This window comes from Pseudomonas sp. IT-P260 (assembly GCF_949768395.1).
Taxonomy (GTDB): domain Bacteria; phylum Pseudomonadota; class Gammaproteobacteria; order Pseudomonadales; family Pseudomonadaceae; genus Aquipseudomonas; species Aquipseudomonas parakoreensis.
The window spans coordinates 566,035-796,720 of sequence record NZ_CATKPO010000011.1 but is presented as its reverse complement, the minus strand read 5'-3'; the positions used below and the strand labels follow the sequence as shown (position 1 = coordinate 796,720).

Below are 230,686 nucleotides of genomic sequence, written 5' to 3'. Positions count from 1 at the left end.
TCTTGATTTCGGCGATCACCGCCGGTTGCTTCTTCTTGGCCTGCGCCAGCAGTGCCTGGGCAAAACCACGGGGTGCATCGGCCGCCTTGGCCAGACTTTCCAGCTCGCTCAGGCTGACGCGAGCGCTGCGCTCGGCGACTTCCTGGACTTTGCGCGCCAGAATGTTTTCCAGAACCGTCGGTACACTCATCCCTCATTCTCCACTTTGAATACCGCGGTAAAGGCACCCAACTCCTCGAGTTTTTCCCGAGCGAGACCGGTGTGCAGGGCGTCGTGCGCGAGCGCCACGCCTTCTTTGAGACTGGTCGCCAGGTCGGCGGCATACAGCGCCGCACCGGCATTGAGCACGATCATTTCAGCAGCTTTCTGGCCACTTTCGGTTTTGCGTTTGCCCAACGCATCACGGATCAACGCCAGCGATGCTTCCGGACCTTCGACCGACAGACCGTGCAAACTCTGGCTCTTCATGCCGAGATCTTCCGGCTCGACCCAATATTCAGTGATCTCGTTGTTCTTCAGCTCAGCGACGAAGGTCGGCGCGGCAAGGCTGAACTCGTCCAGACCGTCCTTCGAATGCACCACCAACACATGTTTACTGCCCAGGCGCTGCAAGACTTCGGCCAATGGCCGGCACAACGCGGGCGTAAACACGCCCACCACCTGATGTTTCACACCGGCCGGATTCGTAAGCGGGCCGAGCATGTTGAACAGCGTACGCAAGCCAAGATCACGGCGTGGGCCGGCGGCGTACTTCATGGCTTTGTGGTGAGTCTGGGCAAACATGAAACCGATGCCGACGTTGTCGATGCAACGGGCAACCTGCACCGGGGTCAGGTTCAGGTAGATACCGGCGGCCTCCAGCAAATCCGCGCTGCCGCTCTTGCCCGACACCGCACGGTTGCCGTGCTTGGCCACGGTGCAACCGGCTGCCGCGACAACGAACGCCGAAGCCGTCGACACGTTGAAGATGTTCGCACCGTCACCGCCGGTACCGACCACGTCGACCACGCCGTCGAGGGTCTTGAGTTCGACCTGGTCGGCCAGCTCACGCATCACCGACACGGCGCCGACGATTTCGTCGATGCTCTCGCTCTTCATGCGCATGGCCATCATGAACGCGCCGATCTGTGCGTCGGTGCATTGGCCGGTCATGATTTCGCGCATCACGTCGCGCATTTCTTCGGTGCTGAGGTCGAGGTGTTCGACGATACGGCTCAGGGCTGTCTTGATATTCATGGGAGTCCTTAGCGCGTGCCGCCGGTTTGTTTGAGGAAGTTGGCAAACAATTCATGACCCTGCTCGGTCAGGATCGATTCAGGGTGGAACTGTACGCCCTCAATGTTCAGGGTCTTGTGCCGCAGGCCCATGATTTCGTCGACCGAGCCGTCGTCGTGCCGGGTCCATGCGGTCAGTTCCAGGCACTCGGGCAAAGTATCGTGCTTGACGATCAGCGAGTGGTAGCGGGTAACCGTCAGCGGATGATTCAGACCGGCGAAAACGCCCTTGTCCTCGTGGAATACCGGACTAGTCTTACCGTGCATCACCTGACGGGCGCGCACCACATCGCCACCGAACGCCTGGCCAATCGATTGATGGCCAAGGCAGACACCGAGGATTGGCAGTTTGCCGGCGAAGTACTTGATGGCTTCGATGGAGATGCCGGCTTCGGTCGGCGTGCAAGGACCTGGCGAGACCACGATGCGTTCGGGGTTGAGCGCTTCGATTTCGGCGACGGTCAGTTCGTCGTTGCGCACCACTTTGACCTCGGCACCCAGCTCGCCGAGGTATTGCACAACGTTGTAAGTAAAGGAGTCGTAGTTGTCGATCATCAGCAACATGGCGTTTCGAACCTCTTGAATTCTGACTTGAAGACAGCCTTCGAATGACTTGCCCGCAGGGCGCTGCACGATGTCGGACGCGCAAGAGGCGTCGGCACAGCGGCATTTCAAACGGGCAAGGAAGGCAAAGCGATACAGATCCGGCCGGGCCGGCAGAAAAGATTCAGGCGCGCCAACGCCAACGGGCGTGTGCCTTGATGACTTGATCCAGAAGTTTGCTGACGATCAACACGGGGAAGGTCTCGTTCATACGTTCCGGCACAGTAACTTAGCTGGGCGGAGCGTGCAATATGGCGGGGCTGACGGGGGACAAAACCAAGGGAGGCTTCGCGACCGATGGCAAAACGCCGGGAGTTTTTGGTACTGTCGTTTCGTTCACCTACAACAATAAATAAACGGACTTGCTCATGATCAAACAGACGTTGTTTGTACCGCTCGCCGGTTGCCTGCTCGCCATGGCTTGCGCCCAGGCCTACGCAGCACCCGCGCCCTACTCGAACTTCATCGTGTTCGGCGACAGCCTGAACGATGCCGGGACTTTCAAGGACACCGGCGGCCCGGCCGGCGCCACGCAACGCTACACCAACCGCACCGGCCCGTTGTACAAGGATGGCACCGGGGAAAACCGCGACCTCAACGCCACCCAGATCATCGGCGGCAAACTGGGTTTCAGCCCGGATCAGACCGCCTCCTCGTCCTCGGCCGTGCGTGCCGGCGAAGGTCTGGCCGATGGCAACAACTGGGCGGTGGGCGGTTACCGTACCGACCAGATTCTCGACTCGATCACCACCCAGTCCGCCACCGGTGAACGCACGCGCAGCGGTTATCTGCCGTCGAATGGCTTCCGCGCTGATCCGAACGCGCTGTATTACCTGTCCGGGGGCGGCAACGACTTCCTTCAGGGCCGCGTGCTCAGCCTCGATCAGGCCAGCTCGGCGGCTGACCGACTGGCCGACAGCGTGCGCACGCTGCAAGGTGCCGGCGCCAAATACATCATGGTCTGGCTCTTGCCAGACATCGGCCTGACACCGGCCATCAACGGCTCGCCGCTGCAGAGCTTCACCTCGCAGCTCAGCGCCCAGTTCAACACCGAACTGGTCAGCCAGTTGCAGGGCATCAACGCCGAAATCATTCCGCTGAACATTCCGGTGTTGCTCAAAGAAGCGTTCGCCAATCCGGCGCAATTCGGCCTCGCGACCGACCAGAACCTGACGGCCACCTGCTTCAGTGGCAACAGTTGCACCGAGAACGCCCGATACGGCATCAATAGCGCCACACCGGATCCGACCAAGCTGATCTACAACGATTCGGTCCACCCCACCGAAGCTGGCCAGCGCCTGATTGCCGACTACGCCTACTCGCTGCTGGCCGCCCCGTGGGAACTGACCCTGCTGCCGGAAATGGCCCAGGGTTCGTTGCGCGCGCATCAGGATGAACTGCGCAATCAATGGCTGGCCGACTGGGAAAACTGGCAGGCCGTGGGCCAATGGCGGGCGATTGTCGCCGGTGGCGGACAGCATCAGGACTTCGACGGCCAGCACCGCGCCGCCAGTGCCGACGGCAACGGCTACAACCTGAACATCGGCGGCAGCTATCGCGTCAACGACGCCTGGCGTGTCGGATTGGCAGCCGGTTTCTATAACCAGAAACTCGAGGCCGGCGACGCCGATTCGGACTACAAGCTCAATTCCTACATGGGCACCGCGTTCGCCCAGTATCAGCAAAACCGCTGGTGGGGCGATCTGGCTATGACCGCGGGCAAACTCGACTACGACAGCCTCAAGCGTAAATTCCAGCTCGGGGTCAACGAGCGCGGGGAGAAAGGCGATACCGACGGTTACGTGCTGGCGATCAGTGGCCGTATCGGTTACGACATCGCGCAGCAGGCCAGCAGCCCGTGGCACCTGTCGCCGTTCGTCAGCGCCGACTTTGGCAAGGTCGAGGTCGACGGTTACTCGGAAAAAGGTGCGGACTCAACGGCGCTGACCTTCGATGACCAGTCGCGCAACTCGCGGCGTCTGGGCCTGGGTATTCAGGGCAAGTACCAGATCACGGCGCAGACCGAAGTGTTCGGCGAGTTCGCTCACGAACGTGAGTACAACGACGATCGCCAGGATCTGACCATCAACCTCAACAGCTTGCCGAACAACCGCTTCACGCTCGAAGGCTACGAGCCGCAGACCAACCTTAATCGCCTGAACCTGGGCGTGAGCCATAAGCTCACGCAGGATTTGGCGTTGCGCGCCAGCTACAACGTGCGCAAGGATGATGACTTTACCCAGCAAGGGGTGAACGTCGGGGTCAGCCTCGACTTCTGAGGCGGAAAAGCAAAAGATCGCAGGCTGCGCCAGCTCCTACAGGGGTAGCGCAGACATAAAAAGACGCGGCGCCCTCACAGGCGCCGCGTTTTTTGGCTGAACATAAAATCCCTGTGGATCAGGCGTCCGGAGTCTGCTCGGCCAGGGCCACGGCACGGAACATCGCGCGGCGCTTGTTCAGGGTTTCTTCCCATTCCAGCGCCGGCACCGAGTCGGCAACAATACCGCCACCGGCCTGCACGTGCAGTTCGCCGTTCTTGATCACCGCGGTACGAATCGCAATCGCGGTGTCCATATTGCCGTTCCAGGCAAAGTAACCGACCGCACCGCCATACACGCCACGCTTGACTGGCTCCAGTTCGTCGATGATTTCCATCGCACGGATCTTCGGTGCGCCGGACAAGGTGCCCGCCGGCAGAATCGCCCGCAGCGCGTCCATCGCGGTCAGCCCGGCCTTCAACTGGCCGGTGACGTTGGAGACGATGTGCATCACGTTGGAATAACGCTCGATGACCATTTTCTCGGTGAGCTTCACCGAACCGATTTCCGAAACACGGCCCGTGTCGTTACGACCCAGGTCAATCAGCATCAAGTGCTCGGCGATCTCTTTGTCATCCGACAGCAGGTCTTCTTCCAGCGCCAGATCCGCCTCTTCGGTGGCGCCACGCGGGCGAGTGCCGGCAATCGGGCGCACGGTGATCAGGTTGTCTTCGACCCGCACCAGCACTTCCGGCGAACTGCCGACGACGTGGAAGTCGCCGAAGTTGAAGAAGTACATGTACGGCGTTGGGTTGAAGCAACGCAGGGCGCGGTACAGATCGATCGGCGCGGCCTTGAAGTCGATCGACATGCGCTGCGACGGCACCACTTGCATGCAGTCACCGGCAAGGATGTATTCCTTGATGGTGTCGACGGCTTTTTCGTAATCGTCCTGAGTAAAACTGGAGCGGAATACCGGGTCAGCCGCTTGTTGCTTGCTGAAATCCAGGCCACGGCGCGGGGTGATCGGCTGGCGCAGTTTCTCCAGCAGTTCCTGCAATTGCGCCTGGCCTTGCTCGTAAGCATCGGCTTGCGCCGGGTCAGCGAGGACAATCGCGTGCATCTTGCCGGCGAGGTTGTCGAACACCACCACTGCATCGGAAACCATCAGCAGAATGTCCGGCACGCCCAGTGGGTCCGGGTTCGGGCATTTGCCCAGACGCTTCTCGACATAGCGCACGCAGTCATAACCGAAATAACCGACCAGGCCACCGTTGAAACGCGGCAGACCGGCAATGGTCGGCACGTTGTAGCGGGCCTTGAAGGTTTCGACGAAAGCCAGCGGGTCTTCGACGTCATGGCTTTCGGTCTCGACGCCATCGACGGTGATGCTCACGTGATGGTCGTGCACCCGCAGCACGGTGCGGCACGGCAGGCCGATGATCGAGTAACGGCCCCATTTCTCACCACCCTGCACCGATTCGAGCAGGTAGGAGTTGGGCTGGTCGGCCAGTTTCAGGTAGATCGACAGCGGGGTGTCGAAGTCGGCCAGGGTTTCGCAGGCCAACGGAATGCGGTTGTAGCCGTCAGCGGCCAGGCGCAGGAATTCTTCGCGGATCATGGGGTGCCTCGTGGTGTGAGGGGCAAATCAGTCAGGTGTGCAAACGCGCCGGCAAGCCGGCCAGGCATCAGTCAGGCGCGCCAACGCCAGCGGGCCAGGGCCTTGATGACTTTCATCCAGAGTTTGCGGGTGACCACCACGATGGCGTTTCCAGAATGGGATTGAGAAGCGTCGGGCAACGTTATCTCAGCGGCTGTACCGAGGCAACCGGGAATTAGCTTGCGCAGATCGTCGATCACCAGTGCCGGGGATTCCTCGGCAATCGGTCGACCGTGGTTGTAGCCGTAGCTCAGCGCCACGCACTTGACCCCCGCCGCTTTCGCCGCCAGCACGTCGCTGCGCGAGTCGCCGACGAACAGCGATTGCGAGGCAGGAATGTTGGCCATCTTCATCACGAAGAACAGCGCGGCCGGATCAGGCTTCTTCTGCGGCAGGGTATCGCCGCCGATGATCCACTTGAAGTAGCGGCCGATCTTCATCTGATCCAGCAGCGGCGCGACAAAGCGCTCCGGCTTGTTGGTGATCAGCGCCATGGCCACACCCTGCTTGTGCAGCCACTTGAGGGTGTCGCGCACGCCGGGATAGACCACGGTCAGCTCATGGCTCGCGCCATAGGCCTCCATGAAGACTTCCAGCGCGTGCTCGGCCTCGACGTCATCCACCGCCGAATGATCGATGCCGCCGGCCAGCGCCCGGCGCACCAGCACCGGTGCGCCGTTACCGACCCACTCGCGTACCGCCTCGATGCCGGCAGGCTTGCGGCCGAGAGAGAGCAGCATGGTGTCCACCGCCGCCGCCAGGTCGGGAACCGAGTCGATCAGCGTGCCATCCAGATCGAACATCACCAACCGTGGCAGTTGCCCCGGGAACAGCTGCTCAAAACCGCTCATGGGCGGGCCAGCGCCAGTTCGGAACGCATCTTGTCGATGACTTCCTGATAGTTCGGCGCATTGAAGATCGCCGAGCCGGCCACAAAGGTGTCAGCGCCAGCGGCCGCGATTTCGCGGATGTTGTTGACGTTGACGCCGCCATCGATTTCCAGACGGATATCACGCCCCGAGGCATCGATGATCGCCCGCGCTTCGCGCAGTTTGTCGAGGGTGCCAGGAATGAACTTCTGCCCGCCGAAGCCCGGGTTGACACTCATCAGCAAGACCATGTCGACCTTGTCGATCACGTACTTGAGCACGTCCAGCGGGGTCGCCGGGTTGAATACCAGGCCGGATTTGCAGCCGCCTTCACGGATCAGTTGCAGCGAACGATCGACGTGCAGCGTGGCTTCCGGGTGGAAGGTGATGTAGGTGGCGCCGGCCTCGATGAAGTCGCCGACGATGCGATCCACCGGGCTGACCATCAGGTGCGCGTCGATCGGCGCGGTGATGCCGTACTTGCGCAATGCCGCGCAGACCATCGGCCCGATGGTCAGGTTCGGCACGTAGTGGTTGTCCATGACATCGAAGTGAACGAAGTCGGCACCGGCGGCCAGAACGTTGTCCACTTCCTCGCCGAGGCGGGCGAAGTCGGCGGAGAGAATCGACGGAGCAATTACGAAGGGCTGCATGACGCACCTTTTCTGAGCTAAATCACGATGGCGCGCATTGTATACCTCAAGTTTCCGTGCGCGCACCGTGACCGCGATGATCAGTACGCCGCTCGGTAGATCTTCTCGATATCCGCAGCGCTGAGCTTGCGCGGGTTGTTGCGCATCAAACGCTCGATTCCCGCGGCCTCCACGGCCATGGCCGGAATTGCCTCCTCGGGCACACCGAAACTGCGCAAGCCGGCAGGAATTTCCACCGCTGCGCACAGCTCGGCCATCGCCTGCACGGCTTTGTCCGCCGCCTCGGTGGCGCTCAAATGAGCGGTCTTCACCCCCATGGCTTCAGCGATATCCTGCATGCGCTCGACGCAGGCCATCTTGTTCCAGGTCATGACATACGGCAGCAGCAAGGCGTTACTGACGCCGTGGGCGATGTTGAAACGCCCGCCCAGCGGATACGCCAACGCATGCACCGCGCCGACCCCGGCATTGCCGAACGCCATGCCGGCCATCAGGCTGGCGGTGGCCATGTCTTCACGGGCCTGGAGATTGGCGCCATTGGCGTAGGCCTTGGGCAGGGCTTTGGCGATCAACTTGATTGCGCCGATGGCCAATGAGTCGGTAATGGGCGAGGCATTGACCGACAGATAGGATTCGATGGCGTGCACCAGCGCATCAACACCACTGGCGGCGGTGACGCTGCGCGGACAGGTCAGGGTCATCTGCGGACTGACCAGCGCCACATCCGGTAACAGGTAGTCGCTGACGATGCCTTTCTTCAGTTGCGCGACCTTGTCCGAGAGAATGGCGACGTTGGTCACTTCCGAGCCGGTACCGGCGGTGGTAGGGATGGCGATCAGCGGCGGGCCTTTGCGCGGCACCTGATCGACGCCGAACAGGTCTTCCAGCGCGCCGTGGTACCCGGCATACGCCGCCACGCTTTTGGCGATGTCGATGGCACTGCCGCCACCGAGGCCGATCAAACCGTCATGCCCGCCCTCGCGATACACGCGCATGCAATCTTCGACAATGGCGATTTCCGGGTCCGGCAGCACTCGATCAAAAATCTCGTACTCGCGCCCGCCCAATTGGCACAGCGCCAGCTCCACAGTGCCGGACTTGACCAGCGCGGCGTCGGTGACAATCAGCGGGTTGTCGATATCCAGCCGCGTGAGTTCCGCCGCCAGTTGCTCGATGGCCCCGGCGCCGGTGATCAGTTTGTGAGCGATTTTGAACTGGGACAGACTCATCGTGCGCAGCCTCTTATAGATGTGGGAGCTGAGCACAAGCGTAGCTGGGGAAACCGGGTTGTCTGCCATTCACCCCATGAATGACTACCACACATAGATCTTTCTGTACGCACGAACATTCCTATGTAGGAGCTGCCGAAGGCTGCGATCTTTTGATTTTGATCTTAAAAAGCCAGATCAAAAGATCGCAGCCTTCGGCAGCTCCTACAGGGGATCAGCGTCAGACCTGCGCGGTACGCAGTTTCTCGCTGCGACCGCGCAGCCATTCGAGGGTTAACAGCAGGATAACGGAGAAGGCGATCAGCAGCGTTGCCGCCGCCGCAATCGTCGGACTGAGGTTCTCGCGAATCCCGCTGAACATCTGCCGGGGCAGCGTCGCTTGCTCGGGGCCGGCGAGGAACAGCGTCACCACCACTTCATCGAACGAAGTAGCGAAGGCGAACAGCGCCCCGGAAATCACCCCCGGCGCAATTAACGGCAGAGTCACCCGGCGGAACGTGGTCAGCGGCGATGCGCCGAGACTGGCCGCCGCCCGCACCAGATTGTGGTTGAAACCTTGCAACGTCGCCGACACGGTGATGATCACGAACGGCACGCCGAGCACCGCGTGCACCACGATCAGCGAGAAGAAGCTGTTACCCAGCCCCAGCGGCGCGAAGAACAGATAACTCGCCACACCAATGATCACCACCGGCACCACCATCGGCGAAATCACCAGCGCCATCACCAGCGCCTTGCCGGGGAAGTCGCCACGGGTCAGGCCGATCGCCGCCAGGGTTCCGAAGACCATCGCCAGCACCGTGGCCGCGGGGGCGACGATGATGCTGTTCTTCAGCGAACGCATCCATTCCGCCGAGGCGAAGAAGTCCTGATACCAGTGCAGGGAAAAGCCTTGCAGCGGATACACCAGGAAACTGCCCGAGTTGAACGACAGCGGCACGATCACCAGCACCGGCAGAATCAGGAACAGCAGGATCAGGCCGCAGAGGATCCGCAAGCTGTAGAACCACACCCGTTCAATGGGCGACATGTAAGGACTCAGCATTTCAAATTCCCCTTAGCTCAGGCGCAGGCGACTGGCGCCCACCAGCCAGCTGTAGATCAGATAAAGCACCACGGTCGCCAGCAGCAACAAGCCGCCCAGCGCAGTGGCCATGCCCCAGTTGATGCTGGTGTTGGTGTAGAACGCGACGAAGTAGCTGACCATCTGATCGTTCGGACTGCCGAGCAGCGCCGGGGTGATGTAGTAGCCGATGGCGAGGATGAACACCAACAGGCAACCGGCGCCGACACCGGCGTAAGTCTGCGGGAAATACACCCGCCAGAAACTGGCGAACGGATGGCAGCCCAACGATATGGCGGCGCGCATGTAGGTCGGCGAGATGCCTTTCATCACGCTGTAGATCGGCAGGATCATGAACGGCAGCAGAATGTGCACCATCGAGATGTAGACCCCGGTGCGGTTGAACACCAGCTCCAGCGGTTTATCGATGATGCCCATGGCCATCAGCGCGCTGTTGATCAGCCCGCCTGACTGCAGCAACACGATCCACGCCGCGACCCGCACCAGAATCGAGGTCCAGAACGGCAGCAACACCAGAATCATCAGCAGGTTGCTCTGCCGCGATGGCAGGTTGGCCAGCAGGTAAGCCAGTGGATAAGCGAGGAACAGGCAGATCACGGTGATGATCAGGCCCATCCAGAACGTGCGGGCGAAGATGTCGAGGTAGATCGCCTGATCCGGGGTGGCCGGCGCCAGTTCGCCGAGATCATCGATACGGTGATCGACCGCCGCCAGCAGGTAATACGGGGTGATGCTGCTGGTGTTGCGCTTGACCGCTTGCCAGTAGGCCGGATCGCCCCAGCGCTCGTCGAGCGCTTCGAGGGCTTCTTTATAGGAGGCCGGTTCGCTGGCGAAAGGCAGCGCCCGGGCGGTTTTGGTCAGCAGGCTGCGATAGCCGGCCAACTCCATGTTCAAGCGCTTGGACAGATCGCCCAGCGTCTGGTTTTTGCGGGCCTCGGCGAGGTCTTCGCCGGCCGCTTTGTACACCGGTTCAGCGGGCAGGCCGCGGCCGTCCCAACTGGCGATGGCCGCCACGGTGCGCGGCATGCCGCCGACCACTTCCGGGTTGCCGACGCTTTTGTAGAGCAGCGCCACGATCGGCACCAGAAACACCAGCAACAGAAACAGCACCAGCGGCGCAATCAACGCCTGGGCCTTCCAGCGGTTGACCCGCTCGGCGTGCTTGAGCTTCTGCTTCAAGGTGGGGCTGGCGCCCTCGTTCAGGGGAACGGCGATGGCCATGACGTACTCCGCAAATCTTTGATCGTTACAGAGGTGGCGAACCACCTCTGTTGTGTTGAAACACCAAAACTCTCAGATGAGTTTTTGTGGCGAGGGGATTCATCCCCGATCGGCTGCGCAGCAGTCGTAAAACCTGAGAATCCGGTTTATCTGACACACCGAGCGGGTATGGCTTCGGGGGCTGCTTCGCAACCCATCGGGGATGAATCCCCTCACCACACAAGCTCCTTCGCCACAAAGTCTTCCTTCAGATTGTGGTTACTTCGCAGCCCAGGAGTTGAAACGCTGCTCCAGTTGCTCGCCGTTGTCAGCCCAGAAGCTGACGTCGATCTGCACCTGGTTGGCGATGTTTTCCGGAGTGGTCGGCATGTCTTTCAGCACGTCCTTGCTCAGCAGTGGGACTGCCTGAGTGTTGGCCGGGCCGTAGGCGATGTTTTCCGAGTAGGTCTTTTGCTGTTGCGGCTGGACCGAATAGGCGATGAATTTCTTCGCTGCATCGGCGCGGGTCTTGTCCAGACCTTTCGGGATCGCCCAGGCGTCGAAGTCGTAGATGCCACCGTTCCACACCACTTTCAGGTTGGATTCTTTCTGCACGGCGGCGATGCGACCGTTGTAGGCCGAGCTCATCACCACGTCACCGGAAGCGAGGTACTGCGGCGGCTGGGCGCCGGCTTCCCACCACTGAATGTTCGGTTTGAGCTCATCCAGTTTCTTGAACGCACGATCCTGACCCCCCTTGCTCGCCAGTTCTTTGTAGACGTCTTTCGGCGCCACACCGTCGGCCATCAGCGCGAATTCCAGGGTGTACTTGGCGCCTTTACGCAGGCCGCGTTTGCCCGGGAATTTCTTGGTGTCCCAGAAATCGGCCCAACTGGTTGGCGCGGTTTTCAGCTTGTCAGCGTTGTACGCGAGTACGGTCGACCAGACGAAGAAGCCCACGCCGCAAGGCTGAATCGCGCCTTTGACGTAATCTTCGGTTTTGCCGAACAGCGCCGGGTCGAGTTGTTCGAACATGTCTTCGTCGCAACCACGGGACAGCTCCGGCGATTCAACTTCCACCAGATCCCACGACACACTCTTGGTGTCGACCATGGCTTTGACCTTGGCCATTTCGCCGTTGTACTCGCCGGCCACGATCTTGCCGTTGCCCGCTGCTTCCCACGGTGCGTAGAAGGCTTTGACTTGCGCCGCCTTGTTCGCCCCGCCAAACGACACCACAGTCAAATCGGGACCGGCGGCCATCGCGCTGGCCGCACCCATCAGGCCCAGGGTCAGGGCGGTGAACTTCAGGGATCTCAACATTTATTGTTCTCTCCACGTGCAGGGTTGGTGTTGGTATTGCCGGGGCGATCAATGCGCCTCTAGAAGTGGGTCGAGTGCACGAACGTGCTCGACCTGCCAGCCAAGCGGTACCACGTCCCCGACCGCGAGCGCGGGATCGAGCTCGGCAATCGGCTGTTTCACGAAGAAGTCGGTCTTGCCGCAGACTTCCAGGCGCACCCGGACGTGGTCGCCCAGATAGATAAATTCCGCCACCCTCCCTGAGAAGCGGTTGACGCATTGGTCGCTCGAACCATTGAGGCTGACGCGCTCCGGGCGGATCGACAGGGTCACCGGTTCGCCGGTCTGGCCGACGTTGACCGCCAGCGCCTCGACCTTCTCACCCCGGCCCAGCTCGACCACGCAACGCTCGCCGCTCTGGCTGAGCAGGCGGCCGTTGAGGCGGTTGTTCTCGCCGATGAAGTTGGCGACGAAGGTGTTTTTCGGTTCTTCGTAGAGGGTGCGCGGCGGCGCGATCTGCTGGATTTCGCCCTGATGGAACACGGCGACGCGGTCGGACATGGTCAGCGCTTCACCCTGGTCGTGGGTCACGTAGACCACCGTCACGCCGAGGCGCTGGTGCAGGTGCTTGATCTCCATCTGCATGTGTTCGCGCAATTGCTTGTCGAGCGCGCCCAGCGGTTCGTCCATCAGCACCAGTTGCGGTTCGAACACCAGCGCCCGGGCCAGCGCCACACGCTGCTGCTGACCCCCGGAGAGCTGCGCCGGATAACGTGAGGCGAAGGCGTCGAGCTGGACCATGCTCAGGACTTTCTTGACCTTGTCGCTGACGTCGCTCTTGTTCAGGCCGCGCACGGTCAGCGGGAAGGCCAGGTTCTCGGCCACAGTCATGTGCGGGAACAGCGCGTAGTTCTGGAACACCATGCCGATGTCGCGTTTGTGCGGCGGCACGTTGTTGATTGCCCGGCCGGCCAGGAGGATTTCGCCAGCGGTCGGCGTTTCGAACCCGGCGAGCATCATCAGGCTGGTGGTCTTGCCCGAGCCGGACGGCCCGAGCAGCGTCAGGAACTCGCCTTTGCGAATGTCCAGGTTGAGGTCTTTGACGATCAGGTTCTCGCCGTCGTAGCTCTTTTGCACTCCACGAAAGCTGACCAGCACGTCACTGGCCCCTGCGTTTGAATCGACCTGGCTCATACCCACACCTTTGTTATTGGTAACTGCTGTGGATTAAGCCTAGTGGCTGGCGCGAGCCACGCAAATCGGGGCGCAGGAGAGAATCGCCTCAGCCGGATGGAAGGCCGGGGGTAGGGATTGCCCTACAAGGATGGCGCGTTTTGGCAAGCGAGCGACGAGCGCCAAGCTGCGAGCCGCAAGAACAGGCAAAAGCGGTTGTCGCTGATGGATATGCCCACACGGTTCCAACTGTAGGAGCTGCCGAAGGCTGCGATCTTTTGATCTTGATCTTATGAAAACAAGATCAAAAGATCGCAGCCTTCGGCAGCTCCTACACACGGGATCCATGTGCTTAGAGGAGTTTGTGTTCCATCGCGTATTTGACCAGTTCGGCCAGCGAGGTGATGTTGAGCTTCTGCATCAGCCGCGCCTTGTGGGTGCTGATGGTCTTGCTGCTCAGCGCCAGTTGCTGGGCGATGTCATTGACGTTGGCGCCCTGGGCCAGGCGTTCGAACACCGAGAACTCGCGCTCGGACAGCAGCGAATGCAACGGTCGTGTGTCAGTCAGGCCGACCTCGAAGACCATCCGGTCGGCCAGCTCCGGGTCAATGTAGCGCCCACCCGCCGCGACCTTGCGAATCGCCGTCAGCAGCAACGCCGGATCACTGTCTTTGGTCGCATAGCCAGCAGCGCCAACCTTCAGCGCGCGGGCGGCCATTTGCGCTTCATCGTGCATCGACAACACCAGAATCGCCGGTGGATTGTTCAACGCGCGAATCCGCGGGATCGCCTCCAGGCCGTTGACGCCAGGCATAGAGATGTCCAGCAGCACCACCTCGCACGGCACACTGCGCAGGGTTTCGAGCAACTGCTCGCCATTGCTCGCCTCCCCCACCACTTGCAGGTCCTTGGCCAGGCCGATCAATTGCTTGATGCCTTCCCGGACGATGGTGTGGTCTTCGGCTACCAGTACGCGGATCAAATTTTTTCTCCAGATTTAAGGTACACACCAAACCCCGTGGGAGCGAGCCTGCTCGCGATAGCGTCAGCTCAAACACCACAAACCTTCAAACCTCACTCACCGGCACCCACACCTTCAGACTGGTGCCCTCGCCCGGCTCACTCTCAAGCACCAGCCGCCCGCCCATGATCAACACCCGCTCGCGCATGCCGACCAGGCCAAAGGATGTCGGCCGCTGCGCCGTCGCGACAAAGCCTGCGCCATCGTCGCTGACCGTCAGACACAACTCGTCGCCTTTCAGCGCCAGCGTCAGCTCCACAGTATGCGCGTGGGCGTGGCGCATCACATTGGTCAGCGCCTCCTGCAGGATGCGGAACAGCCCGATCGCCTTGGCGTCGCTGAGCACCGGCAGATTGTCCGGCACCTGCACCAGACATGGAATCTGCGTGCGCGCCTCGAATCGCCGCGCCTGCCACTCGATCGCCGAAGCGATCCCGGCATCGAGGATCGGCGGGCGCAGCGCCGTCGCCACATCGCGCACCAGCTGGAACAACTGGGCGATCAGGCGTTTCATGCTGTTCAAGCGCTCATGCAGTCCCGGGTCAAGCTGCGCATAGGCCAGCTCGCACATCGAGGTTTCCAGCTTCAGCACCGTGAGCATCTGCCCCAGCTCATCGTGCACTTCGCGGGCGATGCGTGCCTTCTCTTCTTCACGCACGCTTTCCAGGTGCGCCGACAGCTCGCGCAGCTGCTCGCGGGACGTCGCCAGTTCCAGTTCGATGCGCTTGCTTTCGCTGATGTCCCAGACGATGCCATCCCAGACATAGGCGCCATCCTCCAGCTGGCGGGTGATTGCCTTGATCTCGGCCCAGCGCTGTTCACCCTGACGGGTGAGGATACGGCCCTGCCACGACCAGTCACTGTCGGTGTCCAGTGCCTGATCCTGGGTCTGGTGGTAACTGGCCTTGTCGTCCGGGTGCACCAGGCTGCGCAGACCCATGTCGCGGTGCGCAATGGCGGCCGGCGCGTAGCCGACCAGACTCTCGCTGCCCTCGCTGATGTAGGCGAAATCGATCTGCCCGGTCACTGGCGCCCGCTCCAGGCGAAACACCAGCCCCGGTACGTTGGCGGCGATGCCTTGCAGGCGCGCTTCACTTTCCTGTAACGCGGCCAGCGCGCGGCGACGCTCGGTGACGTCGGTGAGATAAACCACCAGATACTCGCTGTCGCGAAAGCGCAGAAAACTCAGCGAAACGTCCGCCGGCAGGACGCTGCCATCAGCGCGCACGCAGCTGGTTTCAAAGCTCAGCGGTCCTTCTTCACTGGCCCGCGCGCGTTTCCACAGGTTGAGCCAGCGGTCCATGTGCAGACCAGGTTCGAAATCGATCAGCGGCCGTTCGATCAACGCGCCCTGTGGATAACCGAGCATGCTTTCCGCCGCGCGGTTGGCGTAACGCACATGGCTGTCCCAGTTGACCCAAAGAATGCCGACAGTACTTTGATCGATGGAAAACTGGGTCAGGCGCAAGGCTTCTTCGCTGGCCGCGCGCAGGGCGATGTCTTCCCGGGCGGCCAGCAGGCGCTGTTCGAGGCTGTGTTGCTGGCGTCGTTGCCAGACCACAATGGCCACACAACTGAGCAACAGCACCGCAAACAGCAAACTGAGGTTCTGCCAGAACCCCGGCGACTCCGACAGACGCGGATATTTGGGTTGCAGCCATTGCGTGTGCAGGCGTTCCAGATCCTTCGCAGGAATCGCCCGCAGAGCACTTTCAACAATGCCGGCCAACGCTGGCCAGTCGCGCCGTGTGGCAATGCGCAACAGCTGCGGCAAGCCGATATCGCCGACCACCACCAACCCGGCGAACTCAGGTTCGGCAGACAACCGTCCGAGTTGCGCTTCATCCACCACAGCGTAGGACGCCTGCTGGGTCAACAGCAGTTGCAGCGCCTGACGCTCCAGTGGCACGCCTTGCAGATTCAGATGGGGATAGGTGCTGCGCAAATAGTCTGCCGTCACGCTGGGCATGCGCACGGCGACGCGCGACAGGCTGTCGAGTTTTTCCAGCTCGACCACGCTGCCGCTCTTCTGGTCGCTGACCACCAGTTGTGGCACCCGCATGTAGGGATCGGAAAATTGCCACAGGCGCAGTGCACCCGGGGTCTGGGTCAGGCCCGGAGCAATGTCGATTTCGCCTTCGCGGGCGGCCTCCTCCAGTTGCGCCAGATCCTGAAAATTGCGCCAGCTCAACTCGACGTTCAAGGTCTTGGCCAGTGACTTCATCAATTCGACATTGGCCCCGGACAAGCGCTGCAGACGTCGGTCGTATTGCGCGTACGGCGCCTGCAGCACCAGGCCCACACGCAACTCACGGTGCTGCGCCAGCCATTGCTGCTCGGCGGGCGTCAACAGCGCTGCATGCGCCGCCGGCGCAGACGCCGCCCAGCCCATCAAGGGAAAACACAACCCGCCGATAACCCACAGGCAGCAAAAACGCATCATTGAAGTCTCGTACACTGACAAATTCTGACCAACCCATTAGGCTGCCGGGATACTTTTCTGGCCTGGAATAACCGATGCCCTCTGTCTATCGCCTGGCAATGCCAGCATTGTGCCTGTCGCTGATCCTGCCTTGTGCGTTTTCCGTCGAAGCCGCCGATCCGGCGCCCGCCTCCACCGCCGAGCAACCGGCCGCCGAAAAACCCGCCGAACGCCAGCCACTGCTTGAGCGTAGTCAGGAAGAAGCCGCAGCACTCGAACGCAAAGTTCCGGCACAAGAACAGCAACAACTGCAGGCCGGCGCCGACACATTCCTCGCCCTGTGGAAACCAGCCAACACTGCCGAACCCAAAGGTGCGGTAATTATTGTCCCTGGCGCCGGCGAAACCGCTGACTGGCCGCAAGTGATCGGCCCGCTGCGCAACAAATTGCCTGACGTCGAGTGGAGCAGCCTGAGTATCACCCTGCCGGATCTGCAAAGCGATGTCATCGCTCCACGCGTGATTGCACCCGCCACCGCGCCGAAAGCCGCGGAAAGTGGCAGCAAGGATTCCACCACCGCGCAACCGATCGAACAGGCCGCGGGCGGCGAAGCGGACGTGGCGGATCAGGTCGTGGCCGAAACGACTGAAGAACAATCCAAGGCGGATGCCGAGCGAATCTTTGCGCGGATCGACGCGGCCATTGCCTACGCCGAGCAACAAAGCGCACGCCGGGTCGTGGTCCTCGGTCACGGCACAGGTGCCTACTGGGCCGCACGCTTCCTCAGCGAGCGGCAGACTGCTCAGGTCGAGAGACTGCTGATGGTCGATGCGCAAACGCCGAGCAAGGCCAAGCCACAACTGGCCGAGTTGACGCCGACCCTGAAGTTGCCGACGGCGGATATTTTCTACATGGACAAGGCGCTGGATCGCAACGCGGCGCTCGAGCGCATGCAGGCCAGCAAGCGCTTGAAGACTTCGGCGTTCAGCCAGGTGGCGCTCAAGGCGTTGCCGGACAAAAAGGCTGAGCAGGAACAGCTGTTTCGGCGGGTGCGTGGCTGGTTGAACCCGCAAAAGACTGACTGATAGAAACAAAAGCAAAAGATCGCAGCCTGCGGCAGCTCCTACCTCGGAATGCCTTTCCTGTAGGAGCTGCCGCAGGCTGCGATCTTTTGCTCTTTTGATCGCTAGCGAAAATCCCGCCGCGCCCGAATCAGGGTAAACGCGTTGTGCAACTCACGGGTTTTCTCGGTCGCCTCGCGCACCTGCTCAGGCGTCGCACCGCTGCCGGCGATCTTGTCCGGGTGATGACGACTGAGCAGACGTCGGTAGGCGCGCTTGATCTGTGCCGGCTCGCTGGTCGCCGACACGCCGAGCAGGCGCATCGCTTCCTGATAACTCACCGCCGCACTGACAATCGGCCGTTTATTCGGCTCGTAATCATTGGCCAGCGCCTGGATCTGGTGCGTCGTCCAGCCCAGCCACTTGCCCCACTGCGCCAACAATTCGCGCTCACTGACGCCCGCACGACCGTCGGCCCAGACCATCCGCCAGCAGGCGCGCAACACGCCTTCGGCGGCATGCGGCTGAGCACTCAGGCGCCGCAGATAACCGCGCAGGTGGTCACCGCCGGACTTGCCGCGATTGAACGCAGCAATCGCCCGCCGCCGCGCCGGCTCGCTCATTTCCAACGCGTTCATTTCGTTGCGCGCCTGCTGGATATGGCCGTCCGTCACCCGTCCGTCACTCTTGGCCAGACGCCCGAGCAACACGAACAACAGTTCGTCGTTGCGCAACATCGGCCGCCCGCCGAGCTTTTCCCGCAGATGCCCCCAGCTTTGCAAGTGCAGGCGCCGATCCAGCGCCTGCCCCAACAATGCCCCAAGCATGGCCCCCGGAATGCTGGCGATCGCAAAACCCGCTCCGGCTCCAATCAGAGTCCCTGGCCACAACATATCAACGACTCGCTTCTATCAATGCTTCGGCTTCGGCCAGACGCTCATGCGTGCCGACATCCACCCAATGGCCTTTCAGACGTTCACCGCTGACCTGCCCGTCTGCCATGGCTTTGCGCAGCAACGGTGCAAGCTTGAAGGCCCCTTGCGTGCAGCCATCGAACAGTTGCGGGTGCAGGACGGCGATGCCGCTGTAGGTCAGGGTCGCCACGTCCGGTTGGCCATCGATCACCTGACCGTTGGTCAAGATGAAATCGCCTTGCGGGTGGTGGGCCGGGTTGTCCGCCAGCACCAGATGCGCCAGACCGTTGATCGGTTGGTGCAGTACGCTGAAGTCGTAGTCGGTCCAGATATCGCCGTTGACCACCAGGAAGGCGTCGTCACCGAGCAACGGCAACGCGCGGAAAATCCCGCCGCCGGTTTCCAGCGGCTCGCCTTCCGGCGAGTACTGGATGCTCACGCCAAACTGCGAACCGTCGCCCAGGTAATCCTCGATCTGCTGACCGAGCCAGGCATGGTTGATCACGATTTCACTGAAACCGGCCGCCGCCAGCGCCCGCAGGTGGTATTCGATCAACGGCACGCCGCCGGCACGCACCAGCGGTTTCGGGGTGGTCAGGGTCAGCGGGCGCATGCGCTCGCCCTTGCCTGCCGCCAGTATCATCGCCTTCATGCGATCGCTCCACCACGCAGACTGGCGAGCAATGCCTGCAGATCCGCCAGTTCAGGACGACGCGCAATCACCGCTTCTATATAGGCGAAGAAACGCGGCACGTCGGCCAGGTAGCGCGGTTTGCCATCGCGATGGCAGATGCGCGCAAAAATGCCGATGACTTTCAGGTGGCGTTGTACGCCCATCAGGTCGCTGGCACGCAGGAAGTCTTCGAAGTCGGCCTGCACCGGGATGTCCAGCGCCGAAGCTTGCTGCCAGTAACTTTCCAGCCAGCCACGCACACGTTCTTCAGGCCAGCTGAGGAAAGCGTCCTTGAACAGGCAGGTGACGTCGTAGGTGACCGGGCCGTAGACCGCATCCTGAAAGTCCAGCACGCCGGGATTCGGCTCGCTGAGCATCAGGTTGCGCGGCATGTAGTCGCGGTGCACCAGGACTTTCGGCTGGGCCAGTGCGCTGTCGATCAGCAGCTCGCTGACGGACTGCCATTGTTGCTGCTGTGCCGCGTCGAACTCGATACCGAGTTCCCGTTTCACGTACCACTCGGGGAACAGTTCCAGCTCACGGCGCAGCAGCGCGACGTCGTAGCTCGGCAGCGGTGCGATCATCGGCAATTGCTGAAAAGCCAACAGCGCCTGCAGGGCATCGCTGAACAAAGCATCGGCATTTTCGCCGTCGATTACGTCGAGATAGGTCTTGTTGCCCAGGTCATTGAGCAAAAGAAAACCGCGTTCGAGGTCTTCTGCATAAATTTTCGGCACGTTAATTCCGGATTTCGCCAACAAAAAGGCGATATCCACGAACGGTTTGCAGTTTTCCTGGGGCGGTGGCGCGTCCATCACGACGAAACTGCGACCCGCGCCTTCCCAGCGGAAATACCGGCGGAAACTCGCGTCGCTACTGGCCGCGGTCAACGTGGCCGGGGGCACGGCGCCCCAGCCTTGATCTGCAAACAGGATTGCCAACTGCTCATCGAGCCAAACTTTCAGGTGTTGCAAGCGTACATCTTGGTCAGGCATTGCAAGGGTCTCCGACGGCGCTAGCCGTCAAGCGGGTCATGCTTTATTATCCAGCATCTTTTTCAGACCATCGAGAGGCGTGCGGCCCACACCGCGGGCAGATGGCACGCAGGAAGCCCGGACTAATAAGATGGCATTGAAATCCCCCGCGTTTCGTAAAAAATTTCCGTTGTTGGTAACCGGCAGTCTGCTGGCTATGCAACCTCTGGCCAGTCAATTCGTTGTTGCCGCCGAGCAGTATGACTGCGCCGTCTCGGCAACGGGTGGCTGGGCGTGTGCGCCCAAGACGCCGGCAGCTGCATTGCCGCCGCGTCCGGTGCATGACGGCAGTGCTGTCAGCGCCGCCGGCGAAGCCCCGGCCCAGAACGGTTCGACTGCCGACACCGGCGCCAAGCCTGTGCTGGTCACCGAAGCCAAGGGCCGCGGCCTGAAATCCCGTAGCGAAGACTACAGTCACCTCGACTGGGTTCCGCGCGAGAAGCTCACCGCCGCCCAATTGGCCGAGACCGGTCCTTACTGCTCTGGTTCCTATATCGAACCGATTCGTCCTGGCATGAATGACAAGACGAATAAAAGTGACGCACCGACCTTTATCGGCGCCAAGGCCTCGCGCTACAACACCGAAGATCAGGTGGGTACGCTGGCCGGCGATGTGGTCCTTCGTCAGGGCAGCATGCAGGTCGAGTCCGACGAGGCCAGCTTGTATCAGGCCGAGAGCCGTGCCGAACTCAACGGCGACGTGCGCATTCGCGACAACGGTGCACTGATCGTCGGCGACCACGCCGATGTGCAACTCGACACCGGTGAAGCCAAGGTCGACAACGCCGAATACGTGATGCACAAATCGCGCATCCGCGGTAACGCGCTGTACGCCAAGCGTGCCGAGAACGCGATCATCCGCTTGAAGGACGGCACGTACACCACGTGCGAACCGAACAGCAACGCGTGGCAGCTCAAGGGCAACAACATCACCCTGAACCCGGCCACCGGCTTCGGTACCGCGACCAACGTGACACTGCGGGTCAAGGACATTCCGATCCTGTACACGCCGTACATCTACTTCCCGATCGACGACCGTCGTCAGTCGGGCTTCCTGCCGCCGACCATTGGCACCGGCAGCGACACCGGCTTCATGCTGGTCACACCGTACTACTTCAACCTGGCGCCGAACTACGATGCCACGTTGTACCCGCGCTACATGAGCAAACGAGGCATGCTGGTCGAAGGCGAGTTCCGCTACCTGACCAAATCCAGCGAAGGCCAGTTCGGTGCGGCGTATCTGAACGACGAAGATACCGATCGCAGCAAGCAGACCGATTACGAAAAGAATCGCTACATGTACAACTGGCAGCACAAGGGCGGTCTCGACTCCCGCGTGTTCACCCAGGTTGACTACACCAAGATCAGCGATCCGTACTACTTCCAGGACCTGAGCACCGATCAGATCGGTGTGAAGAGCGCTGACTATGTGAACCAGCAGGGCTCGGTGACCTACCGTGGCGACTCGTACACCGCCATGTTGAACGCTCAACAGTACCAACTCGCGACCGTTTCGAACATTACGCCGTACGGTCGTCTGCCGCAGATCACCTTCAATGGTCAACTGCCGTATCACCCGGAAGGCCTGAATTTCGATTACGAGACCGAGATCGTCCGGTTTGATCGTGATCTGGAAAAAGGAAACTTTACGGACGAAGACGGCAACGTCTCGCCACGCCTCGATACCAACGTACAGGGTCTGGCGCGCGCCAACGGCGACCGTCTGAATCTGAAACCAGGCGTCAGCCTGCCGATGAACTGGACCTATGGTTTCCTGAAGCCATCGCTCAAGTACCAGTACACCCAGTATCAACTGGATCTGGACGGCACCGGCAAGTCCCAGATTGCTGCACAAACCGCTGAGCAGAACAAACTCAACGGCACCTTCGACAGCAATCAGAGCCGTGGCGTACCGATCGCCAGCGTCGACAGCGGCCTGTACTTCGACCGCAACACGTCGTACTTCGGCAAGAACTATCGCCAGACTCTGGAACCGCGCCTGTTCTACCTGTATGTACCCAAGGTTGATCAGGAAGACATTCCGGTATTCGACACCAGCGAATACACCTTCAACTACGCGTCGCTGTTCCGTGACAACCGCTTCTCCGGCTCCGACCGCGTCGGCGACGAGAACAAGCTGTCGCTGGGTGTGACCAGCCGCTGGATCGAAGACGACGGTTTCGAGCGTCAGCGCATCAGCGTCGGCCAGGCTTACTACTTCAAGGATCGTGAAGTCCAACTGCCAGGCATTGCGTTCAACGATCGCAAGGATGCCCAGTCCGACGTGTCGCCATACGCGCTGGAATACGAATACCGCTGGAACCGCGATTGGCGCACCACGGCCGATTACAACTGGGACCCGGACAGCCGCAGCCCGCGTTCCGGCAGCGCGATGTTCCATTACCAGCCTGAAGACAACCCGAACAAGGTGGTCAACGTCGGTTATCGCTATCGCAACGACCAGGTTCGTTACGATCAGACCACCGGCAAATGGTCGGTGGGTGGCGGCGACTACGGCACCCCGGGTCAGCCTGGCTACGTGAAGGACTACTACAAGATCCAGCAGCATGACTTCTCGGTCATCTGGCCGATCGTTCCGCAGTGGAGCGCGATCAGCCGCTGGCAGTACGACTACAACCGCAACCGTACACTGGAAGCCTTTGGTGGTTTCGAGTACGACAACTGCTGCTGGAAACTGCGCCTGATCAACCGTTACTGGGTTTCCTACGACGAATTCAGTCAGGAAGCTCCGCAAAACGAAAAAGGCGACCACGGCGTCTTCCTCCAAATTGTTCTGAAGGGACTCGGCGGCCTGACTGGCGCCAAGGTAGAGAGCTTCCTCGACAAAGGCATCCAAGGTTATCGTCAACGTGAAGACCAAGCTTTCTGATTCTCTGCGCCCGCTGTTGCTGGGCGCGCTGTTCCTGGGTACTGCGGCCAACGCCGCAGTACAGTCCATCGATAAAGTGGTTGCGATCGTTGATAACGACGTGGTCATGCAGAGCCAACTGGACCAGCGTGTCCATGAAGTTCAGCAGACCATCGCCAAGCGTGGCGGCGGCATGCCGCCGCCGGGCGTGCTGGATCAGCAGGTGCTCGAGCGCCTGATCGTCGAAAACCTGCAACTGCAGATCGGCGAGCGTTCCGGGATCCGCATTACCGACGAAGAGCTGAACCAGGCAGTCGGCACCATCGCCCAGCGCAACAACATGACCGTGGATCAATTCCGCGCCGCCCTGGCTCACGACGGTTTGTCTTATGACGACGCCCGTGACCAGATCAAGCGCGAGATGATCATCAGCCGTGTGCGTCAGCGCCGCGTGGCAGAACGCATCCAGGTCTCCGAGCAGGAAGTGAAGAACTTCCTCGCTTCCGACCTGGGCAAGATGCAACTGTCCGAAGAACTGCACCTGGCCAACATCCTGATCCCGACGCCGGAAAGCGCCAGTTCTGAAGCGATTCAGAGCGCTTACCGTCAGGCCATGGACGTTTACCAGCAACTCAAGCAAGGCGCTGACTTCGGTCAGATGGCCGTTGCCAAATCCGGCAGCGACAACGCCCTGGAAGGCGGCGACATGGGCTGGCGTAAAGCTGCGCAATTGCCACCGCCGTTCGACCGCGAGTTGAGCAGCATGGCGGTGGGCGACATCACTCAGCCTGCACGCACTCCGGGTGGTTTCATCATTCTCAAGCTGCTGGCCAAACGCGGTGGCGAAACCCAGATGCGTGATGAGGTGCATGTGCGCCACATCCTGGTCAAGCCAAGCCCGATCCGCGACGAAGCCAAGACCAAAGCCCTGGTGCAATCGCTGTACGAGCGCATCCTGGCCGGTGAAGACTTCGCTGAACTGGCGAAGAACTACTCCGAAGACCCGGGCTCGGCGCTCAACGGCGGCGACCTGAACTGGATTGACCCGAACGCACTGGTACCGGAATTCCGCGAAGTGATGGCCAAGACCCCACAGGGTCAGCTGTCCAAGCCGTTCCAGACCCAGTACGGCTGGCACGTGCTGGAAGTCCTTGGCCGCCGCGCCACCGACAGCACCGAATCGGCACGCGAGCAACAGGCAATGAATGTTCTGCGTAACAAAAAATACGATGAAGAGCTGCAAAACTGGCTGCGTCAGATTCGTGAAGAAGCCTACGTAGAAATCAAACTCCCTGGTGCAGACCAGGCAGCGCAGTGAAACCCAAGCGTTTCGCGCTGACACCCGGCGAACCAGCCGGCATCGGTCCCGACCTGTGCCTGCTGCTCGCCTCGCAAGCCCAGCCACATCCCCTGATTGCCATCACCAGCCGCGACCTGCTTACCGAGCGGGCCGCGCAGCTGGGGCTGGCCGTCACTTTGCTTGAGGTTGCGCCTGACAACTGGCCGGCGGTTCCAGCCCCCGCCGGTAGCCTGTATGTCTGGGACACTCCACTCAGCGCTCCCGTGGTCGCCGGACAACTGAACAAGGCTAACGCCGCCTTCGTCCTCGAAACCCTGACCCGTGCCGGCAACGGCTGCCTGAACGGCGACTTCGCCGGGATGATCACCGCTCCGGTACACAAGGGCGTGATCAACGAATCCGGTATCCCGTTCTCCGGACACACGGAATTTCTCGCCGACCTGACCCACACCGCCCAAGTGGTGATGATGCTCGCTACCCGCGGCTTGCGCGTAGCCCTGGTCACTACTCACCTGCCCCTGCGCGAGATTGCCGATGCAATCACCCCGGAGCGGCTGGAGCGGGTTACGCGAATTCTGCACGCCGACCTGCAAGACAAATTCGGCATCGCCCGGCCACGCATTCTGGTCTGCGGACTCAACCCGCACGCCGGCGAAGGCGGACACCTGGGCCATGAAGAAATCGACATCATCGAACCGACATTAGAGCGCCTGCGCAGCGAGGGCATGGACCTCCGTGGCCCGCTGCCTGCCGACACTCTGTTTACCCCCAAATATCTGGAGCACTGCGACGCAGTGCTGGCGATGTACCACGACCAAGGCCTGCCCGTGCTGAAGTACAAAGGCTTCGGCGCGGCGGTCAACGTGACCCTCGGCCTGCCGATCATCCGCACGTCGGTCGACCACGGCACTGCCCTGGATCTGGCCGGCAGCGGCAAGATCGACACCGGCAGCCTGCAGGTCGCCCTGGAAACCGCCTACCAGATGGCCGAGACCCGTTTATGACCGAGCAATACCAACACAAGGCGCGCAAACGCTTTGGCCAGAACTTCCTGCACGATGCCGGCGTCATCGACCGCATCCTGCGCTCCATCAGCGCCAAGCCTGACGACCGCATGCTGGAAATCGGCCCCGGCCAGGGCGCACTGACCGCCGGCATCCTCAACTCCGGCGCACAACTCGACGTGGTGGAACTGGACAAGGACCTGATCCCGATCCTCAACCAGCAGTTCGCCGGCAAGAGCAACTTCAACCTGCATCAGGGCGATGCGCTGAAGTTCGACTTCAACACCCTCAACGCCGCGCCGAACAGTCTGCGTGTGGTGGGCAACCTGCCTTACAACATTTCCACGCCGCTGATTTTCCATCTGCTGAACAACGCCGGCATCATTCGCGACATGCACTTCATGCTGCAGAAAGAAGTGGTCGAGCGTCTGGCGGCCGGCCCGGGCGGCGGCGACTGGGGTCGTCTGTCGATCATGGTTCAGTACCACTGCCGCGTGGAACACCTGTTCAACGTCGGCCCGGGCGCGTTCAATCCGCCGCCGAAGGTCGACTCGGCCATCGTCCGTCTGGTGCCGCACGCGGTGCTGCCGCACCCGGCCAAGGATCATCGCCTGCTGGAGCGTGTCGTTCGCGAAGCCTTCAACCAGCGTCGCAAGACCCTGCGCAACACCCTCAAGCAATTGATGACGGCTGCCGAGATAGAAGCCGCCGGTGTCGATGGCAGCCTGCGCCCCGAACAACTGGACCTGGCCGCATTCGTGCGCCTGGCCGACAAGCTCAGCGAACAAGCCCCGCAAACTCCTGTCGCCGACTGACCGGCGATGAACGCTATCGGGCAGGACGCCACTCTGGTTTACTGCCCGATACTTGCCTAGACTGATTCCCCATCAGCTACGCCTCGCGTTCCGCTTTGCTTAAGGCCCTTTTGCATGTCCGATCCTCGTTATCAGGTCGATGTCAGTGTCGTTACCCGCTACCTGGCAGACCAATCGCAACCCGAGCACCACCGCTTCGCCTTCGCCTACACCATCACCGTGCAGAACAATGGCGAGCGCCCTGCCCAGCTGATGTCACGACATTGGGTCATTACCGACGGTGACGGGCATGTCGAAGAGGTTCGCGGCGTCGGCGTTGTCGGCCAGCAACCGCTGATCGAGGTCGGCAAAAGTCACACTTACAGCAGCGGCACAGTGATGACCACCAAGGTCGGCACCATGCAGGGCACTTACGAAATGGTCGCCGACGATGGCAAGCATTTCGACGCGATCATCAAGCCTTTCCGCCTCGCCGTGCCTGGAGCCCTGCACTGATGACGACGTACGCCGTCGGCGACCTGCAAGGCTGCCTCGACCCGCTCAAGTGCTTGCTCAAGCAAGTGGCGTTCGACCCGAAGCTTGATCGGCTGTGGCTGGTCGGTGATCTGGTTAATCGCGGCCCTCAGTCGCTGGAGACCCTGCGCTTTCTCTATGGCATGCGCGAGTCGCTGGTCTGCGTACTCGGCAACCACGACCTGCATTTGCTGGCCGCCGCCAACAACATCGAGCGCCTGAAGAAATCCGACACCCTGCGCGAGATTCTCGAAGCCCCCGATGCGGCTGACCTGCTCGAATGGCTGCGCCAACAGAAACTCATGCACTACGACGAACAGCGCGAAGTCGCCATGGTGCACGCGGGCATCCCCCCGCAGTGGTCGTTGCGCAAGGCCTTGAAGTACGCCGCCGAAGCCGAAGCCGCGCTGCGTGACGACAACCTGTTTCCGTTGTACCTCGATGGCATGTACGGCAACGAGCCGGCGAAGTGGGACAGTGATCTCACCGGCGTGACCCGTTTGCGCGTCATCACCAACTATTTCACCCGCATGCGCTTCTGCACCGCCGACGGCAAGCTCGATCTTAAAAGCAAGGAAGGCCTGGATACTGCCCCGCCGGGCTACAAGCCATGGTTCCAGCACAAAGAACGCAAGACCCGCGGTCTGCGGATCATCTTCGGCCACTGGGCCGCGCTGGAAGGCGATGTCCGCGAACCGGGCGTCTCGGCACTGGACACCGGTTGTGTCTGGGGCGGCAGCCTGACCCTGATGAACGTCGACAGCGGCGAGCGCGTGTCGTGCAAATGCGATGAGCACGGCGGGCTTGCCCCGACCGTCGCACCACTTATCCCCGAAACGTCGCCAGTCAACGTCCCGCGCTAGACTGCGCATTCTGCCGAGCTACAGGAACCCGCCATGAGCGAATTCAAACGAATCCCCCCGGAACAGGCCCAGGCCCTGCGCGAGCAAGGTGCCGTGGTGGTCGATATCCGCGACCCGCAAACCTATGCCGCGCTGCACATCGCCGGCTCGACCCATCTGGATAACCACTCGATCTCGGAATTCATCCGTAGCGCCGATCTCGACGCACCGCTGGTGGTGGTCTGCTATCACGGCAATTCCAGCCAGAACGCTGCGGCTTACCTGATCAGCCAAGGCTTCTCCGACGTCTACAGCATGGACGGTGGCTTCGAGCTGTGGCGTACGACTTATCCGTCGGAAACCGCGCAAGGCAGCGCAGAATAATTTTTTTGTCACGCGCAGGCCCCGGCTGCCGTGGGCCTGCGCGTGGCAGACGAACGGTCTGCCACACATAATTACGTATCTCGCCTTTACCTCTCGAATTCCCAACTATCCTTAAGCCCAGGCCATCCAAAACAGGGGAGAGCCGGTACACCGGCGCACGGGTCATCGGGAGTGACTTTCAAGGTTGTCGACCGCGAAAGTGTTCTGGGGGGTAAACAAGCGGCCACCGCGGCTGCTTGCCAGCATCGACTGAGTGATCCGGCGTCGGCTCCACGTATCGAGCGAGGTGACGTCATGAGTATCTTTAGCCACTTCCAACAACGCTTCGAGTCCACACGCCAGGAAGAACTCTCGCTGCAGGAGTACCTGGAGCTGTGCAAAAAGGATCGCAGCGCTTACGTTTCCGCCGCCGAGCGTCTACTGATGGCTATTGGCGAACCCGAGCTGCTCGATACGTCGACCAACTCGCGGCTGTCGCGGATCTTCTCCAACAAGGTGATTCGTCGCTATCCGGCCTTTGAAGACTTCCACGGGATGGAAGAATGCATCGACCAGATCGTCTCGTATTTCCGCCATGCCGCCCAAGGCCTGGAAGAGAAGAAACAGATTCTCTACCTGCTCGGCCCCGTCGGTGGCGGTAAATCGTCCCTGGCCGAGAAGCTGAAACAGCTGATGGAAAAAGTGCCCTTCTATGCGATCAAGGGCTCGCCGGTATTCGAATCCCCGCTGGGTCTGTTCAACGCCACCGAAGATGGCGCGATCCTCGAGGAAGACTTCGGCATCCCACGGCGCTACCTGAACACCATCATGTCGCCGTGGGCGACCAAACGCCTGGCCGAATTCGGCGGCGACATCAGCCAGTTCCGCGTGGTCAAGCTGTACCCGTCGATCCTCAATCAGATCGCCGTGGCCAAGACCGAACCGGGCGACGAGAACAACCAGGACATCTCCGCGCTGGTGGGCAAGGTCGACATCCGCAAACTCGAGGAATACCCACAGAACGACGCCGACGCCTACAGCTACTCCGGCGCGCTGTGCCGGGCCAACCAGGGCCTGATGGAATTCGTCGAAATGTTCAAGGCACCGATCAAGGTGCTGCACCCATTGCTGACCGCCACCCAGGAAGGCAACTACAACAGTACCGAAGGTCTTGGGGCGATTCCGTTCACCGGGATCCTGCTCGCCCACTCCAACGAATCGGAGTGGCACACCTTCCGCAACAACAAGAACAACGAAGCCTTCATCGACCGGATCTACATCGTCAAAGTACCGTACTGCCTGCGGGTCAGCGACGAAGTGAAGATCTACGACAAGTTGCTGTTCAACAGTTCCCTGGCCAAGGCCCACTGCGCGCCGGACACCCTGAAGATGCTGGCGCAGTTCACTGTGCTGTCGCGCCTCAAGGAGCCGGAAAACTCCAACATCTATTCGAAGATGCGTGTCTACGACGGGGAAAACCTCAAGGACACCGATCCGAAGGCCAAGTCGATCCAGGAATACCGCGACTCGGCCGGCGTCGACGAAGGCATGAACGGTCTGTCGACCCGCTTTGCCTTCAAGATCCTGTCCAAAGTGTTCAACTTCGATCCGCATGAAATCGCCGCCAACCCGGTACACCTGCTCTACGTGCTGGAACAGCAGATCGAACAGGAACAGTTCCAGGCTGAAACCCGTGAACGCTACCTGCGCTACCTCAAGGAGTACCTGGCGCCGCGTTATATCGAATTCATCGGCAAGGAGATCCAGACCGCTTACCTGGAGTCTTACAGCGAGTACGGGCAGAACATCTTCGACCGCTACGTGCTGTATGCGGACTTCTGGATTCAGGATCAGGAATACCGCGATCCGGAAACCGGCGAGATTCTCAACCGCGTCGCCCTGAACGAAGAACTGGAGAAAATCGAGAAACCGGCCGGCATCAGCAATCCGAAGGATTTCCGCAACGAGATCGTCAACTTCGTGTTGCGCGCCCGAGCCAACAACAACGGCAAGAACCCGACCTGGCTCAGCTACGAAAAACTGCGAGTGGTCATCGAGAAGAAAATGTTCTCCAACACCGAAGACCTGCTGCCAGTCATCAGCTTCAATGCCAAGGCCAGCAAAGAGGATCAACAGAAACACAACGACTTCGTTACTCGAATGGTCGAACGCGGCTACACCGACAAACAGGTACGACTGCTGTCCGAATGGTACCTGCGGGTCAGAAAATCACAGTAAACCGCGGCCGGTCAGACCGGTTGTCGTCAGCCCGAGGCCTGTGCCTGCATTTTCTGCTACACAGGCCTCTGGAAGGTGTTCGCAAGTCGATAGCGAGGTACAGGCAGCATCCAGAGCGCTTGGGGGAGCGTGTACGTCCCTTGGCATTCGGCTCAATGCTGCATGACCGCTCCCGCCTTTGCAGGACAGCTTCTAAGGAGTAGTCATGAGCTATGTGATCGACCGACGTCTCAATGGCAAGAACAAGAGCACGGTGAACCGCCAGCGCTTCCTGCGGCGTTACCGTGATCACATCAAGAAGGCTGTCGAAGAGGCGGTCAGCCGGCGTTCCATCACTGACATGGAACACGGTGAACAGATCAGCATTCCCGGTCGCGACATCGACGAACCGGTGCTTCACCACGGTCGCGGCGGCAAACAGACCGTGGTTCACCCCGGCAACAAGGAATTCACTGCCGGCGAACACATCGCCCGGCCACCCGGAGGTGGTGGCGGACGCGGTCCCGGCAAGGCTGGCAATTCCGGCGAGGGCATGGATGAATTCGTTTTCCAGATCACTCAGGAAGAATTCCTCGAATTCATGTTCGAAGATCTCGAACTGCCGAATCTGGTGAAACGCAATCTCAGCGGGACCGACACGTTCAAGACCGTGCGCGCCGGGATCAGCAACGAAGGCAACCCGTCGCGGATCAACATCATCCGCACCCTGCGCTCGGCCCATGCCCGGCGCATTGCCCTGTCCGGCAGCAGCCGCGCCAAACTGCGCGAGGCCAAAGAGGAACTGGCGCGATTAAAACGCGAAGAGCCGGACAACTTCGGCGATATTCAGGAACTCGAGGCAGAAATCGAAAAGCTCAGCGCGCGCATCCACCGGGTGCCGTTTCTCGATACGTTCGACCTCAAATACAACCTGCTGGTCAAGCAGCCCAACCCCAGCTCCAAAGCGGTAATGTTCTGCCTGATGGACGTTTCCGGTTCGATGACCCAGGCCACCAAGGACATCGCCAAACGCTTTTTCATCCTGCTGTACCTGTTCCTCAAACGTAACTACGACAAGATCGACGTGGTGTTCATCCGCCACCACACCAGCGCCCGGGAAGTGGACGAGGAAGAGTTCTTCTACTCGCGGGAAACCGGCGGCACCATCGTCTCCAGCGCCCTGAAACTGATGCAGGAGATCATGGCCGAGCGTTATCCGAGCAACGAGTGGAACATCTATGCCGCGCAGGCTTCCGACGGCGACAACTGGAACGATGACTCGCCGATCTGCCGCGACATCCTGATCAACCAGATCATGCCGTTTGTGCAGTACTACACTTATGTGGAGATCACCCCACGCGAACACCAGGCCCTCTGGTACGAATACGAACGCATCGCCGAAGCCTTTTCCGACACGTTTGCCCAGCAGCAACTGGTCTCGGCCGGGGATATTTATCCGGTCTTCCGTGAACTCTTCCAGCGCAGGTTAGTGACATGACCGCCAAAGAGCAGAAGCGCCAACCCATTTCCACCGGCTCCGAATGGACGTTCGAGCTGATTCAGGCCTACGACCGCGAGATCGCCCGGATTGCGGCCCGGTATGCTCTGGATACTTACCCCAACCAGATCGAAGTGATCACCGCCGAGCAGATGATGGACGCCTATGCCTCGGTTGGCATGCCACTGGGCTATCACCACTGGTCCTACGGCAAACACTTCCTCAGCACCGAGAAATCCTACAGCCGCGGGCAAATGGGGCTGGCTTACGAGATCGTGATCAACTCCGACCCTTGCATCGCCTACCTGATGGAGGAAAACACCATCTGCATGCAGGCACTGGTTGTGGCGCACGCCTGCTATGGCCACAACAGCTTCTTCAAGGGCAACTACCTGTTTCGCACCTGGACCGACGCCAGCTCGATCATCGATTACCTGGTGTTCGCCAAGCAGTACATCATGCAGTGCGAGGAGCGCCACGGCATCGATGCGGTGGAGGACCTGCTCGATTCCTGCCATGCGCTGATGAACTACGGCGTCGACCGCTACAAACGTCCTTATCCGATTTCTGCTGAAGAGGAACGTCGGCGGCAGAAGGACCGCGAAGAGCACCTGCAGAAGCAGATCAACGATCTGTGGCGCACCATCCCCAAAGGCGCGGACAAATACAGCGACAAGGACAACGCCCGCTTCCCGGCCGAACCGCAGGAAAACATCCTGTACTTCATCGAGAAACACGCACCGTTGCTGGAGCCGTGGCAGCGGGAAATCGTGCGCATCGTGCGCAAGATCGCACAGTATTTTTATCCACAGCGTCAGACGCAGGTGATGAACGAAGGCTGGGCCACGTTCTGGCACTACACGCTGATGAACGACCTGTATGACGAAGGCCTGGTAACCGACGGCTTCATGATGGAATTCCTCACTTCGCACACCAGCGTGGTGTTCCAGCCAGGTTTCGACAGCCCGTATTACAGCGGAATCAACCCCTACGCACTGGGCTTTGCGATGTATCGCGACATCCGCCGCATGTGCGAAAACCCTACCGAGGAAGACCGGCGCTGGTTCCCGGACATTGCCGGTTCCGACTGGCTCTCGACCATCAAGTTCGCCATGAGCAGCTTCAAGGACGAAAGCTTCATCCTGCAGTACTTGTCACCCAAGGTCATCCGCGATCTCAAGCTGTTCAGCATCCTCGATGACGACCAGAAGGACGATTTGCTGGTGCCGGCGATCCACGACGAAACCGGTTACCGGATCATCCGTGAAACCCTGGCTGCGCAGTACAACCTCGGCAACCGTGAGCCGAACGTGCAGATCTACAGCATCGACCGACGCGGCGACCGCTCGCTGACCTTGCGTCACCAGCAACACGACCGTAAACCTCTGGGCGACTCCACCGAAGAGGTACTCAAGCATCTGCACCGGCTGTGGGGCTTCGACATTCATCTGGAAACCCTGCAGGGCGACCAGATCATGAAAACCCACCACGTGCCGCCACGCAGTGAACACAGCGAAGGTGATTACGGTCGACTCGACTTGGCCGTGATTCATCTCTAGTTGCGGTTCTGACCTCCGAAAGTCCGACACAAGGTTTATCCTGTCGGGCTAACGGAGGTTTTTTATGCAGATTTTCAAGGTTGGCGGTGCGGTACGCGATCGCTTGCTCGGGTTACCGGTGACCGATATTGATTGGGTAGTGGTCGGCGCCACCGCGGAGGAGATGCTCGCAAAGGGGTATCGCCCGGTTGGCGCGGATTTTCCGGTATTCCTGCACCCCAAGACCGGCGAGGAATATGCCCTCGCCCGCACCGAACGCAAAAGCGGTCGTGGTTATGGCGGCTTCACCTTTCACGCCAGCCCCGAAGTCACCCTTGAAGAGGACCTGGTCCGCCGCGACCTGACCATCAATGCAATGGCCGAGGATGATCAGCAGAACCTGACCGATCCCTATCATGGCCAGCGCGATCTCGAAGCGCGCATCCTGCGCCACGTTTCCCCCGCTTTTGCCGAAGATCCGCTCCGGGTGTTGCGCGTTGCGCGTTTTGCCGCGCGTTATGCCGGACTGGGTTTCACCGTTGCCCCAGAAACGCTGGAATTGATGCGTCAGCTCAGCGAATCCGGCGAGCTGGAAGCGTTGACCGCCGAGCGCAGCTGGAAAGAAATCTCCCGCGCGCTTATGGAGGATCAGCCACAGGTATTCATTGAGGTACTTCACGACTGTGGCGCGCTGAAAGTTCTGATGCCGGAAGTTGACGCGCTGTTTGGCGTGCCGCAACCGGAAGCGCATCACCCGGAAATCGATACCGGGCTCCACACACTCAGCGTGCTGGAACAGTCAGCGCTGCACAAACAACCGCTCACCGTACGCTGGGCCTGTCTGCTGCACGATCTTGGCAAAGGCCTGACTCCTGAAGAAGCGTGGCCTCGGCACATCGCCCACGAACACACGGGGTTGAAACTGATCAAAGCGGTCAACGAACGCTTCAAGGCGCCAAAGGACTGTCAGGAACTGGCGTTGCTGGTCGGCCAGTACCACACCCACGGCCACCGCGCCCTGGAGCTGAAGGCATCGACCTTGCTGGAGCTTTTGCAGAGCTTTGACGTGTATCGTCGCCCGCAGCGTTTCGAGGAGTTCATCGTCGCGTGCGAGATGGATGCGCGCGGACGCAAGGGGCTGGAACAGCGCAGTTATCCACAGGCCGATTATCTGCGTGGAGCAGCCAATGTGGCACGCGGGGTGGCGGTGCAGCCGCTGCTGGAGAAGGGTTTTAAAGGGCCGGAGCTTGGGGAAGCGCTCAAGCGTGAGCGGCTCAAGGCGTTGAAGGCGTACAAGGAAAATCGCTAAAGCAAGATCAAAAGATCGCAGCCTTCGGCAGCTCCTACATGGAAACGCGCGTCCCCGTGTAGGAGCTGCCGCAGGCTGCGATCTTTTGCTTCAAAGATTCAAAGGCGTGAGCTGTTCGCCACGCCATTCAAATCCCACTGGTGCCAACACCTGATCAATCTGCGCCTCGGCCCACAACGTCGCGAAGCTTTTTCCCACACCCGGATGCACACGATCCGGCGCAATCAGCGACAGCGGCCACAGCACAAAGGCGTTTTTCAGAATTTCGGCACGCGGCAGGATCAAACCGTCGAAATTACCCGTCAGATCACCGTACAGCAGCACATCGATATCCAACGGCAACCCCTTGCGATCAGGGGCATAGCGACCATTATCGGCCTCGATGATTTTCAGGCGTCGATCCAGCTCCATCAACGGCAGATCGGTATATGCCGAGACTACAAAATTGAAGAACGGCCCGCTCTTGATCCCCACTGGCTGGCTCTCGAACACCGCCGAACAGCGTATATCCACCAGAAATGTCGCCAAAGCGTCGAGCCCGGCGCGCAAATGGGTTTCGCGCTCGATATTGCTACCGAGCCCGAGGTACACCTGAGTCAGCGACATCCGCGCTTGATCTCCACACCCACGCCACCCTTGGCGGCCGGCACGGCGCCCGGCTTGGTCAGTTTCAGGCGAACCCAGGTAATCTTGAACTCGGTCATCAGCACTTCGACCAGACGCTCGGCAAAGGTCTCGACCAATTGATATTGCGCTTGTTCGGCAAAGGCCAGGATGCGCGTTGAAACGCTGGCGTAATCGAGCGCCAGAGTCAGGTCGTCACCGGCCGCAGCCGGACGATTGTCCCAGGCGAAGCTCAGATCAAGACGCAAGCACTGACGGATGCCGCGCTCCCAGTCATAGGCACCGATCACGGTGTCGACTTCCAGGCCCTCGATAAACACTCTGTCCAAGCACTTCTCTCCGCTGCACGACAAGGGCGCAATGCGCCGTTAGAATCAGGGCGTCCTCGCCCGGAATAGTTAGCATGTTTTGGTTACTGGCGACTCTCGCCTACCTGCTCGGCTCTCTGTCCTTCGCCATTTTGCTCAGCCGCTTGACCGGAAATCCGGACCCGCGAATGAGTGGCTCGGGTAATGCCGGCGCCACCAACATGCTGCGCCTGGCCGGTCGCAAACTGGCGATCCTGACCTTGCTCGGTGATCTGTGCAAAGGCCTGCTGCCGGTGCTGATCGCAGCCGCCGCTGGCCTTTCGCTGCAGGATCAGGCCTGGATCGGCGTGTGCGCCGTGATCGGTCACCTGTTCCCGCTGTATTTCCGTTTTCGCGGCGGCAAAGGCGTCGCCACGGCTGCCGGCATGCTGCTGGGCCTGTATCCACCCGCCGCGCTGCTGGCGGTGTGCGCCTGGCTGCTGACGTTCTACCTGACCCGTACCAGCTCGCTGGCGGCGCTGATCGCCACGCCCCTGACCTTGCCCCTACTTGCATGGCAAGAGCCGGAGGCGCTGCTGCCGATGAGCGCGTTGACGCTTCTGATCGTCTGGCGCCATCGCGGCAATCTACGCGACCTGTTTGCCGGGCGCGAACGGCATTTTTAAATACCGCTCACCTACACCGCCAATCACAGCGCCGACAACTGCTCCATCGGCCAGCGCGCCTGCACGCTGATCGCCAGACTTTCCTGCTGACCGGCCTGCAAACGCTGACAACCGGCAAACGCGATCATCGCGCCATTGTCGGTGCAGAACTCCGGGCGGGCGTAGAACACATCGCCCTTCATATCGCCGAGCATCTTTTCCAGCGACGCGCGCAACGCCTTGTTGGCGCTGACGCCGCCAGCGATCACCAGACGCTTCATGCCCGCGTGTTTCAGGGCGCGCTTGCACTTGATGGTCAAAGTCTCCACCACGGCCTGCTGGAACGCCAGCGCAATGTCGCAACGGGCTTGCTCGCCGTCGTCCCCGGCGCTGACGCATTGTTGCCAAGTGTTGAGGGCAAAGGTCTTCAAGCCGCTGAAGCTGAAATCCAGGCCCGGGCGATCACACATCGGACGCGGGAAGGTGAAACGCCCTGCGACGCCCTTCTCGGCCAGCTTGGCGATTTCCGGCCCGCCCGGATAATTGAGGCCCATCATTTTCGCGGTTTTGTCGAACGCTTCACCGGCGGCATCGTCGAGGGTCTCGCCGAGCAGGCTGTATTGGCCAATTCCATCGACCTGAACCAGTTGCGTGTGCCCACCGGACACCAACAAAGCGACGAACGGGAATTCCGGCGGTTTTGGCTCCAGCATCGGCGCCAGCAAGTGGCCTTCCATGTGGTGCACACCAAGTGCCGGAATACCCCAGGCAAACGCCAGCGCCTGAGCGCACGAGGCACCGACCAGCAGCGCGCCGACCAGGCCCGGGCCCGCGGTGTAGGCGATCGCATCGATCTCGGTCGGCACGCAGTCGGCCTCGGCCAACACCTGACGAATCAAGGGCAGCATGCGTTTGACGTGGTCACGCGAGGCCAGCTCCGGCACCACGCCGCCATAGACGCGGTGCAGGTCGATCTGGCTGAACAGCGCGTCGGCCAGCAGGCCGCGTTCACTGTCGTATAATGCGACGCCGGTTTCGTCGCAGGAGGTTTCTAATCCCAGTACTAGCATGGGTTTGCGCCTTGTTTAGGCTGAATTCGAAGGCGCGCATAATAGTCGCCACGCGATGCCCCGACTAGCGGTTTTCGATCAGAGGCTTTGCATTCCGAGCGATGAGGGGTTAACATCCGCAACCCTTAAAAACCGACGTCTTCAAGTGCTCTTTTGCCGCGAGGATGTTGACCCCGGTAATGAATGAAGGTAGCTCTGGATGCCAGCCGTCAAAGTTAAAGAGAACGAACCCTTCGACGTAGCTCTGCGTCGTTTCAAGCGCTCCTGCGAAAAAGCCGGTGTACTGGCTGAAGTTCGTAGCCGCGAATTTTACGAGAAGCCAACTTCTGAGCGTAAGCGCAAAGCAGCAGCCGCTGTTAAGCGTCACGCCAAGAAAGTTCAGCGCGAACAGCGCCGCGCCGTTCGTCTGTACTAATACACAGACGTTCGTAGCAAGCTTCTTGCCTAAGCCCGGCCTTCAGCCGGGCTAATGGCATTTGCGTAAAACGCTTGATGCTTCACCGTCGAAGCCGCACACGCGACCGAGACAAATCTGCTTCACGCGTCAGACCTGGCTCTTTTGCCAGCGGTGCACGTCTTTTCTGACGAGTCTTTCAAGGCTACTGACGAGCACACCTACTGATTCCTCTTACGACGATCAGCCCAAGGCACCGCCATGCGTGCCCGCTTTATTGAGCTATCCGAGGCCATTTATCGGCCGCCAGCGGATTCAGCGCAACACTTTCAAATAGTCGACGACTGATGGGTACTAACGTCAGTGGATTATCGGCAGATACACTTCCCGACAGCGAATATGCACCGACCGGTCGAACCGCCCACTTTGTGCGCTTCACTCAAGACCTGTGCCCGGCCGCCCTTCGCATCGGACTCATTACAGCGCAGACGAGAACGCCATGGCCGGGCTGATTCCCCAGAGCTTTATTGACGACCTCCTGAACCGCACCGACATCGTCGACGTGGTCAGCTCGCGCGTGCAACTGAAAAAGGCCGGCAAGAACTACACCGCCTGCTGCCCGTTCCACAAAGAGAAAACCCCGTCGTTCAGCGTCAGCCCCGACAAGCAGTTCTATTACTGCTTCGGCTGCGGCGCCGGCGGCAACGCCCTCGGCTTTCTCATGGACCACGACAACCTGGATTTCCCCCAGGCCGTCGAGGACCTGGCCAAAGCCGCCGGCATGGAAGTCCCCCGCGAAGAAAGCGGCCGTCCGCACAAACCGCGACAGCCAACCGACTCGCCGCTGTATCCGCTGCTCTCCGCCGCCGCCGACTTCTACCGCCAGGCGCTCAAGAGCCATCCGGCGCGCAAGGCTGCGGTGGATTACCTCAAGGGCCGCGGCCTGACCGGCGAGATCGCCCGGGACTTCGGTCTCGGCTTTGCGCCGCCGGGTTGGGACAATCTGTTCAAGCACTTGAGCAGCGACACTTTGCAGCAGAAGGCCATGATCGACGCCGGCCTGCTGATCGAGAACGCCGAAACCGGCAAACGCTATGACCGCTTCCGCGATCGCGTGATGTTCCCGATCCGCGATACCCGTGGCCGGATCATCGCTTTCGGCGGCCGGGTACTGGGTGACGACAAGCCGAAATACCTGAACTCGCCGGAAACCCCGGTCTTCCATAAAGGCCAGGAACTCTACGGCCTCTATGAAGCACGCAAGAACAATCGCAACCTCGACGAAATCATCGTCGTCGAGGGTTACATGGACGTCATCGCCCTCGCCCAGCAAGGCTTGCGCAATGCCGTCGCAACCTTGGGCACGGCGACCAGCGAAGAGCACCTCAAGCGCCTGTTTCGCGTCGTGCCCAACGTCCTGTTCTGCTTCGATGGCGACCAGGCTGGCCGCAATGCGGCATGGCGCGCACTGGAGGCGACACTGCCGTGCCTGCAGGACGGACGCCGTGCGCGCTTCCTGTTTCTGCCCGAAGGCGAAGATCCGGATACGCTGGTTCGCGCCGAAGGCACTGACGCCTTCAAGGCCCGCATCAATCAGCATGCGCAGCCGCTGGCAGACTATTTCTTCCAGCAACTGACCGAGGAAGCCGATCCGCGCTCGCTCGAAGGCAAGGCCCACATGGCCACCCTCGCCGCGCCGCTGATCGACAAAGTACCGGGCGCCAACCTGCGCATTCTGATGCGCCAGCGCCTGACCGAAATCACCGGCCTGAGCAGCGAAACGGTCAGCCAGCTCGCGCAAAGTGCGCCGCAGGAAGCTCCTCCGGCCTACGATCCGGGCATTGATTACGACGCAATGCCGGACTACAGCGACTACCATCAGCCGCAGGCACAGGACATGTATGTGCCGCAGCAGGAGTGGACACCAAAGAAAACCGGCGCCAGCGGCAAGAAATGGGACAAGAAACCCTGGGACAAGAACGGCAAGCGTGGCGGCGATCGCGATCAACAGCGCCCGCGCACGCCGATTGGCGTCGAGTCCCCGACGCTGACCGCCCTGCGTACATTGCTGCACCACCCGCAACTGGCCGAGCGCGTCGAAGACGCCGGGCACATTGCGGACGAAAATCAGACCAATGCCCAGTTGCTTGTGGCGCTGCTTGAAGCCGTACAGAAGAATCCCAAGCTAAACTCATTTCAGTTGATCGCGCGATGGCATGGCACTGAACAAGGTCGCTTGCTCAAGGCACTGGCGGAAAAGGAGTGGCTGATTGACGGAGAAAACCTTGAACAACAGTTTTTCGACACCATTACTAGCTTGTCAGCCCGCCAACGCGAGCGAAATCTGGAACAGTTGCTCAGGAAAGCGCGTCAAAGCGAACTGAGCGCCGAAGAGAAAAATCAACTGCGCGACCTTTTAAGTCGCAATGTTTCCGCATCAAACCCGACCTCAACTGGCGCGTGAGGTCATAGCTCAGGTATAATCCTCGGCTTGTTTTTTGCCCGCCAAGACCTTCAGTGGATAGGGTGTTATGTCCGGAAAAGCGCAACAGCAGTCTCGTATTATTGAGTTGATCAAACTGGGTCGTGAGCAGAAGTATCTGACTTACGCCGAGGTCAACGACCACCTGCCCGAGGATATTTCAGATCCGGAGCAGGTGGAAGACATCATCCGCATGATTAACGACATGGGGATCCCCGTACACGAGAGTGCTCCGGATGCGGACGCCCTTATGTTGGCCGACGCCGATACCGACGAGGCCGCTGCGGAAGAAGCAGCCGCCGCGTTGGCCGCGGTGGAGACCGATATCGGTCGCACCACTGACCCGGTGCGCATGTACATGCGTGAAATGGGTACGGTCGAGCTTCTGACTCGTGAAGGCGAAATCGAAATCGCCAAGCGTATCGAAGAAGGCATCCGTGAAGTGATGAGCGCTATCGCGCACTTCCCAGGCACGGTTGACCACATTCTCTCCGAGTACACTCGCGTCACCACCGAAGGTGGTCGCCTGTCCGACGTTCTGAGCGGTTACATCGACCCGGACGACGGCATTGCGCCGCCTGCTGCCGAAGTGCCACCGCCGATCGACGCGAAAGCCGCCAAGGCTGACGACGATACCGACGACGATGACGCCGAAGCTTCGGATGACGAAGAAGAAGCCGAAAGCGGTCCGGATCCGGTCATCGCTGCCCAGCGTTTCGGCGCTGTGTCCGACCAGATGGAAATCACCCGCAAGGCCCTGAAAAAGCACGGTCGTCACAACAAGGCCGCCGTTGCCGAGTTGCTGGCCCTGGCCGAGCTGTTCATGCCGATCAAACTGGTGCCGAAGCAATTCGAAGCCCTGGTCGAGCGTGTTCGCAGTGCCCTTGATCGTCTGCGTCAGCAAGAGCGCGCGATCATGCAATTGTGCGTACGTGATGCACGTATGCCACGCGCCGATTTCCTGCGTCAGTTCCCGGGCAATGAGGTCGACGAAAGCTGGTCCGACGCCCTGGCCAAAGGCAAGAGCAAATACGCCGAAGCCATTGGTCGCGTACAGCCAGACATCATCCGTTGCCAGCAGAAGCTGATTGCGCTGGAAACCGAAACCGGTCTGACCATCGCTGAAATCAAGGACATCAACCGTCGCATGTCGATCGGTGAGGCCAAGGCCCGCCGCGCGAAGAAAGAGATGGTTGAAGCCAACTTGCGTCTGGTGATCTCGATCGCCAAGAAGTACACCAACCGCGGCCTGCAATTCCTCGATCTGATCCAGGAAGGCAACATCGGCCTGATGAAAGCGGTGGACAAGTTCGAATACCGTCGTGGTTACAAGTTCTCGACTTATGCCACCTGGTGGATCCGTCAGGCGATCACTCGCTCGATCGCCGACCAGGCTCGCACCATCCGTATTCCGGTGCACATGATCGAGACGATCAACAAGCTCAACCGCATTTCCCGCCAGATGTTGCAGGAAATGGGTCGCGAACCGACTCCGGAAGAGCTGGGCGAACGCATGGAAATGCCTGAGGACAAGATCCGCAAGGTGTTGAAGATCGCTAAAGAGCCGATCTCCATGGAAACCCCGATCGGTGATGACGAAGACTCTCATCTGGGTGACTTCATCGAAGACTCGACCATGCAGTCGCCAATCGATGTGGCAACCGTTGAAAGCCTGAAAGAAGCAACCCGCGAAGTGCTGTCAGGCCTCACTGCCCGTGAAGCCAAAGTACTGCGCATGCGCTTCGGTATCGACATGAACACCGACCACACACTCGAAGAAGTGGGCAAACAGTTTGACGTAACGCGCGAGCGGATCCGTCAGATCGAAGCCAAGGCGCTGCGCAAGCTGCGCCACCCGACGCGAAGCGAGCATCTGCGCTCCTTCCTCGACGAGTGATACCAGAACCCCCGGCCCAGGCCGGGGGTTTTGTTTATACGGCAGATTAAATCCCTCGCACCGCCCCTCCCCCGCATACCCCGTCTACACTCGAAACAATCAATCCCGTGCCCTAACGAGACGGTTATGCCCAGACTGGCGCCCGTGCTTTTCTTGCTGTCACTGATGATCTGGACCGCAACGGCTAACGCGCTGACTCTGACCGATGAAGAACGTAGCTGGCTCGCGGCTCACCCGGACTTACGCCTGGGTGTCGACGCCTCGTGGCCGCCGTTCGAGTTCCGCGATGAACAGAACCGCTATCAAGGCCTGGCCGCTGATTACATCGACGTGATCCGCCAGCGCCTGGCCGTCAAACTCACCCCGGTCGAGCCGTCGAGCTGGACTGAGGTGCTGGCGCAGGTAAAAACCGGCAAGATCGATCTGCTGCCCGGGATCATGTCCACGCCCGAACGCCAGAACTATCTGTCGTTTACTCGCCCTTATCTCGATTTCCCGATCGTGATCCTCGCTCATATCGGCGGCGCGCAACCGCGCAAAATCGAAGATCTGTACGGACTGAAGATCGCCGTGGTGGAAAACTACGCCCCCCACGAACTGCTGCGCACCCACCATCCGGATCTGAATCTGGTGGCCATGCCCAATGTCAGCTCAGCCTTGCAGGCCCTGGCTACCGATGAAGTAGATGCGGTCGTCGGCGATCTCGCCTCCAGCGTCTGGAGCCTGCGCCAACTCAAGCTCGACGGTTTATACGTAAGCGGCGAAACCCCGTATCGCTACCAGTTGGCCATGGGCGTGCCCCGTGACAACAAAATGCTGGTGGGCATTCTGGACAAGGTCCTGGCGGACATGAGCCCGGAGGAAATCAGCAGCATTCAGGAACATTGGGTCGGAAATGTCCTCGATCATCGGACATTCTGGTCGGATTTGCTGATTTACGGCCTGCCGGGCCTGTTATTGCTGATGATCATCCTGGCCGTGGTCATTCGCATCAATCGCCGCCTGAGTTCGGAAATTGCCCGCCGCGTCGACCTCGAACAGGAATTGCGCAGCAGCGAATACCACTACCGCGGACTGGTGGAGAGCCTGTCGGCCATCGCCTGGGAAGCGCGCATGAGCGACTTCACCTACAGCTATGTGTCGCCCCATGCCGAGGATCTGCTCGGTTATCCACAGGCGCACTGGCTGATTCCGGGTTTCTGGCGCAACATCATCCACCCCGCCGACCTGACGCGTGCCCAGGCCATCTGCGACGAGGCGGTGCGCGAAGGGCGCGATCACACCCTCGATTATCGGGTGATTACCGCAGACGGGCGCTGCCTGTGGGTGCGCGATATTGTCAGCCTGATCGAGCACGGCCATGAGCCGGTGATGCGCGGGCTGATGATCGACATCAGCGAAACCAAACGTACAGAAGAAGCATTGCGGCTGTCGGAGCAAAAGTTCGCTTCAGTGTTCCAGCAATGCCCGGACATTCTGGTCATCGCGAGGCTGTCCGATGGCTGCCTGTTGGAGGTCAACGAAGCCTTTGAGGAACAGATCGGCCTGAAGGCCGAAGAAGTCATTGGCCAAACCGCCACCGAACTCAACATCTGGGGCATTCCCGGGGTCGGGCCAGGACTGCTCCAGCGCTTGCAGGCCGGCAGCATCCGCAACCTGGAGATGCCCTTTCGCCGCAACAACGGTCAGGTATTCACCGGCCTGATCTCCGCCGAACCCTTCGACCTCGACACCACTCCAGCGCTGGTGGTGGTGGTGCGCGACATCACTCAGCTCAAGGAAACCCAACAACAACTGCAAACTTCCGAAGAGAAGTTCGCCAAGGCTTTTCATGCTTCACCGGACGGCTTGCTGCTGTCGCGTCAGAGCGATGGCCTGCTGCTGGAAGTCAACGAGGGCTTCAGCCGCATCACCGGATTCAATAGCGCGATGTCGGTGGATCGCTCGGCGCTGGACCTGGGGATCTGGGTCAACCTCAACGAACGCAAGCAAATGCTCGACCTGCTGCACCGCGACGGTTTCGTGCGCGACTTCACTTGCCATATCCGTCGCAGCGACGGGCAGATCCGCCTGTGCGAAGTGTCCAGCCGACCGCTGCCGATCGGCGAAGAAGACTGCATGCTGACCATCGCCCGGGACATCACCGAACGCCATCTGATGCAGGAAAAGCTGCAACAGGCGGCCACCGTTTTCGAGAGCACCGCCGAGGGCGTGCTGATCACCGACACCCAACAGCACATCAGCGCGGTCAACCGTGCATTCACCGAGATCACCGGCTACAGCGAAAGCGAGGCCCTCGGCCACACTCCGCGCCTGCTCGCCTCCGGCCTGCACGACAGCGCGTTTTATGCGGCGATGTGGCACCAGTTGACCGACGAAGGTCACTGGCAAGGCGAGATTTCCAACCGGCGCAAGAACGGCGAGCTGTACCCGAGCTGGCTGACCATTAGCGCCGTGCGCAACCGCGACAAGTTCATCACCCACTTCGTCGCGGTGTTTGCTGACATCTCCAGCCTCAAACACGCACAAGCCAAACTCGACTATCAAGCGCACCACGACCCACTCACCGGCCTGCCGAATCGAACCCTGTTCGAAAGTCGCCTGCTCACCGCGCTGAACAGTCAGCAGGAAAATGGCGGTCAGGGCGCCGTGCTGTTTCTCGATCTCGACCGTTTCAAACACATCAACGACAGCCTCGGGCACCCGGTTGGCGACCTGCTGCTCAAAGGCATTGCCGTACGTTTGAAAGAACAACTGCGTGATATCGACACCGTCGCACGATTGGGCGGTGATGAATTCATTATTCTGCTGCCGGGCCTGCAACAAGCCAGTGATGCCGACAACATCGCTATCAAACTGCTCAACTGCTTTGGCGCACCGTTTCAGGCCGGTGAGCACGAGTTTTTCATCAGCGCCAGCATCGGCACCAGTCTGTATCCACGGGACGGCTGCGACGTCGCCACCCTGGTGAAAAACGCCGACGCCGCGATGTACCGCTCCAAAGCCAAGGGCCGCAACCGCGTCGAAAGCTACACCCGCGATCTCACCGCCCAAGCCAGCGAACGCGTGGCACTGGAACACGAACTGCGCCGGGCCATCGAACGCGAAGAGTTGTTCCTCTACTACCAACCGAAAATCAGCCTCGACGACCATCGCCTGGTCGGCGCCGAAGCACTGATCCGCTGGCGCCACCCGACCTTCGGCGAAGTGCCGCCCGAGCACTTCATCCCGCTGGCCGAAGAGAACGGCATGATCTTGCAGATCGGTGATTGGGTGCTCGAGACCGCTTGCCGGCAGATGTTCGAGTGGAATCAGATCTATGACAGCCTCGGCCCGCTGTCAGTCAATCTCGCCGGTGCGCAACTGCGCCAGCCGAATCTGCTCGGGCGTATCGAACAACTGCTCAGGGACAACCGTCTGCAGCCGGATTTACTGCAACTGGAAATTACCGAAAACTTCATCATGAGTCAGGCCGAAGAGGCCTTGGCGGTGCTGCACCAGCTCAAACACCTGGGTGTACAACTGGCGATCGACGACTTCGGTACCGGTTATTCTTCACTCAGTTACCTCAAACGCCTGCCGCTGGACATCCTCAAGATCGACCAGTCGTTTGTTCGCGGACTGCCCGATGACCCGCACGACGCGGCGATTGTGCGGGCGATCATCGCACTGGGCCGGAGCATGCAATTCACCGTGATTGCCGAAGGTGTGGAAACCCAGGCGCAACAACAATTTCTGGCGGCTGAGGGCTGCGAACAGATCCAGGGCTACATCGTCAGCCTGCCGCTGCCCCCGGAAGAATTCGCCGCAACGTTTCTTCGTGTAACCGTATCGGATTATTCGGATAGCACAGCCGAGAAACCGTCGTTATAATCCGCGACCTACTGAGGGCCTATAGCTCAGTTGGTTAGAGCAGAGGACTCATAATCCTTTGGTCCACGGTTCAAGTCCGTGTGGGCCCACCACATTTGAAAGCCGCGCTACATGCGCGGCTTTTTCTTGGGCGATCGATTGGGGGAACAATTTCTGCGAGCGCAATGTTCGGAAGACTTCCCCGGAGTCTGTAGGAAAGTTCCGAAGCTTTGATTTTAAAGGCTTTGGTGTCTGTTGGGCTGGTCTTTGGCGGGATACTCTCGAGGCGTCGCTGCTTATCAGCGGTCGGGCTTTGAAACCCGTCGAATCAAAACGCACCTGCTCTTTTTATGGTGGCTGAGCGTGGGACGTCTTCGAGCGTGCCGGTTCCTTGGTTCCCGGTTTTCCAACCTGCGTACAGCCGCCACTCATTCGCTTGGAAACGGATGGACCGGCTCCTTGAACCAGGGATTATCACCATGATTGAAACAGACTCGCCCGCAGATTCAAAAAAACATTGGCCTCACCCCCTTCATCTACTGCGCCAACCACCCCCTCTTCCCGTCAGCGCCGACGTCCCGATCGGCGACGCACTGGCTCAAGCCTCCGACCTGCTGTTTCTGATCAAGCCCTTCGCTGAAAATGTCGATTACGACAAAAAACCGCCCGCTATACCTAGGGCGCTCATTTCCTGGCGGCGATGAGCAAAGCGGTGATTGATGATGTGGTGAAAGTCATCAACCATCAGAGAATTACGACACGGAATCAAACGCAGGTTTGTCGCTACTTTCCTAGATACGCGCTCCGGCAAATCGGGACGTCGATGCCTTTTCACCCTAATACCCACTGAATGTCGCCCGGAAATGATTACGAGACATGGTGCATCGAGAGACAGACCAGTATTGTCTTCCAAGCAGATTTATGAGGGAGCCATGAATGGCCGTCGTTAACTACATAGAAGCCGTGGAGATCATTCGTCGATTGGAAGGAGGCATCACACGCCCATTCCTGTGTCGGGCAAACAATGACAAACACTATGTGGTCAAAGGTTTGGAACTGCCGCCCGCCGAACGCATTGCCGAACTACTCTGCGCCCGATTGGCTGCTCAGTTCGGCTTACCGATCCCCGAGCATGGCTGTATCTATGTCGATCCAGCTTTGTTGCGTTATAACCCGGAAGCTCGTAGTGATCTCGGACCAGGGGACAGCTATGCCCTTGCTTACGTCGCCGACGCTGCTGACCTACTGTATTCACAAGCACTGCAGGTTCCGAGCAACCTTCAAAAAGCCGTCTTCGCATTTGATTACTGGGTCGGTAACAGTGATCGCCAATTGGGACCACTTGGTGGGCGTCCGAATCTGCTTATGTGCAGTACCAACAATCAGCTACAGCTGATCGATCACAACCAGGCATTCCAATGGCCACTGGACGCTTCAAGGTTCGCTGAAAGCCATGTGTTTGGCCCCGAAAATCGGGCATGGCGTTTGGATCTGGTGGATAAAGTTGAATACGCTCAGCGGATGCATGACACTGCTGGACGATTTCGTGACCTATGCTCAGATATTCCTGACGAGTGGCGTGAGGCCATCGGAGCACTCGGGCTGGAAACTCTGCTTGAAGAAATCGAACACAACCTGATGCTTTGCCAATCGGACGAATTCTGGAGCGTCCTGAAATGAAATACACCTGTCTTTACAGCATTGTGCGCTTCGCGCCTTTTGCGGAGACCGAAGAGTTTGCCAATGTGGGCATCGTTCTCTCGGCGCCCGCTATCGGCCGCATGGAGTACAAACTCGCTCGTAAAAATCTGAAACGGGTCAATCATTTCTTTGAGTGCAGTAACCTTTTTGCCAAGGCGATGGAAATAGCCCAAAACGAACTCGACAGCATCCGCCTCATGACAGCAGGCGCTCAAGAGTCGCAGATCGTTAACCACTTCCGATTCATGACGGAACCGAAGGAGTCGATGATTCGCTTCAGCCCCATGCGCTCGATACTGGTGGAAAATCTCGACGATACGCTCGCTGCGCTGTTCAACCGCTACATTGATCGTCAAGGCGTTGGCCGTGAGCGTCGTGAAGAGGTGATGGTTCGAGAGATCCGGGAAATGTTTTCGCAGGCATCGATTCGCAATTTCCGTGATGACACGCTGGCCGGCGATCTCACCAAATTGCATCTCCCCCTGGTGCATCGCAATAAGGTCGTGGCGGCTATTAAACCCTTGGCTTTTGACCAGTCAGAGCCCAGCGCGATACTCGAACACTGCGATCAGTGGCTGATGAAATTCGTGAGAGCGGAGCAGGAAGGCATAATTCAGTTGCAAAACGTGCTCATCCCCGTGAGCACTCCTGCAGAGAACGAATCACCTCGCCACCACAAAGCGGTGGAAGTTGCGAAGGAGAGTATTGAGGCGCGTGGCCTGCAGTTGGTTGATTTCCAGGCAACACAGAAAATTGCCGACTTCGCACAGCGCTACGCTCAATAGTTGCTTTTCGCTCAATAAGCCGCGCAATTGTGCGGCTTTTCCGTCTTTGCGTGACCTCTATATCTCACTGGCAGAGTCTGTAACATGTTCTGGCCTACCAACCCGCGCCTTTGGAGCCGCCCCTTTGCCAGACACCCGCCCCCCCGCCTTAGACGAAATCGACCGCCAGCTGATCGCCGCCCTGCAGATCAACGCCCGCGAAAGCGTGGCGATGCTTGCCCGGCAACTGGGCATTGCGCGCACCACCGTGACTTCGCGGTTGGCGCGGCTGGAAAAGGCCAAGGTGATCACCGGTTATGGCGTGCGTCTGGGGCAGCGCGTGGTCGATGGCGGGTTGCAGGCGTATGTCGGGATCAAGGTGCAGCCGCGTTCCGGCAAGGAAGTGTTGCGCCGGCTGAGCGCGATGGCGCAGGTGCAGCAGTTGTGTGCGGTGAGTGGCGAATTTGATTATGTGGCGTGGTTGCGCACCGACTCGCCGGAGCAGCTCGATCAGTTGCTGGATCAGATTGGCAGTGTGGATGGGGTGGAGAAGACGACGACGTCGATCATTTTGAGTAGCAAGATCGATCGGGGGCAGCCGGTTTAAATGTGTTGGCTGAGAGGGACTCTTCGCGGGCAAGCCCGCTCCCACATTTTGACCGGGGTGCGCGCAGAACCTGCGTCAGGTACAAATCCACTGTGGGAACGGACTAATCTCCTAAACTTGGTCAGTATGCAGCCACCTATCGTCATATTGATCAGTTAAATGGCAAAACGACGACATATTGCGTCTTATTAACGTATTCCAGGCTCCCTAGAATGGCTGGCATCTTTTCCTATACTCAGACGCGCGTTTTGCGTCGGGTCGCCAACAGGGTCAGCCATGAACAAGAACAATCGCCATCCTGCAGACGGTAAGAAACCCGTCACCATTTTCGGCCCGGACTTTCCGTTCGCGTTTGACGACTGGATCGAACACCCGGCCGGTCTCGGCAGCATTCCTGAACACCACCATGGCGCTGAAGTGGCAATTGTCGGTGCCGGTATCGCTGGTCTGGTGGCCGCCTACGAACTGATGAAGCTCGGCTTGAAACCAGTGGTGTACGAGGCCTCGAAACTGGGTGGCCGCCTGCGTTCGCAGGCGTTCAACGGTACCGACGGCATCGTCGCGGAACTGGGCGGCATGCGTTTCCCCGTCTCCTCCACGGCGTTCTACCACTACGTCGACAAGCTTGGCCTTGAGACCAAACCGTTCCCGAACCCGCTGACACCGGCCTCCGGCAGCACCGTGATCGATCTGGAAGGCAAAACCCATTACGCACAAAGCCTGAAGGATCTTCCTGCACTGTTTCAGGAAGTGGCTGACGCCTGGGCGGATGCGCTGGAGGCGGGCTCGCAGTTCGCCGATATCCAGCAAGCCATCCGCGACCGCGATGTGCCACGCCTCAAAGAGCTGTGGAACAAGCTCGTGCCGCTGTGGGATGACCGCACGTTCTACGACTTCGTGGCCACGTCCAAGGCCTTCGCCAAACTGTCGTTTCATCACCGCGAAGTGTTCGGTCAGGTCGGTTTCGGCACGGGCGGCTGGGATTCGGACTTCCCCAACTCGATGCTGGAAATCTTCCGCGTGGTGATGACCAACTGCGACGATCACCAGCACTTGGTGGTCGGCGGTGTCGAGCAAGTGCCGCAAGGCATCTGGCGGCATGTGCCGGAGCGCTGCGTGCACTGGCCTGAAGGCACCAGCCTGAAATCCCTGCACCGTGGCGCGCCGCGTTCCGGCGTGAAGAAAATCGCTCACGCGCCGGACGGCCGTTTCGCTGTCACCGACAACAACGGCGACACCCGCGAATACGCCGCCGTGCTGACCACCTGCCAGAGCTGGCTGCTGACCACCCAGATCGAATGCGACGAAACCCTGTTCTCGCAGAAGATGTGGATGGCGCTGGATCGCACGCGCTACATGCAATCGTCGAAGACCTTCGTCATGGTCGACCGCCCGTTCTGGAAGGACAAGGATCCGGAAACCGGTCGCGATCTGATGAGCATGACCCTCACCGATCGCCTGACTCGCGGCACCTATCTGTTCGACAACGGTGACGACAAGCCGGGCGTGATCTGCCTGTCGTATTCGTGGATGAGCGACGCGCTGAAAATGCTCCCGCATCCTGTTGAAAAACGCGTGGAGCTGGCGTTGAACGCGCTGAAGAAGATCTACCCGAAAGTCGACATCGCCGCACGGATCATCGGCGATCCGATCACCGTGTCGTGGGAAGCCGATCCGTACTTCCTCGGCGCATTCAAAGGCGCCCTGCCCGGCCACTATCGCTATAACCAGCGGATGTACGCGCACTTCATGCAGGACGACATGCCAGAGGAGCAGCGCGGGATTTTCATCGCCGGCGACGATGTGTCGTGGACGCCGGCGTGGGTCGAAGGCGCGGTGCAGACTTCACTCAACGCGGTGTGGGGCATCATGAAACACTTCGGCGGTTCGACACATAAAGAGAACCCGGGCCCGGGTGATGTGTTCAAAGACATCGGCCCTATCGCCCTGCCCGAGTAAGAGGAATCCCCGATGCGTGTAGCCCTTTACCAATGTCCACCGCTGCCCCTGGACCCCGCCGCCAACCTGCATCGCCTGCAGCAACTGGCAATGGAGGCCAAGGGTGCCGACCTGCTGGTGCTGCCGGAAATGTTTCTGAGCGGCTACAACATCGGCAAGGAAGCGGTCAGCACCTTGGCCGAGGTCTACAACGGCGAATGGGCGCAACAGATCGGCCGAATCGCCAAAGCCGCCGGGCTGGCGATTGCTTACGGGTACCCCGAGCGCACGGTCGACGGGCAGATCTACAATGCCGTGCAATTGATCGACTCGCACGGCGAGCGCTTGTGCAATTACCGCAAGACCCACCTGTTCGGTGATCTGGATCGGTCGATGTTCAGCCCGGGGGATGATGATTTTCCCATCGTCGAACTCAACGGCTGGAAAATCGGTTTCCTGATCTGCTACGACCTGGAGTTTCCGGAGAATGCGCGGCGTTTGGCGTTGGCCGGCGCCGAGCTGATTCTGGTACCGACGGCGAACATGATTCCGTTCGATTTCGTCGCCGACGTCACCGTGCGTTCCCGCGCCTTTGAAAACCAATGCTACGTGGCGTACGCCAATTACTGCGGACAGGAAGGCGAGATCCACTATTGCGGGCAAAGCAGCATCGCTGCGCCGGACGGCAGCCGTATCGCCCAGGCTGGCCTCGATGAAGCGTTGATCGTCGGTGAGCTGGATCGGCAATTGATGGCCGATTCCCGCGCCGCCAATCGCTACCTCAACGACCGTCGCCCCGAGCTTTACCACGCGTTGGACAAGCGCTGACCCCACGCAATCCGCTAGCATGGGCACTTCACTGTTCTGGAAGTGCCCATGCCTGCGCCGACTCACCCCCGCTCCCACACTGAAATCCTGGCCAACGGCTTGCGCGTGACCCTGCGTCAGGTGCCCGGTTTGAAGCGCAGTGCCGCTGCATTGCGGGTGGCTGCCGGTAGCCATGATGTGCCACTCGAGTGGCCGGGGCTGGCGCATTTTCTTGAGCATTTGCTGTTTCTCGGTACCGAGCGATTTCCTGCGAGTCAGGCGCTGATGGCCTACGTGCAAAGTCACGGTGGGCAAGTGAATGCCAGCACCCGTGAACGCACCACCGACTTCTTCTTCGAACTGCCGACCTCGGCCTTCAGTGCCGGGCTTGAGCGTCTGTCAGACATGCTCGCCCAGCCGCGTATGAATCCGGACGATCAGTTGCGCGAACGGGAAGTGCTGGACGCGGAATGTGTCGCGTGGTCGCAAGATCCCATAGCTCAGCAGGAACTGGCGCTGTACGAGGGATTGCCGGCAACACATCCGCTGCGCGGATTTCATGCGGGGAATCGCGACAGCCTGAAAGTTGAGTTACCAGCGTTTCAACAGGCGCTGAAGGATTTCCATCAGCAGTTTTATCGCAGCGGACAAATGACGCTGAGCCTGGTCGGGCCGCAGAGCATCGAGGAATTGCGCGTACTGGCGCAGCAGTTCGCCGCCGTGCTGCCGGTTGGGGATAAGGTCGAGCAAGCAGCGCCGCTGCCATTGGCGGTGAACAGTTATCAACAGGTCGGCGAGCGAAGCGGCAATCTGTTGTTCGCTTTCGAAGCGCTGCCCGACTCGTCCGCCGAAGCGCTGGCGTTTCTCTGCCATTGGCTGAACAGCGCCAAGCCCGGCGGTTTGCTCGCCCATTTGCAGCAACAACGCCTCGCGGACGGTTTGAAAGCGGTGCCGCTGTATCAGTTCGCCGGGCAAGCGTTGCTGCACCTGCAATTCACCGCCCCCGCCGAATCCCTCAGCGCCATTCGTGAACAGCTGCTGGACTGGTTGAGCTTCTTCGCCGCGCAACAGGACTGGGCAGCGTTGCGCGAGGAATACACCAAGCTACGTGAGCGTCAGCAGCAAATCAGCGGCGCCCTGCAACTGGCGCGGCTCGACAGTGAACAACGCGAAAACGGTCTGTCGGAAAACGGCGTGGTCGCGCTCAAACAGATCCTGCGCGACATCGGTGTTGTGGATAACTTCAGCGCGCATTGGCATCGGCCTGCCGCCAACCCATTCCTCGGTTCCAGCGAACCGCTGGCCAACGCCGGGCTGATCCGCGGCCAGACCAGCGCCCATCGTGGATTGCGCACTTTCGCTCAGGATCGCTCGCGCGGGCGGCGTGAGCGTTCACCGATGCAGTTCAGTCAGGCGCTGCCGGACCACACTGATCACGGCGCAATCTACTTGCGTTGGCAAACCGCAGCGCAGGCTGGCGTCGATCTGCAAGGCAAGCTGCAACGCAGTCTGCGGGAAACTCAGGAAGATGCACGGCAGGCCGGCGTCGAAATCGCGTTCAGTGCCACCGGCACTCAGTGGCTGCTGAAACTGACGGGACTGCAGGAGCCGATGCCCAATGTCCTGGAACACGCGCTGAAATGTCTGACGCAAATCGACGCCGTTTCAGCCAACGCAGGGCCAGAAGCGCCGTTGATACCGATCCGTCAGTTGCTCAAGGTTTTGCCTGAACATTGCCTGCCATCGGCCGTCGAGTCGAACGACGCCAAACAGCTGTGGACAACTTCGCGCTGGGACGGACTGGCGCTTGGCCTCAACGCACAAACTCAATCGGCCATGGGGCTGGCCCTGAGCCGCATCCCCGGTACAGCAGACAATCAACTGCCGACAGTGCCGACGATCAATGCGCAACATGTGTGGAGCCACATCGACACCGCCTCCAGCGAGCACGCACTGCTGCTGTTCTGCCCGGCCGCAGGCCACGAAATCGCTGACGAAGCCGCCTGGCGACTGCTCGCGCAGCTGTGCCAGACCCCGTTCTATCAGCGCCTGCGAGTCGAATTGCAATTGGGCTACGCGGTTTTCAGTGCCTTGCGGCAGATACATGGTCAGAGTGGATTGCTGTTCGGTGTGCAGTCGCCAGAGACTGCGCCCGTTGAGCTGCTCGGCCATATCCAGCAGTTCCTCAAAGACATTCCTGCGCTGATCGAAAACCTCGACGACGTGCATTTCACCCAGCAACGCCAGTCACTCGCCGATCAGTTCGATGAGCGTCAGCTGTCCGGAAAAGACGCCGCCGAGTTGCTGTGGCAGGCCAAACTCGCGGGCCACTCGTCGGATTATCTGGCACAACTGCACACGGCCATTGGTCAACTGCAACGCTCGGCATTGCTGGCGGCAGCGCAGCGCTTGCTCAACACCGAGGGCGGCTGGCGCTGCCTGGCCAGCGCATCGTCACCCGGCACACCGTGGCAAGCGACAAAATGATCATTACCAAGGCTGCAAGGAGCTTTCTCAAAGATTCACGGGCAATACCGTTGAAATTTTGAGTAACATAGCAGCCTAACTATTTGGAACATCCCTGCGCTGCCGTGGACTATAACTATGGACAGCGCTATCCCACCCACCCTGAAGGAGACACCCATGTCCTGGACAAAACCGGCTTACACCGACCTGCGTATCGGCTTCGAAGTCACCATGTACTTCGCCAGCCGCTGAGTTCTGCCTAGGCAGACTTGCAGTGCAACGCCTCGGCTCGCCGGGGCGTTTTATTTTCAGCGTTGAAAGATGGGAGCGTTCATGTTCGTCCAGATTCTGGGTTCGGCCGCCGGTGGCGGATTTCCGCAGTGGAACTGCAACTGCGTCAATTGCGCAGGCTTTCGCGACGGCAGCCTGAATGCCAAGGCCCGCACCCAGTCGTCCATCGCGATTTCCGACGACGGCGTGAACTGGGTGCTGTGCAACGCTTCGCCGGACATCCGAGCGCAGCTGCAGAGCTTCGCCCCGATGCAACCGGGCCGTGCCCTGCGCGACACCGGCATCAGCGCGATCATCCTGATGGACAGCCAGATCGACCACACCACCGGCCTGCTCAGCCTGCGCGAAGGCTGCCCGCATCAGGTCTGGTGCACAGACATGGTTCACGAAGATTTGAGCACCGGTTTTCCGCTGTTCAAGATGCTCACCCACTGGAACGGCGGGTTGAACTGGAACCGCATCGAACTCGACCAGAGCTTCACCGTTGCTGCCTGCCCGAACCTGCGCTTCACTCCGCTGCCATTGCGCAGCGCCGCACCGCCGTATTCGCCGCACCGTTTCGACCCGCACCCGGGCGACAACATCGGCCTGATCGTCGAAGACCTCAACACGGGCGGCAAACTGTTCTATGCACCGGGCCTGGGCAAGGTCGACGCGCCGCTGCTGGAAATCATGGCCGGCAGCGACTGCCTGCTGGTGGACGGCACGCTGTGGGATGACGATGAAATGCAGCGCCGTGGCGTCGGCACCCGCACCGGTCGTGAAATGGGCCACCTGGCACAGAACGGCCCCGGCGGCATGCTCGAAGTGCTGGAGCAGTTGCCTGAGCAACGCAAAGTGCTTATCCACATCAACAACACCAACCCGATTCTCGATGAGGATTCGCCGGAGCGCGCGGAGCTCGCGCGGCGTAATGTTGAAGTGGCGTTCGATGGCATGAGTATTGTGCTGTAAGCCGCAGATACCGATGCGCGGCCCTTCGCGAGCAGGCTCGCTCCCACATTTGGAATGCGATCAACCTGTGGGAGCGAGCCTGCTCGCGAAGAGGCCAGTGCAAACAGAAAAGATTTCTAGGGTTGTTCCCCGGAGAACCGCAATGACTGACACGCCAATGTCCCCCACCGAATTCGAAGCCGCACTGCGCGCCAAAGGCGCCTACTACCACATCTACCACCCGTATCACGTGGCGATGTATGAAGGGCGTGCCACCCGCGAGCAGATTCAGGGCTGGGTCGCCAACCGCTTTTACTATCAGGTGAACATCCCCCTGAAAGACGCGGCGATCCTCGCCAATTGCCCGGATCGCGAGATCCGTCGCGAGTGGATTCAGCGCCTGCTCGACCACGACGGCGCCCCCGGTGAAGACGGCGGGATTGAAGCCTGGCTACGCCTCGGGCAAGCGGTCGGCCTCGACCCGGATCAGTTGCGCTCCCAGGAACTGGTGCTGCCCGGCGTGCGTTTCGCTGTCGATGCCTACGTCAACTTCGCCCGCCGCGCCAGTTGGCAGGAAGCCGCCAGCAGCTCGTTGACCGAGCTGTTCGCGCCGCAGATCCACCAGTCGCGCCTCGACAGCTGGCCGCAGCATTACCCGTGGATCGACCCGGCTGGTTACGAATATTTCCGCACCCGCCTCGGTCAGGCGCGGCGCGATGTCGAGCATGGTCTGGCGATCACGCTTGAGCATTACAAGACCCGCGAGGATCAGGAGCGCATGCTGGAAATTCTCCAGTTCAAACTGGACATTCTTTGGAGCATGCTCGATGCCATGAGCATGGCTTACGAACTTAACCGCCCGCCGTACCACAGCGTCACCGAACAACGGGTCTGGCACAAAGGAATCACCTTATGAGTTTCGATCGCAGCAAGATCCCGACCTGGCGTCCCGGCTACCGCTTCCAGTACGAACCGGCGCAAAAAGGCCACGTGCTGCTCTACCCCGAGGGCATGATCAAGCTCAACGACAGCGCCGCGCTGATCGGCGGTTTGATCGACGGTGAGCGCGATGTCGCGGCGATCATCGCCAAACTCGATGAGCAGTTCCCCGGCGTGCCCGAACTCGGTGACGACATCGAGCAATTCATGGAGGTTGCCCGTGCGCAACACTGGATCACCCTTGACTGATGTGCCGTCCAGGCCCGAGGTCGGCCTGCCGCTGTGGCTGCTCGCCGAGCTGACCTACCGCTGCCCGCTGCAATGCCCGTACTGCTCCAATCCGCTGGATTTCGCCGAGCAGGGCAAAGAGCTGAGCACCGAGCAGTGGATCAAGGTGTTCCGCGAAGCGCGGGAGATGGGCGCGGCGCAACTGGGTTTTTCCGGTGGCGAACCACTGGTGCGTCAGGACCTCGCCGAACTGATTCGTGAAGCGCGGCAGCTGGGTTTTTACACAAACCTGATCACTTCCGGCATCGGTCTGACCGAGCAGAAGATCAGCGACTTCAAGAAGGCCGGTCTCGATCACATCCAGATCAGTTTCCAGGCCAGTGACGAGCAAGTGAACAACCTGCTCGCCGGCTCGAAAAAAGCCTTCGCGCAGAAACTGGAAATGGCTCGCGCGGTGAAGGCCCACGGCTATCCGATGGTGCTGAACTTCGTCACCCATCGGCACAACATCGACAAGATCGACCGCATCATCGAGCTGTGTATTGCGCTCGAAGCGGACTTCGTCGAACTCGCCACCTGCCAGTTCTACGGCTGGGCGCAGCTCAACCGTGTCGGCCTGCTGCCGACCAAGGAACAGTTGGTGCGCGCCGAACGCATCACCAACGAATACCGCGCCAAACTGGAAGCCGAAGGGCATCCCTGCAAGTTGATTTTCGTCACCCCGGATTACTACGAAGAACGCCCGAAAGCCTGCATGAACGGCTGGGGCAGCGTCTTTCTGACGGTGACTCCGGACGGCACTGCGCTGCCCTGTCATGGCGCCCGTCAACTGCCGGTGCAATTTCCCAACGTGCGCGACCACAGCATGCAGCACATCTGGTACGACTCGTTCGGCTTCAACCGCTTTCGCGGCTATGACTGGATGCCCGAGCCGTGCCGCTCCTGCGACGAAAAGGAACAGGACTTCGGCGGCTGCCGCTGTCAGGCGTTCATGCTCACGGGGGACGCGAGTAACGCCGATCCGGTGTGCAGCAAGTCCGAACATCACGGCGTGATTCTCAAGGCCCGCGAAGAAGCCGAGACCGCCACCCAGACCATCGAACAACTGGCCTTCCGTAATGAACGAAACTCACGCCTCATCGCCAAGGGCTGAGCCTTTCAGCGCCACCCAGGCCGTCGCCGCCGGAATGGACTTCGCCGAACTGCAACTCGGTGCCAATGGTTTATTCTGGAATGAATATCGCCCCGAAGACGCCGCGTGCCGGATCTGGCACTGGCGCGACGGCGTGGCGAAATGTCTGACGCCGAATGGCTTCAGCGTGCGCAGCCGGGTGTACGAATATGGCGGTGGCGCGTTTTGTCTGACGCCGGACGGGGTGGTTTTCGTCAATGAGGCGGATCAGCAGTTGTATCGGCAGGCGTTGCAGGGTGCGCCTGAGGCGCTGACGTCAGGCGAGTGTCGTTATGGTGATCTGCATTTTGCTTGCGGGCAGGTTCTGGCGGTTGAGGAGCAGCAAGATCAGCATCGACTCGTCGCCATTGATCTGGCTGACGGTACCCGGCATTTGCTGGCTGAAGGCGCGGATTTCTATGCCGCGCCCACCATCAGCCCGAATGGCCGACGTTTGGCGTGGATCGAGTGGAGCCGACCGCATCAGCCATGGACTTCAACTCGCTTGATGGTGACTGAGCGTCTGACCGACGAAGCATTTGCGCCCCCGATATGCGTGGCTGGCATTGAGCGTGAAGAGTCGATCCAGCAACCGCGATTCGACACTGAAAATCGCCTGTACTGCCTGACCGATCGCGGCGGTTTCTGGCAGCCGTGGGGCGAAACGTCCGACGGTTTGCAGCGACTGCCCTGCGCCGAGGCCGATCATGCGCCCGCCCCTTGGCAACTGGGTGGCTGCACCTGGTTGCCGGTGGGTGATTCGTTTCTGGCGAGCTGGACCGAGGGCGGTTTTGGTCGCCTGGCGCTGAACGGCGAAGACTTCACCGGCGACTACAGCCGTTTCCGGCACCTGGCGCTAAATCAGCAATTCATCTATTGCATCGCCGCCTCGCCAATCAGTCCGTCGGCGGTGATCGCCATTGATCGCTCGACTCGCTCGGTGCAAGTGCTGGCCGGTGGTATTGCGCCACTGCCGGCGGAGCGCATCAGCCGGCCGCAGACCTTGCGCTACCCGAGCGGCAGCGGGGAGGCCCACGGCTTCTTTTATCCGGCGATGAACGAGGAAGCGCAGCCACCACTGGTGGTGTTCATCCACGGCGGCCCGACCTCGGCCTGCTACCCGATGCTCGACCCGCGCATTCAGTACTGGACGCAACGCGGTTTTGCTGTCGCCGACCTCAACTACCGCGGCAGCAGCGGTTATGGCCGCGAATACCGTCAAGCGTTGCATCTGAGCTGGGGCGAGGTGGACGTCGAGGACGCCTGCGCGGTGGTGGCGTATCTGGCCAGACAAGGTCTGATCGACGGCGAGCGCGCGTTTATTCGCGGCGGCAGCGCCGGGGGTTACACCACGTTGTGTGCGCTGGCGTTTCACCAGGTGTTCCGCGCGGGCGCCAGCCTCTACGGCGTCAGCGACCCGGTGGCACTGGCGCGGGCGACCCACAAATTTGAAGGCGATTATCTCGACTGGCTGATCGGCGATCCCCAGCAGGACGTCGAGCGCTACGCCGCACGCACACCTTTGCTGCACGCGAACAACATCCGGGTGCCGGTGATCTTCTTTCAGGGTGAACTGGATGCCGTGGTGGTGCCGCAACAGACCCGCGACATGGTCACGGCGCTGGAAAGCAATGGCATCCCGGTCGAGGCGCATTATTACGCCGAGGAGCGCCATGGTTTTCGCCGGGCGGTGAATCAGGCACATGCGCTGGAGCAGGAGTGGACGTTTTATCGGCGGGTGATGGGGTTGGCGGACTGATCGCCGCCGCCCATTCAAAATAGCGTCGTCCCATTCGCGAGCAGGCTCGCTCCCACATTGGATCTGTGTTGTTCACAACATCCCCTGTGGGAGCGAGCCTGCTCGCGAATGCTATCTATCAGGTGCCGCTGAACTCAGCGCTTGGCGATGATGTACACCGCATGCACGATCCCAGGGATATAACCACACAGCGTCAGCAGAATGTTCAGCCAGAACGCCCCGCCGAACCCGACCTGCAGAAACACACCCAGTGGCGGCAACAGAATGGCGATGATGATACGAATGAAGTCCATGGGTCAGCTCCTGATTGGGGGTTGGCTCACTTGAGCCATACAAGCTAATCGACCTGCGCCGTTCGTCAGGGTTCAGTGCAAACGCCATTTGATCGCCACTATCGGGCATAAAAAAACGCCCCACGCCAAAAGAATCAGGCGTGAGGCGTGCGTTATACCGCGAGACGGTTCTTGAAATCGGGCAGGAAACTTCAGTTCAGACGGCAATCCCTTTGCGGCATTGCAGTTGCGCAGTGCGCACCCGCGAGAAGGCGCGGGCCAGGCGCAGGAGCATTTCGTCGATGTTGGCCTTGCTGACGGTGAGTGCCGGGGTGAAACGCAGGCAATCGGCTTGCGGCGCGTTGAGCAGCAGACCTTCGTGCAGTGCAGCATTGACTACGGCATCGGCTGAATCCTCTGACAGGCTCAGTCCCCAGAACAGACCTTGCCCACGCAACTCGCCATGGCCATAACGGTGCGCCAGGCGCGCAAGTCCCTCGCGCAAGTGCTGACCGTGGTCTTTGACCTGTTCGAGAAATGCCCGGTCCTGCACGCTGTCGAGCACCACCAGACCGGCCGCGGTCATCAGTGCATTGCCGTGATGAGTGCCGCCCAGTTCACCCGCATCAAAGCAGCAGGCCTTGCCTCTGGCCAACAGCGCTGCCAGCGGCACACCACCACCCAGGCCCTTGCCGAGTACGACAATATCGGCGCGCACACCGTAGGACTGCTCGGCGAGCAAACTGCCGCAGCGGCCGATACCAGTCTGCACTTCGTCGAGGATCAGCAGAATGCCCAGCTCGCGGCACAGCCGCTCAACGCCTTTGAGGTAATGCTCAGTGGCCGAAATCACCCCGGCATCGCTCTGAATCGGCTCGAGCATGATCGCCACGGTTTGCGCATCGACAGCCGCGTGCAGCGCCGGCAAGTCGTTGAATGGCACCAGATCGAAACCTGGCAGCAGCGGAGCGAAACGGTTGTGCAGGTTGCAACTGTCTGACGCGGAAATCGTCGCCAGACTACGGCCGTGACAGCCTTGCTTCGCCACGATGATTCGCGACGCCCCACCACGATGCAACTGACCCCATTTGCGCGCCAGTTTGATTGCCGCTTCACAGGCCTCGCTGCCACTGTTGAGCAAGTAGGCCTGGTCGCTGGAAGTGCTGGCACACAAACGTTCGGCAAGGCTGAGCATGCCGCGGTTGTGCAGATTGAAACCGGGATTGATCAGTGCCTGAGCCTGACTGGCAATCGCTTTGACCAGCGCCGAGGGGCTGTGCCCCAGACTGTTGGCACCGCCGGCCTGGGAAAAGTCGAGGTAGGCGCGATCATGACTGTCCCACAGCCAGGAACCCTGACCGCGAACGAACACCTGCAGCGGGCGCTCGACGCTGGGCATCAAGCGCTCGGCATTCAGACTGTCGCCTGCCCCGGCGGGATTGGGCTCGAACGCGAGGTCATCAAGACTCGGCGCCTGGCGCCGCAAACTGAACAGATTCATTGAAAGAAACCTCGTTTGAGGTTTTTTGAACTGCCTATGCAAACACTGTCGAAGCAAACGCTATTCATCGCGCTCTCTGGCCCTGTAAGCCTTGTGATTGCGGTTAGACTAGGCTCACAGCGGGCTTCGAGCCATTTCGATTTACCAGCATTTTCGATAAGCATTACTTATGGATTTCAAACAACTGCGTTATTTCGTCGCGGTCTACGAAGAAGGCCATGTGGGCCGGGCCGCTGAGCGTCTGTCGATCTCACAACCGGCGCTCTCGCAACAGATCCGCCAACTCGAGCAGAACCTCGACGTCACCCTGTTCGAACGTAGCAGCAAACGCCTGCTGCCGACCCTCGCCGCGCACACTCTGTACAACCACGCGCTACCACTGCTCGATGGGTTGCAGCGCGCGCGCGAGGCATTGGGCAATTTCAAGGGCCAGGCCTTGCGCACCCTGGCGATCGGTGTACTGCAAACCGTGCACACCAGCCTCGTCCCGCAAATGCTCGAGCGAGTACGCAAGGCGCAGCCGCACCTGGTGGTGCAGATTTACGAGCTGACCGGTCTGGAGATCGAGCGCCGCCTGCTCAACGGCTCGCTGGATATCGGCATCAGCTACCTGCCACCGCGGCAACCCGGTCTGCATGGCGTGATGCTGTACGAGGACGAACTGACGCTGGTGATCCCGGCAGATCATCCGCTGCGTGAATTCAAAAAAGTTTCGATGCGGCAGGCGGCGGAATTGCCGATGTTGCTGCTGGGCGAAGAGTTTCAGATCCGGCAGATCTGGCAGGCACAACTGACCAGCCTGGGGCGACGCCCGCAAGTGCAGGCTGAGCTGAACAATATGCTGGGGATTCTCGACAGTTTGCCGCACACCAAACTGGCGACCGTGCTGCCCGGGCGCTCACAGAGGGAATACGACGATCAGGATCTGCTGTGGAAACCGCTGAGCGAGCCACGGGTGCCCCTGCAGGTTGGCCTGGTGTGTCGCGATGTGCAGCGCCAGCAGGCGTCTCTGGCGTTGCTGCGCACGTTGCTGGAAGAGGTGATTCAGCGTGAAGACAAACCGCTGAAAGCCGCGCCGCCACTGGATCCGCTGCCCTGAGAACTTTTCTTCAGACAAAAGAAAACCCCGCCGAAGCGGGGCTTTGCAGACTGTTTCCCTGACATCCATTTCACTCCGCCACCCTGGCAGAATCCTACGTGTCCGTGTTGTTGCTTTGCGCTTCCTGCGCGACGTCCATGAGTTGTAGATTAGCTGTGGATCCAATCTACGCCTATGGGAGAACAGCAGCACGTCATGTAAGAGAATGCTTACATGAAGTTACATCATCAGAACTGTTCAGCGTTCAGCAGGAACAGCGACTCGCTGCCCGCCTTCACCGACGCGCTCAACGAGTGGATACGCGGCAGCAGACGGGCGAAATAGAAGCGCGCGGTGCCCAGTTTGCTGGCGTAGAAATCGTCCTGCGCTTCTTTGCCCAGCGCGGCTTTCGCCATCAAAGCCCACATGTAGGCATAAGCGGTGTAGCCGAACGCCTGCAAATATTCGACCGAGGCTGCGCCGATTTCGTTCGGATTGGTTTTCGCCCGATCCAGCAGCCACGCAGTCAACTCGTCGAGGGTGCTCACGGCGTCGTTCAGCGGCTTGGTGAATTCGCCGAGGTCAGCGCTGGCGGTCGCGGTAAAGTGGCGGATCTCGTCAGCGAACAGCTTGTAGAACGCGCCGCCGCTGCCGACGATCTTGCGCCCGACCAGGTCCAGTGCCTGAATGCCGTTGGTGCCTTCGTAGATCTGGGTGATGCGCACGTCACGCACCAGCTGCTCCTGGCCCCACTCGCGGATGTAGCCGTGGCCGCCGAAAATCTGCTGGCCGTGAACGGTGGTTTCCAGGCCCAAGTCAGTGAGGAATGCCTTTGCCACCGGGGTCAGCAACGCGACCAGATCTTCTGCGCGCTTGCGGGTGGTGGCGTCTTCGCTGAACTTGGCGGTGTCGAGTTGCATCGCCACATAAGTGGAGAAGGCGCGACCGCCCTCGTTCGAGGCTTTCATGGTCAGCAGCATGCGACGCACGTCAGGGTGGACGATGATCGGGTCGGCAACCTTGTCCTTGTTCTGCGCACCGGTCGGCGAACGGCTCTGCAGACGATCGCGCGCGTATTCGACGGCGTTCTGATAAGAGCGCTCGCCGCTGGCCAGGCCTTGAATGCCGACGCCCAGACGTTCGTAGTTCATCATGGTGAACATCGCCGCCAGGCCCTTGTTCGGCTCGCCGACCAGATAACCCACGGCTTCGTCGAAGTTCATCACGCAGGTCGCGGATGCCTGGATGCCCATCTTGTGTTCGATCGAGCCACAGTTCGCCGGATTGCGTGCGCCCAGGCTGCCATCGGTGTTAACCATGAACTTCGGCACCAGAAACAGCGAAATGCCTTTCGGACCAGCCGGGGCGTCCGGCAGTTTCGCCAGCACCAGGTGGATGATGTTCTCGGTCAGATCGTGCTCACCGCCAGTGATGAAGATCTTGGTGCCGCTGACCTTGTAGGTACCGTCAGCCTGCGGTTCGGCCTTGGTGCGGATGATGCCCAGGTCGGTGCCGGCGTGCGGCTCGGTCAGGCACATGGAGCCGGCCCAGATCCCGGCATACATGTTCGGCAAGTACGCGGCTTTCAGCTCTTCGCTGGCGTGGGCGTTGATCGACAGGCAAGCGCCCGCAGTCAGCATCGGATACAGACCGAACGACAGGCTGGCGGAGTTGACCATTTCTTCGACCTGCGCCGAAACGGCTTTGGGCATGCCCATGCCGCCGTAGGCCGGATCGCCACCGACACCGACCCAGCCGCCCTCAGCGTAAGTCTGATAGGCCTGTGGGAAACCGGCCGGCGTGGTGACAGCACCGTCCTTCCAGTGGCAGCCTTCTTCGTCGGCAGCCCGGCTCAGCGGTGCGATGCTTTTGCTGGTGACCTTGCCGGCCTCTTCGAGAATGGCTTCTACAGTTTCTGCATCGACAGTCTCGGCCAACGCCGGCAATTCGGCCCAGAGTTTGGCGACTTCGAATACTTCATTGAGGACGAAGCGCATATCGCGCAGCGGCGCTTTGTAGTCAGCCATGGCAAACCTCGCAAGATCTAAACAGGTGATTCGTGGAAGAGTGTTTTCGTTGAGGCCGAGTGTACCTCAACAACTTTTGCGACACATAGGGTCAACCGGTGACTGATTTGTTATTTTTGGTCACCAGCATTCAGCGATAAAACAAAGCCCGCAATCGGCGGGCTTTTGAGCGATGGAGTGTGGCTTGACTCAGCCCGCGGCGCTGTCCATGCGCACCGCGCCGCGACGGTTCTGACCGAACGCCATGACGCAGTTACGCCCGGCGCCCTTGGCGCTGTACAACGCTTGGTCGGCGGACTTGAGGACTTCTTCCGGGGTGCGCTGCTCGACGCGTTCGGCGACACCGATGCTGACCGTCACCGAGACACTGGAAGCACCGCTGCCGCCACGCCGCTGACGACCTTGCTGGTCATCTTGCGGACGGTTTTCCTGATTACGCAGCTGAATGTTGTAGGAAGCAATCGACTCGCGGATCACTTCCAGGTGCGGCATGCATTCCTCGAGGGTTTTGCCCGCAAACACCAGGGCGAATTCCTCACCACCATAGCGATATGCCCTACCGCCGCCACTGATTTTCGACAGTTTGCTCGCGACCAGGCGCAGCACCTGATCACCAACGTCATGACCGTGGGTGTCGTTGAATTTCTTGAAGTGATCGACGTCGCTCATCGCCAACACATAATTGCGACCCAGGCGCTGCATGCGCTCATTAAGCGCGCGCCGCCCCGGCAAACCAGTCAGCTCATCGCGGAAGGCCATTTGGTAGGCCTCATGCGCCACAGCGGCGGCAATCATCAGCATCACCTGACTGCACATGATGTTCAGGGTGAACGGCAGGATGAAGGTTTTCGGCAGCATCCAGAACAACCCGAGCAAGCCGACCAGTTGCGCCGCATGCAACGGACGCGGGTTGCGCCAGTATTGCCAGGCCAGCAGCAGAAACGCCGAGAGGAACACCGGATATGACATCTGAATCAGGCTCATCCAGGCGCCGTGCAGCGCTGGCCAGCGGATTTCCGAGAGCCACATCAGCAACGCCTGGGGATAACTTTGCTCAAGACCGAGGGCGACGCTGCCAAACGCCAGCAGCACGGCGAACCGCGCGACCATGTCCTGAAACAGATGGGTGCGCTCTTGCCACGCGGCGAACAGGCCGAACAACAGCGGCAACAGCAGACAGACCAGATGAAACACCACCGCGGCGTCTTCGCGCACTTTGCCGTTATCGCGGTAATAGTCAGTCTGGGTGTCGAGCAGAAAGTAGGCGATGTACACCGTGAGCATCAGAAACAGTTCGCGCTGACGACGGTAAACCGCACAGTAAGCGCCGCCCAACAGCAGCACCAGGGTCGGCAACACGTTGAACAGCGAAGTGAAGAACACATTGAGGTCTTTGACGTACGCAGCCGCCAACCCCGCGAGCAACAACAGCAGTGAAGGCAGGAAATGACTGAAACGTACAGCGGAAGAACGCGGCAAGGGTAAAGCTCCGACCCGTCATATCAAAGAGATGGCATTGTGCCTGCAATGTGGCCAGTTAAGCACACACAATGTGATCCAGATCACAGGCAGTCTCTTTAACGGCAGAAAAGCCGGGTTGCTGAGCGATTCAACAACAAAAAAACCGCTGCCCCTGGAGGAGCAGCGGTTTGGTCAGACCGCGTTGAGGCTTAGTAGCCCAGTGCGAAGTCTTCTTCTTTCATGTCCATCAGGTTATTGGCGCCCGACAGCATGGTGGCCACGTGGGTACGGGTACGTGGCAGGATGCGCTGGAAGTAGAAGCGCGCGGTTTGCAACTTGGCGGTGTAGAACGCCTCGTCGGTGGTGCCGGCAGCCAGTTTTTCAGCAGCCAGGCGCGCCATGTCAGCCCAGAAGTAGGCCAGGCAGGCGTAACCGGAGTACATCAGGTAGTCCACGGAGGCCGCGCCGACTTCCTCGCGATCTTTCATGGCTGCCATACCGACCTTCATGGTCAGCTCGCCCCATTCCTTGTTCAGTGCAGCCAGCGGTGCAACGAACTCTTTGACGGCTTCGTTGCCTTCGTTGTTCTGGCAGAACTTGTGAACGATCTTGGTGAAGCCTTTCAGGGCCTCGCCTTGAGTCATCAGCACTTTACGGCCCAGCAGGTCGAGTGCCTGGATGCCGGTGGTGCCTTCGTACAGCATCGAAATGCGGCTGTCGCGAACGTTCTGCTCCATGCCCCACTCGGCGATGAAACCGTGACCACCGTAGATCTGCACGCCATGGTTGGCGGCTTCGAAACCGACTTCGGTCATGAACGCCTTGGCGATCGGCGTCATGAACGCCAGCAGTGCGTCGGCCTTCTTCTTTTCCTCTTCGTCGACGCCGTACTTGACGATGTCGACCTGTTTGGCGGTGAAGTACACCATCGCGCGGTTGCCTTCGGCGAAGGCCTTCATGGTCAGCAGCATGCGACGTACGTCAGGGTGCACGATGATCGGGTCAGCGGCCTTGTCCGGCGCTTTCGGGCCAGTCAGAGAGCGCATTTGCAGACGATCGCGAGCATATTTCAGGCCGCCCTGAAAGCCGATTTCGGCGTGGGCCAGACCTTGCAGCGCGGTACCCAGACGTGCGGTGTTCATGAAGGTGAACATGCAGTTCAGGCCTTTGTTCGCCGGGCCGATCAGGAAACCGGTGGCGCCGTCGAAGTTCATCACGCAAGTGGCGTTGCCGTGAATGCCCATCTTGTGTTCCAGCGAGCCGCAGCTCACTGCGTTACGCGCACCGATGGTGCCATCGGCGTTCGGCAGGAATTTTGGAACGATGAACAGGGAAATGCCTTTGGTGCCAGCCGGTGCGTCCGGCAGGCGGGCCAGTACGATGTGGACGATGTTGTCGGCCATGTCGTGTTCACCGGCCGAGATGAAGATCTTGGTGCCGGAAACCTTGTAGGAGCCATCGGCCTGAGGCTCGGCCTTGGTGCGCAGCATGCCCAGGTCGGTGCCGCAGTGCGGTTCGGTCAGGCACATGGTGCCGGTCCACTCGCCGGAAACCAGTTTGGTCAGATAGGCTTCTTGCTGCTCAGGGGTGCCGTGCTCGGAGATGGTATTCATCGCGCCGTGCGACAGGCCCGGGTACATGCCCCACGACCAGTTGGCTTCACCGACCATTTCGCTCACAGCCAGACCCAGCGACTCCGGCAGGCCCTGACCGCCGTGCTCGACGTCGTGCGCCAGGCTCGGCCAGCCGCCTTCGACGAATTGCTTGTAAGCCTCTTTGAAGCCAGTCGGGGTTTTCACACCGGACTCGCTCCAGGTGCAGCCTTCGAGGTCGCCCACGCGGTTCAGCGGTGCCAATACCTGCTCACAAAACTTGGCGCCTTCTTCGAGGATGGCGTCAACCATGTCCGGCGTTGCTTCGGAGCAAGCTGGAAGGCTCTGATAGTGCGCTTCGTAGCCGAGCAGTTCGTCACGAACGAAGCGAATATCACGCAAGGGGGCCTTGTAGTCAGGCATAGCGATAAACCTCTGCTGATGTAACCGGGAATGAACGACCGTGTTGATTTGTTATGACGGTCAAACAGTTGTTTGAAACATACGTTTACGCCGAAATCTTGTCAAGCGTCGATCTTTTGCCGTTCGTCATGACTTTTTTCAAACGCCGGACACAGCAAACGGCCATGGGCTGCAAAGCGCCACGGGCAATGAAAAAAGATTAGTTGAGGGAGAAGGACTTACAACGAAAAACGCCGCGACAAAGCGCGGCGTCCAGCAGGCAGGGACCGCAAAAAATCAGGCAAACGTATCAATGATCGTACCGAGCATTTCATCGGAAGCCTTGGCGACCTTGGTGCCCAGCTCCACCTGAAACTTGCCTTGAGCCATTTCGGCCATGGCACTGCCCGGATCCATTTGCTGACTGCGGTCGATACCGCGCAGGCGATCGATCTGCGCCTCGGAAGACTGGCTGGTAACCGAACGCTCGATCGTATTATTGGCGATCTGGCTGGCGGCCTGATCGACACGATTCTGCCCGGTTTGAATGGTGCTCAAACCCGCATAAAAAGCTGTGTTACCGGTGATTTCCATGGGAGTTCTCATCCTTGGGAAGGATCAATGGTTGCCATTGAAGCAGAGGTGCCAGAAAAACACCCGTCAAAAATACTGATGGCACAGTGCCCTGTCATAGCAAAAGCATTAGTCCAGCAGATCGAGTTGCAAGTGGGCAGCCACTGCTTCGGCACTGAGTGCCTTGAGTTTCGGCACGCGCCCCAGACACGGCGCGGGAAGCCGCTCGGCCAGCGTCGCCAGATTCTCTTCCAGCCGCGACGTCTTCGGGTCGATGATATTCGCCACCCAACCGGCCAGTTGCAGGCCATCGCGGGCAATTGCCTCGGCCGTCAGCAAGGCATGACTGATACAGCCCAGCCGCACGCCCACCACCAGAATCACCGGCAGCTTCAGCGCGATGGCCAGATCCGACAGATTGTCCTGATCCGCCAACGGTACTCGCCAGCCACCGGCCCCCTCAATCAAGGTGAAATCGGCATTCAGCGCCAGGATTTCGCGCATCGGCGCCAGCAACGATTGCACGGTCAGCGCGACACCCGCCTCGCGCGCCGCCAGATGCGGCGCGATGGCCGGCTCGAACGCGACCGGATTGACCTGTTGATAAGTCAGCGGCACCGAACATTCAGCCAACAACGCCAGCGCGTCCGCATTGCGCAAACCCTTGGCGGTTACCTCGCACCCCGAAGCCACCGGTTTGCCCGCCGCCGTACTCAGCCCCGCCGAGCGCGCAGCATGCAGTAACCCGGCTGCCACGGTCGTCTTGCCGACATCGGTGTCAGTCCCGGTGATGAAATAGGCTGCGCTCATAAGGGTTTCTCCAACACCGCGTAAACCACCTGGTAAGTCGCCGGCAATCCCTGCGGCTGACGGAACTGTTCGTACGCCTCAATCAGGCCGAGGATCCGCGCCCGCCCGGTCAAACCACCCGGCCGCCCGGGGTTCAGATTGTGTGCACCGAGCGCCTTGAGTTCGTGGGTCAGGCTGCGCACATCCGGGTAGTGCAGCACATGCGCCTGATTCTGCAGACTCATCGAACGCAAGCCACTGGCGGCGCACAACTGCTCATACCGGGCGAATTCGCGGAAGCGGTTGACGTGCACCAGCCCATCGACCTGCCGCCAACTGTCGCGCAATTCGTACAACGTCCCGACACAAAGACTAGCAAACGCGAAAATCCCGCCCGGCTTGAGCACACGAAAGGCTTCGCTGAGCACCGATTCGAAGTCTGCGCACCACTGCACCGCGAGGCTGGAGAAGATCAGCTCACAGGTCGAGTCCTGCAATGGCAGACGCTCCGCATCACCCGCGATAAAATGCTGCGCGCCGCCCAATGGTCGTGCGTGACTGAGCATGCCCTCGGCGATATCCAGTGCCAGCCCCTGCCCCTCGACATATCGCTCGGCCAATGCGCGAGTGAAATAGCCGGTGCCGCAGCCAAGATCCAGCCAGCGCGACGGCAGAAAATCTTCCGGCAACCGCTGCAGCAACTGTGAGCCGACATCACGCTGCAATTCGGCAACACTGTCGTAACTGGCCGCCGCACGGGAGAAAGAGGCCGCGACCTGGCGCTTGTCGGGCAAGCCGCCGGGCAGCGCAACAAGAGACAAATCAGTCATCACCGCACTCGTGTAGAAAAGCCTGGATCGCACCCGCCACGCCATGGGGGTCTTCCAGAAGAAACGCATGACTGGCCTGTTCGATCAGACCAATTTCGATATCCGGCAACAGCGCGAACAACGCCCCCGCCGCTTCCGCCGGCACCAGACCGTCCTGCCCGGCGAACAGGTGCAACTGCGGGCCGCGAAACGCCTGCAACGCTTCCCGGGTATCCAGTTGGGCGAGCAGTCCCAGCCCGGCCAACAAGGTTTCGGGGGCCGTATTCGGCGCGCCGCCCAGCATCAACCGCGACAAGCCGCGCGGCTCTTGCGCGCCCTGAGCACACAACAACGAGAACCGTTTGAGGGTCAGCCGCGGATCGGCCTGGCAGCCGCCGAGAAATGCATCGAACGTCTCGCCCGGCATCGCACTCGGCCAATGCTCGTGGGCCACGAAAGAAGGATTGCTCGCCAGCGTCAGCAGACCGCAGCAACGCTCGCCGCGCCGTGCTGCCAACTCAGAGGCAAGCATGCCGCCCAGCGACCAGCCGCCCAGCCACACATCCTGAGGAATACGTTCATCGAGATCGTCGAGCCACTCCTGCACGTCGCTTGAATCAAGCTCGGGCAACGGCTCGATCTCGACATGCAGATGCTCGTCGAGTCCCTGTAACGCTGCGGTCAAAGGCTCCAGCGGCGAAATACCAAGGCCCCAGCCCGGCAGCAGAATCAGACGATCACGCATGGCTTGGCTCCGGCGGCAGTTGGGCAAAGCAATCGGCCAGTCCTTCCAACAATAGCTGCACCTGCGCCTCGCTGTGGGCAGCGGTCAGGGTCACGCGCAGGCGTGCGCTGCCCGCCGGGACGGTCGGCGGACGGATTGCCGTGACCATCAAGCCGCGCTCGCGCAGCATCTGCGACAGGCGCACGGCGCGACCGGCATCGCCGATCAGGATCGGCTGGATCGGAGTCAAGCTGTCCATCAATTGCAGACCGATCTGCTCGGCGCCGTGGCGGAACTGGCGGATCAGCGTTTGCAAATGTTCACGACGCCAGTGTTCCGTGCGCAGTAATTCCAGACTTTTCAGCGTTGCGCAGGCCAGCGCCGGTGGCTGGCTGGTGGTGTAGATGTAGGGCCGGGCGAACTGGATCAGGCTTTCGATCAGCTCCTCACTGCCGGCGACAAAAGCACCCGCCGTGCCGAACGCCTTGCCGAGGGTGCCGACCAGCACCGGCACATCGTCCTGACTCAGGCCGAAATGCTCGACGATTCCGCCACCATTGACGCCGAGCGGGCCGAAGCCATGGGCATCATCGACCATCATCCACGCGCCCCTGGCCTTGGCTTCCCGGGCCAGCGCGGGCAGATCGGCAATGTCGCCGTCCATACTGAATACGCCATCGGTGACCACCAGCGTGTTGCCCGTGGCTTTCTCCAGACGCGTGGCCAGACTGTCGGCGTCGTTGTGCAGATAACGATTGAAACGCGCGCCGGACAACAGACCGGCATCCAGCAACGAGGCGTGATTGAGGCGGTCTTCCAACACCGTATCGCCCTGCCCGACCAGTGCCGTGACCGCACCGAGGTTGGCCATGTAGCCAGTGGTGAACAGCAACGCACGCGGCCGGCCGGTGAGGTCAGCCAGTGCTTCTTCCAGTGCATGATGCGGGCCGCTGTGGCCGATCACCAGATGTGACGCTCCGCCACCCACGCCCCAGCGCTCGGCACCCGCGCGCCAGGCTTCGATCACCTGCGGGTGATTGGCCAGACCAAGGTAGTCGTTATTGCAGAACGCCAGCAACGGCTGCCCGTCGACCACCACTTCAGGCCCCTGCGGGGACTCGAGCAACGGACGCTGGCGATAGAGATTTTCAGCACGGCGGGCAGCAAGGCGTGCGGCGAGATCGAAAGACATGCAGGCCTCGACAGTCAGATCAGATGAATCAAGACGGACACAGACCCTGTGGGAGCTGGCTTGCCAGCGATGACGGTGACACATTCAACATAGATGTCGACAGCCAGTCCGCTATCGCTGGCAAGCCAGCTCCCACAGTGTTTTGCATCGCATCAAAAAACTTAGATGGCAGCGTTATAGAACTGCTCGCTGCTCTTCTGCTCCACCAGCGCCTGCTCGATCGCGGCCTGATGCACCTCATCGGCATGCTCTTCACGTGCTTCTGGCTGAATACCCAGACGCGCGAACAGTTGCATGTCCTTGTCGGCCTGCGGGTTGGCAGTGGTCAGCAGTTTGTCGCCGTAAAAAATCGAGTTGGCACCGGCAAAGAATGCCAACGCCTGCATCTGCTCATTCATCGCTTCGCGGCCGGCGGACAGGCGCACGTGGGATTGCGGCATGAGGATGCGCGCCACGGCGAGCATGCGGATGAAATCGAACGGATCGACGTCGTCGGCGTTTTCCAGCGGCGTACCGGCCACTTTCACCAGCATGTTGATCGGCACCGACTCCGGATGCTCCGGCAGGTTAGCCAACTGGATCAGCAGGTTGGCGCGGTCGTCCAGCGACTCGCCCATGCCGAGAATGCCGCCGGAGCAGATCTTCATCCCCGACTCACGCACGTAGGCCAGGGTCTGCAGGCGCTCGCTGTAAGTACGGGTGGTGATGATGCTGCCGTAGAACTCAGGCGAGGTGTCGAGGTTGTGGTTGTAGTAATCCAGGCCAGCCTTGGCCAGCGCTTCGGTCTGTTCTTGATCGAGACGACCGAGGGTCATGCAGGTTTCCAGACCCATGGCTTTCACGCCTTCGACCATTTTCAGCACGTACGGCATGTCTTTGGCCGACGGGTGCTTCCACGCAGCGCCCATGCAGAAACGGGTCGAGCCGATGGCTTTGGCGCGGGCAGCCTCTTCGAGAACTTTCTGCACTTCCATCAGCTTTTCTTTTTCCAGGCCGGTGTTGTAGTGACCGGACTGCGGGCAGTACTTGCAGTCTTCCGGGCAGGCACCGGTCTTGATCGACAGCAGTGTGGAAACCTGCACCCGGTTGGCGTTGAAATGTGCGCGGTGCACCGTCTGCGCCTGGAACAGCAAGTCGTTGAATGGCTGTACGAAGAGCGCTTTGACTTCGGCTAAAGACCAGTCGTGACGCAGGGTGGCAGAGGTGCTGGCGCTCATGGGCAGTTCCTTGGTTATGCTTGGCTGGCGGCTGCAGGAACGGAATACCCACAGGCGCGACACGGATGTTCGGCATATTTAAGGAAGAGTCATGCGCTGTCAACCACGATACGCACAACAGGTTTACATCTGTTTAAAAAACGTACAGACCTGCTTGCTGTGCGATGAGCCCGCAGAAGCAGAATTGCCAATGTGTGTCGCCTGCGAAACCGAGCTGCCCTGGCTCGGCGACCAGTGCCAGACGTGCGCGTTGCCGATGCCGGCTGTCGGTCTGACCTGCAGCGAGTGCCTGCTAGAGCCCCCGGCGTTCGAACAGGTGGTCGTGCCGTGGCGCTATGACTTCCCGGTGGACAGTCTGATTACACGCTTTAAACACAAGGCGAAATGGCCGTTTGGTCACCTGCTCGCCGACGTTGCCGGACAATACCTGCAACATCGCTTCGATGAGGGATTGCCGCGACCCGACGCGTTGGTGCCGGTGCCACTGGCGAGCAAACGACTGCGCCAACGCGGGTTCAATCAAGCGGCGATGCTGGGGCGGTGGTTGAGCCAGCAGCTGGAGCTGCCTTTTGAGGAACAGGCGCTACGGCGGATCCACGACACCTGCGCCCAGCAGGATCTCGACGCCAAGGCGCGCAAGCGCAATTTGCGTCACGCCTTCGCGCTGAACCCGGACACCGATGTGAAAGGTCGGCACTTCGCATTGGTCGATGACGTGCTGACCACCGGCGCCACGGCCCAGGCATTGGCGCGACTGCTAAAAAATGCAGGCGCAGCGCGGGTTGACGTGTATTGCCTGGCGCGCACGCCAAAACCGGGAAACTGAAAGTCAGCACAATCCCCTTGTGGGAGCGAGCCTGCTCGCGAAAGCGCAGTGTCGGTCATCATCAGCGTTGAATATGCTGACGCCTTCGCGAGCAGGCTCGCTCCCACAGGGTTATGTGTCAGGCTTGACTCCGGCGTTGCAAGCCGCCAATTTCCCCCCACCGCCACCGTGATAAAGCACCCATCCATGTCCCTGCCCACCCTGCTCTCCCAGCACATCGTCCGCCGTCCGCAGCGCATCGCCCTGCTGCAACACATTGCCGAACAGGGCTCGATCACCCGCGCCGCAAAAAGCGCCGGGCTGAGTTACAAGGCCGCTTGGGATGCGATCGATGAGTTGAACAACCTGGCGCAGAAGCCATTGGTGGAACGTGCGGTCGGCGGCAAGGGCGGCGGTGGCGCCAGATTGTCCAGCGAAGGCGAGCGGGTGTTGCGCCTTTATCAAAAGCTGCAGGCCTTGCAGGCGCAGGTACTGGAAGCCGCTGAAGACGCCAGTGATCTGGATCTGCTCGGGCGATTGATGCTCAGAACCAGCGCCCGCAATCAACTGCACGGCAAAGTCGTGAGCATCGAAGGTCAGGGCCGCAATGACTTGATCGGCCTCGAACTGGCTGAAGGCCTGTGGATCAATGCACAGATCACCCACGACAGCACCGTGCATCTGGAACTGCAACCGGGCACTGAAGTGGTGGCATTGATCAAGGCCGGCTGGCTTGAACTGCTGGCGGCGGACCAAGCTGCAACATCTGGACACAATCTACTAAGCGGCACCCTCGAAGCCATTCTCGATGCCGAGGACGGCCCCAGCGAAGTGCGCATCGCTTTGCCCAACGGCCAGACGCTCTGCGCTCTGGCTGAGCCGCTGCTGCTTCGCACCCGCGGGCTGAGTGTCGGGCAACCGGTACAGGTACAGTTTTCGCCGTCCAATGTGCTGATCGGCACGCCGCTGTAATCAGACGCTGCAACGAAAGCGTAATCGACGCTCATTAAGGTGGCTGCCAAAACCAAGCAGGGAGCCTGATGTGAGCCTATTAGAAGAAAACCAATCGACAGACCTGGAAAAAATGGTCGGCCTCAGCCGTCGCGGTTTCATCAGCGCCGGTGCGCTGTGCGGCGCCGCCATGTTCCTCGGCGGCAACCTGCTCAGCCGCAGCGCGCTGGCCACCGGCATCAGCGCCGGCAACAGCCGCCTGCTCGGTTTCGAGAGCATTCCCGCCGCGACCACCGACGTCATCAGCCTGCCCAAGGGCTACAAGTCCTCGGTGCTGATCAGTTGGGGTCAGCCATTGCACAAGAATGGCCCGGCGTTCGACCCGAGCGGCAATGGCACCGCCGCCGCACAGGAAGTGCAGTTCGGTGACAACAACGACGGCATGAGCCTGTTCGAATTCCCCGACGACAGAAACCGCGCGTTGATGGCGATCAACAACGAATACACCAACTACCGCTACCTCTACTCGCACGGCGGCATGCCGCAATCGGCCGAGGACGTGCGCAAGGCACTGGCCTGCGAAGGTGTGTCGGTGATCGAAGTGCAGCGCAAGAACGGCCAATGGCAGTTCGTCCAGGGCTCGCGTTACAACCGGCGCATCCACGGCAATTCGCCGCTGCGCATCAGCGGCCCGGCCGCCGGTCACGAGCTGATGAAGACGGCCGCCGACAAGCACGGCAAGAGAGTCCTCGGCACCTTCCAGAACTGCGCCAACGGCAAGACACCGTGGGGCACCTATCTGACCTGCGAAGAAAACTTTACCGACTGCTTTGGCAGCAGCAACGCCCAGCAGCAGTTCGACCCGGCGCAGAAGCGTTACGGTGTGTCGGCGGCCAGCCGCGAGATCAACTGGCATCCGTTCGATCCACGCTTCGACATGGCCAAGAACCCCAACGAGCTCAACCGTCACGGCTGGGTGGTCGAGATCGATCCGTTCGATCCGCAATCGACCCCGGTCAAACGTACCGCGCTGGGTCGCTTCAAACATGAAAACGCCGCACTGACCGAGACCGACGACGGCCGCGCCGTGGTGTACATGGGCGACGACGAACGGGGCGAGTTCATCTACAAATTCGTCAGCCGCGACCGCATCAACCACCGCAACGCCAAGGCCAACCGCAACATCCTCGACCACGGCACTTTGTACGTGGCGAAATTCGATGCCGGTGACGGCAACCCGGATCATCCGAAAGGCCAGGGCCAGTGGATCGAACTGACCCATGGCAAGAACGGCATCGACGCCAGCAGCGGTTTCGCCGATCAGGCCGAAGTGCTGATCCACGCCCGTCTCGCCGCCAGCGTGGTCGGCGCCACGCGCATGGACCGCCCGGAATGGATCGTGGTCAGCCCGAAGGACGGCCAGGTTTATTGCACCCTGACCAACAACGCCAAACGCGGCGAAGACGGGCAGCCGGTGGGCGGGCCGAACCCGCGCGCGAAGAACGTCTACGGGCAGATCCTGCGCTGGCGCACCGACCGCGACGATCACGCCTCGAAGACCTTCGCCTGGGATCTGTTTGTGGTCGCCGGCAATCCAGGCGTCCATGCCGGTACGCCGAAGGGCGGCTCGTCGAACATCACCCCGCAGAACATGTTCAACAGCCCGGACGGGCTGGGCTTCGACAAGGCCGGGCGCTTGTGGATTCTGACGGACGGCGACTCGAGCAATGCCGGCGACTTTGCCGGGATGGGCAACAACCAGATGCTCTGTGCCGATCCCAAGACCGGCGAGATTCGCCGCTTCATGGTCGGGCCGATTGGTTGCGAAGTCACCGGGATCAGCTTCTCGCCGGACCAGAAGACCCTGTTTGTCGGGATTCAGCACCCGGGCGAGAACGGTGGTTCGACCTTCCCTGAGCATTTGCCGAATGGCAAGCCGCGCTCCTCGGTGATGGCGATTACCCGTGAGGACGGTGGAATCGTCGGCGCCTGATAAATCGCTTTCGCGAGCAGGCTCGCTCCCACAGAGGATTGCATTCCAAATGTGGGAGCGAGCCTGCTCGCGAAGGGGCTTGACCAGACACCAACCCACTCCCCCACTGCCATCTGCGCTACCATGCTGGGCCGGACGCGGCAGCCTGCTGCGCGCAGGAGTCAGCATGGCCCACCCGTTTGAAACCCTTACACCCGATCTCGTGCTCGATGCCGTCGAAAGCATCGGCTTCCTCAGTGATGCGCGCATTCTCGCGCTCAACAGCTACGAAAACCGCGTCTATCAGGTCGGCATCGAAGACTCCGAACCGCTGATCGCCAAGTTCTATCGCCCGCAGCGCTGGACCAATGACGCCATCCTCGAAGAACACCAATTCACCTTCGAACTGGCCGACGTCGAAATCCCGGTGGTGGCGCCGCTGATCCACAACGGCCAGACCCTGCACGAACACGCCGGTTTCCGTTTCACCCTGTTCCCGCGTCGCGGCGGCCGTGCGCCGGAGCCGGGTAATCTCGATCAGTTGTATCGCCTCGGCCAGTTGCTCGGGCGCATTCATGCGGTCGGCGCCACCAAGCCGTTCGAACACCGTGAAGCCCTCGGCGTGCAGAACTTCGGCCATGCCTCGCTGGCAACATTGCTTGAAGGCAACTTCATCCCCAAGAGCCTCCTGCCAGCCTACGAGTCTGTGGCCCGCGACTTGCTCAAGCGTGTCGAAGATGTCTACGCCGCCACGCCGCACCAGAACATCCGCATGCACGGCGACTGCCACCCCGGCAACATGATGTGCCGCGATGAAATGTTCCACATCGTCGACCTCGACGACTGCCGCATGGGCCCGGCCGTGCAGGACATCTGGATGATGCTGGCGGGCGATCGTCAGGAATGCCTCGGCCAGCTCTCGGAACTGATGGACGGCTACAACGAATTCCACGACTTCGATCCGCGCGAACTGGCGCTGATCGAACCGCTGCGCGCCCTGCGGCTGATGCACTACAGCGCGTGGCTGGCGCGGCGCTGGGACGACCCGGCGTTTCCGCACAGCTTTCCTTGGTTCGGCACCGAACGGTATTGGGGCGATCAGGTGTTGGCGCTGCGTGAACAGCTTTCGGCGCTTAACGAAGAACCCCTGAAACTGTTCTGATTCACCAATATTCATATGGGAGCGAGCCTGCTCGCGAATACGGACTGACATTCAACACTGATGTCGACTGAAACGACGCCTTCGCGAGCAGGCTCGCTCCCACAATTGTCCGCCGTTCACAATTTCCTGATCATTGCGCTACGGCATTCGTCGACAAACCTCCTTACAATCCCTCCTTTGTTAGCTGCCTAAGCAAGGATTCTGCATGCAAGCCGCCAACCCGCGTCGCGGGTACATTCTGGGCCTGAGCGCCTACATCATCTGGGGTCTGTTCCCGATCTACTTCAAAGCCATCGCCGAAGTACCCGCTGTCGAGATCATCATTCACCGGGTGCTGTGGTCGGCGCTGTTCGGCGCCCTGTTGCTGATGGTGTGGAAGCATCCGGGCTGGTTGCGTGAATTGCTCGACAACCCCAAACGCCTGGCGATTCTGGCCCTGAGCGGTACCTTGATCGCGGCCAACTGGCTGACCTACGTGTGGTCGGTGAACAACGGACGCATGCTCGAAGCGAGTCTCGGTTATTACATCAACCCGCTGGTCAATGTGCTGTTGGGGATGCTGATTCTCGGCGAACGCCTGCGGCGCATGCAGTGGATCGCCGTGGGGCTGGCGGCCATCGGCGTAGCGCAGCAAGTGTGGCAGGTCGGCAGTCTGCCGTGGGTGTCGCTGGTGCTGGCGCTGACCTTTGGTTTTTACGGCTTGATCCGCAAACAGGCGCCGGTCAAAGCCTTGCCGGGGCTGGTCGTGGAAACCTGGATGCTGGTGCCGATCGCCATTGCCTGGCTGTTGTTCAACCAGACCGCAACCAGCGCGCAACCGGAGTTCTGGACCACCTCGCAAGCCTGGTGGCTGGTAGCCGCCGGCCCGGTGACGCTGGTGCCGCTGGTGTGCTTCAACGCTGCCACGCGCCACCTGCCTTACACCACCATCGGCTTCCTGCAATACCTGGCACCAACCCTGGTGCTGCTGCAGGCGGTGTTGCTGTTTGGTGAGCATCTGTCGTCGAGCACGCTGATCGCGTTCATCTTTATCTGGGCCGGTCTGGCCGTTTACAGCGTCGATGCGGTGATCAGTTTGCGTCGGCGCAGCTGATCAAAAAACGCACAAAGCTTCGCAGGCCACGATTCTCGTGGCCTGCAAGGTTCCTTCCCAAGGTTATCCACAACGTGATCCCCGCCGTTTGTGCGCAAGTCACTGAATGCTGGCGGTTTTTTGATCAGTTCCCGGCAAGCCACAGCCCGCGTGGCGTTGCGCCCGGTCTCTACAGGTTATCCACAGGCAGGTGCACGTTAAAACTGGATAACCCTGGCGGTGCTTAAACGTCTGTGCGTAACACCAGTTCGACCATCAGATCATCGGCCAGGGTTTCCAGGCGCGATTGCAGCACGTCCAGCGACAGGGTCAGCGGCACCGCGAGAATTGCTTCGGCGTGGAATAACGGCTCGCTGCTCATCGGTGCCGGGCGCACTTCGGTCACCAGCCGTTCGAGGTTCACCCCCTGCTCGCTGAGCAAACGGGTGATGTCGCGCACGATGCCCGGACGGTCGTTGCCCACCAGCTCCATGGCGATCGGTTTCCAGGTACAGGACTGCTCGATGCCGCTCTCGGCAATCAGCACACGAATGCCCTGCGCCGACAGTGCTTGTAGGGAATCGACTAATTCGTCGTAAGCCTCCGCCGGCACGCCCACCCGCAGAATCCCGGCGAACTGCCCGGCCATCCGTGACATGCGGCTTTCCAGCCAGTTACCGCCATGCTCGGCGATGCATTGGGCGATGCGCTCGACCTGCCCGGGCTTGTCCGGAGCAAACACAGTGAGTACGAGATGGTCCATGGCGCAGCCCTCTTGTCATGACTTTTGTTATAGAAAGGCAAGTATAGGCAAGGGCCGACATTCAACCGCCATGCTCAAGTGAACATCACCTGTGGCGAGGGAGCTTGCTCCCGCTGGCGGCCGCAGGACGCCCTCTTCAGTCAGTAATATCTTTTGCGGATGCTTCGCACCCGAGCGGGAGCAAGCTCCCTCGCCACAAATGCAGGCGCAACGAAGCTGAATGGGAGCTGCACAGCATTTATGTGTACAACTTTTTATATTTAACTGGAACAATCTGCTGGTTTTTTGAGAACATCCCGTTCCGCGACGTGACCGCAATGCGTCATGAGGTCGCAGAACGACGTAATTAGTCTGATTTTCACAAGCGCAACTCATCATGTAGTATGCCGCAGCGCGCACTACATAACGCTGGATCGATGTCTGCCCAAGGCACGTTCGCAATCCTGAAAGCCCCGTCAGCAAGGCCCCCAAGCCGTTGATTGGTCCCAGCCCAGCCGCCAGCAATGGCATGTACTGGTCGGAAGGTTTGTGGTTTAAATGGCCAGAGGCTTCATTGTTAAATTGAAGAGCTGAAAAGCGAAATAGCTGAGCAGAGTGAGGCAAGCAATGACTGAACACGTTCAAGTCGGTGGCCTGCAGGTCGCCAAAGTCCTGTTCGACTTCGTGAACAACGAAGCCATTCCCGGTACCGGCCTCACCGCCGAAAAATTCTGGGAAGGTGCCGACAAGGTCATTCATGACCTGGCGCCGAAGAACAAAGCCCTACTCGCCAAACGCGATGACTTCCAGGCTCGTCTTGATGCCTGGCATCAGGAACACGCCGGCCAGGCGCACGACGCCGTGGCCTACAAAGCCTTCCTGCAAGAAATCGGTTATCTGCTGCCAGAAGCGGCTGATTTCCAGGCAACGACGCAAAACGTCGATGATGAAATCGCCCGCACCGCCGGCCCGCAACTCGTGGTGCCGGTGATGAACGCCCGCTTCGCCCTCAATGCCTCGAACGCCCGCTGGGGTTCGCTGTACGACGCCCTGTATGGCACCGACGCGATCAGCGAAGACGGTGGCGCGGAAAAAGGCAAAGGCTACAACAAGGTGCGTGGCGACAAAGTCATCGCCTTCGCCCGTGCGTTCCTCGACGAAGCGGCGCCACTGGCTGCCGGCTCTCATGTCGACTCCACCGGTTACAAGATCGCTGACGGCAAACTGCTGGTCTCCCTCAAGGGCGGCAGCAACACCGGTCTGCGCGACGATGCTCAGCTGATCGGTTTCCAGGGCGATGCCAATGCGCCGATCGCGATCCTGCTGAAAAACCACGGTCTGCATTTCGAAATCCAGATCGACGCCAGCACCCCGGTCGGCCAGACCGACGCCGCCGGCGTCAAAGACATCCTGATGGAAGCGGCACTGACCACCATCATGGACTGCGAAGACTCCGTGGCCGCCGTCGATGCCGACGACAAAGTGGTGATCTACCGCAACTGGCTCGGCCTGATGAAGGGCGACCTGTCCGAAGAAGTCGCCAAGGGCGGCCAGACCTTCACCCGCACCATGAACCCGGATCGCACCTACACCAAGGTCGATGGCAGTGAACTGACCCTGCACGGGCGCTCGCTGTTGTTCGTGCGTAACGTCGGTCACCTGATGACCATCGACGCGATCCTCGACAAGCACGGCAACGAAGTGCCGGAAGGCATTCTCGACGGTCTGGTGACCTGCCTGGCGGCGATGCACAACCTCAACGGCAACACCTCGCGCAAGAACACTCGCACCGGCTCGGTCTACATCGTTAAACCGAAGATGCACGGCCCGGAAGAAGCGGCGTTCACCAACGAGTTGTTCGGTCGTATCGAAGACGTGCTGGGCCTTGCCCGCAACACCCTGAAAGTCGGGATCATGGACGAGGAGCGCCGCACCACGGTCAACCTCAAGGCCTGCATCAAGGCTGCCAGCGAGCGTGTGGTGTTCATCAACACCGGCTTCCTCGACCGCACCGGTGACGAAATCCACACCTCCATGGAAGCCGGCCCGATGGTGCGCAAGGCCGACATGAAGGCCGAAAAGTGGATCGGCGCCTACGAGAACTGGAACGTCGATATCGGTCTGAGCACCGGCCTGCAAGGTCGAGCGCAAATCGGTAAAGGCATGTGGGCGATGCCCGACCTGATGGCAGCGATGCTCGAACAGAAAATCGCTCACCCACTGGCCGGTGCCAACACTGCCTGGGTACCGTCGCCGACCGCCGCTGCACTGCACGCGCTGCATTATCACAAGGTCGACGTGTTCGCCCGTCAGGCCGAACTGGCCAAGCGTGCCCGCGCTTCGGTGGACGACATCCTGACCATTCCGCTGGCAGTCAACCCGAGCTGGACGCCGGAGCAGATCAAGAACGAACTGGACAACAACGCACAGGGCATTCTCGGTTACGTGGTGCGCTGGATCGACCAGGGCGTGGGTTGCTCGAAAGTGCCGGACATCAACGACGTGGGCCTGATGGAAGACCGTGCGACGCTGCGGATCTCCAGCCAGCACATCGCCAACTGGCTGCGCCACGGTATCGTCACCGAGGCGCAAGTGATGGAAAGCCTCAAGCGCATGGCGCCGGTGGTCGATCGGCAGAACGCCAACGACCCGCTGTACCGTCCGCTGGCACCGAACTTCGACAGCAATATCGCCTTCCAGGCGGCGGTCGAACTGGTGATCGAAGGCACCAAACAGCCGAACGGCTACACCGAGCCGGTACTGCACCGTCGTCGTCGCGAGTTCAAGAAGGCCAACGGCCTGTAAATTTGCGCTGATGTGAAAAAGCCCTGGTCGAGAGATCAGGGCTTTTTCTTTGGAAAGCAAAATCAAAAGATCGCAGCCTTCGGCAGCTCCTACAGGTGATTTCCTGTAGGAGCTGCCGAAGGCTGCGATCTTTTGATCTGCAAAAAGTCAGGGCTCGATGCCCAATTCGTGTTTGACCAGGCCCAGCAACTTGGCCGTATCAATCGGCTTGAGCAGAAAATCCACCACGCTCAGATGCATCGCGGCAATCGCGTCTTTTACATCGGCATCGCCGGAAACAATGATGATCGGCATCGCTGCCCGCACCGATTCACGTACCTGGCGGATCAAGTCCAGACCATCAACGTTGCCCATGCGCAGATCGGTGATCACCAGACCAATCGAGGGTTTTTCCGCAAGCATCTTCAGTGCGGTTTCACCGCTGGCGGCGGTCATGCAGTGAATACCGTCCAACGCGAGAATCTCCGACAACAGCTCCCGGGCGTCCTTGTCGTCATCGACGATCAGCACACGCTGCGGCGGCAAGTCGGGTTCGAGCATGACAGCGCTGAGCGCTTCACGCTCGGCGTCGCTCAAAATATCGTGGTCGGACATGGCACTCTCTACGTTTTCAATTCAGTCACCTGGCACAGTCGTCAGACATCGCTAAGCACAGCTTCAATGTGCACTTCGTCGGATTTTTTTCCAAGAGGCTGACGCGAGAATTTCCGACTGTTTTTGTAGGGTTCTTCCCAAATGTGCCGAACGGCAACCCCAACCTAGACTTACGTCCAATGGGCACCCTGCACGCAGGGGCCGACCATGGCTGCATCGATCCGACAACAACAATTCAAAAAAGACTGCGGTAATGGTTATGAGTAAAGCGGACGCCTTCACCCAGGCAGGGAAAACCGCGGTGTTGCAGAACATTCAGGGCACCCTGCAATTCCTCCAGCGCTTCCCGCCCTTCAATCAGATGGAACACGCCCACCTGGCTTTTCTGGTGGAGCAATGTCAGCTGCGCTTCTATGGCCAGGGCGAAAGCATCATCAAGCCCGCCGACGGGCCGGTCGAATATTTCTACATCGTCAAACAGGGCCGCGTGATCGGCGAGCGTCAGCACATCACCCGGCCCGGCACCGAAACCACCTTCGAGATCACCACCGGAGAATGCTTCCCGTTGGCCGCACTGATTGGCGAACGGGCGACCCGCACCGAACACCTGGCCGGCGAAGACACCTTCTGTCTGCAGTTGAACAAACCGGCGTTCATCAAACTGTTTGCCCTGTCCGGCAGCTTCCGCGATTTCGCCCTGCGCGGGGTCAGCAGCCTGCTCGATCAGGTCAACCAGCAGGTCCAGCAGAAAGCCGTGGAAACCCTCGGAACCCAGTATTCGCTCAACACCCGCCTCGGCGAATTGGCGATGCGCCATCCGGTGACCTGCAGCCCCGACACGCCACTGCGCGAAGCAGTGAAGCTGATGCACGAGCAACAAGTCGGCAGCATCGTCGCGGTGGATGAACACAAGGCGCCGCTGGGGATCTTCACCCTGCGCGATCTGCGCGAAGTGGTCGCCAATGGCAGCGGTGATTTCAGCGAAGCCATCGAGCGGCACATGACCTGTTCGCCGTTCTTTCTGTCGCCGGATCACAGCGCCTTCGACGCGGCGATCGCCATGACCGAACGGCACATCGCCCACGTCTGTCTGGTCAAGGATCAGCGCTTGTGTGGCGTGGTGTCCGAGCGCGATCTGTTCTCCCTGCAACGGGTCGATCTGGTGCACCTGGCCCGGACCATCCGCAGTGCCCAGCGCATCGAGCAACTGGTGAGTCTGCGCGGCGAGATCGGCCAACTGGTCGAACGCATGTTGGCTCACGGTGCGTCTTCGACGCAGATCACTCACATCATCACCCTGCTCAACGACCACACCGTGTGCCGGGTGATCGAACTGACCCTCGCCGAAAAAGGCGACCCCGGCGTGCCGTTCAGTTGGTTGTGCTTCGGCAGTGAGGGCCGGCGCGAACAGACGCTGCACACCGATCAGGACAACGGCATTCTCTTCGAAGCACGGGACGCGGCGCAGGCGGCGGAGATTCGCGGCAAGCTGCTGCCGATCGCCCAGCAGATCAACCAGAGCCTGGCGCAGTGCGGCTTCAGCCTGTGCAAGGGCAACATCATGGCCGGCAATCCCGAGCTGTGTCTGTCGCGGGCGGAATGGGCGCGACGCTTTGCAGCGTTCATTCGCGAGGCGACGCCGGAGAACCTGCTCGGTTCGAGTATCTACTTCGACCTGCGAGTGGTCTGGGGCGACGAGAAAGGTTGCGCACAACTGCGCCGCGGGATTCTCGACCAGGTCGGCGACAACCGTTTGTTCCAGCGCATGATGGCCGAGAACGCGCTGCGCAATCGCCCGCCCGTGGGGCGTTTCCGCGAGTTTGTGCTGGCGCGCAAAAACGGCGAGAAAGCCACCCTCGACCTCAAGGTCCAGGGCCTGACGCCCTTCGTCGACGGCGCACGCCTGTTGGCACTGGCGCATGGCATCGAAACCAACAACACCCTCGAACGCTTGCGTCAACTGGTCGAAAAACAAGTCATCGAACGGCTCGACGGCGCGGCTTATGAAGAGGCTTATCACTTCATCCAGCAGACGCGCATGCAGCAGCATCAGATCCAGACCCGTGAAAATCTGCCCTGGTCCAACCGCGTCGACCCGGACAGCCTCAACCATCTGGACCGGCGCATCCTGCGTGAATCGCTGCGCCAAGCGCAGCGCCTGCAAAGCAGCCTGGCCTTGCGGTATCAGCTATGAGCCTGTTTTCGTGGCTGCGGCCGGCCAGCCCTCTGCTGTCGACAGACCTGCAACAACGTCTGGCGAAGTTGCCGAAGATCAGCGAACTGAAAGAATGCAGCCTGCGCGAGCAGCGCTGGGTGGTGCTCGATCTGGAAACCACCGGGCTGAACCTGAACAAGGATCGCGTGCTGTCGATCGGCGCGGTGGTGATCGAAGACGGCGCGATCGACTTCAGTCAGCAGTTTGAGCGCACCCTGCAATGTCGGGAGCTGAAGCTCAGCCCGAGCGTGTTGATTCATGGCCTGGGGCCGAACGCGATTGCCGCCGGCAGCGACCCGGCCGAAGCGCTGCTGGAACTCATGGAGTTTATCGGCGACAGCCCGGTGCTGGCGTTTCATGCGTCCTTCGATCAGCACATGCTCGGACGCGCATTGAAGGAACACTTGGGCTACAAGCTGCAGAACGTGTTTCTGGATGTCGCGGACATGGCGCCGCTGTTGTGCCCGCAGGCGAATATTCGCGAGGCCGGGCTGGATGAATGGATCGACTGGTTCAGGCTAGAGGTGTTCGAGCGGCACAACGCGAGCGCCGATGCGCTGGCCACGGCGGAGCTGGCGTTGATCCTGTTCAGCCGGGCGCGGCAGCAGCAGATTCATAGTCCGTTGAATCTGCAGCAGCGTTTGAGTCAGTGGAAACGCCGTCAGCAGGCGCCGTCCTTCTAGATTTTCGGCCGAACCACATCCCCTGCGGCAGCTCCTACAGGGCTCACCATTAACTTCACCCGACCAGTGGCCAATTGCTAACCATTCCCACCTCTGCGAGAATTGCGAACAATTCTCGTTGGTTAGCATTTCCCAATCGGTGCGTCTGGTGTCGTCAGTCCCAAGCCCTCACAGTGAACTCGTCGGTGCGTTGTATCGCGACCATCGCGGTTGGCTACTGAGCTGGCTGCGGCGCAATGTGGCGTGCCCGCAACGGGCCGAAGACCTGAGCCAGGACACCTTCGTGCGCCTGCTCGGTCGCGATCAACTGCTGACTCCGCGCGAACCCCGGGCGTTTCTGGTGGCGATCGCCAAGGGCCTGTTGTTCGACTACTTCCGCCGCGCCGCGCTGGAGCAGGCCTATCTCGCCGAATTGATGCTGATCCCCGAAGGCGAACAACCTTCGGTGGAAGAACAGCAACTGATCCTCGAAGACCTCAAGGCCATCGACCGTCTGCTCGGCAAACTGTCGACCAAGGCCCGCGCCGCGTTTCTTTATAACCGCCTCGACGGCCTCGGCCACGCCGAAATCGCCGCGAAGCTCGGCGTCTCGGTGCCCCGCGTGCGGCAATACCTCGCGCAGGGCATTCGCCAGTGCTACATCGCCCTCTACGGTGAGCCGACATGAATCCGGCCAGCTCCAAACCGGTCTCGGCCCGGGTGCTGGACGCGGCGATTGCCTGGCAATTGTCGCTGGATTCCGGCAGTCCGCTGGAGCGCGAGGAGTTCGCCAAATGGCATGCGGCCCATGAAGAACACGCCCGCGCCTGGCGCCAACTGGGCATGCTCGATCAGCGCTTCAACGTCGCCAACGGCCCGGCCCGCGCGGCCTTGCTGCAATCGCGCGACAGCATTCGGCGGCGCGTGCGCAAGCTCGGCAGTGGGTTGGCCAGCGTGGTGGCGGTGATTGGTCTGGCGCTGTTTGCCGGTGATCGGTATTTGCCTCTGGATTACTGGCTTGCCGATCAACGCACAGCCACCGGCGAACAGCGCACGGTGCGCCTGGCCGATGGCACCGTGCTCAATCTCAACACCCACAGCGCGGTGGATGTGCGCTTCGATGCCAGGCAACGGCTGATCGTATTGCAGGAAGGCGAAATCATGGTCGAAACCGGCCATGGCGATGCGCGGCCGTTCATCGTCGAAACCCGCGAAGGCAGCATGCGCGCGTTGGGCACGCGGTTTCTGGTCAAGCGTGAAGACCAGGGTACGCGTCTGAGCGTGTTGCAATCGGCGGTGGCGGCGCATCCGCAAAGCCATCCTGAAGAGCAGATCCTGCGTGAAGGCCAGCAAGTGCTGATCCGCAATGACGGCCTCGACGCGGTCGCTGCGCTCACGCCCGGCGCCGATGCCTGGACCCGCGGCATGCTGGTGGTGGATAACGCTCGATTGGAAGATCTGGTGCGTGAGCTTGGACGCTACCGGCGCGGGCATCTGGGCGTGGCACCGGAAGTCGCTGACCTGCGCATCACCGGCAGTTTCCCGCTGCACGACACCGACAAGGCCTTGAGCGCCCTGCTGCCGACCCTGCCGGTGCAGATCGAGCAGCACACCCCGTATTGGGTCACGGTGGCGAAGGCTGATACCAAACCCTGAATTACTTGGTGCCTGACAAATCGCTTTCGCGAGCAGGCTCGCTCCCACATTGGAATGCATTCACCTGTGGGAGCGAGCCTGCTCGCGAATGGGCCATCGGTAGCCCCCTGAAAAAGGCTCTGCCCACTCCTTCAGCAGCCCCACTTTTCAGTTAATCGACATTATTTTCATCCAGCCCTATCACTTTTCAATTCTCGTCCGGCACACAGGCAATTGAGAAATATTTCCATTCAGGAGCCTTCGCATGTCCCGTTCGCTAGACACCTTGTTGCGCCCCAGTCTGCTGGCCGTCGCCATTGCCCTCAGCGCGCCGCTGATCAGCAACCCGTTGCTCGCCGCTGAACAGGCGTCCAACGTGCGTACCTACAACCTGCCGGCGGCGCCGCTGTCGACAACGCTGAACCAGATCGCCAGCCAGGGTGGCCTCGCGCTGTCGCTCAATCCGTCGCTGGCGGCGGGCAAGACCTCGGCGCCGGTCAACGGGCAATACGACGCCGCCGGCGCTCTGCGCGCAGCGCTGCAAGGCACCGGTCTGCAACTGGAACAAAGCAGCACTGGCACCTACAGCCTGGTAGCCGTGCCTGAAGGGACACTGGCGCTGCCGGAAACCGCCGTGATCGGCGTGGAAAACCTGGAAACGGCCTGGGGCCCGGTCGAGGGCTACACCGCCACTCGCACCGCCGCCGGTACCAAGACCGACACCGCACTGGTCGAAGCACCGCGCTCGATCTCGGTCGCCACCCGTCAGCAAATGGACGACCGCAGCGTGCACAGCCTCGATGACGCCGTGCGCTACATGCCAGGCATCACCGCCAGCAGCTACGGCAGCGACACCCGCGCCGACTGGCTGCGCGTGCGCGGTTTCGAGCCGACCCAGTTCCTCGATGGCCTGCCGCTGCCCAAAGGCGTGTACGCCAACCCGAAACAGGAAACCTGGAACCTCGATCGCCTCGCCCTGCTGCGCGGCCCGGCCTCCTCCGTCTACGGCCAGACCCCACCGGGCGGCCTGCTGGACATGGTCAGCCGGCGCCCGAGCAGCGACGCCAGCAGCGAAATCCAGCTGCAGTACGGCAGCGACAACCACCGCCAGATCAACTTCGCCAGCACCGGCAAGATCGACGACGCCGGCCAGTTTCTCTACGGCATCAGCGGTGTGGTGCGCGACAGCGACACGCAAATCGATCACATCGAAAACAAGCGCTACAACATCGCGCCAAGCCTGACCTGGAACATCGACGACGACACCAAGTTCACCCTGCTGAGCCAGTTCACCCGCGACGATACCGGGATTACCAGCCAGTTCCTGCCGGTGCAGGGCACCAAGATCGACATGCCGTTCGGTAGCGTCTCGCACCACAAAAACCTCGGCGACCCGGATTGGGAATACTACGACCGCACTTACTACGCGCTCGGTTATGCGTTTGAACACCGGCTGAACGATGTCTGGCAGTTCAAGCAGAACCTGCGTTACACCAAGTCGGATCTGTCGTTCCAGGCCTTGACCGTCGGTTCTTACCCGTACACCCAGGTGGACGATCAAGGCAACGTCGGGCGCACCAGCACCAGCGTTGACGAAGACATCAGCCAGTTCGCGGTGGACAACAACTTCCAGGCCGACTTCACCACCGGTGACATTCGCCACACCGTGCTGTTGGGGCTGGACCACCAGCGCAGCAACACCAACTACCTGTCGATCTACGGTGACGGTCTGAAAACCAACGTGCTGAAGCCGATCTACGGCCAGCCGATCGTTCGTCCGGATCGCTCGACCGCGTATTACGACTACGACCAGAAGACCTACCAGACCGGCCTCTACGTGCAGGACCAGATGGCCCTCGACCAATGGCGCCTGACACTGGGCGGTCGTGAAGACTGGGTCCACACCGGCACCAAATTCTTCAACAAGGCCGACGCGACCAACACCCAGCGCGACAAGAACTTCAGCGGTAACGCAGCCCTCAGCTACGTGTTCGACTCAGGCTTCGTCCCGTACATTTCCTACGCCGAATCCTTCCAGCCCACCACCGGCGCCGACGCCTCCTCCACCGGTTCGCTGAAGCCGACCGAAGGCAAGCAGTGGGAAATGGGCGTCAAGTACCAGCCACCGGGCAGCAAGACCCTGCTGACCGCCGCCGTGTATGACCTGACGCAGAAAAACGTCGCAGTCACCACCACCGTCGGCAACACCCCGATCACCAGCCAGACCGGCGAAGTGAAAGTCAAAGGCCTGGAACTGGAGGCGACCTCGGACGTCACCGATAACCTGAAAGTGATTGCCGCCTACACCCTGGCCAAGTCCGAAGTGCAGAAAGGCGACTACAAAGGCAACCGCCTGCAGCTGATGCCGAACCAACAGGCCTCGCTGTGGACCGATTACACCTGGCACAACGGCGTACTCGACGGCTTCGGTATCGGCGGTGGCGTGCGTTACACCGGCAACACCTACGGCGATCAGGGCAACACTTGGCTGGGCAAGGCCAATGCTTACACGGTGTTCGACGCCTCCGTGCATTACGACCTCGGCCGCCTGGACAACAGCCTCAAAGGTGCATCGGTCGCGGTCAATGCCACCAATCTGTTCGACAAGGACTACATCTCCACCTGCGACGGCTTCTATTGCTACTACGGCGACCAGCGCAGCGTCGTCGCCAGCGCCACCTACAAGTGGTAAGCGCGTGAGCTGAAACAGGTCCTGTCACCAGGCCGTCCCCCGTGGACGGCTTCGGTGTTTTTGAAGGTCATGAAATGAAAAGTAAAACAATTCGCCGCTGGTCGTTCATCCACACTTGGACCAGCCTGATCTGCACCGTGTTTTTGCTGCTGTTGGCACTGACCGGTCTGCCGCTGATCTTCCATCACGAGATCGAGCACCTGCTCGGCGATGCCCCGCAAGTGCGCGAAATGCCCGCCGACACCCCGCACCTGAACCTGGCGCAACTGGTCGAGGCCGCAGAAAAGCATCGTCCCGGCGAAGTGGTGCAGTACTTCGGTTTCGAGGACGACGAGCCCAACGCCGTGCTGACCATCATGGCGAAAACCGCCGGTACCGAGCCGAATTCTTCGCACACGTTCATGCTCGATGCGCGCACCGGTGAAGCGCTGGAAACCCCGTCAGCCAATGGCGGGCTGATGCTGTTCATCCTGCGCCTGCATGTGGACATGTTCGCCGGCCTGCCGGGCAAGTTGCTGCTGGCGTTCATGGGTCTGCTGTTCGTGGTCGCGATCATTTCGGGAACTGTGTTGTACCTGCCGTTCATGCGCCGTTTGCAGTTCGGCACCGTGCGCCAGGACAAGTCCTCCCGGCTGCGCTGGCTCGACCTGCACAACCTGATCGGCGTGGTTACGCTGACCTGGGCGCTGGTGGTCGGTGTCACCGGAGTGATCAGCGCCTGTGCCGATCTGATCATCGCCGCGTGGCGCAATGACTCGCTGACTGCCATGGTCGCGCCCTACCGCGATGCCCCGCCGCTGACCCGACTGGCCCCGGCCACCCGTCTGCTCGACATCGCTCGGGACGTGGCGCCGGGGATGAACCCGGACTTCATCGCCTTCCCCGGTACGCGTTTTTCCAGCGAGCATCATTACGCGGTGTTCATGAAGGGCGGCACGCACCTGACCTCGCACCTGCTGACGCCGGTGCTGATCGACGCCGGCACCCTGCAGGTCACCGCGGTGGCCGAGCGCCCGTGGTACATGGACGCCATGGGCCTGTCGCAGCCATTGCACTTCGGTGACTACGGCGGCATGCCGATGAAAATCCTCTGGGCAACCCTCGACGTGCTGACCATCATCGTCCTTGGCAGTGGCGTGTATCTGTGGGTGGTGCGGCGTAAAGCGGCGAAACCGGTGACGGTGGAGGCTGCCGCATGAAGCCGCGTCAGAGCAATTTCTGGAAGGTCTTCAGCACGCCGCTGGTGATTGCGCTGCTGAGTGCGGCGGGGTTGTTTGCGGCGTTGTTGGGGGATGGGATCTGGGATGCGTTGAGCTGGGTCGGGCTGGGCGTTCCGGCGTATCTGGCCATAAGAGGTTTGTTGCAGCGCAGGTAGTTTTTGTGTTGTCGGTGATGGCCTCATCGCTGGCAAGCCAGCTCCCACGGGGGTTAATGCTGAATCTGAAATTTGTGTTCGCTGCAAAAACTGTGGGAGCTGGCTTGCCAGCGATGGCGATCTCACGGAACACCATCAATTCCTCGCCAGCCACAGTGGTTGTAGCTAGGCTAACCTGCTGTTCTTCGATGACCACCGAGGTTTGCCCATGTCCGCCCCCAGCATGACCCTGTTCCACAACACGCTCTCCCCGTTCGTGCGCAAAGTGATGGTGCTGCTGCATGAGACCGGCCAGCAGGATCGCGTCGCTCTGCAAGACTGCGTGCTCAGCCCGGTCAGCCCGGACGCTGCGCTCAACGCCGACAACCCGCTGGGCAAGATCCCGGCCCTGCGTCTGGCCGACGGCAGCGTCATCCATGACAGCCGCGTGATCCTCGAATACCTCGACCAGCAGCATGTCGGCAATCCACTGATCCCTCGCGAAGGTTCGGCCCGGTGGCGGCGTCTGACCCTGGCCTCGCTGGCCGACGGAATCATGGATGCCTCGGTGATGGTGCGTTACGAACTGGTATTGCGCGCCCCGGAAAAGCACTGGGACGAATGGCTCGAGGCCCAGCGCGAGAAGATCCGCCGCGCCCTGGCCTATCTGGAAGCTGACGCCATCGCCGAGCTGACCAGCCATTTCGATGTGGCCGCCATCAGCGTCGCCAGTGCGTTGGGTTACCTTGATCTGCGTCATCCGGATCTGGACTGGCGCAGCGCCAATCCGCAATTGGCCAACTGGTTCTTTGAAGTGAGTCAGCGACCGTCCATGGTCGCTACCCTGCCCAAGCCTTAAGGTTGCGGCGCCTGATCCGGCCCCTTCGCGAGCAGGCTCGCTCCCACATTGGAATGCGTACTCCTGTGGGAGCGAGCCTGCTCGCGAATGCACCAGCTCGGTCCCACTGGCAGAAGCCCGACAATCCGCGTCACCAATTCTTCCTTCCAGCGCTGGTCCTCTCGCAACCCGCTCATTGCATCGCCTCCACATCAAATGCCAGCGGCTTGGCCGGTTTCTGCCCGATCCCGTACCAGTCGAGTTTGCGCGTCAGCACCATGAACACCCCGAGCAGGCCGAACAGCAACAGCGACCCCATCAGCAGCGCATAGTCCTCGGCGCTCAGCAGCCCATACAGCAGGCCATACAAGGCCGCCAATCCCGCAGAAAAACTCAGGCCGTGGCGCACGCGGTGCAGCACGTGGCAGACATAAAACCCGATCAACAACACACAACCACTGGCCGACAGCAGATAGGCCAAAGCAAAGCCGATGTGCTCCGACAGCGACAGCAACAACAGGTAGAAGAACGCCAGCGCCACCCCGACCAATGCGTATTGCACCGGGTGCACCGCAAGACTCTTGAGCACTTCGAACAAGAAGAAACCGGCGAAGGTCAGGACGATAAACAACAGCGCATATTTGATCGCCCGGTCACTCTTCAAGTACTGATCCACCGGGTCGATGAAACTCACGCCAAAACTGCGCCCGTTGAACGCCTCGCAATCATTGCCCATCACACAGCGGTTCATCGCTTCTTGCAGGTTGGTGGAGAAAAACGAAGTCTGCCAATCGGCGCTGAAACCCTGATCATTGATTTCGCGTTTGGCGGGCAGGAAGTTGCCGATGAAGCTGGGGTGCGGCCAGTTGGCAGCGAGGCTGACGTGGCTGGTTTTGCCCACCGGCAACACCTGCAGCGAACCGGTGCCTTGCAGGCGCAGGTCGAAACCGAAGGTCAGCTCCGTGGCGTTGCGGGTGTCCAGTGCCGGCAACGTGACCCGCACACCTTCGCCGAGCCAGCCCACCTGGGTGCCGGGCACAAAGTCCAGGCGCTGGCCGTCGAGTTCCAGTTTCAGCGCGTTTTCAATGCCGCGAATATCGCTGATGCCCACCGCCAGAAACGGCGCGTCGAACTGGTAATCGGCAAAGTCTTCTTTGATCCCTAACTGCGCCGGCAACGAGAAATGCCCGTTGATGCGATTGTCAGCATGGAACAATCGCGCTTGGTAAATGCCCCGGGCGCGCAGCTCGGTCTGCACCTGTCCGTCGAGCTCGAAGCGCTCCGGCAGAAAGTAGAGACGACCGCGCTCTTCGCCGAGCTCTTCATAGCGCTGACTGGTTTTCTCGTTGGTCTTCCAGGTACGCACCACTTTGCGATACGGCACCACCATCACCGGCCCGCTCAGTTGCTGGCTGTAGCTGGAACTGCGGGCGATGTCTTCGAGCACGCCGTCGCGCAGTTGCTGGCGGTCGTCGATGATGCCGTCAATCATCAGCAGCGGGATCAGCAACAGCAGGATCAACAGGGCAATGGCCCCGAGCTTTATGGTCAGATTCTTGTTCATGGGACTCTCCCTGTTTGGATGGGGCAGAGTCTGGTTGGGCTGTGTGGGAGGAATGTGGGGCGATTGTGGAGTTTGTGTGGAAAGATCAAAAGATCGCAGCCTTCGGCAGCTCCTTGGGATTGCGTTCCCCTGTAGGAGCTGCCGAAGGCTGCGATCTTTTTAGGGTCTCAAGGCAGGCGCAATGTCACTTCCACACCGCCCTCGACATTGCGAATCTGCATCGACCCACCATGCAACTTCACCACCTCTTCAACAAAGTTCAGCCCCAACCCGGTGCTCTTGCGCCCACTGTCCGGACGCGGCAACGAATAAAACCGCTCACTCAAGCGCGGCAAGGCGTAATCGGGAATCGGGGCGGCTTCGTTGAACAAGCGCAACTCGACCTGATCCCCGACACGTTCGGCACTGAAACGCAGCAACCCGGCGATCGGGGTGAAATCCAGTGCATTGTCCAGCAGATTGCCCAGCGCCTGGCGCAGCAGAAACGGCTCGCCGATCAGCATCAGATCCGGCGCAATGGTCTGCTCGACCGTGAGCCGCCGGCCTTCGATCCGCGCCGCCTGCGCCTGCAACAATTCGTCAACCAGTCCTGCCAGCGGCACCGCCAACCGTTCCTCAAGCCCCTGACGCTGCTCGACTTGCGCCAGATTCAACAGGCGCTCGATCAACTGCTGCATCCGCGCGCTTTCGCTGTCGATGTTGCCGACAAAGCGCAGGCGCTGAATCGCTGGCATTTCATCCTGCAGCAACTCCGCGGCACCGCGAATGGCCGCCAGCGGGCTCTTCAATTCATGGGTCAGCGTGTGCACGTAACGTTCGACGTAAGCCTTGCCTTCGAGCTGGGTGCGCATCTGCTCCACCGCCGTCGCCAGTTGCTCCAGTTCGCCGCCACGGTAATGCGGCACCTCCACCCGGCGCCCCTCACTGACCGCTTTGGCGTAACCGGTCAAACGGTGCAGCGCGCGGCTCAGCCACCACGACAGCAAGGCACCGAACAGCAGGCCAAGGCCGATCAGCCCGGCGCCGTAAAACAGCAAACGCCGCTCGGTGCGATCGACGTAAGGCTGCAAAGAGCTATTGGGCTTGGCCACGGTGACCACGCCGATGATTTTGCCGTTGTCGCGGATCGGCGCGCCGACGTGCATCACCGACGACGCCGGGTCGTTCGGATCGCTGCGGGTTGAGCGCGCACCGTATGCGCCGCGCAGGGTCAGGTAGACGTCGTTCCAGCGCGAGTAATCCTGCCCGACCGCCACGCCACTGGAATCCAGGACCACGATGCCTTTGGCGTCGGTGACGTAGATGCGATGGTTGACCTGATTTTTCGGCAACCCCCAGATGGTCGCCTGCGGCTGGCGTTCGCCGTAGGCACGCAACAATTCGGGCCAGCGGTTCTCGCTGAGCGTGCCGGCCTTGAAATCATCACGCAGGATTTCCGCCATCAGGTTGGCGGTGTCGACCAGGGTTTCTTCGGTGGACTGACGCACACCGGGGCGGATCTCTTCCATCACCGTGTTGAGCACGAAGTAACCGGTCAGGCCGATAAACAGCACATACACCAGAAAAATCCGCAGCCCCAGCGACATCAGCTGTGCCCCGGGCTGTAGCTGTAACCGAGGCCACGATGAGTCTGGATCGGCTCGGCGTCGGCCCGCACCAGACGCAATTTGGCGCGCACGCTTTTGATGTGGCTGTCGATGCTGCGCTCGTAGCCGGCGTCGGCAGCAACGCCTAGCGCGTCGAGCAGTTGCTCGCGGCTGAACACCCGCTGCGGTTGTTCGAGCAGGCATTGCAACAGGCGGAATTCGTGGCGGGTCAGGCTCAATGGCTGTCCCCGATAGACGATCTGCACACGCTCGGCATCGATGCGAAACAGTGCCGAGGAGGCTTCAACCACAGGACGCGGCGCCATGCGCTTGAGAATCGCCCGTACCCGCGCCGCCACCTCACGCGGGCTGAACGGCTTGACCACGTAATCGTCGGCGCCGATCTCCAGCCCCACCACCCGGTCGATCTCGGCGTCCCGGGCGCTGAGGAACAGCACCGGCACTTCACTGAAGCGCCGCAGCTGCTTGCAGGTTTCAAAACCGCTGATGTCCGGCAGGCCGATATCGAGAATGATCAAGTCGGCCGGGGTCTGTCGTTGATGCTCCAGCGCCGCGGCGCCAAGGCTCAGCCACGTGGTCGTGAACCCCTCGCCCTGCAGGGCAAAAATCAGCGTATCGGCAATCGCCGCTTCGTCTTCGACAATCAGGATATGAGGCATGGCGTCCGAGCCCATGGGTTAAGTGCGCGAACGGTGCCCCAAGCCTGACCTTACGTCAATGAGACCACTTAGCAGTCCGGCTTGTCGGCGGTGAAACGCCGCGCCGGGTTCACTGCGGCGCCAAACTCGCGCAAGGCCTTGGCACCGATCAGCAGCGGGTAGTTGAAGTTGCTGCGGTCGGTCAGGTTGACCTCAACGGTGCGCTTGACGTTGCCCAGGCACAGTTCCAGATCGACCACCGGGCGTTTGGCGACTTCAGTGCTGTCGCCCTCGTCCTCTTCGTCCGAGCGGCTCTTGATCTTGCTGATCCGTGCGATCTTGTGCTCGTACACTTTGTTGCTGGCGTCCTTGGTGCCGAGGCGGAAGCGCACCCAGTTTTCACCGTCGCGGGTGAAGGTCTCGATGTCCTTGGCCGACAGCGAGGCGGTCAGCGCGCCAGTGTCCATCTTGGCCTTGAGCACCTCACCACCGATTTCCGGCAGCGCGATGTATTCATAACGCCCGTACAGGGTCGGTTCGGCGGCCATGACCGGCATGGCGACGAGGGCAAACAGTGCAAGGAGGGATTTCACGTAGAGGGCTTCCTTGGAAAATGAGGGCGTCAGACGCGAGATTTTAGACAGTGGATGGGCTGTTGGTTCGCCGCAAGTCCGCCTTCGCGAGCAGGCTCGCTCCCACATTGGATCTTCTGCGTGCATGCAATCTTGCGCACCGCGTAAATTTCCTGTGGGAGCGAGCCTGCTCGCGAAGAGGCCAGCCCATTCAATATGAATCTTGAGCAAAGCATACCGGCCCAAAAGTGAAACATTCGTCACCGCCGATTTGGCCTGTCGCCCGAAGCCACTTATCATGGCGCGCCCATCCGCCTTCATAGAGTTGCTTATGCGCCGCCTGCTCACCGGCTGTTTCGTCACCCTGCTGCTATTGCTCAACACCCTGATCCTGATCGGGCCGTTGATGGTCTTCGCCCTGCTCAAACTGATTGCGCCAGGGCGCTGGCGCGATTACGCCTCGTGGTCGGTGATGTGGATTGCCGAGACCTGGGCGGAAATCGACAAGCTGATCTTTCGTCTGTGCATCCCCACTCAGTGGGACATTCGCGGCGGCGCAGACCTGCGTGGTGACACCTCGTATCTGGTGGTCAGCAACCACCAGTCGTGGGTAGACATTCCGGCGCTGATCCAGACCCTCAACCGGCGCACGCCGTTCTTCAAGTTCTTCCTCAAGAAAGAGCTGATCTGGGTGCCGTTCCTTGGTCTGGCGTGGTGGGCGCTGGATTACCCGTTCATGAAGCGCTACAGCAAGGCGTTTCTGGCGAAGCATCCGGAGCTGGCGGGCAAGGATCTGGAAATCACCAAACAGGCCTGCGAGCTGTTCAAGCGCCAGCCGGTAACGGTCGTGAATTATCTGGAAGGTACTCGCTACACCGCGGCGAAAAGCGCGCAGCAGCAGTCACCGTTCAGGCACCTGCTCAAACCCAAGGCCGGTGGCGTGGCGTTTGTGCTGGCGGCGATGGGGGAGCAGATGGATGCGTTGCTCGACGTGACCGTGGTTTATCCACAGGAGAACATTCCCGGGTTCTGGGATCTGATCAGCGGCAGCGTGCCGCGGGTGATCGTCGACATCCAGACCCGCGAACTCGACCCGGCGCTGTCGCAGGGCGATTACGAGAACGATCCGCAGTTTCGCCAGCAGGTCCAGAACTGGGTCAACCAGCTCTGGACCGAGAAGGATCAGCGCATAACCGAACTCAAGGGCGAGCGCCGCTGAGTCATCCGTTGGTGCCGGTGCCCCAGATGCTGCCCAGGCTTTGCAGCAACGAGCCGCCGACACCCTGCTGACCGAGGTATTGCAGGAGGATCGGGGCAAACTGGCCGACCATCCCGCTGTCCATGCCCAGCGCACCGAAGGCGTTGTTCAAATCATTGGTGTCCTTGACGTTGCCCAGCGCATTTTCCAGCCCGGCTGACTTGCCCGACGAGCCCAGCAACCCGCTCAATGCCGCCAGATTGCCGCTACCGCCCGACAGTTTGTCGATGCCCGGCACTTCTTTGGCCAACTGCGAATAATCGGTGCTGCTCAATTGGTTCTTGGCCAGGCCCAACATCGCACTGGTTCCCCCTACAGCTTGCTGGGGCGTGACGTTCAGCGCACTCAAGGCACTCAGCAATCCAGCGGTTTCCGAAGTCGGTGCAGCGGCGGCAGCCTTGTCACCCCCTTGCATCCCCGAGACTGCACCGGCGACATCGTTCAAGCTGAAACCGGCAAACACCGGGCTCGCTGCAAGGGTCATCAGTGAAGCCAAGGCCATACCGCGTGAAATCTTCATTCAGACATCCTCTTGCGCTGTGGTAACCGCCCGCTTATGGGCGGCAAAACTGCCGGTTTGACCGGGTTTGCGCCGGCATGTTCCTCGCTGGCGCATCCATTTTCAGGATAGCCACGTATATAAAACGTGAAACCGTGGATAACCCGAGATGAATGGCACAAGCGCTGTCGCTGAACTAGCCTGTGAACAGCCCGAGCAGCGCCCTCGTCGTCCGCCCATTGCCTGGAGAACCGTCATTTCCACCGCCGACACCGATCAGTTGCGCCAATTGTTGGCCCAGTGTTCACTGGGCGATCGGCGTGCATTCGAAACCCTCTATCGCAGCGTCGGCCCGCGCTTGCACGGTGTCGCCTTGCGTTTCATGGGCCGGGCAGATCTGGCCGAGGACGTGCTGCAGGAAAGCTTCGTGCGCATCTGGAACAACGCCTCGCGCTACGAAGCCCATTTGTCGGCGCCGCTGACCTGGATGATCAACATCACTCGCCACCAGGCCATCGACCAGTTACGCAAACAGCGTGACCGGCCGCTGACCGACTTCGAACAGGCCACCTTGCTGGACGAAGGCCCTTCGGCCCACGACCTGCTGAACAGCAGCCGCGAAGCCAGCGCGCTGCACCGTTGCCTCGACACCCTCGACGGCATGCAGCGCCAGTCGATCAGCGTCGCCTACTTTCAGGGCCTGTCCTGCGCGGAACTCGCCGAACACCTGGCCGCGCCGCTGGGTTCGGTGAAGTCGTGGATTCGCCGTGGCATGGAACGTCTGCGCAGGTGCCTTGAATCATGAACTACCAGACCCCTGCCCTGCGCCGCGCCCTCGCTGCCGATTACGCCATCGGCCTGATGTCGGCGGCGGCGCGTCGGCGCTTTGAACAATTGCTGCTGGACGATGCAGCACTGCGCACAGAACTCGCTCACTGGCAGGAAAGCCTTGCCAGCCTGACCGACGCGGTTCCAGAGCAACCGGTGCCGGATCGGGTGTGGCAAGGCATCACTGCGCGCATCGAACCGCAAGTACTGCACGTCCCGGAAAAACGTCCGTTCTGGAACTGGCTGCGGGTCACTGCCGCACTCTGCTCGATCGTGGTGCTGGTGTTCCTCGGTTCCCTGTACAACCGCGACGACGCCCGCTACCGCGCCACCCTGCTGAGTGCCGACGCGCAACCGGCGCTGAAGGTCGAGGCGCATGCGGACTATCTGCAGGTCGAACCGCTGACATTGGCGGCAGTCGGTCCTGATCGCAGCCTGGAACTGTGGGCGATACCCGCCGATGGCAAGCCGATTTCGCTGGGGGTGATTCCTGCAGGCGGCAAAGGCAAGGTTGAACTGAGCGCGGCGCAGAAAGCCTTGATCGGCCAGCCGATTGCGCTGGCGGTGAGTCTGGAGCCGAAAGGTGGTTCGCCGACCGGACAGCCGACCGGTCCGGTGCTTTACCAAGGCGCTTTGGCAGCCCTCTGATTGCAAAAATCAAAAGATCGCAGCCTTCGGCAGCTCCTACATGATCCCTGTAGGAGCTGCCGAAGGCTGCGATCTTTTGATCTAAAAAAGGCGACCCGTGGGTCGCCCTTTTTACTTACGCCGCACTGAACAACCGATGCGGATCGATCACAAACTTCTTCGGCACACCGGCATCGAACTCGCCGTAGCCTTCCGGCGCCTGGTCAAGGCTGATGACTTGCACACCCACCACTTCGGCGATGTTGATGCGGTCCCACATGATCGCCTGCATCAGTTGGCGGTTGTATTTCATCACCGGGGTCTGGCCGGTGTGGAAGCTGTGGGATTTGGCCCAGCCCAGACCGAAGCGGATGCTCAGGCTGCCCATTTTCGCGGCGGCGTCCACGGCACCCGGATCTTCGGTCACGTACAGGCCCGGAATACCGATCTTGCCGGCGACGCGCACCACGCCCATCAGCGAGTTGAGTACGGTGGCCGGGGCTTCGGCTTTCACCCCGTCATGCCCGTGACCGCGGGCTTCGAAGCCCACGCAGTCCACCGCGCAATCGACTTCCGGTTCGCCCAGCAGTGCGGCGATCTGCTCGTGCAGCGGCGTGTCCTTGGACAGGTCGACCACTTCAAAACCCTGAGCCTTGGCGTGCGCCAGGCGGATGGTGTTGACGTCGCCGATGATCACCACCGCCGCACCGAGCAAACGGGCGGAGGCGGCAGCGGCCAGACCGACCGGGCCGGCGCCCGCGATGTACACGGTGCTGCCCGGGCCAACGCCCGCCGTTACCGCACCGTGATAGCCGGTCGGCAGAATGTCGGAGAGACAGGTCAGGTCGCGGATTTTCTCCATGGCCTTGTCGCGATCCGGCAGTTTCAGCAGGTTGAAGTCGGCGTACGGCACCAGCACGTATTCAGCCTGGCCGCCGGTCCAGTCGCCCATGTCGACATAACCGTAAGCACCGCCGGCGCGGGCCGGGTTGACGGTCAGGCAGACGCCGGTGTGTTGCTCCTTGCAGGAACGGCAGCGCCCGCAAGCCACGTTGAACGGTACGGAGACCAGGTCGCCGATTTTCAGGTTCTCGACGTCGGAACCCTTCTCGATCACTTCGCCAGTGATTTCATGGCCCAGCACCAGACCGGTCTGCGCCGTGGTCCGGCCGCGCACCATGTGCTGGTCGGAGCCACAAATGTTGGTGGACACCACACGCAGGATCACCCCGTGCTCGATCTTCCTGCCACGCGGGTCCTGCATTTTCGGATAGTCGATTTTCTGTACTTCGACCTTGCCAGCGCCGAGATACACCACACCACGATTGCCAGACATGCTTTCACCTCGCTGTTGTTTTTATGGAACCGCGTTGCCCAGGCAGGCAGCGCGTTAAGTGCTCGGGTTATTGCTTGTTGGTTTTGCGTTGTCAGTTATGGCCCCTTCGCGAGCAGGCTCGCTCCCACGGGGATTTGTGTGGAAACACAGGTCTCTGTCACACCAACGATCAACTGTGGGAGCGAGCCTGCTCGCGAAAGCTATCTAAAGAACAACGGTTCTGTTGGCGTTCAAAAACACCCGTCTTTCGATGTGATAACCCACGGCCCGGGCCAAAGTCAGGCCCTCGATATCACGCCCCTTGGCGATCAAATCTTCCGGGTAATGACTGTGATCCACGGCCTCGACGCCCTGGGCGATGATCGGCCCTTCGTCGAGGTCGTTGTTGATGTAATGCGCCGTGGCGCCGACCAGTTTCACGCCCTTGTTGTAGGCCTGGTGATAGGGTTTGGCACCCTTGAACCCCGGCAGCAACGAGTGATGGATGTTGATCGCCTTGCCATCGAGCTTGCGGCACAACTCCGGTGACAGCACCTGCATGTAGCGGGCGAGGATCACCAGTTCGGCGCCGGACTCTTCGATCACCTGCCACACCTGACGCTCCTGCGACGGCTTGTCGTTGGGGTCGAGGGGGAAATGGTAGTAGGGAATCTGGTGCCAGTCGGCCAGCGGCTTGAGGTCCGGATGGTTGGACACCACCGCCGCCACGTCCATCGACAACTGGCCGATGCGCTGGCGGTAGAGCAAATCGTTGAGGCAGTGATCGGCCTTGGAGACCATGATCACCACTTTCGGCCGGTAGTTCGGCGCAGTCAGCTCGAAGACCATGCCAAACGCCTGACCACGCTCGGCGAGGCCGGCGCGGAAGGACTGTTCGTCAAAGCCGTCGGGCTGACGGAATTCCACACGAATGAAGAAGCGGCCCGAGAGCCGGTCATCGAACGAATGGTGCTCGGTGACGTAGCAACCCTGCTCGAACAGAAAACGCGTCACCGCGTCCACCGTGCCGAGCACGCTGGGGCAGTCGGCGGTCAGAATCCATGTGTCTGGGGCGCGGCTCATGGTGCGGTGACTCCTGTTTCAACATCTGTGAGCAGAGTGAACTCTGTGGCGAATGAGTTCTGTGGCGAGGGAGCTTGCTCCCGCTGGGTTGCGAAGCGACCCCAAAATCAGCAACCGCGTTCTTCCAGAAAGAATGCGCTCGCAGGTTTTTGCGACTGCTTCGCAGCCGAGCGGGAGCAAGCTCCCTCGCCACAAGAAGCAATCGCGGCAACCACTTAGTGTTACGCCTGCACGCTCAGGCCGTACTCGGCCGAAGCATCCTGCAACCACAACCACCAGTAATCCGAGAAGCTGCGGCGGATCAGCAGTTCCCAGGTGTCTTCGGCGGTGTGGCGAATCATCAGCTGCGACTTGGCGAACACCGTGCCCACGGCTTTGCCGACCGGGAAGTTGTTCGGGTGCACGTCGTAGCTGGTGGATTTCATCAGCACCTGACGCACGTTCGGCCCGCTCAGTTCGAGCACTTGCTGGCCGCCGCTGACGTTGACGATCGCGATGTGCAGGTCGCCCAGCGCTTCGCGCAGTTTCTGTTCGGCGGCGAATTCTTCACCGCTTGGCACGATCAGCAGCCACTCGTCCGGGCCCATCCATTGCAGGCTGGTTTCGCCTTTGACGATCACGCTCAGGGCGCCGGGCAACTCAATGCCGAGGGCCTTGTGCACGCCGGCGGCGAACGCGGCATCGTGACCATCGCCACGAATCGTCAGGTGACCGAGGAGTTTCTTTTCACGCACGATGACGCCGGCGTTCTTGCGGCCCTTGCCGACCAGGCTGGCGAGGTCGGCATGATGCAGCGACGACTCGGCACGGGCACCGGTGGTCGGGCGTTGTTGGTACACGTTGGCTGTGGTCATAAAGCACCTTCCTGAATTCTGTTGGTTCCTGCGGTGGCTGAACTGCCGCTTTCGCGAGCAGGCTCGCTCCCACAGGGGAACGCGGTCGAATGTGGGAGCGAGCCTGCTCGCGAATAGCCGCCCGCCCACAATTCCTGAGGCCATCAGATGTTCTGCCGATCCCCCTTCGGATCGAAGAACACCGAAGAAACGATCTCTGCCTCGATCACGCTGCCATCGGCCAACGGTGCAAACACCCGCTCGCCCATGCGCTTCAGACCGCCCTTGACCACGCCCATGGCAAACGAGTAACCGAGGGAGTTGTGCGCGTAGCTGGAGGTCACGTGGCCGACCATGGTCATCGGGATCGCCTGCTTGGTGTTGAACACCAGTTGCGCGCCTTCCGGCAGCCAGACGTTCGGGTCGATCGGCTTCAGGCCCACCAGTTGCTTACGCTGATCCTTCACGCAGTCTTCACGGTTCATGCCGCGCTGACCGATCCACGAGAACGGTTTGGTACGACCGACGCACCAGCCCATGTTCAGGTCGTCCGGGGTCATCGAGCCGTCGGTGTCCTGACCGACGATGATGAACCCCTTCTCGGCGCGCAGGACGTGCATGGTTTCAGTGCCGTACGGGGTCAGGTTGTACTGCTTGCCGGCTTCGACGATTTTCTCCAGCACGCCCATTGCGTAGTCGGCCTGGACGTTGACTTCGTACGACAGCTCACCGGTAAACGAGATACGGAACACCCGCGCCGGCACACCGCCGACCAGACCTTCTTTCCAGGTCATGAACGGGAACGCTTCGTTGGCCAGGTCGATGTCGGTCACGGCACTGAGCAGCTTGCGGCTGTTCGGCCCGGACAAGGTCATGGTCGCCCAGTGGTCGGTGACCGAGGTGAAGTACACCTTCATCTCCGGCCATTCGGTCTGGTGGTACAGCTCCAGCCATTGCAGCACGCGCGCCGCGCCGCCAGTGGTAGTGGTCATGACGAAATGGTTGTCGGCCAGGCAGGCCGTCACGCCGTCGTCGAAGACCATGCCGTCTTCTTTGCACATCAGGCCGTAACGCGCCTTGCCCACGTCGAGCTTGGTCCAGGCGTTGGTGTACACGCGGTTGAGGAACTCACGGGCATCCGGGCCTTGAATGTCGATCTTGCCCAGAGTCGAAGCGTCGAGCAGGCCGACGCTGTCGCGCACGGCTTTGCATTCGCGCTTCACCGCCGCATGCATGTCTTCGCCGTTCTTCGGGAAATACCATGGACGCTTCCACTGACCGACGTCTTCAAACTCGGCGCCGTTTTTCAGGTGCCATTGATGCAACGCGGTGTAGCGCACCGGTTCGAAGATGTGCCCGCAGTGACGACCGGCCACGGCGCCGAACGTTACCGGCGTGTAGTTCGGGCGGAACATCGTGGTGCCCATCTGCGGGATGGTCACGTTCAGTGAACGGGCAGCGATGGCCAGGCCGTTGACGTTGCCGAGCTTGCCCTGATCGGTGCCGAAGCCCAGCGCGGTGTAGCGCTTGACGTGCTCGACCGACTCGAAACCTTCGCGGGTCGCCAGTTCGATGGCGGCGGCGGTGACGTCGTTCTGCAGGTCGACGAATTGCTTCGGCGCCCGCGAAGTACCCTTCTCGTGCGGCACCTGGAACAGCGCCAGCGTCGCTTCTTCGAGACGGCTCAGGGCCTTGGGCAACGTGCCTTCGACCACACCGAAACCGGCTTCACTGGCAGCGCGTGCGCCACCTTCGAAACCATCGGCCAGCGAATCTCCGAGGCCATAAACGCCGTTGATGCCACCAACGCACACGCGCTTCTGCGGTGCTTCGCCCGGTACGAAACCGAGGATGTCTTCGCGCCAGACCGGCTTGCCACCGAGGTGCGAAGCCAGGTGCACCACCGGGCTGTAACCGCCGGAACTGGCGATCACGTCGCAGTCGAGCCATTCGCCCGGGCTGGTCACGGTGTGCGCTTTGACGTCAATCGCGGCAACGCGGGCTGCGGTGACGCGCTTGCTGCCACGGGCCTCGATCACGGCGCTGCCGGTGAGGATGCGAATGCCTTTGGCGCGGGCTTCTTCCACCAGTGCACCACGCGGATTGCTCCGTGCGTCGGCGATGGCGACCACTTGCAGGCTGGCGTCGAGCCAATCCAGCGCCACGCGGTAGGCGTGATCGTTGTTGGTGGTCAGCACCAGCTTCTTGCCCGGTGCCACGCCGTAACGGCGCACGTAAGTCGAGACCGCACCGGCGAGCATGTTGCCCGGCACGTCGTTGTTGCCGTAGACCAGCGGACGCTCGTGGGCACCGGTCGCCAGCACCACACGCTTGGCGCGGACACGGTGGATGCGCTGACGCACCTGACCGATTGGCGCGCGGTCGCCGAGGTGATCGGTGAGGCGTTCATGAATGGTCAGGAAGTTGTGGTCGTGGTAACCGTTAACGGTGGCGCGCGGCAACAGCAGCACGTCCGGAGTGTTCTTCAATTCAGCGATGACGCTGGCCACCCACTCCATCGCCGGTTTGCCGTCGAGGCTTTCGCGCGAGTCAAGCAGGCTGCCGCCGAACTCTTCCTGCTCATCGGCGAGAATCACCCGCGCACCACTGCGCGCAGCCGCCAGGGCAGCCGCCAGACCGGCAGGGCCGGCGCCGACGATCAGCACGTCGCAGTGCTGGTTCATGTAGTCGTAGGTGTCCGGATCGACTTCGGTCGGCGAACGGCCCAGACCGGCAGCCTTGCGAATGTACTTCTCGTACGTCATCCAGAACGATTGCGGGTACATGAAGGTTTTGTAGTAGAAACCCGGCGGCATCAGCTTGCCGCCGACCTTGCCGAGAATGCCCATCATGTCGTTGTTGACGCTCGGCCAGCCGTTGGTGCTGGTGGCGACCAGGCCTTGGTACAGCGCCTGTTGCGTGGCGCGCACGTTGGGGATCTGCGTGGCTTCGGTGGCACCGATCTGCAGCACGGCGTTCGGCTCTTCGGCACCGGCGGCGAAGATCCCGCGAGGACGCGAATACTTGAAGCTGCGGCCGATGATGTCGACGCCGTTGGCGATCAGTGCCGAGGCCAGGGAGTCGCCCTCGAAGCCTTTGTAGCTCTGACCGTTGAAGGTAAAGCTCAGCACTTTGTTGCGGTCGATCCGTCCACCGTTGGACAGGCGATTAGTCTGGCTCATACCTTCTCTCCCAGCGCCGTCGTGGCTGTTTTTGCCGTATCAGCCTTGTCGGTGAATTGCGGCTTGGTGCCGATCTTGTAGGTTTCGAGAATCTCGTAGGTCACGGTGTCGCGGGTGACGTTGAAGTACTGGCGGCAACCGGCGACGTGATCCCACAACTCGTGGTGCAGCCCACGCGGGTTGTCGCGGAAGAACATGTAATCGCCCCACTCTTCATCGGTGCAGGCGTTCGGATCCAGCGGACGCGGGATGTGCGCCTGACCGGATGCATGGAATTCCTCTTCGGAGCGCAGTTCGCCGCAGTGAGGACAGAAGATATGCAACATGGGGATTTCTCCTGTTAGTGGGCGACGGCAGCAGCGCCGTGTTCGTCGATGAGTGCGCCGTTGTGGAAACGGTCGATGGAAAACGGTGCTGCCAATGGGTGCATTTCACCCTTGGCCAGACTCGCGGCAAACACGTTGCCCGAGCCAGGCGTGGCTTTGAAGCCGCCGGTGCCCCAACCGCAGTTGAAGAACATGTTCGGTACCGGGGTTTTCGAAATGATCGGGCAAGCGTCTGGCGTGGTGTCGACGATGCCGCCCCACTGGCGGTTCATGCGCACCCGCGACAGCACCGGGAACATCTCGACGATCGCCTGGATGGTGTGCTCGATCACCGGGTACGAACCGCGCTGGCCGTAACCGTTGTAACCGTCGATACCGGCGCCGATCACCAGGTCGCCCTTGTCGGACTGGCTAATGTAACCGTGCACGGCGTTGGACATGATCACGCTGTCGATAATCGGTTTGATCGGCTCGGACACCAGCGCCTGCAGCGGGTGGGATTCGATCGGCAGACGGAAACCGGCCAGCTTGGCCATGTGTCCGGAGTTACCGGCGGTGACCACGCCGACGCGTTTGGCGCCGATGAAACCCTTATTGGTTTCAACGCCGATGCATACGCCGTTTTCCTTGCGGAAACCGATGACTTCGGTCTGCTGGATCAAGTCCACGCCCAAGGCGTCGGCGGCACGGGCAAAGCCCCAGGCCACGGCATCGTGACGGGCAACGCCGCCACGACGTTGAACGGTCGCGCCCATCACCGGGTAGCGGGTGTTTTTCGAGCAGTCGAGGTACGGGATCTCGTCGGCCACTTGCTTGGCGTTGAGCAGTTCGCCGTCGACGCCATTGAGGCGGTTGGCGCTGACCCGACGCTCCGAATCACGGATGTCCTGCAGGGTGTGGCACAGGTTGTAGACGCCGCGCTGGGAGAACATCACGTTGTAGTTCAGATCCTGCGACAGGCCTTCCCACAGTTTCATCGCGTGTTCGTACAGGTGCGCCGACTCGTCCCACAGGTAGTTGGAACGCACGATGGTGGTGTTGCGCGCGGTGTTGCCACCGCCCAGCCAGCCCTTCTCGACCACGGCCACGTTGGTGATGCCGTGCTCTTTCGCCAGATAGTAGGCGGTCGCCAGACCGTGCCCGCCACCGCCGACGATGACCACGTCGTAGACCTTCTTCGGCGTCGGCGTGCGCCACATGCGCTGCCAGTTCTCGTGGTGGCTGAGGGAGTGTTTGAAGAGGCCGAAGCCCGAATAGCGTTGCATAGTCATTTACTCCAAACCGCTCAGCGATAAACCGGGTAGTCGGCGCACAGTGCCGCGACGTTCTTGGCCACATTCGCTTCAACGTCGGCGTCACCGAGGTTGTCGAGGATGTCGCAGATCCAGCCGGCCAGCGCTTCGCACTGGGCGACCTTGAAGCCACGCGTGGTGACGGCCGGGGTGCCGATGCGCAGGCCCGAGGTCACGAACGGCGACTGCGGGTCGTTCGGCACGGCGTTCTTGTTGACGGTGATGTGCGCGCGGCCAAGGGCGGCGTCAGCATCTTTGCCGGTCAGGCCCTGACGGATCAGGCTGACCAGAAACAGGTGGTTGTCGGTACCGCCGGACACTACATCGTAGCCACGTTTGATAAACACGCTGGCCATGGCCTTGGCGTTATCGATCACTTGTTGCTGATAGGCCTTGAAACCGGGCTCCAGCGCTTCCTTGAAGCACACCGCCTTACCGGCGATGACATGCATCAGCGGGCCGCCCTGGGCGCCAGGGAATACCGCGGCGTTGAGCTTTTTCTCGATCTCTTCGTTGGACTTGGCCAGGATCAGCCCGCCACGCGGACCGCGCAGGGTCTTGTGGGTGGTGGTGGTGACCACGTCGGCGTAAGGCAGCGGGTTCGGGTACAGGCCAGCAGCGACCAGACCGGCGACGTGGGCCATGTCGACGAACAGCAGCGCACCCACTTTGTCGGCAATCTGGCGGAAGCGCGGGAAATCCAGTGTTTTCGAGTAGGCGGAGAACCCGGCAACGATCATCTTCGGTTTGCACTCGACGGCCAGACGCTCGACTTCGTCGTAATCGATCAGCCCGGTGTCGGTGTTGATCCCGTACTGCACCGCGTTGTAGAGCTTGCCCGAGGACGAGACTTTCGCGCCGTGGGTCAGGTGACCGCCATGAGCGAGGCTCATACCGAGAATGGTGTCGCCCGGCTGGATCAGTGCCAGATACACGGCGCTGTTGGCCGAGGAACCGGAGTGCGGCTGGACGTTGGCGTAATCGGCACCGAACAGTTGCTTGGCGCGTTCGATGGCCAGCGCTTCGACTTTATCCACATGCTCGCAGCCACCGTAGTAGCGCTTGCCCGGATAACCTTCGGCGTATTTGTTGGTCAGGCCACTGCCTTGCGCTTGCATCACGCGCTTGCTGGTGTAGTTCTCCGACGCGATCAGCTCGATGTGATCTTCCTGACGTTGCTCCTCGGCATTCATCGCCGCCAGCAGTGCATCGTCGTAACCCTGGATCTGGTCTTGCTTGCTGAACATCGCGTCTCTCCCAGCGGCGTCGGTGCGCCATTTCGTCTTGGTCAGGCACGCGGCTTGCGGAGGTGCCCTTTGATGCGATGGTATGGCCGGCGCAGACAGCCCAGATGCCTACGGACGCCACACAAAGGTGCGTTTACGACATGGCTCGAAATGACCGATTGAATTCGTGGAGATCCCCTGTGGGAGCGAGCCTGCTCGCGAAGAGGCCGGCACATCCGACATGGAAGTTGGCTGACAGACCGCCTTCGCGAGCAGGCTCGCTCCCACAGGGGTCAGGTGTATGCCGCACGGATGGCGAGCAGCAGGAGGAAATGCAGGGGATAGAGCGCATAGGCCCAGCGTCGCATTGGCGGTGACTGGAGATGTCGCGCATGTCGCAACAGGAACACCCCGAGCATTGGCGCAAACAGACACGCCGCGATACCAAACACCGCCACGTAGTTGCCGAACTCCGCTGCCTCATACAGCACCCGCCACTGATTGCCCGCCAGACACACCAGCCCCGGCAACAGGCCGAAATACCAGGGACGACGGATCACCCCCAGCAGCGCCAGCGGCAGCAACACGCCAAACACGCCGAACATCAGCCATTGCGAAAACAGCGCCGCCAGCAGCAAGGCACCGACGCCCAACAGTCGCGACAGTAGCGTGCGATCTTGCCAGCCCCGCGCCACCAGCAACCCCAGCGCCAGCGTAGGCATCACGTTCAAGGTGTCGGGATCGGGAATGTACAAGCGGTAAGGAATCTCGCTGACCAGACTGAACAGCAGCAACCAGCCCAGATAGCGCCACTCGGTCTTCTGCGCACCGGCCCGGGCCAGGTTCGCCGCCATCGCCAGACAGAACCACGGGAATGCCATGCGCCCCGGCACATACAGCCAATCGGCGCTGATCCCGACATATCGCAGGTGATCGAGCAGCATGCTCAGCAGCGCCAGCCACTTGAGCAGATCGAGTGCGCCGTCGCGTTTAGTCACGTGCATAATCGGGTAACAAACTGGTAATTTCCTGACAGTGACATCCCGTGTGCTCCCCGGAAGATCTTCGGTAAAGTGCGCACCCTCATTGACCACGAGCCTTCACAAGAGTCTCGACCACGGAAGCCGGCCATGACCGACAAGAGCCAACAATTCGCCAGCGACAACTACTCCGGCATCTGCCCCGAAGCCTGGGCCGCCATGGAACAGGCCAACCACGGCCACCAGCGCGCTTATGGCGACGATGAATGGACCGCACGTGCGGCCGACCATTTCCGCAAGCTGTTCGAAACCGACTGCGAGGTGTTCTTCGCCTTCAACGGCACCGCCGCCAACTCGCTGGCGCTGTCGTCACTGTGCCAGAGTTACCACAGCGTGATCTGCTCGGAAACCGCCCACGTCGAAACCGATGAATGCGGCGCCCCGGAATTCTTCTCCAACGGCTCGAAACTGCTGATCGCCGGCACCGAAAACGGCAAGATCACCCCGCAGTCGATCCGCGAAGTCGCGCTCAAGCGCCAGGACATCCACTACCCGAAACCGCGCGTCGTGACCCTGACTCAGGCCACTGAAGTCGGCAGCGTCTACACCCCGGAAGAAGTCCGCGCCATCAGCGCCACCTGCAAGGAACTGGGCTTGCACCTGCACATGGACGGCGCGCGTTTCTCCAACGCCTGCGCGTTCCTCGGCTGCTCGCCAGCCGACCTGACCTGGAAAGCAGGTGTCGATGTGCTGTGCTTCGGCGGCACCAAAAACGGCATGGCGGTGGGTGAGGCAATCCTGTTCTTCAACCACAAACTGGCCGAAGACTTCGATTACCGCTGCAAACAGGCTGGGCAACTGGCGTCGAAAATGCGTTTCCTGTCGGCACCGTGGGTCGGCATCCTCGAAAACGACGCCTGGCTCAAATACGCCCGCCACGCCAACCACTGCGCGCAACTGCTGGCCGAGCTGGTCAGCGACATCCCGGGTGTGGAACTGATGTTCCCGGTGCAGGCCAACGGCGTGTTCCTGCAACTCTCGGAACCGGCCATCGCCGCGCTGACCGCCAAGAACTGGCGCTTCTACACCTTCATCGGCAAGGGCGGCGCGCGTTTCATGTGCTCGTGGGACACCGAAGAAGAACGTGTGCGCGAACTGGCGCGCGACATCCGCGAAGTGATGTCCGCCTGATTCTTCCTCTGTAGGAGCTGCCGCAGGCTGCGATCTTTTGATCTTGATCTTAAAAACAAAATCAAAAGATCGCAGCCTGCGGCAGCTCCTACAGGGATTGCGATGTTCCTTGGTCTACATTGTCTGTCGAGCCCTCCGCTCACATAACAACAAGCAGGAGCATCGGCATGTCGCTACAAGGCAAAACCCTGTTCATCACCGGCGCCAGCCGTGGCATCGGGCGTGAGATTGCGCTGCGGGCCGCGAAGGACGGGGCCAATATCGTGATTGCGGCCAAGAGCGCCGAAGCCCATCCGAAATTGCCGGGCACCATCCACAGCGTCGCCGCAGAAGTCGAAGCGGCCGGCGGCAACACCTTGGCGCTGCAACTGGATGTACGTGATGAAGACGCGGTGCGCCGTGCGCTGGCCCAGGCCAACGCGCATTTCGGTGGCATCGATGCGCTGGTGAACAATGCCGGGGCGATCAAATTGACCGGTGTGCAACACATCGAACTCAAGCGGTTCGACCTGATGCACCAGATCAACACCCGTGCGGTGCTGCTATGCAGCCAGGCCGCCCTGCCCTATCTGAAGAAATCCGCCGGGCACATCCTCAACCTGTCGCCGCCGCTGAACCTGGCGAGCAAATGGTTCGCCCAATACAGCCCCTACACCGTGACCAAGTACGGCATGAGCATGCTGACCGTGGGCATGAGCGAGGAATTCGCCAGTTACGGCATCAGCGTCAATTCGCTGTGGCCGCAGACGATGATTGCCACGGCGGCGATCGAGTTTCAGCTGGGGAACCGCGAGTCGTTCAAGCATGCGCGCACGCCTTCGATCATGGCGGATGCGGCGCATGTGATTCTGGATAGCAGCCGGCGGCAGATCACTGGACGACTGCTGATCGACGAAGAAATTTTGCGTGAGCACGGCGTGACTGAATTCGATCACTACCGATTCGAACCGGACAGTAATGCAACCCTGATGCCTGACTTGTTCGTGGATTGAATTCCCCTGTAGGAGCTGCCGAAGGCTGCGATCTTTTGATCTTGCTTTTAAGATCAAGATCAAAAGATCGCAGCCTTCGGCAGCTCCTACAGGGATCCGGCTCAGAATTCGATTCTGACGTCGCCTTTCGGCACGCTGCAGCACGACAGAATGTACCCTTCCGCCTCGTCGTCCTCGGTAATCCCGCCGTTGTGCTCCATCTCTACTTCGCCCCCAAGCTTCATCACCTTGCACGTGCCGCAAATGCCCATGCCGCAAGCTTTCGGAATCATCAGGCCCAGCTTGGCCGCCGCCGCATGCACGGTTTCGCCCGGGGCCACGCGAATGCTCTTGCCGGAGGCGGTGAACTCGACCTGATGCAGATCCGCTGCGTCGATTTCCGGTGCCTCGGCCGCTTGTTCGGCTTGCTCCACCGCATCGGCGCGAGCTTCCGGTGGCGTGGCGCCGAAGGATTCCTCGTGATAACGCGACATGTCGTAACCGGCGGCTTCGAGCAGGCGCTTGACCGCCGTCATGTACGGCGTCGGGCCGCAGCAGAACACTTCGCGCTCAAGGAAGTCGGGAACCATCAGCTCCAGCATCTTGTGATTGAGGTAGCCGCGATAGCCGGCCCACGGCTCGCCCAGCCCGTGTTTCTCGCAGATCAGGTGCAGGCTGAAGTTGTCGATCCGCGACGCCATGTGTTCCAGCTCGCGGTGGTAAATGATGTCTTTCGGCGAGCGGGCGCTGTGGATAAAGGTCATGTCGACATTGGCGTTGGTGTCGTAGAACCAGCGCGCCATCGACATGCACGGGGTGATCCCCACGCCGCCGCTGAGATACAGCACTTTCGGGCTCGGGAAGTCGATGGCATTGAACAGCCCGACCGGCCCGTGCACCGCCAGCTCCTGGCCTTCATGCAGGGTGTCGTGCAACCAGTTGGAAACCTTGCCGCCCGGCACGCGCTTGATGGTCACCGAGAAGCTGTACGGCACCGACGGCGAACTGGAAATGGTGTACGAACGCATGATCGGCTGACCGTCGATTTCCAGCTCCAGGGTTACAAACTGCCCAGGCTTGAAGAAGAACAGGATCGGCTGGTCGGCCATGAAGCAGAAGGTGCGTACGTCCCAGGTTTCCTGGATGACTTTGACGCAACGGACGATGTGTCGGCCATTGGCCCAGGTCTGGGTGGTGACCGGATTCAGGAAGCTGTTGGACATGCTGTTCTCCACGGCCGACTGTCGGCCTTCATGTGGCGATTCTGCGTATAGCGTGAACCGCCCGTTTACCTATCCGCGACATCGGCATACTTATCGCGACCAGCCCCCAACCACCGGGGGTTGCGCGTCGGGAACAGATTGCACCATGTCGCCCATGGATAAGGTTCCGGGCAGCGCCGGCCCCACACTCGCCACACACCAAGACGAATTCTTTACACCTTGCGTAGCAACCCTGATCAGCCACTTTCGCCGGCCACGCAGATGGCCTTGAGGATCACATTGATGGACACCGCAAAAATCAGCCTGGGCGACCCGCTGGAACCCGCACGCAAGGCCACCGCACAGATGCTGCAGGAGCGCGAACGTACTTTTTCGCTGCCGCAGCCGTTCTATAACGATGAACGCCTGTTCGATATCGACATGCAGGAAATCTTCCAGAAGGAATGGTTGATCGCCGGCATGACCTGCGAGATCCCGGCCAAGGGCAACTACATCACCCTGCAGATCGGCAAGAACCCGATCATCGTCATTCGTGGCGCCGAGGGTGTGGTGCATGCGTTCCACAACGTCTGTCGCCACCGAGGCTCGCGCCTGTGCACCAGCGACAAGGGCAAGGTTGCCAAACTGGTCTGCCACTACCACCAGTGGACCTACGAGCTGGACGGTCGCCTGCTGTTCGCCGGTACCGAGATGGGCGCCGACTTCGACATGAAGCAGTACGGCCTCAAACCGGTGAATGTGAAGACGGCCGGCGGCTACATCTTCATCAGCCTGGCGGAAAATCCGCCGGCCATCGATGACTTCCTGTCGACGCTGAACCACTACATGGAACCGTACGACATGGAGAACACCAAGGTGGCGGTGCAAACCACCTTGATGGAAAAGGCCAACTGGAAACTGGTGCTGGAAAACAACCGCGAGTGCTACCACTGCGGCGGCTCGCACCCTGAATTGCTGAAAACCCTGCTGGAATGGGACGACGTGACCGACCCGCGCGCCGATCAGGCGTTCAAGGATCACGTTGCCGCGTCTGCTGCTGCTTGGGAAGCCGAGAAAATCCCTTACGCCCACGCCAGTTTCGGCCTGCGCAACCGCATCGTGCGCATGCCGCTGCTCAAGGGCACCGTGTCGATGACCCTGGACGGCAAACAGGGCTGCGCCAAGCTGATGGGCCGGATCAAGAATCCGGACCTGGGTTCGATGCGCATCCTGCACCTGCCGCACTCGTGGAACCACTGCATGGGCGATCACATTATCGTCTTCACCGTGTGGCCGATCAGCGCCCAGGAAACCATGGTCACCACCAAATGGCTGGTGCACAAGGACGCCGTCGAAGGCGTGGATTACGACGTCGAACGCATGCGCCAGGTGTGGGACGCGACCAACGACCAGGACCGGCGTCTGGCCGAAGAAAACCAGCGCGGGATCAACTCCACGGCTTATCAGCCGGGGCCGTACTCGAAGACCTATGAGTTTGGCGTGGTCAACTTCGTGGACTGGTACAGCGAGCGGATGCTGAACAACCTCGGGGCCGAGCCGGCGCCGTACCTCAAAGGCGTGCCTGTCCAAGGCTAAAAGCAAAGGCTTCGCGAGCAGGCTCGCTCCCACATTTGGAATGCGTTCCAACTGTGGGAGCGAGCTTGCTCGCGAAGAGGCCGGCCCAGTCACCGCGTCACCTGGATGACCACCTCACCGAACCATCCTCCCCAATAAACTCCTCAAAAATCTCCTCCCCCACCAGCCGGATTTTCGCGTACCCATTCAACACCCGCAGCGGATAGTCCGGATCGTTCGCATCCTGCGTCTCCGAAAACAGCACTCGCGAATGGCCGTTCAGCTCGCTGGTGGTGCCGTAGGGAATCGCTCCATGCCCGGCGCAGCGCGCATGCAGTCCACCTTGTGGCGCATAGACGATGCCGTTATGCAGATGCCCCCAATACCAGTAATCCGGCTCGCGCCCCAGCGCATCACACACCGGTTGATACAGCGCGGTCTTGTGGTGCCCGGTGATGTCGAAGCCCTGATGGTGGCTGAGCACCATGAGTTTCTTGCGTTTCGGCAGGCCCTTCATCCACTCGATCTGCGGTTTGTTGAGGGTGCCGTCCATGTACAGGTTCATGACATCCGAAGCGTACGCGGTGTCCAGCCCGACAATCAGCCAGTCGTCGTTGATCAGGGCAAAGTAGCTGGTGCCTTGCTGCCCCGGAAAACGCGCGGCCAGCTCCTTGAAGTAACCGTGGGCGCCGCTGTACATCTCGTGATTGGAGTTGAGGGTGAACGAGCCGTGGGTGCCCATCGGCCAGCCGGCCATGTCGGTGTCTTCCTGGGAGTGGCTGCCAGCGTAATAAACGTCCCCCAAATGAATGGTGAAATCAGCGTTCGCCAGTTGCATCTGGTTGGCCACCGACACCGCTGGCGCGTGGCTGTTGAACGGCCCGGTGCCCCAGTCACCGGCAATCGCCAGCGTCACTTCGCGATCCATGGTCACCATCGCCGGGTCAGTGCCGAAGGTCGCGTGATGGCGCAGGTTCTCGATCCACTTGAGCAGCGCCTCGCTCCACAGCAGATCCAGCAGCTCCCATTTGCGACAACCCAGCAGCGTGCCGTCCTTGAGCACTCTGGTTTGCAGTTGATCGGGCGATTGCGGCAACGGCGTGGCATTGCCGATGCGCAGGATCGAAAGACCGTGGGACAACTCCCACGGCACCGCCGGTTCGTCGTCCGGCAGCTCGCCATTTTTCAGCACGTATTGCGCCTGATCGTGGCCGCGCTGCAGCAGCTTGATGATTGCCTGAAACTCCTGCGGCTCCAATTCGCTGATGAGCTTCATCCAGGCCATTTCCATGCGCGTGAACAAGCCGTGAATGCGCACCTTGACCTTGTCGTATTCATGCTTCAGATGACCGACCGCTGACATGGCGTAATCCTCTATCCGTAAGGGTTCACAGGGTTTTCATGAATTCGATCAACGCCCGTTTGTCGTCGTCCGACAGCGTGGTGCCATACAGGTGACCGCTGTTGTGGTTGCCCTCCAGCCGCGTGTCGTATTTGAAGTCCGCCGAGGCTTTGGCCTGGGCACCCGTGGTGACGAAGCCGACGTTGACCGGGTCGTAGACATCGGAGCCGGTGATGAACACCACCGGGCGTTTTTCCGGCGGTTGCAGCAAGTCCCACAGGGTCGGCACCGAACCGTTGTGCAGGTACGGCGCGCGCAGCCAGATGCCGTCGGTCGGCGTGTTGCTGTAGCTCTGGGTCTTGCGATACGCGCCGAAGTCGAACGGCGGTTTCTTGAAGGTGTGGAACGCCGTCACCAGACCGGTGGTGAATGAGTCCAGCCGATGTGGATCGGTGCCGAGCTGATCGATGTTGGTGGTCACTTGCCCGGTGTCGGCGCGACCGAAGTCGTGGCACGCGGCGCAATTGGCGTCCCAGATGGGTTTGCCCCGGGCGACCTTGGCCTGATCCAGTGCCCACGGCCACGCCGGCGCCTTGTGCCCGAGCAGCCAGTTGGTCACCCGGTTGAAGCTTGGCGGCAGCACCGACTCCGGCGTTGCGCCCACGGCCATTGCCGCGGCGTAGTTGCGTTCGTGGATCTTGTTGTTATTGCCGTCCCAGTGCAGGTACATCGACTCCCGCGGTTTCTGGTTCCACACTTGCGGCAGGTCGACGGTGCCGATGGTCGAGTCATCCGGGAAGCCAAACACCACCATTTTCGTCGGATTGAAGGTGTCGGTGCGGCCCGGGCCCTGTTGCGGACGCAGCTTTTGCCAGGCGTAGGCCTGCTTCTGTTTGAGCAAAGCGCTTTTCGCCATCGGGATGATCAGGTAGCGGTTGTAGAGCTTCTCGAAAAAGCCCAGCTGGAACTTGCCGTTGATCGCCGCCATCACCGCGTCGGTGGTGAATGTCGGATCGCTGGCGCAATCGTAGGCGAACCACTGGAAGGCCTGCAGTTGCAGGGTGTTGGCCGGCGCGCTGGGCACGTTGACCGCGACGTCGCTGGCATTGGCCCGGTAGGAGCCGGTGTGACACAGCGCGCAGTTCGGTTCCACGGTCGGGTAGCCGATCTGCCGCTTGGCCATGCCGATCGGCAGGTCCTTGCCGTTCTCATAGAGAAAGCCGAAGACCTCCCAGCCGCCGGGCTTGGGCAGTTTTTCCGGGCACATCTGTGGCAGCACGGCGAACAGGTAATACGGGATCCGCGCTTCGATACCCAGGCCAATCGCGGCGTATTTGTAGTGATCTTCGTCGGAGGCGTATTCCTGCTCCGGCACAACCCGCAGCATCTGGTACCAGGTCTCGTAACCGATAAACCCCAACACCGCGACAACCACCAGCGTGCCGACCTTGAAGGCGTGACTGTGCCATTGCCGCGCCCAGGCCGCACGCCACTCGCGACAGCCATCGCAGAGCAGCGCCCATGGCCGGTTCGCGGGCGTGGTACCGAGGTACAGCAGAATGCCGAGGATCAGGAAAAAGCTCAGATCGCCCAGCAGCATCGGCACGAATACCGAGCCTTGGCTGCTGGTGTTGATCAGGTAAATCCAGAACACCACGGCGATCAGCCGCGTCAGTACGCACAGCCAGGAATGCACCACATAGCGCGGCGCATTGAAGCCCGACGGCATGTAAAACACGCTGATGCCCACCAGCAGCATCCCGGCGTTTTCCAGCCACGGGTCGGAGAGTTGCGGCGGCAGCCCGACCACCGATGTCAGCAACCCCGGCGCAAACAGCGCGGGGATCGCGAACACCATGTTCATCGCAATGCCGAGCCAGATGAAGCGTTGAAACCAGCGGATGTAGCTGTCCATGTCTTCCATTTCCTTCTGACCACCAACCTGCAATGTCCCTTGTAGTGAGGGGATTTATCCCCGACGGGTCGCGAAGCGACCCCAAACCCTGCCAGCGCGGCATGTCAGGATCACCGCGCGCTCAGGTTTTACGACTGCTGCGCAGCCGATCGGGGATGAATCCCCTCGCCACAGAGAATCTCCTCAACACAGAAATCAGTAATCGATCTCAACCGAGGGCCGTTTTCTCCAGGTGTTCAAGGATGAGCGGATACACATCCACCACCGCGTTCTTGCCGAACATGCAGTCGATGTGGCCGTAACCCGGCACCACATGCCGGCTGTAGCGCTCCGGCCCGTGGACTGCGCAGACGCGCTGGTAGGTCTTGAGTGTGCTTTCCGGCAGGTAACACTGGTTTTCCGCGCCGCTGATAAAGCAGATCGGCATCGTCAGCCGCTCGAAGTGCGGCATGTACACATCGTTGCCCTTGAAATCCACCAGATGCCCTTTGCGCACGATCAGCGCCAAATGCTCGAAGGTCTCGATGTTCGACTCGCCGAACAGTTCATGCAGGTTGTCGTGCAGGGTTTCGTTAAGGGTGTCGTGGCGATACAGCGAGGCGTACATGAAGGTGATGCGGTGGCACACCGGGTTGGTGCAGTAGCCCTGCGCTTCGATCCGCGCGTAGCCGTTGAGGGCTTTGTTGTAGAGGCGGTTGAACCAGTTTTCCTTGCTGTCGGCGTAAGCGGTCATCGATTTGATACCGATGGCGTCGAGCATTCCCGGCAAGTGCAGACCCGCCTTCAGTCCTGTGGCCGTGGCGACCACGGTGTCAGCGGCAATCTGCGAGCAGACCACCGAACGCACGCCTTGCAACCCCGCCAACAGCGACATGAAGAACGTCGTCGCGCCGTAGCAATGCACCACGCATTGCACGTCTTTGGCCTGCGTCTCTTGCTGAATCTGCGCGATGGCAGCCTTGAAGTCGTACTGGGCGATCTGGTCGCCGTTCCATTCCTTCTTGCTCGCCGGCAACAGAATGCTCACCCGGAAATCCAGCAGCCACACGTCATAGTCGTGCTTGCACAAGTACTCCAGCAGGTTGGTCTGGATCGTGTCGGTGGAAAAGATATTCGAACCGACACCCAAGCCATGCACCAGCATCACCGGGCCTTTGCTGCCGGCCTGATAACGGGTCAGGCGCAGTTCGACGCCGTCCTCGGTGGGGAAGAAATGCACCGCCGGGGTTGGCGCATCCAGCGGCCGCTTCAGCCGTGGCGGCGCGTCGGGGTTGAAGTATTTGTCACCGGCAAACACCCCGCCGTAACTCTCCCAGAGAATCCCGGCGAAAAACTTGCCGAACCGCGCCAGGCCTTCGATGCGCTCACGCTCGTTGCGCGCGTTGAGCACTTTCATGGTGGTCATCTGCTTGGCGAAATCGGTCGGATGAATGTGCATCACCCCGGAGCCGATCACCTCGCCCGACTTGTCCGACCCGCGGTACAGCGTCACGTACAGGGTGCTGGTGTCGTGCCAGATATTCAGCACGCCGTTGTCTTCCGGCACGGTTTTGAAGGCGCTGAAGTAATAGTCGGTGCCGTCCTCGGCGGTCAGTTTCATGTCGTATTTCATGTGCCGCGTGTCGACCTGCTGCTCGAACTGTTCGAACAGGTTGAACACGCCGTTGCTGGCGGTCAGTGGTTGCGGCGACAGCGCCGGGGCGTTGACCGTGCCGACGATGGTCGCGGCATGCTCCGGCTCCTTGATCATCCGGTTGAGGTCGTTGGCGGTGATGGTCAGGGTGAAGTCGATGGGCGAGTTGTCCGCCTCGCCGCGTTTGGCCGCCGCCTCGTAGACTTTCAGATCGGTGCTTTGTGCGGCGGTGAAAGCGCGGGAGAAATAGCCCTTCATGGTTTCGGTGAACTGCACGCCGAGGGTCGGCGGGGGCACCTGTTTGCGCGGTGCCGAGGGCAGTGTGTAGTCGATGTGCCAACCCCGGTCAGCGGCGAGCAGGCCCATGTTGCGCTCGCTCACGGCGGAGATGGTCAGCAGCGGATTGACCGCCAGCGAGGTCGGGATCACCGCGCCGTCCGTCACGTAAAGACTGGCGTAGACATCGGTGCCGGCCGCGCCGCTGAACACCTGGCCCTTGTGATTGACCACGCCTTGCGCCGCGTCTTCACCCATCACGCAACCGCCCAGCGGATGCACCGAGACGATGCTGTGCTTGAGCAACTGGGTCCAGATCGGGTTCTCGACCCAGACCCCGCCCAGTGCCTTGGTGCTCTGGTACAGCCGTTCGTTGCCGAGCTTGAAGTTTTCCTGCTCGCCGACGCCCGGCCAGTCGATGCGCAACTGGTCCTTGTTGTCGAGCAGCATTCGGCCCTGGCCACTGTCGTGGCTCATGATCAGGTAGGTCTGCATGTTATGCAGCGCGCCGTAATACGGGCCGCGCAGAAAGCTTTCGGCCTCGCGCTCCTTGTAGCCAAGCTTGCCGCTGAAACTGTCGTCGGTGGCCTTGCCGATCATCTCGGCAAACCCGGCCATCGCCGGCACCATTGGCCGGCCGAGCGCGCCGGGGATCGAACCTTCCTCGATGACCATGCGGCTGCGCCAGTCACCTTCGGTGCGCATGTCGATGATCGAGGTGATGCACGGGCCGACCGGGTGCAGCTCCTTGGCCGAATGCGCGCCGAAGCCGATGCCGTTGATGGTCTGCTCGCAGTTGTGGCCGAAGCCGAGGATGTCGCCGTTACCGCTCATGTTCTCGCCGAGCTGGCCGGACATCACCAGGCCCTTGTCCCGTGAGCGCAACAGGATCTCGGTAGAACCGAGAGTGCCGGCGGAGACCACGACGATATCGGCCTTCACGAACAGCGTCGGCGCGTCGAACTTCTCGCGACCGCTGTCGAGGTACTGGAAGTGCACGATCCAGCCATCGCCGTCGCGCTCCAGATGCCGCACCTCAGCCTGGCAGAAAATCTCCGCGCCATGGTTCCAGGCGTCCGGCAGATAATTCATCAGCGTGGTGTTCTTGGCCTTGTTGTTACAGCCCGAGACACAGTCGCCGCACTGGTTGCACGGCAACTGTTCGACGCCGACGTGGTTGAGATTGTTCGGCAGTTTGTCGAAGGTCACGTTGATCGGTGGCTTGTAGAAGTGCGCGCCTTGCTTGAGGTAGTCCGCAGACTTTTTGTTGGCGTCGAGCTTGGGCAGGTTCGGGGCGCTGTTCGGGTACGGATTGGGCTTGAGCATTTCCCGGGCGCGGGCGTAACCGTCCTTGAGCAAGGTATCGCGGTGTTCGCGTACCGCTTGCGGCCAGCGCGGGTCGTCAAACACCCCGGGCTCTGGCTCCAGTGCCACGTTGGCGTTGATCAACGACGTACCGCCGAGGCCACAACCGACCACCACATTCTGCTGGGCATTCACGTGCAGATCGAACAGGCCGGTGCGCGAGCCAATGTGGCCGTCCGGGTCGTGGATCTGCAACTCTTCAGTCGCGGCAATCATGGTGTTGGGGTATTCACCGGGCTGAATTTCCCGCCCGCGTTCGAGCAGGCACACCTGCTTGCCGGCCCGGGACAGGCGCGACGCAGCAATGCCGCCGCCATAGCCGGAGCCGATAACGATCACGTCATAGTGTTCCTTGATTTCACTGATGGGCGTTGCGATGCGTGTCATGAGGGTGTTCCTCTCTCAGGCAGATGGGGGCAACTCTGCGGTTGCCTGCAATCAATGGGCGAACGGGCACCTGGCCTCCGGGGCGAGCCCGGCGACAGCACAACGGTCGGAGCAGCAGGTCGCTACAGACGAGCGTGTTGATTGGCCGCACGACGTAACGTGCGCTTGCGGGGCGAGGGGGGATGGCGGTGTGGGCGGCTATCCATCATGCGTTCTCCCAGAACCTGATGTGGATAAGTGACGGCTGTCCTTGTGCCATTGCAGTGAAGACAGCGCAGGAATCGAAGTCAAGGCAACGCTTTAGAACTGTATGAAATCTGATCAATTGCTGTTTGGACTATGGCCGGCGGGGCTTGCAGGGTTTGACGAACAAGTTATCCACATAGCCATGCACAACAAATGGGGGTAACTGTGGATGAATGGAAAAATAACTGCCTGATTTGTGAAGAAAAATCGTGACTTATCCAGAAGGATGGTTTGCAGGAGTGATTGAGTGTTTTTTGATCAAGTTTCTGTATGCCACGTTTCATATGGGCTGCAGAGGATGGCGAACACGTTATCCACAGAAGCGCCAACAGAGATCGGGGGTAACTTTGTTGCTGCTGTGGAAAAGCGCTCAGTACTGTGTAATTCGTGGGTTTACACGAGGATTATCAGCTTAAAAAGCGTAATCGATCATTTATTGAGCAATTCTCTACAAGCCATGTTTCATAAGGCTCACAGCGTATAGCGAACATCTTATCCACAGAAGCGCCAACAGAGATTGGGGGCAACTCTTGAACTTATTCAGGAGAAAACGCCCGGAAAAACCGTGACTTAGGCTGGTTGTTTTTTGATCTTGGGCCTGGAGGGCTTGAATAGCGTGGGGTGCAAGGATGGGCGAACACGTTATCCACAGATCCGCCAACAGGGATTGTGGGTAAACATATTCGGTCAGGTACACATGGATTCCAATGTGGGAGCGAGCCTGCTCGCGAAAGCGTCGGATCAGTCGACATATGTATCAACTGACAATCCGCTTTCGCGAGCAGGCTCGCTCCCACAGGGGGTTCAGAGTCTGGAAGAGGGTGTCGCTAGCGGACGACGCCTTCTTCAATCAGCAGTTTGAGGATCGCCTCGGCGCCAGCCTGCGGGGTCAAGCCTTTGAGCACTTGCCCCCCACCGCCACTGGCCTTGGCCGTCGCCGCTTTCATCCGGTCCGCCCCGCTCTTGGCCTTGATCACCTTCAGACGTTTCGGCCGTGGCTTGGCCGGTTGCAACGTAGCAACCGCCAGCAGTTCATCGTCCAGCACTTCCACGTCTTCGGCATTGAGCACACCACGCCGCGCCGGGCCGTAGGCACTCTGCCGCGGCTTGGGTGCAGCGTTATCCACAGTTGCCAGAAACGGCAGCTTCACCTTGAGACGCCGCCGCTGCCCACGGGGCAAGGCTTGCAGCACCAGCGCCGAGCCGTCGCTGATCGATTCGACCTGCGCCAGTCCCACCACCAGCGGCCAGCCCAGTCCTTCGGCGAGCAGAAATGGCAACATGCCCGAGCCTTCGCCGGTTTCCGCCTGCGTGCCGGTCAGCACCACCTGGGCGCCGGCATCGCGCAGATACGCGGTCAACGCCGGCAACGCGTCGGCGCCAGCGGGTTGCTCCAGCACGTGCATCTGCGCAAGTCCCATGCCCAGATAGGCGCGCAGTGCCGGTTCGGCAACGTCCCCGGCATGCAGCACTTGCAGGTTATCCCCAGCCAGTTGCAGGCCCAGTTCCACGGCGCGCGCGTCCTGTTCGGCGCGGCGTGGCCGGCCCGACGTCGGGTGGGCACCGATGGAAACCAGACTGATGATTTTTGTGCTCATAACCCGTTCCTTAAGCCGCATCGCGCTTGGCTTCGTTGCGGTAAGCCGCTACCGCCGCGATCAACGCCTGAAGAATTTCCGCGCTCTCGTCAATCACCGACAGGTCGGCGCGTTTGATCATGTCGCAACCGGGGTCGAGGTTGATCGCCACCACCTTGTCGCAGGCACCAATGCCTTGCAGGTGCTGGATCGCCCCGGAGATACCCACAGCCACATAAACCCGTGCGGTGACCCAGGTACCGGACGCGCCGACCTGCCGGTCGCGGGTCATGAAGCCGTCGTCCACGGCCACCCGCGAGGCGCCTTCGGTGGCGCCGAGCGCCGCCGCCGTCTCGTGAAACAGGGCCCAGTCCTTGACCCCGTTGCCACCGGAGAAGATGAACTCGGCTTCGGCCATCGGAATGGCCGCCGGGTCCACCGCCACCGCGCCCAGATCTTCGATCCGCGACAGGCTGCGCGCCACAGGTGTGGATAACTCCACCGGCAGCGCTTCGTGACGGGTTTCGCTGACCGGTTCGGCGCATTCGGCCGAGGCCAGAATCAGCCGTGCGACCGGACGGGCAAGATCCTGCAACCCGGCACCGGCGCGGCCGATGCACTCCTCACCCTTGACTTGCCAAACCCGTGTGGCTGGGCGTTCGCCCAGCGCAGCAGCAAAGCGCCGACCCAGTTCGCCGCCTCCGCTGCGGCTGTCCGGCAGCAGCCAGTGGCGCGGGTTGAACTGGTTATCCACAGCCCGCAGGCCCTGGATTCGTTGCTCCGGTGCATAACCGCTGAACTCTTCGCCTTCCAGCACCAGCAAGCGGTCAACGCCCGCCGTGGCGAAAGCGTTTTCCTTGTGCTCTCCGAATACCACCGCCAGCACCGCGCCGTCGCTGCCGGCCAGTTGATGCGCCAGGCCAAGCAGGTCGCGGTCGTGACTGCTCAAGCGGCCACCGACCATGTCCGGCACCACGCTGATGTAGAACGCCGGGGCCGCTACCTGATGCAGCGGCAGTTGCACTTCAACCGTGGCCGAGCGTTTCACCGCCCCGCCCTGTTGCGCGCCGCTACGGTCGATACGCTTGATGCCGTTGGGGCCGATGAAACCGATGCCGTGCAGGTTCTTGCGGATAATCCCGTTGGGGCCCATCCAGCTGTGTTGCGCCGGTTGCATGGCCGCGTGCAGCGGGTGCAAACGGTTACGCGCAATCCATTCGGCGCGTGGGTCGCGGCGGATAATGTCGCTCATCAGTGGGCCTCCGCAGGTTCACGTTTGGCCGGCGTGGCAGGCTTGTCTGGCGCGGCATCTTCAAGCAGCGCGTCGGCCACCAGTTCGGCGATGTCCTTGATCAGCGGACGCGGTTCGACCACGCCTTCGAGCATCGCCGTGCACTGTGGACAACCCACGGCCACCAGCTCGGCGCCGGTCTCGCGGATGTCTTCCATGCGCATGTCGGGAATCCGCTGCTTGCCCGGAATGTCAGTGATCGGCGCACCGCCACCACCGCCGCAGCAGCGCGAGCGGAAGCCGGAACGCTGCATCTCTTTGACCTCGATGCCGAGGGCGCGCAGCACTTCGCGCGGTGCCTCGTACTCGCCGTTGTAGCGACCGAGGTAGCACGGGTCGTGGTAGGTCACGCTGTTGCCTTTGTGCTGACCGAGGTTCAGCGCACCGGCCTGAATGATTTCCGCCATGTAGGTGCTGTGGTGCTGCACCAGGTAGTTGCCGTCGAACGCGCCGTACTCGTTTTTCAGCACATGGAAACTGTGCGGATCGCAGGTGACGATGCGGTTGAAGCTGTATTTGGCCAGGGTCTGGATATTGCGTTTGGCGAGCAACTGGAACGTCGCTTCGTCACCGAGACGTCGGGCCACGTCGCCGCTGTCGCGCTCTTCGAGGCCGAGCACGGCGAAGTCGATTTTCGCGGCTTTCAGCACTTTGACGAACGCGCGCAAGGTGCGCTGGTTGCGCATGTCGAAGGCTCCGTCGCCGACCCAGAACAGCACGTCGGTGGATTTCTTTTCGCTAAGCAGAGTGAGGTTCAGATCCGCCGCCCAGTTCATCCGCCCGCCCGGGGCGAAACCGCCGGGGTTGTCGGTGGCGATCAGGTTTTCCAGGACTTCGGCGCCCTTGTTCGGGGTCGCGCCTTTTTCCAGCGTCAGGTGGCGGCGCATGTCGACGATGGCGTCGACGTGCTCGATCATCATCGGGCACTCCTCGACGCAGGCACGGCAGGTGGTGCACGACCACAAGGTTTCGGCATCGACCAGACCGTTGACGATCGGCTGGTGCGGATTGCCGCTGTGCTCGCCAATTGGCTTGCCGGGGTACGGACTGCCGGCAAACTTCGCGTCCGTGCCGCCAGCGAGGCCGACGACCATGTCCTGAATCAGCTTTTTCGGGTTCAGCGGCTGGCCGGCAGCGAAGGCCGGGCACGCCGCTTCACACTTGCCGCACTGCACGCAGGCGTCGAAACCGAGCAACTGGTTCCAGGTGAAATCCTTGGGTTTTTCCACGCCAAGCGGCGCGCTTGGATCATTCAGATCCAGCGGTTTCAAACCGGTGGAACGACCGCCGCCAAAGCGTTCGGCGCGGCGGTGCCAGGCCAGGTGCAGGGCGCCGGCGAAGGCGTGCTTCATCGGCCCGCCCCAAGTCATGCCGAAGAACAGTTCCGACACGCCCCACAAAACGCCGAGCCCGAGAATCGCCGCCAGCAGCCAGCCGCCGGAGTTCTCCGGGAGGATCCCGGCCACCGGCAAGGTCACCAGAAAGAACGACGCCGAGAACGCCAGCAGACTCTTCGGCAACCGCATCCACGGGCCTTTCGACAGCCGCGACGGCGGGTTGAGCCGACGCCGATAAACGAAGATTGCCCCGACGAACATCACTGCCGTCATCAGCAGCAGCGCGTAGCCGAGGATGCGGTTATGCAGGCCGAAACCGTGCACCAGAATCGCCAGCACGATCGACGCCACCGCCCCGCCCGCCGTGGCGACGTGAGTGTTGGCGATGTATTTGTCCCGCGCTACCACGTGGTGCAAGTCGACCATGTAACGCTTGGGCATGGCGAACAGGCCGCCGATCAGATCGACCTTCGAGGCCCGGCCCCGACGCCACATGGCCACCCGCCGCAACGCGCCCAGCACCGCAAGGGCCAGGGCTGCGAACAACAGGATTGGAAGAAGGGTGTTCAACATGGTGAAGCTCCCACCAGTACAGCCTGGAGAAACACGTTCTGCATTACTGTGGGAGCGAGCCTGCTCGCGAAAGCGGAGAATCAGTCAGCTCATCTTTCACTGACAGATTGCATTCGCGAGCAGGCTCGCTCCCACAGGGGTCATGTGCAAGTCCTTAGAAGTCTTTGCACAACCGCAGGGCGTCATAGATCGCAGCATGGGTATTACGCTGCGCCACGCAGTCGCCGATGCGGAACAGCAAGTAGCCGTCACCGGTGCTGCTCAACGATGGCTGCGGCTGGATCGCGAACAACGCTTCCACGTCAATCTGACCCTTGTTGCGCGAGCCTTCCTTGAGCGCGTAGTAGATCTCCTCGTCCGGACGCACGCCGTTTTCCACCACCACCTGATCGACCACCCGCTCCTCTTTGGCGCCGGTGTATTCGTTCTCCAGCACCGCCACCAACTTGTCGCCTTCGCGGTAGACCTTTTCCAGCATCATGTCGCCGGTCATGATCACTTCTTTCGGGTACATGCTGCGGTAGTAGGTCGGGAACGATGTACCGCCGATGGCCACACCCGGCTTGATGTCGTCGGTGACGATCTCGACCTGGCTGCCCTTGTCGGCGAGGAAGTCGGCGACCGACATCCCGGTGAACTCGCAAATGGTGTCGTAGACCAGCACGTTCTTGCCCGGCGCAACCTTGCCGTCGAGCACGTCCCAGCTGCTGACCACCAAGCCCTCGGCGGCCCCCCAGTGTTCGTTCTGCTCAAGGTATGGATGACCACCGACGGCCAGCACCACGATGTCCGGACGCAGATCCATGAGGGTGTCGGCATCCGCCGCCGTACCCAGACGCAGGTCGACTTTCAGCCGCGCCAGCTCCAGCTGGAACCAGCGGGTGATGCCGGCGATCTGGTCGCGCTGCGGCGCTTTCGACGCGGTAGTGATCTGCCCACCGATGAATTCTTTCTTCTCGAACAGGGTCACGTCGTGGCCACGTTCGGCCGCCACACGCGCAGCTTCCATCCCGGCTGGGCCGGCACCGACGATGACCACCTTGCGTTTCGGCCCGGTAGACTTCTCGATGATGTGCGGCACGCCCATGTATTCACGGGAGGTCGCGGCGTTCTGGATGCACAGCACGTCCAGACCCTGGTACTGACGGTCGATGCAGTAGTTGGCGCCGACGCACTGTTTGATCTGGTCGATCTGGCCCATCTTGATCTTGGCAATCAGGTGCGGGTCGGCGATGTGCGCGCGGGTCATGCCGACCATGTCGACGTAACCGCCTTCAAGGATGCGCGTGGCCTGGTTCGGGTCCTTGATGTTCTGCGCATGCAGCACTGGAACCTTGACCACTTCCTTGATTCCGGCCGCCAGGTGCAGGAACGGCTCCGGCGGATAGCTCATGTTCGGAATCACGTTGGCCAGGGTGTTGTGGGTGTCGCAACCCGAGCCGACGACGCCGATGAAATCGAGCATGCCGGTATCGTCGTAATACTTGGCGATCTGCTTCATGTCTTCGTGGGACAGACCGTCCGGGTGGAACTCGTCGCCGCAGATACGCATGCCGACGCAGAAGTCGTCACCGACCTCGGCACGCACGGCTTTCAGTACTTCCAGGCCAAACTTCATCCGGCCTTCGAAGCTGCCACCCCATTCATCGGTACGCTTGTTGACGCGCGGGCTCCAGAACTGGTCGATCATGTGCTGGTGCACGGCCGACAGTTCGACACCGTCCAGACCACCGGCCTTGGCGCGGCGCGCGGCTTGCGCGTAGTTGCCGATCACCCGCCAGATTTCTTCCGGCTCGATGGTCTTGCAGGTGGCGCGGTGCACCGGTTCACGGATGCCCGACGGCGACATCAGGGTCGGCCAGTGAAAACCGTCCCAACGTGAGCGTCGGCCCATGTGGGTAATCTGGATCATGATCTTGGCGCCGTGCTTGTGCATGGCGTCGGCCAGATTCTGGAAGTGCGGAATGATCCGGTCGGTGGAAAGGTTCACCGAACTCCACCATTGCTGCGGGCTGTCGATGGCGACCACCGACGAACCGCCGCAGATCGCCAAGCCAATGCCGCCCTTGGCTTTCTCTTCGTAGTATTTGACGTAGCGCTCGGTGGTCATGCCACCGTCAGTCGCGTAGACCTCGGCGTGCGCGGTGCTGAGCACGCGGTTGCGGATGGTCAGTTTGCCAATTTGAATTGGCTGGAACATTGCTTCGAAAGCCATGGCGGGTTCCTCGACTTACAACGGCTTGACGGTGAACAGGCCGTCGTCGTGGCCTTCTTCGGAGCCACCGTAGACTTGCTCGGCAACCGTACGAATCTTGCTGCCGCGTGCGGCGAGGATCTGGTCCATGGCGCCGGCAAACCAGCCGGTGAACATGTAGTCGACCTTGCGCCCGACCTTGCCGTAGACGTAGACGAACGCCGAGTGTTCGAGCTTGACGCTGGCGGTGCCTTTGTCGAGGTCGATGTCCTGAATCTTGAACAGGCCCCAGCCGCGTTGCGACAGGCGCTTCATGTAGTGCTCGAACACTGCGACGCCTTCCAGGCCGTGGCATTCAGCTTCTTTTTCGCACCAGTGCCAGGCGGACTTGTAGCCAGCCTTGTAGAGGATTTCGGCATAGGCGTCGGCGCCCAGCACTTCCTCGATGCCCATGTGGTTATTGACGAAAAAGTGGCGTGGCACGTAGAGCATCGGCAGGGCGTCGGAGGTCCAGACACCGGTTTCGCTGTCGACTTCGATTGGCAATTGCGGGGCGATCTTGGCCATGGAAACTTAACTCCAGAAAATTCGGTTTGTTGCCCCCGGCGCGGACGACCGGGGGAAAGGATTCAGAAGTGCGGCGGCTTATTCGCCCCAAACGTCCTTCAAGACGTTCACCCAGTTCTCGCCCATGATCTTGCGCACGACGCGCTCGGAGTGGCCGCGCTTGAGCAGGGTTTCGGTCAGGTTCGGGAACTCGCCGACGGTGCGGATGCCCAGCGGGTTGATGATCTTGCCGAAGCTGGTCAGACGACGGGCGTAGCCCTTGTCGTGGGTCAGGTATTCGAAGAAGTCCTGGCCGTGGCCCTGGGTGAAATCGGTGCCGATGCCGATGGCGTCTTCGCCAACGATGTTCATGGTGTATTCGATGGCTTCGGCGTAATCGTCGATGGTCGAATCGATGCCCTTGGCGAGGAACGGCGCAAACATGGTCACGCCGACAAAACCGCCGTGGTCAGCGATGAACTTCAGTTCAGCATCGGACTTGTTGCGCGGGTGCTCTTTCAGACCCGACGGCAGGCAGTGGGAATAGCAGACCGGTTTTTTCGATTCGAGGATGACTTCCTCGGACGTCTTGGAACCGACGTGGGACAGGTCGCACATGACGCCAACGCGGTTCATCTCGGCGACGATTTCGCGGCCGAAGCCCGACAGGCCGCCGTCACGCTCGTAGCAACCGGTGCCGACCAGGTTCTGGGTGTTGTAGCACATCTGCACAATGCCGACGCCGAGCTGCTTGAACACCTCGACATAGCCGATCTGGTCTTCGAACGCGTGGGCGTTCTGGAAGCCGAAGAGGATGCCGGTCTTGCCCTGCTCCTTGGCGCGACGGATGTCGGCGGTGGTGCGCACCGGCATTACCAGATCGCTGTTTTCGCGGATCAGCTTCTGGCTGGCGGCGATATTGTTCACAGTCGCCTGAAAGCCTTCCCACACCGACACGGTGCAGTTGGCCGCCGTCAGACCGCCCTTGCGCATGTCTTCGAACAGCTCGCGGTTCCATTTGGCAATGATCAGACCGTCGATAACGATGCTGTCGGCGTGTAATTCGGCTGGGCTCATCAGGCGTCCCCTTATTGGCGATTCATGCGCCGAATCGTCTGCCGGCGCTTTGGGGCCAGCATATGCCTCGGTGCCGGGGCGACCGGGTGCAAAAACGACAGGGGAATTGCCGAAAGCGTCAATCCGCGACAAAGGGTCGCCAGGCGCTCCGATCAGCTACCTGTTCAAGCCCGCCAGCTTGAGCCAGAATCTGGCGCATCTTGGATACACCACTGGATTAGAGCGGCGACAACCATGAAATCGATCTTCCTGGCTTTGGCACTGATGGCGACCGGCGTACACGCCGCCGAAGAGACCGACAACAACCCGTGCGACGCGGTGGAAAACGACGTCCAGACCCTGGAATGCTCGACCTACAGCCGCAGCACCGCCGAAGACCTGCTCAAGGACAACTACGCCAGCCTCAACGAACGCATGCAGGCCACCTACGGCAAAAACGCCGCGCAACTGGCCGACATCACCGCCAAACTGAAAACCGCCCAGCAACAATGGCTGAAAACCCGCGACGCCGATTGCGCCGTGGAAGCCTTCCCCGCCACCGAAGGCAGCAAGGCGTTCAAGATTGCGCAGAATGACTGTGTGGCACGAATGAGTGACGAACGGTCGGAGTTTTTGGAGTCGATTGGGCAGGAGTGATCCTGAATGTTCCGCTGAAAGCTGGAACTGCCTCCGGCTTTCAACCCCACACCTCCTCTCTTCCTACAAGGCACTTCGACATCGCCTACACAAATTGCTTGAATGCCTGCAACCAAGGGCCTTTTACGCAACATGCGGTCAACGGTTGTTGATTGGCCATCGGAAAAATATAAGCAAAGATTCGCGAATCTTATAAAAGACTTATATTCTTCCATGAACAGCATCCACTGGACACGAAAGGCCGTTAAGCAACTCTTGAAATTGCACACCGCACATCAGGGGCAGGTTCGCGATGCCGTTACGGCACTTTCCGAAATGCCTGACGTTGGCAATGTCAAAGCACTAATTGGCCATGACTACGCCTACCGCCTGCGCGTCGGCAATTATCGGGTCATGTTCGACTGGGATGGCGCAATCAAAGTGGTCAGTATTCAAGAGGTCAAAAAACGCGATGAACGCACCTACTGACATCCAAATCATCAACGATGCCGAGGGCAACCCGGCCTTTGTAGTCATTCCCTACGCTCAATACGTCGCGCAGAAAATGCAGCCCGATCTGATCCCGCATGAGGTGGTCAGTCGAATGGTCGACGGGGCGACACCGATCCGTGCCTGGCGCGAACACCTGAACCTGACTCAGGAAGAAGTGGCGAAACGTCTGGGAATTTCCCAGCCGGCGTTCGCTCAACAGGAAACAGTAGCGAAGCCACGCAAGGCTACCCGCGAGAAAATTGCAGCGGCGTTCGGCATCACGGCCGATCAGCTTGAGTTGTAGGCTGCCCTCTTTATTCAAAGGAAATCCCATGAACATCTGCGGCATCGAAATCAAAGGCAGCGAAGCGATCATCGCCGTGGCCTCCCTTGACGGGGCAACGTTGAGCCACGTGGCGCTCAACACCAAGAAAATCGCCCTCGACGATAATGACGAGGCTGCCAACGTCAAACGCTTCGCGGCGCAGGTTGCCTCGTTTGTGCGCGAGCATTCGATTGACCGGATTGCGATCAAGAAGCGCAGCAAGAAGGGTGAGTTTGCCGGTGGGCCGACCACGTTCAAGATCGAAGGTGTGTTTCAGTTGCTGGAGGGGTGTGAGGTGACACTGCTGTCGCCGCAGACGATCAATGCGCAAGCCAAGAAGCATAACTTTGAGCTGCCGGGGACGCTGAACAAGTATCAGCATGAGGCTTACAAGACGGCGTGTTCGGCGTTGGTGAAGAAGTAGGCGTTTTTTTCAGACAATAAAGATCCTAATGTGGGAGCGAGCCTGCTCGCGAAAGCGGTGGATCAGTCAATTCTGTATTGGCTGACACGCCGTCTTCGCGAGCAGGCTCGCTCCCACATTGGTTTTGTGTGCATCCATTCAGGCCTGGGCGGTACGCCGGTCTTCGCGGGGGCAGCGGGCGAACCTCGCTCGATAACTGCGGGTGAAATACGACGGCGATTCAAACCCGCAAGCGATGCTGACCTCCAGCACGCTCATATCGGTCTGGCGCAACAGCTGCCGGGCCTTTTCCAACCTCAAGCGCAGATAGAAATTGCTCGGCGTGTCATTCAGATGCAGCCGAAACAAGCGCTCCAGCTGCCGCCGCGTGACTTTGATCGATTCCGCCAGTTGCAGTGTGGTCAGCGGTGGTTCGCTGTGCTGCTCCATCTCACCAATCACCTGCACCAGCTTCTTGTTGCTGATGCCGTAGCGCGTGGCGACTTCCATGCGCTGGTGGTCCTTGCGCGGACGAATCCGCCCCAGCACGAACTGCTCGCTGACCTGGATTGCCAGTTGCGGGCCATGGGCCTGGGCGATCAGATCGAGCATCAGGTCGATAGACGCGGTGCCGCCCGCGGAGGTGATGCGCCGCCGGTCGATCTCGAACAGCTCCTGGGTCACGCTCAGCTGTGGATAAGATTCCTTGAACGCATCGATCGCCTCCCAGTGCAGGGTCAAGCGATGGCCGTCGAGCAGGCCGGCTTCAGCGAGAACGAAACTGCCGGTATCGATGGCGCCGAGGGTCACGCCTTCGTTGTCCAGCCGGCGCAGCCAGTGTTCAAGAGTCGGCGTGGCGAACTTCAGCGGTTCGAACCCGGCCACCACCAGCAGCGTCGCACCTTTCTTCAACGGTTCCAGCGCCGCGTCGGCGTTGACCGACATGCCATTACTCGCCAGCACCGCCCCGCCATCGGCGCTGAGCACGTGCCAGCGGTACAACTCGCCGCGAAAGCGGTTGGCCACCCGCAGCGGTTCGATCGCCGAGATGAAACCGATGGCGGAAAAACCCGGCATCAGCAGAAAGTAGAAATCCTGGGACATGTGCGCACTCGGTTAGCGGGTAGCGTGGATCGTTGATACGCCGATTGTCGTCAGCGTTCAAGCGCACAGGTCGCTACAGTGCAAGAGCCAGTCGCCGCAGTGCGTTTTTACGGGGGCATTGCTGCGTAACTTGGCATCACCGGCGCATCAGACGCCGGGAACCACAATAACGACCTGCCGAGGAACCCGACATGAAACGACTGATCAGCAGCTGTGTTCTTGCACTCAGCGGTACCGCTTTCTTGAGCGCCAGCGTCATGGCGGCCGAACCTGCGTCGTGCCAGAACGTGCGCATGGGCGTCGTGAACTGGACTGACGTGATCGCCACCAGTGCCATGACCCAAGTGCTGCTCGATGGCCTCGGCTACAGCACCAAACAAACCAGCGCGTCCCAGCAAATCATCTTCGCCGGGATTCGCGATCAGCGGCTGGATCTGTTCCTCGGCTACTGGAACCCGCTGATGACCCAGACCATCACCCCGTTCGTCGACGCCAACCAGGTCAAGGTCCTGCCGGCGCCAAGCCTGAAGGACGCCCGCGCGACCCTCGCCGTGCCGACTTATCTGGCGGACAAGGGCCTGAAAACCTTCGCCGACATCGCCAAATTCGAGAAGGAACTGGGCGGCAAGATCTACGGGATCGAGCCGGGTTCGGGCGCCAATACGCAGATCAAGGCGATGATCGCCAAGAACCAGTTCGGCCTCGGTAAATTCCAACTCGTGGAATCCAGCGAAGCCGGGATGCTCGCCGCCGTCGACCGCGCCGTGCGCCGTAAAGAGGCCGTGGTGTTCTTCGGCTGGGCGCCGCACCCGATGAACGTCAACGTACAGATGACTTACCTGACCGGCAGCGAGGACGCCCTCGGTCCGAACGAAGGCATGGCCACGGTATGGACGGTCACCGCGCCGAAATACGCCGAGCAGTGCCCGAACGTCGGTCGCCTGCTGAGCAACCTGACATTCACCGCCGAAGACGAGAGCCGGATGATGCAGCCGCTGCTCGATCACAAGGACGCGTTCGAATCGGCCAGGCAATGGCTCAAGGATCACCCCGAAGACAAGCAGCGCTGGCTGGAAGGTGTAACCACCTTCGATGGCAAACCGGCCGCTGAAAACCTGCAACTGACCAGCAAATAAATCACCGGAAATCAACGCTTCGCAGCCCCGAACAGGGCTGCGAACAGACCCATTACGCCTGAAGGAAACCGCACCATGAACCACGACGTCATCATCACCTGCGCACTCACCGGTGCTGGCGACACGACCGCCAAGAGCCCGCACGTGCCGGTCACCCCGAAACAGATCGCCGCTGCCGCAGTAGAGGCGGCCAAGGCCGGCGCCACGGTGGTGCACTGCCATGTGCGCGACCCACAGACCGGCAAGTTCAGCCGTGACGTGGCGCTGTACCGCGAAGTGATGGAGCGCATCCGCGAGGCTGACGTCGACATCATCGTCAACCTCACCGCCGGCATGGGCGGTGACCTCGAAATCGGTGCTGGCGAGCACCCGATGGAGTTCGGCCCGAACACCGATCTGGTCGGCCCGCTGACCCGTCTGGCTCACGTTGAAGAACTGCTGCCGGAAATCTGCACCCTCGATTGCGGCACGCTGAACTTCGGCGACGGCGACACCATTTACGTCTCGACGCCAGCGCAACTGCGCGCCGGAGCCAAGCGCATCACCGAGCTGGGGGTGAAGGCCGAACTGGAAATTTTCGACACCGGCCACCTGTGGTTCGCCAAACAGATGATCAAGGAAGGCCTGCTCGACAACCCGTTGTTCCAGCTGTGCCTGGGCATCCCGTGGGGCGCTCCGGCCGACACCACCACCATGAAAGCCATGGTCGACAACCTGCCGGCGGACGCGGTGTGGGCCGGGTTCGGCATCGGCCGCATGCAGATGCCAATGGCCGCACAAGCGGTGCTGCTCGGCGGCAACGTGCGGGTCGGCCTGGAAGACAACCTGTGGCTGGACAAAGGCGTGCTGGCGACCAACGGCCAACTGGTCGAACGTGCCACCGAGATCCTCAGCCGCCTCGGCGCCCGGGTACTGACCCCGGCTGAGGGGCGCAAGAAGATGGGCCTGACCCAGCGCGGCTAAATCTCAGCCCCAAAAATGGGGCCCCGACTGCACCCCAATTTCACCTGTAGGAGCTGCCGAAGGCTGCGATCTTTTGATCTTGCTTCAAACAATCAAAATCAAAAGATCGCAGCCTGCGGCAGCTCCTACAGGAAACACCTTTTTCAGGGAGTTCCTATGAGCTTTATCACCGACATCAAAACCTTCGCCGCCCTCGGCAGCGGTGTCATCGGCAGCGGCTGGGTCGCGCGTGCTCTCGCCCACGGCCTCGACGTGGTGGCCTGGGACCCGGCGCCTGGCGCTGAGGCCGCGCTGCGCAAACGCGTGGCCAACGCCTGGGGCGCGTTGGAGAAAAACGGTCTGGCGCCTGGCGCCTCGCAGGATCGGCTGCGCTTTGTCGCGACCATCGAGGAATGCGTGCGCGATGCCGACTTCATCCAGGAAAGTGCTCCGGAACGCCTTGAGCTGAAACTGGAACTGCACAGCAAAATCAGCGCGGCGGCCAAACCCGATGCGCTGATTGGCTCCAGCACTTCCGGCCTGTTGCCGAGCGAGTTCTACGAGAGTTCGACCCACCCTGAACGCTGTGTGGTCGGTCACCCGTTCAATCCGGTTTACCTGCTGCCGCTGGTGGAAGTGGTCGGCGGCAAGCACACCGCGCCCGAGGCCGTGCAAGCGGCGATGAAAGTCTACGAATCCCTCGGCATGCGCCCGCTGCATGTGCGCAAGGAAGTGCCAGGGTTCATCGCTGACCGTTTGCTCGAAGCACTGTGGCGCGAGGCGCTGCACCTGGTCAACGACGGCGTGGCGACGACTGGCGAGATCGACGACGCGATCCGTTTTGGCGCCGGACTGCGCTGGTCGTTCATGGGCACGTTCCTGACCTACACGCTGGCCGGTGGCGACGCGGGGATGCGCCACTTCATGTCGCAGTTCGGCCCGGCGTTGCAGTTGCCGTGGACCTATCTGCCGGCACCGGAGCTGACTGACAAGCTGATTGACGATGTGGTCGATGGCACCAGCGTTCAGCTTGGCCGCCACAGCATTTCAGCGCTGGAGCGCTATCGTGATGACTGCCTGCTGGCGGTGCTGGAGGCGGTGAAAGCCACCAAGGAAAAGCACGGGATGAGTTTCAGCGAGTAATCCTTGCTCAGCAGTTCCGGCCCCTTCGCGAGCAGGCTCGCTCCCACAGGTCACGGCATTCAAGTGTGGGAGCGAGCCTGCTCGCGAAGACGGCAGTCCAGACACCCTCAATGGAACAGACAGCATGCCCACCCTCACCACCTACCAAACCACCATCATCCCCGACTGGGTCGACTACAACGGCCACCTGCGCGACGCCTTCTACTTGCTGATCTTCAGCTACGCCACGGACGCCCTGATGGATCGTCTCGGCATGGACAGCAACAACCGCGAGGCCAGCGGCCACTCACTGTTCACCCTGGAACTGCACCTGAATTATCTGCACGAAGTGAAGCTCGACGCCGAAGTCGAAGTGCGCACGCAGATCATCGGTCACGACAGCAAACGCCTGCACCTCTATCACAGCCTGCACCTGGCCGGCGACGACAAGGAACTGGCCGGCAATGAGCAGATGCTGCTGCACGTCGACCTCGCCGGCCCACGCTCGGCACCGTTCACCGCCGATACCCTGAGCCGTCTGCAAGCCATCGTCGCCGAGCAAGTCGATCTGCCCGCCCCGGCTTACATCGGCCGCGTCATCGCCCTGCCACCCGCCCGCTAATTCCTCCCACGCAAGGAGCCACCATGCACACCGCTGCCGCTGTTGCCGATTTCCGTACTTATCCGTTGATCAGCGCGCTGAGCGGCGTGCAGAACCTGACGGATCGCGTTTCGCTGGCCTGGGCTGATGGCCGTGTCAGCCCGTTTCACCATGTCTGGTTGCGGGACAACTGCCCGTGTGAACAGTGCGTCTACACCGTCACCCGCGAGCAGGTATTCGAGATCGTCGATGCCGCGCCGGACCTGGCTCCCGTTAACGCGCACATCGACAGCGACGGCTGTCTGCAGATCGACTGGCAGGACGGCCACCACAGTCGCTTCGATCCGGGCTGGCTGCGCGCCCACGCCTATGACGACGAGTCCCGCGCCGAACGTCTGGCGGCCAAACCCCAGCCCTATCTGTGGCGCAGCGATTTGCAGCTACCGGTATTCGACTATTCAGCGCTGATGAACGATAACGGTGCGCTGCTGCAATGGTTGATCGCGTTGCGCGACATCGGCCTGACTCAGGTGCGCGGCGTGCCCACCGAACCGGGTTCACTGAAGCTGATCGCCCAGCGCATTTCGTTCATCCGTGAGAGCAATTTCGGCGTGCTGTTCAACGTGCAATCGAAGGCCGATGCCGACAGCAACGCCTACACCGCTTTCAACCTGCCATTGCACACCGATTTGCCGACCCGGGAGTTGCAACCGGGCCTGCAGTTTCTGCATTGCCTGGTGAATGACGCCGAGGGTGGCGAGAGTATTTTTGTCGACGGTTTTGCGATTGCCGATGCTTTGCGTCAGGAAGCACCGGAGCTGTTCCAGGCGCTGTGCGAAATCCCCGTGGAGTTTCGCAACAAGGACCGCCACAGCGACTATCGCTGCCTGGCGCCGATCATTGCGCTGGATGCGCTGGGCCGAGTTGCGGAGGTTCGCATGGCGAACTTTCTGCGCGGTGCATTCGATACATCGGTGGAGCAAATGCCGCTGCTGTACCGGGCCTATCGGCGCTTGATTGCGATGACCCGTGAGCCACGTTTTCGGCTGATGCAGCGACTCAATCCGGGTGAACTGTGGTGCTTTGATAATCGCCGCACGCTGCATGCGCGCAATGCGTTTGACCCGGCCACCGGGGCGCGGCATTTCCAGGGCTGCTACGTCGATCGGGATGAGTTGTTGTCGCGGATTCTGGTGTTGCAACGGTAAACCGCGTCATCGTTCTTCGCGAGCAGGCTCGCTCCCACACTGGAAATGCATTTCAAATGTGGGAGCGAGCCTGCTCGCGAAGGCGTCAGCGCCAACCACACACCTCTCCCGGATTCACAGGCAAAAAAAGCCCCGATACAAGCCGTGACAGGATCGGGGCAGAGGGTACTGTTGAGGAGCTGCCAGTCGAGGGTGACCAAACCGTCTGTAGCGAGCTGAGGCCAGTGTGCCCACTCCCCTTTGCACTGAGTTAGCCGAAAACGACCTGTTCATAGCCGTCGCGGCCACTGCGACAAATCACCCTTGCCGTGCCTGCGCATGCCCACCAGAATCGAGCCACGACCTCCATTGCCGAAGAAGGAAGCGCGCCATGATGTATGCCGATTTGATCGATCAGGAAGACTTGTTGGGCCAGCTCAAGGCATTGGGTTTTCAGGTGCCGAGCGGTTCAACCGCCGAGCAGGCCTGTGAGTGTGCGGTGCGTGGTCTGGACAATGTTCGCGCGTTTGAATTGCGCAAGATGGTCAAGGACATGTACACCAGCGGCGCCAGTATCCAGCCTGCGGTGCGCCAGGCGATCGACAAGCAGTTGTTGCCGGCGTTGGCGGATTACCAGCAAAGCCACAGCGCATGACAAGTAACTGTGGCGAGGGAGCTTGCTCCCGCTGGGCCGCGAAGCGGCCCCAAACCGGCAGATGCACTGTTCCAGATAAATCGCATTCGCAGGTTTAACGAGCGCTTCGCGCTCGAGCGGGAGCAAGCTCCCTCGCCACAAAAACTGTCCGGTCTACAGCCTTACGCTGGCAAACGTCGACTCATTACGCGCCTGACTCAACGCCGACATCGGCCCCGACAGCGGCGACATCACGATGGCCTGCGGCAGCGGCAACATCGCCACTTGCTGCGTGGTGTTGGAGCCTACGCGTTCGTCACGCGGCGGAATGCCGAAGTATTCGCGGTAGCATTTGGAGAAGTGCGGCGTCGATACGAAACCACACACCGAGGCCACTTCGATGATCGACATCGGCGTCTGCTTGAGCAGTTGCCGGGCGCGGATCAGGCGCAGCTTGAGGTAGTAACGCGACGGCGAGCAGTGCAGGTATTTCTGGAACAGGCGCTCCAGCTGTCGACGCGACACGGCGACGTACACCGCCAGTTCGTCGAGGTCGATCGGCTCTTCGAGGTTGGCCTCCATCAGCGCGACAATTTCCTGCAGCTTCGGCTGGTTGGTGCCGAGCATGTGCTTGAGCGGCACGCGCTGGTGATCCTGTTCGTTGCGGATGCGCTCGTAGACGAACATTTCCGAGATCGCGGCGGACAGTTCGCGACCATGATCGCGGCTGATCAGGTGCAGCATCATGTCCAGTGGCGCGGTACCACCGGAACTGGTGAAACGGTTACGGTCGAGGGTGAACAGACGAGTGCTCATCGCCACACGCGGGAAAGCTTCCTGCATCGCCGCCAGACATTCCCAGTGCACGCTGCAATCGAAACCGTCGAGCAGTCCGGCGCAAGCCAAGGCCCAGCTGCCGGTGCACACCGCGCCCAGCCGCTTGGACTGACGTGCCTGGCTCTGCAGCCATGACACGTGCTCGCGGGTCACGGTACGTTGAATGCCGATCCCGCCGCAGACGATCACGGTGTCCAGGGGCGGGGCTTTGTGCATGGAGGCATCGGGGGTGATTTGCAGACCGTCACTGGCCCACACCTGTCCGCCATCGACGGTCAGGGTGCTCCAGCGATACAGCTCACGACCGGACAATTGGTTGGCCATGCGCAGGGGTTCGACTGCGGAGGCCAGAGAAATCAGCGTGAAATTGTCCAGCAGCAGAAAGCCGATGGATTGAGGCGCACGGTTCTGGGGTTGGGCCCCGGAGTTGAACGACGTCATCGCGGTATCTCCTCACACAAAGCGGGTGATGGCCTCAGGCGGAGGCTCTTGTTATTGCCGGCGTTCTCACGTGGGAGACGGGCTTTGTTATGACAGAGCAAATGCCATGCCTAAAATTGAATGGCCGTTCAATAACTCCTGAAAACGACGTCGCGACGTGTCTATTCAAGACATCGGCCAACAGCTGTTTCGAAGTGCCATCAGCGGCGGTGAGTGCCCTGCCCCGCTGCCTGTGAGCAGATCGGTAGCACTTGTGGGAACTGGCCTGCACGCAGTTTGTGGGGAGTGTCACCGCAGGCACGGGTGACGGACGGTCGGTGGTGCGAATGGCCCATGGCGGCTGGGAAAGACTCTTATCTGATTGCGACGCGCTAAAAGGTGGCGTGAATTGGTTAGCGTGTTCACTTGGTGAGCAGTTTTGACTGGTCTGGCTCCTTCGCGAGCAGGCTCGCTCCCACATTTGGAATGCATGCTCCTGTGGGAGCGAGCCTGCTCGCGAAGAACTCACCTTGGTGTCACTGATTCAGCACTCAACCGCGCTGACCGCCAAACCACCGCGCGAGGTCTCTTTATATTTGTCATGCATATCCGCGCCGGTATCGCGCATGGTGCGGATCACTCGGTCCAGCGAGATGAAGTGCTGACCATCGCCGCGCAAGGCCATCTGCGCCGCGTTGATCGCTTTCACCGCCGCAATCGCATTGCGTTCGATGCACGGCACCTGCACCAACCCGCCGACTGGATCGCAGGTCAGGCCGAGGTTATGTTCCAGACCGATTTCCGCCGCGTTGCACAGTTGCTCCGGAGTGGCACCGAGGATCTCCGCCAACCCCGCCGCCGCCATCGCGCAGGCCGAACCCACTTCACCCTGGCAGCCGACTTCGGCACCGGAGATCGAGGCGTTCTTCTTGCACAGAATCCCCACCGCCGCCGCACCCAGAAAGTAGTCGACAACGTTGGCGTCGGTGACCGCTTCGCTGAACTTCATAAAGTAGTGCAACACCGCCGGAATGATCCCCGCCGCGCCATTGGTCGGCGCCGTGACCATACGCCCGCCCGCCGCGTTTTCTTCGTTGACCGCCAGGGCGAACAGGTTGACCCATTCCATCGCGCTCAACGTCGAACCGATCACGTTGGGCTTGTTCAATTCCTGCAGGTTGCGATGCAACTTCGCCGCACGCCGACGCACATTCAAACCGCCGGGAAGAATGCCTTCGTGCTTGAGGCCCTGCTCGACGCAATCCTGCATCGCCCGCCACAGTTTCATCAGGCCGGCGCGGATTTCTTCTTCGCTGCGCCAGACCTTTTCGTTGGCCATCATCAATTCGGCGACGCGCAGGTTGTTCTTTTGGCACAGCTGCAGCAGTTCCACCGCGCTGGAAAAGTCATAGGGCAATTCAGTGCGATCCAGATCGACCACACCGCTGGATGCCTGCGCCTGATCCACGACAAAACCGCCACCGACTGAATAGTAGGTGTCGCGATGAATCTCGCCGTGATCGCCTTCGGCAATCAGGGTCATGGCGTTGGGGTGGAACGGCAGATTCTCGTCGATCAGGCGCATGTCGCGTGCCCAGACAAACGGCACCGACAAGCGGCCGTCCAGAAGAAGCGTGTGGGTTTCACGCAGGGCCTGGATTCGCGGGCCAATCTGCGACGGGTCGATTGCGTCCGGCCACTCGCCCATCAGGCCCATGATCACCGCGTTGTCGCTGCCGTGACCGATGCCGGTGGCCGACAGCGAACCGAACAGCTGCACTTCTATACGCCGCACCTGTTCGAGCAGGTGCCGGTCGCGCAGCGATTCGACAAACAGGGCCGCGGCGCGCATCGGGCCGACGGTGTGGGAACTGGACGGGCCGATGCCGATTTTGAACAGGTCGAAAACGCTGATAGCCATTGCTGCAGAGCTCCTGAGGATGCCGTTCCCGGGCGTTAAGCGCCCGCTGGCGGAGCTGCTACGCTCAAGCTGCGATCCGCCGGAATGCCCGCATCATCAGGCTTTTGTCAGGTCGCCCGGCGTCTGACACCGACGCACTCATGCCCACCAACGCCGTGCCGGTTTCCTCCCCTGTTTCCGCCGTTTTTATGCGGTTCAGATGGCCAAACGGGGCGGAAAAAAGCTGTAAACGACGTCACTGACACTGGATGCGACCATCCCTGTACTGGATACGACCCACCCTGTAGGCGTCAGATTTTCACTGGTACATGATCGTTATGACTCGATTGCAAGGCGCCGTGGTAGAGCTGTCTCCAGAACGCCATCCAACCGCAACCTATAAGTGCGGTGGTCCACAGTCGGAACACTGCCAAAAAAAACACCAAGGAGTCCATCCATGAAAGGTTCCCCGTCGTTGTTGTTGGCCGCCATGCTGAGTCTGCCGTTACTGGCTCACGCTGCAGAACCCGCTCAGTGCAGTACCGTGAATTTCTCCGATGTCGGCTGGACCGACATCACCGCCACCACCGCCACCACTTCGGTGGTACTCGACGCCCTCGGCTACAAGACCAAGACCACCATGATCTCCGTGCCCGTGACCTACAAGTCGCTGGCCGACGGCAAGAACATGGACGTGTTCCTCGGTAACTGGATGCCGACCATGGAAAACGACATCAAGGCCTACCGTGATGCCGGCACCGTCGAAGTGGTGCGCACCAACCTCAAGGGTGCCAAGTACACCCTCGCCGTACCGCAAGCCCTGTACGACAAGGGTCTGCATGACTTCGCCGACATCGCCAAATTCAAGAAAGAGCTCGATGGCAAGATCTACGGCATCGAGCCTGGCAACGACGGCAACCGTCTGATCCAGAGCATGATCGACAAGAACGCTTTCGGCCTGAAGGACGCCGGTTTCAAAGTCGTCGAATCGTCCGAAGCGGGCATGCTCTCGCAGGTTGACCGCGCACAGAAACGCGACACCGCCGTGGTCTTCCTCGGCTGGGCGCCGCACCCGATGAACAAGCGCTTCAAGATTCAATACCTGACCGGCGGCGATGACTTCTTCGGCCCCGATTTCGGTGCTGCGACCGTGGCGACCAACACCCGCAAGGGTTACACCACTGAATGCAGCAATGTCGGTCAGTTGCTGAAGAACCTGGAGTTCACCGTCGACATGGAAAGCACCTTGATGGGCAATATCCTCGACGACAAGATGAAGCCTGAAGCGGCCGCCAAGGCCTGGCTGAAAAAGAACCCACAGGTGCTCGATACCTGGCTCGCTGGCGTGACCACCATTGACGGTAAACCTGGCCTGGAAGCCGTGAAAGCCAAGCTCGCACAGTAATTGCCTTACGCCGGGCGAGTTCGCTCGCCCGGGCTGTTTATTCCTTGCATGCGGACGTTCACTACCATGCTGATTGATCAGAAAATCCCTTTAGGCCAGTACATCGCGGGCTTCGTTGAATGGCTGACGCAACATGGCGCCAGCACCTTCGACGCAATCGCCGTGACACTGGAAACGATGATCCACGGCGTGACGTTTGCGCTGACCTGGTTCAACCCGCTGGTGCTGATCGGCCTCATCGCCCTGCTGGCCCACTTCATCCAGCGCAAATGGGGGCTGACGGTGTTCGTCATCGCCTCGTTCCTGCTGATCCTCAATCTGGGTTACTGGCAGGAAACCATGGAAACCCTCGCCCAGGTCATGTTCGCGACCCTGGTCTGCGTGGTCATCGGCGTGCCGCTGGGCATCGTCGCCGCGCACAAGCCGATGTTCTACACTTTAATGCGTCCGGTACTCGATCTGATGCAGACCGTACCGACCTTCGTTTACCTCATTCCTACCCTGACCCTCTTCGGGCTGGGTGTGGTGCCGGGCCTGATCTCCACGGTGGTGTTCGCCATCGCTGCGCCGATCCGCCTGACCTACCTGGGCATCCGCGATGTCCCGCAAGAACTGATGGACGCCGGCAAGGCCTTCGGCTGCTCGCGTCGCCAATTGCTTTCACGGATCGAACTGCCTCACGCCATGCCGAGCATCGCGGCCGGCATCACCCAGTGCATCATGCTGTCGCTGTCGATGGTGGTGATCGCGGCACTGGTGGGCGCCGATGGACTCGGCAAACCGGTGGTCAACGCACTGAACACTGCTGATATCGCCCTGGGCTTCGAAGCGGGCCTGGCGATCGTACTGCTGGCGATCATGCTCGACCGTATCTGCAAACAACCCGACGCCAAAGCAGGGGGTGACGCATGAGCATAATTCGCTTCGATAACGTTGACGTGATCTTCACCAAGGATCCGCGCGAAGCACTGAAACTTCTCGATCAAGGCTTGACCCGCAGCGAGATCCTGAAAAAAACCGGGCAGATTGTCGGCGTTGAAAAGGCCAGCCTGGACATCAACAAAGGCGAGATCTGCGTACTGATGGGCCTGTCCGGCTCCGGCAAGTCGAGCCTGCTGCGTTGTATCAACGGCCTCAACACCGTGAGTCGCGGCAAGCTGTTCGTCGAGCACGAAGGCAAGCAGATCGATATCGCGTCCTGCACGCCGGCCGAACTGAAAATGATGCGCACCAAACGCATCGCCATGGTGTTCCAGAAGTTCGCCCTGATGCCGTGGCTGACAGTGCGCGAGAACATCAGTTTCGGTCTGGAAATGCAGGGCCGACCGGAAAAGGAACGGCGCAAGCTGGTCGACGACAAGCTCGAACTGGTGGGCCTGACCCAATGGCGCAACAAGAAGCCCGATGAACTCTCCGGCGGCATGCAGCAGCGGGTCGGTCTGGCCCGGGCGCTGGCGATGGACGCCGACATTCTGTTGATGGACGAACCGTTCTCGGCACTCGACCCGCTGATCCGCCAGGGCCTACAGGACGAACTGCTGGAACTGCAACGCAAGCTGAGCAAGACCATCGTGTTTGTGAGTCACGATCTCGACGAAGCACTGAAACTGGGTAGCCGCATCGCGATCATGAAGGACGGCCGGATCATCCAGTACAGCGTGCCGGAAGAGATCGTGTTGAACCCGGCGGACGACTATGTGCGCACCTTCGTGGCCCACACCAATCCGCTCAACGTGCTCTGCGGTCGCAGCCTGATGCGCACGCTGGACAACTGCAAACGCATCAACGGTTCGGTGTGCCTCGACCCGGGCGGCGACTCGTGGCTGGACCTGGCCGAAGGCAACACCATCAAAGGCGCACGGCAGAACGGTTCGGTGCTGAACCTGCAGAACTGGGCGCCGGGCCAGGCCGTGGAAGGTCTGGAGCGCAAGCCGACGCTGGTGGACTCGAACATCGGCATGCGTGATGCGTTGCAGATTCGTTATCAGACCGGCAACAAACTGGTGCTGCACGACAACAACCATGTGGTGGGGATTCTTGGCGACAGCGAGCTGTATCACGCGTTGCTGGGCAAGAACCTGGGGTAAGAACCCCGCACACAAAAACGCCGCGAGAAGATCGCGGCGTTTTTGTTGGTACAGAAATTGAACTTGAAACACGGACAACTGTGGCGAGGGAGCTTGCTCCCGCTTGAGTGCGCAGCACTCACAAATTCTTGGGGTCGCTTCGCAACCCAGCGGGAGCAAGCTCCCTCGCCACAACAGCTGCACCATTAACTAAAGGTTTAGCTGTACACCCGGCCAAGGAGCTGCCGATGGCTTTCAAACTGATCGAGCACATCGCGTGTGATCTGATCCTGCGTGAAGCCCATCAGGTCGTAATCCTGGCTGCCGTTGTGCAGGTACACCTCGGCACGGTAATAACGCTGGCGTGCCTCATCGGACTGGGCCGATTCGGTCGGGGTCGCCAGGTAACCGTCCAGACTCACCTCGTAGACGAAAGGGTTGCCCTCTTCCATCTCGATGCGCACGCCCATGCAACGCTTGGATTTGCCCAACAGCGTCTGCACTTCCAGGCCCTGTGCCCGCATTTGTGCAGCAGCGTCTTCCAGCGCCGGGCTGACCTGCTTGTCCATGAAGCGCTGCACCACCGATTGGCTCGGCTGCAGATCCAGTTGAGTCAGGCGTTCGCTGAAACCGCGACGACCGCGCTCAGCCAATTGCGCCTGCTCCTGTTCGATCTGCACGTCCTGACGCATCGCCTTGTGCAGGCCGAACATGAAGAACACCAGCACCACCGAGAACGGCAGCCCAGCCAGCACCACCATGGTTTGCATGGCTTCGAAGTTACCGGCGAACAGCAGGCCGATAGTCACCAGCGTGATCACCACCGACCAGAAGATCCGCAGCCAGTGCGGCGCATCTTCATCGACGTTGCCGCCCTTGCAGGACAGATTCGCCATCATCACCGCGCCGGAGTCGGCCGGGGTCAGGAACAGCACGAAGCCAACAAAGATCGACACACCGATGACGACTTTCGACGCCGGGTAGTGTTCCAGCAACTGGTAGATCGCCATCGACGGCTGTTCCAGCGCCGTCTTGCCGAGTTCCACCGCGCCCTGGTTCATCACCAGGTCCAGTGCCGAGTTACCGAAGATCGACAGCCACGCCAGGGTGAAACCCAGCGGAATCAGCAGCACGCCAGCCACCAGCTCACGCACGGTACGACCACGGGAAATACGCGCGATGAACATGCCTACGAATGGCGCCCAGGAAATCCACCAGGCCCAGTAGAACAGGGTCCACAGGCCCAGCCAGCGGTCGGACTTGGCGCTGTCGCCTTCATAGACGTACAGGTCGAAGGTCTTCAGCACCACGCCGTTGAGGTAATCGCCGATGTTCTGCACGAAGCCGTTGAGCAGGTGCAGGGTCGGGCCGAACAACAGGACGAAAATCAGCAGACCGCTGAACAGCACGATGTTCAGGTTGGACAGACGACGGATGCCGTTTTCCACACCGGACACGGCAGCGATGGTCGCCACGGTGCTCATCACGATGATCACGATCAGCAGGTTAGTGTTGCTATGTTCCATGCCGAACAGGTTTTCCAGGCCGGAGGACACTTGCAGCGAACCGATCCCCAGGTTGGTCACCAGACCCAGCAGGGTCACGAACATGCCGAAGCCGTCCACTGCGTGTCCGGCAGCGCCTTTGACCCAACGCTCGCCCACCAGCGGATACAGCGCCGAACGCAGGGCCAGCGGCTGGTTATGACGGTACGCAAAGTACGCCACGGCCAGACCGACCAGTGCGTAGATCGCCCAGCCGTGCAGGCCCCAGTGCAGGAACGTCAGTTGCACCGCCTGACGCGCAGCCAGATTGGTGGCCGCTGCGCCTTCCGGCGGATTGAAGTAATGGTCCAGCGGCTCGGACGCGCCGAAATACAGCAGCGAAATACCGATACCCGACGAGAACAGCATCCCCGCCCAGGCGCCGTAACTGAAATCCGGGGTATCGTCCTTGCTGCCCAGCTTGAGTTTGCCGTAGGAGGAAAACGCCAGACCCACCACAAACACCAGGTAAGCGGCGATCACCACCATGTAGTACCAGCCGAAGCTGCGCGACAACCAGGCCTGAGCCATACCCAACATTCTGCCGGCCTCTTGCGGGGCGATGATCAGAATGGCGGTCAACAACAGAATCAACGCGGTCGAGGTGTAAAACACCCAACCGTTGACCGTCACCTTCTCGGGCGGGGTCTTTATTAGCGAGGCAGAACTCATGGCACAAATGCTCCAGGCAGTGCGAGAGAAGAACACAAGGCAACACGGAACCCGACCAATCGGTTAGTTGGCAGCCGACCGGCGGGTGATATAAAGACACCCCGAAAAAAGCCCGAACCTGCCGAAATGGCGTTGCGAATCGCTTTCGTGGCCGAAGCTGTGCGGACGTTCATCCGAAACCTGGCCCCGAGCGTCTTGCCCATTCAACACGTCCATCGAATAGCGAACCGCGCCATGCCCCACGCAGGTTTCAAGGATTTTCGGAGGTCGTTTTATCGCCATTTACAAGCAGAAAAAATCTGTAGGCAGCGACGATTTGTCGCAGATCTTATTCTTTGTTGATTGAACGTTCAATCAAAACAAAATAGACTGGCCCTCAATCCGATCGGCGTTTATCGCCCGTCGGAAGGCCTAAGGAGATGTGCAAGATGCCCAAGGTCGGTATGCAACCCATCCGCCGCCAACAACTGATCGAAGCCACGTTGCAGGCGGTCGATCAGGTCGGTATGGGGGACGCCAGCATTGCGCTGATCGCCCGTTTGGCCGGTGTCTCGAATGGCATCATCAGTCACTATTTTCAGGACAAGAACGGCCTGATTGCCGCCACGATGCGGTATCTGATGAATGTCCTCAGCGAGAACGTCACCGCGCGCCGGCAGGCGCTGGCAGACAGCAGCCCACGGGCGCATCTGCAGGTGATCATCGAAGGCAACTTCGACGCCAGCCAGGTCAATGGCCCGGCAATGAAAACCTGGCTGGCCTTCTGGGCCACCAGCATGCACCAGCCGTCTTTGCACAGGTTGCAGCGGATCAACGATCACCGTCTGTATTCCAACCTGTGCTGCGAGTTCCGCCGTGTGTTGCCGCTCGAAGATGCGCGCAGCGCAGCGCGTGGACTGGCAGCGTTGATCGACGGTTTGTGGTTGCGCGGCGCGCTGTCGGGAGACGCTTTCGACACCGCGCAGGCGCAACAGATCGCTTACGAATACATGGATTTCCAATTGGCCAAGCAGGTGAGCCAGAGCACACAGAAAACGCTCGGTACCTGAACCGCCACCGCAGTTTCAGCGCGGTGGTCGACGCCAACCACTAATGCACTTGCGAGGACACTATGGCCCGTTTCGAACTGCAAAAACTCTACATCGATGGCGCGTACTCCGACGCTGGCAGCGATGCCACTTTCGAAGCCATCAACCCGGCGAACGGTGAAGTCCTCGCCCAAGTGCAACGTGCGACCAAGGAAGACGTCGAGCGTGCTGTGGTCAGCGCTGAAAAGGGCCAGAAAATCTGGGCCGCGATGACCGCCATGGAGCGTTCGCGCATCCTGCGTCGCGCCGTCGACATCCTGCGCGAGCGCAACGATGAACTGGCTGCTCTGGAAACCCTGGACACCGGCAAAGCCTTCTCCGAAACCAAGTACGTCGACATCGTCACCGGTGCCGACGTGCTGGAATACTACGCAGGCCTGGTGCCGGCGATCGAAGGCGAGCAGATTCCGCTGCGCGACACTTCCTTTGTCTACACCCGTCGCGAACCGCTGGGCGTGGTCGCCGGTATCGGCGCGTGGAACTACCCGATCCAGATCGCGCTGTGGAAATCCGCACCCGCCCTGGCCGCTGGTAACGCGATGATCTTCAAGCCAAGCGAAGTCACTTCGCTGACCACCCTGAAACTGGCCGAGATCTACACCGAAGCCGGCCTGCCAAACGGCGTGTTCAACGTCCTGACCGGCAGCGGCCGTGAAGTCGGCACCTGGCTGACCGAGCACCCGCGCATCGAGAAAGTTTCCTTCACCGGCGGCACCGACACCGGCAAGAAAGTCATGGCCAGCGCTTCGGCTTCGTCGCTCAAAGACGTGACCATGGAACTGGGCGGCAAGTCGCCGCTGATCATCTGCGACGACGCCGACCTGGATCGCGCCGCCGACACCGCAATGATGGCCAACTTCTACAGCTCCGGTCAGGTCTGCACCAACGGTACTCGCGTGTTCGTACCGAGCCATCTGAAAGCGGCTTTCGAAGCCAAGATCGTCGAGCGCGTAGCGCGCATCCGCATCGGCAACCCGGAAGACGAAAACACCAACTTCGGCCCGCTGGTCAGCTTCGCCCACATGGAAAGCGTGCTGGGTTACATCGCCAAGGGTAAAGAAGAAGGTGCTCGCGTGCTGTGCGGCGGCGAGCGTCTGACCGATGGCGAATTCGCCAAAGGCGCCTTCGTTGCACCGACCGTGTTCACCGATTGCACCGACGAGATGACCATCGTCCGTGAAGAAATCTTTGGCCCGGTGATGGCGATTCTCTCCTACGAGACCGAAGAAGAAGTGATCCGCCGCGCCAACGACACCGACTTCGGCCTGGCCGCCGGTATCGTCACCAAAGACCTGAACCGCGCGCACCGCGTGATTCATCAACTGGAAGCCGGTATCTGCTGGATCAACGCCTGGGGCGAGTCCGACGCGAAGATGCCGGTGGGCGGTTACAAGCAGTCGGGCGTGGGCCGTGAAAACGGCATCAGCTCGCTGACCAACTACACACGCATCAAATCGGTACAGGTCGAGCTGGGCGATTACGTCTCGGTGTTCTAAGACCCGAGTCTTGTATTGCTCGTGAGGCCGTCTTCGCGAGCAGGCTCGCTCCCACATTGAAATATGTCTCCTGTGGGAGCGAGCCTGCTCGCGAATCGAGTGCGCAGCGCTCGCCGAGGCCCGACCTGACCACATCTAAAGAGGGTGCATTCAATGTCCCAAGAATTCGATTACATCATCATCGGTGCCGGCTCGGCCGGTAACACCCTGGCGACCCGTCTGACTGAAGACGAAGGCGTCACCGTGCTGCTGCTCGAAGCAGGCGGCCCGGACTATCGTTTCGACTTCCGCACGCAAATGCCGGCCGCGCTGGCATTCCCGCTGCAGGGTCGTCGCTACAACTGGGCGTACGAAACCGATCCGGAGCCACACATGGACGGTCGCCGGATGGAATGCGGTCGCGGCAAAGGCCTCGGCGGTTCCTCGCTGATCAACGGCATGTGCTACATCCGTGGCAACGCGATGGACTACGACGGCTGGGCGAAACTGCCAGGCCTGGAAGACTGGACCTACCTCGACTGCCTGCCGTACTTCCGTAAAGCGGAAACCCGTGACATCGGCCCGAACGATTACCACGGTGGCGACGGCCCGGTCAGCGTGACCACGCCGAAAGCCGGCAACAACCCGCTGTTCCACGCCATGGTTGAAGCCGGCGTGCAAGCCGGTTACCCGCGCACCGAAGACTTGAACGGCTACCAGCAGGAAGGCTTCGGTCCGATGGACCGCACCGTGACGCCGAACGGTCGTCGTGCTTCCACGGCCCGTGGCTACCTCGACGTCGCGAAAAAGCGCTCGACCCTGACCATCGTCACCCACGCCCTGACCGACAAGATTCTGTTCGAAGGCAAGCGTGCGGTCGGCGTGCGTTATCTGGTCGGTTCGGCGGAAGAGCGCGTTGAAGCCAAAGCACGCAAAGAAGTTCTGCTGTGTTCCGGCGCCATCGCTTCGCCGCAGATTCTGCAGCGCTCCGGCGTCGGCCCGGCAAAACTGCTGGAAAGCCTCGATATCCCGGTCGTCCATGACCTGCCGGGCGTCGGTGAAAACCTGCAGGATCACCTTGAGCTGTACCTGCAATACGCTTGCACCCAACCCGTCTCGCTATACCCGTCGCTGCTCTGGTACAACCAGCCAGCCATCGGTGCCGAGTGGCTGTTCAACGGCACCGGCATCGGCGCCAGTAACCAGTTCGAAGCCGGCGGTTTCATCCGTACCCGTCCGGAATTCGAGTGGCCGAACATCCAGTATCACTTCCTGCCAGTGGCGATTAACTACAACGGCAGCAACGGTGTGAAAGAGCACGGCTTCCAGGCGCACATGGGTTCCATGCGTTCGCCAAGCCGTGGCCGCATCCAGGTCAAATCCAAGGACCCGCGTCAGCACCCGAGCATCCTGTTCAACTACATGGCCACCGAGCAGGACTGGCAGGAATTCCGTGACGGCATCCGCCTGACCCGTGAAATCATGCAACAGCCTGCGCTGGACGCCTTCCGTGGCCGCGAAATCAGCCCGGGCATCGACGTGCAAACCGATGAGCAACTGGACAAGTTCATCCGCGAGCACGCCGAAACTGCGTTCCACCCGTCCTGCTCGTGCAAGATGGGCACCGACGAGATGGCCGTAGTAGATGGCGAAGGTCGCGTGCACGGCATGCAGAGCCTGCGTGTGGTCGATGCTTCGATCATGCCGATCATCACCACCGGTAACCTGAATGCGCCGACGATCATGATGGCCGAGAAAATCGCCGACAAGATCCGTGGCCGCAAGCCACTGCCGCGTAGCAATGCTGCCTACTACGTTGCTGGCGGTGCGCCGGTGAAAGGCAAGCCGATGCGTGATATCACGCCTGTTGCCCAGTAAGGCGTAATACCGAGGCGCGGCCTTCGCGAGCAGGCTCGCTCCCACATTGGAATCATTTCAAATGTGGGAGCGAGCCTGCTCGCGAAGGGGCCCTCACATTCAGCACAAATTCTCCTGCTGCACAGTAAATCCTCCTACACCCCCTCTTCACTTGATCCTACCCCCACGCAGGCCTACTCTAGACCTCGCGCAATCGTTTCACCCCTCCCCGCCGAATCGCTTCGCCCCGCAACTCCATAACAAGGAGGTTCCCGAATGTTCGATTTCCACCCCCAGCTCAAGCAGCGCTTCGCTGCCTTGCGCACGGGCGCCGAGTTTTTTTCCCTGCGGTATGTACGCGAGTCCGGCCAGTACCTGTCGGTGCGCAAGAACGTCGCCGAGCCGCCAAGCCTGAGCCGTGACGAGGGTGCGATGCTCACAGTGCGGGTCAACGGTGTCGAGGCTTACGCAGCGACCAACGACCTGTCGCAGCAAGGCCTGCAAGCCGCCCTGGAGCGCGCCGAACAGCAGGCCCGCCGGCTCAAGCCTCATGCTTTGCTCGACCTGCGCGATCAGCCGGTATCGAGCGACCGCGCTGATTACTTTTCGCCCAATCTCGATCAACCCTTCCCGTCCCTGAGCGAATGTTTCGAACTGCTCGGCGCGGAATCCGCCTCGGTGCCAAAGGATGAGCGCCTGGTGCATTGGCAAGCGAGCATCGGCATCACCCACGTCGAACAGATTTACCTGAGCAGCGCCGGCGCCGAATTGCGCCAGGCCCAGCGCTTCGTTTATCCAAGTTTCGATGTCACTGCCTACGACGGCCACGACAGCCAGACCCGCTCCTTGGGCCGCGAGAACTTCGGCCAGCAGGGTGGCGCCGACGTGATCAGCCGTTGCGGTCTGGTCGGCGCCGGCCCGCAAGTGGCCGATCAGGCCCTGCAACTGCTGCTCGCGCCAAATACCCCGCAAGGCCCGCGCGATCTGTTGCTGATGCCCGACCAGATGATGCTGCAGATCCACGAGTCGATCGGGCACCCGCTGGAACTCGACCGGATCCTCGGTGACGAGCGCAATTACGCCGGTACCAGCTTCGTCAAAACCAGCGACTTCGGCAGCCTGCAATACGGTTCGAAGCTGCTCAACGTGACCTTCGACCCGGACATTCCCGAAGAACTGGCGAGTTACGGCCACGATGACGACGGCAGCAAGGCCAGCAAACAATTCCTGATTCGCCAAGGCTTGTTGTTGCGACCATTGGGCGGGGCACTGTCGCAGTTCCGCGCCGGCCTCGACGGCGTTGCCAACAGCCGCGCCTGCGGCTGGAACCGGCCGCCGATCGATCGCATGGCCAACCTCAACATCGAACCGGGCGATCAGTCGCTGACGCAACTGATCAGCGGCATTGAGCACGGCATTCTGATGAGCACCAACCGTTCGTGGTCGATTGACGATGCGCGCAACAAATTCCAGTTCGGTTGCGAGTGGGGGCAGTTGATCGAGAACGGTGAACTCAAGGGTGTGGTGAAAAATCCGAATTACCGAGGTATTTCCGCGCAATTCTGGAAGAGTCTGCGCGCGGTCGGCGATGCCGGCACCCGCAAGGTGTTGGGCACGCCAAACTGCGGCAAGGGCGAGCCGAACCAGGTGATCCGCGTCGGCCACGCTTCGCCGGCCTGCGTATTCAGCAACGTTGATGTGTTTGGGGGAGACGCCTGATGAGCATTTCGAAGAGTCAGTCCGACGCCTTCAAGGTCATGGTCAATTGGCTGCGCGACAGTGTGCGCGAGCCGGAACAATTCACCCTCAGCCATGCCGCCGAATCCTCGGCGTTCGTGCGCTTCAACCACGCCAAGGTGCGTCAGGCCGGTCAGGTGCAGCAGGCCGACGTCGGGTTGAAGCTGATCAATGACGGCCGCCATGCCGACCTGCACATCACCCTGTCCGGTGATCAGGAAGCCGATCTGCAACGCCTCGCCGAAGGCCTGCAACAACTGCGCGAAACCCTGCCGCTGCTGCCACAGGATCCGTACCTGCTGCTCAACCACAACGGCTGGCAGAGCAACAACGTGCAGCAACATCCGCTGCCGGACACTGAGCAGGTGGTCGAGGAAATCTGCACCGCGGCTGAAGGTCTGGATCTGGTTGGCTTCTATGCTGCCGGCCCGATCAGCCGTGGTTTCGCCAGCTCCTCGGGAGCGTTTGGCTGGCATCAGGCCAACAGCTTCAACTTCGACTTCAGCCTGTTCCACGACAACGGCGAAGCAGTGAAAGCCAGCTACGCCGGGCACGAGTGGAGCAGCGAAGGCTTCGCCCGGCGCTTCCAGCAGGCGCGCGAGCAACTGGCGTTTCTCGGTCGACCGTTGCGCACCCTCGCACCGGGGCAATATCGGGCGTATCTGGCGCCGGCCGCACTGGAAGAAATCATGGGCATGCTCAGTTGGGGCGGTTTTTCCGCACAGTCGATCGCCAGCAAGAGCAGTCCGTTGCAGAAGCTGTATGTCGGTGATCAGGCGTTCAGTCCGCTGGTGTCGCTCGATGAGCAAGTCAGCGGTTCGTTGAGCCCGGCGTTCTCCGGCGAAGGCTATCCGCGCAGCGATCTGCGGTTGGTGATTGAAGGCAAGGCCGGCGATCAACTGGTCGGCTCGCGCAGTGCCGCCGAATACGGCCTGACCGCCAACGGCGCCAGCGGCGGTGAAATGCCGAGTGCACTGAACATGGCCGCCGGTGACCTGTCACAGGCAGAGATCCTCAAGCAGTTGGGCACCGGGCTGTACATCAGCAACTTGTGGTACCTGAACTACTCCGATCAACCGGCGGCACGCCTGACCGGCATGACCCGCTTCGCGACCTTCTGGGTCGAGAACGGCGAGATTCAAGCGCCGGTCAGCACCATGCGCTTCGACGACAGCGCCTACAGCCTGCTGGGTTCGCAGCTGGAAGCGTTGACCGCCGAACGTGAGTTGCTGTTGTCGGCGAGCACGTACAGCCAGCGCAATACGTCGTCGGCGTTGCTGCCGGGGGCGCTGGTGAGCCGACTCACGCTAACCCTGTAAAAGCAAAACCTGTGGGAGCGAGCCTGCTCGCGAAAGCGGTAGATCAATCGACATTAATGTTGAATGAAATGGCCTCTTCGCGAGCAGGCTCGCTCCCACACTGACCGCGCTCGACAATGGATCTGCACTAACTCCAACCACAAGAGGTTCCATGCCCACTCGCCCGCCTCTCGACGCCATCACCGCCCGCTGGTTGCCGTGGGTTGTCGCCATTGCGTTCTTCATGCAGTCCCTCGACGGGACCATTCTCAACACCGCCCTGCCGGCCATGGCCCGGGATCTGGCCGAAGACCCGTTGCGCATGCAAGGCGTGGTCATCGCCTACATGCTCACCGTGGCCTTGCTGATTCCGGCCTCGGGCTGGATCGCCGACCGCTTCGGCACCAAGAAAATCTTCTTCGGCGCGATCCTGCTGTTCAGCATTGGCTCGCTGCTCTGTGCGTTATCGAGCACTCTGACCATGCTGGTGGGTGCGCGGGTAATCCAGGGGCTGGGCGGCGCATTGATGTTGCCGGTCGGACGGCTGGTGGTGCTGCGTGCCTATCCGCGTTCGGAACTGGTGCGGATCATGGGTTTCATCACTATTCCCGGCCTGCTCGGCCCGCTGATCGGTCCGACCATGGGCGGCTGGATGGTGCAATACCTGACGTGGCACTGGATTTTCCTGATCAACCTGCCGGTCGGCGCCATCGGCTGCTATGCGGTGTGGAAGTTCATTCCCGACCTGCGCGGCAGCGAACGCACGCGCTTCGACAGCCTCGGTTTCCTGCTGTTCGGCGCCGCAATGATCCTGATCACCATCGCCATGGAAGGTCTGGGCGAACTGCACTTGCCGCACCTGCGGGTGATGTTGCTGCTGTTCGGCGGTCTGGCCTGCCTGGCGGCGTACTGGCTGCGCGCCGGGCGTGTGGAAAATCCGCTGTTCGCCCCTTCGTTGTTCAAGACCCGGACCTTTGCCGTCGGCATTATCGGCAACCTGTTCGCCCGCCTGGGCAGCGGCGCCCTGCCGTTTCTGGTGCCGTTGCTGCTGCAAGTGGCGCTGGGTTATTCGCCGTCGCAAGCGGGGATGAGCATGCTGCCGCTGGCCGCTGCGGCGATGTTTGCCAAGTGGATGGCGCGACCACTGATCGAACGCCTCGGCTATCGCATCGTACTCACTGGCAACACCCTCGCGCTGGGGATCATGCTGGCGAGCATGGGCCTGGTCAGCGAGCAGACGCCGTACTGGCTGCTGCTGTGCCTGCTGGCGGTTCTCGGCGCGATCAACTCACTGCAATTCACCGCGATGAACACCGTGACGCTGATCGACCTCGACGACGCCAGCGCCAGCAGCGGCAACAGCTTGCTGTCGGTGGTGGCGCAGTTGTCGCTGAGCCTGGGCGTGGCCTGTGCCGGCGCCTTGCTGGGCGGCTTCACGGCGGAGATCGGCAACGACGGCGTCGAGACCGTGCTCGGGGCCTTCCAGCTGACGTTTGTGACCGTCGGGGTGATGGCGATGCTGGCGGCGACGATCTTCTCGCAACTGTCGAAAGAAGACGGGCGCCGGGTCAAACGCCCGGATGAACATCCCGACGAACACATCGAACACTGAACTTGACTTGAGCCGTGAAGACCCTGTGGTGAGGGGATTTATCCCCGATGGGGTGCGTAGCGCCCCTGAAAAGGTTGAATGCGATCAGCCTGATGTACTGAGGTGACAGATTCTGGGCCTGCTTCGCAGCCCATCGGGGATAAATCCCCTCACCACAGATGAATCCCCTCACCACAGATGAATCCCCTCACCACAGATAAACCATCTCGCCTCGGGTTTAGTCACTGTTCGTCCAGAACTTTCGAGGAAAGTGGCACGGGGCTGCTACACTGCGCGACATTTTGTTTTGCAGGCCAGTCCCGTGACCACCATCGCCACCGCTTTTAATACTCTGCCGCTGTCCGCCGCCATGCTGGCTAACCTCGAATCCCTCGGTTATGCCCAGATGACGCCGATCCAGGCGCAGAGCTTGCCGGTGATCCTCAAGGGGATGGACCTGATCGCCCAGGCCAAGACCGGCAGCGGCAAGACCGCCGCGTTCGGCATCGGCCTGCTCAACCCGATCAACCCGCGTTACTTCGGTTGCCAGGCGCTGGTGATCTGCCCGACCCGTGAGCTGGCCGACCAGGTCGCCAAGGAAGTCCGGCGTCTGGCCCGTGCCGAAGACAACATCAAGGTCCTGACCCTGTGCGGTGGCGTGTCGTTCGGCCCGCAGATCGCCTCGCTGGAGCACGGCGCACACATCATCGTCGGCACCCCGGGGCGTATCCAGCAGCACCTGCGCAAGGGTTCGCTGGTCCTCGACGGCCTGAACACGCTGATCCTCGACGAAGCCGACCGCATGCTCGACATGGGCTTCTACGACGCGATCGAAGACATCATCGAGCAGACCCCGTCGCGTCGTCAGACCCTGCTGTTCTCCGCCACGTACCCGGTGGGCATCAAGCAACTGGCGTCGAAATTCATGCGCGATCCGCAAACGGTGAAAGCCGAAGCGTTCCACGATGACACCCAGATCGAGCAGCGCTTCTACGAGATTTCCCCGGAAGAGCGCATGAGTGCAGTGACGAAAGTCCTGCACCACTTCCGCCCGGCCTCCTGCGTGGCGTTCTGCTTTACCAAGCAGCAAGTGCAGGAGACCGTTGACCACCTGACCGCCAAAGGCATTTCCGCCGTTGGCCTGCACGGCGACCTGGAACAGCGTGATCGCGATCAGGTGCTGGCAATGTTCGCCAACCGCAGTACGTCGGTACTGGTCGCCACCGACGTGGCCGCCCGTGGTCTGGACATCGATGCGCTGGACATGGTGATCAACGTCGAGCTGGCCCGCGACTCGGAAATCCACATTCACCGCGTTGGCCGTACCGGTCGCGCCGGCGAGAAAGGCATTGCGGTCAGCCTCGTCGCGCCGTCCGAAGCGCATCGTGCGCAAGCCATCGAACAGTTGCAGAAAGCCCCGTTGAACTGGGATCAGGTCGATAACCTCAAGTCCCAGGGCGGCGCCCCGCTGCAGCCACCGATGAGCACGCTGTGCATCGCCGGCGGGCGCAAGGACAAGGTACGTCCGGGCGACATCCTCGGCGCCCTGACCGGTGACGCCGGCATCCCCGGTGCCCAGGTCGGCAAGATCGCGATCTTTGACTTCCAGTCGTATGTGGCGGTTGAGCGCACCGTGGTCATGCAGGCGCTGCAGCGCTTGAACAACGGGAAGATCAAGGGCCGTTCGCTGCGCGTGCGGGTCTTGTAAGAACAACGCCTCCCCTGTAGGAGCTGCCGCAGGCTGCGATCTTTTGACTTTGTTTTTAAAGAGCAAGATCAAAAGATCGCAGCCTCGTTTCACTCGACAGCTCCTACAACAGTTGGTTTTGTGGTGATATTTCAGAGGACACCGTTTTGCGCTCTACCGAAGTCGTGATCATTGGCGCTGGCGCCGCAGGGTTGATGTGTGCACTGACCGCCGCCGGGCGTGGGCGTCAGGTGCTGCTGCTCGACCATGCGAACAAGGCCGGCAAGAAAATCCTGATGTCCGGTGGTGGCCGCTGCAATTTCACCAACATGTACACCGAGCCGGGCAATTTCCTTTCGGGTAACCCGCATTTCTGCAAATCGGCACTGGCGCGCTACACCCAGTGGGATTTCATCGGCATGGTCGCCAAGCACGGCGTGCCGTATCACGAGAAGAAACTCGGTCAGCTGTTCTGCGATAACAAATCCAGCGACATCCTCGGCATGCTGCTCGACGAGTGCGATCAGGTTGGCGTCGAGCTGCACCTGGACACCTCGATCCAGACCATCGAGAAGGTCGAAAGCGGTTACCTGCTCGACACCACCCTCGGCCAGCTGCAGTGCCAATCGCTGGTGATCGCCACCGGCGGGCTGTCGATCCCGACGCTGGGCGCTACCGGCTTCGGTTATCAGGTCGCCAAGCAATTCGGCCATGAACTGCTGCCAACCCGCGCCGGACTGGTGCCGTTCACCATCACTGATCAGCTCAAGGAACTCTGCACCGAGCTGTCCGGTACCTCGGTGGATTGTCTGGTCAGCTGCAACGAGCAGAGCTTTCGCGAGAACATTCTGTTCACTCACCGCGGCCTCAGTGGCCCGGCGATTCTGCAGATCTCGTCGTTCTGGGAGCCGGGCGACACCGTGGAGATCAACCTGCTGCCGGATCACGACACCGCCGCATGGCTGCAACAGCAAGTGGCCGAACGCCCGAACAGCGAACTGAAAACCCTGCTCGGGGAAATCTTCACCAAGAAGATGGCCAACCTGTTGGCGGACAACTGGTTCGTCTCCAAACCGATGAAGCAGTACACCCACGCCGAACTGGCGCAGATCGCCGACAAGCTCGGCAGCTGGAAAGTCGTCCCGGCTGGCACCGAAGGCTATCGCACCGCCGAGGTCACGCTGGGTGGCGTCGATACCCGCGAAGTGTCGTCCAAGACCATGGAATCGCTGAAAAGCCCGGGGCTTTATTTCGTTGGCGAAGTGCTTGATGTCACCGGGCATCTGGGCGGTTTCAACTTCCAGTGGGCCTGGGCCTCGGGCTACGCGGCTGCGCAGTACGTCTGACTGAAACAACACTCCCCTGTAGGAGCTGCCGAAGGCTGCGATCTTTTGATCTTAAAACAGGATCAAAAGATCGCAGCCTTCGGCAGCTCCTACAGGGGTAGCGGGCAATCAAGGAACACTTTTTGCTGTCAGATGTGATCGGCGCCATTGCGTCGGCGTCATTACTGGCTCAATTTAGCGGCATCGCCTCGGAAGGCCTTCGCACTTCATGTCCTCGACCTCGTTTCGTCAGTCTTTGCGGCGCCTGTGGGCGCTGGATAAATTCAGCTACAGCGTGCGGGTGTTCATCGCCCTGACCGGCAGCATGGCGCTGTGTTGGTATCAGGATGAAATGGGTCTGCTGATCCCGTTGTTCCTGGGGATTATCGCCAGCGCCCTGGCCGAGACCGACGACAGTTGGCAGGGGCGCCTCAACGCCCTCGCCGTGACGCTGGTGTGTTTCAGTATCGCCGCGCTGTCGGTGGAACTGCTCTTCCCCTACCCCATCGTGTTCGCCATCGCCCTGGCCTTGGCCAGCTTCGGCCTGACCATGCTCGGCGCACTCGGCGAGCGTTATGGCGCGATTGCCTCGGCGACGTTGATTTTGTCGGTCTACACCATGATCGGCGTGGATCAGCGCGGCGGCGCGGTCACCGATTTCTGGCACGAACCCATGCTGCTGGTGGCCGGCGCGGCGTGGTACGGCCTGCTCTCGGTGCTGTGGCAGGCGCTGTTTTCCAACCAGCCGGTGCAGCAGAGTCTGGCGCGCCTGTTCCGTGAACTGGGTTTCTACCTGAAGCTGAAAGCCTCGCTGTTCGAGCCGATCCGCCAACTGGACGTCGAGGGGCGACGGCTGGAACTGGCGCAGCAGAACGGTCGAGTGGTGGCGGCGCTGAACAGTGCCAAGGAAATCATCCTGCACCGGGTCGGCAACGGCCGTCCGGGTTCGAAAGTCAGCCGTTATCTGAAGCTGTATTTCCTTGCCCAGGATATTCACGAACGCGCCAGCTCTTCGCACTATCCGTACAACGCGCTGGCCGAGGCGTTCTTCCACAGCGACGTGCTGTTCCGCTGCCAGCGCTTGCTGCGCCAGCAGGGCAAGGCCTGTCGCGCGTTGGCCGAATCGATCCAGATGCGCCAGCCGTTCGTCTACGACGCCAGTTTTGCCGAAGCGCTGACTGACCTCGATGCCTCCCTTGAACACCTGCGCATCCAGAGCAATCCGGCATGGCGCGGCCTCCTGCGCTCGCTGCGGGCACTGGCAGCCAACCTCGGCACCCTCGACCGCTTGCTCAGCGACGCGAGCAACCCCGACGCGCTGGCGGATGCCACCGACAGCAGCCTGCTCGACCGCTCGCCGCGCAACCTCAAGGACGTGTGGATTCGCTTGCGTACGCAACTGACGCCGACGTCCTTGCTGTTCCGCCACGCCCTGCGTCTGCCGCTGGCATTGAGTATCGGCTACGGCATGGTGCACCTGATTCACCCCTCGCAAGGCTATTGGATCATCCTCACCACACTGTTCGTCTGCCAGCCGAACTACGGCGCAACCCGGCGCAAACTCGGACAGCGGATTCTCGGCACCGCCATCGGTCTGACCGTGGCCTGGGCGCTGTTCGATCTGTTCCCCAACCCGCTGGTGCAGTCGTGCTTCGCCATTGCCGCCGGGGTGGTGTTCTTTACCAACCGCACCACGCGTTACACCGTGGCGACGGCGGCGATCACGATCATGGTGCTGTTCTGCTTCAACCAGATCGGTGATGGCTACGGGCTGTTCCTGCCGCGCCTGTTCGATACCCTGCTTGGCAGCCTGATCGCCGGTCTGACGGTGTTCCTGTTCCTGCCGGACTGGCAAGGTCGACGCCTGAACAAAGTGCTGGCCAACACCCTGACCTGCAACAGCATCTACCTGCGCCAGATCATGCAGCAATACGCCGCCGGCAAGAGCGATGACCTCGCCTATCGCCTGGCCCGACGTAACGCGCACAACGCCGACGCGGCACTGTCGACCACGCTGGCGAACATGTTGATGGAGCCGGGGCATTTCCGGAAGGAAGCGGATGTCGGTTTCCGCTTTCTGGTGCTGTCGCACACGCTGCTCAGCTACCTGTCCGGGTTGGGCGCGCATCGCGAAACGCAACTACCGGCGGAAGTCCGCGAACACCTGATCGACGGTGCTGGAGTGAAACTGGCCGCGAGCATCGATGAAATCGCCCAGGGCCTGGCGAACAAGCAGCCAGTGGCGATCCAGAGCGACGACGAGGAAGCGCTGGCCAATGAGCTGGAGCAGATGCCGGACGAGATCGATGAAGGGCAGCGGCTGGTGCAGACGCAACTGGCATTGATCTGCCGGCAGCTGGGGCCGTTGCGCACGTTGGCGGCGCATTTGATCAAAGACACTAATGAGATTAGCGCTGGCTGAAAGGACGCCTTCGCGAGCAGGCTCGCTCCCACAGTGAATGTGTGTACGACACAGAACCCACGTGGGAGCGAGCCTGCTCGCGAAGAGGCCATCAACCACACAGAAGATTCTGGATCAGCCTTCACATCCCATGCTGCCTCAGCAACTTGTCATAACTGCCATCTGCCTTCATCGCCGCAATCGCCTTGTCGAACCCGGCCACAATCTGCTCATGCTCGGGGTTCTTCAGGCTCACCAGAATATGCAGGCTGTTCTCGCTCAACGGCTTGGGCAGGAACTCCACGGCGTTGCGTACCTTGGGTGATTCGCGCGCCAGGTAATAGCGTGCGACATACTCATCTTCCAGCGTCAGCTTGACCCGATCCGCCGCCAGCATGCGCACCGCCATTGCAAAGTTGTGCACCGGGACTTTCTGCAACGCCGTGTCGGCATCGAACGCCTGCGAGTAGGCATAACCGCGCACCACCGCCACCGGATAGGTGTGCAGTTGCTCCAGGCTGTTGTATTCGAGCGGAGTGTCCTTGCGCTTGAGAAAGCGGATGCGGTTGAGCAGGTATTCGCCAGAGAACTGGCCGATCCGGGTGCGCTCGTCGTTGTACCAGGCGTTGACCAGCACGTCGTACCGGCCCTCGCCCACCCCCAACAACGCCCGCGCCCACGGCACCTGCTCATAGTCGCTGGCATAACCGGCCCGCGCCAGCGCGGTGCTGACGATGTCGGTGGCCAGGCCACCGTTGACCAGCGTGTCGTCGGTAAAGGGTGGCCAGATATCAAATACCAGTCGCAGCTTGTCCGCAGCGGCGGGTTGGGCCAGCAAGAGCAGTCCGATCAAGGCAAAGGCTCGATGCAGTCGCGGCATGCTTGAAAATCCTTAGCGGGCGGTTGGCCCGGTGTGTTTTCCAGTCAAAACCCCAAGGCCCCGTACCGGCGAAACCCAGGCCCTAACAGTAGCTCATTGAAGCCCGTGCACAGCGCTTTCCAGCAGATTACACAAAGCGGCCGTCACCGCGAGAAAGGAATGATGGCATTTTGACCTTTGTCACAGACTCTTCCGCCATACAGACATTCAGCGCCTGTGCCCTTAGTATCGGGCGACGGTGTTCAAGGAGTCGGAAGATGACAATCGAGTGGATCTGCAAGCATCACAGCGATCTGGGCAAAGAGCAGTTATACGCACTGCTGAAACTGCGCTCGGACGTATTTGTGGTCGAACAGCAATGCGCCTACCCAGACCTCGACGGGCAGGATCTGGACGGCGATACCCATCATTTGATGGGCTGGGAAGACGATCAGTTGATGGCTTATCTGCGCCTGCTCGATCCCCAGTCCCAGGGCGGTGACGTGGTGATCGGCCGCGTGATCATTGCGCCTCAGGGCCGCGGCCAAGGGTTGGGGCACGAGATGATGGAGCAGGCGCTGAAACAGGCCGAGAAGCATTGGCCGCAGGTGCCGATCTACCTGTCGGCGCAGGCGCATTTGCAGGGGTATTACGGCAGGTACGGGTTTGTGGTGGTGGGTGAGGAGTATCTGGAGGATGACATTCCGCATATCGGGATGCGTCGTTCCTGAGGCCCTTTCGCGAGCAGGCTCGCTCCCACATTTGGAATGCATGCCTCTGTGGGAGCGAGCCTGCTCGCGAAGGCGTCAGCTCAGGCGCCGCAGGACTCAAGGGTAATCAAGCACAACCTTGATCTGCCGCAGATTGCGCTCGATCCACCCGCGATCAATCGCCCCCCACTCGCGAATCCGATAGCGCCCGGCATGGTTGCGCGCGCCCTCTTCCTGCTCGAACTCACAGACGATATCCAGATCCGCCAGCGCGGCGATCGTGTCCTGCGCCGTGCGCCGGGGCATGCCGGTCACTTCGGTCAGCGCCGGGACGCTCGGGGCCAGGCCGCTGTCGATCAGGTAGGCCACGTACAGGCGCCGGTAAAAGCTGCTTTTGGTCTTGCTGACGTCCATCTACTCGCTCCTTGTTGCGGCTATTGCAGATCCCGCCACGTCAGGTACACCCTCAAGTCGAACTCGACCTGGTGATACCCCGGCAGCATGTGTTCACACAACTTATAGAAGGCCTTGTTGTGATCCGATTCCTTGAAGTGCGCCAGTTCATGCACGACGATCATCTTCAGGAACTCGGGCGCCGCCTCCTTGAACAACGAGGCGATGCGAATCTCTTTCTTGGCTTTGAGCTTGCCGCCCTGCACCCTTGAGACCGTGGTGTGCAGACCCAGCGCGCGATGCGTCAGGTCGAGGCGGTTGTCGAACAGCACTTTGTCGATGGCCGGCGCGTTACGCAGGTATTCCTGCTTCAGGTCCAGCGCGTAGCTGTACAGCGCCTTGTCGCTCTGCACATCGTGACGTCCGGGATAGCGTTGGCTCAGGTAGTCACCCAGACGCTGTTCGGCGATCAGTTGGCGCACCTGATCCTGCAGTTGCGCGGGATAGGCCTGGAGGTATTTCAACGCAGTCATGGACACGGCAGCACGGTTCGAAAAGAGCGCCAGTGTAGCGAATTCAAACCGGCAGCGCGCTCCAGTCAAAGGGTTTGGCAAAGCTGACGGCGTCCTCGGAGGTCAGCGGACGCGCCACCAGGAAACCCTGCACGTATTCGCAGCCATGCGCCTGCAGCCATTGATACTGTTCAACGGTTTCCACGCCTTCGGCGATCACCAGCAAACCGTACTGTTTGCACAGATTGATCACGTTGCTGACCAGCGCCGCGTCGCGCGTCGAGTCCGGCAGCCGCGCAATCAGGTGTCGATCCAGCTTGAGCGTATCCAGCTCCAGATCACGCAGATACGCCAGCGAACACGGGCCCGAACCAAAGTCATCCAGCGCCACCCGCACCCCGAGATTACGCAGCAGGCGCAACTGTTTGCGGGTCTCGTCGGGGTTGTGCATCAGCGCGTCTTCGGTGACTTCCACCTCCAGTTGCCGCGGCTGCAGCGAATGCCGCTCCAGCACCTGACGCAATTCGGTGACCAGGTTCGGCAGGCCGAACTGGGTGTTGCTCAAACTCACGCCGAGCACCAGATCCTCGGCGAACAGGGTTTCCCAGGCTTTGCGCTGACCGGCGCCACGGTGATAGATCCAGCTACCGAGCCGACTGATCAGCCGTGCTTCCTCCAGCAATGGCAGGAACAACCCCGGCGGCACATCGCCGACGCTCGGGTGCTGCCAGCGCAGCAACGCCTCGAAACCGCGAATCTGCCCGCTGTCGATCGCCACTTGCGGCTGATACACCAGATTGAAATCCCGGTTCTCGATGGCGTTGCGCACGCTCTCTTCGAGCATCAGCCGCGAGCGGGCGCGGCCGTTCATTTCGTGATCATAAAAACGATATTGCTGCCGCCCGGCGCGCTTGGCTTCATACATGGCGATGTCGGAGGCGCGCAGCAAACCGTCGAGGTTCGCGCCGCAGTCCGGGTAAGTGGCGATGCCGATACTCGCGCCGAGAGCGATGTCCAGTCCTTCGATCTGCTGACAGATCGACACCCTTTCGATGAGCTTCTCGGCAATTTTTGCTGCCTGCTCGGGAAACTCCAGATCGAGCAACGCGGTGAACTCGTCACCGCCCATGCGCGCCAGAATGTCGAACGGCCGCAGACAGGCTTTCAACTGCTCGGAGACCCAGCGCAGCACCCGGTCGCCGGCATCGTGGCCAAGGGAATCGTTGACCCGTTTGAAGCCATCCAGATCCAGATACAGCAGCACCCAACTGCTGTCGCTGCGTTCACCGCGCAGCAGCAGGTTTTCCACCGTCTGATAAAAACCCCGACGATTGAGCAGACCGGTCAGCGGATCGGTGACGGCCTGAAATTCCAGTTGCTGATGCAGGTGACGTACCACCGACATGTCCAGCACCGTCACCACCATCGCCCGCTGCTCGGCGGGCAACGGCGCACAGGACAACGCCACCGGCACCTGCTGCCCCGGCGCCGTACGCAACAACGCATCGTGCAGACGCAAGGTCTCACCGCGTTTATAGCCGGCCAGCAACTCGGAACCGGCCCACAGCGGGATATGCGGCTTCTGCAGAAAATCGAGAAATTCCTTGCCCTCCAGCTCCTTCACCGGCGCATTCAGCAATCGCGAAATCGCTGGGTTGGCGAAGCGGATCAAGCCGTCCTCGCCGAGCACCAGAATGCCTTCCGCCGCGTTGTCCAGCACCGAGGCATTGAAGGCCCGCGCGACCTCCAGATCATGACTCAGACGCTGCAAGGCGCGGCGGTTGCGCTGGTGTTCGAGCAATGCCTGGACTTTCGGCTTGAGGATCTGCGGATCGAACGGCTTGAACAGGTAATCCACCGCGCCACTGGCGTAACCCTTGATCACGGCGTCCTGGGATTGCTCGTTGGCGGTGAGGAAAATAATCGGTGTGAGACGCGTGCGCTGGCTGCCGCGCATCAGCCGCGCCACTTCGAAGCCGTCCATGCCCGGCATCTGCACGTCCAGCAGCACCAGATCGACGTCGTGTTCCAGCAGCAGATTGAGCGCCTCGAAACCGGAGGCGGCGGTCATGACGTGCCAATCCTGACGCTGCAGCAACGCGCGCATGCTGATCAGGTTTTCAGGGTAGTCATCAACGATCAAAAGGACAGAGCTGCCTTCACCTGGCTGGGGTTGCGCGCATTCCATGCTGCTTCTCTTGTCGGGACATCTCTTGTCGGACTATCGGCCGGTTTTTTGTGAAAACCGTACAGTTACTGAGCCATCACTCTAGTCCCGGATCTGTGAAAGCAGAAGCTGCCACGCCGCCATCATTTAGCCAAAGCTGTAATTTACCGACTAACGGTCACCCCTGCAGCCCCCGAAAACCGGCACAGATGGCATTTCGACAGGATGTTGACGCCAATCATCTGCCAAACGGGCGTTAACAAAAAACACCTCTACGCTTATAACTGCCGCCCGAAAAAGCGCGGGCTAGAGCTTCTGGCACTCGCGTACAGGAAAATTGAGTGGAAGAACCGACATGATCGATCTCGCAACCTGGAACCTCAGCGTTCCCGTCGGCAGCCCGCCGTACACCGTCGAAACCTCCAAACTGGTGAATGGCTTCAAGGATCAGTACTTCCATTCCGACACTGGCACCTTGTTCTTCTGGTCGCCGGTGACCGGGTCAAAAACCGAAAACGCCATTTACCCGCGCACCGAACTGCGCGAAACCTTCAGCAACGGCACCCTGCGCAACTGGTACTACCCCGACGCCGACAACACCCTGCGCGCGACCCTCGCCGTGAACAAAGTGCCCAGCTCCGGCAAGATCGTCATCGGCCAGATCCACGCTTATGAAAGCCAGCGCCCGATGGTCAAGCTCGAATACCAGTACAAGGAAAAAACCCAGAACGGCAACCTGGTGATCAAAGTCCGCATGCACCCCGACGACAAGGAAAGCCGCGTCATCACCCTCGCCACCGGGATCAAGCTGGATCGCGAATTCAACTACCTGATCCACCTCAGCCCCGGCGGCGCACTCGGCGTGAGCGCGGCGGGTTACCAGTGGGATTCACAGATCAGCGCGACCTGGCGCAACAAGCCGCTGTACTTCAAGGCCGGGGTATATGTGCAGGACAACACTGGCTACACCAGTGAGGGCGGCCAGGTCACCTTCAGCAAACTCGACATCGACCACGACAAATAAGGCTTCATTGGCACAAATCCCTGTGGCGAGGGAGCTTGCTCCCGCTGGGGCGCGCAGCGGCCCTAAAAAAGCGAGGCCTGCTGCGCAGTCCAGCGGGAGCAAGCTCCCTTGCCACAGTGTTATTTATTGCCAGTCGGACATCCTTTAAACGGCGTTGTTTAAATCGCTCGGCGGTTACTTCCCGATGCCTACAACAACTTGCGTGGATACCTACGGCTACGCCAGAATCCGCCGGCTTGTGCGCCTGGAGGGCCATCGGTAACTTGATTCGCGTCACTGATTTCCAGTGATCGGGTTTAGTAGCCCGTGGTGTTTTCAGTTATGTGCAAAGCGCATCCGTCAGCTTTTGTGGTTCGACTTGATGGTGGCTGTGTGCAGGGCGCTTCGGCGCGCCGGTAAATGCTGAATACTCCCCGGTCTACTAACCTGCGCACAGCTGCCACCCTTCTTTTAGTAGAGAGGGCGAAGCGGCTCCAACAGGAGTTTTCAGCTTATGACCAAATCAACACCACACCCGCCAGACAAAGATCCAGCCTCCCCCTACGAATCCCTCGACTCCAAAAAACTCCACGACGCCGCCGAACGCGCCCTCGACCATTACCTCAATCCCGCCGCCCTCATCATGGCGAGCAGCAACAAACCCGAGCCCATGTACCTCGCCAACCCGAAGTACGACACCGAATCCCTGCTCGCCAACGCCAGCGAAACCCTGGGCTCGGCAAGCGACATGCTCAACAACTTCGCCGCCATCCTCGACTCCTCCCACCGCAAGACCGCACTGGGCATCGCGCAAATCGTCATGCTCGGTGAACTGGCGGTGAATCAGGCGCTGGATCATGTGGAGTTGAAGAAGTAACCACCCACAAAAAACCCGCCTTACGGCGGGTTTCTTGTATCAGCGGTTCAAAGCTAAGGCTTAGTTGACCTTGGCGTTCAACTCACCCTTCAGATAACGCTGGAACATCGCTTCCAGCGAGATCGGCTTGATCTTCGAAGCGTTACCGGCAGTGCCGAACGCTTCATAACGCGCGATACATACATCACGCATCGCCGTCACGGTCGCGCCGAAGAATTTACGCGGGTCGAATTCGCTCGGGTTGGTGGCCATCAGGCGACGCATGGCGCCGGTGGATGCCAGACGCAGGTCGGTGTCGATGTTGACCTTGCGCACGCCGTACTTGATGCCTTCGACGATTTCTTCAACCGGTACGCCGTAGGTTTCTTTGATGTCGCCGCCGTACTGGTTGATGATCGCCAGCCACTCCTGCGGAACCGACGAGGAACCGTGCATCACCAGGTGGGTGTTCGGGATGCGCTTGTGGATTTCCTTGATGCGGTCGATCGCCAGCACGTCGCCGGTAGGTGGCTTGGTGAACTTGTAGGCGCCGTGGCTGGTGCCGATAGCGATGGCCAGGGCATCAACCTGGGTCTTCTTGACGAAGTCAGCGGCTTCTTCCGGGTCGGTCAGCATCTGGCTGTGATCCAGAACGCCTTCAGCGCCGATGCCGTCTTCTTCACCGGCCATGCCGGTTTCCAGCGACCCCAGGCAGCCCAGCTCGCCTTCAACCGAAACGCCGCAGGCGTGAGCCATGGCGACGGTTTGTTGGGTCACACGGACGTTGTAGTCGTAGTCGGTCGGCGTCTTGCCGTCTTCGCCCAGGGAGCCGTCCATCATCACCGAGCTGAAGCCCAGTTGAATCGAGCGCTGGCAGACGTCAGGGCTGGTGCCGTGGTCCTGGTGCATGCACACCGGGATGTGCGGGAATTCTTCGATCGCGGCCAGGATCAGGTGACGCAGGAACGGCGCGCCGGCGTATTTGCGAGCGCCGGCCGAAGCCTGGACGATCACCGGGGAGTCAGTCTTGTCAGCGGCTTCCATGATGGCGCGCATCTGCTCAAGGTTGTTGACGTTGAAGGCTGGAACGCCGTAGCCGAACTCGGCTGCGTGGTCCAGCATCTGGCGCATGCTGATAAGTGCCATTGTGTGTGTCTCTCCCGGTTGAGGGTCGTTAATCGTGCCAGCCTGCCGGAGCGGCGGCGGCTATTCAAGTGATTGCAGATCGGGGGTTGAGGCCCGGTCTGGTGATTCGATAAAGCAAATTCCTTAGAACTGCACAGATCCCCTGTGGGAGCGAGCCTGCTCGCGAAAGCAATCTCGCAGTCGTTGATGCAGTGCCTGTCAGACCGCTTTCGCGAGCAGGCTCGCTCCCACATGAGAATCGCAATGCTTCAATTACTCGGCCTTGCAGCCGCGGCCAATCAGGTCATTGGTGGCGACCCAGTACACCAGGCCTTCGTCACCCTTGACGTGAAACGCCAGCATGCCGTCGCTGTACAGCACGCCCGAGGCACCCGGCTCTTCTTTCAGGCGATAGACCTGATCACCGCCGCCCAGTCGAACATCGACTTCTTTCTGGGCGGCATCGGCGTAACGCCACAGCACTTTGGCCTGGCTGTCGCAGGTCCAGGTGGTCCAGCTATCCGCAGGCGCGGACGACTGAAACAGGTTCATCTGCGCGCAACCGCCCAACAATGCCAACGCCGCAATGGCGATCAAGCCTTTCATCCGTGTTCCTCGACTGACAGCGCACGCCGCCAGCCCTGCGTTAAAGAGTCAGACCGGTCAAGGACAACCATGTTCCTTGGCCGGGGTTTGCGTCTCGTATTTGTCCAGGCCGTCCGGCCCCGAGCGCTTGTTCAGCACCGGGTTGGTTTCAGCCTGCCAGTCGGCCTGGTAGCAGCCTTTCTGCGCTGCATCCGGCGCGGGCGTGGCCTCGGCCTTCGGGTTACTCCCGCAGGCCGCCAGCGTACCGGTCAGCAACAACAGCGCTAACGACTTGACCATCTGAACACTCCTTTGCCTGGCCAACCGGGCGGCCTCAGGCCTTGGCCCGGCTTTCCAGAACTTCAACGGCTGGCAGCACCTTGCCTTCGACGAATTCGAGGAACGCGCCACCACCGGTGGAAATGTAGGAGATTTGCTCGGCCACGCCATATTTATCGATGGCCGCCAGGGTGTCGCCACCGCCGGCAATGGAGAACGCGGCGCTGTCAGCGATGGCCTGGGCCAGCACTTTGGTGCCGTTGCCGAACTGGTCGAATTCGAACACGCCGACCGGACCGTTCCACAGAATGGTTTTCGACGATTTCAGCAGTTCGGCGAAGTTGGCCGCGGTTTGCGGGCCGATGTCCAGAATCATGTCGTCAGCGGCAACGTCAGCGATCAGCTTGACGGTGGCTTCGGCGCTTTCGGCGAATTCCTTGGCAACCACCACGTCCACCGGCAGCGGCACGCTGACCTTGGCGGCGATGGCGCGCGCGGTGTCCAGCAGGTCCGGCTCGTACAGCGACTTGCCGACCGGGTGACCGGCAGCCGCCAGGAAGGTGTTGGCGATGCCGCCGCCAACGATCAGTTGATCGCAGATCTGGCTCAGGCTGTTGAGGACGTCGAGTTTGGTCGACACCTTGGAGCCGGCAACGATCGCAGCCATTGGCTTGGCCGGCGCGCCCAGCGCCTTGCCCAGCGCATCCAGCTCAGCGGCCAGCAGCGGGCCAGCCGCGGCGACCTTGGCGAACTTGGCAACACCATGCGTCGAACCTTCAGCGCGGTGCGCTGTGCCGAAGGCGTCCATCACGAACACGTCGCACAGGGCGGCGTATTGCTGGGCCAGTTCGTCGGCGTTCTTTTTCTCGCCCTTGTTGAAGCGCACGTTTTCGAACAGCACGATGTCGCCGGCCTTGACGTCAACGCCATCCAGATAATCGGCCACCAGCGGCACTTCGCGGCCCAGAGCCTTGCTCAGGTAGTCAGCGACTGGCTTGAGGCTGTTCTCGGCGGAGAACTCGCCTTCGGTCGGACGGCCCAGGTGCGAACACACCATCACCGCCGCACCTTTTTCCAGGGCCAGCTTGATGGTCGGCAGCGAAGCCAGGATACGCGCATCGCTGGTGACAACACCGTCCTTGACTGGGACGTTGAGGTCTTCGCGGATCAATACGCGCTTACCTTGCAGATCGAGGTCGGACATCTTCAACACGGTCATGGGTCGCACTTCCTGAGTAACTGTTCTTAGAGAGCAGGTTTTTTTGAAATCGCTGTTTGCAGATAGTGGTCTGCAACGTCCAGCATTCGGTTGGCAAAACCCCATTCGTTGTCGAACCAGGCCAGGATGTTCACCAGTTTGGGGCCGGAAACACGGGTCTGACTGGCATCGACGATGGCCGAATGTGGGTCATGGTTGAAATCACAGCTGGCGTGCGGCAACTCGGTGTAGGCCAGCAGTCCCTTGAGCGGGCCGCTGGTGGCTGCTTCACGCAGGATCCGGTTGACCTCGCCCGCATCGGTCGCGGTGGCGGTCTGCATCGTGATGTCGAGGCAGGACACGTTGACCGTCGGCACGCGTACGGCTTTGGCCTGAATTCGCCCGGCAAGTTCCGGCAGCAGGCGCTCGATGCCACGCGCCAGACCCGTGGACACCGGGATCACCGACTGGAACGCCGAACGGGTGCGGCGCAGGTCTTCGTGGTGATAGGCGTCGATCACCGGCTGATCGTTCATCGCCGAGTGAATGGTGGTGATCGACACGTAATCCAGGCCAATCGCCTTGTCCAGCAGACGCAACAGCGGCACGCCGCAGTTGGTGGTGCAGGAGGCGTTGGACACCAGCAGTTCGGCGCCGGTCAGGCAATCCTGATTGACACCGTAGACGATGGTGGCGTCGACATCCGCCTCGCTGGCCATCGGTTGCGAGAACAGCACGCGGGGCGCGCCGGCGTCGAGGAAACGCTGGCCGTCTTCACGGGTGTGGTAAGCGCCGGAGCATTCGAGCACCAGGTCGACACCCAGCGCCGCCCAGTCGATGCCTTCGGGGGTGGCACTGCGCAGGACCTTCACGCAGTCGCCATTAATATGCAGACAATCGCCTTCTACACGCACTTCGCCGGGAAACCGGCCGTGAGTGGAATCAAAGCGTGTCAGGTATTCGATGCTGGCCATGTCCGCCAGATCATTGATCGCGACAATTTCAAACCCGGCCTTCTCGCCACGCTCGAACAACGCACGCAAGACGCAACGACCAATCCGGCCGTAGCCGTTGAGTGCAACTTTGTAGGGACGCGGTTGAGGCATGGGGTTCTCGATAGTATTCGCTAACAACACAACCCCATGTAGGAGCTGCCGGAGGCTGCGATCTTTTGATCCTGTTTTTAGATCAAGATCAAAAGATCGCAGCCTTCGGCAGCTCCTACAGGGAACGCGGCGACTTGGGTCGCCGCGCTATGTTTTAGTCTTCCAGCAACTCTTCAGCCTGACCCAGGATGTTGTCCAGGGTGAAACCGAATTCTTCGAACAATGCCGAAGCCGGCGCCGATTCGCCGTAGGTGGTCATGCCGATCACGCGACCTTCCAGACCCACGTACTTGAACCAGAAGTCGGCGTGAGCCGCTTCGATCGCGATACGTGCGCTGACCTGCAGCGGCAGAACCGATTGCTTGTAGCCGGCGTCCTGCGCATCGAACACGCTGGTGCAAGGCATGGAAACCACGCGCACCTTGCGGCCTTGCCCGGTCAGTTTGTCGTAGGCCTGAACGGCCAGACCGACTTCCGAACCGGTGGCGATCAGGATCAGCTCAGGCTCGCCTGCGCAGTCCTTCAACACATAGCCACCACGGCTGATGTCAGCGATCTGGGCGGCGTCGCGTTCCTGGTGTTGCAGGTTCTGACGCGAGAAGATCAGCGCCGATGGGCCGTCCTTGCGCTCCAGCGCGTTTTTCCAGGCCACTGCCGATTCAACGGCATCGGCTGGACGCCAGGTGTCGAGGTTCGGCGTGGAACGCAGGCTGGTCAGTTGCTCGATCGGCTGGTGCGTCGGGCCGTCTTCGCCCAGACCGATGGAGTCGTGGGTGTAGACGTGGATCACGCGCTTCTTCATCAGCGCCGACATGCGCACCGCGTTGCGCGCGTATTCCATGAACATCAGGAAGGTCGCGCCGTAAGGCACCAGGCCGCCGTGCAGGGACACGCCGTTCATGATCGCGGTCATGCCGAATTCGCGCACGCCGTAGTACATGTAATTGCCGCTGGCATCTTCAGCGCTGACGCCTTTGCAACCTTTCCACAGGGTCAGGTTGGAGCCGGCCAGGTCAGCCGAGCCGCCGAGCAGTTCCGGCAGCAGCGGGCCGAACGCGTTCAGGGTGTTCTGGCTGGCTTTACGGCTGGCGATGGTTTCACCTTTGGCCGCCACTTCAGCGATGTAGGCCGAGGCTTTTTCCGCGAAGTCAGCCGGCAGTTCGCCGCTCAGACGACGGATCAGCTCGTTGGCTTCGGTCGGGAACGCCGCGGAGTAGGCAGCGAAACGCTGATCCCACTCGGCTTCGGCAGCGCGACCTTTTTCCTTGGCATCCCACTCGGCATAAATGTCGGCCGGGATTTCGAACGGGCCGTGGTTCCAGTTCAGCGCCTGACGGGTCAGAGCGATTTCCGCGTCACCCAGTGGGGCACCGTGGCAGTCTTCCTTGCCCTGCTTGTTCGGCGAACCGAAACCAATGGTGGTCTTGCAGCAGATCAGGGTCGGCAGCGGGCTCTTGCGCGCGGTTTCGATGGCGGTCTTGATCTCTTCCGGGTCGTGACCGTCGACGTTGCGGATCACCTGCCAGTTGTAGGACTCGAAACGCTTTGGCGTGTCATCGGTGAACCAGCCTTCGACTTCACCGTCGATGGAAATACCGTTGTCATCGTAGAAAGCGATCAACTTGCCCAGGCCCAGGGTACCGGCCAGGGAAGCAACTTCGTGGGAAATGCCTTCCATCATGCAGCCATCACCGAGGAACACGTAGGTGTGGTGATCAACGATGTTGTGGCCAGGACGGTTGAACTGCGCGCCCAGCACCTTTTCAGCCAGCGCGAAGCCGACGGCGTTGGCCAGACCCTGACCCAGCGGGCCGGTGGTGGTTTCGACGCCCGGGGTGTAGCCGAATTCCGGGTGACCCGGGGTGCGGCTGTGCAGTTGACGGAACTGCTTGAGGTCATCGATCGACAGGTCGTAACCGGTCAGGTGCAGCAGCGAGTAGATCAACATCGAGCCGTGGCCGTTGGACAGCACGAAGCGGTCACGGTCGGCGAACGACGGGTTGCTCGGGTTGTGCTTGAGGTAGTCGCGCCAAAGTACTTCGGCGATATCTGCCATACCCATAGGGGCACCGGGATGGCCGCTGTTGGCTTTTTGCACGGCATCCATGCTGAGGGCACGAATGGCGTTGGCACGCTCACGACGGCTAGGCATCGCTGATCTCCTGGGTGTGAATAGATTGAAACGGAAAAAAGGAGGGCATTTTCCCTCACCGGAGCGCCTCGGGGCAATGACAGATAGTCATCCGAAGGCGTTTTTCCCGTGCTGGACGGCGGTTTCGTCTGGTGAAACCTTTCCGCTGTTCGTTTGTAGAGTTAACCAGTCAGTGAGAAGTGCCATCTATCGAGCAATATCAAAACTTTTTGATATGCCCTTGCGGCGATTTCCCACCGTCACTAGACTGCTGCCCCATGAACTTACGCGTGCCTTCCATTCGCCATGACGATTGCGACGAGCTGGCGGCCCTGTGCAAGGCCGGTGGCGACCCGCTGCGCCTGAATGTATTGCGCGCGCTGGCCAACGATTCGTTCGGCGTACTGGAGCTGGCGCAGATTTTCGGCATTGGTCAGTCAGGCATGAGCCACCACCTCAAGGTGCTGGCACAGGCCGATCTGGTGGCGACGCGCCGCGAGGGCAACGCGATTTTCTATCGCCGCGCCCTGCCCCACACCGAATTGCTCGGCGGCAAGTTGCACGCTGCATTGTTAGAAGAAGTCGACAATCTGGCGCTGCCGGAGGACGTGCAGGCACGCATCACTCAGGTCCACGGACAACGTGAAGCCGCCAGCCAGGATTTTTTCGCCCGGGTCGCAGAGAAATTCCGCGCCCAGCAAGACTTGATCGCAGGCCTGCCGCAGTACCGCGACAGCGTGCTGGCCCTGCTCGACAAACTGAACTTCAATGGTGCTGCCACGGCCATTGAAGTCGGCCCCGGCGATGGTGCTTTTCTGCCGGAACTGGCCCGCCGCTTCGGCACCGTAACCGCGCTGGACAACAGCCCGGCGATGCTCGAACTGGCGCGTCAGGTATGTGAACGTGAACGGCTGGCTAACGTCAGCCTGCAATTGGCCGATGCATTGAATGGCTCCAGCCTTCAGGCCGATTGCGTGGTACTGAACATGGTGTTGCACCATTTCGCCGCGCCGGCCGAAGCGCTCAAGCACATGGCCGGCCTGCTGCAACCGGGCGGTAGCCTGCTCGTGACAGAGTTATGTAGCCACAACCAGAGTTGGGCCAGGGAGGCCTGCGGTGATCTGTGGTTGGGGTTTGAACAGGACGATTTGGCCCGTTGGGCCACCGCTGCGGGACTCGTTCCCGGGGACAGCCTCTATGTAGGCTTACGTAATGGTTTCCAGATCCAGGTTCGCCACTTTCAGCGACCGGCTGGCGACACTCACCATCGGTAAATTCAGGAAAACATCGAGATGAGCGAATACTCCCTCTTCACCTCCGAGTCCGTGTCTGAAGGACATCCGGACAAAATCGCCGACCAGATTTCCGATGCGGTGCTGGACGCCATTATTGCCCAGGACAAACACGCACGCGTTGCCGTGGAAACTCTGGTCAAGACCGGCGTTGCCATCGTGGCCGGTGAAGTGACCACCAGCGCCTGGGTCGACCTTGAGCAGATCGTTCGTGACGTGATCTGCGACATCGGCTACACCAGCTCCGAAGTCGGCTTCGACGGCGCGACCTGCGGCGTGATGAACATCATCGGCAAGCAGTCCCCTGACATCAACCAGGGTGTTGACCGCGCCAAGCCTGAAGATCAGGGCGCCGGCGACCAGGGCCTGATGTTCGGCTACGCCAGCAACGAAACCGACGTGCTGATGCCAGCGCCGATCACCTTCTCGCACCAGCTGGTGCAGCGTCAGGCCGAAGCCCGCAAATCGGGTCTGCTGCCGTGGCTGCGTCCGGACGCCAAGTCGCAAGTGACTTGCCGCTACGAAGGCGGCAAGGTTGTCGGTATCGACGCAGTGGTTCTGTCGACCCAGCACAACCCTGAAGTGTCGTACAAAGACCTGCGCGAAGGCGTGATGGAGCTGATCGTCAAGCACGTGCTGCCTGCCGAACTGCTGAGCAAAGACACCCAGTTCCACATCAACCCGACCGGCCAGTTCATCATAGGCGGCCCGGTAGGTGACTGCGGCCTGACCGGTCGCAAGATCATCGTCGACAGCTACGGTGGCATGGCCCGTCACGGCGGCGGCGCGTTCTCCGGTAAAGATCCATCGAAGGTTGACCGTTCGGCGGCCTACGCTGGCCGTTATGTTGCCAAGAACATCGTCGCTGCCGGCCTGGCCGAGCGTTGCGAGATCCAGGTGTCCTACGCCATCGGTGTCGCTCAGCCGACTTCGATCTCGCTGAACACCTTCGGCACCGGCAAGATCAGCGATGACAAGATCATCAAACTGGTGCGTGAAGTGTTCGACCTGCGTCCATACGCAATCACCACCATGCTCGATCTGCTGCACCCGATGTACCAGGAAACTGCAGCCTACGGCCACTTCGGTCGTGCTCCGCAGACCAAGACAGTTGGCGAAGACACCTTCTCCACCTTCACCTGGGAAAAAACCGACCGCGCCGACGCTCTGCGTTCCGCGGCCGGCCTGTAATTCCCCGGCTGCAAAAAAGCCCCGCACGGTTCGCGCCGTGCGGGGCTTTTTCATGCTTGCCAGGATTAAAAGATCGCAGCCTTCGGCAGCTCCTACACAACGCATCCCCCTGTAGGAGCTGCCGAAGGCTGCGATCTTTTGACTTTAACGCTGCGCAACACCCCGCAAAACACCCAGGCTACCCGACCCGCAATCCTCGCCTAGCCTTCAAACATTCCCCCTGAGCAAGGACGCTCAAAATGCTTGCCACGCTGCGCCTGTTTTCCGCTGTTCTGCTGAGCTTCATCCCTCTGATCGCTTACTCAGCCTGCCCCGACTGGTCTACCAGCAGGGCAAAAACTGAAATCTCGGCCCTGCAACTGCAGATCGATCAATGGGACAACGCCTACCACCGCCAAGGTCGCTCGCTGATTGCCGACGAGCTCTACGATCAATCGCGCCTGCGGCTCAACCAATGGCGCCAGTGCTTCCAGCAGCACGCAGCGCCCGAACCTTTGCGCACTGCCTCAGGCGCCATCGCTCATCCGGTCGCGCACACCGGTCTGGACAAGCTTCACGAAGCCGCCGCCGTTCAAGCGTGGTTGAAGAATCGGCAGGATGTCTGGGCACAACCCAAGGTCGATGGTGTGGCCGTCACGCTGATCTACCGTCGCGGTCTGTTGCAGCAAGCGATCAGTCGCGGTGACGGCATCAGCGGTCAGGACTGGACAGCATCGGCGCAAAAGATCGGCGCCATTCCGCAACGACTGACTCAACCGCTGGACTTGCTGGTGCAAGGCGAACTCTACTGGCGCCTGCAGCAACATGAGCAAGCCAGCGCCGGCAGCGTCAACGCCCGCGCCACGGTTGCCGGGCTGATGAGCCGTAAAACCTTGAGCACAGATCAGGCGTCCGGGATCGGTCTGTTCGTCTGGGACTGGCCGCAGGGGCCGGCGAATCTGCCGGAAAGAATATCGACGCTAGCGACATTGGGCTTTGCCACGACAGCGCCATTCAGTCAGGCCATCACCAACCTTGCCGACGCGCAAAAATGGCGGGAGTACTGGTATCGATCGCCCCTGCCGTTCGCTACTGACGGCATTGTCCTGCGCCAGAGCCAGCGCCCACCGGCCGAGCGCTGGCAGGCAAGCGCGCCCTACTGGGCCGTCGCCTGGAAATACCCGTTTACCCGAGCGCTGGCCGAGGTGCGCAAAGTGAATTTCAAGGTCGGCCGCAGTGGACGCATCACGCCGGTATTGGAGTTGTCGCCCGTGATGCTCGATGACCGCGAGATCAAACGCGTCAGCGCCGGCTCCCTCAAGCGCTGGCAGACGCTGGACATCCGCCCCGGTGATCATGTGGCAATCAGCCTGGCCGGCCTGACCATCCCGCGACTCGACAGTGTGGTGCTGCGCACTACCGAACGGGCCGCCCTCGACATTCCCGACACGCGCGATTTCCACGCCCTGAGCTGCTGGCAACCGACACCCGGTTGCGAAAGCCAGTTTCTCGCGCGCCTGACCTGGCTCAGTGGCAAGCAAGGGCTGGCGCTGCAGAATGTCGGGCGCGGCACCTGGGAGAAACTTCTGGAAACAGGCCGCCTGAACAACCTGCTGGATTGGTTGACCCTCGACGAGCCAGAGCTTGCTAACATTGCCGGCTTCGGCGAGCGCAGCAGCGCACGTCTGATCAACAGTTTTCACAGCGCCCGCCAACGACCGTTCACGCAGTGGCTCAAAGCCTTGGGTTTACCGCCAACCGGTCAGGCACAACTGGCCGACTCGTGGCAGGCGCTGGCACAACGCGACACCGAACAATGGCAGGCAGAGGCCGGAATCGGCCCGGGCCGCGCGGCGCAATTGAGCGCATTCTTCCGCGACCCGCAGGTGCTGGCCTTGAGTGACACATTACGCGCCGCCGGAATCGACGGCTTCTGATCACGCAATCCCGGCATCCGGGAACCGAAGGAACGTCAGACGCTCAAACAGCGCAGTGCCACCGACCCGATTGCCTTCGCACATGGAGCTTTTATGAAATTTCTTGCACCGCTCGCCTTGCTGACCCTCTGTGGCGTTTTGGCCGCACCTGCGATGGCCGACGAAGATGCACCGGGCCTGACCGGTTGCGCCGCGAAGAAGCAGGGCATCATCAATCAGATCGAACAAGCCAAATCCCGAGGCAACACCGACCAGCAGGCGGGTCTGCAAACCGCTCTGGAGGAAGTGACGAAAAACTGCACCGATGCGGGCCTGAAGAAAGAACGCGAGAACAAGGTGCTGGAAGCCAAGCACGAAGTCAGCAAACGTCAGGCTGATCTCGACAAGGCGATGAAGAAAGGTGATCCGGAGAAGATCGACAAGCGCAAAAACAAACTCGCCGAGTCGCGCAAAGAACTGCAGGATGCGCTGGACCAGATCGACAAGTAACCCGTATTGAGGGCGATGTCCTGTGGCGAGGGAGCTTGCTCCCGCTGGGCCGCGAAGCGGCCCAAACTCCATTCAATGGCGCTGCAGCAGACTCAACTTGGTTGAATGGATTTACGACGGCTGCGCCGCCGAGCGGGAGCAAGCTCCCTCGCCACAGTCGTCCGGCAGTCTCCGACAATCAATGATCCCGAAACTCTTTATGGCAAGCGCTGCAGGCATCTTCGACTTTCTGCACCGCCGGTCCCAGGTTGCCGGCCTTGTACGGCTGGACCTTGCTGGCGATCACCAGTTCACCGGTGGCCGCCTCAAGGTTACGGGCCAATTCCTGAAAGCGGGCCTGACGCAGCCAGACATCGTCCTTGGCGCTGGTGTGATCTTCTTCGCGCACCTGCGGGAAATGCTTCCACGGTTCATGAGACAACGCATCAAGCTTCACCGCGCCTTCGGCGAATTTCGGCCCGTCGAACGGAATGCGTCCGCGCAACATGCCGCCCAGGTCTTCACCGGTCTTGAGCATCTGCTTGAAGATCGCCTTGCGTTGACCCAGCGGCGAATTCGGATCGACGCCGCCACAGGCGGACAAGGTCAGACAGGCCAGCAATACAACAGAAATTCTTTTAAGAGTCATGGTGGCTTCAGGTCACGGAATTCGGCGGCCAGTATCCTCGCGTCGCCGTCAAACACCAATAGCCCTATTAAAAATACGGGTTGCCCGAGCGCATGGAGCACTCGGGCAACCGGCACAGGAAATCACTCCATGAACAGCCGTTTCAAGGCCTGGCGTCACCCGCTGATCGCAACCCTGCCGCTGCTGGCAATCCTTGCTGGCTGTACGGGCGGCGACAATGCCAAACCGAAAACCCACGCCTTGGCGACTTATTCCAGCGCCACCTGGGAAGCCCTGCCGGCGGTGTCCGACAGCGACCTGGTCGCCGGTTTCGGCTCGTGGCGCAGCGCCTGCACCCGACTCAAGGCTGATCCGATCTGGGGTGGCACCTGCGCGGCAGCCGCCAGCGTGCCGCAACGCGCCAACGAGATTCGCGCGTTCCTCAAGCAGAACCTCGACGTGTTCGGGTTGCGCGCCGAACACGACAACCCCAACGGCCTGATCACCGGTTACTACGAGCCGGTCTACCCCGGCAGCCTGACCCCCACCGAAACAGCCAACGTGCCGGTCTATGGTGTGCCCGAAGACATGATCATCGTGTCGCTGGACAGCATTTACCCCGAACTCAAGGGCAAGCGCCTGCGTGGTCGCCTCGAAGGTCGGGTGCTCAAGCCGTATGACGACGCCGCAACCATCGAATCCAAAGGCGTCAAAGCCCCGGTAGTGGCGTACCTGACCGATCCGATGAACCTGCAGTTTTTGCAGATCCAGGGTTCCGGGCGGATTCAGACACCGGACGGCAAGCAACTGCGCATCGCCTACGCCGACCAGAACGGCCACCCGTACCGACCGATCGGCCGCTGGCTGGTGGAACAGGGCGAGTTGAAGAAAGAAGACGTGACCATGAGCGCGATCAGCAATTGGGCCAAGGCCAACCCGTCGCGCATTCCGGAGCTGTTGGGCAGCAACCCGAGTTATGTGTTCTTCACCCGTAACCCGGACAGCAACGAAGGCCCACGTGGTTCACTGAACGTACCGCTGACCGCCGGTTACAGCGCCGCGGTGGATCGCAAGGTGATTCCGTTGGGCAGTCTGCTGTGGTTGTCGACCACCCGTCCGGACGGCACCGCTCTGGTTCGCCCGGTCGCGGCGCAGGACACTGGCGGCGCGATTGCCGGCGAGGTGCGCGCGGACTTGTTCTGGGGCACCGGCGACGCAGCCGGGCAACTGGCCGGGGACATGAAACAGCAGGGGCAGATCTGGATGCTCTGGCCTAAAGGTGCGGCGTTACCGCAAGTGCCCCAGGTCGCCGACAAACCTTGAAAAGCAAAAGATCGCAGCCTGCGGCAGCTCCTACAGGGGACATGTATCAACCTTGTAGGAGCTGCCGCAGGCTGCGATCTTTTGATCTTGCTTTATCTATACCGACACAAAGAAGAACGCAGCAATCAGCCCCATCCCGACAAACCACACCAGCGACCGCAAGATCGCCCAGTCCGCCAGATAGCAAATGATGTACAGCAGGCGACTGGTGATAAACAGCACCGCCAGCACATTCACGGTCACTAGCTGCGCCGTACCCACCAGATGCGCAACAATCACTGCGGCAGCAAACGCCGGCATCACTTCGAAGCTGTTCAACTGCGCCGCATGCGCCCGTCGGGCGACGCCGCCCACGCTATCGAGAAAATCCCGAGGATCATGATTGTCACTGAGCCGGAAACCGCCCGAGACCTTGGCCACAATCGTGCACACATACGGCAGGAAAATCGCGATCAATACACACCACAGAGCCACCGTCATAACGCCGTCCTTTTTTCGAGTGTTGGAAATGGCGGGCGGTCAGAACTTCATCACCAGCATGCCGATCAGCACCAGCCCACAGGCTAAGAGCCGCGGCCTGCCGAAAGGTTCTTTCAGATACCGCATGCCGAACAGCACCACCAGGATCACGCTGATCTCACGCAAGGCCGCCGCTTCGGCAATCGAGCCCAATTGCATCGCCCACAGCACCAGAGCGTAGCTGAACAACACGCAGAACCCGACCGCCAGTCCCAGCTTCCATTGCTCGCGCCAGAACACCAGAAATGCCGGGCGTTTGGCGACCCACGCCAGCAACGGAAACGGCCAGGCGCTGAGCAGCGTGACCCAGACCAGGTAATCCAGCGGATGCGACCAGCGCCGCAAGGCCTGGCCATCGATGTAGGTGTAGCAACCGATGCACAAGCCAATCAGCGCCACCACCGGCAGCATGGACCACGGCAAATGTTTACCACCACCGCCCTGCCAGAGCAGGCAGACCATGCCCAGCGGAATCAGCATGATCCCGAAGATCTGCCGCGTGGTGAGCACTTCGCCGGCGAAGATCAGGGTCAGCGCCAGCACTACCAGCGGCGACAAGCCGCGCATCAAGGGATAGACCAACCCGAGGTCACCGACCCGATAAGCCTGGATCAGCAAATAGCGATACAGCAGCTCGAATGCTGCCGACGCCAGAATCCACGGCCAGATGTGCGCCGGTGGCAGGCTGATGAATGGAAAGGCCAGCGCCACGAACAACAGCGCCACCGTGTCCATGCACGCCACCACTAACAGCCGTTCGGCACTGAACTTGATCAGGGTATTCCACGTCGCATGCAACAGCGCCGCCATCAACACCAGAACTGTCGCCGCCACGTCCCACTCCTTGATTTTTTGTTGACCCTACACCAATGCGTACCACCGACCAACCGAGGGATGTGATTGTGTCCCCACCCCGAAACAGCCCATCCAACTTTCGCGCCGAAGAATCGGGGCGCTGTCTTTCCCCCCATCCAATGGAGCCCGGATGCTAGAACTTGTAGCCGCTTTTATCTGCCTCACCACCCTTCTCACCTTCGTCAATTACCGCTTCATCGGCCTGCCGCCGACCATCGGCGTCATGGTCACCGCGCTGATGTTCTCCCTGTTGCTGCAAGGCCTGAGTGTGCTCGGCTACCCCGGCCTCGAAGAACGCGTGCAGCAACTGATCGGCCAGATCGACTTCGGCGACCTGCTGATGAACTGGATGCTGTCGTTCCTGCTGTTCGCCGGCGCCCTGCACGTCAACCTCAACGATTTGCGCAGCTATCGCTGGCCCATCGGCCTGCTGGCGACGTTCGGCGTGCTGATTGCCACCGCCGTGATCGGCAGCCTCGCCTATTACATTTTTGCCCTGTTCGGCTGGCACGTGAGCTTCCTCTACTGCCTGCTGTTCGGCGCGCTGATTTCGCCGACCGACCCGATCGCGGTACTCGGCGTACTGCGTACCGCCAATGCCTCAAAACCGCTGAAAACCACCATCGTCGGCGAGTCGTTGTTCAACGACGGCACCGCGGTCGTGGTGTTTACCGTGCTGCTGGGCATCGCTCAGTTGGGTGAGACGCCGACCCTCAGCGCCACGGCCATGCTGTTCGTGCATGAAGCCCTTGGCGGCGTACTGTTCGGCGGGCTGATCGGTTATGGGGTGTACCGGATGATCAAAAGCGTCCAGCAGCATCAGATCACTGTGATGCTGACCCTGGCGCTGGTGATCGGCGGTTCGGCGATGGCCACCGAGTTGCACGTCTCGGCGCCGATTGCGATGGTGGTGGCCGGCCTGATCATCGGCAACCTGGGGCGCAACCTGGCGATGAACGACATGACCCGCAAGTACCTCGACGGCTTCTGGGAGCTGCTCGATGACATGCTCAACGCCCTGCTATTCGCGCTGATCGGCATGGAGCTGTTGCTGCTGCCGTTCAACTGGGCGCACGTGGCGGCGGCCAGTTTGCTGGCGCTGGCGATCCTGCTGTCGCGCCTGCTCACCGTGGCCCCGGCCATCGTTCTGCTGCGGCGTTGGCGCACAGTGCCGCGTGGCACCATCCGCATCCTGACCTGGGGCGGTTTGCGCGGTGGTGTTTCGGTGGCACTGGCGCTGGCCCTGCCGCTGGGCCCGGAGCGCGACTTGCTGTTGAGCATCACCTACATCGTGGTGCTGTCGTCGATCCTGTTGCAAGGCCTGACCATCGGCAAGCTGGTCAAGCATGCCACCCGCGACGAGCCGGCCACCACGGCCGAGCCCGCGCACCACTGATCATTTTCTGATCTGCTGCGGATCGGGCTTTTCGGCCTGATCCGCAGACCCTTTGGCCTTGCCTGTTTCCTTTGGCGCACCGCTTTCGCTGCGGATCTGCGCATGGCTGATCAGGGCGAAGATGAAACTGCCGCCAATGATGTTCCCCGCCAGCGTGGGCCCGGCAAACACCATCCAGAAATCACTCCACGGCAACTCGCCGGCAAACACCAGATACGAGACTTCCGCCGAACCGACCACGATGTGGGTGAAGTCGCCCAACGCCATCAGATAAGTGATGAGGATGATGATCCACATCTTCGCGCTCTCCATGGACGGGATCATCCAGACCATGGTGGCGATCATCCAGCCGGAGACGATGCCCTTGGCGAACATCTGGCTGGCGTGGTTCTCCATGACCTTGCGGCCGATTTCAAGGAAGGCGTGATCGGTCTTGGTGTCAAAGATCGGCAGCTCGAGCATCACGTACGCCACCAGAATCGTCCCGCACAAATTGCCGAACAGGACGACGCCCCACAAGCGGATCAACCGGCCAAAATTGGCCAGGGTCGGTTTGGTCATCACCGGGAGGACGGCGGTCAGGGTGTTTTCGGTGAACAGTTGCTGGCGGGCGAGAATCACCGCGAGGAAACCGGCACAGTAGCCGAAACTGGCGATGACCTTGAATTCGTCGCCCTCGGGCAGGCGTGAATTGAGCAGGCCCATGCCCATCAGCGACAGGCCCATGGTCAATCCGGCCGCGAGCGCCGACCACCACAACGCGGCGATGCTGCGCTCCAGTTCCTGATCGCCCTGCGTGCGGATGATTTCATGCAGAACCGCTGCGCGAGGCGGCTGGTTTTTCTCGACTTCATGTTGTTCATCGGTCGAGAGATTGGGGGTCTTGCCGTCTGTCGGGGTGGTCATGGCGTGGGAACCGGGTGGGGGGCTTTCAGCTACGACCCTTGCCGTTCGGAATACGTTCTGTAGGAGCTGCCGAAGGCTGCGATCTTTTGATTTTGCTCGACCAAAACAAAGTCAAAAGATCGCAGCCTTCGGCAGCTCCTACAGGGCTTGCATTACTTGGTGACGAGCTCATCTTCCTTGAACTGATCTTTGACGTACTTGATCTCGGTCCGCCCGTGCGGCGCCGGCAGGCCGTCTTCGCCAAGGTTGACGAAGACCATCTTCTCGACGGTGAGAATGCTCTTGCGGGTGATCTTGTTGCGTACTTCGCAGGTGAGGGTGATCGAGGTGCGGCCGAACTCGGTGGCGGTGATGCCCAGTTCGATGATGTCGCCCTGGCGCGAGGCGCTGACGAAGTTGATTTCGGAAATGTACTTGGTCACCACGCGCTGATTGCCCAACTGGACGATCGCGTAGATCGCCGCCTCTTCGTCGATCCAGCGCAGCAGGCTGCCGCCGAACAGGGTGCCGTTGGGGTTCAGGTCTTCGGGTTTTACCCATTTGCGGGTGTGGAAATTCATGTTCACTCCTGAGCGTTTGCCGAAAGATGGCGCCATCTTGGCAGACCGGGCGGTCAGGCTCCATGAGCCTTCTACTATGGTCGCTATTAACGATCTTCATCTGGCCGACAGAAACCCTTTGGAAGATCAGTCTAGACGGCTATAATCGCCCCCGTTTCAAAACGGTAACCTTCACTTGCTACCGTTTTCCCGCCACCTGTCCGAGGGGCGCTGCAGCAGGATCAACCTGTCAGGCTCGGATGGGGCGTTGACTGGCCACGGCCGGACACTAAACGCACAACGGCGCCCATTCGCATACATTACGAATGGAGGCTCTTCATGAGCGCTGTTATCACGCCTGCAGATTTTAACGATTACAAAGTTGCCGACATGTCCCTGGCTGCCTGGGGTCGTCGCGAAACCATCATCGCCGAGTCGGAAATGCCGGCCCTGATGGGTCTGCGCCGCAAGTACGCCTCCGAGCAGCCGCTCAAGGGCGCGAAAATCCTCGGCTGCATCCACATGACCATTCAGACTGCCGTGCTGATCGAAACCCTGGTTGCCCTGGGTGCCGAAGTGCGCTGGTCGTCCTGCAACATTTTCTCGACTCAGGATCAGGCCGCTGCCTCCATCGCTGCCGCCGGCATCCCGGTTTTCGCCTGGAAAGGCGAGACTGAAGAAGAGTACGAGTGGTGCCTGGAGCAGACCATCCTGAAAGATGGCCAGCCATGGGACGCCAACATGATCCTCGACGACGGCGGCGACCTGACCGAACTGCTGCACAAGAAATACCCACAGGTGCTGGACCGCGTTCACGGCGTGACCGAAGAAACCACCACCGGCGTTCACCGCCTGCTGGACATGCTGGCCAAGGGCGAGCTGAAGATCCCGGCCATCAACGTCAACGACTCGGTGACCAAGTCCAAGAACGACAACAAGTACGGCTGCCGTCACAGCCTGAACGATGCGATCAAGCGCGGTACCGACCACCTGCTGTCCGGCAAGCAAGCGTTGGTCATCGGTTACGGTGACGTGGGCAAGGGCTCCGCGCAGTCCCTGCGTCAGGAAGGCATGATCGTCAAGGTTTCCGAAGTTGACCCGATCTGCGCCATGCAGGCCTGCATGGACGGTTTCGAACTGGTTTCGCCGTTCATCGACGGGATCAACGACGGCACCGAAGCGAGCATCGACAAAGCGCTGCTGGGCAAGATCGACCTGATCGTGACCACCACCGGTAACGTCAACGTTTGCGACGCGAACATGCTCAAAGCCCTGAAGAAGCGTGCTGTTGTCTGCAACATCGGCCACTTCGACAACGAAATCGACACCGCTTTCATGCGCAAGAACTGGGCATGGGAAGAAGTGAAGCCACAGGTCCACAAGATCCACCGTACCGGCCCGGGCGCGTTCGACGCGCAGAACGACGACTACCTGATCCTGCTGGCCGAAGGCCGTCTGGTGAACCTGGGTAACGCCACCGGTCACCCGAGCCGCATCATGGACGGTTCGTTCGCCAACCAGGTGCTGGCGCAGATCTTCCTGTTCGGCCAGAAGTACGCCGACCTGTCGCCAGCCCAGAAAGCCGAGCGTCTGACCGTTGAAGTACTGCCGAAGAAACTCGACGAAGAAGTGGCCCTGGAAATGGTGCGCGGCTTCGGCGGCGTGGTCACTCAACTGACCAAGCAACAGGCTGACTACATCGGCGTCACCGTCGAAGGCCCGTTCAAGCCGCACGCTTACCGCTACTAACAGGCGCTGACTGCTCGCTCTCCCTGTGGGAGCGAGCCTGCTCGCGAAGGCGTCGCAAGATTCAACATCCGTGTTGTCTGACCCGGCGCTTTCGCGAGCAGGCTCGCTCCCACATGGGATTGCAGCGCCTCGAAGGTTCTTGTTTCCAAGGGTATGACCATGTCCCAAGACCGTCGCTACAGCTTCGAGTTCTTCCCGACCAAGACCGATGCTGGGCATGAAAAACTGCTCAACGTTGCCCGTCAGCTGGCAACGTACAACCCCGACTTCTTTTCCTGCACCTACGGCGCTGGTGGTTCGACCCGTGATCGCACCCTCAACACCGTTCTGCAGCTGGAAAGCGAAGTTAAAGTACCGGCCGCACCGCACTTGTCGTGCGTCGGCGACAGTAAAGACGACCTGCGCGGACTGCTGAACGAGTACAAGGCGGCCGGCATCAAGCGCATCGTTGCCCTGCGCGGTGACCTGCCGTCCGGCATGGGCATGACCAGCGGCGAGCTGCGTCACGCCAATGAACTGGTTGAATTCATTCGTGAAGAAACCGGTGATCATTTCCACATCGAAGTTGCCGCTTATCCGGAGATGCATCCGCAAGCGCGCAATTACGAAGACGATCTCGCCAACTTCGTGCGCAAGGCCCGCGCCGGCGCCGACAGCGCGATCACCCAGTACTTCTTCAACGCCGACAGCTACTTCTACTTTGTCGACCGTTTGCAGGCGCTGGGCGTGGACATTCCGGTGGTACCGGGGATCATGCCGATCACCAACTACAGCAAGCTGGCGCGGTTCTCCGATGCCTGCGGTGCGGAAATTCCGCGCTGGATCCGCAAGCAACTGGAAGCCTACGGCGACGACAGCCAGAGCATTCAGCGCTTTGGCGAACAGGTTGTCAGCGAAATGTGCGAACGTCTGCTGCAGGGCGGCGCACCAGGGCTGCACTTCTATTCCATGAACCAGGCTGAACCTAGTCTGGCGATCTGGAATAACCTGAAGTTGCCTCGCTAAGCACTAAAAAGAAAGATCAAAAGATCGCAGCCTTCGGCAGCTCCTACAGGGGTGTCGCGGCTGCGATCTTTTGCTTTTGAATCCCCGAATTAGAGCTTGTGCAGGCACTTTCTGGCTCTTTCGCGTTTCTCGTCGTAATCTCAAGCCATGCCTTTGATCGCGCAATTATTCACGGTGCTGGTTTTTGCTTGCCTGAGCTTTGCCGCTCGGGGCGAGAAGTTGCGTATTGTCACCGAGCCATGGGCGCCGTACGTGTACGAAGAGGACGGCAAGAACCTCGGCCTGGATTACGAAACCACGGCCATCGTGTTCAAGCGTCTGGGCATCGAGGTCGAATGGCAATTTTTGCCGTGGAAACGTTGCCTGTCGATGCTCGAAACCGGTCAGGCTGACGGCGCCCTGGACATCTTTCACAGCGACGAGCGCGACGCCACCCTGCTCTACCCCATCGAACCGCTGTCGGACGTCGAGTTCGTGATGTTCTACGCCAACGACCGGCCACACCCGTTCAGCAAACTCGAAGAACTCAAAGGCCTGACCATCGGCACCTCGCCGGGTTATCTGTACAGCCCTGACTTCAGCGAATCGACACTGTTCACCCGCGAACCGGCGCCAACCCACGAGGCCAACTTCGGCAAACTGCTGCGCGGACGCATCGACTTGCTGATCACCGATCGCCGCGTGGGTCAGCATTTGCTCGACCAGCTGAATATTCGCGATCAAATCACCGAAAATCCCACGGTCATCAGCCGTCAGAGCCAATATCTGGCCGTTCGACGCAATGCCGGGATGGATCTGCTGGTGGCGCGTTTTGGCGCCGAACTCAAGCGCTTCAAACGCGAACCGGCCTACGCCGAGCTCAGCGCACGCTACGGCGCCGCCCCGGTCGACGCCGCTCCGCTGAGCAACGCCTCGGCCAGCCGCAAAACCGTTGAGCAGCAGGAAAGCAGCGCGCAGTGATTGCTCTGTTATACTCCGGCGTTCCCGCCAGGCTCACGCCCGGACGCCCGGAACCGTAACAGGCCTCCAGTCCCGCTACAGCGCAGCTTTTCAGCCCGCGCGAGCGCTCCTGACGTGCCTTCGAGACCGCAGCAGGACCGGACGGGGTCGCGTCCTCTTAAACGCGATTCGCGCCAGGCAAGACTCCCATTGGGCCAAGCCCTAACTAAAACAGGATTACTCATGTCCTTTGCTTCCCTCGGTCTCTCCGAGGCTTTAGTCCGTGCCATCGAAGATGCGGGCTATACCGAGCCTACTCCGGTGCAACAGCGGGCCATTCCCGCCGTGTTGCAAGGTCGCGACCTGATGGTTGCGGCACAGACAGGTACCGGTAAAACCGGCGGTTTCGCCCTTCCGATCCTGGAGCGGTTGTTCCCCAACGGTCACCCGGACAAATCCCAGCGTCACGGCCCGCGCCAACCGCGCGTCCTGGTCCTGACCCCGACCCGCGAACTCGCGGCCCAGGTTCACGAGAGCTTCAAGATCTACGCCCGTGACCTGAAATTCGTCAGCGCCTGCATCTTTGGCGGCGTCGGCATGAACCCGCAAGTCCAGGCCATGTCCCGTGGCGTTGACGTGCTCGTCGCGTGCCCGGGTCGTCTGCTTGACCTCGCCGGCCAGGGCAGCGTTGACCTGTCCCACGTCGAAATCCTCGTCCTCGACGAAGCCGACCGCATGCTCGACATGGGTTTCGTGCACGATGTGAAGAAAGTCCTCGCGCGTCTGCCGGCCAAGCGTCAGAACCTGCTGTTCTCGGCGACCTTCTCCAAAGACATCACCGATCTGGCCGGCAAGCTGCTGCACAACCCGGAACGTATCGAAGTCACGCCGCCGAACACCACGGTCGAGCGCATCGAACAACGCGTGTTCCGTCTGCCGGCCAGCCACAAGCGTGCCCTGCTGGCGCACCTGATCACCGCCGGCGCCTGGGAACAGGTGCTGGTGTTCACCCGCACCAAGCACGGCGCCAACCGTCTGGCCGAATACCTGGACAAACACGGCCTGCCGGCTGTGGCGATCCACGGCAACAAAAGCCAGAACGCCCGCACCAAAGCCCTGGCCGACTTCAAGGCTGGTGAAGTGCGCATTCTGGTCGCCACCGACATTGCCGCACGCGGCCTGGACATCGACCAGTTGCCACACGTGGTCAACTTCGAGCTGCCGAACGTCGATGAAGACTACGTGCACCGTATCGGCCGTACTGGCCGCGCCGGTCGTTCGGGCGAGGCGATCTCGCTGGTCGCCCCGGACGAAGAAAAACTGCTGAAAAGCATCGAACGCATGACCAAGCAGAAAATCGCCGACGGCGACCTGATGGGCTTCGATGCCAGCACCATCGAGGCCGAGAAGCCTGAAGTGCGCGAGCGTCCGGACATGCGCAACCCGCGCAACTCCCGCGGCCCGCGTGGCGACGGTCCGAATGGCGGCGGTGGCGGCGGTCGCAAGGACAAAGGCAAAGACAAGGGCAAGGAAAAGCCGGCCGGCGAACGCGGCGAGCGCCCTGCCCGCCAGCAGAAACCACGTGAAGGCACGCCGAGCCGCGAACAGCGCCCAAGCCAGCCTCCACGCGCGGCGGCTGATCGTGCACCGGACGAGTTCCTCGACGACGATATCGATAACTTCGGTAACCGCGTTGACTACGTGCCCAAAGCCGCTCCGGCCGGTGGGCGTGGTCGCCGTCCGGGCGCGCCAGGCCAGGGCGCAGGTGCCGGCGCACCTCGCGGCGGTCAATCGCAAGGTCGCCAGAACGGCCCGCGCAACAGCAACGGTTCGAGCACCGGCACCCCGCCGGGCAAACGCAACGGTCCGCGCAACGGCGCTCCACGTGACGGCCAGGGCCGTCGTGACGAGTCCTCGCGCAACCGCCGTCCGGCTCGCGACGATCAGCAACGCGCCGAACCGGCCGTGCAGAACCCGCGCAGCACCGGGCCGAAGATCATGCACAAGGAGTCGAAAGCCGACCGCTTCCCGACGCCTGAGCAACTCGATCAACTGCCGACCCGTCCGCGCGGCGAAAAACCAGCCTTGCTGACCCGCAATCGCTGAGTTATCGCTGCAATGAAAAATGCCCCGGTTCGAAAGAGCCGGGGCATTTTTTTAGGATGTCCCAGAACCCGCTTTCTGTAGGAGCTGCCGAAGGCTGCGATCTTTTGATCCTGGAAAAACCAACCTCTCAAAAGATCGCAGCCTTCGGCAGCTCCTACAGGGGATCCGGGTTGTGGCGGGCAATAAAAAACGCCCCCGGCCTTACGACCGGGGGCGTTTTAGTGTGGCAGCGAAGTTATTTCGCTTTCACACCTTCGAACGAGATGTACAGGTCGACGTTGTCGGACTGTGGACCCAGGTCCATCATCTTGCCGAAATCAGAGCGCTTGATGCTGGTGGTGCCTTCGAAGCCGGCACGGTAGCCGCCCCATGGATCCTTGCCCTCACCCAGGAATACAGCCTTGACCACGATTGGCTTGGTCACGCCGTGCAGGGTCAGGTCGCCGGTCACGTCAGCCGTGTCTTTGCCAGCGGCGTTCTTGCCGGTGGATTTGACGCTGGTGGAGACGAACTTGGCGTCAGCGTATTTGCCCACGTCCAGGAAGTCTTTGCTGGCGATGTGCTTGTCGCGCTCGGCGTGGTTGGTGAACACGCTGGCGGTCTTCACGTTGAATTCGATTTTGCTGTCTTCAGGCTTGGCAGCGTCAAAGCTGAACTTGCCGTCGATGTCCTTGAAGGTACCGGTGATGTAGCTGTAGCCCAGGTGGCTGATCTTGAAGTCGACGAAGGCGTGCTGGCCTTCCTTGTCGACAGTGTAATCAGCAGCCATCACGTTCGCGGACAGTACGGCCGAACCGATTGCCAGAGCGGCCAGAGTCTTTTTCAACATGCTTTCTTTTCCTTTGAGTCGAGGTTGAATTTCAGGATTTGCGACCGAGCATTCGCGTCAGGGTCGCATCACGATCGATAAAGTGGTGCTTCAATGCTGCCAACGCATGGAGACCGGAAAAAATTACCAGCGCCCACGCCAGCCAGAGATGAATCACCCCAGCGGTGTCTGCCTGATCCGGTAGCCCGGAAACCAGTGCAGGCACTTCAAACAGACCAAACACCGGAATCCCGACACCGTCTGCGGTGGAAATCAGGTAACCGGCAAGCATCACAGCGAACAGCCCGACGTACAGAAACCCGTGGCCGAATTTGGCGCCGAGGCGGGTCATGCGGCTGTAGCTCTGCAGGGTTGGCGGCGGAGGGCTGATAAAGCGCCAGAGCACCCGCAACACCATCACACCCAACAACACCAGACCGATGCTCTTGTGCAGATCCGGCGCGTCTTTGCGCCAGCTGCTGTAGTAATCCAGCCCCACCATCCACAGACCCAGCGCGAACAGTCCGTAGACTGCCAGCGCCACGCCCCAGTGCATGAAGATGCTGACCCAACCATAGCGTGAAGCAGAGTTACGTAGCTGCATTGCCCAAATCCTGTGAGAACTGCGAACCAAGACTAGCGAGTTATCTATCGAATTAAAGCGGAAAATTTTGCTTTGAAATATCGAGAAATACGATCAAGAGTCTGTAAGTGGCTTGTTAAGGAAAGATTAAACGGGAAAAGTGTGGCGGGATGTTGTTGCCAGACAATGGAATTGCGTTGTCTGAGCGAGCCCTTCGCGAGCAGGCTCGCTCCCACAGGTGATCGCATTCTCTCTGAAAGCACTCGGTCAAATGTGGGAGCGAGCCTGCTCGCGAAGGCGGTTTGGCAGACAAAAAAAAGCGCGGCATAAACGCCGCGCTTTTTCATTCACCGCAAGGCTTACTGCGCCTTGGTCTCGGTCGTTGCAGCAGGCTTGGCCGCTGGCTTCTTCACCGGATCAGCCTTTTTCGCGGCTGGCTTGGCCGGGGCCTTTTTCGCCTCGGTTTTCGCTGCAGGCTTCTTCGCCGCAGGCTTGGCTGGCGCTTTCTTCGCCGGCTCGGTTTTCACCGGAGCGGCGGGTTTCGGCGCTTCCACCGGAGCTGGCGCAGGTGCCGGAGCCGGTGCAGGCGCTGGGGTCACTGGCGCTGGAGCCGGCTCAGGCGCCTTCACAGGTTCTGGCTTCTTCTCATCATCCGAACCGCCAAACAGGTTACTGAAGAAGTTACCCTTCTTCGCCGCCACGGCACCCGCCGCGCCCGCCGCTGCTGCAGCCGGAACCACTTTGGCCGGTTCAAACGACTTGCCGGCGGCCAGGTCTTCAACCTGACTGGCCGCACGCTGACCAGTGCGCAGCGCACCTTCCAGGGTGCCCGGATACAGGGTGTCGGTGTGCTCGCCCGCGAAGGTCACGCGTTGCAGCGGACGCTCCCACAGGCGCCAGAACTTGCTGATCTGGCCCGGGCCGTAAGCCAGGTAGGCGCCGCCCATCGACGGGTCGGTGCTGTAGCGACGGATTTCATAGCCGGTGAACGAGCCACGGGCCTGTGGATAAAACGCGTGCAGACGGATCAACACCTGATCGACCATCTGCTTGTCGCCGAACGCCTGCATCACGCGAGCGTTGTCGCCGGACAGGTTGATCACCACGTTGGCGCCGCCCTTCAGCGCCGGTTCGATCCAGAGCATGCCCAGACCTGCGTTGCTGTAGATCTCGCCGGACATGCGCGCCTTGCTTTCCCACACCGGCGTCTTGAACTTGAGCATGATCTGGTCGCGCCAGCCGTAGTTGGTGCCCTTGATCGCGGCCAGATGCTGGGCGTCCAGTGCCGGGGTCAGCGCAATCTTGTTCAGCGCGCGCAGCGGCACGGCCAGCACCACGTAATCAGCCTGGTAGCCGACACTGCCGACCTTGACGGTCACGCCGTCCTTGTCCTGAGTGATCGCCGACACCGGCGAGTTGGTCTTGATGGTCTTGATCTGTTTGACGAAGGCCTGGGCCAGCACCTGGCTGCCGCCGACCAGACGCGAAGCACGCAGCTCGCGGTCAGAGACGCCACGGTAGACGCGGTTCTGCTGGGCGAAATACAGCAGCGACAGACGCGAAGGCTCGTCGTAGTGGGTGCGGATGTCCTGGTTGATCAACTGACGCGCGGTGGCCGGCAGGTTCTGCTTGTCGAGCCAGCTCGAGACGTTGATCTGGTCCAGTGCATGCAGGGTACTGGTCGCGGCCGGGTTCTGCGGATCGTCGATCGAGCGTGCCAGATCGTCGAGGGTTTTCTGATAGCGCTTCAAGGCATCGGCGGTGGCCGGTTGCTTGGTCGCCAGATCGGCTGCGGAGAAATACTCGCCGTCGATCAGATAACCCGGGGTACGCACGAATTCAGGGGCCGGCGTGGTGCTCAGCTTGAAGGTCGAGACATATTTGTTCAGCACCGGCTGGGTCTTGTCGTTGCCGATCCACTCGCTGGTGGCCATGCCCGAGCGACCGCCCAGGCTCGGTTTGGCTTCCAGCAGGGTGACCTGCCAGCCCTTGTTTTGCAGCTCGTAAGCCGCGGTCAGGCCCGACAGGCCGCCGCCGATCACGATTGCGGTTTTATCCTTGGCCAGCGCCGTAACGCTGAACAGCCCCAACATCACCAGCGCACAGGCGCGCAGCCAACCGACAGACATTCAGCGAACTCCGGAAATACACGTAGGAAAAAGCAGTTTTTGCGGGTCAGACGACCCAAAGAACCGCGAAGAATACGTCAGCCATCAAAACGCCGCCAGCGACGTCTATCGGCCCATACAAAGTAGCTCAATCGACGCAATGGGTTGTCCCGACGCGATGCATTGCATAGGCTTGCGCGATTGTTTGCCCGCGCCTGACGCGAGCCGCCTCGAGGAGACTGTAAATGGGCCTGAATAACCAGTGGATGCAACGCGACCTCGCGGTGCTGTGGCATCCCTGCACCCAGATGAAAGACCACGAACAGCTGCCGCTGATCCCGATCAAGCGCGGTGAAGGCGTATGGCTCGAAGACTTCGAAGGCAAGCGCTACCTCGATGCCGTCAGCTCCTGGTGGGTCAACGTGTTCGGCCACGCCAACCCGCGCATCAACCAGCGCATCAAGGATCAGGTCGATCAGCTGGAACACGTGATTCTGGCCGGTTTCAGTCATCAACCGGTGATCGAACTGTCCGAGCGCCTGGTCAAGATGACGCCCGAGGGCCTGAACCGGGTGTTCTACGCCGATAACGGTTCGTCCTGCATCGAAGTCGCGCTGAAAATGAGCTTTCACTACTGGCTCAACCGCGGCCAGCCAAACAAAAAGCGCTTCGTCACCTTGACCAACAGCTACCACGGCGAAACCATGGCGGCGATGGCGGTCGGTGACGTGCCGCTGTTTACCGAAACCTACAAAGCGCTGCTGATGGACACCATCAAGGTGCCGAGCCCGGATTGCTACCTGCGCCCCGAAGGCATGAGTTGGGAAGAACACTCGCGCAACATGTTCGCGGCGATGGAGCAGACGCTGGCCGAGAATCACGACAGCGTTGCAGCGGTGATCGTCGAGCCGTTGATTCAGGGCGCCGGCGGCATGCGCATGTATCACCCGGTGTACCTCAAGCTGCTGCGCGAAGCCTGCGACCGCTACGGCGTGCACCTGATCCACGACGAAATCGCCGTTGGCTTCGGCCGCACCGGTACGATGTTCGCCTGTGAACAGGCTGGCATCCGTCCGGACTTCCTCTGCCTGTCCAAGGCCCTGACCGGCGGCTACTTGCCACTGGCGGCGTGCCTGACCACCGACGAGGTCTACAGCGCGTTCTACGACGACTACCCGACCCTGCGCGCCTTCCTCCATTCGCACAGCTACACCGGCAACCCGCTGGCCTGTGCGGCGGCGCTGGCGACGCTGGATATCTTCGAGCAGGACAACGTCATCGAGAACAACCAGGCACTGGCCCGGCGCATGGCCTCGGCCACTGCACATCTGGTCGATCACCCGAATGTCTCGGAAGTGCGACAGACCGGCATGGTCCTGGCCATCGAGATGGTCAAGGATAAAGCCAGCAAGGAGGCCTACCCTTGGCAGGAACGTCGCGGTTTGAAGGTGTTCCAGCATGCGCTGGAACGTGGCGCGCTGCTGCGCCCGCTGGGCAGTGTGGTGTATTTCCTGCCGCCGTACGTGATCACCCCGGAGCAGATCGACTTCCTCGCCGAAGTCGCCAGCGAAGGCATCGACATCGCCACTCGTGACAGCGTCAGCGTCGCGGTGCCGAAGGATTTCCACCCGGGGTTCCGTGATCCGGGCTGATTGAAAATTTGTGGCGCCTGAACTGCCGCTTTCGCGAGCTGGCTCGCTCCCACCCTGGAATGCATTTCCCTGTGGGAGCGAGCCTGCTCGCGAATGAAGTCGACACCGATCCAACTGATTCACATCTTTCCAGAGACCCGAAATGAGACTGTCCCGCTTCTTTATCGACGCCCCCCTGAGCACCGGCGAACACGAACTGCCGGAAGCCCAGGCGCATTACATCAGCCGCGTGTTGCGTATGGCCGAGGGCGATGCGGTGCAGTTGTTCGACGGTTCCGGCCATGAGTTTCGCGGCTCGCTGGTGGAAGTCGGCAAGAAGCGCGTCGTCGTACAGATCGACGAGCAGTTCGCCGGGCAGATTGAATCGCCGCTGCAGATCCACCTCGGCCAGGGCCTGTCCCGGGGCGAACGCATGGACTGGGCGATCCAGAAAGCCACCGAGCTGGGCGTGACGGAAATCACCCCGATCTTCAGCGAGCGCTGCGAAGTGCGCCTGAAGGACGAACGCGCCGACAAACGCCTGCTGCACTGGCGTCAGGTGGCGATCAGCGCTTGCGAGCAATGCGGTCGTTCGCGGGTTCCGGTGATTCATCCACCGGTGCTGCTGGCGGACTGGCTGAAACAGACCGAAGCCGAGCTGAAACTGGTGCTGCACCCGGTGGCCGAGCCGTTGGTCAGCCACGCCAAGCCTGCGACCCTGGCGTTCCTGATCGGCCCCGAAGGCGGCTTGTCCGACGCCGAAGTCGAGCAAGCCAAGGCCAACGGTTTCCACGCCGCCCGCCTCGGCCCACGCGTGCTGCGCACCGAGACCGCACCGGTTGTGGCACTGGCGGTGGCGCAGCAACTGTGGGGTGATTTCTAACCCGTCACTGCACCGGATCACTGATCGGTTTGGCGATGATTGCCTTGAGTTCGCTGGTCATCGGGAACTCAAGGTTCAAGCCTTTCGGCGGGATCGGCTGTTCGAACCACTTACGGTAGATCCCGTTGATCTCCCCCGAGCTGTACAGATCGGCCAGCGCGCCGTTCACCAGCGCGAGGAATGGCGGATCATCCTTGCGCACCATGCAGCTGTAGATTTCCCGCGATTGCTCCTCCCCCACCACGACCCAGTTGTGCGGGTCCCGCGCCTTGGCCCGCTCGCCGTAGAGCAATGCGTCGTCCATGTAGAAGGCCGCTGCCCGTCCCGATTGCAGCATCTGAAAAGCCTCGCCGTGATCCTTGGCGCTGATCACGAACATGTTCAGTTTATGGTCGAGGTTGTAGCTTTTCAGATAGCGCTCATTGGTGGTGCCGGCGGTGGTCACCACGTTCTTGCCGCGCAGGTCATCGAAGCTGTGGATGCCGCTGTCCTTTGCCGTCAGCAACTGCCCTTTGACGTAGATGAAACCGTAGGAGAATGCCACCTGTTTCTGCCGCTCGGCCGTCACCCCGGTGGAGCCGCACTCAAGATCAACCGTACCGTTCTGCACCAGCGGAATCCGCGTCTGCGACGTCACCAGGTTGTACTTCACCTTCAGCTCCGGCAACGCCAGTTGCTGCTTGATCCGCTCGACAATCTTGCCCGCCAGCTCCACCGAATACCCCATCGGCTGCCCGGTGTGATCGCCCACATACGAGAACGGCACCGACGCATCGCGATAGCCCAGGGTGATGCTGTTGGCGCTGGCGATCTTGCCAAGCGCGCCGGTCAGCGGCACTTCATTGGCCTGTGCCTGGGCGCTGATGAACAGCGCCAGTGTGCAGCCGAGCAACGTGATTTTTTGCATTGTTATTCTCCGTTGTGGTTGGGGTGTTTTAGCAGAAACTGTCACGCCGCACGGGGATTGAGCCCGTGCAGGTCAATGGATGTACGCTGCTGACCGATCAGTTCGCTGAGCAACTGCCCGCTGCCGCAGGCCAGGGTGAAACCGAGCGCGCCGTGGCCGAGGTTGAGCCACAGATTGCGATACGCCGTGTCGCCCAGCAGCGGTACGCCGGTGGGGGTGGCCGGGCGCATGCCCGCCCATTCAACAGCCGCGTCGTAATTGCCGGCATCGGGAAAGGTGTCGCGGGCCTGGCGCTTGATCAGTGCCAACCGCTCGGGATCTACCGCCGGGTCGAAACCGACGATGTCGACCATCGCCGCCACCCGTAACTGTTCGCCGATGCGCGCGTAGACGATCTTGCGGTCGTAGTCGGTGATGCTCACGTCCGGCGCCCGATGCTCATCGCCGATCGGCACGGTCAGGCTGTAACCCTTCAGCGGATACAGCGGCAGGCGCAGGCCGGGCAGCGCCAGCAAGGGGCTTCGGTGCCCGGCGGCGATCACCAGTTGTTCAACTGGCAGGGTTTCGTTGCCAAGCTCAATCGCCGTAACGACGCCGTGGCTGTGGCGAATGCCGGTGACTGCCTGACCAAGGCGAAACTCGCAGCGACCCGACGCCGTCAATCGCGCCGCCAACTGCTGGCAGAAGGCGTGACAGTCGCCGACTTCTTCATCCGGCGTGTAGATCGCGCCTACAAACGGCGCATCGGTCAGTGCCGGTTCCAGCTGCGCACATTCGGCGGCGGACAACACCTGTTGTTGCTGCGGATCGGCCAGGCCCTTGCGCGCATGGTCGAAGTTGCCGGCATTGCGGAAGGTCACCAGTTTGCCGTTGCGCCGCCAGTTGAAACCGGTGAGCCCGTCATCCTCGCGCCAGCGTTTCAGCGTGCTCTGGCTGAACAGCGCCAGACGCAACAGATGCGCCGCGTTTTCCCGGTTGACCGAGGTGCGGCAGGCGGCGAGAAACGACGCCATCCAGCGCCACTGCGCCGGGTCCAGACGCGGGCGCAGCTTGAGCGGTGAGTCGCCGCGCAGCATCCAGCCGATCGCCTGCAACGGCACGCCGGCATCGGCCAGCGGCGCCACATAGCGATAGGACAACTGGCCGCCGTTGGCGAAACTGGTTTCGCTGCCCAGCGACTGCCGCGCCTCGACCACTGTCACTTCGAAACCGTCGCGCACCAGCGCATAGGCCGTTGCCAACCCGATCACGCCGCCGCCGATGATGCACACACGCTGAGCCATGTCCGTCCTTATTTCTATGTGAAGACGAGGCTGAGGTTAGGGTGAGGTGACAGGCGCCGAACAATGAATAAAGATGCCAGACCTATAAACAAAGGTTATGGACTCGCCATGCGCCTTCGCCACATCGAGATTTTCCAGGCCATCCGCCAGACCGGCTCGGTCAGCGCCGCTGCGCAATTGCTGCACGTCTCGCAACCGGCAGTGACCAAAGTGCTGCAGCACGCCGAGCAGCAGTTGGGCTTTCCGCTGTTTCTGCGGGTGCGCGGTAAATTGCAGGCGACTCCGGAAGCGCTGGAGCTGGAGCGCGAAGTCGACAAGGTCACGGAAAGTCTGCAGGGCGTGCGACGCCTGGCCCAGAGCCTGCGCCGCGAGCCCGGCCACAGCCTGCGGATCGGCGCGACCCCGGCGCTGGCGCTGTCGTTGCTGCCGCCGGCGATCCGGCAATGGACGGCACAGTTCCCGGACATCGCCTGCGAACTCTCCAGCGCCCACAGCCGCGAGCTGATGCAGAATCTGCTGATGCGCGAAGTGGACGTGGCCCTGACGTTGCAGTTGCCGGATCATCCGGGATTGAAGGCGCAGGCATTGGCCTCGGGCGTGTTGGTGGCGCTGGCGCCGAAAGGTTACTGGCCGGAGGAAGAATCCGGTCAGCCGTTGCCGCTGATGGCGTTGGCGGGAGCACCGCTGATCGGGCTGTCCAGCGCCGACCCGCTGGCTGCCCGACTCGACAGCTACCTGGAAGCGGTCGAGCCACCGCCTCGCGTGCGGATCGCCGTGCAGACGTATTCGCTGGCGCGGGCGATGGTGGAGTCTGGCGCCGGGGTGGCGGTGATCGACCCTTTCACGGCACTCGGTGCTTCGCCGACCAGCACCGTAATCCGCCCGTTGGCGCCACCCTTGCCGATCACGTTGTACGCAGTGACCCGCGCCACCGAACCGCCACCGCATACCCTCGGCGACTTGTTGCAGATATTCAGCAGACGCGCGCAGATACAACTGCAAACCCTGGTCCCTGTGGGAGCTGGCTTGCCAGCGATTGCGGTGGCCCCATCAACACATGAGTGACTGACAGTCCGTCATCGCGGGCAAGCCCGCTCCCACAGGATTTGTGATGTTCTAAAGGACATAAAACAGAATCGCCACAAAGTGCAGCAGACTCCCGGCGATCACAAACAAATGCCAGATCCCATGCGCATGGCGTAACCGGTGATCCAGGGCAAAAAAGATGATGCCCACGGTATACAACACCCCGCCCGACGCCAGCCAGGCAAACCCTGCCGTGCCCAGCGCCGCGATCAACGGTTTGACCGCCACCAGCACGATCCAGCCCATCACTGCGTAGATCACGATCGACAGGATTCGCGCTTCGGAGCGTGGCTTGATCTCCTGCAGGATGCCGATCAGCGCCAGCCCCCAGACAATCCCGAACAACGTCCAGCCCCACGGCCCGCGCAACGTCACCAGGCAGAACGGCGTGTAGCTGCCGGCGATCAGCAGATAGATGGAAAAGTGATCGACCTTCTTCATGATCGCTTTCTTGCGCCCGCGCACGCTGTGGTACACGGTCGAGGCGCTGTAAAGCACCAACAAGGTAAAGGCGTAGATCGCCACGCTGACAATTTTCCACGGACTGCCGTCGAGGCTGGCAATCACCAGCATCCACACGCCGCCGATAAATGCGGCCACGGCCCCGACCAGATGCGTCCAGGCGTTGAGTTTTTCCCCGTGATACATGTGTCGCTCACCTCAAGATTCGTTACCGCAACGCGCAAGGCTCGGGCCTTGAGCGTAAAAGCGCAATGTTTCCGTTTAAAAGATCAAAAGATCGCAGCCTTCGGCAGCTCCTACAAAGAGCGGCGCATACCGGGCACAATCGACGCATTCTAAAAAGAGTCCGCGCCATGCTGATCGACGAAGAATTGACCCTGAAAAAACTCGAGGTGTTCCTCGCCTTCATGCGCACCGGCAATCTGGCGCGTGCCGCAGCCGAGTTGCAGACCAGCAATGTCAGCGTGCACCGGGCGATCCATTCGCTGGAAAGCGCCCTGCGCTGCCCGCTGTTCAAGCATGAAGGGCGCAACCTGACGCCCCTGGAAAGCGCCTACGTGCTCGAAGAACGCGCGCAGAAGCTGATCCAGGACGTGGTCGAGAGTGTGCGCCTGACCCGCGAGGCCGCCGGTTTCTCCGCTGAACGCTTCAAACTCGGCTCGCTGTACTCGCTGACGGTGAAAACCGTACCGCAACTGATCATGGGCCTGAAGATCCGCCGCAGCGAACTCAACATCGACCTGATCCTCGGCTCCAACATCGACCTGCTGTACAAGCTGAAGAACATGGAAGTCGACGCGATTCTGGTGTCGCTGGACGACACCGTCAGCGACCCGGACTGCGAGCAGATCCCGCTGTTCTCCGACGACATTTTCCTCGCCACACCGGCAGATTCAAGGTTCGCCCAACGCAGTGAAGTCGATCTGGCCGAGGTGCGCGACGAAACCTTTATCACCCTGACCCAAGGCTTCGCCACCCATCAGGACGGCATTCGGGTATTCAAGCAGGCGGGGTTCGAGCCAAAGGTGGCGATGCAGGTCAACGACATCTTCACCCTGCTGAGCATGGTCAGCTCCGGGGTCGGCTATGCGCTGCTGCCAGGAAGGATTGCGGCGGTGTACGAGAATCGGGTGAAGCTGATCCCGTTGCAGGAGAAGTACCGCTTGCAGCAGCACATTGGCGTGGTGTTCTTGAAGGCCAAGGAGCGCGATCCGAATCTGCTGGCGTTGCTGGCGGAGTGTCGGATGTATGCCAATCGCCAAGCCTGACACCGCGTCGCGCCCTTCGCGAGCAGGCTCGCTCCCACATTTGGAATGCATTTCCCTGTGGGAGCGAGCCTGCTCGCGAAAGCGTCAGCCCAGACGACTCAAATTCCGGACCTAGCCAACAATCCCGCGAACAATGAAGAACAACAGCGAAGGCCCCAGCAAGCACCCAAGCCCGGTGTGGAACGTCGCCGTCAACGCCCCGTAAGGCACCAACCGCCGATCCGTCGCCGCCAGCCCTGCGGTCACCCCGCTCACCGTCCCGGCCAGACCACCGAACACCATCGCCGAACGCGGGTTATCCAGGCCCATCCAGCGCGCCGCGACCGGCGTGCCGACCATCACCAGAATCGCCTTGATCAACCCGGTGGCAATCGACAGCGCCATCACATCCGAGGTCGCGCCAATCGCTGCGCCAGTCACTGGGCCGACGATGTAGGTCACCGCTCCCGCGCCGATGGTGGTCATGCTCACCGCATCGCGATAACCGAAGGCCCAGGCCATACACGCGCCGACAATGAACGGCAACACCGTACCCAGCAGCAGCGCAATCACGCCGATCAACCCGGCCTTCTTCGCTTCGGTCGCCTGCACTTCGAACGCCGTGGCGACGATCGCGAAATCCCGCAGCATCGCCCCGCCCATCAGGCCGATGCCGGAGAACAGCGTCAGATCCGCCAGGCCTTTCTGACCACCGGTCAGAGTGCCGCCAACCCAGGCCAGCACCAGACCGATGACGATGGCAATCGCCGAGCCGTGAATGCGCCCGAAGGTCAGGCGTTTGGAGAGAATCACCGAGACCCACATGATCACGCCGACGAAAGCGAACGCGGTGATCAGGCCGTTGTGTTCCAGACCGTTTTCAATGAGTGCCCACATGTCAGCGACCTCCTACCGGGGTACCGACCGGGGTGACTTCCACCGGTTCGTCAGGCAACGGTTCGCCTTTATGGGTGCGGCTGATCAGGGCAATCGTGCAGCCACAAACCACCACCGAACCGATTGCCGCCAGCACCGCCACCGGGCCGCCGTGCAGGGCGGTGACGACGTTCTGTTGCGCGGCCATCGCCACCACCACAGGAATGTACATCGCGCCCCAGAAGCCGACGCCCATCTCGCAATCCTTGGTCATGCCGCCGCGTTTCTGCATCCACAACCGCGCGCAGATCAGCAGGATCATGGCGATGCCGACCCCGCCGACGTTGGATTTGACGCCCAGCAACACGCCGAGCATGTCGCCCATGATCACCCCTGCCAGCGTACAGATCGCCAACAGCGCCACACCGTAAATAATCATTGTTGTAGTCCTCAAAGTGCATCGTCGAATGTTGTTTTTGTTGTTCGAAGCCTGAGTCGCGGCAGTTTAGGGTCGGCGGTTTCCCTCCTCACGCAACAGCGCTTGCAGGGTGTCGAGCCGCGCACTGTCAAAGGCAGTGACCGTGCCCGATTCGAACACCCGGCGCGCCAGCCCGGTCAGCACCGCACCGGGCGGCAGTTCGATTTGTAAACGTACACCGCGCTCGTAGGCGCTTTGTACGGTGCCGCGCCAGTCCACCACGCGGCACATGTTGAAAGCGAGGTCGTCGCGCAAGGCATCTGGCTTGACCAGCGGACGCGCGCGACTGCCACTCAGGTAAGCGATTTTCGGAGTCTTCAGTTCAACTTTGGCGAAAGCCTCGGCGAGGGTTTGCGCAGGTTTTTCCAGTAACGGACAGTGCGACGGCACGCTCACCGCCAGGCGTTTCGCCAGACCGGCGCCACGACTGCGCGCCAGTTCGGCCACCGCTTGCATCGCCTTGTCGCTGCCGGCAATCACCACCTGGTTATCGGCGTTGATGTTGGCCAGGTACACCGGCGACTCCGCGCTGTGCACCTGCGCCAGCAGCGTTTCGACGGTGGATAATTGCAGGCCGATGATTGCGGTCATGCCGTAGCCCTGTGGATAAGCCTGTTGCATCAACTCGCCACGCAGGCTGACCAAGTGCAACGCATCGCTGAAGCTCAGCGACCCGGCGACCACCGCTGCCGGGTACGCACCGATGGACAGGCCAGCGACGTAATCCGCCGTGAGTCCGTCCTGCAGTAACTGCCGCGAAGCATCGACCCCGGCGATCAACAGGCACAGCTGAACCGCCCGGGTGCTGCGTAACGCATCGGCAGAGTCGAGCAGCGAGATATCCTCACCGAGCACGTCGCTGGCCTCGGTCAAGGTTGCCCGAGGCAAACGCTGGAGCATGCCCGGTTGCTGCGCGCCCTGGCCGGGGAACACCAACAGGCTGCTCACGCTGCCTGCTCCTGCGGGTTCCACGGGTCAGCGACCAGACAGGCTTGATGCTGATTTTTCAGCAACACCCGGGGCGAACCGCTGGCCCATTCGCGAAGCGCCACAGCACCAAACGCCGTCTGCAATTGCATGTCCACTCGACACACGGCTTGATCAAAGAACTCGACCAGTTTGCGTGCCTGATTACGCGTGATCATCTGCGGCGTACGCAGGATCAGATCGAGGTCACTGGCCGCGTGCATCGCGGTAAAACCACTGGCCAACTCAAATCCGACACTGCCGCTGACACCCCAGACCCAACCACAATCATCGAGCATCGGCCGCAGTTGTTTGAGTGCCTGCATCACCGGTAAATCACGCTCGCACTCGGCATGACACAGCGCCTCAGGACTAACGCGACCGGCAATCGAATCGACCGGCATGAACGCCGCCAGCCGCTGCTCACGCAACACACCGCGAATACCCACCGCGACCCAACCTTCTGCACTCACCGCCCGCCGCACCACCACCGGTTGCCCGGCAGCCAGCGATTCGACTGCCCACTGCGGCGCATCCGCCGGCAACTGCGCCGGGGTCATGCCCCACAGCAGGTCGTGGGCCAGTGGCAGGTTCACCACTGCGCCCTCAGCAGTTCACGCACGCGGCTGGAGGCTTCACGATTTTTCGCGCCGAGACGCTTGCGCAAGTCAGTGCCGGAGATATCGTCGATGGCCTGTTTCAGGCATTCGGTCACCCGCGCCAGATCCTCCGCCGTCGGCTGCTCGATCTGCTGCACCGAGAGGGTTTCCCAGAGCAATCCGAGGCTGGCGTAGCTGTCGATGTCATAGGCCATCGGCGGCACGCTGGCGGCCAGTGCTTCCAGTTCCTCGACACTGCGCAGCGTCACTCGCGCCGCCGAGGCCTTGCCCATCGCATGCACCATCACCCCGGGATCGCGCAGGGCAATCAAGCGGTTGGCCTGATAACCGTGGGCAAGAAACGCCCCGGACATGGCCTTGCCCACCAGCAGTGCAATCACCGGATGCCCGGCCAGACGGGCGCGGGCATAACTGTCCGCCGCACCGGCCAGGGCCTGATGAATGCCGAGGGCTTCTTCGCGACGACCGTAAGCCTGGCTCGGGACGTCGACGATGGCGATGATCGGGCGTTTCTGTGTGTTGTCGCGATCCGCCGTGATCGCGTCATCCACAGCCTTGGCCAAGCCCCAGCCTTCGAGCAATCCGACTTCGCCATTGCGAGCCCGTGGGAAACGGTTGTCGGGGTCAGCGACCACAGCGATCAATCGTCCGAGTTCGCCATCGGCCACCTTCAACGAGGGCGGCAAACCCTCCACCGCTTTCGCACCCGCGCTCAGGGCGTTGAACCAGTTCAAACCGCGCACCGAATAACCACTCATGAGCGCTCTCCTTGATACAGATCGCGAACCACCGACGGTTCGATTTGCTTGCCAGTGTCCAAACGGTTCAGGCGTTGCAAAAACCAATCGGCACGCTGACTGCGCGGCCGCGTTGGCAAACCCTGTTGCAGCAACGCACCGACCTGCTGGCGAATCTTTGCCACATCATCGGCGACGTAACGATCCACCAAGCCGCTGGCGAAACGCTGTTCGCCACCGGTCAGGCTCCAGATGAAGGGCCGGTCGCGGGAGTCGTATTCCTCGATCCCGGCTTCCTGCTCGATCACCTGTGGGCCGTTCAACCCAAGGCGCGCTTCCTGGGTCACCAGCAAATAACTGCACAGCGCAGCGGCAATCGACATGCCGCCGAAACAGCCGACGCTGCCCGCGACCACACCGACCACCGGTTGGTACTGCTGCAAATCGGCAATCGCCGCATGAATATCGGCAATCGCCGCCAGCCCGAGATTGGCTTCCTGCAAACGCACGCCACCGGTTTCCAGCAGCAACACGGCGCGGGTCGGGATGCCTTTGCGGTTGTCTTCGGCGGCCAGTTCCAGCGCACCGGCAATCTTCGCCCCGCCGACTTCGCCGAGGCTGCCGCCCTGAAACGCGCCCTCGATGGCGGCGATCACCACCGGCAAACCGTCGAGGCTGCCCTTGGCGATCACCACGCCGTCATCGGCTTGCGGCACCACGCCCTGACGTTCGAGCCACGGCGACATGACCCGTTGAAACGGGTCGAGCAATTCACGGAAGGTCCCGGCGTCGAGCAAGGCTTTCGCCCGTTGCCGCGCACCGAGTTCGACAAAGCTGTGCTTGTGCAACAGCGCTGCGCTGTCAGTCATGGCCGATCTCCTCGAAACCTTGTTCCAGACGCAGGCGCACCACACCCGGCGTGGCGCCGAAATCGTGAATATCGATGGCCATCGCCGGTGGCGTGGTGCCGTCGAACATCCGCGCAAACAGATGCTGCCAGCGCTGCTGCGCACCGTTGACCGAAGTCTGCACATTGATCGTCAGCTTGCCGGCCAGCCCCGGTTCGATCAGCACTTCCAGATCGCCCGAGCCGACACAACCGACCAGCGCGCGCCCGCGTGGCGGCTGCCCGGCGGGAAATTCAAAGGATAAGGTTTCCATCAAAACGCTCCCTGAAGGATGCCGTCGCGCTCGATTCGATCGAGCAGCAGCGTGGCGGCGAGCAAGTCGGCGGCGCCACCGGGCGAGGCATTCAATGCGATGAGTTGTTGATCCAGTGCGTGCAGGCGACGACGCCCGCCGAGGCTGGCGCTGCCGCCGGCGTCGAGCACTGCTTGCGCGCCGTGTTGCATGGCGTGCAGGCCTTGTTCACCGGCGCGGTAGAGCACGCAGGTGTCGGCCAGATCGGTCATGATCGCCAGCAGCGCATCGAGCCGGGCGTTCTGTTCGCCGTGACCGTTGGCGCGGCTGCGTTTGAGTTGCGGCAGGCCGCGTTGCAGCACGGACGGAAAGCCGAGTTGCGCTTCCTCCCGAGCGCCGCGTGCGCCGTAACGCAGGGCGACCTGAGCGCCGTGGCTCAGCGGTTTTGGTGCGTAGCGATCATCCAGCAAGGCCAGACGTGCGGCGCGAACAGAGACGGCGTTGGCGCTTGAGGATTTCGGTTCCAGCGCAGCGGCGGTCACCAGTAACCCCAGTGCCCAAATGGCGCCGCGATGGGTATTCACACCGTTGGTGGTCGCGAGCATGGCTTGCTCGCCTTCGCGACCGATGCGGCCAATCGTTTCGCGCAACGTGGAATCGACTTCGCCGATTTCAACCGCCGCTTCGGCCATTTCCTTGAACGCCGGCCACAACGACAACGCCGAAGCGTGCATCAGGCCCAAGTGCAGATCGGTGTGCGCGCCATTGCCACGCCGGTCCACCAGCGCCGGTTTCGGCGATAGATCGGCTTCGTCGATCAGCGCATCCACCGCCAGATCCGCCAAGCGTTCGCTCAGGCTCAGGGGTTTCGCTTGCAGGTTGAGTGCGTGCATTACCAGCTCCTGAACTTGGCGGGCGGGTTGTAGAGGCCCCCGGACCACTCGACCAGATCGGCCACACTCTTCGCTGCCAGCAGTTCGCGGGTAGCGTCGGTGCGGCGGATGCCGAGGTCTTCGGGCAAGGCGATCAGGCCTTCGCGGCGCATGCGTTCGGTGTCTTTCGGGTTGTGGCGCAGGCCGATGGCGGTGACGCCGGCCACCGCGGCGATCATCGCCTGACGCTCTTCCAGCGAGCGCGCCTTGTACAGGTAGGCGATGCCTTCCTCGGTGAGCAGGTGGGTGACGTCGTCGCCGTAAATCATGATCGGCGCCAGCGGCATGCCGCTTTTCTTCGCCACCTCCACCGCGTCGAGGGTTTCGACGAAGGTCGGTTTGCCGCCCTCCTGGAAGGTCTCGACCATTTGCACCACGAGTTTCTTGCCACGTTCGAGCATCGGTTGCTGCGAATCGTCATGGCGCATGTCGAGCCAGGCCGGGGTGCCGTGACGGCGTCCGCGCGGATCGTGGCCCATGTTCGGCGCACCGCCGAAACCGGCGAGACGACCACGGGTCACGGTCGAGGAATGCCCGTCGCCATCGACCTGCAACGTCGCGCCGATAAACAGATCCACCGCGTACTGCCCGGCGAGTTGGCAGAACATCCGGTTGGAACGCAGCGAGCCGTCGCGGCCGGTGAAGAACACGTCCGGGCGTGCGGCGATGTAGTTTTCCATGCCCAGTTCGGTGCCGAAGCAGTGCACGCTTTCGACCCAGCCACTTTCAATTGCCGGGATCAGCGTCGGGTGCGGGTTGAGCGTCCAGTTGCGGCAGATCTTGCCTTTGAGGCCGAGTGATTCGCCGTAAGTCGGCAGGATCAGCTCAATGGCGGCGGTGTTGAAACCGATGCCGTGGTTCAGCGACTGCACGTTGTGTTTTTCGTAGATCCCGCGGATCGCCATCATCGCCATCAACACGTGCACCGGTTTTATGTGCCGTGGGTCGCGGGTGAACAGCGGTTCGATGTAGAACGGCTTGTCGGCCACCACCACGAAGTCGACCCACGAGGCCGGGATATCGACGCGGGGCAGTTCGCTGACGTCATCCACCAACTGATTGACCTGGACGATGACGATGCCGTCGCTGAACGCCGCCGGTTCAATCAGTGCCGGGGTGTCTTCGGTGCTGGGGCCGGTGTAGATGTTGCCGGCGCGGTCGGCCATGAACCCGGCCGAGAGCACGACGTTGGGGATCAAGTCCACCACCAGCCGGGCGTAGAGTTCGATGTAGGTATGAATCGCGCCGATTTCCAGCAGACCGTCTTCGAGCAACTGGCTGATGCGCAGGCTCTGGGTGCCGGCGAAGGAGAAATCGAGCTTGCGGGCGATGCCGCGTTCGAACAGATCCAGATGCTCGGAGCGACCGACGCTGGGCATGATCATGTGCAGATCATGCAGCTTTTCCGGATCGGCTTTGGCCAGCGAACGGGAAAGGAAATCCGCCTGTTTCTGGTTGTTGCCCTCCAGCACCACGCGGTCGCCGGGATGAATCAACGCTTCAAGCGCGGCGACGATCTTGTCGCCGGGCAACACCACACCGTCGGCCAGCCCGCGCACCTTGTCGAGACGCCGCTGCTTCTCGTCGCGCCGCCGCGTCCAGCGCGAGTCGGGGGAAATTGTTGTTGTCATGCTCACTCCACGGGGTTCGCTGTCGTGGAGCTACGGTAGGCGTGTGGGGTGGGGGCATCAATCAAGCGCGGTGGTGAATCGTTACGGTCAGCGTAACGTTCACTGCCGCATTCGCGAGCAGGCTCGCTCCCACAGGGGTTCTGTGTCGTGCTCAAAATCCCGGATCACTGAAGATCCACTGTGGGAGCGAGCCTGCTCGCGAAGAGGCCAGCCAGAACACCGCATCAATCAGTTCGTCGGCACCCACTTGTCCAACACCCGATTCACCGCCATCTCCGCCACCATCACCACCTGAGCAATGCCCTGCAGGGTCTTGCGGTGCGTGCCGTCAACCAGCGCCGCATGGTTGTTGAGCATGACCGTGGCCGAGCCAAGCGATTCACTGGCGTCGGCCAGCAGGGATTCGCTGTCGGCGTCGGGGTTGGCCATGTACAGCGTGTTGGGGGTGTAGGGCGTGGCCATGAGGTCGGGTTTTGGCGGGCCGAGGTAATGGTCGAGGGCGCGCTCGGCGGCTTCGTGGAATTTCTTTGATTCGGGGGATTCGTAAGGGGATGCCGTGTCTGCGGGCGGCGGGCTTGGTGTCGGTTTAATCATTTTCAGGTTCCGAAATAAAGCTGGAACCGCTTCTCTGCTAAAAGAAGGGGTGGCAGCTGAACGCAGGTTAGCAGACCGGGGAACCTAAGGAAGCCGGCGCGCCGAAGCGCCCTGCGCACAGCCGCCATCGAATGCAGGCACTGAGCCTGACGATGATGTATGTGCACCCTTAGATTAACCACGGGCTGCTAAACCCGATCACTGGGAATCAGTGACGGGATCAAGTTACGCAGGCTGCCGAGGGCGCACAAGCCGGCGGATTCTGGTGCATGCGTAGGCAGCGGCGCAAGAATTTGTAGGCCGATGAGGCGTAACACTGAGTGTCTTTAAACAGCTGTGCTGGAAAGTGTTTATTGCGCTACAGAAATCGGACTTTATTTGTAGGAATCGGGTGAAGCGACTGGCGCCTTCGCGAGCAGGCTCGCTCCCACAGGGGATCTGTGTCGTGTCCAAAATCTGTGTTCACTGAAGATTCAATGTGGGAGCGAGCCTGCTCGCGAAGAGGCCAGTCAGGGCAGCACAAAGGCTGGATCAGTGAACCAGCCCAGCCTCCACCAACAACTGCTCCAACCCCAACAAATCCGGGACCTTGGCCACCTGTTCCCCGACCTGCACCGCCGCCTGCTCCAGCGCACACAACGGCACATCGACATAACTTAACTGGCTGTCGAGCTTGTACGAACGCGGAATACCTTGCACCAGCAGCGCAATGAATTTCAGCTGCGGCAACCCACCGAGAGCATTGAGGATGACGATCCGCGCGCGTTCGCCGATGACGATTTTCTGCCCGCAGGCCGACTCGAAACTCAGCAGCGGGATCTGCCGCTCACGCCAGCTCACCCGCCCCAGGTACCACGGCGGCGTGTCCAGATCGAAGGCGCTGGCCTGGTAGTCGATCAGCTCGGCCACGGCGACGTTGGGCAGGATCAGGTTGCGGTCGGCCAGTGGCAGCAGCAGGCCGGTGAGTTGGCTGGTGCGCGCGTTGTGGCGGCGCTCATGCATGTTTCTTGCTCCAGTGGGCAATGCTTTCGAGCAGCACCGATTCCTGATACGGCTTGCCGAGGTAGTCGTTGACGCCGATGGCCATCGCGCGGTCGCGGTGTTTCTGCCCGGTGCGCGAGGTGATCATGATGATCGGCAGGTGCTGCAGGCGTTCGTCGTGGCGCACCTGGGTGGCGACTTCGAAGCCGTCCATGCGCGGCATTTCAATGTCGAGCAGCATCAGGTCGGGCATGTGTTCTTCGAGCAGCAGCATCGCGTCGACACCGTCCTTGGCGGTCAGCACGTTCATGCCGTGGCGTTCGAGCAAACGGCTGGTGACCTTGCGCACGGTCACCGAGTCGTCGACCACCATAACCAGCAGTGGCTTCTGCGGTTCGCTGTCGATTTCCGCCTGCGCCGGACGCTGTGCAACCCGCGCCTGCATCGCGCGGATCGGCGCGAGCAAATCAAGAATCAGCACCACCCGGCCATCGCCGAGAATCGTCGCCCCGGACACGCCCTGCACCGCCGCAAACTGCGGGCCGAGGCTCTTGACCACAATCTCGCGAGTGCCGGCCATCGCATCGACCTGCACCGCGATGTGCCGGTCATTGCACTGCACCAGCAGCACCGGCAATGGCAGGCTCTGGCCGAGCAGTTTGGGGCGTGGCACGGTTTTCAGCAGCTCGCCCAGATAACACAATTCATAGCGCTGACCGGCGTAGTGGTAGCTCGGCGGATCGTTGCGGTAGTGCGCTTCCAGATCATTCGGCAACACCCGGACGATGCCTTCGATGGTGTTCAGCGGAATCGCATACTGATCCTCCCCGCACTGCACCATCAGCGCGCGGTTGACCGACACGGTGAACGGCAGACGAATCCGGAAATGCACGCCCTGCCCCGGCACCGAGTCGATGCTCATGGTGCCGCCGAGCTGACGGACTTCTTCGTGAACCACGTCCATGCCGACGCCGCGCCCGGAAATCTGGGTGATCTTTTCCGCCGTGGAGAAACCCGGCTGCAGGATGAACTGCAGCACGTCGCGGTCGCTGAGTTCGGCGTCCGGTGCGAGCAGGCCACGCTTGATCGCCTTGCGCCGCACCGCTTCCAGCGGCACCCCGGCGCCGTCGTCGCGAATATCAAAAACGATGTCGCCACCCTCGCGGGTCAGGTCCAGGGTGATCGTGCCCTGCGCCGGTTTGCCCGCCGCCAGCCGCACTTCGGCCGACTCCAGACCATGGTCGACGGCGTTGCGCAGCATGTGCTCCAGCGGCGCGGCCATGCGCTCCAGCACGTTGCGATCCATCTCGCCTTCGGCGTTGCCGATGATGAAGGCGACGTCCTTGTTCAGCTCTTCGGCGACCTGCCGCACGATGCGTTTCAGGCGCGGCAGCATCCGCTCGAACGGCACCATGCGCGTGCGCATCAGGCCTTCCTGCAATTCGGTATTGATCCGCCCCTGCTGCTGCAACAGGTTCTCGGCGTCGTGATTGCGGCGCTCGAGAGTTTCCTTGAGGTCAAGCAGGTCGGAAGCGGATTCGAACAGCGCCCGCGACAGTTGCTGCAACTGCGAATGACGATCCATTTCCAGCGGGTCGAATTCTTCGTAACCGAGGCGTTCGGCATCGACTTGCTGACGGCTGAGAATCCGCCCCTGGGTTTCGGTGTCGAGCCGGCGAAGCTGATCGCGCATGCGCTCGATGGTGGTTTCCATCTCGTTCAGCGCGGTTTGCGCATCGCTGACTTGCTGCTCGATACGCCCACGGAAAATCGAGGTTTCCCCGGCCAGGTTGACCAGCTCATCGAGCAGTTCGGCGGAGACCTTGACCATGTCCGCGCCGGCATCAGCGGCGGGTGCCGCAGGCTCGGTCTTGGCCGGAATCGGCAGCAACGGCGGCGTGTCGGGGGTCGCCGGATGGCTGAAATTCTGGATCGCATTGATCAGCCGATCCGCCGGCGGGCAAGGCTGCCCGGCGCGCACGCCGTCGAGCATCTGCGCCAACCGGTCATGCCCGCGCTGCACCAGCGCGAACAGTTCGGCGGACGGTTGCAGCACGCCGGTGGCGAGGCTTTCGTAAAGGAATTCGAGCTCATGGGCGAGGTCGCCGATCGGGCCGATCTCGACCATCCGCGCGCCGCCCTTGAGCGTGTGCAGATTGCGCAGCAGGGTTTCCACTTCCTGCCGATTGCCCGGCTCGGCCTGCCAGCGCAGCAGCGCCGCACCGGAGCTTTCGATGATGTCGAAACCCTCTTCGAGGAAGATGTCCAGCAGCTCCGGATCATGCGCCGCGCTGTCTGATTCAGCCGTCGGTTGCGCCGCTTCGGCAGTACCGGCGGCGCCCTGGCGGAACTGGCGGAGCGTCTCGATCAGATCCTGCGCCGGGCGCAATGGTTGATGCGCCTGCAACTGCTCCAGCAACAAGGCCAGGCGGTCATGGCCCTTGTGCAGCAAGCGGCCCAGCGCTTCGCTGTGACTGTAGCGACGATCCACCAGCCCCTCATAAAGGCCTTCCAGCTCATGGGCCAGATCGCCGATGGCATCGACCTCGGCCATCCGCGCACCGCCCTTGAGGGTGTGCAGATCGCGCTGCAACGACGACAGCGGCGCAGCGTTGTCCGGGTCGCTCAACCAGCGTTGCAAGGCTTGCCCGGCACTGTCGAGAATGTCCACCGCTTCTTCGAGGAAGATCTCGACGATCTCGTCGTCCGGCGCCGTCTCGGCATTGGCGTGGGCGAGTTCGGCGGTGGCGGCACCCAGTTCGCTGATGTTCAAGGTGCGACTGCCGTCGCTGCGGATCAGCCCCATCGCTGACGGGTCGAGGCTTTCATCGAGCAGTTCGTGCAAGGCGCGGATACGCTGCGGCTGCGGGGTGATTTCCTGGCCGGCAGCCAGTTCGTCGAGCATGTTGATCAGCGCTTCGTGGGCGCTTTGGGCTTCGTGGAAAAACCTGTCGCTGACCGCCAGGCTGCTTTCTTCGACGGCGCCATAGAGGTCGAGCAAGGCTTCGCACAACACATCCACCGGCAGCAGATCGGCGAGGTGCGCGCCTTCGCCCAAAGTGGTCAGCTCATCCAGCAGCGCGCTGAGTTCCTGGCGCTCGCCGGGGTGTTGCTGCCAGCGTTGCAACAGGCTTTCGGCGTCGAGCAGGATGTCCATGCCCTGGGCGAGGAAGTTGTTGATCAGTTGCGGATCGCGCTTTATTCGCAGGCCGGTGGTCGGCGCGTTGAGGATCGCTTCCAGTCGTTCGGCCAGCAGCGTTTCGGTGCGTTTGATCAGCGACTGCGCACCGACAATCGGCGCCAGCGGATCGTGCTTGAGCTGGCGCAGACCGACGCGGAACAGGCCTTCGGCTTCGAGGAGCAATTCCACTTCATCCAGATCCAGTGGCAACTGATGCGCCTTGAACTCGCGCGCCAGTTTATCCAGCGGCGCGGCCAGTTCGGCAATCGGCAATACGCCGGCCATCGACGCACTGCCCTTGAGCGTGTGCAAGGCGCGCTGCAATTCGTCGCTGGCCGGCAGCGGCACATGCTCGGCGGCCTGATCGAGGAAGCGGTTGAGGCTGGCGAGGTGGGTTTCGGCCTCGTTGCGAAAGATCTCCAGCAACAGCGGATCGAGGGCCGCCACATCGTCGACGTCTTCGGCCGCCAGCGGCTCGACACCTTTGGCCAGCGCATGCGCGCGGGCCGCCAGTTGATCGACATCGCTGCGCTGACGCTGGCGCTGCGTGGCGAATTCGCTGATCAGTTCCGGCAGCAGCAACACCGTGTCAGTGAGCAACTGCTGCACCTGCACGCCAGGTTCGACGCTGTGTTCCAGCACGCGGTTGAGCAGGTTTTCCACCGCCCAGGCCAGTTCGCCAAGGATCAGCGCACGCACCATGCGCCCGCTGCCCTTCAAGGTGTGAAAAGCGCGGCGCAGCTCGGTCAGGGCGGCGCGGTCGTGGGTGTCAGCCGTCCAGCGCGGCAGGTATTCGTGCAGGACTTCGAGCACCTCGTCGGTCTCTTCGAGGAACACTTCGCGCAGTTCATCGTCCACCGGTGCTTCATCGACCGGCGGCGGCATCAGGCTGCCGGGGGTGATCAAGGCCGGCGGATTGACCACCGACACCGGGCTGGCCAGCACCTCGGCCAGCGACTGCACGGTCTGCGGATCGTCCAGCGCCTGCAGGTCCTGCATCACCAGCGCTTCGCTGGGGCTGAGTACATCGTCGAGCAACGGCACGTGAGGTTCGCCGGGTGGCTCGTCAGGAAAGAAACCGAGGCTGGCGAGGCTCTTCTGTGCAACATCCAGCAGTTGTTCATTCGGCGCTTGCGGGTCGTCGCTCAGGCGTTCGAGGTAATACTCGAGGCTGGTGATGACGTCGGCCAGATTATCCAGTTGCTGCCAGCCCGGCTGGTGCGGATCCAGCAGCAGGTGTTCGCGAATGAAGCTGTTGCAGGCCTCGACCAGACTCGCCGCACGGCTCAGCGGAATCATCGCCAGCGCGCCGCGCACCTGGGTCAGCAACTCCGGCAACGGTTGCAGTTGCTGGCGATCCCAGTCGGCGTCGATGTAATCGACGATCATGTCCTTGGCCTGTTGCAGGCAGATGCGCGCTTCCTTGATCACGATCTGATGGATCTGTGTCAGGTCGGTGGTCGGCAGGCGCGCGTCTTCGGGGCTTTCCGGCTCTACGGTGCCGACCATTCCGGCGAGGTTGGCTTCGACGTAGAGCAGCGCGCCGGCCACGTCCATCAGGGTCGCGTCATTCGGCTCGCGCTGGCCCTGAGCGAGGCTGAGGACCACCGCCAGTTGATCGATGATGACTTTGCGCGGCTGACCAAAACCGAGCACCGCGAGGGTGTCGGCGATCTGCCGCAGCGGCGCCAGCAGGCTCTCCAGATCAGCAATGTGCTGACGGTCGCTGCGCACGAACAGGTCGAGGCGCTCCTTGACCCGCACCAGCTCTTCGCACAGCGCCGCCAGCACCGAGCGCATCGCATCGCGGTCGGGGCCGGCCAGGCGCGCGCGTTCTTCGTCGACCATCGCGCTGTCGGGCAACGCGTCGTCCAGGGAGTAGCGATCTTTCATGGTCAGCATCTGCCCGGTGGGATGTTCGGCTTTGGCAATATAGAACAGCAGGCTTTTCAGCAGCTCCGGCGGAGGCGGCTGATTGAGGCCGCGCGGGCCTTGTTCGAGCAGGCGCTTGAGTTCCTTGTCGGCGTCCTTGAACAGGCTGCGCAAGGCCGGGCTGTTGGCGATGGCGCCTTCGCGCATGCCTTCGACCAGCGCTGAAGCGACCTGCCACAGCGGGCTCAACGGCGCATTGGCGCTCAGCGCTTCGAGGCGCTGGAAGACTTTCGCCAGGTAGTCGAGGTGGGTCTGGTCGTCCTGCTCGCGCAGCAACCCGACCAGCGCCATCTGCAGCATCTGGCGCAACTTTCGCAATACGTTGGGCAATTCGGCCGGCTCCAGCGCGGCCAGCGCTTCTGCGCTCAACGGCGGCAAGTCCGGCAGTGGCGGGCTGAACAGGCTGGTTTCCGAGAGCAGGCTTTCACCGCGCGCACTGCGCAGATCGTTGATCAGCGGCAGCACCACCAACGGCAAGTCGCGGCGGGCGCTCTGCACCCGATCGAGATAGATCGGCAATTGTCCGAAGGCTTGCAGCAACAAATGCAGGGCTTCGTCGCGGTGGCTGACGCGCCCTTGCTGCAGGGCTTCGACCAGATGCTCCATTTCTTCGGCCAGCAGCGCCGCGCCGTAGAACTCGACCATCTGCAAACTGCCGTGCACCTGATGGATATAGCCCAGGCACTCATCCAGCCCCGGTGCGGCCTGCGGGTCATCGAGCACGGTTTCAATCGCTTGATGCGCCTGCCTCAGCGTTTCGGCAATTTCACCCTTGACCCATTCGAGGGCCACGTAGTCGTGCCGGTCCCCCATAACCACTCCACTCACGCCTTGTCCGTCGCGGACGCCGACGGCAAGGTGAAACCGGATACCGAACGGCGCAGCTGACTGGCCATTTTCGCCAGGTTGCCGATGCTCTCGGCGGTGGCGGTCGAGCCGGACGAGGTCTGCGAGGTGATCTGCTGGATCACGTTCATCGTCAGCGAGATTTGCCCGGCCGACGAGGTCTGCTGCTGCGCCGCGTTGGAGATGCTCTGGATCAGCGCGGCAAGGGTCTTCGATACCCCTTCGATTTCTTCCAGCGCCACCCCGGCATCCTGCGCCAGTCGCGCGCCGCGCACCACTTCGGTGGTGGTCTGCTCCATGGAAATCACCGCTTCGTTGGTGTCGGTCTGAATCGCCCGCACCAGGGTTTCGATCTGCCGGGTGGCGGCGGACGAACGTTCGGCCAGTCGCTGCACTTCATCGGCAACCACGGCAAACCCGCGTCCGGCGTCCCCGGCCATCGACGCCTGAATCGCCGCGTTGAGCGCGAGGATGTTGGTCTGGTCGGCGATGTCGTCGATCAGGCTGACGATGTCGCCGATTTCCTGCGACGACTCGCCGAGGCGCTTGATGCGTTTGGCGGTGTCCTGAATCTGTTCACGAATGTTGTCCATGCCGTGGATGGTGTTGTGCACCACCTCGTTGCCCTTGTTGGCAATTTCCACGGAACGCTCGGCCACCGCCGAGGATTCAGCGGCGTTGGCCGACACCTGATCAATCGACTGGGCCATGTCGCTGATCGCCGTCGAAGCTTCGGAAATCTGTTGCGCCTGATGCTCCGAGGCTTGGGCCAGATGCATGGCAGTGGCCTGGGTTTCCTGCACGGCGGCAGCCACCTGGCCGGCGGTGAGGTTGATGGTCGCGACCAGATCGCGCAGTTGATCGACCGAATAGTTGATCGAGTCGGCGATGGTCCCGGTGAAGTCTTCGGTCACCGAGGCGGTCACCGTCAGGTCACCGTCGGCGAGGTCTTCGATCTCGTCGAGCAGGCGCATGATCGCGTTCTGGTTACGCTCGTTCTTCTCGGCGGTCTCGCGCAACTGGCGGTTGGTTTCGCGGACCATGACCATGCCGATCAGGATGATCGAGGCCAGCGCCAGCAAGCCCAGGACGTAGCCGCCAATGGTGTCGGTGCTGCGTCCGCCGGCAAGGTTTTCGAAACCGCTGGCGAGGTGCGAAGCCTCGTCGAGCAGGGTCTGCGACAGGCTGAAGATGTTGCTCGCCGATTCACGGACCTTGAACAGCTCCGGCGAGGTTTCAAGGATTTCGTCCACGGAGCCGGAGACGAACTGGAACAGCTCGGAAATTTCACTCAGGCGTGCGCGGGCATCGCGGTCTTCGACCTGGCTGATTTTCAGGGTCGGGTTGCCCTGCAGCATGCCGTTGAGCACCTGGCCGAAACGGGTGGCGTCGCGGCCAAAAGCGTCGGCGGCCTGCTGCGAATTTTCGTCGCCAGCGAGCACGGTGTTGACCGCGCCGAGAATGCGTTCGGCCAGCAGCGATTGACGCTGGGCCATCGCCACTTGCGCCGCCGGGGCGCCGCGTTGCAGGAGGATTTCGACGACTTTTTCGTATTCGATCTGCAACTGCGGCACAGTTTCGGCCAGGGTCGCGGCGACCTGATGCAGCGAGAGTACGGTCTGTTCGCTGGAGAGAATCGCGTCGGTGTTTTTCAGCAGGCGTTCCCAGTCCAGCTGCACGGCGCGCATTTCCGGGCGCACGGTGGCGGGCGCGGGTGGCAGGCCGGTGGCCGGGTCGCCCTTCTTCAGGTAACCCCAGCGCTGGGCAAAATCGTTGCGCGCATCGCTCAGCAGCTTGAACGCAGCGGCCTTGCCGGCGGCGGCCTCGGTGGCGTTCTTGGCGATGCGTTGCGACAGCACGCGCAGCTCACCGGCGTGGCCGATGTACTGCTTGTCGTAATTGGCCTGGGTGTTGAGGTAGGCGAAGTTGGCGAACAGCAGCATGATGAACACGATCAGTGCGATGAACAGCACGATGATCTGCGAGCGACTGCGCGACCCTTCTGCCGACTTGCCTGTTTTTGCTTTTGTCATCGGTCCTCGCCCTTAACCCACATCTTTGAGGCCTGCTGCAATCCCTGTGGGAGCGAGCCTGCTCGCGAAAGCGTCGGGTCAGCCAATATTTATCTTGCCTGACACGCCCTCTTCGCGAGCAGGCTCGCTCCCACAGGGGACAGTGTTGAATCTGTTATATCGCGACGCTCATGAACACCGGCGATTTGGCCAGCGCAAACAGGCTGAACACCCGCCAGTTCTGCTCGCGCCGGAAATAGCCTTTGACGAACTCGGCCTTGGAACCCTGGCGTTTGCTGATCGAGATCGGTTCGAAGCTGTCCTGTTCGAAATGCTGCAGACCGAACACCTCATCCACCAGCAGCCCGGCGAACACGTCGTTGTGCTCCACCACCAACACCCGCCGCTGTTTGCGCAGCGGTGACAGCTCGTGGCCGAAGAAGCCGCACAGGTCCATGATCGGCAGCAAGCGCCCACGCAGGTTAGCCACCCCTTTGACCCACGGCTTGACCCCGGGCAACTGAGTGCAGCGCGGTTCGTGCAGCACTTCGCTGACTTCGCCCATCGGCGTCACGTACCAATGCTCACCGAGGCGAAAGCCGATGCCGCTCCAGCGATCCTGACGGCCGGGCTGCGACGGCAGGTCCGCCGCCAGCAGGCGGCAGCGCTGGTCAATCTGCCACAGCAGTTCGAACGCGGTCAGCGATTCGCTCATGGTCGCGCGATCAACCGGCCAGCACGTTGTTCAGAGTCTTGATCAGCATGTCTTCTTCGACCGGTTTGGTCAGGTAATCCCTGGCGCCCTGGCGGGTGCCCCAGACCTTGTCGGTTTCCTGATCCTTGGTGGTGATGATGATCACCGGGATATGGCTGGTCTCGGCATCCTTGGTCAACTGGCGGGTGGCCTGAAAACCGTTGAGGCCGGGCATGACGATGTCCATCAACACCGCGTCGGGTTTTTCCTGACGGGCCAGGGCCACGCCGTCGGCGCCGTTTTCGGCCTTGAGCACTTCATGGCCGTGCTTTTCCAGCATGCCGGTGAGTTTGTACATTTCAGTCGGCGAATCATCGACGATCAGGATACGTGCCATGGTCTTCCCCATTTTTCTTGTCGACTCCCGGCCCGCTGGCCGAGCGTCACTGTACGTGTCTTACTGCGGCAAAACGGCGGCAAAGCCCGGAACGTGGGCCTGAATCGCGTCGAGCAGTTCTTCCTTGCTGAAAGGCTTGGTCAAAAATTGATCGGAACCGACAATGCGCCCCTTGGCCTTGTCGAACAGCCCGTCACGCGACGACAGCATGATCACTGGCGTGGCCTTGAACGCACTGTTGTTCTTGATTAAAGCGCAGGTCTGATAACCATCCAGACGCGGCATCATGATGTCGACAAAAATGATCCCGGGGTGGTTGTCTGCGATCTTGGCCAACGCGTCGAAGCCGTCGATGGCCGTGATGACTTCGCAGCCCACATTCTTCAACAGCGTTTCGGCGGTGCGACGAATCGTTTTCGAGTCGTCGATCACCATGACCTTCAAGGCGCTGGACTGCTGTTCCATAAGGGGGCTCTACCGTCGCCTTTGCGAATCAAATTGTCCGTTTTGCGATGAGTAATGGCTGGAAACCCTTGATGCTCAAGGGCCAGCACGCTATGCCAGCCTTTTTAGCACAGTCTCCAGATGCAATCTATCGACGGGTTTTTCCTTGACCGAAAACCCGCCCGGAGCCACTCTGGCGGCACTTTTTCAATACCGATCCGGTAGCCAATTTTCGAGGAAAACCCAATGAGCGTTCGCGTCGGGATTGTCATGGACCCTATCGCCAGCATTTCCTATAAAAAGGATAGCTCGCTGGCCATGCTGCTGGCCGCGCAGAAACGTGGCTGGGAACTGTTCTACATGGAACAGCGCGACCTGTATCAGGCCGAAGGTCAGGCCCGGGCGCGCATGAAGCCGCTGAAAGTCTTCGCCAACCCGGAAAAATGGTTCGAACTGGACGCCGAGCAGGACAACCTGCTAAGCGACCTGGACGTGATCCTGATGCGCAAGGATCCGCCGTTCGACATGGAGTTCGTCTATTCCACCTACCTGCTGGAACAGGCCGAAACCGCCGGCGTGCTGGTGGTCAACAAACCGCAGAGTCTGCGCGACTGCAACGAGAAGCTGTTCGCCACGCTGTTCCCGCAGTGCACGCCGCCGACCATCGTCAGCCGTCGTCCGGACGTGCTGCGTGAATTCGCCGACCACCATGGCGACGTCATCCTCAAGCCGCTGGACGGCATGGGCGGTTCGTCGATCTTCCGTCATACCGCCGGTCACCCGAACCTGTCGGTGATCCTTGAAACCCTGACGCTGCACGGCAAGCAGCAGATCATGATTCAGGGCTACCTGCCGGCCATCGTCGACGGCGACAAACGTATCCTGATGATCGACGGCGAGCCGGTGGATTACTGCCTGGCACGGATTCCGGCCCAGGGCGAAACCCGTGGCAACCTCGCGGCCGGTGGTCGTGGCGAAGCGCGGCCGCTGACCGACAAGGATCGCTGGATCGCCGCGCAAGTCGGCCCGACCCTGCGTGAGAAAGGCCTGCTGTTCGTCGGTCTGGATGTGATCGGTGAGCACCTGACGGAAATCAACGTCACCAGCCCGACCTGCATCCGCGAAATCGACAACGCGTTCGGCACCGACATCGGCGGCATGCTGATGGACGCGATCGACAAGAAGCTGCAAGCCGCCGGCAAAAAGCCACAAGCTTGATGCACGTCACTGCAGTCTGTCGCTTGAAGCGTGAAGCCCAAGGCGTGAAACCAACATTGCGTTATCATGCGCAGCCTCTGAAAAACGCGATGTTGGTTTTCTTGTCATGACCCTCCCGTCCGATCTGCCCGCAGAACTCGCCCAGCGTGGCGTGCGCCCGGCCGATCGCCTCGGCTTTACCCTGTTTCTGGCGGCGCTGATTCATTTGGCGCTGCTGCTCGGTGTGGGCTTCACCATGGTCGAGCCCAAGCAGATCAGTAAAACCCTGGAAATCACCCTCGCCACCTTCAAGAGCGAAACCAAGCCGAAAAAGGCGGATTTTCTCGCTCAGGAAAACCAGGAAGGCAGCGGCACCCTCGACAAGAAGGCGATTCCCAAGACCACCGAGGTCGCGCCGTTCCAGGACAATCAGGTCAAGAAGGTCACCCCGCCACCGGCCGCCAAGCCGGAAGTGCGCGAAGCAGCGCCCAAGGCTGCGGTGACCACCGTGGCGCCGAAACAGCAAAAGGCGCCGACCAAGAAAGAAGAAACCAAAACCGAAACCAAGCCTGCGGTCAACGCGCCGACATTCGACAGCTCGCAGCTGTCCAGCGACATCGCCAGCCTCGAAGCCGAACTGGCCAACGAACAACAGCTATACGCCAAGCGCCCGCGGATTCACCGCTTGAGCGCGGCCTCGACCATGCGCGACAAGGGCGCCTGGTACAAGGATGACTGGCGCAAGAAGGTCGAGCGCATCGGCAACCTCAATTACCCGGAAGAAGCGCGGCGCAAGCAGATTTACGGCAACCTGCGCCTGATGGTTTCGATCAACCGCGACGGCTCGCTGTATGAAGTGCTGGTGCTGGAATCCTCCGGCCAGCCGCTGCTGGATCAGGCGGCGCAGCGCATCGTCCGGCTGGCGGCACCGTTCGCGCCGTTTACCGGCGATCTGTCGGATATCGACCGACTGGAAATCATCCGCACCTGGAAATTCGCCCGGGGCGACAAACTCTCCAGCAATTAAGAACACCGCAAAACCCCTGTGGGAGCGAGCCTGCTCGCGAATGCGGCGGATCAGCTACATCAATATTGAATGACACACCGCTTTCGCGAGCAGGCTCGCTCCCACATTGCATCGGTGTGTCACCTGCATCTCCAGCTTGTCAGTTCGCCCCTTGAACGCCACACTATCGCTCATGAAAAACGTCAGCCCCAGCTACCTCAAGCATCATTTCCTGATCGCCATGCCGCACATGGCCGACCCGAACTTTGCCCACACCTTGACCTACATCGTCGAGCACACGGCCAATGGCGCCATGGGGCTGGTGGTCAATCGACCGCAAGAGCTGAATCTGGCTGACATCCTCGAGCAATTGCGCCCGGACATCGATCCGCCAGCGCTGTGCCAGCATGTGCCGATCTTCATCGGCGGCCCGGTGCAGACTGATCGCGGTTTCGTCCTGCACCCGGCCGGCAAGACCTTTCAGGCCACCGTTGAGCTCGAAGGTGATCTGGCGCTGTCCACTTCGCAGGACGTGCTGTTCGCCATCGCCGACGGCGTGGGCCCGGCAAAAAGCGTGATCACCCTCGGCTACGCCGGTTGGGAAGCCGGGCAACTGGAAGCCGAGCTGGCCGACAACGCCTGGCTGACCTGCCCGTACGACGCCGACATCCTGTTCAACACCAGCAGCGAGCTGCGTCTGGAAGCGGCGGCACGGCATCTGGGGATCAACCTCAGCCTGCTGACCAGTCAGGCGGGGCACGCCTGATGGCCCTGCGCCTGATTCTCGGCTTCGACTACGGCACCAAACAGATCGGCGTTGCGGTCGGCCAGGTGATTACCGGCCAGGCCCGTGAGCTGTGCACCCTGAAAGCGCAGAACGGCGTGCCCGACTGGAATCAGGTCGAAGCGCTGTTCAAGGAATGGAAGCCCGACGCCGTGGTGGTCGGCCTGCCGCTGAACATGGACGGCACGCCCAGCGAGATGTGCCTGCGCGCGGAGAAATTCGCCCGCCGCCTCAATGGCCGCTTCAATGTGCCCTTCTATACCCACGACGAACGCCTGACCACCTTTGAAGCCAAGGGTGAGCGACTGGTGCGCGGCGGGCAGAAAGGCAGTTACCGCGACAACCCGGTGGACGCCATCGCCGCCGCTCTGCTGCTGCAGGGCTGGCTCGATGAAAACACTGCATTGTTTGAATCCTGACAAGCGCTTCGGCGCTTTTCTTTTGAGCTACGACCCGAGCCGCGTCCAAGGACCTGGCTCGGCCCCAAGAAGGAGCAACCATGAGTCTGCCCAATCCCGCCGATCTGATCAGCCAGATGGCGACCCGCCTCAAGGCGCACCTTGCACAGCGTGATATCCGCGAGCCGCGTTACATCGGCATTCGCACCGGTGGTATCTGGGTCGCACAGGCCCTGCTCAAGGAACTGGGCAGTGACGCGCCGCTGGGCACGCTGGATGTTTCCTTCTACCGCGACGACTTCAGCCAGAACGGCCTGCACCCGCAAGTGCGTCCGTCGGCCCTGCCCTTCGAGATCGAAGGCCAGCATCTGGTGCTGATCGATGACGTATTGATGAGTGGCCGGACCATCCGCGCCGCCATGAACGAACTGTTCGACTACGGCCGGCCGGCCAGCGTGACCCTGGTCTGCCTGCTCGACCTGGACGCCGGCGAGCTGCCGATCCGTCCGAACGTGGTGGGTGCGACCCTGTCGCTGGCTGCCAATGAGCGGGTCAAGCTGTCCGGCCCGGAGCCGCTGACGCTCGAACTGCAAGACCTGAATTCCTAACCCGCCCTTATTGAGAGTCCCCCTCGCGATGACGCCTCTAGATACCAAGCGCCCGCTGCAGCTCAATGATCAGGGCCAGCTGCGCCACTTCCTCTCGCTCGACGGCCTGCGCCGCGAGTTGCTGACGGAAATCCTCGACACTGCCGACTCGTTCCTCGAAGTCGGAGCCCGGGCGGTGAAGAAGGTCCCGTTGCTGCGCGGCAAGACCGTGTGCAACGTGTTCTTCGAAAACTCCACCCGCACCCGCACCACCTTCGAACTGGCGGCCCAGCGGCTGTCGGCGGACGTGATCACCCTGAACGTGTCGACTTCGTCGGCCAGCAAAGGTGAAACCCTGCTCGACACCCTGCGCAACCTCGAAGCGATGGCCGCCGACATGTTCGTGGTGCGCCACGGTGATTCCGGCGCCGCGCATTTCATCGCCGAGCATGTCTGCCCGCAGGTGGCGATCATCAACGGCGGCGACGGCCGTCATGCGCACCCGACCCAGGGCATGCTCGACATGCTCACCATCCGTCGGCACAAGGGCGGTTTCGAAAACCTCTCGGTGGCGATTGTCGGCGACATCCTGCACTCGCGGGTCGCGCGCTCGAACATGTTGGCCCTGAAGACCCTCGGTTGCCCGGACATCCGCGTGATCGCGCCGAAGACTCTGCTGCCGATCGGCATCGAGCAGTACGGCGTCAAGGTCTACACCGACATGAATGAAGGCCTGAAGGACGTCGACGTGGTGATCATGCTGCGCCTGCAGCGTGAGCGCATGAGCGGCGGCCTGCTGCCGAGCGAAGGCGAGTTCTATCGCCTGTTCGGCCTGACCACCGCACGTCTGGCCGGGGCCAAGCCTGATTGCATCGTCATGCACCCGGGGCCGATCAACCGTGGCGTGGAAATCGAGTCCGCGGTGGCCGACGGCCCGCACTCGGTGATCCTCAACCAAGTCACCTACGGCATTGCGATCCGCATGGCCGTGCTGTCCATGGCCATGAGCGGGCAAACAGCGCAACGTCAATTCGAGCAGGAGAACGCCCAGTGAAGCTCAGCATTCTCGGCGCCCGCGTCATCGATCCAAGCAGCGGCCTGGATCAAATCACCGATATCCACGTTGAAGCCTGCAAGATCGTCGCCCTCGGCGCCGCACCCGCCGGTTTCACCGCAGTGGAAACCATCGACGCCAACGGTCTGGTTGCAGCACCGGGCCTGGTCGATCTGAACGTCGCCCTGCGCGAACCGGGCTACAGCCGCAAAGGCAGCATCGCCAGCGAAACCCGCGCCGCGGCGGCTGGCGGCGTGACCAGTCTGTGCTGCCCGCCGAAGACCAAACCGGTGCTCGACACCTCGGCCGTGGCCGAACTGATCCTCGACCGCGCTCGCGAAGCCGGCAACACCAAGGTGTTCCCGATTGGCGCGCTGAGCAAAGGCCTGGACGGCGAACAGCTGGCAGAGCTGGTGGCGCTGCGCGACGCCGGGTGTGTGGCGTTCGGCAATGGTCTGGAGAGTTTCCGCAACACCCGCACCCTGTGCCGGGCACTGGATTACGCGGCCACTTTCGACCTGACGGTGATCTTCAATTCGCAGGATCACGACCTGGCCGATGGCGGTCTGGCCCATGAAGGCGCGGTCGCCAGTTTCCTTGGCTTGCCGGGCATTCCGGAAACCGCGGAAACCGTGGCCCTCGCTCGCGATCTGCTACTGGTTGAGCAGACCGGCGTGCGCGCGCACTTCAGCCAACTGACCAGCGCGCGCGGCGTGGCCTTGATCGCTCAGGCGCAGGCCCGTGGCTTGCAGGTCACCGCAGATGTCGCTCTGTATCAGCTGATCCTTACCGATGAAGCGCTGATCGACTTCAGCAGCCTGTATCACGTGCAACCGCCGCTGCGCACCCGCGCCGACCGCGATGGTCTGCGTGAGGCAGTGAAATCCGGCGTGGTGTCGGCGATCTCCAGCCATCACCAGCCGCATGAGCGCGACGCCAAACTGGCGCCGTTCGGCGCGACCGAGCCGGGCATCAGCAGTGTTGAATTGCTGCTGCCGCTGGCGATGACGCTGGTTGAGGATGGCTTGCTGGATCTGCCAACCCTGCTGGCGCGCCTGAGTGCCGGGCCTGCGGACGCGCTGCGTTTGCCGGCGGGCAAATTGGAAGTCGGTGGTGCGGCGGATATCGTGCTGTTCGACCCGAAAGCCTCCACCGTGGCCGGCGAAGGCTGGCTGTCGAAGGGCGAGAACTGCCCGTTCCTCGGGCACAGCCTGCCGGGTGTGGTGCGCTATACGCTGGTGGACGGGCGGATCAGCCACCAGGCCTGAAAAGCAAAAGATCGCAGCCTGCGGCAGCTCCTACAGGGAAAATGCATTCCACCTGTAGGAGCTGGCGAAGCCTGCGATCTTTTGATCTTCACTCCGCATCGCCCCAATCGCCAGCAGGCTGGTGAAAACTTACTGAAACGCGCCGCGATTCTGCGCGTTGCGCACCGACACCTGATCATTCAGGGTCCAGAAGTCATACAGCACACCAATAAAGAACAACCCGCCTGTCAGCAGATACAGCAACCCGCTGATCCACTTGCCCTGGTACATCCGGTGCACGCCGAACACGCCCAGGAACGTCAGCAGAATCCACGCCACGTTGTATTCGATCGGCCCTGCGGTGAAACGCAGATCCGCCTCGCGATCCATCGCCGGGATCAGGAACACGTCGATCAGCCAGCCAATGCCCAGCAGACCGAAGGTGAAGAACCAGATCGTCCCGGTCACCGGCTTGCCGTAATAGAAGCGGTGAGCGCCGGTGAAACCAAAAATCCACAGCAGATAACCGATGATTTTGCTGTGCGTATCCTGCGGTGCAGCGACCTGCTGATAGCGGTTCATGAAGACCTCGATTCACTCGATAGATAAATTTTCTTTAATTCTTTGTGACTTTTTTACAGGGAGCCGACGTACGGCAAATGTTACTGTGTCGTCCGTCAAAGCCTTATACCACCGGACTTCTGTCGGACAATCGCGTCCATTTGCCGCTTGTTTGGTTCCGTTGCCTCCCGATTGAATCGACCAACGGCCTCGGAAGGGACAAAAAAGCTGTTATAAAGTTGCGCGCTACCACCTAAGAGCCACGCCTAATGCGACCATTTTTCAAGACATGGCTAACTATTTGCCTATTAATGCCACTGGCCGCCCACGCCACCAATCGTGAGCAACGTCTTCCCAACGTCAACGGTTTCACCCCTAAATCCCATGCTTCGGCTCCTTCGAGCAAGAGCAGCAAACAAACGAAACACACCACGCTCGCCAGCAAGAGTCACGGCAAGCTGGTGCCACCGATGGCCAACAAGGAAAGCAGCAACGTCCTGAGCCGTGCGGTGAACGTCCTCGGTACTCCCTACCGTTGGGGCGGCAGCAGCCCAAGTAAAGGCTTCGACTGCAGCGGTCTGGTCAAATATGCGTTCAACGATGCCACGTTCGACCTGCCACGCACCTCTAACGCCATGGCCAGCGGGCATGGTGAGAAAGTCGAACGCAAGGACCTGAAACCGGGCGACCTGATTTTCTTCAACATCAAGAGCCGCCGGGTCAACCACGTTGCCATCTACCTGGGCAACGACCGCTTCATCCACGCACCACGCCGTGGCAAAGCGGTCAGCATCGATACGTTGAACAAGCCGTACTGGGAACAGCACTACGTGGTTGCCAAACGTGTACTGCCGAAAGAGCCGGCCGGCAAGCAGATGCGCGTGGTTCAGCGCTGAAACACGATCAACTGTGGCGAGGGAGCTTGCTCCCGCTGGGCTGCGCAGCAGCCCCAAAATCTTGTGAGCGCTACGCGCTCAAGCGGGAGCAAGCTCCCTCGCCACAGGCGTAATCCAGCCTTTAGAAATTATCCGGCGTACGCGCCTTCTCCCGCGCATGCTCGCGGCTGATCAAGCCCTTGGTCACCAGCTCCTTCAGGCACATGTCGAGTGTCTGCATCCCCAGCGACCCACCAGTCTGAATCGCCGAATACATCTGCGCCACCTTGTCCTCGCGGATCAGGTTCCGGATCGCCGACGTTCCCAGCATGATCTCGTGCGCCGCCACCCGCCCGCCGCCGATTTTCTTGATCAGCGTCTGCGACACCACCGCCAGCAGCGACTCGGACAACATCGAACGCACCATGGACTTCTCGTCGCCCGGGAACACATCGACAACCCGGTCGATGGTCTTGGCGGCTGAAGTGGTGTGCAGCGTGCCGAACACCAGATGCCCGGTCTCGGCGGCAGTCAGTGCGAGGCGGATGGTTTCCAGGTCGCGCATCTCGCCCACCAGAATCACATCCGGGTCTTCGCGCAGCGCCGAGCGCAATGCCGTGGCGAAACTGCGGGTATCGCGATGGACTTCGCGCTGATTGAT

196 protein-coding genes, 1 tRNA gene, 1 pseudogene and 1 riboswitch (2 of these 199 running past the window's edge) are annotated in these 230,686 nt (G+C 61.0%); of the genes and pseudogenes, 100 read left to right on the top strand and 98 right to left on the bottom strand.

All coding sequences use genetic code 11. The annotated features are described in order from the left end of the window. The 3 genes in view from trpC to ACM6HV_RS10460 are tightly spaced (at most 8 nt apart) and all read right to left on the bottom strand, a layout consistent with a single transcriptional unit that may run on beyond the window. Positions 1 to 190, bottom strand: partial view of an indole-3-glycerol phosphate synthase TrpC gene (trpC, locus tag ACM6HV_RS10470; RefSeq protein WP_041070123.1) — the beginning only. Its footprint begins 647 nt before the window's first position; 190 of the gene's 837 nt are visible here — the first part of the coding sequence; it begins with the start codon at positions 188 to 190; its stop codon lies beyond the left edge, outside the window. Beyond that, positions 187 to 1,236 (bottom strand): anthranilate phosphoribosyltransferase, encoded by a 1,050-nt coding sequence (gene trpD / locus ACM6HV_RS10465; RefSeq protein WP_047296957.1) that lies wholly within the window; start codon positions 1,234 to 1,236, stop codon positions 187 to 189. Before trpD ends, trpC begins: the two co-directional genes overlap by 4 nt. An 8-nt stretch (positions 1,237 to 1,244) precedes the next feature. Then, positions 1,245 to 1,838 carry an aminodeoxychorismate/anthranilate synthase component II gene (locus ACM6HV_RS10460; RefSeq protein WP_198758988.1) on the bottom strand — a complete coding sequence of 198 codons (594 nt, stop codon included), beginning with the start codon at positions 1,836 to 1,838 and terminating at the stop codon, positions 1,245 to 1,247. 407 nt (positions 1,839 to 2,245) lie between these two features. On the opposite strand from ACM6HV_RS10460, the gene estP reads away from it, so the two are divergent. Beyond that, a complete protein-coding gene (estP, locus tag ACM6HV_RS10455) occupies positions 2,246 to 4,156 on the top strand; it encodes an esterase EstP (protein ID WP_414904137.1) in 1,911 nt (636 codons plus the stop codon). Between the two features lie 118 nt (positions 4,157 to 4,274). Here estP and trpE read toward each other — a convergent pair whose 3' ends face one another. From trpE to ACM6HV_RS10405, 10 genes are all read right to left on the bottom strand, one after another. After that, positions 4,275 to 5,756, bottom strand: a complete 1,482-nt coding sequence (gene trpE / locus ACM6HV_RS10450; RefSeq protein WP_414904136.1) for an anthranilate synthase component I — start codon at positions 5,754 to 5,756, stop codon at positions 4,275 to 4,277. 71 nt (positions 5,757 to 5,827) lie between these two features. After that, a complete protein-coding gene (locus tag ACM6HV_RS10445; protein WP_047296963.1) occupies positions 5,828 to 6,646 on the bottom strand; it encodes a phosphoglycolate phosphatase in 819 nt (272 codons plus the stop codon). Next, complete coding sequence (gene rpe / locus ACM6HV_RS10440) at positions 6,643 to 7,317, bottom strand: ribulose-phosphate 3-epimerase (protein ID WP_003228808.1); 675 nt, start codon at positions 7,315 to 7,317, stop codon at positions 6,643 to 6,645. The genes ACM6HV_RS10445 and rpe overlap by 4 nt, the downstream gene beginning before the upstream one ends. An 80-nt stretch (positions 7,318 to 7,397) precedes the next feature. Beyond that, the gene (locus ACM6HV_RS10435) at positions 7,398 to 8,546 is read right to left on the bottom strand and encodes an iron-containing alcohol dehydrogenase (protein ID WP_414904135.1); all 1,149 of its coding nucleotides are present in this window, start codon (positions 8,544 to 8,546) and stop codon (positions 7,398 to 7,400) included. Positions 8,547 to 8,766: 220 nt separating this feature from the next. Next, entirely contained in the window at positions 8,767 to 9,591 is an 825-nt protein-coding gene (locus ACM6HV_RS10430) for an ABC transporter permease (protein WP_041070101.1), read from the bottom strand. 12 nt (positions 9,592 to 9,603) lie between these two features. Next, on the bottom strand, positions 9,604 to 10,851 hold the full coding sequence (locus tag ACM6HV_RS10425; protein WP_041070099.1) for an ABC transporter permease: 1,248 nt from the start codon (positions 10,849 to 10,851) through the stop codon (positions 9,604 to 9,606). A 258-nt stretch (positions 10,852 to 11,109) separates the two neighbouring features. Then, complete coding sequence (locus ACM6HV_RS10420; RefSeq protein ID WP_041070096.1) at positions 11,110 to 12,153, bottom strand: ABC transporter substrate-binding protein; 1,044 nt, start codon at positions 12,151 to 12,153, stop codon at positions 11,110 to 11,112. Positions 12,154 to 12,201: 48 nt separating this feature from the next. Then, positions 12,202 to 13,326, bottom strand: a complete 1,125-nt coding sequence (locus ACM6HV_RS10415) for an ABC transporter ATP-binding protein (protein ID WP_007966453.1) — start codon at positions 13,324 to 13,326, stop codon at positions 12,202 to 12,204. Positions 13,327 to 13,657: 331 nt separating this feature from the next. Further along, on the bottom strand, positions 13,658 to 14,287 hold the full coding sequence (locus ACM6HV_RS10410; RefSeq protein WP_003228820.1) for a response regulator transcription factor: 630 nt from the start codon (positions 14,285 to 14,287) through the stop codon (positions 13,658 to 13,660). An 85-nt stretch (positions 14,288 to 14,372) separates the two neighbouring features. Then, positions 14,373 to 16,769, bottom strand: coding sequence for a PAS domain S-box protein (locus tag ACM6HV_RS10405; protein ID WP_414904134.1), 2,397 nt, complete (start codon positions 16,767 to 16,769; stop codon positions 14,373 to 14,375). A gap of 74 nt (positions 16,770 to 16,843) precedes the next feature. On the opposite strand from ACM6HV_RS10405, the gene ACM6HV_RS10400 reads away from it, so the two are divergent. After that, a complete protein-coding gene (locus tag ACM6HV_RS10400) occupies positions 16,844 to 17,833 on the top strand; it encodes an alpha/beta hydrolase family protein (RefSeq protein WP_145593492.1) in 990 nt (329 codons plus the stop codon). Positions 17,834 to 17,934: 101 nt separating this feature from the next. On the opposite strand, the gene ACM6HV_RS10395 is transcribed toward ACM6HV_RS10400, so the two are convergent. The 3 genes from ACM6HV_RS10395 to ACM6HV_RS10385 are packed head-to-tail and all read right to left on the bottom strand — an operon-like array spanning position 17,935 to position 20,391. Then, positions 17,935 to 18,702 carry a TerB family tellurite resistance protein gene (locus tag ACM6HV_RS10395; protein WP_414904133.1) on the bottom strand — a complete coding sequence of 256 codons (768 nt, stop codon included), beginning with the start codon at positions 18,700 to 18,702 and terminating at the stop codon, positions 17,935 to 17,937. 1 nt (position 18,703) lies between these two features. Continuing rightward, positions 18,704 to 19,375: an N-acetylmuramate alpha-1-phosphate uridylyltransferase MurU gene (gene murU / locus ACM6HV_RS10390; protein WP_145593493.1), complete on the bottom strand. Its 672-nt coding sequence runs from the start codon at positions 19,373 to 19,375 to the stop codon at positions 18,704 to 18,706. Further along, the gene (locus tag ACM6HV_RS10385; protein ID WP_145593494.1) at positions 19,372 to 20,391 is read right to left on the bottom strand and encodes an aminoglycoside phosphotransferase family protein; all 1,020 of its coding nucleotides are present in this window, start codon (positions 20,389 to 20,391) and stop codon (positions 19,372 to 19,374) included. The genes murU and ACM6HV_RS10385 overlap by 4 nt, the downstream gene beginning before the upstream one ends. A 130-nt stretch (positions 20,392 to 20,521) precedes the next feature. On the opposite strand from ACM6HV_RS10385, the gene ACM6HV_RS10380 reads away from it, so the two are divergent. The 11 genes from ACM6HV_RS10380 (at position 20,522) to ACM6HV_RS10330 (ending at position 34,698) form a co-directional block, all read left to right on the top strand. Next, a complete protein-coding gene (locus tag ACM6HV_RS10380) occupies positions 20,522 to 23,320 on the top strand; it encodes an LPS-assembly protein LptD (RefSeq protein WP_145593495.1) in 2,799 nt (932 codons plus the stop codon). Then, positions 23,301 to 24,617 (top strand): peptidylprolyl isomerase SurA, encoded by a 1,317-nt coding sequence (gene surA, locus ACM6HV_RS10375; RefSeq protein WP_222018068.1) that lies wholly within the window; start codon positions 23,301 to 23,303, stop codon positions 24,615 to 24,617. Before ACM6HV_RS10380 ends, surA begins: the two co-directional genes overlap by 20 nt. Next, on the top strand, positions 24,614 to 25,603 hold the full coding sequence (pdxA, locus tag ACM6HV_RS10370) for a 4-hydroxythreonine-4-phosphate dehydrogenase PdxA (RefSeq protein ID WP_145593497.1): 990 nt from the start codon (positions 24,614 to 24,616) through the stop codon (positions 25,601 to 25,603). The genes surA and pdxA overlap by 4 nt, the downstream gene beginning before the upstream one ends. Beyond that, entirely contained in the window at positions 25,600 to 26,418 is an 819-nt protein-coding gene (gene rsmA, locus ACM6HV_RS10365; RefSeq protein WP_145593498.1) for a 16S rRNA (adenine(1518)-N(6)/adenine(1519)-N(6))-dimethyltransferase RsmA, read from the top strand. The genes pdxA and rsmA overlap by 4 nt, the downstream gene beginning before the upstream one ends. Before the next feature lie 114 nt (positions 26,419 to 26,532). Further along, positions 26,533 to 26,913, top strand: coding sequence for a Co2+/Mg2+ efflux protein ApaG (gene apaG, locus ACM6HV_RS10360; protein ID WP_414904132.1), 381 nt, complete (start codon positions 26,533 to 26,535; stop codon positions 26,911 to 26,913). Further along, positions 26,913 to 27,794 carry a symmetrical bis(5'-nucleosyl)-tetraphosphatase gene (locus ACM6HV_RS10355; RefSeq protein WP_414904131.1) on the top strand — a complete coding sequence of 294 codons (882 nt, stop codon included), beginning with the start codon at positions 26,913 to 26,915 and terminating at the stop codon, positions 27,792 to 27,794. The genes apaG and ACM6HV_RS10355 overlap by 1 nt, the downstream gene beginning before the upstream one ends. 33 nt (positions 27,795 to 27,827) lie before the next feature. Next, positions 27,828 to 28,157, top strand: a complete 330-nt coding sequence (glpE, locus tag ACM6HV_RS10350; protein WP_414904130.1) for a thiosulfate sulfurtransferase GlpE — start codon at positions 27,828 to 27,830, stop codon at positions 28,155 to 28,157. Positions 28,158 to 28,451: 294 nt separating this feature from the next. Then, positions 28,452 to 30,374: a PrkA family serine protein kinase gene (locus tag ACM6HV_RS10345; RefSeq protein WP_003228848.1), complete on the top strand. Its 1,923-nt coding sequence runs from the start codon at positions 28,452 to 28,454 to the stop codon at positions 30,372 to 30,374. Positions 30,375 to 30,579: 205 nt separating this feature from the next. Further along, the gene (locus ACM6HV_RS10340; protein WP_041070055.1) at positions 30,580 to 31,851 is read left to right on the top strand and encodes a YeaH/YhbH family protein; all 1,272 of its coding nucleotides are present in this window, start codon (positions 30,580 to 30,582) and stop codon (positions 31,849 to 31,851) included. Continuing rightward, on the top strand, positions 31,848 to 33,410 hold the full coding sequence (locus ACM6HV_RS10335) for a SpoVR family protein (RefSeq protein WP_414904129.1): 1,563 nt from the start codon (positions 31,848 to 31,850) through the stop codon (positions 33,408 to 33,410). The genes ACM6HV_RS10340 and ACM6HV_RS10335 overlap by 4 nt, the downstream gene beginning before the upstream one ends. Positions 33,411 to 33,474: 64 nt before the next feature. Beyond that, a complete protein-coding gene (locus ACM6HV_RS10330; RefSeq protein ID WP_414904128.1) occupies positions 33,475 to 34,698 on the top strand; it encodes a multifunctional CCA addition/repair protein in 1,224 nt (407 codons plus the stop codon). Positions 34,699 to 34,788: 90 nt separating this feature from the next. Here the strand turns inward: ACM6HV_RS10330 and folK are convergent, their stop codons facing one another. Continuing rightward, entirely contained in the window at positions 34,789 to 35,304 is a 516-nt protein-coding gene (gene folK, locus ACM6HV_RS10325; RefSeq protein ID WP_414904127.1) for a 2-amino-4-hydroxy-6-hydroxymethyldihydropteridine diphosphokinase, read from the bottom strand. Then, positions 35,295 to 35,651, bottom strand: coding sequence for a dihydroneopterin aldolase (folB, locus tag ACM6HV_RS10320; RefSeq protein WP_414904126.1), 357 nt, complete (start codon positions 35,649 to 35,651; stop codon positions 35,295 to 35,297). The genes folK and folB overlap by 10 nt, the downstream gene beginning before the upstream one ends. Before the next feature lie 74 nt (positions 35,652 to 35,725). On the opposite strand from folB, the gene plsY reads away from it, so the two are divergent. After that, positions 35,726 to 36,295 (top strand): glycerol-3-phosphate 1-O-acyltransferase PlsY, encoded by a 570-nt coding sequence (gene plsY, locus ACM6HV_RS10315; RefSeq protein WP_041070041.1) that lies wholly within the window; start codon positions 35,726 to 35,728, stop codon positions 36,293 to 36,295. Between the two features lie 23 nt (positions 36,296 to 36,318). Here the strand turns inward: plsY and tsaD are convergent, their stop codons facing one another. Next, entirely contained in the window at positions 36,319 to 37,344 is a 1,026-nt protein-coding gene (gene tsaD / locus ACM6HV_RS10310; protein ID WP_145593503.1) for a tRNA (adenosine(37)-N6)-threonylcarbamoyltransferase complex transferase subunit TsaD, read from the bottom strand. 199 nt (positions 37,345 to 37,543) lie between these two features. Between tsaD and rpsU the strand changes: the two genes are divergently transcribed. From rpsU to ACM6HV_RS10220, 18 genes and pseudogenes are all read left to right on the top strand, one after another. After that, positions 37,544 to 37,759 carry a 30S ribosomal protein S21 gene (rpsU, locus tag ACM6HV_RS10305; RefSeq protein ID WP_002551877.1) on the top strand — a complete coding sequence of 72 codons (216 nt, stop codon included), beginning with the start codon at positions 37,544 to 37,546 and terminating at the stop codon, positions 37,757 to 37,759. 478 nt (positions 37,760 to 38,237) lie between these two features. Then, positions 38,238 to 40,202 (top strand): DNA primase, encoded by a 1,965-nt coding sequence (gene dnaG, locus ACM6HV_RS10300; protein WP_414904125.1) that lies wholly within the window; start codon positions 38,238 to 38,240, stop codon positions 40,200 to 40,202. Positions 40,203 to 40,269: 67 nt separating this feature from the next. Then, positions 40,270 to 42,117: an RNA polymerase sigma factor RpoD gene (gene rpoD / locus ACM6HV_RS10295; protein ID WP_041070030.1), complete on the top strand. Its 1,848-nt coding sequence runs from the start codon at positions 40,270 to 40,272 to the stop codon at positions 42,115 to 42,117. Between the two features lie 126 nt (positions 42,118 to 42,243). Continuing rightward, positions 42,244 to 45,990 carry a bifunctional diguanylate cyclase/phosphodiesterase gene (locus ACM6HV_RS10290; RefSeq protein WP_086793438.1) on the top strand — a complete coding sequence of 1,249 codons (3,747 nt, stop codon included), beginning with the start codon at positions 42,244 to 42,246 and terminating at the stop codon, positions 45,988 to 45,990. 15 nt (positions 45,991 to 46,005) lie between these two features. After that, a tRNA-Ile gene (locus ACM6HV_RS10285) sits at positions 46,006 to 46,082 on the top strand. A gap of 370 nt (positions 46,083 to 46,452) precedes the next feature. Then, a pseudogene (locus tag ACM6HV_RS10280) lies at positions 46,453 to 46,819 on the top strand (DUF3077 domain-containing protein). An 86-nt stretch (positions 46,820 to 46,905) separates the two neighbouring features. Beyond that, positions 46,906 to 47,649 carry a HipA family kinase gene (locus tag ACM6HV_RS10275; RefSeq protein WP_414904123.1) on the top strand — a complete coding sequence of 248 codons (744 nt, stop codon included), beginning with the start codon at positions 46,906 to 46,908 and terminating at the stop codon, positions 47,647 to 47,649. Further along, on the top strand, positions 47,646 to 48,455 hold the full coding sequence (locus ACM6HV_RS10270; RefSeq protein ID WP_414904122.1) for a DUF3037 domain-containing protein: 810 nt from the start codon (positions 47,646 to 47,648) through the stop codon (positions 48,453 to 48,455). The genes ACM6HV_RS10275 and ACM6HV_RS10270 overlap by 4 nt, the downstream gene beginning before the upstream one ends. 124 nt (positions 48,456 to 48,579) lie before the next feature. Further along, positions 48,580 to 49,041, top strand: a complete 462-nt coding sequence (locus ACM6HV_RS10265) for an Lrp/AsnC family transcriptional regulator (RefSeq protein WP_007966501.1) — start codon at positions 48,580 to 48,582, stop codon at positions 49,039 to 49,041. A 276-nt stretch (positions 49,042 to 49,317) separates the two neighbouring features. After that, a complete protein-coding gene (locus ACM6HV_RS10260; protein WP_414904121.1) occupies positions 49,318 to 51,000 on the top strand; it encodes a flavin monoamine oxidase family protein in 1,683 nt (560 codons plus the stop codon). A 12-nt stretch (positions 51,001 to 51,012) separates the two neighbouring features. Continuing rightward, the gene (locus tag ACM6HV_RS10255; protein ID WP_414904120.1) at positions 51,013 to 51,807 is read left to right on the top strand and encodes a carbon-nitrogen hydrolase family protein; all 795 of its coding nucleotides are present in this window, start codon (positions 51,013 to 51,015) and stop codon (positions 51,805 to 51,807) included. A gap of 48 nt (positions 51,808 to 51,855) precedes the next feature. Continuing rightward, entirely contained in the window at positions 51,856 to 54,273 is a 2,418-nt protein-coding gene (gene pqqF, locus ACM6HV_RS10250) for a pyrroloquinoline quinone biosynthesis protein PqqF (protein WP_414904119.1), read from the top strand. 156 nt (positions 54,274 to 54,429) lie between these two features. Next, positions 54,430 to 54,504: a pyrroloquinoline quinone precursor peptide PqqA gene (gene pqqA / locus ACM6HV_RS10245; RefSeq protein ID WP_003422658.1), complete on the top strand. Its 75-nt coding sequence runs from the start codon at positions 54,430 to 54,432 to the stop codon at positions 54,502 to 54,504. A gap of 81 nt (positions 54,505 to 54,585) precedes the next feature. After that, entirely contained in the window at positions 54,586 to 55,497 is a 912-nt protein-coding gene (pqqB, locus tag ACM6HV_RS10240; protein WP_041070011.1) for a pyrroloquinoline quinone biosynthesis protein PqqB, read from the top strand. A gap of 142 nt (positions 55,498 to 55,639) precedes the next feature. Continuing rightward, positions 55,640 to 56,392: a pyrroloquinoline-quinone synthase PqqC gene (gene pqqC / locus ACM6HV_RS10235; protein ID WP_414904118.1), complete on the top strand. Its 753-nt coding sequence runs from the start codon at positions 55,640 to 55,642 to the stop codon at positions 56,390 to 56,392. Next, complete coding sequence (gene pqqD / locus ACM6HV_RS10230; protein WP_095668163.1) at positions 56,389 to 56,664, top strand: pyrroloquinoline quinone biosynthesis peptide chaperone PqqD; 276 nt, start codon at positions 56,389 to 56,391, stop codon at positions 56,662 to 56,664. The genes pqqC and pqqD overlap by 4 nt, the downstream gene beginning before the upstream one ends. After that, positions 56,636 to 57,796: a pyrroloquinoline quinone biosynthesis protein PqqE gene (pqqE, locus tag ACM6HV_RS10225; protein ID WP_095668162.1), complete on the top strand. Its 1,161-nt coding sequence runs from the start codon at positions 56,636 to 56,638 to the stop codon at positions 57,794 to 57,796. The genes pqqD and pqqE overlap by 29 nt, the downstream gene beginning before the upstream one ends. Continuing rightward, positions 57,762 to 59,573: a S9 family peptidase gene (locus tag ACM6HV_RS10220; protein WP_414904117.1), complete on the top strand. Its 1,812-nt coding sequence runs from the start codon at positions 57,762 to 57,764 to the stop codon at positions 59,571 to 59,573. Before pqqE ends, ACM6HV_RS10220 begins: the two co-directional genes overlap by 35 nt. Positions 59,574 to 59,707: 134 nt before the next feature. Here the strand turns inward: ACM6HV_RS10220 and ACM6HV_RS10215 are convergent, their stop codons facing one another. Both ACM6HV_RS10215 and ACM6HV_RS10210 read right to left on the bottom strand, forming a co-directional pair. After that, the gene (locus ACM6HV_RS10215; RefSeq protein ID WP_003228885.1) at positions 59,708 to 59,866 is read right to left on the bottom strand and encodes a YqaE/Pmp3 family membrane protein; all 159 of its coding nucleotides are present in this window, start codon (positions 59,864 to 59,866) and stop codon (positions 59,708 to 59,710) included. 196 nt (positions 59,867 to 60,062) lie between these two features. Next, positions 60,063 to 61,346, bottom strand: a complete 1,284-nt coding sequence (locus ACM6HV_RS10210; protein WP_414904116.1) for an aspartate aminotransferase family protein — start codon at positions 61,344 to 61,346, stop codon at positions 60,063 to 60,065. A 169-nt stretch (positions 61,347 to 61,515) separates the two neighbouring features. Between ACM6HV_RS10210 and ACM6HV_RS10205 the strand changes: the two genes are divergently transcribed. Beyond that, a complete protein-coding gene (locus tag ACM6HV_RS10205; RefSeq protein ID WP_121187517.1) occupies positions 61,516 to 62,445 on the top strand; it encodes a LysR family transcriptional regulator in 930 nt (309 codons plus the stop codon). Positions 62,446 to 62,672: 227 nt separating this feature from the next. Here ACM6HV_RS10205 and ACM6HV_RS10200 read toward each other — a convergent pair whose 3' ends face one another. The 9 genes from ACM6HV_RS10200 to bioB form a co-directional block, all read right to left on the bottom strand. Beyond that, on the bottom strand, positions 62,673 to 64,451 hold the full coding sequence (locus ACM6HV_RS10200; RefSeq protein ID WP_414904115.1) for an acyl-CoA dehydrogenase C-terminal domain-containing protein: 1,779 nt from the start codon (positions 64,449 to 64,451) through the stop codon (positions 62,673 to 62,675). A 189-nt stretch (positions 64,452 to 64,640) separates the two neighbouring features. Beyond that, on the bottom strand, positions 64,641 to 65,930 hold the full coding sequence (locus tag ACM6HV_RS10195; RefSeq protein ID WP_041069989.1) for a GGDEF domain-containing protein: 1,290 nt from the start codon (positions 65,928 to 65,930) through the stop codon (positions 64,641 to 64,643). A 191-nt stretch (positions 65,931 to 66,121) separates the two neighbouring features. Then, positions 66,122 to 67,927 carry a phenylacyl-CoA dehydrogenase gene (locus tag ACM6HV_RS10190; RefSeq protein ID WP_041069986.1) on the bottom strand — a complete coding sequence of 602 codons (1,806 nt, stop codon included), beginning with the start codon at positions 67,925 to 67,927 and terminating at the stop codon, positions 66,122 to 66,124. A 276-nt stretch (positions 67,928 to 68,203) separates the two neighbouring features. Continuing rightward, complete coding sequence (locus tag ACM6HV_RS10185; RefSeq protein WP_047297018.1) at positions 68,204 to 68,500, bottom strand: hypothetical protein; 297 nt, start codon at positions 68,498 to 68,500, stop codon at positions 68,204 to 68,206. A gap of 108 nt (positions 68,501 to 68,608) precedes the next feature. Further along, positions 68,609 to 69,289 (bottom strand): dethiobiotin synthase, encoded by a 681-nt coding sequence (gene bioD, locus ACM6HV_RS10180; RefSeq protein WP_414904114.1) that lies wholly within the window; start codon positions 69,287 to 69,289, stop codon positions 68,609 to 68,611. Next, positions 69,286 to 70,098 carry a malonyl-ACP O-methyltransferase BioC gene (gene bioC / locus ACM6HV_RS10175; protein ID WP_414904112.1) on the bottom strand — a complete coding sequence of 271 codons (813 nt, stop codon included), beginning with the start codon at positions 70,096 to 70,098 and terminating at the stop codon, positions 69,286 to 69,288. Before bioC ends, bioD begins: the two co-directional genes overlap by 4 nt. After that, the gene (locus ACM6HV_RS10170) at positions 70,091 to 70,822 is read right to left on the bottom strand and encodes an alpha/beta fold hydrolase (protein ID WP_414904111.1); all 732 of its coding nucleotides are present in this window, start codon (positions 70,820 to 70,822) and stop codon (positions 70,091 to 70,093) included. Before ACM6HV_RS10170 ends, bioC begins: the two co-directional genes overlap by 8 nt. Further along, positions 70,815 to 71,993, bottom strand: a complete 1,179-nt coding sequence (bioF, locus tag ACM6HV_RS10165) for an 8-amino-7-oxononanoate synthase (protein ID WP_414904110.1) — start codon at positions 71,991 to 71,993, stop codon at positions 70,815 to 70,817. The genes ACM6HV_RS10170 and bioF overlap by 8 nt, the downstream gene beginning before the upstream one ends. Positions 71,994 to 72,154: 161 nt before the next feature. Beyond that, entirely contained in the window at positions 72,155 to 73,210 is a 1,056-nt protein-coding gene (bioB, locus tag ACM6HV_RS10160; RefSeq protein ID WP_086793534.1) for a biotin synthase BioB, read from the bottom strand. Positions 73,211 to 73,301: 91 nt separating this feature from the next. Between bioB and ACM6HV_RS10155 the strand changes: the two genes are divergently transcribed. The 5 genes from ACM6HV_RS10155 to rarD all read left to right on the top strand — a co-directional run bounded on the left by ACM6HV_RS10155 (position 73,302) and on the right by rarD (position 79,193). After that, positions 73,302 to 74,036: a ComF family protein gene (locus ACM6HV_RS10155; RefSeq protein ID WP_414904109.1), complete on the top strand. Its 735-nt coding sequence runs from the start codon at positions 73,302 to 73,304 to the stop codon at positions 74,034 to 74,036. A gap of 186 nt (positions 74,037 to 74,222) precedes the next feature. Next, positions 74,223 to 74,987 carry a TOBE domain-containing protein gene (locus ACM6HV_RS10150; protein WP_414904108.1) on the top strand — a complete coding sequence of 255 codons (765 nt, stop codon included), beginning with the start codon at positions 74,223 to 74,225 and terminating at the stop codon, positions 74,985 to 74,987. Positions 74,988 to 75,057: 70 nt separating this feature from the next. Next, positions 75,058 to 76,959 carry a PhoX family protein gene (locus ACM6HV_RS10145; protein ID WP_414904107.1) on the top strand — a complete coding sequence of 634 codons (1,902 nt, stop codon included), beginning with the start codon at positions 75,058 to 75,060 and terminating at the stop codon, positions 76,957 to 76,959. A 166-nt stretch (positions 76,960 to 77,125) separates the two neighbouring features. Then, positions 77,126 to 78,100: a serine/threonine protein kinase gene (locus ACM6HV_RS10140; RefSeq protein WP_041069960.1), complete on the top strand. Its 975-nt coding sequence runs from the start codon at positions 77,126 to 77,128 to the stop codon at positions 78,098 to 78,100. 205 nt (positions 78,101 to 78,305) lie between these two features. Then, complete coding sequence (gene rarD, locus ACM6HV_RS10135) at positions 78,306 to 79,193, top strand: EamA family transporter RarD (RefSeq protein WP_041069958.1); 888 nt, start codon at positions 78,306 to 78,308, stop codon at positions 79,191 to 79,193. A 223-nt stretch (positions 79,194 to 79,416) separates the two neighbouring features. Here the strand turns inward: rarD and ACM6HV_RS10130 are convergent, their stop codons facing one another. Further along, positions 79,417 to 79,935 (bottom strand): glycine cleavage system protein R, encoded by a 519-nt coding sequence (locus ACM6HV_RS10130; RefSeq protein ID WP_007966538.1) that lies wholly within the window; start codon positions 79,933 to 79,935, stop codon positions 79,417 to 79,419. A gap of 606 nt (positions 79,936 to 80,541) precedes the next feature. Between ACM6HV_RS10130 and ACM6HV_RS10125 the strand changes: the two genes are divergently transcribed. Continuing rightward, positions 80,542 to 82,719: a malate synthase G gene (locus ACM6HV_RS10125; RefSeq protein WP_145593524.1), complete on the top strand. Its 2,178-nt coding sequence runs from the start codon at positions 80,542 to 80,544 to the stop codon at positions 82,717 to 82,719. A gap of 147 nt (positions 82,720 to 82,866) precedes the next feature. Here ACM6HV_RS10125 and ACM6HV_RS10120 read toward each other — a convergent pair whose 3' ends face one another. Beyond that, positions 82,867 to 83,313 (bottom strand): response regulator, encoded by a 447-nt coding sequence (locus ACM6HV_RS10120; RefSeq protein WP_041069952.1) that lies wholly within the window; start codon positions 83,311 to 83,313, stop codon positions 82,867 to 82,869. Positions 83,314 to 83,572: 259 nt separating this feature from the next. On the opposite strand from ACM6HV_RS10120, the gene ACM6HV_RS10115 reads away from it, so the two are divergent. From ACM6HV_RS10115 to ACM6HV_RS10080, 8 genes are all read left to right on the top strand, one after another. Further along, positions 83,573 to 85,507 carry a putative nucleotidyltransferase substrate binding domain-containing protein gene (locus ACM6HV_RS10115; RefSeq protein ID WP_317453244.1) on the top strand — a complete coding sequence of 645 codons (1,935 nt, stop codon included), beginning with the start codon at positions 83,573 to 83,575 and terminating at the stop codon, positions 85,505 to 85,507. Next, positions 85,504 to 86,211 carry a PolC-type DNA polymerase III gene (locus ACM6HV_RS10110; protein WP_414904106.1) on the top strand — a complete coding sequence of 236 codons (708 nt, stop codon included), beginning with the start codon at positions 85,504 to 85,506 and terminating at the stop codon, positions 86,209 to 86,211. The genes ACM6HV_RS10115 and ACM6HV_RS10110 overlap by 4 nt, the downstream gene beginning before the upstream one ends. Before the next feature lie 148 nt (positions 86,212 to 86,359). Then, entirely contained in the window at positions 86,360 to 86,878 is a 519-nt protein-coding gene (locus tag ACM6HV_RS10105; RefSeq protein ID WP_047297143.1) for an RNA polymerase sigma factor, read from the top strand. Next, positions 86,875 to 87,846, top strand: coding sequence for a FecR domain-containing protein (locus ACM6HV_RS10100; protein ID WP_414904105.1), 972 nt, complete (start codon positions 86,875 to 86,877; stop codon positions 87,844 to 87,846). Before ACM6HV_RS10105 ends, ACM6HV_RS10100 begins: the two co-directional genes overlap by 4 nt. A gap of 244 nt (positions 87,847 to 88,090) precedes the next feature. Then, positions 88,091 to 90,517 (top strand): TonB-dependent siderophore receptor, encoded by a 2,427-nt coding sequence (locus ACM6HV_RS10095; RefSeq protein WP_414904104.1) that lies wholly within the window; start codon positions 88,091 to 88,093, stop codon positions 90,515 to 90,517. 74 nt (positions 90,518 to 90,591) lie between these two features. Further along, positions 90,592 to 91,716: a PepSY-associated TM helix domain-containing protein gene (locus ACM6HV_RS10090; protein ID WP_414904103.1), complete on the top strand. Its 1,125-nt coding sequence runs from the start codon at positions 90,592 to 90,594 to the stop codon at positions 91,714 to 91,716. Next, entirely contained in the window at positions 91,713 to 91,892 is a 180-nt protein-coding gene (locus tag ACM6HV_RS10085; protein ID WP_041069939.1) for a hypothetical protein, read from the top strand. The genes ACM6HV_RS10090 and ACM6HV_RS10085 overlap by 4 nt, the downstream gene beginning before the upstream one ends. A gap of 208 nt (positions 91,893 to 92,100) precedes the next feature. Then, positions 92,101 to 92,730 carry a glutathione S-transferase gene (locus ACM6HV_RS10080; protein ID WP_414904102.1) on the top strand — a complete coding sequence of 210 codons (630 nt, stop codon included), beginning with the start codon at positions 92,101 to 92,103 and terminating at the stop codon, positions 92,728 to 92,730. Between the two features lie 172 nt (positions 92,731 to 92,902). Here the strand turns inward: ACM6HV_RS10080 and creD are convergent, their stop codons facing one another. The 4 genes from creD to ACM6HV_RS10060 form a co-directional block, all read right to left on the bottom strand. Then, on the bottom strand, positions 92,903 to 94,273 hold the full coding sequence (creD, locus tag ACM6HV_RS10075) for a cell envelope integrity protein CreD (protein WP_414904101.1): 1,371 nt from the start codon (positions 94,271 to 94,273) through the stop codon (positions 92,903 to 92,905). Between the two features lie 167 nt (positions 94,274 to 94,440). Further along, positions 94,441 to 95,859 (bottom strand): two-component system sensor histidine kinase CreC, encoded by a 1,419-nt coding sequence (gene creC, locus ACM6HV_RS10070; protein ID WP_414904100.1) that lies wholly within the window; start codon positions 95,857 to 95,859, stop codon positions 94,441 to 94,443. Beyond that, positions 95,859 to 96,539: a two-component system response regulator CreB gene (gene creB, locus ACM6HV_RS10065; protein ID WP_414904099.1), complete on the bottom strand. Its 681-nt coding sequence runs from the start codon at positions 96,537 to 96,539 to the stop codon at positions 95,859 to 95,861. Before creB ends, creC begins: the two co-directional genes overlap by 1 nt. A gap of 68 nt (positions 96,540 to 96,607) precedes the next feature. Then, positions 96,608 to 97,111 (bottom strand): ATP-dependent zinc protease, encoded by a 504-nt coding sequence (locus ACM6HV_RS10060; RefSeq protein WP_414904098.1) that lies wholly within the window; start codon positions 97,109 to 97,111, stop codon positions 96,608 to 96,610. 310 nt (positions 97,112 to 97,421) lie between these two features. On the opposite strand from ACM6HV_RS10060, the gene ACM6HV_RS10055 reads away from it, so the two are divergent. Next, the gene (locus ACM6HV_RS10055; RefSeq protein WP_414904097.1) at positions 97,422 to 98,309 is read left to right on the top strand and encodes an acyltransferase; all 888 of its coding nucleotides are present in this window, start codon (positions 97,422 to 97,424) and stop codon (positions 98,307 to 98,309) included. Position 98,310: 1 nt separating this feature from the next. Here the strand turns inward: ACM6HV_RS10055 and ACM6HV_RS10050 are convergent, their stop codons facing one another. Then, the gene (locus ACM6HV_RS10050) at positions 98,311 to 98,868 is read right to left on the bottom strand and encodes a DUF2780 domain-containing protein (RefSeq protein WP_145593537.1); all 558 of its coding nucleotides are present in this window, start codon (positions 98,866 to 98,868) and stop codon (positions 98,311 to 98,313) included. Positions 98,869 to 99,016: 148 nt separating this feature from the next. Between ACM6HV_RS10050 and ACM6HV_RS10045 the strand changes: the two genes are divergently transcribed. Next, positions 99,017 to 99,652 carry an RNA polymerase sigma factor gene (locus ACM6HV_RS10045; protein WP_414904096.1) on the top strand — a complete coding sequence of 212 codons (636 nt, stop codon included), beginning with the start codon at positions 99,017 to 99,019 and terminating at the stop codon, positions 99,650 to 99,652. Further along, complete coding sequence (locus ACM6HV_RS10040) at positions 99,649 to 100,323, top strand: anti-sigma factor domain-containing protein (RefSeq protein WP_145593538.1); 675 nt, start codon at positions 99,649 to 99,651, stop codon at positions 100,321 to 100,323. Before ACM6HV_RS10045 ends, ACM6HV_RS10040 begins: the two co-directional genes overlap by 4 nt. 115 nt (positions 100,324 to 100,438) lie before the next feature. Here the strand turns inward: ACM6HV_RS10040 and fdhA are convergent, their stop codons facing one another. From fdhA to ACM6HV_RS10000, 8 genes are all read right to left on the bottom strand, one after another. Beyond that, positions 100,439 to 101,638, bottom strand: coding sequence for a formaldehyde dehydrogenase, glutathione-independent (fdhA, locus tag ACM6HV_RS10035; protein ID WP_027610665.1), 1,200 nt, complete (start codon positions 101,636 to 101,638; stop codon positions 100,439 to 100,441). Positions 101,639 to 101,842: 204 nt separating this feature from the next. Beyond that, positions 101,843 to 102,700, bottom strand: coding sequence for a formyltetrahydrofolate deformylase (gene purU, locus ACM6HV_RS10030; protein ID WP_064589552.1), 858 nt, complete (start codon positions 102,698 to 102,700; stop codon positions 101,843 to 101,845). A gap of 221 nt (positions 102,701 to 102,921) precedes the next feature. Next, a complete protein-coding gene (locus ACM6HV_RS10025; protein ID WP_034155013.1) occupies positions 102,922 to 103,554 on the bottom strand; it encodes a sarcosine oxidase subunit gamma in 633 nt (210 codons plus the stop codon). A gap of 143 nt (positions 103,555 to 103,697) precedes the next feature. Beyond that, on the bottom strand, positions 103,698 to 106,715 hold the full coding sequence (locus ACM6HV_RS10020; protein ID WP_047297060.1) for a sarcosine oxidase subunit alpha: 3,018 nt from the start codon (positions 106,713 to 106,715) through the stop codon (positions 103,698 to 103,700). Further along, the gene (locus ACM6HV_RS10015) at positions 106,712 to 107,041 is read right to left on the bottom strand and encodes a sarcosine oxidase subunit delta (RefSeq protein ID WP_003228964.1); all 330 of its coding nucleotides are present in this window, start codon (positions 107,039 to 107,041) and stop codon (positions 106,712 to 106,714) included. The genes ACM6HV_RS10020 and ACM6HV_RS10015 overlap by 4 nt, the downstream gene beginning before the upstream one ends. A 14-nt stretch (positions 107,042 to 107,055) precedes the next feature. Next, complete coding sequence (locus ACM6HV_RS10010; RefSeq protein ID WP_003206307.1) at positions 107,056 to 108,306, bottom strand: sarcosine oxidase subunit beta; 1,251 nt, start codon at positions 108,304 to 108,306, stop codon at positions 107,056 to 107,058. A gap of 20 nt (positions 108,307 to 108,326) precedes the next feature. Continuing rightward, positions 108,327 to 109,580 (bottom strand): serine hydroxymethyltransferase, encoded by a 1,254-nt coding sequence (gene glyA, locus ACM6HV_RS10005; RefSeq protein ID WP_041069902.1) that lies wholly within the window; start codon positions 109,578 to 109,580, stop codon positions 108,327 to 108,329. Positions 109,581 to 109,852: 272 nt separating this feature from the next. Next, complete coding sequence (locus ACM6HV_RS10000) at positions 109,853 to 110,563, bottom strand: TraX family protein (RefSeq protein ID WP_414904095.1); 711 nt, start codon at positions 110,561 to 110,563, stop codon at positions 109,853 to 109,855. 126 nt (positions 110,564 to 110,689) lie between these two features. On the opposite strand from ACM6HV_RS10000, the gene ACM6HV_RS09995 reads away from it, so the two are divergent. Together ACM6HV_RS09995 and ACM6HV_RS09990 are read left to right on the top strand one after the other, a co-directional pair. After that, positions 110,690 to 111,730 (top strand): low specificity L-threonine aldolase, encoded by a 1,041-nt coding sequence (locus tag ACM6HV_RS09995; RefSeq protein ID WP_016772826.1) that lies wholly within the window; start codon positions 110,690 to 110,692, stop codon positions 111,728 to 111,730. A gap of 167 nt (positions 111,731 to 111,897) precedes the next feature. Beyond that, positions 111,898 to 112,722, top strand: coding sequence for an SDR family oxidoreductase (locus ACM6HV_RS09990; protein ID WP_414904094.1), 825 nt, complete (start codon positions 111,898 to 111,900; stop codon positions 112,720 to 112,722). Between the two features lie 101 nt (positions 112,723 to 112,823). On the opposite strand, the gene gbcB is transcribed toward ACM6HV_RS09990, so the two are convergent. Continuing rightward, positions 112,824 to 113,924: a glycine-betaine demethylase subunit GbcB gene (gene gbcB, locus ACM6HV_RS09985; protein WP_041069889.1), complete on the bottom strand. Its 1,101-nt coding sequence runs from the start codon at positions 113,922 to 113,924 to the stop codon at positions 112,824 to 112,826. A 282-nt stretch (positions 113,925 to 114,206) separates the two neighbouring features. Between gbcB and gbcA the strand changes: the two genes are divergently transcribed. Then, entirely contained in the window at positions 114,207 to 115,499 is a 1,293-nt protein-coding gene (gene gbcA, locus ACM6HV_RS09980; protein WP_047297065.1) for a glycine-betaine demethylase subunit GbcA, read from the top strand. A gap of 97 nt (positions 115,500 to 115,596) precedes the next feature. Here gbcA and ACM6HV_RS09975 read toward each other — a convergent pair whose 3' ends face one another. From ACM6HV_RS09975 to ACM6HV_RS09935, 9 genes are all read right to left on the bottom strand, one after another. Next, entirely contained in the window at positions 115,597 to 116,841 is a 1,245-nt protein-coding gene (locus ACM6HV_RS09975; protein WP_414904092.1) for a metallophosphoesterase family protein, read from the bottom strand. 25 nt (positions 116,842 to 116,866) lie between these two features. Next, on the bottom strand, positions 116,867 to 118,735 hold the full coding sequence (locus ACM6HV_RS09970; protein WP_145593545.1) for a hypothetical protein: 1,869 nt from the start codon (positions 118,733 to 118,735) through the stop codon (positions 116,867 to 116,869). A 208-nt stretch (positions 118,736 to 118,943) separates the two neighbouring features. After that, the gene (locus ACM6HV_RS09965; RefSeq protein ID WP_414904090.1) at positions 118,944 to 122,396 is read right to left on the bottom strand and encodes a GMC family oxidoreductase N-terminal domain-containing protein; all 3,453 of its coding nucleotides are present in this window, start codon (positions 122,394 to 122,396) and stop codon (positions 118,944 to 118,946) included. A 1,073-nt stretch (positions 122,397 to 123,469) separates the two neighbouring features. Continuing rightward, entirely contained in the window at positions 123,470 to 124,240 is a 771-nt protein-coding gene (locus ACM6HV_RS09960) for an electron transfer flavoprotein subunit beta (RefSeq protein ID WP_414904089.1), read from the bottom strand. A gap of 10 nt (positions 124,241 to 124,250) precedes the next feature. Continuing rightward, entirely contained in the window at positions 124,251 to 125,471 is a 1,221-nt protein-coding gene (locus ACM6HV_RS09955) for an electron transfer flavoprotein subunit alpha/FixB family protein (protein WP_414904088.1), read from the bottom strand. Then, a complete protein-coding gene (gene dgcB / locus ACM6HV_RS09950) occupies positions 125,471 to 127,420 on the bottom strand; it encodes a dimethylglycine demethylation protein DgcB (RefSeq protein WP_414904087.1) in 1,950 nt (649 codons plus the stop codon). Before dgcB ends, ACM6HV_RS09955 begins: the two co-directional genes overlap by 1 nt. Positions 127,421 to 127,574: 154 nt before the next feature. Beyond that, a complete protein-coding gene (gene dgcA, locus ACM6HV_RS09945; protein ID WP_222017988.1) occupies positions 127,575 to 129,635 on the bottom strand; it encodes a dimethylglycine demethylation protein DgcA in 2,061 nt (686 codons plus the stop codon). Positions 129,636 to 129,650: 15 nt separating this feature from the next. Continuing rightward, positions 129,651 to 130,181, bottom strand: coding sequence for a DUF5943 domain-containing protein (locus ACM6HV_RS09940; RefSeq protein WP_007926354.1), 531 nt, complete (start codon positions 130,179 to 130,181; stop codon positions 129,651 to 129,653). 78 nt (positions 130,182 to 130,259) lie between these two features. Next, positions 130,260 to 131,237, bottom strand: coding sequence for a dipeptidase (locus ACM6HV_RS09935; RefSeq protein WP_007962626.1), 978 nt, complete (start codon positions 131,235 to 131,237; stop codon positions 130,260 to 130,262). A 234-nt stretch (positions 131,238 to 131,471) separates the two neighbouring features. On the opposite strand from ACM6HV_RS09935, the gene ACM6HV_RS09930 reads away from it, so the two are divergent. The 4 genes from ACM6HV_RS09930 to ACM6HV_RS09915 all read left to right on the top strand — a co-directional run bounded on the left by ACM6HV_RS09930 (position 131,472) and on the right by ACM6HV_RS09915 (position 133,093). Then, positions 131,472 to 131,873, top strand: coding sequence for a lysozyme inhibitor LprI family protein (locus ACM6HV_RS09930; protein WP_027610649.1), 402 nt, complete (start codon positions 131,472 to 131,474; stop codon positions 131,871 to 131,873). 213 nt (positions 131,874 to 132,086) lie between these two features. Further along, the gene (locus ACM6HV_RS09925; protein WP_041063346.1) at positions 132,087 to 132,341 is read left to right on the top strand and encodes a type II toxin-antitoxin system RelE family toxin; all 255 of its coding nucleotides are present in this window, start codon (positions 132,087 to 132,089) and stop codon (positions 132,339 to 132,341) included. Further along, positions 132,325 to 132,648 (top strand): helix-turn-helix domain-containing protein, encoded by a 324-nt coding sequence (locus ACM6HV_RS09920; RefSeq protein WP_414904086.1) that lies wholly within the window; start codon positions 132,325 to 132,327, stop codon positions 132,646 to 132,648. Before ACM6HV_RS09925 ends, ACM6HV_RS09920 begins: the two co-directional genes overlap by 17 nt. A 28-nt stretch (positions 132,649 to 132,676) precedes the next feature. Next, positions 132,677 to 133,093 carry a DUF3010 family protein gene (locus ACM6HV_RS09915; RefSeq protein WP_414904084.1) on the top strand — a complete coding sequence of 139 codons (417 nt, stop codon included), beginning with the start codon at positions 132,677 to 132,679 and terminating at the stop codon, positions 133,091 to 133,093. A gap of 138 nt (positions 133,094 to 133,231) precedes the next feature. Here the strand turns inward: ACM6HV_RS09915 and ACM6HV_RS09910 are convergent, their stop codons facing one another. Then, complete coding sequence (locus ACM6HV_RS09910; RefSeq protein ID WP_095121415.1) at positions 133,232 to 134,176, bottom strand: GlxA family transcriptional regulator; 945 nt, start codon at positions 134,174 to 134,176, stop codon at positions 133,232 to 133,234. A 191-nt stretch (positions 134,177 to 134,367) separates the two neighbouring features. Between ACM6HV_RS09910 and ACM6HV_RS09905 the strand changes: the two genes are divergently transcribed. From ACM6HV_RS09905 to ACM6HV_RS09880, 6 genes are all read left to right on the top strand, one after another. Continuing rightward, positions 134,368 to 135,312, top strand: coding sequence for a choline ABC transporter substrate-binding protein (locus tag ACM6HV_RS09905; protein ID WP_414904083.1), 945 nt, complete (start codon positions 134,368 to 134,370; stop codon positions 135,310 to 135,312). 75 nt (positions 135,313 to 135,387) lie between these two features. Beyond that, a complete protein-coding gene (locus ACM6HV_RS09900) occupies positions 135,388 to 136,275 on the top strand; it encodes a 3-keto-5-aminohexanoate cleavage protein (RefSeq protein ID WP_007962632.1) in 888 nt (295 codons plus the stop codon). 156 nt (positions 136,276 to 136,431) lie between these two features. Beyond that, positions 136,432 to 137,397 (top strand): L-carnitine dehydrogenase, encoded by a 966-nt coding sequence (locus ACM6HV_RS09895; RefSeq protein WP_414904082.1) that lies wholly within the window; start codon positions 136,432 to 136,434, stop codon positions 137,395 to 137,397. Positions 137,398 to 137,521: 124 nt separating this feature from the next. After that, a complete protein-coding gene (locus tag ACM6HV_RS09890; protein WP_086793591.1) occupies positions 137,522 to 137,998 on the top strand; it encodes a thioesterase family protein in 477 nt (158 codons plus the stop codon). Positions 137,999 to 138,021: 23 nt separating this feature from the next. Further along, positions 138,022 to 139,185 (top strand): gamma-butyrobetaine dioxygenase, encoded by a 1,164-nt coding sequence (locus tag ACM6HV_RS09885; RefSeq protein ID WP_414904081.1) that lies wholly within the window; start codon positions 138,022 to 138,024, stop codon positions 139,183 to 139,185. Between the two features lie 370 nt (positions 139,186 to 139,555). Then, positions 139,556 to 139,819 (top strand): hypothetical protein, encoded by a 264-nt coding sequence (locus ACM6HV_RS09880; RefSeq protein ID WP_007962640.1) that lies wholly within the window; start codon positions 139,556 to 139,558, stop codon positions 139,817 to 139,819. Positions 139,820 to 139,972: 153 nt separating this feature from the next. Here the strand turns inward: ACM6HV_RS09880 and ACM6HV_RS09875 are convergent, their stop codons facing one another. Together ACM6HV_RS09875 and ACM6HV_RS09870 are read right to left on the bottom strand one after the other, a co-directional pair. Next, positions 139,973 to 141,076, bottom strand: coding sequence for a GlxA family transcriptional regulator (locus ACM6HV_RS09875; RefSeq protein WP_007949927.1), 1,104 nt, complete (start codon positions 141,074 to 141,076; stop codon positions 139,973 to 139,975). 523 nt (positions 141,077 to 141,599) lie between these two features. Beyond that, positions 141,600 to 142,976, bottom strand: coding sequence for an L-serine ammonia-lyase (locus ACM6HV_RS09870; RefSeq protein ID WP_041063379.1), 1,377 nt, complete (start codon positions 142,974 to 142,976; stop codon positions 141,600 to 141,602). A 436-nt stretch (positions 142,977 to 143,412) separates the two neighbouring features. Here ACM6HV_RS09870 and ACM6HV_RS09865 point away from each other — a divergent pair, with 436 nt between their 5' ends. From ACM6HV_RS09865 to choV, 3 genes are all read left to right on the top strand, one after another. Continuing rightward, complete coding sequence (locus tag ACM6HV_RS09865) at positions 143,413 to 144,360, top strand: choline ABC transporter substrate-binding protein (RefSeq protein ID WP_041063381.1); 948 nt, start codon at positions 143,413 to 143,415, stop codon at positions 144,358 to 144,360. 66 nt (positions 144,361 to 144,426) lie between these two features. Beyond that, the gene (gene choW, locus ACM6HV_RS09860; RefSeq protein WP_041063383.1) at positions 144,427 to 145,272 is read left to right on the top strand and encodes a choline ABC transporter permease subunit; all 846 of its coding nucleotides are present in this window, start codon (positions 144,427 to 144,429) and stop codon (positions 145,270 to 145,272) included. Then, positions 145,269 to 146,447, top strand: coding sequence for a choline ABC transporter ATP-binding protein (gene choV, locus ACM6HV_RS09855; protein WP_041063385.1), 1,179 nt, complete (start codon positions 145,269 to 145,271; stop codon positions 146,445 to 146,447). The genes choW and choV overlap by 4 nt, the downstream gene beginning before the upstream one ends. Before the next feature lie 197 nt (positions 146,448 to 146,644). Here the strand turns inward: choV and betT are convergent, their stop codons facing one another. Continuing rightward, positions 146,645 to 148,642: a choline BCCT transporter BetT gene (gene betT / locus ACM6HV_RS09850; RefSeq protein ID WP_414904080.1), complete on the bottom strand. Its 1,998-nt coding sequence runs from the start codon at positions 148,640 to 148,642 to the stop codon at positions 146,645 to 146,647. Positions 148,643 to 149,070: 428 nt separating this feature from the next. Here betT and betI point away from each other — a divergent pair, with 428 nt between their 5' ends. From betI to yccS, 9 genes are all read left to right on the top strand, one after another. Continuing rightward, entirely contained in the window at positions 149,071 to 149,691 is a 621-nt protein-coding gene (gene betI, locus ACM6HV_RS09845; protein WP_041063389.1) for a transcriptional regulator BetI, read from the top strand. A 62-nt stretch (positions 149,692 to 149,753) separates the two neighbouring features. After that, on the top strand, positions 149,754 to 151,226 hold the full coding sequence (gene betB / locus ACM6HV_RS09840) for a betaine-aldehyde dehydrogenase (RefSeq protein WP_027610639.1): 1,473 nt from the start codon (positions 149,754 to 149,756) through the stop codon (positions 151,224 to 151,226). Between the two features lie 153 nt (positions 151,227 to 151,379). Beyond that, entirely contained in the window at positions 151,380 to 153,083 is a 1,704-nt protein-coding gene (gene betA, locus ACM6HV_RS09835) for a choline dehydrogenase (RefSeq protein WP_414904079.1), read from the top strand. 255 nt (positions 153,084 to 153,338) lie between these two features. After that, positions 153,339 to 154,781 carry a TldD/PmbA family protein gene (locus tag ACM6HV_RS09830; protein WP_414904078.1) on the top strand — a complete coding sequence of 481 codons (1,443 nt, stop codon included), beginning with the start codon at positions 153,339 to 153,341 and terminating at the stop codon, positions 154,779 to 154,781. Then, positions 154,781 to 156,118 carry a TldD/PmbA family protein gene (locus ACM6HV_RS09825; protein WP_414904077.1) on the top strand — a complete coding sequence of 446 codons (1,338 nt, stop codon included), beginning with the start codon at positions 154,781 to 154,783 and terminating at the stop codon, positions 156,116 to 156,118. The genes ACM6HV_RS09830 and ACM6HV_RS09825 overlap by 1 nt, the downstream gene beginning before the upstream one ends. Before the next feature lie 151 nt (positions 156,119 to 156,269). After that, the gene (gene mdtD / locus ACM6HV_RS09820; protein ID WP_414904076.1) at positions 156,270 to 157,709 is read left to right on the top strand and encodes a multidrug transporter subunit MdtD; all 1,440 of its coding nucleotides are present in this window, start codon (positions 156,270 to 156,272) and stop codon (positions 157,707 to 157,709) included. A gap of 349 nt (positions 157,710 to 158,058) precedes the next feature. Then, on the top strand, positions 158,059 to 159,396 hold the full coding sequence (gene dbpA, locus ACM6HV_RS09815; RefSeq protein ID WP_230679399.1) for an ATP-dependent RNA helicase DbpA: 1,338 nt from the start codon (positions 158,059 to 158,061) through the stop codon (positions 159,394 to 159,396). A gap of 146 nt (positions 159,397 to 159,542) precedes the next feature. Further along, positions 159,543 to 160,721 (top strand): NAD(P)/FAD-dependent oxidoreductase, encoded by a 1,179-nt coding sequence (locus ACM6HV_RS09810; RefSeq protein WP_414904075.1) that lies wholly within the window; start codon positions 159,543 to 159,545, stop codon positions 160,719 to 160,721. A 208-nt stretch (positions 160,722 to 160,929) separates the two neighbouring features. Then, positions 160,930 to 163,122, top strand: coding sequence for a YccS family putative transporter (gene yccS, locus ACM6HV_RS09805; protein ID WP_414904074.1), 2,193 nt, complete (start codon positions 160,930 to 160,932; stop codon positions 163,120 to 163,122). 121 nt (positions 163,123 to 163,243) lie between these two features. Here the strand turns inward: yccS and ACM6HV_RS09800 are convergent, their stop codons facing one another. Then, positions 163,244 to 163,981 (bottom strand): substrate-binding periplasmic protein, encoded by a 738-nt coding sequence (locus tag ACM6HV_RS09800; RefSeq protein WP_047297090.1) that lies wholly within the window; start codon positions 163,979 to 163,981, stop codon positions 163,244 to 163,246. A gap of 257 nt (positions 163,982 to 164,238) precedes the next feature. Here ACM6HV_RS09800 and ACM6HV_RS09795 point away from each other — a divergent pair, with 257 nt between their 5' ends. Then, complete coding sequence (locus ACM6HV_RS09795; protein WP_145593566.1) at positions 164,239 to 164,691, top strand: GNAT family N-acetyltransferase; 453 nt, start codon at positions 164,239 to 164,241, stop codon at positions 164,689 to 164,691. A 96-nt stretch (positions 164,692 to 164,787) separates the two neighbouring features. Here ACM6HV_RS09795 and ACM6HV_RS09790 read toward each other — a convergent pair whose 3' ends face one another. Genes ACM6HV_RS09790 through ACM6HV_RS09780 form a run of 3 tightly spaced genes read right to left on the bottom strand, consistent with a single transcriptional unit; the run spans position 164,788 to position 167,763 of the window. Then, complete coding sequence (locus ACM6HV_RS09790) at positions 164,788 to 165,084, bottom strand: winged helix-turn-helix domain-containing protein (RefSeq protein WP_145593567.1); 297 nt, start codon at positions 165,082 to 165,084, stop codon at positions 164,788 to 164,790. A 20-nt stretch (positions 165,085 to 165,104) separates the two neighbouring features. Beyond that, positions 165,105 to 165,596 (bottom strand): M48 family metallopeptidase, encoded by a 492-nt coding sequence (locus ACM6HV_RS09785; RefSeq protein WP_003229006.1) that lies wholly within the window; start codon positions 165,594 to 165,596, stop codon positions 165,105 to 165,107. 43 nt (positions 165,597 to 165,639) lie between these two features. Further along, positions 165,640 to 167,763 (bottom strand): EAL domain-containing protein, encoded by a 2,124-nt coding sequence (locus tag ACM6HV_RS09780; RefSeq protein ID WP_145593568.1) that lies wholly within the window; start codon positions 167,761 to 167,763, stop codon positions 165,640 to 165,642. Positions 167,764 to 168,097: 334 nt separating this feature from the next. Between ACM6HV_RS09780 and ACM6HV_RS09775 the strand changes: the two genes are divergently transcribed. Beyond that, on the top strand, positions 168,098 to 168,766 hold the full coding sequence (locus tag ACM6HV_RS09775; RefSeq protein ID WP_414904073.1) for a polysaccharide lyase family 7 protein: 669 nt from the start codon (positions 168,098 to 168,100) through the stop codon (positions 168,764 to 168,766). Positions 168,767 to 169,259: 493 nt separating this feature from the next. Further along, a complete protein-coding gene (locus ACM6HV_RS09770) occupies positions 169,260 to 169,622 on the top strand; it encodes a DUF6124 family protein (protein ID WP_145593571.1) in 363 nt (120 codons plus the stop codon). 60 nt (positions 169,623 to 169,682) lie between these two features. On the opposite strand, the gene fba is transcribed toward ACM6HV_RS09770, so the two are convergent. The 6 genes from fba to tkt form a co-directional block, all read right to left on the bottom strand. Further along, on the bottom strand, positions 169,683 to 170,747 hold the full coding sequence (gene fba / locus ACM6HV_RS09765) for a class II fructose-bisphosphate aldolase (RefSeq protein WP_041063423.1): 1,065 nt from the start codon (positions 170,745 to 170,747) through the stop codon (positions 169,683 to 169,685). Between the two features lie 252 nt (positions 170,748 to 170,999). Then, positions 171,000 to 171,332, bottom strand: coding sequence for an MliC family protein (locus ACM6HV_RS09760; protein ID WP_414904072.1), 333 nt, complete (start codon positions 171,330 to 171,332; stop codon positions 171,000 to 171,002). Between the two features lie 57 nt (positions 171,333 to 171,389). Next, complete coding sequence (locus ACM6HV_RS09755) at positions 171,390 to 171,611, bottom strand: hypothetical protein (protein ID WP_007961876.1); 222 nt, start codon at positions 171,609 to 171,611, stop codon at positions 171,390 to 171,392. Positions 171,612 to 171,645: 34 nt separating this feature from the next. Further along, entirely contained in the window at positions 171,646 to 172,809 is a 1,164-nt protein-coding gene (locus ACM6HV_RS09750; protein WP_414904071.1) for a phosphoglycerate kinase, read from the bottom strand. Between the two features lie 26 nt (positions 172,810 to 172,835). Further along, positions 172,836 to 173,894 (bottom strand): erythrose-4-phosphate dehydrogenase, encoded by a 1,059-nt coding sequence (epd, locus tag ACM6HV_RS09745; protein WP_047297099.1) that lies wholly within the window; start codon positions 173,892 to 173,894, stop codon positions 172,836 to 172,838. Between the two features lie 154 nt (positions 173,895 to 174,048). Next, positions 174,049 to 176,046 (bottom strand): transketolase, encoded by a 1,998-nt coding sequence (gene tkt, locus ACM6HV_RS09740; protein WP_047297100.1) that lies wholly within the window; start codon positions 176,044 to 176,046, stop codon positions 174,049 to 174,051. Positions 176,047 to 176,303: 257 nt separating this feature from the next. Here tkt and ACM6HV_RS09735 point away from each other — a divergent pair, with 257 nt between their 5' ends. The 4 genes from ACM6HV_RS09735 to ACM6HV_RS09720 all read left to right on the top strand — a co-directional run bounded on the left by ACM6HV_RS09735 (position 176,304) and on the right by ACM6HV_RS09720 (position 180,913). Beyond that, positions 176,304 to 177,299, top strand: coding sequence for an ArsR/SmtB family transcription factor (locus ACM6HV_RS09735; protein ID WP_047297101.1), 996 nt, complete (start codon positions 176,304 to 176,306; stop codon positions 177,297 to 177,299). Between the two features lie 18 nt (positions 177,300 to 177,317). Next, positions 177,318 to 178,508: a methionine adenosyltransferase gene (gene metK, locus ACM6HV_RS09730; RefSeq protein WP_027610621.1), complete on the top strand. Its 1,191-nt coding sequence runs from the start codon at positions 177,318 to 177,320 to the stop codon at positions 178,506 to 178,508. A 239-nt stretch (positions 178,509 to 178,747) separates the two neighbouring features. Further along, positions 178,748 to 180,424, top strand: a complete 1,677-nt coding sequence (gene ligB / locus ACM6HV_RS09725; RefSeq protein WP_414904070.1) for an NAD-dependent DNA ligase LigB — start codon at positions 178,748 to 178,750, stop codon at positions 180,422 to 180,424. A gap of 93 nt (positions 180,425 to 180,517) precedes the next feature. After that, positions 180,518 to 180,913: a DUF1090 domain-containing protein gene (locus tag ACM6HV_RS09720; RefSeq protein WP_047297103.1), complete on the top strand. Its 396-nt coding sequence runs from the start codon at positions 180,518 to 180,520 to the stop codon at positions 180,911 to 180,913. 178 nt (positions 180,914 to 181,091) lie between these two features. Here the strand turns inward: ACM6HV_RS09720 and ACM6HV_RS09715 are convergent, their stop codons facing one another. Then, entirely contained in the window at positions 181,092 to 181,541 is a 450-nt protein-coding gene (locus ACM6HV_RS09715; protein ID WP_041063443.1) for a c-type cytochrome, read from the bottom strand. 129 nt (positions 181,542 to 181,670) lie between these two features. On the opposite strand from ACM6HV_RS09715, the gene ACM6HV_RS09710 reads away from it, so the two are divergent. Further along, the gene (locus ACM6HV_RS09710; protein ID WP_414904069.1) at positions 181,671 to 182,843 is read left to right on the top strand and encodes a murein transglycosylase A; all 1,173 of its coding nucleotides are present in this window, start codon (positions 181,671 to 181,673) and stop codon (positions 182,841 to 182,843) included. A gap of 96 nt (positions 182,844 to 182,939) precedes the next feature. Here the strand turns inward: ACM6HV_RS09710 and ACM6HV_RS09705 are convergent, their stop codons facing one another. Both ACM6HV_RS09705 and ACM6HV_RS09700 read right to left on the bottom strand, forming a co-directional pair. Then, complete coding sequence (locus tag ACM6HV_RS09705) at positions 182,940 to 183,323, bottom strand: MAPEG family protein (protein ID WP_027610617.1); 384 nt, start codon at positions 183,321 to 183,323, stop codon at positions 182,940 to 182,942. Between the two features lie 39 nt (positions 183,324 to 183,362). After that, a complete protein-coding gene (locus tag ACM6HV_RS09700; RefSeq protein WP_414904068.1) occupies positions 183,363 to 184,196 on the bottom strand; it encodes an EamA family transporter in 834 nt (277 codons plus the stop codon). Positions 184,197 to 184,347: 151 nt separating this feature from the next. Between ACM6HV_RS09700 and ACM6HV_RS09695 the strand changes: the two genes are divergently transcribed. Next, positions 184,348 to 185,613 (top strand): cation:proton antiporter, encoded by a 1,266-nt coding sequence (locus tag ACM6HV_RS09695; protein ID WP_086793619.1) that lies wholly within the window; start codon positions 184,348 to 184,350, stop codon positions 185,611 to 185,613. On the opposite strand, the gene ACM6HV_RS09690 is transcribed toward ACM6HV_RS09695, so the two are convergent. Together ACM6HV_RS09690 and ACM6HV_RS09685 are read right to left on the bottom strand one after the other, a co-directional pair. Next, positions 185,614 to 186,519, bottom strand: a complete 906-nt coding sequence (locus ACM6HV_RS09690; protein ID WP_414904067.1) for a formate/nitrite transporter family protein — start codon at positions 186,517 to 186,519, stop codon at positions 185,614 to 185,616. Positions 186,520 to 186,671: 152 nt separating this feature from the next. Next, entirely contained in the window at positions 186,672 to 187,079 is a 408-nt protein-coding gene (locus ACM6HV_RS09685; protein ID WP_003229043.1) for an acyl-CoA thioesterase, read from the bottom strand. Positions 187,080 to 187,275: 196 nt separating this feature from the next. Further along, positions 187,276 to 187,374: riboswitch (S-adenosyl-L-homocysteine riboswitch) on the top strand. Positions 187,375 to 187,397: 23 nt separating this feature from the next. Between ACM6HV_RS09685 and ahcY the strand changes: the two genes are divergently transcribed. From ahcY to ACM6HV_RS09665, 4 genes are all read left to right on the top strand, one after another. Continuing rightward, entirely contained in the window at positions 187,398 to 188,807 is a 1,410-nt protein-coding gene (gene ahcY, locus ACM6HV_RS09680) for an adenosylhomocysteinase (protein WP_007961892.1), read from the top strand. 159 nt (positions 188,808 to 188,966) lie between these two features. Next, the gene (gene metF / locus ACM6HV_RS09675; protein ID WP_003229047.1) at positions 188,967 to 189,812 is read left to right on the top strand and encodes a methylenetetrahydrofolate reductase [NAD(P)H]; all 846 of its coding nucleotides are present in this window, start codon (positions 188,967 to 188,969) and stop codon (positions 189,810 to 189,812) included. A gap of 147 nt (positions 189,813 to 189,959) precedes the next feature. Further along, the gene (locus tag ACM6HV_RS09670; protein ID WP_145593579.1) at positions 189,960 to 190,772 is read left to right on the top strand and encodes a transporter substrate-binding domain-containing protein; all 813 of its coding nucleotides are present in this window, start codon (positions 189,960 to 189,962) and stop codon (positions 190,770 to 190,772) included. A 222-nt stretch (positions 190,773 to 190,994) separates the two neighbouring features. Beyond that, on the top strand, positions 190,995 to 192,857 hold the full coding sequence (locus tag ACM6HV_RS09665) for a DEAD/DEAH box helicase (protein WP_414904066.1): 1,863 nt from the start codon (positions 190,995 to 190,997) through the stop codon (positions 192,855 to 192,857). Positions 192,858 to 193,092: 235 nt separating this feature from the next. Here ACM6HV_RS09665 and ACM6HV_RS09660 read toward each other — a convergent pair whose 3' ends face one another. The 3 genes from ACM6HV_RS09660 to ACM6HV_RS09650 all read right to left on the bottom strand — a co-directional run bounded on the left by ACM6HV_RS09660 (position 193,093) and on the right by ACM6HV_RS09650 (position 196,377). Continuing rightward, complete coding sequence (locus ACM6HV_RS09660; RefSeq protein WP_041063462.1) at positions 193,093 to 193,686, bottom strand: YceI family protein; 594 nt, start codon at positions 193,684 to 193,686, stop codon at positions 193,093 to 193,095. Between the two features lie 31 nt (positions 193,687 to 193,717). Further along, positions 193,718 to 194,269, bottom strand: a complete 552-nt coding sequence (locus tag ACM6HV_RS09655; protein WP_414904065.1) for a cytochrome b — start codon at positions 194,267 to 194,269, stop codon at positions 193,718 to 193,720. 338 nt (positions 194,270 to 194,607) lie between these two features. Beyond that, positions 194,608 to 196,377 carry a flavin monoamine oxidase family protein gene (locus ACM6HV_RS09650; protein ID WP_414904064.1) on the bottom strand — a complete coding sequence of 590 codons (1,770 nt, stop codon included), beginning with the start codon at positions 196,375 to 196,377 and terminating at the stop codon, positions 194,608 to 194,610. Positions 196,378 to 196,601: 224 nt separating this feature from the next. Here ACM6HV_RS09650 and ACM6HV_RS09645 point away from each other — a divergent pair, with 224 nt between their 5' ends. Next, positions 196,602 to 198,008: an adenosylmethionine--8-amino-7-oxononanoate transaminase gene (locus ACM6HV_RS09645; RefSeq protein WP_414904063.1), complete on the top strand. Its 1,407-nt coding sequence runs from the start codon at positions 196,602 to 196,604 to the stop codon at positions 198,006 to 198,008. A 142-nt stretch (positions 198,009 to 198,150) separates the two neighbouring features. Beyond that, the gene (locus ACM6HV_RS09640; RefSeq protein WP_414904062.1) at positions 198,151 to 198,870 is read left to right on the top strand and encodes a 16S rRNA (uracil(1498)-N(3))-methyltransferase; all 720 of its coding nucleotides are present in this window, start codon (positions 198,151 to 198,153) and stop codon (positions 198,868 to 198,870) included. A gap of 4 nt (positions 198,871 to 198,874) precedes the next feature. On the opposite strand, the gene ACM6HV_RS09635 is transcribed toward ACM6HV_RS09640, so the two are convergent. Together ACM6HV_RS09635 and ACM6HV_RS09630 are read right to left on the bottom strand one after the other, a co-directional pair. Continuing rightward, complete coding sequence (locus tag ACM6HV_RS09635) at positions 198,875 to 199,777, bottom strand: transporter substrate-binding domain-containing protein (protein WP_414904061.1); 903 nt, start codon at positions 199,775 to 199,777, stop codon at positions 198,875 to 198,877. A 41-nt stretch (positions 199,778 to 199,818) separates the two neighbouring features. Then, entirely contained in the window at positions 199,819 to 201,060 is a 1,242-nt protein-coding gene (locus ACM6HV_RS09630; protein ID WP_145593587.1) for a D-amino acid dehydrogenase, read from the bottom strand. A 108-nt stretch (positions 201,061 to 201,168) separates the two neighbouring features. Between ACM6HV_RS09630 and ACM6HV_RS09625 the strand changes: the two genes are divergently transcribed. Continuing rightward, positions 201,169 to 202,125, top strand: a complete 957-nt coding sequence (locus ACM6HV_RS09625; RefSeq protein WP_414904060.1) for a LysR family transcriptional regulator — start codon at positions 201,169 to 201,171, stop codon at positions 202,123 to 202,125. 51 nt (positions 202,126 to 202,176) lie between these two features. Here the strand turns inward: ACM6HV_RS09625 and trhA are convergent, their stop codons facing one another. Then, entirely contained in the window at positions 202,177 to 202,794 is a 618-nt protein-coding gene (gene trhA, locus ACM6HV_RS09620) for a PAQR family membrane homeostasis protein TrhA (protein ID WP_007964065.1), read from the bottom strand. A gap of 167 nt (positions 202,795 to 202,961) precedes the next feature. On the opposite strand from trhA, the gene ACM6HV_RS09615 reads away from it, so the two are divergent. Next, the gene (locus ACM6HV_RS09615; RefSeq protein WP_145593589.1) at positions 202,962 to 203,876 is read left to right on the top strand and encodes a LysR substrate-binding domain-containing protein; all 915 of its coding nucleotides are present in this window, start codon (positions 202,962 to 202,964) and stop codon (positions 203,874 to 203,876) included. 111 nt (positions 203,877 to 203,987) lie between these two features. On the opposite strand, the gene madM is transcribed toward ACM6HV_RS09615, so the two are convergent. The 16 genes from madM to pilG all read right to left on the bottom strand — a co-directional run bounded on the left by madM (position 203,988) and on the right by pilG (position 222,337). Further along, positions 203,988 to 204,752, bottom strand: coding sequence for a malonate transporter subunit MadM (gene madM, locus ACM6HV_RS09610; protein ID WP_047297120.1), 765 nt, complete (start codon positions 204,750 to 204,752; stop codon positions 203,988 to 203,990). Between the two features lies 1 nt (position 204,753). After that, on the bottom strand, positions 204,754 to 205,170 hold the full coding sequence (madL, locus tag ACM6HV_RS09605) for a malonate transporter subunit MadL (RefSeq protein ID WP_003229065.1): 417 nt from the start codon (positions 205,168 to 205,170) through the stop codon (positions 204,754 to 204,756). A 66-nt stretch (positions 205,171 to 205,236) separates the two neighbouring features. Further along, complete coding sequence (gene mdcH, locus ACM6HV_RS09600; RefSeq protein WP_414904059.1) at positions 205,237 to 206,157, bottom strand: malonate decarboxylase subunit epsilon; 921 nt, start codon at positions 206,155 to 206,157, stop codon at positions 205,237 to 205,239. Further along, positions 206,154 to 206,774, bottom strand: coding sequence for a malonate decarboxylase holo-ACP synthase (locus ACM6HV_RS09595; RefSeq protein ID WP_414904058.1), 621 nt, complete (start codon positions 206,772 to 206,774; stop codon positions 206,154 to 206,156). Before ACM6HV_RS09595 ends, mdcH begins: the two co-directional genes overlap by 4 nt. Next, on the bottom strand, positions 206,768 to 207,553 hold the full coding sequence (mdcE, locus tag ACM6HV_RS09590) for a biotin-independent malonate decarboxylase subunit gamma (protein WP_414904057.1): 786 nt from the start codon (positions 207,551 to 207,553) through the stop codon (positions 206,768 to 206,770). Before mdcE ends, ACM6HV_RS09595 begins: the two co-directional genes overlap by 7 nt. Then, a complete protein-coding gene (locus ACM6HV_RS09585) occupies positions 207,550 to 208,401 on the bottom strand; it encodes a biotin-independent malonate decarboxylase subunit beta (protein WP_414904056.1) in 852 nt (283 codons plus the stop codon). The genes mdcE and ACM6HV_RS09585 overlap by 4 nt, the downstream gene beginning before the upstream one ends. Continuing rightward, positions 208,394 to 208,693: a malonate decarboxylase subunit delta gene (locus ACM6HV_RS09580; protein ID WP_003229075.1), complete on the bottom strand. Its 300-nt coding sequence runs from the start codon at positions 208,691 to 208,693 to the stop codon at positions 208,394 to 208,396. The genes ACM6HV_RS09585 and ACM6HV_RS09580 overlap by 8 nt, the downstream gene beginning before the upstream one ends. Continuing rightward, positions 208,693 to 209,565, bottom strand: coding sequence for a triphosphoribosyl-dephospho-CoA synthase (locus ACM6HV_RS09575; RefSeq protein ID WP_414904055.1), 873 nt, complete (start codon positions 209,563 to 209,565; stop codon positions 208,693 to 208,695). The genes ACM6HV_RS09580 and ACM6HV_RS09575 overlap by 1 nt, the downstream gene beginning before the upstream one ends. Beyond that, positions 209,565 to 211,235 (bottom strand): malonate decarboxylase subunit alpha, encoded by a 1,671-nt coding sequence (gene mdcA, locus ACM6HV_RS09570; protein ID WP_414904054.1) that lies wholly within the window; start codon positions 211,233 to 211,235, stop codon positions 209,565 to 209,567. Before mdcA ends, ACM6HV_RS09575 begins: the two co-directional genes overlap by 1 nt. Positions 211,236 to 211,463: 228 nt before the next feature. Next, the gene (locus ACM6HV_RS09565) at positions 211,464 to 211,829 is read right to left on the bottom strand and encodes a DUF6124 family protein (RefSeq protein WP_414904053.1); all 366 of its coding nucleotides are present in this window, start codon (positions 211,827 to 211,829) and stop codon (positions 211,464 to 211,466) included. A 531-nt stretch (positions 211,830 to 212,360) separates the two neighbouring features. After that, complete coding sequence (locus ACM6HV_RS09560; protein WP_027610587.1) at positions 212,361 to 212,831, bottom strand: chemotaxis protein CheW; 471 nt, start codon at positions 212,829 to 212,831, stop codon at positions 212,361 to 212,363. Next, positions 212,824 to 218,736 (bottom strand): Hpt domain-containing protein, encoded by a 5,913-nt coding sequence (locus tag ACM6HV_RS09555; RefSeq protein ID WP_414904052.1) that lies wholly within the window; start codon positions 218,734 to 218,736, stop codon positions 212,824 to 212,826. The genes ACM6HV_RS09560 and ACM6HV_RS09555 overlap by 8 nt, the downstream gene beginning before the upstream one ends. 11 nt (positions 218,737 to 218,747) lie before the next feature. After that, positions 218,748 to 220,802: a methyl-accepting chemotaxis protein gene (locus ACM6HV_RS09550; protein WP_047297130.1), complete on the bottom strand. Its 2,055-nt coding sequence runs from the start codon at positions 220,800 to 220,802 to the stop codon at positions 218,748 to 218,750. Between the two features lie 154 nt (positions 220,803 to 220,956). Then, positions 220,957 to 221,496 carry a chemotaxis protein CheW gene (locus ACM6HV_RS09545; RefSeq protein WP_414904051.1) on the bottom strand — a complete coding sequence of 180 codons (540 nt, stop codon included), beginning with the start codon at positions 221,494 to 221,496 and terminating at the stop codon, positions 220,957 to 220,959. A 10-nt stretch (positions 221,497 to 221,506) separates the two neighbouring features. After that, positions 221,507 to 221,872: a twitching motility response regulator PilH gene (pilH, locus tag ACM6HV_RS09540; RefSeq protein ID WP_047297146.1), complete on the bottom strand. Its 366-nt coding sequence runs from the start codon at positions 221,870 to 221,872 to the stop codon at positions 221,507 to 221,509. Between the two features lie 60 nt (positions 221,873 to 221,932). Beyond that, positions 221,933 to 222,337, bottom strand: coding sequence for a twitching motility response regulator PilG (pilG, locus tag ACM6HV_RS09535; protein ID WP_041063509.1), 405 nt, complete (start codon positions 222,335 to 222,337; stop codon positions 221,933 to 221,935). Between the two features lie 225 nt (positions 222,338 to 222,562). On the opposite strand from pilG, the gene gshB reads away from it, so the two are divergent. The 7 genes from gshB (at position 222,563) to ACM6HV_RS09500 (ending at position 228,610) form a co-directional block, all read left to right on the top strand. Next, positions 222,563 to 223,534: a glutathione synthase gene (gene gshB / locus ACM6HV_RS09530; protein WP_041063511.1), complete on the top strand. Its 972-nt coding sequence runs from the start codon at positions 222,563 to 222,565 to the stop codon at positions 223,532 to 223,534. A 106-nt stretch (positions 223,535 to 223,640) separates the two neighbouring features. After that, on the top strand, positions 223,641 to 224,540 hold the full coding sequence (locus ACM6HV_RS09525; RefSeq protein ID WP_041063513.1) for an energy transducer TonB: 900 nt from the start codon (positions 223,641 to 223,643) through the stop codon (positions 224,538 to 224,540). Positions 224,541 to 224,712: 172 nt separating this feature from the next. After that, positions 224,713 to 225,285, top strand: a complete 573-nt coding sequence (locus ACM6HV_RS09520; RefSeq protein WP_011336368.1) for a YqgE/AlgH family protein — start codon at positions 224,713 to 224,715, stop codon at positions 225,283 to 225,285. Beyond that, the gene (ruvX, locus tag ACM6HV_RS09515; RefSeq protein ID WP_003229101.1) at positions 225,285 to 225,722 is read left to right on the top strand and encodes a Holliday junction resolvase RuvX; all 438 of its coding nucleotides are present in this window, start codon (positions 225,285 to 225,287) and stop codon (positions 225,720 to 225,722) included. The genes ACM6HV_RS09520 and ruvX overlap by 1 nt, the downstream gene beginning before the upstream one ends. An 80-nt stretch (positions 225,723 to 225,802) precedes the next feature. Continuing rightward, the gene (pyrR, locus tag ACM6HV_RS09510; protein WP_121187653.1) at positions 225,803 to 226,309 is read left to right on the top strand and encodes a bifunctional pyr operon transcriptional regulator/uracil phosphoribosyltransferase PyrR; all 507 of its coding nucleotides are present in this window, start codon (positions 225,803 to 225,805) and stop codon (positions 226,307 to 226,309) included. 28 nt (positions 226,310 to 226,337) lie between these two features. Then, a complete protein-coding gene (locus ACM6HV_RS09505; RefSeq protein WP_041063517.1) occupies positions 226,338 to 227,342 on the top strand; it encodes an aspartate carbamoyltransferase catalytic subunit in 1,005 nt (334 codons plus the stop codon). Continuing rightward, complete coding sequence (locus tag ACM6HV_RS09500; protein ID WP_414904050.1) at positions 227,339 to 228,610, top strand: dihydroorotase; 1,272 nt, start codon at positions 227,339 to 227,341, stop codon at positions 228,608 to 228,610. The genes ACM6HV_RS09505 and ACM6HV_RS09500 overlap by 4 nt, the downstream gene beginning before the upstream one ends. A gap of 129 nt (positions 228,611 to 228,739) precedes the next feature. On the opposite strand, the gene ACM6HV_RS09495 is transcribed toward ACM6HV_RS09500, so the two are convergent. Then, a complete protein-coding gene (locus ACM6HV_RS09495; RefSeq protein WP_007964113.1) occupies positions 228,740 to 229,171 on the bottom strand; it encodes an NINE protein in 432 nt (143 codons plus the stop codon). Between the two features lie 248 nt (positions 229,172 to 229,419). Between ACM6HV_RS09495 and ACM6HV_RS09490 the strand changes: the two genes are divergently transcribed. After that, complete coding sequence (locus ACM6HV_RS09490; RefSeq protein WP_108591856.1) at positions 229,420 to 230,046, top strand: C40 family peptidase; 627 nt, start codon at positions 229,420 to 229,422, stop codon at positions 230,044 to 230,046. Between the two features lie 121 nt (positions 230,047 to 230,167). On the opposite strand, the gene ACM6HV_RS09485 is transcribed toward ACM6HV_RS09490, so the two are convergent. Next, positions 230,168 to 230,686 carry the 3' portion of a type IV pilus twitching motility protein PilT gene (locus tag ACM6HV_RS09485; protein WP_414904049.1) on the bottom strand. 516 nt of this gene lie beyond the right edge of the window, so 519 of the gene's 1,035 nt are visible here — the last part of the coding sequence; the start codon falls outside the window, past its right edge; its stop codon occupies positions 230,168 to 230,170.

Bases quoted from the DNA above. Each gene is read 5' to 3' on its own strand.
- trpD (WP_047296957.1), bottom strand. From the start codon at position 1,236: ATGAATATCAAGACAGCCCTGAGCCGTATCGTCGAACACCTCGACCTC.
- ACM6HV_RS10460 (WP_198758988.1), bottom strand. From the start codon at position 1,838: ATGTTGCTGATGATCGACAACTACGACTCCTTTACTTACAACGTTGTG.
- estP (WP_414904137.1), top strand. From the start codon at position 2,246: ATGATCAAACAGACGTTGTTTGTACCGCTCGCCGGTTGCCTGCTCGCC.
- trpE (WP_414904136.1), bottom strand. From the start codon at position 5,756: ATGATCCGCGAAGAATTCCTGCGCCTGGCCGCTGACGGCTACAACCGC.
- ACM6HV_RS10445 (WP_047296963.1), bottom strand. From the start codon at position 6,646: ATGAGCGGTTTTGAGCAGCTGTTCCCGGGGCAACTGCCACGGTTGGTG.
- rpe (WP_003228808.1), bottom strand. From the start codon at position 7,317: ATGCAGCCCTTCGTAATTGCTCCGTCGATTCTCTCCGCCGACTTCGCC.
- ACM6HV_RS10435 (WP_414904135.1), bottom strand. From the start codon at position 8,546: ATGAGTCTGTCCCAGTTCAAAATCGCTCACAAACTGATCACCGGCGCC.
- ACM6HV_RS10430 (WP_041070101.1), bottom strand. From the start codon at position 9,591: ATGCTGAGTCCTTACATGTCGCCCATTGAACGGGTGTGGTTCTACAGC.
- ACM6HV_RS10425 (WP_041070099.1), bottom strand. From the start codon at position 10,851: ATGGCCATCGCCGTTCCCCTGAACGAGGGCGCCAGCCCCACCTTGAAG.
- ACM6HV_RS10420 (WP_041070096.1), bottom strand. From the start codon at position 12,153: ATGTTGAGATCCCTGAAGTTCACCGCCCTGACCCTGGGCCTGATGGGT.
- ACM6HV_RS10415 (WP_007966453.1), bottom strand. From the start codon at position 13,326: ATGAGCCAGGTCGATTCAAACGCAGGGGCCAGTGACGTGCTGGTCAGC.
- ACM6HV_RS10405 (WP_414904134.1), bottom strand. From the start codon at position 16,769: ATGATGCGTTTTTGCTGCCTGTGGGTTATCGGCGGGTTGTGTTTTCCC.
- ACM6HV_RS10400 (WP_145593492.1), top strand. From the start codon at position 16,844: ATGCCCTCTGTCTATCGCCTGGCAATGCCAGCATTGTGCCTGTCGCTG.
- ACM6HV_RS10395 (WP_414904133.1), bottom strand. From the start codon at position 18,702: ATGTTGTGGCCAGGGACTCTGATTGGAGCCGGAGCGGGTTTTGCGATC.
- murU (WP_145593493.1), bottom strand. From the start codon at position 19,375: ATGAAGGCGATGATACTGGCGGCAGGCAAGGGCGAGCGCATGCGCCCG.
- ACM6HV_RS10385 (WP_145593494.1), bottom strand. From the start codon at position 20,391: ATGCCTGACCAAGATGTACGCTTGCAACACCTGAAAGTTTGGCTCGAT.
- ACM6HV_RS10380 (WP_145593495.1), top strand. From the start codon at position 20,522: ATGGCATTGAAATCCCCCGCGTTTCGTAAAAAATTTCCGTTGTTGGTA.
- rsmA (WP_145593498.1), top strand. From the start codon at position 25,600: ATGACCGAGCAATACCAACACAAGGCGCGCAAACGCTTTGGCCAGAAC.
- apaG (WP_414904132.1), top strand. From the start codon at position 26,533: ATGTCCGATCCTCGTTATCAGGTCGATGTCAGTGTCGTTACCCGCTAC.
- ACM6HV_RS10355 (WP_414904131.1), top strand. From the start codon at position 26,913: ATGACGACGTACGCCGTCGGCGACCTGCAAGGCTGCCTCGACCCGCTC.
- glpE (WP_414904130.1), top strand. From the start codon at position 27,828: ATGAGCGAATTCAAACGAATCCCCCCGGAACAGGCCCAGGCCCTGCGC.
- ACM6HV_RS10345 (WP_003228848.1), top strand. From the start codon at position 28,452: ATGAGTATCTTTAGCCACTTCCAACAACGCTTCGAGTCCACACGCCAG.
- ACM6HV_RS10340 (WP_041070055.1), top strand. From the start codon at position 30,580: ATGAGCTATGTGATCGACCGACGTCTCAATGGCAAGAACAAGAGCACG.
- ACM6HV_RS10335 (WP_414904129.1), top strand. From the start codon at position 31,848: ATGACCGCCAAAGAGCAGAAGCGCCAACCCATTTCCACCGGCTCCGAA.
- ACM6HV_RS10330 (WP_414904128.1), top strand. From the start codon at position 33,475: ATGCAGATTTTCAAGGTTGGCGGTGCGGTACGCGATCGCTTGCTCGGG.
- folK (WP_414904127.1), bottom strand. From the start codon at position 35,304: ATGTCGCTGACTCAGGTGTACCTCGGGCTCGGTAGCAATATCGAGCGC.
- plsY (WP_041070041.1), top strand. From the start codon at position 35,726: ATGTTTTGGTTACTGGCGACTCTCGCCTACCTGCTCGGCTCTCTGTCC.
- tsaD (WP_145593503.1), bottom strand. From the start codon at position 37,344: ATGCTAGTACTGGGATTAGAAACCTCCTGCGACGAAACCGGCGTCGCA.
- rpsU (WP_002551877.1), top strand. From the start codon at position 37,544: ATGCCAGCCGTCAAAGTTAAAGAGAACGAACCCTTCGACGTAGCTCTG.
- dnaG (WP_414904125.1), top strand. From the start codon at position 38,238: ATGGCCGGGCTGATTCCCCAGAGCTTTATTGACGACCTCCTGAACCGC.
- rpoD (WP_041070030.1), top strand. From the start codon at position 40,270: ATGTCCGGAAAAGCGCAACAGCAGTCTCGTATTATTGAGTTGATCAAA.
- ACM6HV_RS10290 (WP_086793438.1), top strand. From the start codon at position 42,244: ATGCCCAGACTGGCGCCCGTGCTTTTCTTGCTGTCACTGATGATCTGG.
- ACM6HV_RS10275 (WP_414904123.1), top strand. From the start codon at position 46,906: ATGGCCGTCGTTAACTACATAGAAGCCGTGGAGATCATTCGTCGATTG.
- ACM6HV_RS10270 (WP_414904122.1), top strand. From the start codon at position 47,646: ATGAAATACACCTGTCTTTACAGCATTGTGCGCTTCGCGCCTTTTGCG.
- ACM6HV_RS10260 (WP_414904121.1), top strand. From the start codon at position 49,318: ATGAACAAGAACAATCGCCATCCTGCAGACGGTAAGAAACCCGTCACC.
- ACM6HV_RS10255 (WP_414904120.1), top strand. From the start codon at position 51,013: ATGCGTGTAGCCCTTTACCAATGTCCACCGCTGCCCCTGGACCCCGCC.
- pqqF (WP_414904119.1), top strand. From the start codon at position 51,856: ATGCCTGCGCCGACTCACCCCCGCTCCCACACTGAAATCCTGGCCAAC.
- pqqB (WP_041070011.1), top strand. From the start codon at position 54,586: ATGTTCGTCCAGATTCTGGGTTCGGCCGCCGGTGGCGGATTTCCGCAG.
- pqqC (WP_414904118.1), top strand. From the start codon at position 55,640: ATGACTGACACGCCAATGTCCCCCACCGAATTCGAAGCCGCACTGCGC.
- pqqD (WP_095668163.1), top strand. From the start codon at position 56,389: ATGAGTTTCGATCGCAGCAAGATCCCGACCTGGCGTCCCGGCTACCGC.
- ACM6HV_RS10220 (WP_414904117.1), top strand. From the start codon at position 57,762: ATGAACGAAACTCACGCCTCATCGCCAAGGGCTGAGCCTTTCAGCGCC.
- ACM6HV_RS10215 (WP_003228885.1), bottom strand. From the start codon at position 59,866: ATGGACTTCATTCGTATCATCATCGCCATTCTGTTGCCGCCACTGGGT.
- ACM6HV_RS10210 (WP_414904116.1), bottom strand. From the start codon at position 61,346: ATGAATCTGTTCAGTTTGCGGCGCCAGGCGCCGAGTCTTGATGACCTC.
- ACM6HV_RS10205 (WP_121187517.1), top strand. From the start codon at position 61,516: ATGGATTTCAAACAACTGCGTTATTTCGTCGCGGTCTACGAAGAAGGC.
- ACM6HV_RS10200 (WP_414904115.1), bottom strand. From the start codon at position 64,451: ATGGCTGACTACAAAGCGCCGCTGCGCGATATGCGCTTCGTCCTCAAT.
- ACM6HV_RS10190 (WP_041069986.1), bottom strand. From the start codon at position 67,927: ATGCCTGACTACAAGGCCCCCTTGCGTGATATTCGCTTCGTTCGTGAC.
- ACM6HV_RS10185 (WP_047297018.1), bottom strand. From the start codon at position 68,500: ATGGAAATCACCGGTAACACAGCTTTTTATGCGGGTTTGAGCACCATT.
- bioD (WP_414904114.1), bottom strand. From the start codon at position 69,289: ATGAGCGCAGCCTATTTCATCACCGGGACTGACACCGATGTCGGCAAG.
- bioC (WP_414904112.1), bottom strand. From the start codon at position 70,098: ATGACTGATTTGTCTCTTGTTGCGCTGCCCGGCGGCTTGCCCGACAAG.
- ACM6HV_RS10170 (WP_414904111.1), bottom strand. From the start codon at position 70,822: ATGCGTGATCGTCTGATTCTGCTGCCGGGCTGGGGCCTTGGTATTTCG.
- bioF (WP_414904110.1), bottom strand. From the start codon at position 71,993: ATGTCTTTCGATCTCGCCGCACGCCTTGCTGCCCGCCGTGCTGAAAAT.
- bioB (WP_086793534.1), bottom strand. From the start codon at position 73,210: ATGAGCGCCAGCACCTCTGCCACCCTGCGTCACGACTGGTCTTTAGCC.
- ACM6HV_RS10155 (WP_414904109.1), top strand. From the start codon at position 73,302: ATGCGCTGTCAACCACGATACGCACAACAGGTTTACATCTGTTTAAAA.
- ACM6HV_RS10150 (WP_414904108.1), top strand. From the start codon at position 74,223: ATGTCCCTGCCCACCCTGCTCTCCCAGCACATCGTCCGCCGTCCGCAG.
- ACM6HV_RS10140 (WP_041069960.1), top strand. From the start codon at position 77,126: ATGGCCCACCCGTTTGAAACCCTTACACCCGATCTCGTGCTCGATGCC.
- rarD (WP_041069958.1), top strand. From the start codon at position 78,306: ATGCAAGCCGCCAACCCGCGTCGCGGGTACATTCTGGGCCTGAGCGCC.
- ACM6HV_RS10130 (WP_007966538.1), bottom strand. From the start codon at position 79,935: ATGGACCATCTCGTACTCACTGTGTTTGCTCCGGACAAGCCCGGGCAG.
- ACM6HV_RS10125 (WP_145593524.1), top strand. From the start codon at position 80,542: ATGACTGAACACGTTCAAGTCGGTGGCCTGCAGGTCGCCAAAGTCCTG.
- ACM6HV_RS10120 (WP_041069952.1), bottom strand. From the start codon at position 83,313: ATGTCCGACCACGATATTTTGAGCGACGCCGAGCGTGAAGCGCTCAGC.
- ACM6HV_RS10115 (WP_317453244.1), top strand. From the start codon at position 83,573: ATGAGTAAAGCGGACGCCTTCACCCAGGCAGGGAAAACCGCGGTGTTG.
- ACM6HV_RS10110 (WP_414904106.1), top strand. From the start codon at position 85,504: ATGAGCCTGTTTTCGTGGCTGCGGCCGGCCAGCCCTCTGCTGTCGACA.
- ACM6HV_RS10100 (WP_414904105.1), top strand. From the start codon at position 86,875: ATGAATCCGGCCAGCTCCAAACCGGTCTCGGCCCGGGTGCTGGACGCG.
- ACM6HV_RS10095 (WP_414904104.1), top strand. From the start codon at position 88,091: ATGTCCCGTTCGCTAGACACCTTGTTGCGCCCCAGTCTGCTGGCCGTC.
- ACM6HV_RS10090 (WP_414904103.1), top strand. From the start codon at position 90,592: ATGAAAAGTAAAACAATTCGCCGCTGGTCGTTCATCCACACTTGGACC.
- ACM6HV_RS10085 (WP_041069939.1), top strand. From the start codon at position 91,713: ATGAAGCCGCGTCAGAGCAATTTCTGGAAGGTCTTCAGCACGCCGCTG.
- ACM6HV_RS10080 (WP_414904102.1), top strand. From the start codon at position 92,101: ATGTCCGCCCCCAGCATGACCCTGTTCCACAACACGCTCTCCCCGTTC.
- creD (WP_414904101.1), bottom strand. From the start codon at position 94,273: ATGAACAAGAATCTGACCATAAAGCTCGGGGCCATTGCCCTGTTGATC.
- creC (WP_414904100.1), bottom strand. From the start codon at position 95,859: ATGTCGCTGGGGCTGCGGATTTTTCTGGTGTATGTGCTGTTTATCGGC.
- creB (WP_414904099.1), bottom strand. From the start codon at position 96,539: ATGCCTCATATCCTGATTGTCGAAGACGAAGCGGCGATTGCCGATACG.
- ACM6HV_RS10055 (WP_414904097.1), top strand. From the start codon at position 97,422: ATGCGCCGCCTGCTCACCGGCTGTTTCGTCACCCTGCTGCTATTGCTC.
- ACM6HV_RS10050 (WP_145593537.1), bottom strand. From the start codon at position 98,868: ATGAAGATTTCACGCGGTATGGCCTTGGCTTCACTGATGACCCTTGCA.
- ACM6HV_RS10045 (WP_414904096.1), top strand. From the start codon at position 99,017: ATGAATGGCACAAGCGCTGTCGCTGAACTAGCCTGTGAACAGCCCGAG.
- ACM6HV_RS10040 (WP_145593538.1), top strand. From the start codon at position 99,649: ATGAACTACCAGACCCCTGCCCTGCGCCGCGCCCTCGCTGCCGATTAC.
- fdhA (WP_027610665.1), bottom strand. From the start codon at position 101,638: ATGTCTGGCAATCGTGGTGTGGTGTATCTCGGCGCTGGCAAGGTCGAA.
- purU (WP_064589552.1), bottom strand. From the start codon at position 102,700: ATGAGCCGCGCCCCAGACACATGGATTCTGACCGCCGACTGCCCCAGC.
- ACM6HV_RS10025 (WP_034155013.1), bottom strand. From the start codon at position 103,554: ATGACCACAGCCAACGTGTACCAACAACGCCCGACCACCGGTGCCCGT.
- ACM6HV_RS10020 (WP_047297060.1), bottom strand. From the start codon at position 106,715: ATGAGCCAGACTAATCGCCTGTCCAACGGTGGACGGATCGACCGCAAC.
- ACM6HV_RS10015 (WP_003228964.1), bottom strand. From the start codon at position 107,041: ATGTTGCATATCTTCTGTCCTCACTGCGGCGAACTGCGCTCCGAAGAG.
- ACM6HV_RS10010 (WP_003206307.1), bottom strand. From the start codon at position 108,306: ATGCAACGCTATTCGGGCTTCGGCCTCTTCAAACACTCCCTCAGCCAC.
- glyA (WP_041069902.1), bottom strand. From the start codon at position 109,580: ATGTTCAGCAAGCAAGACCAGATCCAGGGTTACGACGATGCACTGCTG.
- ACM6HV_RS10000 (WP_414904095.1), bottom strand. From the start codon at position 110,563: ATGCACGTGACTAAACGCGACGGCGCACTCGATCTGCTCAAGTGGCTG.
- ACM6HV_RS09995 (WP_016772826.1), top strand. From the start codon at position 110,690: ATGACCGACAAGAGCCAACAATTCGCCAGCGACAACTACTCCGGCATC.
- ACM6HV_RS09990 (WP_414904094.1), top strand. From the start codon at position 111,898: ATGTCGCTACAAGGCAAAACCCTGTTCATCACCGGCGCCAGCCGTGGC.
- gbcB (WP_041069889.1), bottom strand. From the start codon at position 113,924: ATGTCCAACAGCTTCCTGAATCCGGTCACCACCCAGACCTGGGCCAAT.
- gbcA (WP_047297065.1), top strand. From the start codon at position 114,207: ATGGACACCGCAAAAATCAGCCTGGGCGACCCGCTGGAACCCGCACGC.
- ACM6HV_RS09975 (WP_414904092.1), bottom strand. From the start codon at position 116,841: ATGTCAGCGGTCGGTCATCTGAAGCATGAATACGACAAGGTCAAGGTG.
- ACM6HV_RS09970 (WP_145593545.1), bottom strand. From the start codon at position 118,735: ATGGACAGCTACATCCGCTGGTTTCAACGCTTCATCTGGCTCGGCATT.
- ACM6HV_RS09965 (WP_414904090.1), bottom strand. From the start codon at position 122,396: ATGACACGCATCGCAACGCCCATCAGTGAAATCAAGGAACACTATGAC.
- ACM6HV_RS09960 (WP_414904089.1), bottom strand. From the start codon at position 124,240: ATGAGCACAAAAATCATCAGTCTGGTTTCCATCGGTGCCCACCCGACG.
- ACM6HV_RS09955 (WP_414904088.1), bottom strand. From the start codon at position 125,471: ATGAGCGACATTATCCGCCGCGACCCACGCGCCGAATGGATTGCGCGT.
- dgcB (WP_414904087.1), bottom strand. From the start codon at position 127,420: ATGTTGAACACCCTTCTTCCAATCCTGTTGTTCGCAGCCCTGGCCCTT.
- dgcA (WP_222017988.1), bottom strand. From the start codon at position 129,635: ATGGCTTTCGAAGCAATGTTCCAGCCAATTCAAATTGGCAAACTGACC.
- ACM6HV_RS09940 (WP_007926354.1), bottom strand. From the start codon at position 130,181: ATGGCCAAGATCGCCCCGCAATTGCCAATCGAAGTCGACAGCGAAACC.
- ACM6HV_RS09935 (WP_007962626.1), bottom strand. From the start codon at position 131,237: ATGAGCCCAGCCGAATTACACGCCGACAGCATCGTTATCGACGGTCTG.
- ACM6HV_RS09930 (WP_027610649.1), top strand. From the start codon at position 131,472: ATGAAATCGATCTTCCTGGCTTTGGCACTGATGGCGACCGGCGTACAC.
- ACM6HV_RS09925 (WP_041063346.1), top strand. From the start codon at position 132,087: ATGAACAGCATCCACTGGACACGAAAGGCCGTTAAGCAACTCTTGAAA.
- ACM6HV_RS09920 (WP_414904086.1), top strand. From the start codon at position 132,325: ATGAACGCACCTACTGACATCCAAATCATCAACGATGCCGAGGGCAAC.
- ACM6HV_RS09915 (WP_414904084.1), top strand. From the start codon at position 132,677: ATGAACATCTGCGGCATCGAAATCAAAGGCAGCGAAGCGATCATCGCC.
- ACM6HV_RS09910 (WP_095121415.1), bottom strand. From the start codon at position 134,176: ATGTCCCAGGATTTCTACTTTCTGCTGATGCCGGGTTTTTCCGCCATC.
- ACM6HV_RS09905 (WP_414904083.1), top strand. From the start codon at position 134,368: ATGAAACGACTGATCAGCAGCTGTGTTCTTGCACTCAGCGGTACCGCT.
- ACM6HV_RS09900 (WP_007962632.1), top strand. From the start codon at position 135,388: ATGAACCACGACGTCATCATCACCTGCGCACTCACCGGTGCTGGCGAC.
- ACM6HV_RS09895 (WP_414904082.1), top strand. From the start codon at position 136,432: ATGAGCTTTATCACCGACATCAAAACCTTCGCCGCCCTCGGCAGCGGT.
- ACM6HV_RS09890 (WP_086793591.1), top strand. From the start codon at position 137,522: ATGCCCACCCTCACCACCTACCAAACCACCATCATCCCCGACTGGGTC.
- ACM6HV_RS09885 (WP_414904081.1), top strand. From the start codon at position 138,022: ATGCACACCGCTGCCGCTGTTGCCGATTTCCGTACTTATCCGTTGATC.
- ACM6HV_RS09880 (WP_007962640.1), top strand. From the start codon at position 139,556: ATGATGTATGCCGATTTGATCGATCAGGAAGACTTGTTGGGCCAGCTC.
- ACM6HV_RS09875 (WP_007949927.1), bottom strand. From the start codon at position 141,076: ATGACGTCGTTCAACTCCGGGGCCCAACCCCAGAACCGTGCGCCTCAA.
- ACM6HV_RS09870 (WP_041063379.1), bottom strand. From the start codon at position 142,976: ATGGCTATCAGCGTTTTCGACCTGTTCAAAATCGGCATCGGCCCGTCC.
- ACM6HV_RS09865 (WP_041063381.1), top strand. From the start codon at position 143,413: ATGAAAGGTTCCCCGTCGTTGTTGTTGGCCGCCATGCTGAGTCTGCCG.
- choW (WP_041063383.1), top strand. From the start codon at position 144,427: ATGCTGATTGATCAGAAAATCCCTTTAGGCCAGTACATCGCGGGCTTC.
- choV (WP_041063385.1), top strand. From the start codon at position 145,269: ATGAGCATAATTCGCTTCGATAACGTTGACGTGATCTTCACCAAGGAT.
- betT (WP_414904080.1), bottom strand. From the start codon at position 148,642: ATGAGTTCTGCCTCGCTAATAAAGACCCCGCCCGAGAAGGTGACGGTC.
- betI (WP_041063389.1), top strand. From the start codon at position 149,071: ATGCCCAAGGTCGGTATGCAACCCATCCGCCGCCAACAACTGATCGAA.
- betB (WP_027610639.1), top strand. From the start codon at position 149,754: ATGGCCCGTTTCGAACTGCAAAAACTCTACATCGATGGCGCGTACTCC.
- betA (WP_414904079.1), top strand. From the start codon at position 151,380: ATGTCCCAAGAATTCGATTACATCATCATCGGTGCCGGCTCGGCCGGT.
- ACM6HV_RS09830 (WP_414904078.1), top strand. From the start codon at position 153,339: ATGTTCGATTTCCACCCCCAGCTCAAGCAGCGCTTCGCTGCCTTGCGC.
- ACM6HV_RS09825 (WP_414904077.1), top strand. From the start codon at position 154,781: ATGAGCATTTCGAAGAGTCAGTCCGACGCCTTCAAGGTCATGGTCAAT.
- mdtD (WP_414904076.1), top strand. From the start codon at position 156,270: ATGCCCACTCGCCCGCCTCTCGACGCCATCACCGCCCGCTGGTTGCCG.
- dbpA (WP_230679399.1), top strand. From the start codon at position 158,059: ATGCTGGCTAACCTCGAATCCCTCGGTTATGCCCAGATGACGCCGATC.
- yccS (WP_414904074.1), top strand. From the start codon at position 160,930: ATGTCCTCGACCTCGTTTCGTCAGTCTTTGCGGCGCCTGTGGGCGCTG.
- ACM6HV_RS09800 (WP_047297090.1), bottom strand. From the start codon at position 163,981: ATGCCGCGACTGCATCGAGCCTTTGCCTTGATCGGACTGCTCTTGCTG.
- ACM6HV_RS09795 (WP_145593566.1), top strand. From the start codon at position 164,239: ATGACAATCGAGTGGATCTGCAAGCATCACAGCGATCTGGGCAAAGAG.
- ACM6HV_RS09790 (WP_145593567.1), bottom strand. From the start codon at position 165,084: ATGGACGTCAGCAAGACCAAAAGCAGCTTTTACCGGCGCCTGTACGTG.
- ACM6HV_RS09785 (WP_003229006.1), bottom strand. From the start codon at position 165,596: ATGACTGCGTTGAAATACCTCCAGGCCTATCCCGCGCAACTGCAGGAT.
- ACM6HV_RS09780 (WP_145593568.1), bottom strand. From the start codon at position 167,763: ATGGAATGCGCGCAACCCCAGCCAGGTGAAGGCAGCTCTGTCCTTTTG.
- ACM6HV_RS09775 (WP_414904073.1), top strand. From the start codon at position 168,098: ATGATCGATCTCGCAACCTGGAACCTCAGCGTTCCCGTCGGCAGCCCG.
- ACM6HV_RS09770 (WP_145593571.1), top strand. From the start codon at position 169,260: ATGACCAAATCAACACCACACCCGCCAGACAAAGATCCAGCCTCCCCC.
- fba (WP_041063423.1), bottom strand. From the start codon at position 170,747: ATGGCACTTATCAGCATGCGCCAGATGCTGGACCACGCAGCCGAGTTC.
- ACM6HV_RS09760 (WP_414904072.1), bottom strand. From the start codon at position 171,332: ATGAAAGGCTTGATCGCCATTGCGGCGTTGGCATTGTTGGGCGGTTGC.
- ACM6HV_RS09755 (WP_007961876.1), bottom strand. From the start codon at position 171,611: ATGGTCAAGTCGTTAGCGCTGTTGTTGCTGACCGGTACGCTGGCGGCC.
- ACM6HV_RS09750 (WP_414904071.1), bottom strand. From the start codon at position 172,809: ATGACCGTGTTGAAGATGTCCGACCTCGATCTGCAAGGTAAGCGCGTA.
- epd (WP_047297099.1), bottom strand. From the start codon at position 173,894: ATGCCTCAACCGCGTCCCTACAAAGTTGCACTCAACGGCTACGGCCGG.
- tkt (WP_047297100.1), bottom strand. From the start codon at position 176,046: ATGCCTAGCCGTCGTGAGCGTGCCAACGCCATTCGTGCCCTCAGCATG.
- ACM6HV_RS09735 (WP_047297101.1), top strand. From the start codon at position 176,304: ATGAACTTACGCGTGCCTTCCATTCGCCATGACGATTGCGACGAGCTG.
- metK (WP_027610621.1), top strand. From the start codon at position 177,318: ATGAGCGAATACTCCCTCTTCACCTCCGAGTCCGTGTCTGAAGGACAT.
- ligB (WP_414904070.1), top strand. From the start codon at position 178,748: ATGCTTGCCACGCTGCGCCTGTTTTCCGCTGTTCTGCTGAGCTTCATC.
- ACM6HV_RS09720 (WP_047297103.1), top strand. From the start codon at position 180,518: ATGAAATTTCTTGCACCGCTCGCCTTGCTGACCCTCTGTGGCGTTTTG.
- ACM6HV_RS09715 (WP_041063443.1), bottom strand. From the start codon at position 181,541: ATGACTCTTAAAAGAATTTCTGTTGTATTGCTGGCCTGTCTGACCTTG.
- ACM6HV_RS09710 (WP_414904069.1), top strand. From the start codon at position 181,671: ATGAACAGCCGTTTCAAGGCCTGGCGTCACCCGCTGATCGCAACCCTG.
- ACM6HV_RS09705 (WP_027610617.1), bottom strand. From the start codon at position 183,323: ATGACGGTGGCTCTGTGGTGTGTATTGATCGCGATTTTCCTGCCGTAT.
- ACM6HV_RS09695 (WP_086793619.1), top strand. From the start codon at position 184,348: ATGCTAGAACTTGTAGCCGCTTTTATCTGCCTCACCACCCTTCTCACC.
- ACM6HV_RS09690 (WP_414904067.1), bottom strand. From the start codon at position 186,519: ATGACCACCCCGACAGACGGCAAGACCCCCAATCTCTCGACCGATGAA.
- ACM6HV_RS09685 (WP_003229043.1), bottom strand. From the start codon at position 187,079: ATGAATTTCCACACCCGCAAATGGGTAAAACCCGAAGACCTGAACCCC.
- ahcY (WP_007961892.1), top strand. From the start codon at position 187,398: ATGAGCGCTGTTATCACGCCTGCAGATTTTAACGATTACAAAGTTGCC.
- metF (WP_003229047.1), top strand. From the start codon at position 188,967: ATGTCCCAAGACCGTCGCTACAGCTTCGAGTTCTTCCCGACCAAGACC.
- ACM6HV_RS09670 (WP_145593579.1), top strand. From the start codon at position 189,960: ATGCCTTTGATCGCGCAATTATTCACGGTGCTGGTTTTTGCTTGCCTG.
- ACM6HV_RS09665 (WP_414904066.1), top strand. From the start codon at position 190,995: ATGTCCTTTGCTTCCCTCGGTCTCTCCGAGGCTTTAGTCCGTGCCATC.
- ACM6HV_RS09660 (WP_041063462.1), bottom strand. From the start codon at position 193,686: ATGTTGAAAAAGACTCTGGCCGCTCTGGCAATCGGTTCGGCCGTACTG.
- ACM6HV_RS09655 (WP_414904065.1), bottom strand. From the start codon at position 194,269: ATGCAGCTACGTAACTCTGCTTCACGCTATGGTTGGGTCAGCATCTTC.
- ACM6HV_RS09650 (WP_414904064.1), bottom strand. From the start codon at position 196,377: ATGTCTGTCGGTTGGCTGCGCGCCTGTGCGCTGGTGATGTTGGGGCTG.
- ACM6HV_RS09645 (WP_414904063.1), top strand. From the start codon at position 196,602: ATGGGCCTGAATAACCAGTGGATGCAACGCGACCTCGCGGTGCTGTGG.
- ACM6HV_RS09640 (WP_414904062.1), top strand. From the start codon at position 198,151: ATGAGACTGTCCCGCTTCTTTATCGACGCCCCCCTGAGCACCGGCGAA.
- ACM6HV_RS09635 (WP_414904061.1), bottom strand. From the start codon at position 199,777: ATGCAAAAAATCACGTTGCTCGGCTGCACACTGGCGCTGTTCATCAGC.
- ACM6HV_RS09630 (WP_145593587.1), bottom strand. From the start codon at position 201,060: ATGGCTCAGCGTGTGTGCATCATCGGCGGCGGCGTGATCGGGTTGGCA.
- ACM6HV_RS09625 (WP_414904060.1), top strand. From the start codon at position 201,169: ATGCGCCTTCGCCACATCGAGATTTTCCAGGCCATCCGCCAGACCGGC.
- trhA (WP_007964065.1), bottom strand. From the start codon at position 202,794: ATGTATCACGGGGAAAAACTCAACGCCTGGACGCATCTGGTCGGGGCC.
- ACM6HV_RS09615 (WP_145593589.1), top strand. From the start codon at position 202,962: ATGCTGATCGACGAAGAATTGACCCTGAAAAAACTCGAGGTGTTCCTC.
- madM (WP_047297120.1), bottom strand. From the start codon at position 204,752: ATGTGGGCACTCATTGAAAACGGTCTGGAACACAACGGCCTGATCACC.
- madL (WP_003229065.1), bottom strand. From the start codon at position 205,170: ATGATTATTTACGGTGTGGCGCTGTTGGCGATCTGTACGCTGGCAGGG.
- mdcE (WP_414904057.1), bottom strand. From the start codon at position 207,553: ATGAGTGGTTATTCGGTGCGCGGTTTGAACTGGTTCAACGCCCTGAGC.
- ACM6HV_RS09585 (WP_414904056.1), bottom strand. From the start codon at position 208,401: ATGACTGACAGCGCAGCGCTGTTGCACAAGCACAGCTTTGTCGAACTC.
- ACM6HV_RS09580 (WP_003229075.1), bottom strand. From the start codon at position 208,693: ATGGAAACCTTATCCTTTGAATTTCCCGCCGGGCAGCCGCCACGCGGG.
- ACM6HV_RS09575 (WP_414904055.1), bottom strand. From the start codon at position 209,565: ATGCACGCACTCAACCTGCAAGCGAAACCCCTGAGCCTGAGCGAACGC.
- mdcA (WP_414904054.1), bottom strand. From the start codon at position 211,235: ATGACAACAACAATTTCCCCCGACTCGCGCTGGACGCGGCGGCGCGAC.
- ACM6HV_RS09565 (WP_414904053.1), bottom strand. From the start codon at position 211,829: ATGATTAAACCGACACCAAGCCCGCCGCCCGCAGACACGGCATCCCCT.
- ACM6HV_RS09560 (WP_027610587.1), bottom strand. From the start codon at position 212,831: ATGCATGAGCGCCGCCACAACGCGCGCACCAGCCAACTCACCGGCCTG.
- ACM6HV_RS09555 (WP_414904052.1), bottom strand. From the start codon at position 218,736: ATGGGGGACCGGCACGACTACGTGGCCCTCGAATGGGTCAAGGGTGAA.
- ACM6HV_RS09550 (WP_047297130.1), bottom strand. From the start codon at position 220,802: ATGACAAAAGCAAAAACAGGCAAGTCGGCAGAAGGGTCGCGCAGTCGC.
- ACM6HV_RS09545 (WP_414904051.1), bottom strand. From the start codon at position 221,496: ATGAGCGAATCGCTGACCGCGTTCGAACTGCTGTGGCAGATTGACCAG.
- pilH (WP_047297146.1), bottom strand. From the start codon at position 221,872: ATGGCACGTATCCTGATCGTCGATGATTCGCCGACTGAAATGTACAAA.
- pilG (WP_041063509.1), bottom strand. From the start codon at position 222,337: ATGGAACAGCAGTCCAGCGCCTTGAAGGTCATGGTGATCGACGACTCG.
- gshB (WP_041063511.1), top strand. From the start codon at position 222,563: ATGAGCGTTCGCGTCGGGATTGTCATGGACCCTATCGCCAGCATTTCC.
- ACM6HV_RS09525 (WP_041063513.1), top strand. From the start codon at position 223,641: ATGACCCTCCCGTCCGATCTGCCCGCAGAACTCGCCCAGCGTGGCGTG.
- ACM6HV_RS09520 (WP_011336368.1), top strand. From the start codon at position 224,713: ATGAAAAACGTCAGCCCCAGCTACCTCAAGCATCATTTCCTGATCGCC.
- ruvX (WP_003229101.1), top strand. From the start codon at position 225,285: ATGGCCCTGCGCCTGATTCTCGGCTTCGACTACGGCACCAAACAGATC.
- pyrR (WP_121187653.1), top strand. From the start codon at position 225,803: ATGAGTCTGCCCAATCCCGCCGATCTGATCAGCCAGATGGCGACCCGC.
- ACM6HV_RS09505 (WP_041063517.1), top strand. From the start codon at position 226,338: ATGACGCCTCTAGATACCAAGCGCCCGCTGCAGCTCAATGATCAGGGC.
- ACM6HV_RS09495 (WP_007964113.1), bottom strand. From the start codon at position 229,171: ATGAACCGCTATCAGCAGGTCGCTGCACCGCAGGATACGCACAGCAAA.
- ACM6HV_RS09490 (WP_108591856.1), top strand. From the start codon at position 229,420: ATGCGACCATTTTTCAAGACATGGCTAACTATTTGCCTATTAATGCCA.